Source organism: Pseudomonas coleopterorum (assembly GCF_900105555.1).
Taxonomy (GTDB): domain Bacteria; phylum Pseudomonadota; class Gammaproteobacteria; order Pseudomonadales; family Pseudomonadaceae; genus Aquipseudomonas; species Aquipseudomonas coleopterorum.
On record NZ_FNTZ01000001.1, the window covers coordinates 3,887,621 to 4,092,500 of the forward strand.

Here is a 204,880-nt window from a genome sequence, read left to right on the forward strand (position 1 = left end):
AGCGCATGTCGGCCTCGGCCGTCGCGATGGCGGGGATGATGTTGCGCTTCTCACCCGCCTTGGCCATGGTCCAGTTCACCGTGGTGCCCTTGTCGGGATCACCCAGGTCCTTGAGCTGGACCAACTGGTGGGCCAGTTCGGTGAGCGCATTGCGCCCGTCTTCGGGCGCGGAACCGGCGTGGGACGAGCGACCCTTGACCTCCAGGAACAGCCCGTTGATGCCGTTGGTGGCGGTGGTCACTGCGTCCTTGTTCGGTGGTTCGTAGGAAAAGACGTAGTCGTGTTGAGCGGCCAGTTCGGCGATGATTTTTTTCGAGCCGGCCGAGCCCATTTCCTCGTCCGGGTTGAACAGCACGGTGAGCGTGCCGTAGCCGTCGAAGCCCTGGGCCTTGAGCAGTTTCAGCGCGTGCAGGATCATCGCCACCCCGCCCTTGGCATCGGCCACACCTGGGCCGTAGGCACGCTCCTGGTCGGTGCGGAACGGGCGCTTGGCCGCAGTGCCGGGGCCGAACACGGTGTCGTAGTGGACCATGAGCAGGAAATTCTTGCTGCCGGTGCCCTTGAAGGTGCCGACGATGTTGTCGCCTACCGACGGCGTGGCCGGGGTGGTCTGGACCGTGGCGCCCAGTTCTTTGAGACGCTTGACCAGCAGTGCGCTGATCGTCGCCAGGCCTTTTTCCTGGCCGGTACCGGTGTCGACCGAAACCAGCTCCTTGACCGTTTCCAGGTAGCTGGGTTGTTCGGCCTGGGCTTGTTTGTAGAGGTCGGCGGCGGGCAGCTCGGCGGCGTGGGTCGACAGGGAGAACAGGCAGGCTGCAGCGATTGCGGTGATGCGTGAGGGTCGAACAGGCATGGGTCGGAAGCCTCGGGCGGGTGCGGTTTTTGTAGGCAGGATTGGCCTCTTCGCGGGCAGAGACCCGCTCCCACAATGGAACAGCGGGAGCGTCTGCGCCGATAGGGCAAGTCCTGACACCCAACAACCTTAGCCTACTGCGGCGATCGTGCTACTCGAACAAGGCATCCAGCGCCTGTTCGAGGCGGGTCACGGCGATGATCTGCAGGCCCGGTGGGGCCTCCTTGGGGGCGTTGGCCTTGGGCACGATGGCGCGCTTGAAGCCGTGCTTGGCCGCTTCCTTGAGCCGCTCCTGACCACTGGGGACCGGGCGCACCTCGCCGGACAGACCCACTTCGCCGAACACCAGCAGGTCGTGGGGCAGCGGGCGGTTGCGCAGGCTGGACATGATCGCCGCAAGCAACGCCAGGTCGGAGGCGGTTTCCAGCACTTTCACCCCGCCCACCACGTTGAGGAACACGTCCTGGTCGTGGGTGGGAATGCCGCCGTGCCGATGCAGCACCGCCAGCAGCATGGCCAGACGGTTCTGGTCCAGGCCCAGGGTGACTCGCCGTGGGTTGGACAGGTGGCTGTCGTCGACCAGGGCCTGCACTTCCACCAGCATCGGCCGAGTGCCTTCCCACGTAGCCATGACCACACTGCCGGGGACTTCTTCCTGGGCTCGGGTCAGAAAGATCGCCGACGGGTTGGAGACTTCCTTGAGGCCCTTGTCGGTCATGCCGAACACGCCCAGCTCGTTGACCGCGCCGAAGCGGTTCTTCACGGCGCGCAGCAAGCGCAGGCGGCCATCGGATTCACCTTCGAAATAGAGCACGGTGTCGACCATGTGCTCGAGTACGCGGGGGCCCGCCAGGGCGCCTTCCTTGGTCACGTGGCCGACCAGGAAGATGGCGGTGCCGCTCTGCTTGGCGTAGCGCACCAGCAGCGCTGCGCTTTCACGCACCTGGGACACGCCGCCGGGCGCGGACTGCAGGTTTTCGGTGAAGATGGTCTGGATCGAGTCGATCACCATGACCTTGGGCTGTTCGACCTTGGCGGTGGCGATGATGGTTTCGATGCAGGTCTCGGTCATCACCTTGAGCTTGTCCTGGGGCAACCCCAGGCGCCGCGCACGCATGGCGACCTGTTGCTGCGACTCTTCGCCGGTGACGTAAAGCGCAGGCATGCGCGTGGCGATGTTGCACAGGGTCTGCAGGAGGATGGTGGACTTGCCGATGCCCGGATCGCCGCCGATCAGCACCACCGAGCCATCGACCAGACCGCCGCCGAGCACGCGGTCCAGTTCGGCCGAGGCGGTCGAGAAGCGCGGGATCTCCTCGATGCTGACTTCGGCCAGGGTCTTGAGCTGGGCCTGCTGCCCTGCCCAGCCGGTGCGGCCGCTGGGCGGTGCGGCGGCGCCGCTTTCGATGACCGTTTCCACCAGAGTGTTCCAGGCACCGCATTCGCCGCATTGGCCGGCCCATTTGGGGAACGTGGCACCGCACTCGGTGCAGCCGTACATGCGCTTTGCCTTGGCCATGAAAATTCCTGTTAGAAAAGTGCGTTCATGATAATCGAGCGCGCTGTATTAGTGGTTAAATCAAGCCCTTGCAGCATGGAAAAACGGCTAGTCTGTACTTTGACAAAACTTCTCGGGCGCAGCTGTGTCCCTTGCAGCAGGCGTGGAAAATGAAGCAATACGCTGACTTGGACTGCGTTGACCAACCTCATCTGTAATAAGGAATAACCTCATGAGCGTGCTAAGTGAATTCAAGGCCTTTGCGGTCAAGGGCAATGTAGTCGACATGGCCGTTGGTATCATCATCGGTGCAGCCTTCGGCAAGATCGTTTCATCCTTCGTGGGCGATGTGATCATGCCGCCGCTCGGGCTGCTGATCGGTGGCGTGGATTTCAGCGACCTGGCCATCACGCTGCGTGCGGCGGTCGGTGATGCGCCGGCGGTGGTATTGGCCTATGGCAAGTTCATCCAGACAGTCGTCGATTTCATCATCGTGGCATTTGCCATCTTCATGGGCGTGAAGGCCATCAACCGCTTGCGTCATCAGGAAGAGAAGAAACCTGCGGCGCCTGCTGCACCTTCCAAGGAAGAAGTGCTGCTGAGCGAAATCCGTGACCTGCTCAAAGAGCAGAATGGCAAAGGCACCGTGGTCACGACTGCACCGACGCCTGGGCCGCAGATCTGATACCGCGTCAAGCTTTCGCGGCCGATGACTGCTCCTACAGAAGGGCCACATTCACTTTGTAGGAGCGGTCTGTGGCCGCGAAGGGGCAATGCGATTGAATCAGGTAGACCTGAGCTCGGCGAGGCCTTCGCGGCCACAGACCGCTCCTACGGGATGACTGTTACCAGTAGTTCTCGACGGCAACCTGGCCGGGGCGCCGGCTCAGGCTCAGGTTCATGTCACGGCCCTTGAGCAGTTGGCGGGTGTCGTCGATCATCTGGGGGTTGCCGCAGATCATCACCCGTGAATGCTCGGGCACCAGTTCCAACCCGGCAGCTTTTTCCAGCTCGCCATTCTGAATGAGATCGGTGATACGGCCATGCAACGTGCCCGGCACCTGCTCCCGGGTCACGATCGGGATGAACTGCAGCTTGCCGGCAAACTCGGCTAGGTAGTCCCGCTGTTCCAGGCCAGCGATCAACTCTCGATACGCCAACTCCTGACCTTCCCGCGCGCTGTATACGAGCTTGATGTGCTCGAATTTTTCCCACACGGGAAAGTCCTGCAGGATCGACACGAAAGGGGCCACGCCGGTGCCGGTCGCCAGCATCCACAGGTCACGGCCGTCGACGAAGCGATCCAGGGTCAGATAACCCGTTGCCAGCTTTTCCACCAGCAGCTCGTCTCCCAGGCGCAACCGGCTCAGTTCACTGGTGAACTCGCCGCCCGGCACGACGATGGAGAAGAATTCGAGAAACTCGTCGAACGGCGAGGACGCCATCGAATAGGCGCGCCACACCACGCTGCCATCGGCCTTGGTCACCCCCAGGCGGGCGAACTGGCCGGCGACGAAGCGGAAACCGGCGTCGCGGGTGGTGCGCAGGGTGAACAGGCTGGGGGTCAGCGGCTGGACCTCGAGGATGGTCTGGCGGGTGAATTTTTCTGCGCTGGCAGTCATGGGGCGCTCCGGGGCTCAAGTGCCGGTATTTTCCCGCAAACCGCTGCAGATAAACACCGTTGGTTTGTGTGGCCACCTGTGGGGCCGGGGGGGGACGGCGAGTCATCTGCTTGCCGAGGTCTTGCTGGGTGGGTCTGACGCTGCGCGGTGCGCCGTTCGCGGGCAGAGCCCGCTCCCACAGAGTCCATTCTCACAGAGTCCACTCCCACAGAGTGCATTCTCACAGGGTGCATTCTCACAGAGTCCATTCTCACAGAGCCAGTTTCCACGAAACGCTTCCACAGTGGCGAAGGGTGGGCGTTCGGGGCGCGGTCGGGTGAGCGATCGGGTAGAATCGCGCCTTTATTGCCCTTCGTGCCTTCTGCCATGCCTGTACTGACTTCGCCCTTCGCTGAGCTCGACCTGATCCGCCAGCCCGATCAACCCAACGAGCCGTTGCAGGCGTTCGATGCGGCCGACGAGTACCTGCTGGCGCACATGGCCGAGCATCCCCTGCCCGCCCAGGCACGCGTGCTGATTCTCAACGACAGCTTCGGCGCGCTGGCCATCAGCCTGCAAGGCTCGGTGCAGTTGGTCAGCAGTGGCGATTCATTCCTCGGCGCATTGGGGCTGGAGAAGAACCTGACCCGCAATGGCCTGCCATTCGACAGCATCGAATTCATCCCCGCGAGCGCGCCGGTGCAGGGTCCGTTCGACCGCGTGCTGGTGCGTGTACCCAAGACCCTGGCCCTGCTCGAAGAACAGCTGATCCGCCTGCACGGCCACCTGGCGCCCGGTGCCGAGGTGGTCGCTGCCGGCATGGTCAAGCACTTGCCCCACGCTGCAGGTGATCTGCTGGAGAAATACATCGGCACGATGCGACCGTCACTGGCGGTCAAGAAGGCTCGGCTGTTGATCGCCACTGACGAAGGCAAGCCCGCGCCGGTATCGCCCTACCCGACCCGCTATCAGCTGGACGACCCCAGGCTGACGCTGCTCAACCACGCCAACGTGTTCTGCCGCGAAGGGCTGGACATCGGCACCCGCGCGTTCCTCCCGCACCTGCCGCGCAACCTCGGCGCAGCGCGGGTCGCCGACCTGGGCTGTGGCAACGGTGTGCTGGCCATCGCCAGCGCCCTGGCCAATCCGCACGCTCACTACACGCTGGTAGACGAGTCGTTCATGGCCGTGCAATCGGCGCAGGAAAACTGGCAGGCGGCGCTGGGTGCGCGCCAGGTCGAGGTGCGCGCCGGTGATGGCCTTGCCGGCCAGGCGCCGCAGTCGCTGGACGTGGTGCTGTGCAATCCGCCGTTCCACCAGCAGCAGGTGGTGGGTGACTTCCTCGCGTGGCGCATGTTCCAGCAGGCGCGCGAGGCGCTGGTCACCGGCGGCGACCTGTACATCGTCGGCAACCGCCACCTGGGTTATCACAGCAAGCTGGCCAGGCTGTTCCGTGGCGTCGAACAGGTGGCTGCCACGCCCAAGTTCGTCGTGCTGCGCGCGCGCAAGTGAGCGCAACGGTGCGTTTGAAGAGCAAAAAAAAGCCCTCGCAAGGAGGGCTGTAAAAAAAGCACTGCCAGAGCAGCACTGATGGGATTCAGTGGGATTTCATCCCGGCCGCCGTCATGAACAGGCGGATCAACATGGCAAACACGCCCAGCGCGACGACGCTGCCGGCATAGATCACCACCAGCCAGCCCAAGCGTTTCCACAAGGGCTTTTTCTCTTCGCTGTGCGTAACGATCGGTTTCTCGCTCATGCTTCTACTCCTGCCCGACCCAGGCCTTGCAGCCTGGGCAACGGCGGTTGGACTAGTGGTAGCCGTCTTCGTGGGTGACCTTGCCGCGGAACACGTAGTAGCTCCAGAAGGTGTACACCAGGATGATCGGGATGATGAACAGCGTGCCGACCAGGATGAAGCCCTGGCTCTGTGGCGGCGACGACGCGTCCCAGATCGAGATCGATGGTGGGATGATGTTCGGCCACAGGCTGATGCCCAGCCCGCTGTAACCCAGGAACACCAGCAGCAGGGTCAGCAGGAACGGCGTGTAGTGCGCGTTGCGCTTCACCGAGCGCAGCAACCCGACCACTGTGGCCAGTACCAGGATCGGAACCGGCAGGAAGTAGAACAGGTTCGGCGTGCTGAACCAGCGCGTGGCGATGTCGCCATGGGCCAGGGGTGTCCAGATGCTGACGATACCGGTGACGATCAACAGCCCGTAGGTCAGTGGCGGTGCCAGCTTGTGCATGGCCTGCTGCAGGCTGCCTTCGGTTTTCATGATCAGCCAGGTGCAGCCGAGCAAGGCGTAGGCCACGATCAGCGCCAGGCCACAGAACAGGCTGAACGGCGTCAGCCAGTCCAGGCCGCCCCCGGCGTAGTTGCGGCCGACCACGGGAATGCCGTCGATGTACGCGCCCAGCGCCACGCCCTGGAAGAAGGTCGCTGTCAGCGAGCCGCCGATGAACGCCTTGTCCCACACGTGGCGCTTGGCTGCGGTCGCCTTGAAGCGGAACTCGAACGCCACGCCGCGGAAGATCAAACCCATCAGCATCAGAATCAGCGGCAGGTACAGGGCCGACAGCACCACCGAGTAGGCCAGCGGAAACGCGCCGAACAGCGCCGCACCGCCCAGTACCAGCCAGGTTTCGTTGCCGTCCCAGACCGGTGCCACGGTGTTCATCATGACGTCGCGGTCGCCTTCATCCTTCATGAAGGGAAACAGGATGCCGATGCCCAGGTCGAAGCCGTCCATGATCACGTACATCATGATGCCGAAGATGATGATCACGGCCCAGATGAATGGAAGATCGATACCCATGCTTAGTGCCCCTTGCTCAAGGTGTCGGTTTGGCCTTCTTCCGTGCCTTCATGGGCAGCGGACAGAGGACGTGCAGGGGTGCGCTGGGTACCAGGACCGCCGGTGTTGATTGTTTCTTCGTGTGCCTTGGGACCCTTGCGCACCAGGCGCATCATGTAGCCCAGGCCCACGCCGAACAGCGAGAAGTACACTACGACGAACATCACCAGGGTGATGCTCATCTGCGTGACGCTGTGGTTTGAGGAAGCATCGGCGGTGCGCATCAGGCCGTAGACCACCCACGGCTGACGGCCGATCTCGGTGGTGAACCAGCCCGCCAGCAGGGCGATCAGGCCCGATGGCCCCATCCACAAGGTCAGGTAGAGGAATGGACGGCAGGTGAACAGCGCGTCTTTCTTGCGCAGCCACACGCTCCACAGACCGACGAAGATCATCAGCATGCCCAGGCCGGCCATGACCCGGAACGACCAGAAGACGATGGTTGAGTTGGGTCGGTCTTCCTTGGGAAAGGATTTGAGCGCCGGCACCTGCTTGTCCAGGCTGTGGGTCAGGATCAGGCTGCCCAGATAGGGAATCTCGACCGCGAAGCGGGTTTTCTCCGCTTCCATGTCGGGCCAGCCGAAGAGGATCAGCGGGGTGGCTTCGTCACCCTTGTTTTCCCAGTGGCCTTCGATCGCGGCGATCTTGGCGGGCTGGTGCTCCAGGGTATTCAGGCCGTGCATGTCGCCGACGAAGGCCTGCACCGGGGCGACGATCAACGCCATCCACATGGCCATGGAGAACATGCGGCGGATGGCCGGTGTGTTGCGCCCGCGCAGCAGATGCCAGGCGGCCGAGGCACCGACGAAGAACGCCGTGGCGACGAAGGCGGCGATGGACATGTGCGCCAGGCGGAACGGGAACGAGGGATTGAAGACCACCGCGAACCAGTCGACCGGAATCACTCGACCGTCGATGATCTCGTGGCCCTGCGGGGTCTGCATCCAGCTGTTGGACGCCAGGATCCAGAACGTCGAGATCAAGGTGCCGATCGCAACCATGACCGTCGAGAAGAAGTGCAGGCCGCGGCCCACGCGGTTCCAGCCGAACAGCATGACGCCCAGGAAGCCCGCTTCCAGGAAGAACGCAGTCAGTACTTCGTAGGTGAGCAACGGGCCGGTGACAGCACCGGCGAAGTCGGAGAACCGACTCCAGTTGGTACCGAACTGGTATGCCATGACCAGGCCGGAGACCACGCCCATGCCGAAGTTGACTGCGAATATCTTCGACCAGAAGTGATACAGGTCGCGGTAGGTGTCGTCACGGGTTTTCAGCCACATGCCTTCGAGCACGGCCAGGTAGCTGGCCAGACCGATGGTGATGGCAGGAAACAGAATGTGGAACGAGACCGTAAACGCAAACTGCATTCGGGCGAGATCGATTGCCTCTAAACCGAACATGGGGCTTCCTCTATCAGGTGAACCGGCGCGGGCGGGCGGCCCATGCCAGCGGCCCCTGCGAGGGAAGCGCGGTCTGATGACTTCGTTCTGCTTGGTTCCACGACGCAGGGATTGTGGCCGTTTGGCCGCCATGCCGCGCCGGACGAGGCGTTGACATGGATCAAGATACCGTCAAAGAGTAGTCCTGTTTGCGCGATTGGGCTGTGTGGTTTAGTGCCGCACGACCGGATGTCGCACCCGGTTTACTTTCGTCTGGTATGGGGTTTGCGCAGCTCATCTGTTACCCGAAAACACCGGCCGGTGCAGTGCGCACCGGCCGGAATCGAGCTTTCAGAGCACCTTGTCGAGGGTGATGGGGAACTCGCGGACACGCTTGCCGGTAGCGTGGTAGATGGCGTTGGCCACGGCAGCCGCGACACCGACGATGCCGATCTCGCCGACGCCCTTGGAACCCAGGGCGTTGACGATGTCGTCGGGCTCGTCGACGAAGGTCACGTCGATGTCGTTGATGTCGGCATTCACTGGAATGTGGTACTCGGCCAGGCTGTGGTTCATGAAGCGGCCCAGGTTATGGTCGGTCTGAGTTTCTTCCTGCAGGGCCATGCCCAGGCCCCAGACCACGCCGCCGAGGATCTGGCTGCGGGCCATCTTCGGGTTCACCACACGACCGGCGGCCACGGCACTCACCACGCGGGTGACGCGGATGGTGCCCAGGTCTTCGTCCACTTCCACTTCGACGAACACCGCCGAATGCGTGGCCGTGGCATAGCCTTCACGCTTCTTGTCCGGCTCGGCATCGACCTGGGCTTCGAAGGTATCCATGCCGTCGATGCCGCTCAGGTTCTGCAGCGACACGTGATGGCCCGGGCAGCGCAGCTCGCCGTCCTCGATGAACACCTGTGCAGGGTCGGCATCGGCAAACGCCGGATGCACCTGGCTGGCGGCGTGGATCAACTTGGCCTTGAGCGCTTCGCAGGCCTGCTGCACGGCGGTCCCCACCGATGACACGGTGAACGAGCCACCTTGCAGTGGCGCGGTGGGCAGCGACGAGTCGCCCAGCTTGAACTCCACGTCCTGCGCGGCGACACCGGCCGCTGCCGCAGCGATCTGGGTCATCACTGTATAGGTGCCGGTGCCGATGTCAGTGGTCGCGCTGCTGACCACCAGCTTGCCTTGCTTGTCGATTTTGGCCTTGGCGCTGGCCGGCATCTGCATGGCCTCCCAGACCCCACCGGCCATGCCCATGCCAACCAACTGGTTGTCACGGCGCATGCTGCGCGGCTCCACCGTGCGCTGGCTCCAGCCGAAACGTTCGGCGCCCTGCTGGTAGCAGGCCTTGAGTTCCTTGCTGGAATACGGCTTGCCTTCGTTCTGGTTGGTGTCGGAGAAATTGACCAGGCGCAGTTGCACGGGGTCAATCTTGGCCGCCACGGCCAGCTCGTCCATCGCGCATTCCAGGCCGATCATGCCCAGGGCTGCGCCGGGAGCGCGCATGTCCAGGGGCGTGAACACGTCCAAGGGCACCAGGTTGTAGGTCAGCTTGACGTTGTCGCAGTGGTAGAGCATGCCGCTCCACTCCACGACGTGCTCGGAGAAGTCTTCGAAACGCGAGGTCTGACCGGTCGCGGTGTGGCCGACCGCCTGCAGCTTGCCGTCGGCGTTGCAGGCCAGTTGCAGCTGCTGCACGGTGCGCGGACGGTAGCCGAAGGTGAACATCTGCTGGCGGGTCAGGGTGACGCGTACCGAGCGCTTGAGGTGCAGGGCGGCCATCACGGCCAGCGGCAGCTGGTACTGCGGACGCAGGCCGGAGCCGAAGGCGCCGCCGACGAAAGCAGCCATGACGCGGATCTTGTCCTTGTCCAGGCCGAACACGTTGGACAGATAGGTCTGGCAGTTCTGCGTGCTCTGGGTCTTGTCGTGGATCACCAGGCTGCCGTCGGCCTGATACAGCGCGGTGCTGGCATGAGGCTCCATCGGGTTATGGTGCTCGACCGGCGTGTCGTAGGTGGCGTCGACCGTAATAGGGGCGGCAGCGTATTGCCCGGCAAAATCGCCGCGCGGTTCGGGCAGTTCAGCCGGCGCCGGCTTGGCGGCGGACAGTTGTGCGCGCAGGTCGGTCTGGTGAGGTTCCTGGGCGTATTCGATCTGCACCAGAGCGCCCGCATGGCGCGCCAGTTCCAGGTTTTCCGCGACGACCAGCGCCAGCGGCTGGCCGCTGTAGAGCACGTTGTCATTGTACAGCGGGCGAAACGGCGAGCCGTCAGCGGCATCATCGTCTTCGTATTTTTCGTCGTAGCTGGCCAGCTTCGGGCGGTTGGTGTGGTCGATCACGGCCACCACGCCCGGCAGCGCCAGGGCCTTGGAGGCATTGATGGAGAGCACACGGCCGTTGGCGATGGTGCTGGAGACCACGCTGCCGAACAGCAGGCCATCTTCGGGAAACTCGCCAGCGTAGCGCGCCTGGCCGGTTACCTTGAGCAGACCGTCGACGCGGTCCATGGGTTTGCCAAGTGTGCTCATCGCTGCATCTCCCGTTTGGCGGCATCGCTCAGGGCACGGACTATCGCGCGGCGGGCCAGCTTGATCTTGAAGGTGTTGTGCTGCAGGCCGCGAGCGTCCTGCAACAGGGCGTCGGCAGCTTTGCCGAAGGTTTCGGCGGTGGCGGGCTGGCCGATCAGCAGGCGCTCCACCGCTTCATCGCGCCACGGCTTGTGGGCGACACCGCCCAGCGCCAGGCGGGCGTCGCGAATCGTCTCGCCGTCCAGCTCCAGCGCTGCGGCAACCGACACCAGGGCGAAGGCATAGGAAGCGCGGTCGCGGATTTTCAGGTACTGGCTGTGGGCGGTGAAACCGGCAGCGGGCAGCTCTACCGCGGTGATCAGTTCGTCATCGGCCAGTTGGTTGTCGCGCTCGGGCGCGTCCGCGGGCAGGCGATGAAAGTCGGCGAATTCGATGGTGCGCGCGCCGTTCGGACCCTGCACATGGACCACGGCAGCCAGCGCTGCCAGGGCCACACACATGTCCGAAGGATGGGTGGCGACACACTGCTCGCTGGCGCCCAGGATAGCGTGGATGCGATTCAAGCCGTCCTTGGCCGGGCAACCGGTGCCGGGCTCGCGTTTGTTGCAGGGCATTTTCGAATCGTAGAAGTAGTAGCAGCGCGTGCGTTGCAGCAGGTTGCCGCCGGTGCTGGCCATGTTGCGCAGCTGTGGCGAAGCACCGGCCAGGATCGCCTGGCTGAGCAACGGGTAACGCTGCTCGATCAACGGGTGCCAGGCCAGGTCGGCATTGCTGACCAGGGCGCCGATGCGCACGCCGCCCTCGGCGGTTTCCTCGACTTCGCGCAGGGGCAGCCCGGTGATGTCGATGAGCTGCTCAGGCTGCAGGACGTTTTCTTTCATCAGGTCGAGCAGGTTGGTACCACCGGCGATGAAGCGCGAGCGAGGACCGGCCAGGCGCACGGCTTCATCGACACCGGCAGGCTTGGCGTAGGTAAACGGATTCATGAGCGATCCCCTCCCTGCACTTCGACCACTTCTTCGATGGCCGCGCGGATGTTGCTGTAGGCGCCGCAACGGCACAGGTTGCCGCTCATCAATTCCTTGATGTCGGCGCTGGAGTCGGCGCGGCCTTCGTTGATCAGGCCAACGGCCGAGCAGATCTGCCCCGGCGTGCAGTAACCGCACTGGAAGGCATCGTGCTTGATGAACGCGGCCTGGACCGGATGCAGTTGATCACCCTGCGCCAGGCCTTCGATGGTGGTCAGCTCGGCGCCGTCGCACATCACGGCCAGGGTCAGGCAGGCGTTGACCCGCTTGCCATTGAGCAGCACGGTGCAGGCGCCGCACTGACCGTGGTCGCAGCCTTTTTTGCTGCCGACCAGGTCGAGCTGTTCGCGCAGCAGATCCAGCAGTGTGGTCCAGGGCAATACATCGAGCTGGCGCGACTGGCCATTGAGTTGCAGAGAAATGCTGTGGCTGGCGTACGGCTGCGCGCCAGCGCTGGAAGAAAGGGTGCTCATCGGGTCGACCTCACGGTGGTTCAGCTTGCGTGCGCGGCATTTTTCATGTCGCGTCGTTTGCAGGTACGACTTGGCACGCCGGTCATTCGTTCAGACGAGCTGATGAGTGTTTCCCCGCGACCGTGCTGGTATGATGCGCGGCTTTTTTTACCGCCCGGATGTGCTTTGCTATCAGGGTCGACACGACAACACTCGACAACAACGGTAACGGCGCAAAACGCGCCACAGGGAGCGGGCATGCTGGAAAGGCTGTTTCAACTCAAGGCGCACAACACCAACGTGCGCACGGAAATACTCGCCGGGGTCACCACCTTTCTGGCGATGGCCTACATCCTGTTCGTCAACCCCAGCATCCTGGGCGAAACCGGCATGGACAAGGGCGCGGTGTTCGTCGCCACCTGCCTGGCCGCGGCCATCGGCTCGACGGTCATGGGCCTGATCGCCAACTACCCAATCGCCCTGGCACCGGGCATGGGTCTGAACGCCTTCTTCACCTACACCGTCGTGCTGCACATGGGCCACACCTGGCAGGTGGCGCTGGGCGCGGTGTTCATCTCGGCGGTGTGCTTTTTCCTGCTGTCGATCTTTCGGATCCGCGAGTGGATCGTCAACAGCATCCCCCTGCCATTGCGCTCGGCCATCGCTGCGGGCATCGGCCTGTTCCTGGCGCTGATCGCGCTGCAAGGCGCCGGGATCGTGGTGGGTAACCCGGCCACCGTGGTGGGCATGGGCGACCTGACCAAGCCCGGTGCGGTGCTGGCGATCCTGGGCTTTTTCCTGATCGTCGCCCTGGAGGCGCGCAAGGTCCGCGGGGCGGTGCTGATCGGTATTCTGGTGGTGACCACCGCGTCGATCCTGCTGGGCTTCAGCCCGTTCAACGGGCTGGTGTCGATGCCACCTTCGCTGGCGCCGACCTTCATGCAGCTGGACATCGCCGGGGCCTTGGACATCGGCCTGCTCAGCGTGATCTTCGCCTTCCTGTTCGTCGACCTGTTCGACAACTCCGGGACCTTGATCGGCGTGGCCAAGCGCGCCGGTCTGATGGGCAAGGACGGACATATGCCGAAGATGGGTCGGGCGCTGATCGCTGACAGCACGGCGGCCATGGCCGGTTCGCTGCTGGGTACTTCCACCACCACCAGCTACATCGAGTCGGCAGCGGGCGTCAGCGCCGGGGGCCGTACCGGCCTGACCGCCATCGTGGTCGCGGTGCTGTTTCTGCTGGCACTGTTCTTCGCCCCGCTGGCAGGCAGCGTGCCGGCCTATGCCACGGCACCGGCGTTGTTCTTCGTGGCGGTATTGATGGCATCGGGCCTGGCTGAAATCGAGTGGGACGACATCACCGAAGCCGCTCCGGTGGTGGTCACCGCCCTGGCCATGCCGCTTACCTATTCGATCGCCAACGGCATCGCCTTCGGCTTCATCGCCTGGACCTTGATCAAGCTGCTGGCGGGCCGTGCCCGCGACTTGAACTCGGCGCTGGTGATCCTCTCCATTCTGTTCGTTGTGAAACTGGGCTGGTATCCATGAGTGTTGTTCTCGACCCCTCCTCCTACACCCAGCAGCTGGATGAAAAGGTAGCGCGCCTGCGCGCGTTGCTGGCGCCGTTCGATGCGCCGGAACCGGCTGTGTTCGATTCGCCCCGCGAGCACTACCGGCTGCGCGCGGAATTTCGCCTGTGGCGCGAGGATGGCCAGCGGCACTACGCGATGTTCGCGCCCGGCGAGAAGCATGTGCCGATCCTGATCGACAGCTTTCCCATCGCAAGCCAGCGCATCAACGAACTGATGCCGCGCCTGAAGGCCGCCTGGCAGGCCGATGCGGCGCTGAGCAACAAGCTGTTCCAGGTGGAGTTTCTGACCACACTGGACGGCGATGCCATGGTAACGCTGTGCTATCACCGCCCGCTGGACGAGCACTGGCAGCGTGCTGCCGAGCAACTGGCGAGCGACCTGGGTGTAAGCATCATCGGTCGCTCCAAGGGCAAGCGTGTGGTCATCGGCCGCGACTATGCGGTCGAGGCGCTCGAGGTGGCTGGTCGTACGTTCCGCTATCGCCAGCCCGAAGGCGCGTTCACCCAGCCCAACGGCACGGTCAACCAGAAGATGCTCAACTGGGCGTACGAGGCCCTGGGCCCGCGCGACGACGATCTGCTGGAGCTGTACTGCGGCAACGGCAATTTCACCCTGCCGCTGGCCACGCAGGTGCGCAAGGTGCTGGCCACGGAAATCAGCAAGACGTCGGTCGCCGCCGCCTTGCACAACCTCGATGACAACGGCGTCGACAACGTGACCCTGGTGCGCCTGTCGGCCGAAGAGCTGACCGAGGCGCTCAACGAAGTGCGTCCATTCCGTCGTCTGCAGGGTATCGATCTCAAGGCCTACGACTTCGGCAGCGTGTTCGTCGATCCGCCACGGGCCGGCATGGACGTGGACACCTGCGAGCTGACCCGACGTTTCGACAACATCCTGTACATCTCCTGCAATCCGGAGACGTTGGCGGCCAACATCGAGCAACTGCACGATACCCATCGGGTGGCCAAGTGCGCCCTGTTCGATCAGTTTCCGTACACCCATCACATGGAATCAGGGGTCTTGCTGGTACGCCGATGACCGCCGTGCTGCATTGACGGGCCGAATCGCGCGAGACGGTCATGCGGCCTGTCAGGCAACCCACGCAGGCCCCTGACGCGGCCTGCGTGGCTGCAACGGCGGGCGTCCCTGTGGTAGAACAGAGGTAACAAGAAGTTACCACTGTCATGGAGACCGGCTTGAACAACGCTGCCAACGGCCCTCTGTCCGCTTCGCGCTCACGCTTGATGGCTCTTCTGGTGGCCGCGGCGTTCTTCATGGAAAACCTGGACGCCACGGTGATCGTCACCGCCCTGCCGGACATGGCCAGATCCTTCCAGGCCACCGCAGTGGACCTGAACATCGGCATCACCGCCTACGTCATGACCCTGGCGATCTTCATTCCCGGCAGTGGCTGGGTCGCTGATCGTTGGGGGCATCGTCGCGTGTTCATGGCAGCGCTGGCGCTGTTCACCCTGGCATCGGTACTGTGCGCAGCCTCGCAGGAGCTCTGGCAGTTCACCGCCGCGCGGGTGCTGCAGGGTATCGCTGGGGCCATGATGGTGCCGGTGGGGCGTCTGGCGGTCCTGCGCAACACCGAGAAGTCCGACCTGCTCACTGCCATCGCCTTCATCACCTGGCCGGGCCTGGTGGCGCCGGTGCTGGGTCCGCCGGTGGGTGGCTTCCTCGCCACCTATGCGTCATGGCACTGGATCTTCCTGCTCAACCTGCCTTTGGGCCTGATCGCTCTGGTGTGTGCCTACAAGCTGATGCCCGAGGGCCGGGGCGAACATCCCCACCGCCCCTTCGACACAGTGGGTTTTATACTCTGTGCCCTGGCGTGCGTGAGCCTGCTGTTCGGCCTCGATTTCATCGGCCAGGCTCCACGCAGCGGGTACGGCTACCTGATGCTGGCCACCAGTGCCCTCCTGCTGTGGGCGATGTACCGTCACTTCACCCGGCACCCCACGCCCCTGTTGAAACTGGACGCCCTGAAGATCCCTACCTACCGGATAACCTTCAACGGCGGCTCGCTGTTTCGCGCCATGGTCAGCGCACACCCTTTCCTGCTGCCGCTGATGTTCCAACTGGGGTTCGGTCATGACGCCTTCACCGCCGGCCTGCTGGTGCTCACACTGTTCGCCGGCAACATCGGGATGAAGCCCATGACCTCTTGGGTGCTGCGTCGCTGGGGTTTCCGGACCACGCTGATCGGCAGCAGCCTGGTACTGGCGAGCACTACCTTCGCCTGCGCGGCAATGACCGCGGCCACGCCAATGGCGGTGATCCTGCCGGTGCTGTTGGTGTCGGGCATGGCTCGTTCGATGGGGTTCACCGCCTACAGCAGCGTCGCCTTCGCCGACATGCCGCAGCCGCTGATGTCTTCGGCCAACACGCTGTTCAGCATGACTCAGCAGTTGGCTTTCGGCTTGGGCGTGGCGTTGGCGGTGATCTTCCTGCGCCTGAGCGAGTCGGTGCTGGGCGTGAACGGCGAATCCCTGGCCAGCTATCACATGGCGTTCGTGCTGGTGGGGATTCTGACCTTGGTATCGATGTTCGACCTCTGGCAATTGCCCCGCAATGCGGGCGCTGCCGTGTCGGGCCATGGCAAGCAGACAACGCCGACAAAATGATTTGACGTAATTAACCGGTTAGTACAATTTACCTGCATCGCACCCAACAAAAATAATGGAGTCACTCGATGAGCGGTAAAAACGTCCTGGCGGGCCTGATCGGCGCCGGTATCCAGCAGTCCCGAACCCCAGCCATGCACGAGCGCGAAGGCGCGGCGCAGGGCTTGGGGTATGTCTACCGGTTGATCGACCTGGATGCACTGAAGCTCGACAACGGTGCCCTTGAAGAACTGCTCACTGCGGCTCAACGCATGAGCTTCACTGGCCTCAACATCACCTTTCCGGCCAAGCAGGCGATCATTCCCCTGCTCGATGAGCTGTCGCCGGAGGCCTCTGGAATCGGCGCCGTGAACACTGTGGTGCTCAAGGATGGCAAACGGGTCGGCCACAACACCGATTGCCTGGGGTTCGCCGAGGGTTTCCGCCGCGGCATGCACGAGGCCAAGCGCGACCGGGTGGTGCAGATGGGTGCCGGCGGTGCCGGTGCGGCGGTGGCCCATGCGTTGCTGCTCGAAGGCGTGCAGCAGTTGAGCATCTTCGATGTCGAGCCGGCGCGGGCACAGGCCCTGGCCGACAACCTCAACCAGCATTTTCCGGGGCAGCCGGCACAGGCGGGCAGCGACCTGCTGACGGCCTTGGCCGATGCCGATGGCCTGGTCAACACCACACCGATGGGTATGGCCAAGCTGCCAGGCATGCCGGTGCCCAAGTCGGCCCTGCGCCCGGCGCTGTGGGTGGCCGAGATCGTCTATTTTCCGCTCGAGACCGAACTGCTGCGCGAAGCCCGGGCCTTGGGTTGCCGCACGCTGGACGGCGGCACCATGGCCGTGTTCCAGGCCGTGAAGGCGTTCGAGCTGTTCAGCGGCCGGCAAGCCGATGCCAAACGCATGATGGCGCATTTTGCCGAAATGAACGGGTAAGCCAAGACGCGGACCACGGCCCGTGTAGCAGCGGCGCAAGCCGCGTCGGCGGTGGATGCGGCGTGTCAGGCACAACGCGGTGCGGCCGGACGCGGCTCGCGCCGCTGCTACAGGGGGGGGCGCAAGCCGCGTCGGCGGTGGGTGCGGTGGGTCAGGCGCAACGGGGTGTATCCGGACGCGGCTTGCGCCGCTGCTACAGGGGATCGCGGTGTTTGTAGCAGCGGCGCGAGCCGCGTCGGCGGTGGGTGCGGTCTACCTGTTGTACCGTAGCGCGCCCTTCGCGGGCAGAGGGCTCGCCGCCCGCCCCGCTCCCACAGGGGATCGCGTTGTTTGTAGCAGCGGCGCGAGCCGCGTCGGCGGTGGGTGCGGCGTCTGTGGCTGCTATGGGGCCTGGATGAAGCGCAGGAGTGATTCGCAGAGCATTTCGCGATGGTGCAGCTTCAGTGTGGCTTCGTTGAAATCCACCTGAAACAACTGGCCGAAGGTGTGCTTGTTGGACACCCGGTAGAAGCAGAACGAGCTGATCATCAAATGCACGTCCATGGCATCCAGCCCCGGACGGAACACGCCCTGCTCGGTGCCGCGCCGCAACAGGTCGGCCAGTGCCAGCAGCACGGTCTTGTTCAACTCGCGAATGCTCGTGGATTTCTTGACGTACTCGCCCTTGTGCATGTTTTCGTTGCACACGATACGCACGAAATCCTCGTTGCGATCGTGGTGATCGAAGCTGAATTCCACCAGCCGGCGAATGCCTTCCACCGGCGTCAGCTCGTCCAGATGCAACTTGGCTTCGGTGCCGCGAATATCCCCATAGAGCTTTTCCAGCACCTCCAGGTAAAGCTGCTCCTTGCTGCTGAAGTAGTAGTAGATCATGCGCTTGGAGGTGTGCGTACGCTCGGCGATGGCATCGACGCGGGCGCCCGCCAGGCCCTGCTCGACGAACTCGGTGATGGCCGCCTGCAGGATGTTCTCGCGGGTCTTCTCGGGGTTGTTCTTGCGGGGCTTGCGAGGAACGTCGGCAGCGTGCGCGTCGGCCTCTGAGATTGTAGTCATGCTGGGCTCACGGCCGTCGTTGGTCAGCGGGCATTATGCGGCGCGCCGCGCAGGCAAGCAAAGCCCGCCGCGCACCTGCGCGGCGGGCACCCGATCAGAGCTTGGCGTGGCGTATGCCACCGGCGCGCGCCTTGGCCATGGCCGACAGGCGCACTGCAACGTTGGCAGCACCATAGCCGGCATAACCGCCGCGACGCTGCAGCACTTCGAAGAAGAAGCGCTCCTCGAACGGCTCGGTATAGACATGGAACAGCTCACCGCCGTTGGCGTCACGGTCGTACAGCACGTTGTAGTACGCCAGCTCGCTGAGGAATTCGTCGTCGAAATCGAACCGCGCGCCGAGGTCATCGTAATAGTTGAGCGGGATGTCCAGCAGCGCCACCCCGGCCTCCTTGGCCTTGCTGACGGCCGCGAAAATGTCGTCGCAATCGAAGGCGATGTGATGCACGCCCGAACCGCGATAGGTCGACAGCGCATGGGAAATCGCGGTGTTGCGGTTTTCCGAGATGTTCAGCGGCAGGCGGATCGAACTGCACTGGCTGCGCACCGCACGGCTTTTCACCAGGCCATAGGGGTCGGGCAGCACCACCTCGTCGTCGGCCTTGAAATCGAGCACGGTCTTGTAGAACAGCACCCAGCTGTCGAGGGTGTCCGGCGGAATGGCCATGGCCATGTGGTCGATGGACTTGAGCATGCCCGGCGTCGCTGGCGATGGGCTGAGGCTGAAGTCGCTCTCGTAGATGGTCGGCCCGTCGCTGGCCTCGTCCACTAGGTAGATCAGGCTGCCATCCAGCGCCCGCACGGCCGCCAGCTGGCGCTCGTTGGGCCCGACCAGGCCGCGGAACGGCTGGGCCTTGTAGGCCACGGCGCGCTCCAGGGACTTGGCGCTGTCCTTGACCCGCAACGCGGTGGCACACAGCGATGGGCCGTGGGATTCGAAGAAGTTGTGGGCGAACGAATAGGGTTCGGCATTGAGGATCAGGTTGATATCGCCCTGACGCAGCAGGCTGACGTTCTTGGAACGATGCTGGCCGGCCTTGGCGAAGCCCAGTTGCTGCAGCCAGTGGCTGAGCTTGGCCCCCAAGGCTTCGTCGACCGCGAATTCGAGAAATTCGATGCCTTTGTAGTCATCTGCGGGAGGCGGTGCGAAGAGGATGTCCAGGTTCGCCACCGGTGTGGCCTCCTGTTCCAGCAGCTTGCGGGTCTTCTCCTCCAGGTAGAGCAGCGAGCGCAGACCGTCAGCGGCATTGGCCCGAGGCGGCGCGGCGCGGAAGCCGTCGTTGAAGATTTCCAGCGACAACGGGCCGGTGTAGCCGGTCTTGATGATCGGTGCGAGGAAGCCCGGCAGGTCGAACTCGCCCTGCCCTGGGAAGCAGCGGAAATGCCGGCTCCATTCCAGTACGTCCATGGCCAGGATGGGCGCATCGGCCATCTGCACGAAGAAGATCTTGTCGCCGGGAATGTCGGCGATGGCGCGCGGGTCGCCCTTGAGCGACAGCGTGTGGAAACTGTCGAGCAACACACCCAGCGCAGGGTGATCGGCCTGCCGGACGATGTCCCAGACCTGCTGATAGGTATTCACGTGGCGGCCCCACGCCAAGGCTTCATAGCCGATGCGCAAGCCACGCTTGCCGGCGCGTTCGCCCAGCTCGCGCAGATCGTCGACGAGGATCTGCTGCTCGCCCAGCGAATCGGCGGCGGTGTTGCTGCACACCAGCACCAGGTCGGTGCCCAGTTCCTGCATCAGGTCGAACTTGTGCTCGGCGCGGTCGAAGTTGCGCGCCATGCGCGAGCGGTTGCCGCCTTCGAAGTCACGGAACGGTTGGAACAAGGTGATGGCGATGCCCAGGTCGGCGCACATCTGGCGCACTTCACGCGGACTGCCGTCGTAGTACAGCAGATCATTCTCGAAGATTTCCACGCCATCGAAGCCGGCGGCGGCAATGGCTTCGAGTTTTTCCGGCAGGGTACCGCTCAAGGATACGGTGGCGATCGAACGCTGCATGGCACGCTCCAATAAGGCTCTACGAAAAGGCGCTACGAGGGCTTGCGCCGAGGCCTCGACTACGCGCCTTTTCTGCGGTTCCGCCCAGCGCCTGAGGGCAGGCAGAACCGTGATGAAAAAAGGGGGTTGTATCAGTTTGCCACTCTACCCGAGCACGTACCAACTGGTTAGTTTTGCGTGCGATTATCGACCACTTACCGTGTGCATCGATTGATTAGCCCAGGCGGTGTGCGCACCATCGGTCCCGACAGTGAAGCTGGTCGAGACGCAGATTACAATCGACCCGGCGCAGACCGCCCGCCGTGGCGGCCAACACCCCATAAGAATTTCAAGAACTCAGGTAATCACTCATGCCCATCCGATTTCACATCAATCCCGTACCTGTGACCTTCCCCAGCGGTGTCGAAGCCAGTCAATACGCACGCGTTTGACGCCACCGAGTGCTCCCTGACGGCAATGTCTCTGATACCGTGCATGCCCTGTATCAGACTGCCTCACGCTCAGTCGAAGTTCGGCGGTGGTCGAAACCACCGCGCCTGTACGGATGGTCCCAACGATGACACAACCCCACAGCTCCGCCCTGCCCCACGCCCAACGAGCGCCTGAGACCAAAGTCGGCTTCAGGGACATGGTCAAGGCCGGCGCCGCCGTCGGCAAGACTCGCTGGGGCATGCTCGCCCTGGTGTTCTTCGCGACAACCTTGAACTACATCGATCGCGCCGCACTGGGCGTGATGCAGCCGATTCTGGCCAAGGAAATGAGCTGGACGGCGATGGACTACGCCAACATCAACTTCTGGTTCCAGGTCGGCTATGCCATCGGCTTCCTGCTGCAAGGCCGCCTGATCGATCGGATCGGCGTCAAGCGTGTGTTCTTCTGTGCGGTGTTGCTCTGGAGCCTGGCCACCGGTGCCCACGGCCTGGCGACCTCGGCGGTGGGTTTCATGGTCTGCCGGTTCATCCTTGGTCTGACCGAGGCCGCCAACTACCCCGCGTGTGTGAAAACCACCCGGCTGTGGTTCCCGGCCAAGGAGCGCGCAGTGGCCACCGGCATCTTCAATGCCGGGACCAACGTCGGCGCGCTGCTGACCCCGATGATGCTGCCGTTGATCCTCAGTGTCTGGGGCTGGCAGGCGGCGTTTCTCACCATCGCCCTGCTGGGGCTGGCCTGGGCGGTGTTCTGGGGCATCAAGTACTTCGATCCGGACCAGCATCCACGGGTCAAGGCCAGCGAGCTCGAATACATCCAGGATCAGGAAGCCCCAGAGCAACCGGGCGTGCCGTTCTGGAAGATCATGACCATGCGCGGCACCTGGGCGTTTGCCGGGGCCTTCATGATGACGGCCCCGGTGTTCTGGTTCTACCTATACTGGCTGCCGCCGTTCCTCAACCAGCAATACCAGTTGGGCATCAACGTCACCCAGATGGGCATCCCGCTGATCATCATCTACCTGTGTGCCGACGTCGGCAGCGTGGGCGGCGGCGTGCTGTCTTCGTTCTTGATCGGGCGCGGCATGCAACCGGTCAAGGCGCGCCTACTGTCGATGCTGGTGTTTGCCCTGGCGATCATCAGCGTGGTGTTCGCTGCTGGCGCGGCCAACCTGTGGGTGGCGGTGGCGGCGATTTCGCTGGCCATTGCCGCGCACCAGGCGTGGACGGCGAACATCTGGAGCGTGGTGATGGACTACACGCCCAAGCACATGATGAGCACGGTGTTCGGCTTCGGCGGCATGTGCGCGGCGGTCGGCGGGATGTTCATGACCCAGGTGGTGGGTTATATCCTGACCGTGACGAACAACAACTACACGGTGTTGTTCACGATCATTCCGGCGATGTATTTCATTGCCTTGGTGTGGTTGTACCTGATGGCACCGCGCAAGGTGCCGCAGTAGGTTTGAGCCAGGCAGGGGTTCGCGGTGGGGCTATTCGCGGGCAGAGCCCGCTCCCACAGGTGCCTCAAGTGACATTAGGGCAATCTGTGGGAGCGGGGCGGGCGGCGAGCCCTCTGCCCGCGAAGAGGCCAGTAGCATCACCCTAGATCCCAGCCAGTAAAGCCTGGGTTTTCTCGAGGGCCATCCGGGCCCTCTCATAAGCGCTCACCCCCTGCTCCAACAGCCGCGCCGTGGGTATCTCCAGGCTCAGCGGAACATCCTCGGGCAGCGCTCGCAGCAAGCCAACCAGGTCGCAATCACCGTCTCCCGGAAAACGGCGCTCCTGGCGGGCCTGACGCAGGATCTCGGCCATGTCATCGGGGCGCGGACCGGCCACGTCGCACAGCTGGGCATAGCGCAAGCGTTGCGGTGGCAGCATCTGCAGGTCTTCGAGTCGCGAGTTGGAGCGGTCGAAATGAAAAGCGTCGACCAGGATGCAGGCATTGTCGCGACCGGCCTTGTCGAGCATCACCCTCGCGCTGGCCAGATCCGGGCAGTCGGTCCAAGGCATGAACTCCAGGTGCGGATGGATGCCATAGGGCCGCGCAAGGTCGCATAGCTGGGCCAGGTTGTCGCTGGCTCGCTGCACGTCTGGATCGTTACCCGCCACCAGCAATTCACTGGCACCGAACTCGGCGCCCAACGCCAGATGAGCTTCGAAATCCGCCACACGGGTCAGCGGTTTCAGCCGCAGGATTTCGATGTCCAGCACCTTGATGCCGGTATCACGCAAACGTGCAGCCGTCTGGCGTTGCAGCGCCTTGTCGCGCAGCAACGGATAGTGATGCTCCTCGACCGTGGCCGGTTCGGTGCGCAGGCCAACGTGGCTGTAGCCGGCGCGGGCAGCGACCTCGACCATCTCGGGAGGCGAAAGCTCGAGCACGGTCAAGGCGGCCAGAGACAGGATGCGGTGGGTCATGGGCGGTTCCTTGGGGCTTGAAGGTGTCGGTCAAGGTGAGAGCGTTTCAGCCCACTAACCGGCCTGGCCCAACGCGCGGGGTGCACAGGCGCGCCCGGTGCGAATCGCGTCCCCGATGGCGTCGACCAACGCCAGGGTTCGCGCAGCATCCACCACACTCACCAGCGGTTCGACCTGCCCGCGCGCGACCTCGATGAAATGCTCAAGCTGCACGCGCAACGCTTCAGCAGGCGCGAAGGTCTCCTGCACCTGCTGCAAGGGCTCATGCCAGCCCGCGCCCGGTTCGGCGTAATGCCAACGCGTCAGTTGCGGCACGCTCAGCGCACCGGCCGTGCCTGCCAGCAGGTAGCACGGCTGATCGGCCTGACGTGGATAGACCGGGTTCTCGCCCGAGCCGAGCTCCCAGCTCCAAGGCGCGGCGACCCCATCGGAACCGGTCAAGGTGCCCAGCGCACCGTTTTCGAACTGCAGCAACACCGCCACACTGTCTTCGTTGCCGAAGCCGCGAATGCCATTGCTGCCGAAGGCCTGCACCTGGCGGACTTCGCCGCACAGGTAGCGCAGCAGATCCAGGTCATGAATCAGGTTGGTCAGCAGCATCCCTGCCCCCGGCTCGCGACGCCAGGCGATGTCGAAGTAACTGTCGGGCTTCTGCAACTGCCACAGCGCCGTCACCGTGGTCAGCCGACCGAGCACGCCGCTTTGCACCACTTGCCGGGCGCGGCTGATCATCGGGTTGTGCCGCCGATGATGACCGACCAGGACCGGCACACCGCTGGCCGAGCTGGCGGCCACCAGCTCGGCCACTTCGTCCAGATCGACCCCCACCGGCTTTTCCACCAACACGGGGACACCGGCCGCCAGACAGTCCAGAGCCGTACGCACATGCTGGGCATTGGGGTTGGCGACGATGACGGCCTCGGGCGCCACCTGCGCCAGCATCTGCCGATGATCGGTGAAATGCGGCACTGCGCATTCAGCGGCAAAGGCGGCTGCCTGAGGGCCTGGGTCGGCGATGGCGCAGAGCTGGGCGCCGTCCATCTGTTGCAGATGCTGGTAATGCTGGCGGCCCATGTTGCCAGCACCAATCAGGGCGATTCGCAGTGGGGAGATCACGATTACAGATCCTTGGTTTTTGTTTTCTCCAAATATTTAGAACCAAGTTCCGGAATATTTCAAGTCAACAAGAACTTAATCGTACAGGCGACTGCACGGATCGTGATGGCACCCCCTTTGTTTCTACACTCAGCTGAACAGCTCCGACGCCACGCTGACCTGAGACAACTCCTGCGCAGCAGCCAGCAAACCCGTGGCCAATTCATGCATGCGCGGTTCGGACAGGCGCGCGCTGGGCCCGGCGACGCTCAGTACACCCACCACATGAGCGTCGCGCGGATGGCGGATCACGGCAGCCAGGGCCGACGTGCCCAACGCCGAACTTTCGACCACCCAGGCATAACCGGCCTCACGAGCCACCCGCAGGCGTTCGAGCAGATCGGCGTTGGAACGCGGCGCGTTCGGTCCGAAATCATCACGGCTGGCAATGCCTTGCTGCTCCACCAGCGCCAATGCCTTGGCATCACTGAGGGTGGCCAGCCAGGCATGTCCGGAGGCGGTGTAGAACAGGGGCGCATCGCGACCCATTTCCGGGTCGTAGCGCAAGCCGGAACGGGCGCCCTGGGATTTGGCGATCCAGGTTTGCCGGTCGCCTTCGATCACGCCGAGGCGCACCAGCTCGCCGGTGTCCTGGGCCAGCCGGTCGAGGATCGGCTGAACGATGTCGGCGCCGCTGCCCGACAGGTACTGAAAGCCCAGCGCGACCAGCTTGGTCGACAAGTGATAGCGCAAGGTCTCGGCGTTCTGCCGCACATACCCCAGCCGGCCCAGTTCGGACAGCATGCGATGGGCTGCACTCTTGGGCATGCCCAACTGCTCGGCAAGGGTTTGCAGGGCTTGGCCGCGAGGCTCGTTGGTAAGGCTCTCAAGCAGGCTGAGCGCCCGTTCGATCTGACTGCCGGCCATGATGGGGTCTCGTGAAGTTGGAACGAATGAAAAAATTTCGCCGATTCTACACTTGGCGATCCGGTCGGCAATCCATAGAATATGGAACCAGGTTCTATAAAATCATAATTCAACCCACCTGCTTCTTGGAGATTCATCCCATGCCTGCGCCCGACTGCGTAACGACCCCGGTGGAGTGCGACGTGCTGGTGATCGGCTCGGGAGCCGCGGGCCTGGCCACTGCCGTCACCGCCGCCTACCACGGGTTGCGCGTGATCGTGGTGGAAAAGGACAGCACCTTCGGCGGCGCAACCGCCTGGTCGGGTGGTTGGATGTGGGTGCCGCGCAACCCGCTGGCACGGCGCGCCGGCATCGATGAAGATCCAGCCCTGCCACGCACCTACCTGCAACATGAACTGGGGGCGCACTTCGATCCGGCGCGGGTCGACGCCTTCCTCGAAGCCGCCCCGAAGATGGTCGCGTTCTTCGAAAAACACACCCGCCTGCAATTCGCCGACGGCAATGCCATCGCCGACATCCATGGCGATACGCCGGGCGCCGGCACCGGTGGCCGCTCGGTCATCGCTGCGCCCTACGACGCACGCGAACTGGGCACGAAGCTGCTCAAGCGCCTGCGCACAACGATGCGTGAAACCTCCTTCCTGGGCATGCCGATCATGGCAGGGGCCGACCTGAGCGCCTTTCTTACGCTGACCCGGTCATGGCGTTCGCTGCTGCACGTCAGCCAGCGAGTGAGCCGACACCTGCTCGATCTGGCCTGGCACGGACGCGCCATGCAGTTGCGCAACGGTGTGGCGCTGGTGGCGCGGCTGGCCAAGTCGGCCGATGATCTGGGCTTACTGCTGTGGGAGTCGGCGCCGGTTCGACGGCTGTCGATGCAAGGTTCGCAGGTCTGCGGTGCCGTGGTCGAGACGGCCAGGGGCGAGGTCGTGATCCACGCACGCAAGGCCGTGATGCTGGCCACCGGCGGTTTCGCCAATGATATCGAGCGACGACGGACGCTGTTTCCACGAACACCCACCGGCCACGAACACCTGGCCCTGCCACCGCAGGGCGTCAATGGCGACGGCCTGCGCCTGGGCGAAACGGCCGGCGGCGAAGTGGCCACGGACCTGGCCTCGGCCGCGGCCTGGTGCCCGGTCTCGCGCGTGCCCTACCCCGATGGCAGTGTCGGCCATTTCCCGCACATCATCGAACGCGCCAAGCCCGGCATCATCGGCGTGCTGGCCAACGGCAAGCGCTTCGTCAACGAGGCGGACGGCTACTACGATTACGTCAAGGCGATGGTCGAGCATGCGCCCGGCAGCGAAGTCGCCTCCTGGCTGATCTGCAGTCATCGCTTCCAGCGCCGCTACGGACTGGGCATCTCGCGGCCCTTTCCCCTGCCGATCAAACCGCATCTGGACAGCGGCTACCTGAAAGTCGGCGACACGCTGGAAGCGCTGGCCGATGCCTGCGGCATCGACCCGCAAGGGCTGCGCCGCACGGTGGCCGACTTCAACCGGCACGCGCGGCTGGGGCAGGACCCGGCATTCGGCCGCGGCGGCAGCGCCTACAACCGCAAGCAGGGTGATGCCTTGCACCAACCCAATCCGTGCGTGGCGCCGATCGAACAGGGGCCCTTCTATGCGGTCAAGGTTGAGGCAGGCAGCTTCGGCACCTTCGCCGGGCTCAAGACCAATGAGCACGCACAGGTGCTCGATCGCCAGGGCCTGCCGATTGCCGGGCTGTACGCCGCCGGCAGCGACATGGCCAGCATCATGGGCGGCCATTACCCGGCCGGGGGCATCAACCTGGGCCCTGCCGCCACCTTCGGCTACATTGCCGCGCGACACATGGCCGGAGCGACACACGATGAATAACCGCCAGTAGAGAAGGAGATCGACATGCAACTCATCACCAACGCTCAACAGCTGAAGATGCCGAAACTGGGCCTGGGCACCTGGCCGATGCTCGACGAGGAATGCACCTCGGCCGTGATCCAGGCACTGGAACTGGGCTACCGGCACATCGATACCGCCGCCGGCTACAACAACGAAGCCGCCGTGGGCCGCGGCCTGACCGAATCCGGCGTGCCGCGCGGCGACATTCATGTCACCAGCAAGGTCTGGTGGGACAAGCTGGCGCCCGACGCCATGCGCGAATCGTTCCAGAACAGTCTGAACGCGCTGCAAAGCGACTACATCGACCTGTTCCTGATCCACTGGCCCGGCCAGGAGGGCTGGGATGTGAAAGCGGCCATCGACACCCTGGTGTCGTTCAAGCAGGACGGTCGTGCGCTGAACATCGGCGTGGCCAACTTTCCTCTGCCGTTGCTGCGCCATGTGGTCGAGGAGTTGAACGCGCCGTTGGCGGCCATCCAGGTGGAATACCACGTCACCCTGGGGCAGAGCGCCCTGCTCGACTACGCACGCCAGCACGACATGGCGCTGACCGCCTACAGCCCTCTGGTGCGCAACAAGGTGTCGCAGATTCCCGAGCTGCAGGCGATTGCCAAGAAGCATGGCGTGCTGCCGACCCAGGTGGCGTTGAAGTGGTTGCTGGATCAGGACAATGTCGCCGCGATCCCGAAGGCGGCCAGCAAGGCCAACCAGCAGAGCAACCTGGATGCGCTGAAGGTGCAGTTGGACGACGAAGATCGCCGGATCATTGCGGCGCTGCCCAAGGATCAGCGATTGGTGAGCCCGGATTTTGCGCCTGAGTGGGATTGAGGTAGGACGCTGGACCGTAGTGACCCCTTCGCGGGCAGAGCCCGCTCCCACAGGTCTCCCATGTGAGATCTGGGCAATCTGTGGGAGCGGGCTCTGCCCGCGAATGGGAGCACCGCAGTATCTGGATCAGAAATCGAAAAACACCGTCTCCCCTTCTCCCTGGATGCGCATATCGAAGCGATACGCCAGCTTGCCATCCACCTCGCAGCGAGTCGCCACCAGCGTCTCGCGCCGCGCCGGCTGTTCGATCAGGTTCAGCACCGGGTCCTTGGCGTTGGCTTCGGCCTCGTCGCTGAAATACAGCCGCGTGTGCAGGTGAATGTTCACCCCACGGGCGAACAGGCTGATGTTGATGTGCGGCGCCATCGGCACGCCGGCGGCGTTGTTCACCACGCCCGGCTTGATCGTCTGCACGGTCCATTCACCGGCGTCGAAGGTGGTGGCGGTACGGCCGAAGCTGTTGAAGGGTTTGTCCTGGTCGAAATCGATGTGGTAGTGGCCCTGATCGTCGGCCTGCCACAGCTCCAGAAACGAGTCGCGCACCAGGTGACCGTTGCCGTCGTAGACGTTGCCCAGCAGCAGGATGTGCTCGCCCGGCGCTTCGGGCTTGGCCATCTGGTTCCAGATTTCATGCTCGCGCGGCTCGATGCCGGCTGCCGCCAGGGCCAGGCCGATGTGGACGTAAGGTCCGGCCGTTTGTGAAGGGGTTTCTTTCAGCAGTTCGATAGGCATGTCGGTTCCCCCTCAGCGGTTTTCGAAGTGAGTCTTGCGCTGGCCGCGCAGCACGATGTCGAAACGGTAGGCCAGGCAATCCATCGGATTGGCGTTGGCCATGTCCAGCCTGGCGATCAGGCTCTGCACCGCCTCGGGGTCGTTGATCGACTTGACTATGGGGCACATCGGAATCAGCGGGTCGCCTTCGAAATACAGCTGGGTGATCAGCTTGGTGGCGATCGATGGGCCACTGATGGAGAAATGCACATGGGCCGGGCGCCAGTCGTTCGGCCCGTTGCGCCATGGGTACGGACCCGGCTTGATGGTGCGGAAACTGTAGTAGCCCTCGCCGTCGGTCAGCGTACGGCCGACGCCACCGAAGTTGGGGTCCAGGGGCGCCAGGTAACGGTCGTTCTTGTGCCGATAACGGCCACCGGCGTTGGCCTGCCACATTTCTACCAAGGTATTGGGAATGGGCTTGCCGAACTGGTCGCAGACGCGCCCGGCCAGGATGATCCGCTCGCCGATCGGCAAGCCGCCATGGTTGTAGTTCAGCAGCAGGTCGTTGTCGAACTCGCCGAACTTGAGGTGGGCGAAGTTGGGGCCGGTGCTTTCACTGGCCGACTGCGGAATGCTCACCAGCGCCTGGCGGGGCGAGCGCATGGTCGAGGTCTTGTAGTCCGGCGTCAGGGCTTTGGGGTGCCAGTTGCGATCACGGATGATGAAGCGACTGCTGTCTTGGGAAGACATGCCGTTCTCCTGTTATTCGATTTATAGAGGACCTGTTTCCAGGCTTCGGACTAGTCTCAAGGAAATGGTCGACAACGAATATTGAAAAACACGGTCACAGGCATACCCGAATGGTTATGCATGAATCGAATGAGGATTTTGCCATGTTATGGAAGAAAGGCCGACGCAGCGATAACGTCGTGGATGCCCGCGGTGACGGTGGCGGCAGTGGCGGCGGCGGGATGCGCATAGGCGGCAAGGGCCTGAGCCTGACCGCAGTGGTGCTGATCGTTGGCTTCGGCCTGCTGACCGGCCAGGATCCCATGCAGATCCTCGGCGAACTGACCGGCCAAAGCCAGCAGGCGGCGCCGGTGGACACCAGCCAACGCAAGGCGCCACCGGCCAATGACGAGCAGGCCGAATTCGTCAGCACGGTACTGGGCGACACCGAGGACACCTGGAAGCAGATCTTCCAGCAAGGCGGGCAGACGTACAAAGAGCCGAAACTGGTGCTGTTCAGCGGCCAGGTGCAGTCGGCCTGCGGCCATGCCACGGCAGCCAGCGGACCGTTCTACTGCCCGGCCGACCAGCAGGTGTACCTGGACATGGCGTTCTTCCGCGAGATGTCGCAGCGTTTCGGCGCCGCAGGGGACTTCGCTCAGGCCTATGTGATCGCGCACGAGGTGGGCCATCATGTGCAGACCTTGCTGGGCGTATCCGACCAGGTTCAGCAAGCGCGCCAGAGTGGCCAGCGCATGGAAGGCGCCAACGGCTTGCTGGTGCGTCAGGAACTGCAGGCCGACTGCTTCGCCGGGGTCTGGGCGTTCAACGGGCAGAAGCGTCTGAACTGGCTGGAGCCGGGTGACATCGAAGAAGCCCTGAACGCGGCCAACGCCATCGGTGACGACCGCCTGCAACAGCAGGGCCAGGGCCGTGTGGTGCCTGACTCGTTCACCCACGGCACCTCGGCGCAGCGCGTGCGCTGGTTCAAGGCCGGGTTTGCTCAGGGTCAGATCGACCAGTGCGATACGTTCGGCGCCAAGAGTCTCTGATTCTCAAGGGCCCCTGAACGTATTGACGCTCGCCACCCGCTAACGCGGGCGGCGGGCGATTCAGATCAGGTTGCGCAGGTGCGTGCAGTCCGGCGCATGCCAGTCCGCCAGTTCCGGCCAGAGGTTCTCCGGCTGGTTCACCAGCACCGTGGCGGTACCGGCCGCTCGGCCTGCCTGCAGATCCATTTGATGATCGCCCACCATGACCATGTCCGGATGGCGCACGCGCCAGGCGCCGGCCAGGTGTAGCAGACCGGCCGGGTCTGGCTTGTGCGCGGCTTCGTCGCGGCCCAGCACATCGTCCGGCTGGAAACAGTCGGCGATGCCGATTGCTTGCAGGCTGATATGCGCCAGCTCCCGCGCATTGCGGGTGAGAATCCCCAGGCGATGACCACGACCGGCCAGCTCACGCACCAGCTCCACCGCTCCAGGCGCCGCCGTCGAGGCCACGGCCAGGGCCCGCTCGTGTTCGAGCAACCAGGCGTGCTTGGCTTTCGACTCATGGGCCGGCAAGGCAGCCAGGTGGCCGAGGATGTCGGCCTCGGGCGGAATCTGCAGATGACGGCGAATGGCGGCGAAGTCGTGCACGGCCACGGTCAGGGTGCCGTCCAGATCGAACACCCAGTGACGGACGCGGGCCAGGCTCATGACCAGTCCTGCCGATGACGGATCAGACCTTCCTGGGCCGAGGACGCCACCAACTGGCCGGCGCGGTTGTACACGCTGCCGCGGGCAAAGCCCCGTGCGTTGCCCGCCCAGGGGCTGTCCAGGGCATACAGCAGCCAGTCGTCGGCGACTAGGTTGCCATGGAACCACAGCGAATGGTCGAGGCTGGCGATCTGCATGTCGCGATGCCAGACCGATTTGCCGTGGGGCAGCAGCGAGGTGGTCAGCAGGTTGAAGTCGGAAGCGTAGGCCATGACGTACTTATGCAAGGCCGGGGTCTGCGCCAGGGCACCGTCGGCGCGAAACCAGATGTACTTGATCGGGTCGGTTGGCGATGGATTGTACGGATCACGCTCGGCCACCGGACGCATCTCGATGGGTTTGGCGCACAGCAGCTTGTCGCGCATGTGCGCAGGGATCAGATGGGCGACCTGCTGCATCAGCTCAAGCTCGGTGGGCAGGTTTTCCGGGCCGACCACGTCGGGCATCGCGCTCTGGTGAGCAAAGCCCTCTTCGTCGTACTGGAACGAGGTGGTACCGGTGAAGATGGGCTGGCCCTTCTGCACCGCCGTGACCCGGCGGGTGCTGAAGCTGCCCCCGTCACGCACCCTGTCGACCATGTACACCACGGGTAACTGCGCATCGCCGGGGCGCAGGAAGTAGCCATGCAGGGAGTGCACGTGGCGATCGGGCTCGACCGTCTGGCTGGCAGCCGACAGTGACTGGCCGAGTACCTGGCCGCCGAACAGCTGCCGAAAGCCCAGGTCCTGGCTGCGACCGCGAAACAGGTTTTCTTCGATGGGTTCCAGGCTCAACAGCTCGACCAGATCGTCCAACACATGGCTCATTCAAAACTCCTCGGCACAGGCATTACCCAAATAGGCAGAACCAAATGGGCGCAATGATAGCGGACAGCCACGCCGCGAACACCTGTAGGAGCGGTCATCGGCCGCGAAAACGCGACACGGTACACCTGGCACACCGCAGCGCGTCCTTCGCGGCCACCGGCCGCTCCTACCGGTTGTGCTGCCACTGGTCCTGGGTGATGCGGTACAGCATGTGCCGCTGCAACTCGTGCCCTGGCAGGTTCGGATGGTCAAAATCACCCTCCACATCGCGCTGCATGCCGATGGACTGCATCACCTTTTCGGACGACGCGTTCGCCACCGCGGTGAACGCCACGACCTCTTCCAGCCCCAGCCTGTCGAAGGCGCAAGCCAGGCAGGTCCAGGCCGCTTCGCTGGCGAAACCCAGGCCCCAGTGCTCATAGGCCAGGCGCCAGCCGATCTCGGTGGCCGGCGCGAAGGGGGCGTCGAAGCCCACCTGCCCCAAGCCGGTGAAGCCGATGAACTGCCCGCTGTCCTTGCGCTCCAGCGCCCACAGGCCATAGCCCAATTCGGCGAAATGACCGCGTGCGCGACCGATCACTTCGGCGCTCTGCAAACGCCCCAGGGTTTCGGGAAAGTAACGCATGACCCGCGGATCCGCGCACAGGTCGGCAAACGCGGGCAAATCGCTGTCACGCCACTGACGTAGGATCAGTCGCGCACTTTCAAGTTGGAGGATCTGTTTCATTGCTGATTCCTTGCCGATACCGCCCGCCCCGGTTCGATTCCGAGTTCACGGGCACCTTCCCGAATATTTCGAACGCGAGGTCACAAGGGAGTTTTCACGGCAAGACCAACGGCGCATCCGGACATGCGAGCGGACGTGCTACCGCGCTGCACGCTATCGCCGGGTGCTGCGCTCGTACGCCGCGAGCACGGTGCGTTCCGAGCGTACCAGGTACGCTTCGAGCAACTGCGTGGCCTCCTCGGCACGCCCCTCTTCCAAGCAGTGCAGGATGGAGCCGTTCATGTCCAGGTAGGGCATGTGCAGAAACCGCGGGTCATCGAGCAGGCCGAAGGCCAGTCGCAATTCGGCCGAGATCTGCGCGTAGAACGCCTCCAATCGGGGGCTGTCGGCCAACTCCACCACCGCCTTGTGGAACATCATGTTGGCCGTGCCCACGGCTTTCCAGTCCTTGGCCTCGCTGGCCTGCTGGCCCATGGCGACCGCTTCGCGCATGCGCACGGTGCCGGGGTGCAGCGGATAGCCTTGGGCAAGGGCCTGGCACTCGATGAAACGGCGGACCCGGTAGATGTCGATGATCGAGGCCATGTCCGGCACCGCCACGGTCACCCCACGGTTCGGCTCGTGCTTGAGCAAACCTTCACGGGTCAGGCCTCTGAAGGCCTCGCGCAAGGTGTTGCGCGAGATCTGCAGGGTTTCCGCCAGCGCGGCCTCGGACAGGCGCTGGCCGGGAACCAACTCGCCTTCCACCAGCATTCTGCGAATCTCCTGGGTGATGGATTCACCCAGCGAACGAGGGGGGCACAGCGAGGTGTCGTTCATGTTCGGTCCTGGTGGAAAAGAGTCCCGGCGATGTTCCATCACAGGCCGGTCGCAAGCAAGACCCATGCGGCCTCGGTGCATCATTAAGTAACAGCGACACCCGAAAGCGTTACAAAGTGGTGCATATTGTGGGTCATACCTGTATTTATTGTTGAACAATCCACGCCATGCAGATCAACACTCTTGGCCTTTTATCAGGGTGTTGGCATGCTGATTGCTCTACCACCTGCATCCCCCATCGCAGGAACGATGCCGTGACACACACAGCCGTGACACAGACCGCCAAGGACTTCACCAAGGCGCGTCGCTCTTCCCTGATTGCCGCGATCTTCATGATGGCCACTTCGGCCATCGGCCCAGGCTTCATTACCCAGACCGCGACCTTCACGGCCAAGATGGGCGCGGCCTTCGCGTTCGGCATCCTGGCTTCGATCCTCATCGACTTCGTGGTGCAGTTGAATATCTGGCGTATCGTCACACTGACGCGCATGCGGGCGGCCGACGTAGCCAACAAAGCGATTCCAGGCAGCGGCTACCTCCTGGCGGTACTGGTCATTTTCGGCGGCGTGGTGTTCAACGTCGGCAACATTGCCGGGGCCGGGCTGGGCCTGAATGCGCTGCTCGGGCTGGATCCGAAATGGGGCGGCGCCCTGAGCGCGTTGCTGGCCATCGGTATCTTCATGTCTCACCGCGCTGGCCTGGCAGTGGACCGTATCATCGTCGTGCTGGGCCTGGTGATGATCGGCATGACCCTGTTCGTTGCCTTTGCCTCGAACCCACCGCTGGGTCAGGCGCTGTACCAGACCATCCTGCCCGAGACGGTGGATTTTGCCATCATCACCACCATCGTCGGCGGCACGGTAGGTGGTTACATCACCTACGCCGGTGCGCATCGTCTGCTGGACCGTGGCACTACGGGGATCGAGAACCTGCAGGCGGTGAACAAGGCTGCCCTGAGCGGCATCCTGGTGACCGGCCTGATGCGCTACATCCTGTTTCTCGCCATTCTCGGAGTGGTTGCCAGTGGCGTGGTCATCGACATCTCGGGCCAGGGTGCCAATCCGGCGGCTCAGGCTTTTCAGGCCACCGCAGGTGAATTCGGCCTGCGTATTTTCGGCTTGATCCTGTGGGCGGCTGCCATTACGAGCGTAATCGGCGCGGCATACACCTCGATCTCGTTCATCACCGTGTTCTCGCCCAACATCAGCGAGAAGGCGCGCAACCGCGCCACCACCATTTTCATCGGCGTGTCGCTGCTCGTCTTTGTCCTGATGGGTACGCCGCCTGCCGCATTGCTGCTCTTCGCCGGCGGTTTCAACGGTCTGATCCTGCCCATCGGGCTGAGTATCTTTATCTACGTCGGCTGGCGCCGGTCGGACCTCATGGACGGCTACCATTATCCTCGCTGGCTGCTGGTGCTGGGTGTATTGACCTGCCTGCTCACCTGGTACATGGCGATCAAGTCGGTCGGACCAATCTTCGCCTTCCTCAAGGTCGTATGAGCCAGAACAACTACAAGGAATCTCCCCAATGCCAAGCATAGATATCAACAGCGACCTGGGTGAAAGCTTCGGCGCCTGGAGCATGGGCGACGACGACGCCATGCTCGACATCGTGACCAGCGCCAATGTCGCCTGCGGCTTCCATGCGGGCGATCCGGCCGGCATCCTGCGCACCCTCAAGGCGGCTGCGGCCAGGCAGGTCAGCATCGGCGCCCATGTGTCCTACCCGGACAAGGTCGGTTTCGGTCGCCGCAACATGGACGTGGCCAGCGACGAGCTGACCGCCGACGTCATCTACCAGATCGGCGCGCTGCAGGGCCTGGCCCAGGCCGCGGGCACCCGCGTCAGCTACGTCAAGCCCCATGGCGCGCTGTACAACACCATCGCCCACGATCGCCGCCAGGGGCTGGCCGTGATCGCTGCCATCCGCGCGGTCGATCCTGGCCTGGTACTGGTGGCCCTGGCCGGTTCGAGCCTGATCGAACTGGCCCGTGAAGAAGGCCTGACGTGCGTCGCCGAAGCCTTCGCCGATCGCGCCTACACGCCTGAAGGCACCTTGGTGTCGCGTCGCGAGCCCGGTGCCGTGCTGCACGATCCACAACTCATTGGCCAACGCATGCTGCGCCTGGTCGAGGGAGGCACCCTGGAGGCCATCGACGGCAGCATCACCCGCATCCAGGCCGATTCCATCTGCGTGCACGGCGACAGCCCGGCCGCCGTGGCCATGGCCCGCGAACTGCGGCGCGTGCTGGAGCAGGCGAACATGCAACTGCAGCCGTTTGCCGGAGGCCGACCATGAGCGCACTCGAACGCGCAGCGAAGAGCGCCATCGAGGCCGCTCGGGCAGCCCGCGCCGACTACCGCGGCGGGCGGGTAGCGCCTTCCGCTGGCATCGCCCCAGGCATGACCCAGGCCAACCTGATCGCCCTGCCCCGCGACTGGGCCTATGATTTTCTGCTGTACGCCCAGCGCAATCCGAAAGCCTGTCCGATCCTCGACGTCACCGATGCCGGCAGTCCGCACACCGTACTGGCCGCGGGCGCAGACCTGCGCACCGACCTGCCGCTGTACCGTGTCTGGCGCAACGGCCAATTGGTCGAAGAGATCAGCGACGCCCGCCACGCCTGGGCCGAGCACGACGACATGGTGACCTTTCTCATCGGTTGCAGCTTCACCTTCGAAACCGCGCTGCAGGAAGCGGGCATCGAAGTCCGGCACATCGCCGATGGCAGCAACGTGCCGATGTACCTGAGCAACCGTGCCTGCCGCCCCGCCGGGCGGCTGCGCGGTGACATGGTGGTGTCCATGCGCCCGATCCGCGCCGACCGTGTGGCCGAAGCCTGCACCATCACCGCCCGCTATCCCTCGGTGCATGGCGCGCCGGTGCACGTGGGCGACGCGGCGCTGCTGGGCATCGCCGACCTGGCCCGTCCCGACTTCGGCGACGCCGTGCGCATCGAACCGGGCGAAGTACCGGTGTTCTGGGCCTGTGGGGTCACGCCCCAGGCAGCGGTCATGGCCTCGGGTGTGCCGTTCGCCATCACCCATTCGCCGGGCCATATGTTCATCACCGACGTGCCTGACAGCACGTATCACGTCTAGGAGATTGCCGTGCGTTTTCTACCGGTCAACCTGGACACCCTGATGGTCGAACTCGACGACCTCGAGCAGACCCTGGCCCTGTTCGACGCCTTGAGCGCCGAGCCGATCGCCGGCGTGGAAGAAATCATTCCGGCCGCGCGGACGCTGCTGATCCAGTTCCGCCCCAGCGCCATCACTCGGCAGACGCTGGTCGATCAACTCGCCCGGCGCGATGCCAGCCAGCGCCGTGCCGTCGAGCAGCGGCGGGTGGAGATCCCGGTGCACTACAACGGCGAAGACCTGGACGAGGTGGCCGCGCTGTTGCAGATCAGCCGCGAGGAAGTGATTCGACGCCACACCGCCGAGGACTACAGCGTCGCCTTCTGTGGCTTCGCCCCGGGATTCGGCTACCTGACCGGCGGCGCCGGATTCCAGGTGCCGCGCCGGAAGACGCCGCGCACGCGCATCCCTGCGGGCGCCGTAGCGCTGGCGGGTGAATTCAGTGGCATCTACCCCAAGGCCAGCCCCGGTGGCTGGCAGATCATCGGCGTTACGCCCTTGCAGATGTGGGACCTGGAGCGCGCCGAACCGGCGCTGTTGCGGCCCGGTTACAGGGTCCGCTTCGTCGATGCCGGACCTCTGGCTGCGGGGGGACTACCCGCACCGGCTGCGCCCGCCGCGGCCCTGCCGCCGAGCGGCGCTTACCTGCAGATTCTCAGCCCCGGCCTGCACAGCGTGCTGCAGGACACCGGCCGCATCGGCCAGACCGGCCAGGGCGTGTCCCGCTCCGGCGCGCTGGACCTGGGCGCCCTGCGCGCCGCCAACCGCGCCGTCGGCAACCGCTCGGACATGGCCTGCGTGGAAACCGTGCTCGGCGGCCTGCGCTTCACCTGCCATGGCCACGCGGTGATCGCCGTCACCGGCGCACAGACCCCGGTGACCCTCACCAGTGCCAGTGGCCTGCAATGGCCTGTGGACAACTATCGGCCCATCGAACTGGCGCCGGGCGACACCGTCACCCTGGGTACGCCCAGCGCTGGACTGCGCAGCTACCTGGCGATCCGCGGGGGCTTCGACGTGACGCCGGTGCTCGGCAGCCTGTCGACCGACACCCTGGCCCAGGTCGGCCCGCCCGCCCTGGCCACCGGCGACCACTTGGGGTTCACATCGCCGACGGGCGGCACCAGCGTGTCGCTCAGTGAAGCCCCGGCGTTTGCCCTGCCGAAAACCACCGACACCGTCACTCTGGATGTGCTGATGGGCCCGCGCAGCGACTGGTTCACCGCCGACGCCATCGAGCGCCTGAGCAGCCAGCCGTGGCAGGTCACCGCACAGTCCAACCGCGTCGGCATTCGCCTGGCCGGTGAAACGCCGCTGGAACGCAGCAATCACCAGGAGTTGCCCAGCGAAGGCACCGCCGTGGGCGCCATTCAGGTACCCGCCAGCGGCCAGCCGGTGCTGTTCCTCGCCGACCACCCGCTGACCGGCGGCTACCCGGTGATCGCCGTGGTCGCCAGCTACCACCTCGATCTGGCAGGACAGATACCGGTCAACGCCTGGATTCGCTTCAACCCGGTGGCCGCCTTCGAAGCGCTACAGCCCACCGCGCCTGCCCCTTCTTCACCTGCCGATGTGGAACGCCTTCCATGAAAAAGCTCCTGATTGCCAACCGCGGCGAGATCGCCGTGCGTATCGCCCGTGCCTGCCGCGACCACGGCGTGCAGTGCGTGGCGGTGTACGCCGATGCCGACATCGACGCCCTGCATGTACGCCACGCCGACGAAGCCTATGGGCTCGACGGCCAGCGCCCTGCCGAAACCTACCTGAACATCGAGAAGTTGCTGGCGGTGGCCAAGCGCAGCGGCGCCGATGCCGTGCACCCCGGCTATGGTTTCCTCTCCGAGCGGGCCGATTTCGCCCGCGCCGTCATCGAGGCCGGGCTGATCTGGGTCGGCCCCAACCCCGAGACCATCGACGTGCTGGGCGACAAGGTCGAAGCCCGCAAGATCGCCCAGGCCGTGGGTGCGCCTCTGGTGGCCGGTACGCCGGGGCCGGTGGAAAGCGCCGAGGAGGTGCTGGCCTTCGCCGAACAGCACGGCCTGCCCATCGCCATCAAGGCCGCGTTCGGCGGTGGCGGACGCGGCATGAAAGTCGCCTGGCGCCTGGACGAGGTGACTGAGCTGTTCGCCTCGGCGGTGCGCGAGGCCGAGGCCGCCTTCGGCCGCGGCGAATGCTACGTCGAACAGTTTCTCGACCGCCCGCGCCACATCGAAGCGCAGATCCTGGCCGACCGGCACGGCCAGGTCGTGGTCGTGGGCACGCGCGACTGCTCCTTGCAGCGCCGCAACCAGAAGCTGGTGGAAGAAGCGCCCGCGCCGTTCATCACGCAACAGCAGCGCGAGCGTATCCACCAGGCGGCCCGCGACATCTGCGCCAAGGCCGGGTACGTCGGCGCCGGTACGGTCGAGTTCCTGCTCAGCCAGGATGGCACTCTGTCGTTCCTGGAAGTGAACACACGTCTGCAGGTCGAACACCCGGTCACCGAGGAAACCACGGGCGTGGACCTGGTGATCGAGCAACTGCGCATCGCCGATGGTTTGCCCTTGTCGTTCACCGAAACGCCAGTGCCGAGAGGCCACAGCTTCGAATTCCGCATCAACGCCGAAGACCCGGGCAAGGGCTTTCTGCCCACACCCGGCCAGATCGGTGAGTTCCTTCCGCCATTCGGCCCCGGCGTGCGCCTGGACAGTGGCGTGGTCAGCGGGTCGAGCGTGCCCAGCCACTTCGACTCGATGATGGCCAAGCTCATCGTCACCGGCGCCACCCGTGAGCAGGCCATTGCCCGCGCCCGACGCGCCCTGGCCGAATTCAGTATCGAAGGCATCGCCTCGGTGCTGCCGTTCCACCGCGCGGTGATGGATCACGCGGATTTCACCGGCCCCGAGCGCTTCGCCGTGCACACGCGCTGGATCGAAACCGACTTCGCCGAATCCCTCACCCTGGCGCCGCGGGTCGACCCCAAGGCCGAAGCGGACATTCTGCGTACCTTCGTCGAGATCGATGGCAAGCGCCATGCGCTCGGTCTGCCCGCTGCGTTGCTGCGCGGCATGAGCCTGGATACGGCATCCCCTGCCCCGGCACAGGCTTCGCCTGCGGCAGAGGTGGATGCCCAGGCGCTGCTCACTCCGGTGGCGGGCAACCTGCACACCTGGGTGGTGGAAGACGGTGCCGACGTTTCCAGCGGGCAGGTAGTGGCCGTGGTGGAAGCGATGAAGATGGAAACCTCGGTGCTGGCGCCGTGTGCAGGCCGCGTGCAGATCGGCCAGCAAGCCGGTGAGTACTTCGAAGCAGGCGCCCTGATCGGTCGTATCCAGACCGAGGACTGATCGGTGGCTGCAGGCCTAGCAGCAGCCGGCGGCACCGGGCCCTGGCCCAGGTGCCGCGACATGGAAAAAGCCCAGCCAGACGGGTCGCGCATCTGGAATAATGCCCGCCTTCGGCACACACGGCACTCCATGGATCTCCTGCACAAGGCTTGCGACAATGCTTTCGATAGTGGCTTCACTCCTGCCCATCCTGCTGGCGTTGGCCGGCGGCTGGGTGTTGGCAATCTTCATCAGCCCCGAGCTGCGTCATCGGCTGGTGAAGCTGATCACCCCGTTCATCTGGCTGCTGCTGTTCTCGATCGGCTACGAATTCGGTAACGTCCTGGGCGCCCTGAACTCGGCGCGTGAATCGGCGCTCACCGCGCTGGTCTTCGCCCTGCTGACGACTGCGGTGCCGTGGTTGTTGCTCTCTCGGGGCACCAGTGCCGTGGTGCCACGCCCGACGTCGGACCGCCAAGGGCTGGCAGGGATCATCCCGCCGCTCAAGGAATGCCTGATCGCGCTGCTGGCCCTGGCTTTGGGCGTTGGCCTGTATCACCTGTGGGGCGCGGCCGACGGCTCGGGCTTTGGCTGGCCTTCGACCAGCTACTTCCTCTATGTACTGATCGTGCTGGTCGGGCTGGACCTCTACGGAGTCAGGCCCGACCCGTCGTGGTACTCGCTGCGCACCTTGAAGATTCCCGCCATGGTGGTGATCGGTTCGCTGCTCGGCGGCCTGCTGGCGGCCTGGGCGACCGGCCAGCCGTTAGCCATCTCCCTCGCGCTGTCCAGTGGCTTCGGCTGGTTTACCCTGTCCGGAGTGATGGTGGGCCACCATGCCGGTGAAGCGTTCGGCGCCATGGCCCTGTTGACCGACCTGTTTCGCGAGATCCTGGCCATCGGTCTGCTGTACAGCCTGGGTGCCCGGCGACCCTTGCAATGCATCGCCGCAGGCGGCGCCACGTCGCTGGATTCGACGTTGCCGATCGTCAAGCAGAAGTGCCCGCCCGAATTGCTGCCCGTAGCGCTGGTCAGCGGTTTTCTGCTGACCGTGATCGGGCCCTTGCTGATGGTGTTTTTCCTCACCGTATGAGTTATGCACATCGCGACAGCCGGTGGATAAGTTACACACAATGGCTGTGCAACCGCCTGTGGATAATCTGCGCATAAGCGAATGAAGCCCCGCGCAGCCGGGGCCTTGGGCGATGCGATCATTTTTTGATCAGCTTTGCAGGGCGGTTTTACGCGAACTCCGCGAGTTACTCACATCCGCTGTGCAGCCGCATGTGGATAACCTGCGCAAAACAGGCCACAGGCCGCATACGGCAAGGCTTTCAGAGCGTCGATCAAATTTTGATCAGTGGCGCGCGTGAATACAGAAGCGGAACGGGGCGTGTAGAATTCGCCTTCTTTTTCTGTCGATCCGTTTCCATGCACTCTTCTTCCCCTCGCGTTGCCGTGATCGGCGGCGGCCCGGCGGGCCTGATGGCCGCCGAAGTGCTGAGCCTGGCTGGCGTGGCCGTCGACGTCTACGACGGCATGCCCTCGGTGGGCCGCAAATTCCTGCTCGCTGGCGTCGGTGGCATGAACATCACCCATTCCGAGCCCCAGCCCGCCTTCGTCGCTCGCTACGCCGAACGTGCGCAGGCGGTGGGAGAATGGCTGGCTCCGTTCGATGGCCCACGGTTGCGCGAATGGATTCATGGCCTGGGCATCCAGACCTTCGTCGGCACCTCCGGACGCGTATTTCCGACCGACATGAAGGCCGCACCGCTGCTGCGTGCCTGGCTCAAGCGCCTGCGCGAGGCCGGTGTGGTTATCCACACCCGGCACCGCTGGCTGGGGTGGAACGACGACGGCAGCTTGCGTATCGAGCATCCGCACGGCGAATTGGCGGTGCGCCCGACGGCCACGGTGCTGGCGTTGGGCGGTGCCAGTTGGGCGCGGCTGGGTTCCGACGGCGCCTGGGTGCCTTGGCTGCAAGGGCGCGGTGTACCCATCAAGCCGCTGCAACCCTCCAACTGCGGCTTCGAGGTGCCAGGCTGGAGCGCAGTGTTGCGGGAGAAATTCGCCGGTGCACCGCTGAAGAACGTCGCCCTCGGGTTGGCTGGCGAGCCGTTGCGCACTGGCGAGTGCGTGCTGACTGAAACGGGTGTGGAAGGCAGCCTGGTGTATGCACTGTCCGCCGGGATTCGCGAGGCGATCAACCGCACGGGAAAAGCGACCCTGCACCTCGACCTGCTGCCGGATCGACCTGTGAATAAAGTCCGTGCGGCGTTGCACAAACCGCGGGGGTCCAAGTCCATGGCCCGGCACCTGCAGGGGCAACTGGGCCTGGAGGGTGTGAAAGCCGGCCTGCTGCGTGAACTGACCGATGCGCAGACCTTCGCCGACCTCGATGCACTGACCTTGGCGATCAAGGCGCTGCCGTTAACGCTGGTACGCGCCAGGCCGCTGGATGAGGCGATCAGCACGGCGGGCGGTGTGGATCTGCAGGGGCTGGATCGGCGGCTGATGCTTACCAATGTGCCGGGCACGTTCTGTGCGGGTGAAATGCTGGATTGGGAGGCGCCAACCGGGGGCTATCTGCTGACGGCCTGCTTCGCCAGCGGACGGCGGGCGGCGGATGGCGTTCTGGAGTGGTTGGCGCGGGGGTGATGTTTGCCTCTAAGGCCTCTTCGCGGGCAGAGCCCGCTCCCACAGGATCGAGCGCAAACCTGTGGGAGCGGGCTCTGCCCGCGAAGAGGCCCTCAAGCCCCCCACACCTCAAGGCTTGCGCTTGCGCGGCCCTGTATTGAACACCGGCACCTTGCGCACCGGCTTGACCACAGGGGTCGCATCCACCGGTGAATCACCGCTGTCGACCCACTTGCCCAGGTTCTTCTTGCTACCACTGACCTTGGGCTTCTTCGGTTTTTTCGGCTTCTTCACCACCTGGCCGCTGGCATCGGTGTCCGGCACTCGGTGATCGGGCACGAAGTCCGGTTCGTCGACGCGCTTCAACGTCTGCCGGGTCAGCATTTCGATGGCAGACAGCAACTGCACTTCGTCGGCGCAGACCAGGGAGATCGCCTCCCCCGTGGCCCCCGCCCGGCCGGTACGGCCGATGCGGTGAATGTAGTCCTCGGCCACGATCGGCAGGTCGAAATTGACCACCAGCGGCAGATCGTCGATGTCCAGGCCGCGTGCGGCGACATCGGTGGCCACCAGGATCTGCACCTCCGAAGCCTTGAAACGATCCAGTGCACGCTGGCGCGTGGCCTGGGGCTTGTCGCCGTGGATGCCGTCGGCGTTGATGCCCAGCCCCTGCAGCTTCTCGACCAGCGCGTCCACGCCGTTGCGGGTCTTGGCGAACACCAGCACCTGCTTCCAGCGCTGCTTCTTCAGAAGATGGCAGAACAGCTCCGCCTTGCGCTTCTTGTCCACCGGCACGATCCACTGCTGCACCGAGCTGGCGGCCACGTTGCGCGGGCTCACTTCGATGCTCAGCGGGTCGTTGAGCATCTGCCCGGCCAGCAGGCGGATGGAATCGGAAAAGGTCGCCGAGAACAGCAGGGTCTGGCGCTTCTTCGGCAGGGCCGCATAGATGTCCCGCAGTTCCTCGGAAAAGCCCAGGTCGAGCATGCGGTCGGCTTCGTCCAGCACCAGGGTCTGCAACTGGGAGAACTTGATCGCGTTTTGTCGATACAGATCGAGCAGGCGCCCCGGCGTTGCGACCAACAGGTCGACGCCCTTGCGCAGCTTCATCATCTGCGGGTTGATGCTGACCCCGCCGTACACCGCATAGGTGCTCAGCGGCAAGTGCTCGCCGTACTCGACGATATTGGCGTGAACCTGCTCGGCCAGCTCGCGCGTGGGGCACAGCACCAGGGCGCGGACCGAGTTGCTCGCCACCTTGGGGCCTTCCATGGCCAGCAACTGCAGCAACGGCAAGGCAAAACCGGCGGTCTTGCCGGTGCCGGTCTGGGCTGCGGCCATCAGGTCGCGACCGGCCAGCACCGCAGGAATGGCTTGGGCCTGCACCGGGGTCGGCGTCTGGTAGCCAAGCGTTTCAAGGGCGCGTTGCAGGGGTTCGATCAGGCCAAGGGTGGCGAATGTCATGGGTCTACCGTCAGAAGATGTTTCGCAATGGCCGGCAGTTTACCTTGTTGGCTAGGCTTTCGCCTTGCGCCATTGCGGCACGCCGATCAACACCACCGCGCCGATGATCACCGCCATGGCCACGCATTCCTCGACGCCGATGTGCTCACCGGCGAACAGGATGCCCAGCAACACGGCCACCGCCGGGTTGACGTAGGCATAGCTGGTGGCCGCCGCCGGGCGCACGTGCTTGAGCAGGTACATGTAGGCACTGAAGGCCAGGATCGAGCCGAAGCACACCAGGTAGGCCAGCGCGCCCCAGCCGGCGGCGGTGGGCCATTGCTGCATGCGCTCGCCCGAGATCAGGCTGCCCAGCAGCAGCACCGCGCCGCCGATGAGCATTTCCGTCGCTGCGGCCATGGCGCCCTGGGGCAATGGCAGACTCCGGCTCCAGACCGAGCCGAAGGCCCAGGCGGCCGCGGCGAAGATCAGCAGCGCCGCGCCCAGAGGGCTGGCCTGCAGGTTGGAACCCAGGTTGAGCAGGCCGATCCCGACCAGTCCGAGGACGATCCCCGCCCACTCCAGGCGAGTGTTGCGCTGCCCCCGGAACAGGCCGAAGAACAGGGTGAACAGCGGCACGGTGGCCACCGCCAGCGCCGCCACCCCGGACGACACGCCTGCATGTTCGGCGACCGTCACGCCGCCGTTGCCGCAACTAAGCAGCAGGATCCCCACGCACCCGGCCGCGCGCCACTGTGGCCAGGTCGGGTTGGGCGCGCCACGCAGGCGCAGGAAGGCATAGAGAATCGTCCCGGCGATGAGAAAGCGCACCCCGGCCATCAGCAACGGCGGCCACGACTCGACGCCGATACGAATGAACAGGTAGGTCGAACCCCAGACGAAATACAGGGCCAGAAAGGCGCCGATGAGCAACAGGGGGAAGCGGGCTTGAGCAGGCATTTCAAAGGTCGTCCATGGTGTGTTTTTGTTCTTTCCTGGTGGGAACCGGGCGGCGAGCCCTCTGCCCGCGAAGAGGCCTTCCAGCCCTACCCCAACCGATGCTTCTGCAACACCTCGCGCATCTTCGCCATCGGCACTTTCTGCAGCGTGCAGAACAGCCCGTGGGACACCTCGGCCAGCCCGTGCCGCTCGCGCAACTCGCGCGCCAGATGCTGGGTCAGGTTGGCCGCCATCTCGGCATCGGCCATGGCCCGGTGAGCCTGGCCGGTATGTGGCAGCCTCGCCCACTGGGTCAAGGTGCCCAGCTTGTGATTCGGCGCGCCGGGGAACAGGCGCCGGGCCATCAGCATCGAGCAGGCAAAGCTCTGCACCCGCTCGCGGCGCAGCAGGCTGAGCTCGTGATCCCAGAACTTCTGGTCGAAGGAGGCGTTGTGCGCCAGCAACGGCGTGCTGCCGACGAACTCGGCGACTTCGGCCATTACCTCGGCCGCGGGCGGCGCCTTGCGCACCATGGCCGTGGTGATGCCAGTCAGGCTGGCAACGAAGCCGAGCACGGGCAGGCCTGCGTTCATCAGGCTCTGATAGCGGCCGACGATTTCGCCGCGCTCGAGCATGACCACTGCGATTTCCGTAGCGCGGCAACCCATGTTCGGCGAGATGCCGGTGGTTTCGAAGTCGATGACAGCAATGCGTTCCAAAGCGGTGAAACCTCAATTCTTCAGCAGCAACGCACCCTCGATGGGCACGTAGCGGGTGGCGGCGCGGATCAGCGAGTTGGCGGTCAGACCTGGCACGCCATAGGCCACGGCCTCGACGCCATGCTTGCCGATGATGCGGTCGAGCAGCAGGTCGAAATCGCCGTCGCCCGAGGCGAGCACGATCTCGTCGACGTGATCGGCGGCGTCCATGATATCGATGGTGATGCCCACATCCCAGTCGCCTTTGGCCGAGCCGTCGCTGCGCTGGATGTAGGGCTTGAGTTTGACCGTGAAGCCGAGGTTGCGCAGGATCTGCTGAAACTGCTGCTGCTTGCTGTCGCCACGGTCGATGGCGTAGGCATAGGCCTCGACGATCTGCCCGCGCTGGCCGATGTCGGCCCACAGTGCGGCGTAGTTGAAGTGACAGCCGTAGGCCTGGCGCACGGTGTAGTAAAGGTTCTGTACATCGGCGAACACCGCGATCTTCTTCACCGCACTTCCTCGTCGCGCTGGGCGCCTGAGCTTCTGGAGAGCCAGTATGCCAGTGTTGGGGCGAGGATGGGGGTGTCAGTGCCAGCCTCTTCGCGGGCAGAGGGCTCGCCGCCCGCCCCGCTCCCACAGTGGTGTGCCATGTGTGAGGGTGGGTGACTGTGCCGGCCTCTTCGCGGGCATAGACCCGCTTCCACAGTGGTGTGCCATATGTGAGGGGGGTGACTGTGCCGGCCTCTTCGCGGGCAGAGACCCGCTCCCACAGTGGTGTGCCATGTGTGAGGGGGGGTGACTGTGCCGGCCTCTTCGCGGGCAGAGACCCGCTCCCACAGTGGTGTGCCATGTGTGAGGGGGGGTGACTGTGCCGGCCTCTTCGCGGGCAGAGACCCGCTCCCACAGTGGTGTGCCATGTGTGAGGGGGGGTGACTGTGCCGGCCTCTTCGCGGGCAGAGACCCGCTCCCACAGTGGTGTGCCATGTGTGAGGGGGGGGGTGACTGTGCCGGCCTCTTCGCGGGCAGAGACCCGCTCCCACAGTGGTGTGCCATGTGTGAGGGGGGGGACTGTGCCAGCCTCTTCGCGGGCAGAGACCCGCTCCCATAGTGGTGTGCCATGTGTGAGGAGGGGGTGACTGTGCCGGCCTCTTTGCGGGCATAGATCCGCTCCCACAGTGGTGTGCCATGTGTGAGGGTGGGTGACTGTGCCGGCCTCTTCGCGGGCATAGATCCGCTCCCACAGTGGTGTGCCATGTGTGAGGGGGGGGACTGTGCCGGCCTCTTCGCGGGCAGAGACCCGCTCCCACAGTGGTGGTGCTATGTGTGAGGGGGGGTGACTGTGCAGGCCTCTTCGCGGGCAGAGACCCGCTCCCACAGTGGTGTGCCATGTGTGAGGAGGGGGTGACTGTGCCGGCCTCTTTGCGGGCATAGATCCGCTCCCACAGTGGTGTGCCATGTGTGAGGGGGGGGACTGTGCCGGCCTCTTCGCGGGCAGAGACCCGCTCCTACAGTGGTGTGCCATGTGTGAGGGGGAGGGACTGTGCCAGCCTCTTCGCGGGCAGAGACCCGCTCCCACAGGATCGCGCGCACCCCTGTGGGAGCGGGGCGGGCGGCGAGCCCTCTGCCCGCGAAGAGGCCCTCAGGCCTTACACAAAATCATCATCGTCGGAAAAGAAGCCACTGTCGCCACTGCTGTCGTAACCGGCATCGGCCAGCCCGCCCTGATCGTTCCAGCTGTCATTGCTCACCTGCTGGGCGTCACCGCTGTCGTTCCAGCCGCCGTTGTCGCTCGCCTGGGCCGGCTCTTCCTTGATCACCTCAACGATCTCCTGAGGATTGTCGTGGTGAAACAGGCTGCTGATGCCCTGTGCCAGCATCACGCCCCCGGCCACACCGGCAGCCGTCTGCAGGGCGCCGCGCATGAAGCCGCCACCCGCCGGCGCCTGAGCGCCTGGAGCGGCGTAGTTCTGCTGTGGCGGCGGCTGGTACGCCGGCGCCTGACGAGCCGGTTCGCGCCAGCCGTTGCCCTGAGGTTGCACGGCCCGCGCCGGTTGCTGCACGTCGCGGTTGCCGCCGCCGAAAATGCTCGACAGGAAACCACCACCGCCCTGCTGCGCCGGCGCGGCCGCCTGGCTACGCGCCTGTTGCAACTCGGTCTGCAACTGCTGGTTCTGCTCGCTCAGGCGCTTGATCGCCGCTTCCTGGACCAGGATCGCCTGCGCCATGTAATAGGGCGCGGCGGGCTGGGCGGAGACGTGGCCCTTGATGCGCTCGTCGGCCTGCGCATCGCGCGCACTGCCCTCCTTTTCGGCCTGCTGGAGGCGAGTGAACAGACCGTCGATCAGGCTTTGTTCATCAGTGTTCATGGCGACCTCGTTCGATTGCCCGGAAAATGGCGTGGCCGGCGCACAATGCGTCGGTTCTGCTGCAATGATGGGGCTGCTGCCCCGTCTTTCAATGACCGGCCGCGATTAAACTTTGTTCACCTGCGTAAGCTCCTACACGCCACGGCGCGCTGGCCGGGTGTTGAAAAACGCCACCATCGGCTAAAGTGTCGACCTGCTTTTTGACCTGTGACCCGGCCCCATGAACCCGCTGATCGTATTGCGCGACTCGTTCTATTTTTTCCGCATCAACCTGTGGGCAATCCTGCGCCTGTGCCTGCCGCTGGTGGTCTGCGAAGCCCTGGCTCGCGAGTTGGTGGCACGCGCGAACGGCCCTGACGCCTCGGTGATGTACGACGTGGCCGTGGGCCTGCTGTTCTATCCGTTGTACACCGCCGCGCTGATCCTGTTCCTCGATGCCCGCACCGACGGCTATGAGCCCCAGGGCCGGCACCTGCTGGGCAAGGCCCTGCACCTGTGGCCACGCTTCGCCCTGATGGCGGCCATCAGCACCCTGCTGATCATGTTCGGCATGTGGCTGTTCGTGCTACCGGGGCTGTACCTGATGATCAAGCTGTCGTTCTCGGAATACCTGCTGGTGCTGCGCAACAGCACCCCGTTGCAGGCCATGCGCGAAAGCTTCGACCTGACCAAAGGCAAATTCTGGCCGATCCTGTTCACCCTGCTGGCGATCATGATCCCGCTGTGGCTGCTCGACGGCCTCAGTGCCATGGCCTGGAGCGACGCCCAGCCCACGCCGGTGCGGCTGCTGGTCGACAGCGTCAACAGCTTTCTGCAACTGCTGCCCACCGTGGTGCTGTTCCGCTTGTTCATGCTGATGGGCAAGCCGGACTGACCGCACCGCTCACACGCTGGCTTGAGTACCCGCCAGTTCGTGGTAGCGGCGAGCGAAATAGACCAGCACGTCGGCCTCGTCCTGCTGGCGGATGTCCAGCACCTCGCAGAAGAGAATGTCGTGGGTGCCAACACTGGTGCTGCTGGTGATCCTGCAATCGAAGGACAGTTTGGCGCCCTCCAGAATCGGCGCACCGGTAATCCCCTGGCTCCAGTGCCCCGCCGCGAAACGCTCCTCCTGGGGAATCTTGCCGCCGAAGGCGTTGGACAGGGCTTGTTGGCCATTGCCCAGGGTGTTGACGCATACCATGCCGTTGCCCGTGAAAGACTCGTAGACCGAGGCTGCGCGGTTGATGCACACCAACAGCGTCGGCGGCTGATCGGTCACGCTGCACACCGCCGTCGCCGTGAATCCCGCGCGCCCGTGGGGGCCGTCGGTGGTGATGACGTTCACCGCAGCGGCAAGTCCTGCCATGGCATCGCGGAAGGCTTGACGCTCGACGGGAATCGAATGGGGCACGTTCATAGTGAGAGTCCTTGAAAGTAGTCGAGCACGGCGTGATGAAAGGGTTGTGGATCGCTGACGCTCGAGGCGTGTCCGCCGTATTCGAGCACCACCAATCTGGCGTTGGGCAGGTGCTCGGCCAGGTGCCGGGAACGCTGCCAGGGCATCAGCATGTCGTCTCGGTTGGCGATCACCAGCGCAGGCGTGTCGATGCTCGCCAGGCGCGATTCGATGTCGAAGGTTTCCAGCGCGTTGATCCGCCGCAGCAGGTTGTCATGGCTGGGGAAATGCGCCAGCGCATGGGCCTCGTCCGCGGCCAGGCGCGCACCGTTGCTGGCAATCCAGTCGGCCGGGTACAGGAACAACGCCTGCGCCTGCACGTAAGCCTCGGCACCGCTGTCACGCAGCAGGTTCTTGCGCACGGCAAAACAGCGCGCGCTGTGCGGATTGGGGCTGCTCCAGGCATTGATCAACACCAGGCTGCTCAGGCGCTGGGGCTGCAGCGCGGCCAGCGCCAATCCCACCAGGCCACCCAGGGCGTGGCCCATGAAATGGCATCGCTCGATATTGAGTTCGTCGAGCAGCCCCAGCAGCTCTTCGGCCATGTGCTCGATGCTGTAGCCCTCGGGCAATTGCGCAGGGCTGCGCCCGGTGCCGGCATGATCATAGGTCACGACGCGAAACTGCTCGCCGAGCAGCGCCAGATCGCCCGCCCAGAACCCGGCCGAACCGCCGAGCCCCGAACTCAGTACCAGGGTGGGTGCATCGGCATCCTGCCGACCGTGTATGGCGTGGTACATGCAAACCTCCGCAGTGAGTGTCAGCCGATGTGCGCAATGCTGGCGATTTCGATCAGCGCGTCAGGTTTGACCAGGCCGCACTGGATGCAATAGCGCGCAGGCTTCTCGCCGGCGAAGTACTCGGCGTACACCTCGTTGACCTTGGCGTAGTCGGCCCAGTCGCGGATCATGATCATGTTGAAGGTCACGTCATCCAGGGTGCCGCCGGCCGCTTCGACCACGCCCTTGATGATCTCCAGCACATGGCGGGTCTGCGCCGTCGCGTCGCCCACATGCACCACATCGTTGTCCTTGTCGAATGGCAACGTGCCCGACACGTATAGGACGCCATCGGCCATGGAACCGGGAACGAAGGGGGCCAGGGGCTTGCCGGTGCCGGCAGGGATAATCGATCGTTTGCTCATCTGTGCATCCTCAGGAAACGGCCCCGACGGGGGCGAAGGTGGTGCAGAAGTCGTCCACGCTGGAGACCCAGCCGAAGAAGGTTTCGATGTTGAACAGCGCTGCCTGCTGCGCGAACGCCGGCCCGGCCTGGTGGGTGGCATCGGCCAGCACCACACCGAAATACTCCAGATGGAAACCGTCGCGCAGGGTCGACTCCACGCAGACATTGGTGGCGATGCCGGTGAACACCAGGTTGCGGATGCCGCGAGCACGCAGGGTGCTGTCGAACGTGGAGTTGAAGAACGCGCTGTAGCGGGTTTTCGGGACCACGATATCGCCGGGCTGGGGCTTGAGCGGATCGACCAGGGCATAGTCCCACCCGCCCTTGGCCAGCAGCTGGCCTTGCAGCTCGGGGCGCTTGCGCATGGTTTTCAGGGCATTGGACTTGTGCCAGTTGGGTGAGCCAGGCCCGCCCGCCTCGACGTAGTCGGCGTCCCAGCCGTTCTGCAGGAAGATCACCGGAATACCTGCGGCGCGGGCTGCCACGAGGGCTTTCTCGATGGCCGCGATCACCGGGCCCGTACTCGATACGTCGAAGCCGGCCAGGTCCAGATAGCCGCCCAGGCTGGCGTAGGCGTTCTGCATGTCGACCACCACCAGCGCGGTTTCACTGGCCTTCATGCGCAGGGATTCGGGGCGGGCGGGAAGTTCACGGGCGGGGTGCGCGTCCTGCGGCAGGGACACACCGGCGACGTTGACGGGCACATTCATCATACGGCCTCCAAAGTGGGCATCACGTGCTGGCGGCTGCTCATCAGCGGCTGGATCTTGCGGCCGAAGTCTTCGATGCCTTGCACGAAATCATCGAACGTCAGCATCACGCCCTGGGTACCCGGCACGCTGGCGACTTCGTCGAGCATGCGCGCCACGCTGGCCCAGGAACCGACCAGGGTGCCCATGTTGATGTTGACCGCCGAGGTAGGGTCGGCCATCTGCCGCAGGTTGGAGCTGGCGCCCTTGTCCGCCGAGCCCTTCTCGCCCAGCCAGGCGATGGCTTCCTGATCGGCACCGGCCTTGATGTGCTCCCAGCGCGCGCGGGCGGCCTCGTCGGTGTCGGCGGCGATGATCATGAACAGCACGCAGGAGGTCACGTGGCGCCCGGTCTTCTTGTTGGCTTCGAGCAACGCCTGGGCCGTGGGCGCGAACGCGGTCGGGGTGTTCACGCCTTTGCCGAAGCAGAAGTTGTAGTCGGCGTACTGCGCCGAGAAGGCCATGCCCGCCTCGCTCTGGCCGGCGCAGATGAGCTTCATGTCAGCCTGCGGGCGCGGGCTGACACGGCAGTCCTGCATGGTGAAATGTTCACCCTTGAAGTCGCTGCGCCCGGTGCTCCACAGGTCGCGCAGGACCTGCGCATATTCGCCCAGATACTGGTAGCGGGTGCCGAAGAATTCGTCGCCGGGCCACAGGCCCATCTGCTCGTACTCCGGTTTCTGCCAGCCGGTCACCAGGTTGACCCCGAAGCGGCCGTTGGAAATCGAATCGATGGTCGCCGCCATGCGTGCGGTGATGGCAGGCGGAATGGTCAGCGTGGAGACCGTGGCGAACAACTGGATCTTGCTGGTGACGGCGGCAAGCCCGGCCATCAGCGTGAAGGATTCCATGTTGTGTTCCCAGAATTCCGTCTTGCCGCCGAAGCCACGCAACTTGATCATCGACAGCGCGAAGTCGAAGCCGTAATGCTCGGCCCTCTGCACGATCTGCTTGTTCAATTCGAAGGTGGGCAGGTACTGCGGCGCGTTTTCGGAAATCAGCCAGCCGTTGTTGCCAATAGGAGTGAAAACACCGATATCCATGTGGTTCCCTTTCTGAGTGATGATCGTTACGCACCGGACAGGTTGCGCATGAAAGTCACTTAGCAGGGATCAGGCCATGTTTGGTTAATCCTGTACTTTCAACAGGTTGCAGACAATTGGTAAACTTTATCGGACCAAACGGTCCGAAGTAGAGCACTTGGTTTGTGCGATTTTCCGCGTCGCGGTGCAAAACGATGCACGACGTCCCCATGCCTGTATCGTCAGCGGACATTCGCCCGTTATCATGGCCGCCTACCTCCAGCCGCAGGTTCCAGACGCGTGAAAGAGCATCCCCCCGCCAACGAGCCCCGTGCCAAGCGCACGCGCAACGTCAAGCCCAAGCCCGCGGCCAAGGCCACCCGCGAGCCGAGCGCGGCGGCACTCAAGCGCCGGTTGCAACTGATGGAAAGCAAACGCACCGCGATACTGGGCGCCGCGCTGGATGTGTTCTCCCGCTATGGCCTGCACGGCAGCAGCCTCGACCAGGTGGCCACTCGGGCTGACGTCTCAAAGACCAACCTGCTGTACTACTTTTCCAGCAAGGACGATCTCTACCTGAGCGTGCTCAGGCAGTTGCTGGAGGTCTGGCTCAGCCCCCTGCAGTACTTCACCGCCGACAAAAACCCGGTCGAGGCCATCGGCGCCTATATCAAGGCAAAACTCGAACTCTCTCGGGATCACGCGGCAGAGTCGCGTCTGTTCTGCATGGAGATCATGCAGGGCGCGCCGCTGATGCTCAGTGAACTGCAGCAGCCCTTGCGCGAAACCGTCGACACCAAGGTGGCCGTGATCGAACACTGGATCGCGACGGGCCAACTGGCACCGATCAACCCGCACCACTTCATCTTCTCGCTATGGGCAACCACCCAGCATTACGCCGACTTCCGCACCCAGGTCGAGGCCGTGACCGGCAAGACCCTGCACGATCCGGTATTTTTCGAAGAGGTCCTGGTGGGGTTGCGCGGTTTGATACTCGATGGCGTGCGGCCAAGACCTGCGTGAATGCCCTCTAATCGTGCCGAGCGCACAAACCAAGTGCTCTAGTTCGGACCAATTGATCTGAATTAAGCCCCAAAAATAACCCAACACACTGTAATAAAAGCGCTTTTCTGAAATGGCACGGATGCTGCTTTCGAGCTCCGGGCGGCTTAGGGCGGGTTCCTGGCCACGGCAGCATCCCGCTGCCCCATGCTCACATTTCAGGAAGGCGCCTCATGATCAAGACACTGCTACCGGGAATTTTGCTGGCCGCTTCGGCCTGTTGGACAGGCACTGCAGCCTACGCCGAGGGACTGACCCTCAAGGGCCCGGCCAAGATCGCCATGGTCTACATCAGCCCGCGCAACGACGGCGGCTGGACCCAGGCATTCGACGAAGCCCGCATCAAACTGGAAAAGAGCCTGGATCAGAAGATCCAGTACGTCGAGAGCGTTCCCGAAAACGCCGCAGCCATCACGCCGGTGGTCGACCGCCTGATCGCTCGCGGCGCCAACATCATCATCGGCACCGCGTTCGGCTATTCCGACACCTTCCTGGCGTTGGCAAAGAAATACCCCGACGTGGCCTTCCTCAACGGTTCGGGCACCACCAACGCCGCGAACCTCGAATCCTTCTACGGCCGTACCTACGAAAGCCAGTACCTGTGCGGCATGGCGGCGGGTGCGGCGTCGAAGTCAGGCAAGCTGGGCTTCGTGGCCGCCAACCCCTTCGGCCAGGTCAACTGGACCATCAACGCGTATGAACTGGGCGCGCAGCAAATCAATCCTGCGGCCACGGTCACGGTCATCTACACCGGCGCGTGGAACGACCCAGTCAAGGAACGCGCTGCCACCATGGCGCTGATCGACAACGGTGTCGACGTGATCGGCCAGCACGTCGACAGCCCGACACCGCAGATCGTCGCCCAGGAGCGGGGCATTCATGGCACCGGTCATCACCGGGACCTGAGCGAGTTCGCGCCCAAGGCCACCGTGTGCTCGTCGATGTGGGTGTGGGACCGTTTCCTGACGCCTGAAGTGAAAAAGATCATGGCCGGCAACTGGGTTCCCCAGGCCAATGGCGCCTTGCTGTCGATGCAGCAGGGCGGCACCGACATCAGCCTGACCCAGGACGCCGTGATCAGCCCCGAGAACCGGGCCAAGATCGACGCGGCGCGGGCCGAGCTACTGGCCGGCACCAAGACGCTCTATACCGGGCCCATGGATGACCGTGATGGCCAGCAGCGGCTCGCCCCAGGCCAGGTCATGAGCGATCCGGACCTGTGGAAAATGGACTGGTTCGTCAAAGGCGTGATGACCCAGAAATGAGCCAGGCCAACGCGCTCCAACTCACCGGTATCAGCAAATCGTTCGACGGCTTCAAGGCGCTGAGCGAAGCCGACTTCAGCGCCCGCTGGGGCGAGGTGCATGCCCTGCTCGGCGAGAACGGCGCTGGCAAGTCGTCGCTGATGAACATTGCCGCCGGCCTGTACGCGCCGGAAACCGGCAGCGTGCTGATCGACGACAACAGCGTGCGGCTGCACAGTCCCAAGGATGCCAGCCGCTATCGCATCGGCATGGTTCACCAGCACTTCAAGCTGGTGCGCCCCTTCACCGTGGCGCAGAACATCCTGCTCGGCCTGCCCGAGCAACCGGGAGAAGGCAGCTACCGCAAGCGGCTGGCAGCGCTTGAGCAGACCATCGCCCGCAAGGCAGAAGAGCTGGGTTTCGTCCTCGATCCGCGCCAGGTGGTGGAAACCCTGTCGGTGGCCGAGCAGCAGCGCGTGGAAATTCTCAAGGTGCTGCTGGCTGGCGCGCGGATCCTGATTCTCGATGAGCCCACTGCGGTGCTCACCGACCAGGAAGCCGAGCGACTGCTGAGCACGGTGCAGTCCTTCGCCCGCCAAGGCGCTGCGGTGGTGCTGGTCACCCACAAGATGGCCGATGTGAAACGCTACGCCGACCGGGTGACGGTCATGCGCGGCGGCCGCACGATCAAAACCCTCGACCCACAGGGCGTCAGCGTCGAGGAGCTGGTACGCCTCACCGTCGGCGAATCGGCAGCGCTCAGCCCGACCCTGCCGGCAGCGCCGGGCGAAGCGTTGCTGCGGGTCAGCAATCTCACCAGCGTGGCCGGCACCGGCGGGCTTAAGGGTGTCGACATGACACTCCACGCCGGACAGATCTATGGCATCGCCGGGGTCGGTGGCAACGGCCAGGGCGAATTGGCCAATGCCCTGATGGGCCTCGAACAACCGACCGAAGGCGATATCCACCTGGCGTCCTTCGGCGACCTGCGCACGGCCAGCGCTGCGCAACGCCGAACCTTGCGTATCGCCGCCATCCCCGCCGACCGGTACGGCGCGGCGCTGGCCGGCTCGCTGTCGGTGGCCGAGAACTTCGCCATCGGCCAACTGCACGATGGCCGCTACGGCTCTTTCCTGCGCCTGCGCGGCCAACGGCTGCTGGAAGACGCCGCCCAGGCGGTGGCCGACTTCGATGTCCAGGGTGTGCGCTCGCTGCAGCAGAAAGCCGCCCTGCTGTCCGGCGGCAATGCCCAGAAGCTGGTGATCGCACGGGAGTTCAGCCGCAATCCACAGCTGATTCTGGTGCACAGCCCCAGCCGCGGCCTGGATGTGCGCGCCACCCAGGCGGTGCACGCACGCCTGCGCGCTGCGCGCGATGCCGGGGCGGCGGTACTGGTGATCAGTGAAGACCTGGACGAAGTGCTGGCCCTGGCCGATCGCATCGGCGTGATGAATGGCGGCCGCATCGTCGCCGAATTCGACTGCCCGGCCGACCGCCAGGCCATTGGCAAAGCGATGGTGAGCCATGACTGAACTCTCCCAACCCCTGCTCAAGACCTCACGCCAACCGCTGCTCGGCCGACGCTACACCCTGGAACTGCGCCAGCAGATGGGCTGGGGCGGCCAGGCGCTGGTGATCAGCCTGGCAGTGATCGTCGGCTTGGCCCTGAGCACGGCCATTCTGGTGGCGGCGGGCGTGCCGGCCGACCAACTGCTGGAAGAGTTCGTCGGCCAGACGCTGCTCGATGCCGGCAACTTCAAGGCTGTGCTGTTCCAGGCGGCGCCGATGATTCTGGTCGGCATGGCCGGCTGCCTGGCATTTCGCGCACGTTTCTGGAACCTGGGCCTGGAAGGCCAGATGATCTGGGGCGGGATCGGCGCGGCGGCCATCTCGATCTTCCAGATCGGCCCCGAGGCCCTGCGCCTGCCGTTGATGATGGCCTCGGCCATCGTCTGCGCGATGCTCTGGACCCTGGCACCGGTCCTGCTCAAATTGCGCCTGAAGGTCAACGAAGTGATTTCGACCTTGATGCTCAACTACATCGCCGCCAACTTCCTGCTGCACCTGCTCTACGGCAGCTGGAAAGACCCACGGGACAACTTCCCCTACTCGCCCGCTTTCCGCCCGTTCGAGCTGCTGCCCGACCTGTTCGCCGGCTACAACGTGGCGATCGTGATTGCCGTGGTCATCATGGCCCTGGCCGTGTGGTTCATCAGCGTATCGCGCGCCGGCCTGTACCTGCGCTTCGTCGATGCCAACCCGCGCGTGGCCAGCGCCGTTGGGGTGCCGGTACGGCGGATGATCCTCGGCACCGTGCTGCTGTCCGGCGCCCTGGCCGGTGTCGCAGGCTTCATCGTCAGCGCAGGCCAGGAAGGTCGACTGACCCAGTCGTTCTACCAAGGCTATGGTTTCTCGGGAATTCTCATCGCGTTTCTGGCGCGCAACAACCCGTTCGCTGCCGCCATCGTCGCCTTGCTGGTGGCGATGCTGTTCGTCGCCGGGCGCAACCTGCAGGTGTTCTACCAGATCCCCTTTTCGATGGTGCAGTTGATCCAGGCCATCCTGGTGATCTGCGTGGCCTCTTCGGACTTCTTCATACGGCACCGTTTGCGGCGCATCCAGGCGGGAGAACAGTGATGGATCTGGTGACTTATTGGCTGAGCAGCGTTCCCGAGTTCGCCGTGCCCTTCGCCCTCGCCGCGCTGGGTTTGATCATCATCGAGCGTGCCGGCGTGCTGGCGCTGGGCGCCGAAGGCATGATGCTGGTGGGCGCCCTGGCCGGGATCGGCATGCAACTGGCCCTGGGCCTGCCGGGGCTGTCCCTGCTCGCGGCCATGGCGGCCGCCAGCGTGGTCTCGCTGTTGTTCGCGCTGATGGTGCTGGTGCTGCGCATCAATCAGGTCATTGCCGGGCTGGCCCTGGTGTTTTTCTGTCAGGGCCTGACCGGCTTGCTGGGCACCCTGCTGGGCTGGACCAATCGCCCGGTTAGCGGACTTACGGCCGTCGAGCTGTGGCCGCTGAGCGAGTTGCCAGTGGTGGGAGGCCTGTTCAGGCAGAACCCGATGGTGTTCCTCACCGTGGTGATCTTTTTTGCTGTGGTCTGGTTTCTCAACCGCACCCGCACCGGGCTGAAACTGCGCGCCGTGGGCGAGAACCCCCAGGCCGCCGATGCCGCCGGCCTGCCGGTGCTGCGCTATCGGCTCGCCGCGATTCTGGCCGGCAGCGCACTGATGGGGCTGGCGGGCGGATTCATTGCCGTGCTCAGCACCAAGATGTGGATCGCCGACATGACCGGCGGCCGTGGCTGGATCGCCATTGCCCTGGTGATCTTCGCACGCTGGTCACCTTGGCGCGCGTTTGCCGGTGCCCTGCTGTTCGGCGGTATCGAGGCACTGATTCCGCAACTGGCCGCCGCCGGTGTGCAACTGCCGCAGTATTTCATGCTGATGACGCCCTACGCCGTGACCCTGGCGGTCATGGTCTGGGTCGCTGCCAGCAAGCGCGCAGGTGCCAGCCAGCCGGGCGCGCTGGGTGAACCCTATGTTCGCGAAGAGCGACGCTGAGCGATTTTTGAACGGTCGATTTTTGAGCTGTCGAGGTTTCCACATGAGCGGTATTGTTTTCATCACCGGTGCGACGTCCGGTTTCGGGCGGGCCACGGCCCGTCGTTTCGCCCAGGCCGGCTGGTCGCTGATTCTCACCGGGCGACGCCTGGAGCGCCTGCATGCCCTGCTGGATGAACTGGGCGCGCAGGTGCCAGTGCACGTCGCCGCGCTAGATGTGCGCGATGCCGCAGCGGTCGCGGCCGTCGTCGCCGGTTTGCCCCCAGCCTTCCAGCGCGTGACTGCGCTGATCAACAACGCCGGCCTGGCCCTGGCCCCGGTACCGGCGCAACAGGCCGACCTGGCTGACTGGCACACCATGATCGACACCAACGTGACCGGTCTGGTCAACGTGACCCACGCGGTGCTGCCAGCACTGCTGGAAACCGGCGCCGGGGCCAGCATCATCAACATCGGCTCGATCGCCGGTGAGTGCCCCTACCCCGGCAGCCACGTCTATGGCGCGAGCAAGGCCTTCGTCAAACAGTTTTCCTACAACCTGCGCTGCGACCTGCTGAGCACCGGTGTACGGGTCACCGACCTGGCGCCCGGAATCGCCGAAACCGAGTTCACCCTGGTCCGCACCCAGGGCGACCAGCAGGCCGCCGGCCAGGTCTACCAGGGCACCACGCCACTGACCGCGGAAGATATCGCCGAACAGATTTTCCACGTCGCCACCCTGCCCGCCCACATCAACATCAATCGCCTGGAAATGGTCCCCGTGCGTCAGGCCTGGGGACCGTTCGCGATCGATCGCGACTGAAACAAGAAGCGTCGTCCGGCCCGTTTCGGCCAGCAAGACGCCAGCGCAACAAGCCCGCGCCCCGCACGGGGTCGGGGAGCCAACTCGGTTGTCTGCCCACAACTTCGACGCCCGGTCCACGACATCTGTCGGACCAATGCCGGTGCGCCATAAACACCACATTGATTGATGGGTAAAACATGAAAAACGCTTGGGGAGCATCACTGTGCATGTTAGGTCTGCTGGGCGCTGGCAGTGCTCATGCTGAAGGGCCATTGCTGTGGCACGGAGAAAGTCTGACGTACCTGTACGGCAAGAATTACAAGGTCGATCCGGCGATACAGCAAACCGTCACCGTCGAACATGCCAGCGCCTGGACGTGGGGCGACCTGTTCGCCTTCGTCGACAACAGCTGGTACAACGGCGCGCGATCCGGCAATGGCCATTACAGCCTCTACGGCGAATTCAGCCCACGCTTCAGCGCCGGCAAGTTGCTGGGCCAGGACCTCTCATTCGGACCGGTGAAAGACGTGCTGCTCGCCACCACCTACGAGTTCGGCGATGACGACGTGGATGCCTACCTGATAGGTCCGGGCTTCGACCTGGACATTCCAGGCTTCGACTATTTCCAGCTGAATTTCTACTACCGCAAACCCGACGGCAACCGCGTGCCTTCCGGCGCCTGGCAGATCACCCCGGCCTGGTCCTACACCTTGCCCTTGGGCAACTCGAACCTGTTGATCGACGGTTTCATCGACTGGGTGGTGAACAACAAGAGCGGCCATGGCAACAACCAGTCCGACTACCACGCCAACCTGCACTTCAACCCGCAGATCAAGTATGACCTGGGCAAAAGCCTGGGCTACGAAGCCAAGCACCTGTATGTGGGTGTGGAATACGATTACTGGTCCGACAAATACGGCATCAAGGATGACGGCTCTTTCACCACCGACCAGGACACGGCGAGTTTGTTGGTGAAGTATCAGTTCTAGATCGAGCAGGTTTGCTCGGCAAGCACGCCCACCGGGCGGGCCGGGCTGGATTTCGAAGCTTGACGGGCCACTGTGATTTCTCCCTTCGCGGCAGTGGCCCGCACCCTACCGATACAAAATCAAATCCCGTATTGATCGCGTTCATGCATCAATCCATGCGAAATCAACGATTAACCTGGAGACCGGTTTACCCGAGAATATTGCGTAACGAGCGGTTACAAATAATCTCAAAAAAGCGCTGGAGAACAACAATGCATCAGACATCGCGCCCGTCCGATCGGACAGGGTCGAAAGCCGGAATGGTCTTCCGGGTGACCTCCGGGAATTTCCTCGAACAGTTCGACTTCTTCCTCTTCGGTTTCTATGCCACGCAGATTGCGGGCGTTTTCTTCCCCGCCTCGAACGAATTTGCCTCCCTGATGATGACCTTCGCCGTATTCGGCGCGGGGTTTCTGATGCGTCCGCTGGGTGCGGTACTGCTGGGGGCGTACATCGATGACGTGGGCCGCCGCAAAGGTCTGATCGTCACGTTGGCCATCATGGCCAGCGGCACCCTGCTCATCGTGCTGGTTCCCGGTTACGCCACGATTGGTCTGTGGGCACCTGCCCTGGTGTTGTTGGGGCGGCTGCTGCAGGGGTTTTCCGCAGGCGCGGAACTGGGTGGTGTTTCGGTGTACCTGTCCGAAATGGCGACGCCTGGGCACAAAGGCTTCTACGCCAGTTGGCAATCGGCAAGCCAGCAGGTGGCGATCGTCGTTGCAGCCGGGCTGGGCTACGGCCTCAACCAATGGCTGGCCCCGGCCCAGGTGGCCGAATGGGGCTGGCGCATCCCGTTCGCCATCGGCTGCCTGATCGTGCCGTTCATCTTCTTCCTGCGTCGCAGCCTGGAAGAGACCGCCGAGTTTTCCAGTCGCGTACGTCGACCTTCGATGAAAGCGGTCTTCGCCACGCTGTACGCCAACGCTGGGCTGGTCGTGCTCGGCATGCTGATGGTGGCCATGACCACCACGGCCTTTTACATGATCACCATCTACGCGCCGACTTTCGGCAAGACCGTATTGCAGCTGAGCACCAGCGATGCGCTGATCGTGACCTTGCTGGTCGGCGTCTCGAACTTCTTCTGGCTACCTGTCGGTGGCGCCTTGAGTGACCGCTTCGGCCGCAAGCCACTGTTGGCTACCATGTCGCTGGTGACCGCGATCACGGCCTATCCCGCCCTGTCCTTCCTTGCCCAGGCGCCGACGTTCGGCCACATGCTCGAAGTCCTGTTGTGGTTCTCCTTTCTGTACGGCCTGTACAACGGCGCGATGATTCCGGCGCTTACCGAGATCATGCCGGTCGAGGTGCGGGTAGCCGGCTTCTCCCTGGCCTATAGCCTGGCCACCGCCGTGTTCGGCGGCTTCACACCCGCAATCTCCACCTGGCTTATCCACGTCAGCGGCGACAAGGCTGCACCGGCTTACTGGATGATCTTTGCAGCCCTCTGCGCGTTCGTGGCCACGTTAGTTTTGTACCGCCGACTTGCAGTCAAGTCCCCCGTCATCGCCTGAACGCCTGAAACGTCTGAAAAAGGAAACACCATGAAACTGCCCTTCAAATCCCTGCCCGCACTGGCCCTGGCGGCCTTCGTCCTGAGCCCCCTGGCGCAGGCGCAAGAGCTCACCGTGATGACCTCCGGTGGCTTCACCGCTGCCTACAAAAGCCTGGCTCCCGGCTACACCAAAGACACCGGCAACACCCTGAATACCGTGCTTGGCCCGTCCATGGGCAAGGCCCAGGAAGCCATCCCCAACCGCCTGGAACGTGGCGAGCAGGCGGACGTCGTGATCATGGTGGGCTACGCGTTGGATGAGCTGATCAAGCAGGGCAAGGTCGATCCCGGCTCACGCGTCGAGCTGGCCGATTCGCGGATCGGCCTGGCGGTCAAGGCCGGCGCAGAGAAACCTGCCATCGGCACCGACGCCGAACTCAAGCAGACCCTGCTGGCGGCGAAGTCGGTGGCTTATTCCGACAGCGCCAGCGGCGTCTACATCGAGAAACAGCTGTACAAGAAGCTGGGCATCGAGGATCAACTGGCGCCCAAGAGCAAGATGATCGAGCGCATTCCCGTGGCTTCCGTGGTTGCCAAGGGGGACTACCAGCTGGGCTTCCAGCAAGTGGCCGAACTGCTGCCGATTCCCGGCATCACCTTCGTCGGCAAGATTCCGGAAGACGTGCAGTCGGTGACCCGCTATGCCGCGGGCATCCCGAAAAACGCTGCGCACCCGACCGAAGCCAAGCAGTTGCTGGACTACCTGGCGTCGCCCAAGGTACAGGATGCCGTACGCGCTACGGGTCTGGATTCAGTGCCGCGCTAAAGTACCCGGCAAGGCTCGGATCAGGCCTTCCATTTCCAGCGCCGCCGGGGTCAGGGTGCGGCCACGACGCTTGAGCAGCCCCAGGTGCCTCTGCACCTGCGGCTCGATCAACGGCACACTGGCCAGAATGGGATGGGAGGCCGGTGGCATGGCGATCGACGGCACCGCCGCCACCCCCAGCCCGGCTTCGACCAGCCCCAGCACCGTCGTCACGTGCCGCGCCTCGCACAGGCTCGGCCTGGCGAACGTCAGGCCGGGCATGGCCCGGTCCAGCACCAGGCGATTGCCGGATGATCGATCCAGGGTGATGTAGTCATGCTCGTAAGCCTGCGCCCACGTCACCACTTCCAGCTCGGCCAGCGGGTGGTCCTTGCGGCAGGCGATGACATAGCGCTCATCCATCAAGGTACTGAACTCGATGTCCGGCGCCAGATTGCCGCCGAAGCTGACACCGAAATCCGCCTCGCCCGATGATACCGCCGCACTGACCTCATGGGCCGAAACGTCGATCAACCTGACCTTTACCTTGGGATAGCGGCCACGAAAGCTGCGGATCGCATGGGGCATGAAGTAATACGCCGCCGACGGCACGCAGGCAATGACCAGCGTGCCGCCGCGCAACGCCCCCGGCTCGCCGATGCTCAATAACGCCAGATCGAGATCATCGAGCAACCGTTCCACCTGCGGCAGAAACGCCCGTCCCTGGTTGGTCAGAGACACCCGCCGCGTAGTCCGCTCGAACAGCTTCACGCCCAACGCCCCCTCGAGCTTTTCGATGCGCCGACTCAGCGCCGACTGGGTGAGGCGAATCGCCTCCGCCGCCCGCCGAAAACTGCCCTGCTCGACCACTGCCCGAAAGGCCTGCAGATCATTCAAATCAAAGTTGATGCTCACGGTGATGTCATCGCTTCAGGCCGGTACGTGCGCCGATGGTAGGTTGGCGAGGTGGCAGCAGCCAGCATTTGTTGCTGGCTGCCTGTGCGGCTTGATGTCTGCCAACGCGTACCCAAGGCCCGGAGACGAAGCTCGCAGTCTGGATGGGAAAAACCTCAGCCAATGACGAACCTGTCTCGATGTTGTGCAATGAACTGATCGAGTGTGGTCAGGGGCACGCCCCAGCTACGTACGGCCTCGAGGTCTACCCTATAGCCCTCGACGTTGTTCCATGATTCAGCTTGGAAGTACAGTTCGCCATAGGGTCTGGAGAGTGCCTCTTCTTTCGATAAAGTGACTGCCGAAACCGGCCTTCCCGTAGCCTGAGCTATCTTTGCAGCCACTTCGGGCAACGTGACAGACTCCGCAGCGAGATCGATCTCGTGACCATGGAAACGCTCAGGCTCGTCAAAGGCGGCAGCTGCGAACGCCCCGATGTCCTCTACTGCAATCCAATCGATGGAGGTGTCTGCTGCTATTGCAGTTTCAAATCGACCACGTTCGCGAAGTGAAGGGAATTGCAGATCCGCCTGCGGCGGTACGATGTCCTCCATGATCATGGCCGGTTTCAGAATCACCCAATGACGGAAGCCCTGCGCTTTTACCTTCTCGTTGACTGCTGCTTTGTTCTGCCAATATGACGGTTCCCAACGTCCCTCTTTCCAGTCGACGAATTGCTCGTGGTCGCCAGCACGAGCGACCGAGGAGTGGACGATTACACGTACATTGGCCCTATGAGCAGCCTGGACCAGAGCTTCACCGGCCAAGACCTCTGTATGTGGGTCGCTGGGCTGTGATCCCATTTGCACCGAAAAAACACCGTCCACCCCAGTCAATGCTGCATCAAGACTGGCCGTATCGGTAAATTCGCCTTTCACGACCTCGACGCCTTGGACTGCGAGTGCTTGTGCTGCATCGGAAGAAGGATCGCGCACAAAGGCACGTACCGAGCGACCTGCTCTGAGCAACGCACGGATAACCGAACCGCCCTGCTTACCCGTAGCACCCATCACCAGAACGGGAGAGTCAATCGAAGTGGACATAAGCAACCTCTCGAAGAAATATCCGCGCTGAGCGCAGGAAAAGTCCACGAATGGTACGGTCAGGATATACGAAACGCAACAGTTTCGGAAATATACTGTTCCGTATCACCTCCCCTATAATGCTTTCCATGACCGACCAAGCTATCCACCATAAACACCGCCTGCCACCGGCAGAACGGGGGCGTGCTCAAGACAAAAGCCGTGACGGACTTATCATCGATGCCGCCCTAGAGCTGCTGGGTGAAAAGGGTTATCACGCCCTGACCATGACAGATGTGGCGGCACGTGCCGGGGTATCGAAGGCAACCCTGTACCGGCGATGGACGGCCAAAGCAGACCTTGTGACCGATGCCGTGGCCACATTGGATCTCCTGCAGCCACCCCAGTATCCACGCACATCACTGCGAGATGATCTTCTCGCACTGGTGGAACAGGTCGGGAGCTGTGAGGACCGTCCCGAACTGGTCACCGCGACGATGGAGATGGCCCGCTTGCACCCTGATCTGTATCTGTCGCTGGTCAAGCGGTTCAGCACGTTCATACGAATGGAGTTGGGCAAGCTTGCCAGCGAAGCTGGCCATGGGAGTGGTCTCGTTTTATCCGAAGCCAAGCTCGAATTCGTGAGCGATACGGTAGTCGCGCTTCTGGCGCATTACGGTGGCCCTCATGGAGCGCCCATTTCACGCGAGCGGATCGTCGGTCTTGTAGATCATGTGCTGATGGTGCTGATGACGGCGACCCGTGCGAAAAAATCGACCTGAGCCTGCTCCCTGCTCCGCAAGTGCGCTCAGCCCACTGGAACGCACGGTTGACCCGGTCAGGTTGGCAGCGGTGACGACGTCAGGTTGTCGTTGGCCGATGATGTCGTCCTAAGAGCGTGGTTTTACTCTGGCCGTCGCCTCCGCCACCAACGGATCCTCCGGCCAATAATGCTTGGGGTACCGCCCCTTCAAATCCTTCTTCACCTCTTCGTAGGTATTGGCCCAGAAACTCGCCAGATCCTGCGTCACCTGCACCGGTCGCCGCGCTGGCGACAGCAGGTGCAACTTCACCGCTTGCCGTCCACCGGCGATGCGCGGGGTCTCGGCCAGGCCGAACAGCTCCTGCAAACGCACCGCCAGAATCGGCGGGTGCTCGCTATAGTCCAGGCGTACCGATGAGCCTGACGGCACAGCGATGTGGGTCGGCGCCAGCTCATCGAGTTTCTGTGGCAGCGGCCATGGCAGGCTGTTGCGCAGAATGGAGGACAGGTCAAGCTGGCCGAAATGGCTCAGGCGCGTGACCCTGCCCAGGTAGGGCTGCAGCCAGTGCTCCAGCTGTTTCGACAGTGCGGTGTCGCTGACGTCCGGCCAAGGGTTCTGGGCGTCCACTTCTCGCAACAGCATGACCCGCGCCTGCCACTGGCGCAGCTCCGGGGTCCAGGGCAACAGTTCCAGGCCCTTGCGGCGCACCAGCCCGAGCAGGGCCGTGGCGCGAGCGTCGGCGTCCAGGCCTGGCAAGGATTCTCGGCTCAGGATCAGCTCGCCCACTTTGCGCTGACGCTCGGCACGCAATGCTCCCTCACGCTCATCCCAATCCAGCTCATCCACCAGGCGGACCTGATCCTGCAGAACGCTCTCGAACAGTTGCGGATCAAGATCCGCCGCCAGATAGATTCGTTCCTCGCGCTGGCCCTGGCGACTGCCCAGATCGGCGATGACCAGCCAGGCCTGCTTCATGAGTGCATCGACGTCGGCGAACATCGCCGCGCGGCCGTTGCTCAACCGGTATTCGGCCCCGCCGGGGCGACGCTGCCGGGCGATACGATCCGGGTAGGCAAGCGCCAGCAGACACCCTACCCACTTCGGGTCATCCGCATCGGCGACAGCATTCAGCGAGGGTCCTTGCAGATAGGAACGGTACTGCTTCGCCAACTGCTTGGCCCGTTGCGCATCGCGGTGCACACGAGGCCCTGCCAGCATCGCCATTCGGCTGTGCACATCGGCACCGCCTCCACGCTGAATGTCGCGCTCCCCCAATAGCGCCGCCAGGTCACAAGCGTGCTGAGACAGACCAAGCTCGTGCCCACGGATCAGAAGATGGGCGATACGCGGATGGGCAGGCAACTGCGCCATGGCCTGGCCATGGGCCGTTAGAAGGCCGTTGGCATCCAGAGCACCCAGCCGACAGAGCAAGTCGCTGGCCTGGGAAAACGCTGCCGTCGGTGGCGCATCCAGCCAGTGCAACTGATCGGGCGTCACCCCCCAGCGCGCCAGATGCAACGCCAACGCGACGAGGTCGGCTTGCTGGATTTCCGGGGTGCTGAAGCTGGCGAGCTGTTCATGCTGGGCTTCTGACCACAAGCGGTAACAGACACCAGGCTCCAGCCGCCCTGCCCGGCCTGCGCGTTGAGTGGCGCTGGCTTTGGAAATGCGCTGCGTGGCGAGGCGGGTCATCGAGCTGCGCGGATCGAAACGGGGCACGCGCTCCAGGCCGGAATCGATGACGATCCGCACCCCTTCGATGGTGATGCTGGTTTCGGCCAGGTTCGTGGCCAGTACGACTTTGCGTTTGCCGGACGGCGCAGGCTCGATGGCGGTGCGCTGTTCGCTCAGGGACAGCTCGCCATACAGCGGACAGAGCAGGATACGTGACGCGTGATCAGGTGGTTGCCTGCAGAGCCAGTCTTCCAGGTCGCGGTGGACACGTCGAATCTCGGCCTGGCCTGGGAGGAACACCAGTACGCTGCCTTCCTGTTCCTCGATCACCTCGATGCAGGTCGAGACGACGCGAGGCTCTATATACTCCCCGGGCTGCGTGGACTTTCCCCAGACCACGTCCACCGGGTACATCCGGCCTTCGCTGCTGACGATCGGCGCATCGTCGAGCAAGGCCGATATCCGCTCGCCGTCCAGCGTGGCGGACATCACCAGCACCTTCAGTGGCGAGTCGTCCCGGAACAGCTCGCGGCCATTCAGGGCGAGTGCCAGCGCCAGGTCTGCGTCCAGATTGCGCAGGTGAAATTCGTCGAAGATGATCAGGCCCACGCCATCCAACGAAGGATCGTCCTGCAGCCTGCGTGCAAGAATCCCTTCGGTCACCACCTCGATTCGAGTCCTGGGACCAACGCGGCTCTCGAGACGGATTCGATAACCGACCGTTTCGCCCACCGCTTCGCCCAGTTCCTTTGCCATCCGTTCTGCTGCTGCGCGAGCGGCCAGTCGACGGGGTTCGAGCATGACGATGGTCTGCCCGGCCAGCCACGGCTGATCCAGGAGCGCGAGCGGAACACGTGTGGTTTTACCGGCGCCGGGCGGCGCTTGCAGCACGGCCTCATTGCGATCGTGAAGGGCTTCGAGGAGCGCCGGCAAGGCGGCGTCAATCGGCAACGAGGTCATGGTCTCTCCGGCAGTGGTGCCGCAATTATACAAGCTACGGCAGGCCGACGGGCGTACTCGGATCCCCATGCGCAGCCGTCATGTCCACCCCAGCGCCACGGCGGCCAGCACCAGATAACGCATACCTTTGGCCAGGGTGACGATCAGCAGAAAGCGCCAGAAGGGCTCGCGCATGACGCCGGCAACGACGGTCAGCGGATCGCCAATGATCGGCACCCAGCTCAGCAACAACGACCAGTGCCCGTAGCGCAGATAGGACTGCTGGGCCTTTGCGAGCTTTGCCTCGCTCACTGGAAACCAGCGCTTGTGGCGGAACCTCTCAACGCAGCGGCCCAGCACCCAGTTCAGTACAGAACCCAGTACGTTGCCGACTATGGCGACGGTCAACAGGGTCGAAATGACGTAGCGATCGGACAACAACATGCCAACCAGTACCGCCTCGGACTGCATCGGCAGCAACGTGGCCGCACCGAACGCTGCCAAGAAAAGACCCAGGTAACTGGTGAGTTCAAACATCGAGGACTTGCCTTACAGGTTCGGGCCGATCCAGCCATGGAGACCGGTCGCCCTGCTCAGGGATTCCTGCGTCATGTTGCTGCTCTTGTGCTCGAATCGACCAATGTCTGCTTTTACACAAGACCTTCTTCCCGCAACGCTTTCTGAACTGCTGGACGAACCTTGACCCGGTCATACCAGGCACGGAGGTTATGCAAATCGTCGAAGTGAATGTCGACTTTGTAATAGCTGGTCAACCACGCGGCCTGCCCCCAGCCTGTCAACGCGAACAAGTAGGCGTCAGCCACGGTGAAGTGATCACCCATGAGGTAGGGCTTGCTGGTCAACTGCTCGTCGATCCAGGCGAAGCGCTTCTCCAACTTTGGCTTCGCACTGTCTACGTATCGACCGGCCAGTGTCGAGTACAACAGCGGAATGTAGCCTTTGTGGATCTCGGTGGAAAGGAAGTTCAGCCACTCCTGAAGCTGGTATCGATCAAGGGTGCCATGGCCGGGAACGAGTCCGAGCTCCGGCTTCAGGTCACCCAGATATTGCACGATGGCTGGACCTTCGCGCAGAAGGGTTCCGTCGTCCAGTTCGAGTGCAGGCACGTAGCCAAGGCGATTGATTTTCAAATAATCGTCGCCTGATTCGGTCAGGTGCTTCTTGTGATCGACCTTGATCCGTGCAACATCAAGACCTAGCTCATTGAGCACGATATGGGGAGACAGGGAACAAGACGCGGGGATGCAATACAGCTTCATGTGCAGACTCCAGAGCGTGAGTGAGCGCTGTCGATTTCCACCTGCAGACAGCACCAGCTCATTCTAGGAGCGCGGTATAAAATAGGAAGAACGCACTATTTTGTAGTATAGGTACAAAAAATATACCTCTATTGTCCGAGGATGCAGACCATGAAAGACAACCTGTCAGGCTGCTCTGTCGAAGAAGCGATGCGCCTGCTCGGTGGGCGCTGGCGACTGCTCATTGCGTCCTACCTGCTCGATGGACCGAAGCGCTTCAGTGCGCTCAGGCGAGACATCCCCGCTATCTCGCAACGAATGCTGACCTTGGATTTACGTGCGCTTGAGGAAGCTGGACTTGTGAAACGCACTGTATTTCCCACCGTGCCTGTCACGGTTGAATATGAACTCACCGTTGAGGGACGGCGCTTGGAGCCTGTAGTCGAGGTCATGAAACACTTTGGGCTATGGGTCAAAGGGCGCGAGTCTGTTGGCAGTAAGATTCCCATTGATGCGGCCATGGCGGATTGATTCTGTTCGCGCATGCTCTTGCATGATGGGCGATGGTTTTCGGTTGAGCCGTTTTCAGCGCCGACCGAACATTCAAGGGCTCGACTACCATCATCTCGGCACGACGAGCCTTCTATCGAGCGCTAGCACGACCTTGTGTTGCAGTCTCTGAGAGGTACGCTCCATCTACTCCGCTCGACCATTTGCTTGTATCGTTGCAGCTTATTTTGCGGAGATTGTCATGCGTATTCATCAACGTTTGCTCTGCGGCGCCGTTGCCGCTGCCCTGATGACCCAGTTGACCGCTTGCGGCACCTTGTTCTGGCCCGATCGGCGCGGGCAGATCGAGGGCCGTATCGACCCGGTCGTGGCGGCGCTGGATGCCATCGGTATCCTGTTCTATGTGATTCCCGGGTTGATCGCCTTCGGTGTGGACTTCGCCACGGGCGCGATCTACCTCAACGACGGCAAGACCGCGCATATTTCGCCGGAGAAACTGCAGCCAGCGGTCGGTCGCGATGGCAAGGTGGACAACCTCAAACTGCAGGCCATTCTTGAAACCGAACTGGGCCGCAGCCTGCCGCTGGACGATCCACGCCTGATCCAGCACAAGGGCAGTGTCGAACAGCTGGCCATGTATGGTCTGAAACCCGCCGCTTAAGGATTGCGATGCCAACCAGCAAGGAACATGCGCGCCTGCTTCGCCTCGCGACACGGGCGTCATTGGCGGTGGCCAGTATTCTCATCGTGGCCAAGGCCGTGGCCTGGTGGCTCAGTGGTTCGGTGAGCCTGCTCGCGGGGCTGACCGATTCGGTGCTCGATGGTGCGGCGTCGTTTCTCAACCTGTTGGCGGTGCACTATGCGCTGCGCCCGGCCGATGATGATCACCGCTATGGGCACGGCAAGGCTGAAGCCTTGGCGGGGATGGCCCAGGCGTTGTTCATCGGGTCCAGCGCCGTGCTGATCGGTTATCAGGCGTGGAAGCAGTTGCAGGATCCCCAGCCGCTGGGCGCTGCGGGGGTGGGCATCGCGGTGATGATCCTTTCCCTGGTCCTGACCGTGGCGCTGTTGGCCCTGCAATACAAGGTCATCCGCGAAACCGGTTCGACGGCCGTGCGCGCGGACTCGCTGCATTATCGTTCGGACCTGCTGCTTAACAGCAGCATCCTGGTGGCGCTGGTGCTGGCCAGCTATGGCTGGCCGCAGCTGGATGCCTTCTTTGGCCTGGGCATTGCGCTATACATCCTGTGGAGCGCGGTGCACATCGCCCGCGAAAGCACGGCGATCCTGATGGACCAGGAACTGCCGCTGGATGTCAGCGAACAGATGCTGGCGCTGGCGTGCAATGTGCCGGGGGTGCTGGGCGCTCACGACCTGCGCACGCGCATGTCGGGCAACCATTGGTTCGTGCAGGTGCATCTGGAATTGCCCGGGCAGTTGTCGCTGGCCGACGCCCACGGCATCTGCGAGGACGTGGAAGCGGCCATCGAAAGCCAGTACCCACGCGCCGAAGTTCTGGTTCACGCTGATCCCGTTTGATAGAAATGCGGTCAGCCTGCAAAACCGCAGTGCTCCCGGACGCGGCTTGCGCCGCTGCTACAGGGGATCGCGGCGCCCCGTCAACGCACGCCCCCTGTAGCAGCGGCGCGAGCCGCGTCGGCGGCGAATGCGGTCCGCCTGAAAAACGCGGCGTCCCCGGACGCGGCTTGCGCCGCTGCTACAGGGGATCGCGGCGCCCCGTCAACGCACGCCCCCTGTAGCAGCGGCGCGAGCCGCGTCGGCGGCGAATGCGGTCCGCCTGAAAAAACGCGGTGTCCCCGGACGCGGCTTGCGCCGCTGCTACAGGGGATCGCGGCGCCCCGTAAACGTACGCCCCCTGTAGCAGCGGCGCGAGCCGCGTCGGCGGCGAATGCGGTCCGGCTGAAAAAACGCGGTGTCCCCGGACGCGGCTTGCGCCGCTGCTACAGGGGATCGCGGCGCCCCGCAAACGCACGCCCCCTGTAGCAGCGGCGCGAGCCGCGTCGGCGGTGGATGCGGTCCGCCTGCAAAAACGCGGTGCCCCCGGACGCGGCTTGCGCCGCTGCTACAGGGGATCGCGGCGCCCCGCAAACGCACGCCCCCTGTAGCAGCGGCGCGAGCCGCGTCGGCGGCGAATGCGGTCCGGCTGAAAAAACGCGGTGTCCCCGGACGCGGCTTGCGCCGCTGCTACAGGGGATCGCGGCAACCCGTAAACGCACGCCCTCTGTAGCAGCGGCGCGAGCCGCGTCGGCGGCGAATGCGGTCCGGCTGAAAAAACGCGGAGGCCCCGGACGCGGCTTGCGCCGCTGCTACAGGGGATCGCGGCAACCCGTAAACGCACGCCCTCTGTAGCAGCGGCGCGAGCCGCGTCGGCGGCGAATGCGGTCCGGCTGAAAAAACGCGGAGTCCCCGGACGCGGCTTGCGCCGCTGCTACAGGGGATCGCGGCGCCCCGCAAACGCACGCCCCCTGTAGCAGCGGCGCGAGCCGCGTCGGCGGTCGATGCGGTGTGTCATGCAGAACGCGGTGCCTTGTGGCTGCGGCGCAAGCTGCGTCGGTACGCGATCAATTCACCGTGTAGCCGCGTGACGCGAAGCAGTTGGCGAGGCTTTGCCGGTACACGCTGACCACTTCAGGCGATGGCGCATAGGTGGCGCTGGCGGGGTCGAAGCGGCTTTGTTCCACGGCCCAGCGCTTGCACTCGTATTGATCCTGGGCAACCTGCTGCGGACTCTGGCCCTGGGCCGGATACGCCGCGACGTCGTAGCTGGTCAAGGTCGGCGCGGGCTGTGGAATGCTGGCATTCACCGGCGGATTCACCACCACGTATTCCTGGGTGTTATCGACCCACTGGTAGTACGTCCCCGCCGCCACGAAGAACACCGAGCTACCGATCCACATGCGCTGCGCGTAATCGGGCAGCACCCGCACTCTAACACCGCGCGGAGGTTCGATCACCACATACCGCGGGCCCTGGGGTCGGTACCAGTACCCACCCGAATAGTAATAATCCTGCCCTCGGTACGGCACGCGATAATTCTGGCCGGGGAAGCGATCGATCACCTGCCCCGGACGATACTGCGGGCCGGGGCCCCAGCCGCCACCGTGATCACCGGGCGAGCGATCACGACCGCCCTCCCAGCGCCGGTCGTTGTCTCGACGCAGGTCCGGATAGCTGCCTCTCAACGGCGCCTGGGTCTGGCGCACTTCGTCAGGCTTGCCGATGATCGGCGGCCGATTGTCCTGCTGGCCACCTTCGGGGCGACCCTGTTCCGGCCTGTTGCCCTGCCACTGGTTCGGATTGCCGCCTGGTCGGCCTTGCCACTGCCCCTGATTGCCCTGCACAGGCCGCCCTTGCCACTGGCCCTGATTGCCACCGGGCTGCGGCCGATACTGGCCACCCCCAGGTTGCTGACCCGGCCCGGCGTTGCCCCCGCCCGGCCCGCGCTGGCCGCCGTTGGAGCTGCCGCGCAACTGATCCTGCGGACCTTCCGCATACGCCGGCGCGCCTACGGCCAGGCAGAGCGCAGCGACACCGGCCAGACGCCAGAGGGGCGATTTCATGCTGTTCCTCGCAAGATAAGGGGAGCTACTGATCATCAGACTGACAAACCCGAATCCGGTTCTGTGAAGATCCCGTCAGGGACCTGCACAGGTTATCAGCACAAGCAGCCACTTCATGACTGACCCACTGCGCCACACTCACCACCGTTTCGCAGGCGAAAAAAAAGGAGACCCGTCGGCCTCCTCTCTCGAACTCTGTCCCTGCTCGACGCTTGTGACGTCGGCTCACCTCACGCCGCCTTCTGGGCAGTGTGCAGCCCGGGGGCCAGCGCAACCCCGGTGGGGGCGGTGGCCGCAACCCGCCTGATTGAGCGGATCGCAGTGGACTCATGTCCGGGCAGTGATTCTGTGGATAACTATAGCGCCGCAGGTGCAGCAGCCGATTGCGAACATTGCTGATTTACACAGCACTTGCGCAATTTTTGCCTTCGGATGGATAATTTGCCGCAACGCAAAACACGAAGGCAGATTTGATGAGCAAACTTGATCGCTATGATCTGAGTATTTTGGCTGAATTGCAGCGCGACGCGCGCATTTCCAACCAGGAACTGGCCGAACGCATTGGTCTCTCGCCATCGCCTTGCTCTCGGCGCGTCAAGCAGCTCGAAGACGACGGCTACATTTCCCGCCAGGTCGCTCTGCTGGACCGCAAGAAGCTGGGGTTGAGCCTGACCGCCTATGTGCTGATCGGCATGGACCGCCACACCCCGGAACGTTTCGAAACCTTCGAAGCGGCCATTCGCGGGCTGCCGCAGGTGCTCGAATGCAGCCTGGTGACCGGCATGGATGCCGACTATCAGCTCAAGGTAGTGGTACCGGACATGGACCACTATCAAAAGCTTCTGCTGGGCCACCTGACGCGGATCGAGGGGGTGACCAGCGTGCGTTCCAGCTTCGTGCTCAACCAGGTCATGGCCAGTACTGAACTGCCGTTGACCCATCTGCGTAGCTAAGGCTGAGGCCTGAGGCAGGCTGGCAGATCTTCGCGGGCAGAGCCCGCTCCCACAAGGGGCAGAGCTTGAGGCAGACTGTCGGAGCTTCGCGGGCAGAGCCCGCTCCCATACGAGGTAGGGCCGGAGGCAGGCTGGTAGATCTTCGCGGGCAGAGCCCGCTCCCACAGGGGGCGGGGCCTGCTACAGGCTGGCGGGCACCTCGCGCCATTCCCCCTGTCCCAGGCCCTCGAGGCTCCAGTTACCGATGCGAACCCGTACCAGACGCAGGGTCGGCAGGCCCACCGCCGCCGTCATGCGTCGCACCTGACGGTTGCGCCCTTCCTTGATCACCAGTTCCAGCCAATGGGTCGGCACGCTCTTGCGAAAGCGCACGGGCGGATCGCGCGGCCACAGGTCCGGCTCGTCCAGCAACCGCGCCTCGGCGGGCAAGGTCATGCCATCGTTGAGTTCCACCCCGCTGCGCAAACGCTGCAATTGCGCCTCGTCGGGCGCGCCTTCGACCTGCACCCAATAGGTCTTGGCCAGCTTGTGCTTCGGGTCGGCGATGCGCGCCTGCAGTTGCCCATCGTTGGTCAGCAACAACAGCCCTTCGCTGTCGCGGTCCAGACGGCCGGCCGGGTAGATCCCGGCGATGTCGATGAAATCCTTCAAGGTCGCGCGCCCCTCACCGTCGCTGAACTGGGTCAGCACGTCGAACGGCTTGTTGAACAGCACCAGCCGAGGTTGGGCAGGTGGCGCCTTGGCCACGCGGCGTTTACCGGCGGCGGGACGTTGCTTGGAGCGAGGAGGCAAAGGCATGACAAAAGGCTTTTGTGCGGGCAAGAGCGCTCATGCTAGAGGCCCTTGCCCGCCACGGCAAACCTGTCAGCGGAACGGCGGCTCGTCGAAACTGCGCAGCTTGCGCGAGTGCAGCGAATTGAGCTGACTGCGCAGCAGGTTCAAGGCAGCGATACCAATGTTCAGGTGCTGGCTGACCGCGCGATTGTAGAACGCGTTGGCCGATCCCGGCAGCTTGATCTCGCTGTGCAGCGGCTTGTCGGACACGCATAGCAAGGTGCCGTAGGGCACCCGCAGGCGATAGCCCTGTGCGGCGATGGTGCCGCTTTCCATGTCCACCGCGACGGCGCGCGACAGGTTGATCAGCGGCCGCTCCTGAGCCCAGCGCAGTTCCCAGTTGCGGTCGTCGTAGGTCAGCACGGTGCCGGTGCGCAGACGCTTCTTGAGGTCGTCGCCGCGCTCGCCGGTGACTTGCGCCGCCGCTTCCTGCAAGGCCAGCTGCACTTCGGCCAGGGCCGGGATGGGGATGTTGGGCGGCAGGACCCGATCGAGAATCCCGTCCTGGCGCATGTACGCGTGGGCCAGGACGTAGTCGCCGATGGTCTGCGACTGACGCAGGCCACCGCAGTGGCCGATCATCAACCAGCAATGCGGGCGCAGCACGGCCAGGTGGTCGGTGATGTTCTTGGCATTCGAGGGGCCGACGCCGATGTTCACCAGGGTCACGCCATCGCCATCCTCGGCGATCAGGTGGTAGGCCGGCATCTGGTAGCGGTGCCAGACCACGCTGGCCACCAGCGCCTGGGCCTCACCGTTGTCCATGCTCTTTTCGATGATCACGTTGCCCGGCATCACCAGGCGCACGAAGCGTGGGTCGTTGCGCAGCTGCTCCAGACCGTGGGTGACGAACTGGTCGACGTAGCGGTGATAGTTGGTCAGCAGGATCCAGGGCTGCACATGCTTCCAGTCGCTACCGGTGTAGTGGATCAAACGGCGCAGGGAGAAATCCACCCGCGCAGCATCGAACAGCGCCAGCGGCAGCGGATCGGCCGTGGCCCAGTCGTACAGGCCGTCGGCAATACCGTCGGTGGCGGCGGACAGGTCGGTGCTGGGGAACACTCGCGCCAGCGCTGCGGCGGTCACACCGCTGCCGGCCAGCTCGTCGCCCTGGTCGACGACGTAGGGGTAAGGGATGTTCTGTTCGCTGACACCGACTTCGATGGTCACCGCGAAGTCGCGCATCAAGGGCCGCAACTGGTCCAGCAGATAGCCGCGGAAGGCCGCAGGCTGGGTCACGGTCACCGAATAGACGCCAGGCAGGTTGACCTTGGCGTAGGCGCGGGTGATGGCCGGCAATTCGCCGTTGTAGGCGTAGGTCAGGCGCAGTTCGGGGTAGCGGAACAGGTCACGTTCGGCCGCATCCGGCTCGCTGCGATCCTTGAGGTAGCGCTTGAGTGCCTGGCTCAGGGCGCGGGTGGCCCGTTCGTGCAGCTCCGCCAGCCGATCCACGGCTTGTTCGGCGGTTTCTACAACTACGAAGTCTGGGGCATTACTCATGGGGCATGTCCTGGCTGATCTGGCAGTCTTGCATCTTGCCTGCAATGCCGACGAAAGGCACCCCCGTGACGCGTCCCGGATTATGCCGGGGCTGCTCCGGGCGGAGCGTCCGCAGCCAGCGGCGAGAGGGGCTTGGGCTGTGCGAGGACGCAGCCATGCAACAGCGCCTGCAGTTCTTCGAAGCGCACCGGACGCGCCAGACACACCGACACACCTGCCTCCAGGCAACGCTCGCGCTGCCCCTGCTGGCCGACATCGGTGATCGCCAGCACCGGCAGCCGCTCGCACCCTGGCAGGCTGCGCAGCGCACGGGTGGTCTGCAGGGCGCTCTGGGTCGGCAGGCTGCACTCCATCAGCACCGCATCGAACCGCTCGCGCGCCAGCAGGGCCAATGCGCCCGAACCGTCCTCGGCAGTCCGCACCCGATAGCCGAGCTTGAGCAGCATGCCGCGAACGACCAACTGGTCGACGCTGTTGTCGTCCACCAGCAACACGGTGCATTCGTGGGCGGCGCGCTGGGTACCGAAGGCACCGGCATTGGTGCTCAAGGCACGGCCCGGATGGGCTTCGACCACCCCCAGACGCACGCTGAATTCGAAACAGCTGCCGCGTCCGGGCTCGGACTGGTGATGAAGCTGACCACCCACCAGCTCGGCCAACTGCCGACAGATCGCCAGACCGATGCCCAGCCCGCCGTATTCGCGGGTCATGGAACCATCGAGTTGGTAGAAGCGCTGATAGAGCGTCTCTTCGTCACGATGCGTGAAGCCGATGCCGCTGTCGCTGACCTTGAAGATGAGCTGCAGGTGATCGTCCTGCGGCTCGCCGCCGCTGACCCGCACGTTGACGCTGCCTTCGCGGGTGAACTTGATGCCGTTGTCGATCAGGCAGGCCAGGCACAGCGCGAGCTTCTTGACGTCTCCCCGCAGACGATCGGGCAATCCCGCGGCGCGCTCGACGGTGAACGCCAGCCCCTTGGCATGGGCTTGGCGGCTGAACTGCATCTGCATGCTGTCGAGCAGCGCCTGCAGGCTGAACGGTTCGTTGCGCGGATAGAGCCGCCCGGCCTGCAGTTCGGTCAGGATCAGAATGTCGTCGACCATGCGCATCATGTCCCGCGCCGAGCCTGCCGCAGTGTGTTGATACTGGGCCAGCTCCGGCCCCATGGGTACGGTCTGCATCAGTTCCAGCGAGCCGATCACGCCATTCATCGGCGTGCGCAGTTCGTGGGTGACAGTGGCCAGGAACTCATCCTTCAAGCGGTTGCTCGCCGCCAGCTCCTGGTTCGCCAGTTCAAGCTTGAGGCCGGCTTCCTTGAGCGTCTGCGCCTGCTGGTCGCGCAGCACGTTGATGCGGTCGGCCAGCGCAAGCGACAGCAGACCGACCTCCAGCGCCGAGCCGATCTGACTGGCGTACATGGTGATGAACACGTTGGGCAGATAGCCCAGCACCATCAGCGTGTTCACGATGCCGCCCAGCAGGAACGCGCTCCAGGCGATGATGAAATAGCGCGCCAGGCGCATGCCGCGCAACCAGGCGACGATACCGGCGGTGAAGATCACTACGGTGAAACACAACGCCAGCGCCGTGGCCAGACGCAACGCCAAGGCGTAGCTGGTCGACAGCGACAGCGCCATGACCACGGCGCCGTACACCATCAGGCCGATCAGCAGCCGATCCATCCAACGACTGTGGCGGGCGGTCTGTAGAAAACTGCGCGAGAACAGGCAGCCGAAGAACCCGGCCGCGCCGATGAAGAACGGCGTGGCAGCGTTGGCCCACCACGGGTTGTTCGGCCAGAAATACTCGACCCCGGCGCCGTTCACCGACACCTGGTAAAGCCCGAATGAGGCGATATAGACGATGTAGTAGAGATAGCTGCGGTCGCGCACGCTGAGGAAGATGAACAGGTTGTACACCAGCATGCCCAGCAGCACGCCGTAGATCAGCCCGAGCACGTACAGCCGTGAAGGCTGCGCCTCCAGGTAGGCATTGGCCGACCACAGGCTTACCGGCGCCTGGACCGAACCCTGGCTGTGCAAGCGCAGGTACACCGTCTTGGCTTCATCGGGCTGGAAAGGCACTTCGAACAGGTAGTTGTTCTGCTTGATCTGCCGGCTGTCGTACGGCAACGCATCGCCGGTTCGCTGCACCAGGTGGTACTGGCCGGCGGCATCGGGCAGGTACAGCTCCAGGTGATCCATCGGCGGATACGCCAGCTCCAGCAGCCAGCTATGGGGTGATCTGTCGGCACGCGGCACATAGCGCAGATCGATACGCAGCCAGAACACCGACTTCGAATAGCCCGCATTGAGCACGTCGGCATGGTGCTGGTGGAAGGCCGGGGCCAGGTCGCGGGTGATCTGCTCGATGGTCGCATCGCCGGCCACGTCTTCGTAGACCTGCATCGAGCGGCCGAGCGCAAGGCTGCGCGTGGTCTCGTCGAAGTCGACTGCACAGGCCAGCATGGGCAGCAAGGCCATGATCAGGATAAGCAAATAGCGCATACAGCCCCAGCGTGGCACACCTGATCGCATCGGGAAGCCCCCATTCCCTTTGGTTCGATGCAATCGGCACAGCCTGTTATCGATATCGAATGACTCTAGCACAGCGTCTGCGTGCACGACGGGCGGTGCGCAATGTTCCCTCAGTCGGCTCTGGGCCGCTGCTTTCGGAACCTGTCAGAGTGTAATGTCAATATGATACAGAGGCACCGTACAAAGCGCGAACCCTGTCCATCGAACCCGTCATCGGGGCACCCTGCCCAGCGCTTGCGGCCCTGCTACAACGCCGTGCGCCGTGATAAGCTCGCGCACCATGAATATCTATAGTTCCCGCCCCGTTGTCCTCTGTCTCTCCGGCCACGACCCCAGTGGCGGCGCCGGCCTGCAGGCAGATATCGAAGCCCTGCTTGCCCAGGGCTGCCATGCCGCGCCGACGGTTACCGCGCTGACCGTGCAGAACACCGTCAACGTCAGCGACTTCCGTGTGCTCGATCGCGAATGGATCCTGGCCCAGGCCAATGCCGTGCTCAGCGATTCGCCGGTGGCGGCGGTCAAGCTGGGCATGCTTGGCTCGGTGGACATGGTCGCGACCGTGGTCGAGCTGTTGTCGGCCCACCCTCATCTGCCGATGGTCTGCGACCCGGTGTTGCGCGCCGGCGGTGGCGGCAGCCTGGGCAAGGACGAGGTCGGCTATGCGATGCGCGAGCGGCTGCTGCCGCTGGCCACCATCGCCACGCCGAACCTGCCCGAGGCACGCATCCTCGCCGACCTGCCCGAGGGCAGCGCCGACGAATGCGCGCAAAAACTGCTGCCGTTCTGCAAGCACCTGCTGATCACCGGTGGTCACGGCGACGAGCACGAAGTGCACAACCGTCTGTACAGCCGCGACGGCAGCCGTCGCACTTTCACCTGCCAGCGCCTGCCCGGCAGCTACCACGGCTCCGGGTGCACCCTGGCCAGTGCCCTGGCCGGTCGCCTGGCACTGGGCGAAGGCCTGGAAAGCGCCGTGCAGTCGGCGCTCGACTACACCTGGCGCACCCTGCGCGACGCCGAGCAACTGGGCCACGGGCAATTCGTGCCCCGTCGCCTACCCCTGGATTTCTGCTCTTGAGCCAAATCTCCGCCCCCTGCCCGAGGCCCAAGCGATGAACTTACGTGGCGTCTACGCCATCACCGACAGCCAGCTGTTGGCCGGCAAGTTCCTCAAGTACGTCGAGGCCGCCCTGGATGGCGGCATCACGCTGCTGCAGTACCGTGACAAGAGCAACGACGAAGCCCGTCGCCTGCGCGAAGCGGAAAAACTGCGTCAGCTGTGCGAGCGCTACAAGGCGCACCTGATCATCAACGACGACGCCGAACTGGCCGCACGGCTCAACGTCGGCGTGCACTTGGGCCAGACCGATGGCCCGTTGACTCCGGCCCGCGCCCTGCTGGGGCGCAAGGCGATCATCGGCAGCACCTGCCATGCCAACCTCGACCTGGCGCGCCAGGCGGCCCGCGAAGGGGCGAGCTACGTCGCCTTTGGCCGCTTCTTCGCCTCCCAGACCAAGCCCGATGCATCGCCTGCCAGCATTGAACTGTTGGGCCAAGCGCGGGCCGAATTGAAATTGCCGATTGCCGTCATTGGCGGCATCACCCTGGACAACGCTGCGCCGCTGGTGGCCTGCGGTGCCGACCTGCTGGCCGTGGTGCATGCGCTGTTCGGCGCCGACACGGCCCAGGAAGTCACCCGCCGCGCCCGCGCCCTGAACGCGTTGTTCGAAACCGCCTGATGCAAGAGAGCTCATTTATGTCCCGTTCCGAAACCCTGTTCGCCAATGCCCAGAAGCACATCCCCGGCGGCGTCAACTCGCCCGTGCGTGCCTTCAAGAGCGTCGGCGGCACGCCGCTGTTCTTCAAGCACGCTGCCGGTGCCTATGTCACCGACGAAGACGACAAGCGCTACGTGGACTACGTCGGTTCCTGGGGGCCGATGATTCTGGGTCACAGCCATCCGGACGTGCTCGACGCCGTGCGCAAGCAGCTCGAACATGGTTTGTCATACGGCGCGCCGACCGAAATGGAAACCCAGATGGCCGACCTGGTCTGCGCCATCGTGCCGTCCATGGAAATGGTGCGCATGGTCAGCTCGGGCACCGAGGCGACCATGAGCGCCATTCGTCTGGCCCGTGGTTTCACCGGTCGCGACAGCATCATCAAGTTCGAAGGGTGCTACCACGGCCACTCCGACAGCCTGCTGGTCAAGGCCGGCTCCGGCGCCCTCACCCTCGGTGTGCCCAGCTCACCCGGCGTGCCGGCGGCATTCGCCAAACACACCCTGACCCTGCCGTTCAACGACATTGCTGCAGTGGAGCAGATGCTGGCCGAAGTCGCCGATGAAGTGGCCTGCATCATCGTCGAACCCGTGGCGGGCAACATGAACTGCGTACCGCCGGCACCCGGTTTTCTGGAAGGGCTGCGTCGCCTGTGCGACCAGTACGGCGTGGTGCTGATCTTCGACGAAGTGATGACCGGTTTCCGCGTGGCCCTGGGCGGTGCCCAGGCGTACTACGGCGTCACGCCGGACCTGAGCACGTTCGGCAAGATCATCGGTGGCGGCATGCCCGTGGGTTGCTTCGGCGGCAAGCGCGAGATCATGTCGCACATTGCGCCGCTGGGCCCGGTCTACCAGGCTGGCACGCTGTCGGGCAATCCCTTGGCCATGGCCGCCGGCCTGACCACCCTTAACCTGATCAGCCGTCCGGGCTTCCATGACGAGCTGAGCGACTACACCGCCCGCTTGCTCGATGGCCTGCAGCAGCGAGCCGATGCCGCAGGTAGCCCTTTCGTGACTACCCAGGCGGGCGGCATGTTCGGCTTGTACTTCAGCGGCGCCGACGACATCGTCACCTTCGAAGACGTCATGAGCAGCGATGCCGAGCGCTTCAAGCGCTTCTTCCATTTGATGCTCGACGGCGGCGTGTACCTGGCGCCGAGCGCGTTCGAAGCAGGCTTCACCTCCATCGCCCACGGTGATGCGGAACTGAAGATCACCCTGGATGCTGCCGAAAAAGCCTTCGCCGCATTGAAGTAGGTTTTCTTCGCCCCCTGCAGGAGCGGTCATCGGCCGCTCCTGCGATCGGCCGGCCGTGCCTGTGAAGTCTTGCCATCTGGACGATATCGCAGAAAAACGAGTAAAGACTTTGTAACCGCCCCCCCGCTTATTTCATAATGCAGCACCCGCCACGTTTACACGTCGGGTCCGCCCGCATTCCGCAGAGGTAAGTCGATCCCCATGAACCGCACCGGCCGCGCCCTTGCATTGGGCTGCCTGTTGCTTCTTCAGCCGCTAATGGCTACCGCAGGCGGCAATTCGTTGTTGATCCCGGCGGTGGGTCGCTGCACCCTCAATACTTCTGCCCAGGCCTTGCCCGCAGCGCTGGCTGCCTGTCAGCAGGCCGCAAAGGATGGCGATGCACAGGCGCAATTCGAGCTGGGTCAGTTCTACTACGACGGCACGCGCACCGAGCGCGACCTCAATCAGGCCCTCAGCTATTTCGAACAGGCTTCCCTGCAAGGCCATGCCGAAGCGCAGTATCACCTGGGGACCATGTTCTTCAAGGGTGAGGGCGTGGCGGCCAACAACATCCAGGCCTACATCGTGTTGAAGATGGCCGCGGTCAACGGCGCCGAGGATGCGCTGGACGTGGCCGACGAGGTGTCCGGGCAGATGCGCCGCGAAGACCTCGAAGTGGCCACCCAGGTGCTGGGGCAGATTTTCCGCAAATACCTGCTCGAACTGCAGACCGCCGACGGCGGCAGCCGCTCGCCCTTCGCCCCCCTACCCTGAGCACGGTCGCTGTCCGGCGAACGGTTACTCGTCGGGCATCGGCATAGGGAAGGGCATCACGTTGCCGGTCATGCGCGCCTCGCTTATCTTCGGCGTACCGAGACGCTCGACCTCATCGATCCGCACGATCGAATGCATCGGCACGAAGCTGCGCGTCACGCCTTCGAACTGCGCCTTGAGCTTTTCTTCGCTGGGGTCGACGACCACGGTGGTGCGCTCGCCAAAGACAAATTCCTCGACCTCCAGAAACCCCCACAGATCGCTCTGGTAGATCTGCTTGGCGTACATCTCGAATACCTGGCCCTGATTGAGGAAAATCACTTTGTAGATTGGAGCTTCGCGTTTGGTCATCGTCGGCAGATACAAGGTCGTGAGCTTGAAAGAGGGCGAAAACTATAGCATAGCCGCCCGACAGGCAATGCTAGGAACCACCGACCACGGGCACTATAATGCGCGGTTCTTTGAACCACTTGATGATCACCTAATGGCCAAGAAGCTTTACATCGAAACCCACGGCTGCCAGATGAACGAGTACGACAGCTCGCGCATGGTCGACCTGCTGGGTGAACATCAAGCCCTGGAAGTCACGGCCCGCGCCGAAGACGCCGATGTGATCCTGCTCAACACCTGCTCGATTCGCGAGCGTGCCCAGGACCGCGTCTATTCGCAGTTGGGTCGCTGGCGCGAGCTCAAGCTGGCCAAGCCGGAAATGGTCATCGCCGTGGGCGGCTGCGTGGCCAGCCAGGAAGGCGAGGCCATCCGCGACCGCGCGCCCTACGTCGACGTGGTGTTCGGCCCGCAGACCCTGCACCGCCTGCCCGAGATGATCGACGCAGCGCGCATCACCCGCCTGCCACAGGTGGATATTTCCTTCCCCGAGATCGAGAAGTTCGACCACCTGCCCGAACCGCGTATCGACGGACCGACCGCCTACGTATCGGTGATGGAAGGCTGCAGCAAATACTGCACGTTCTGCGTGGTGCCCTATACCCGTGGCGAAGAGGTCAGCCGGCCTTTCGACGACGTTCTGGCCGAGGTCATGCACCTGGCCGACAACGGCGTGCGCGAAGTCACCCTGCTGGGCCAGAACGTCAACGGCTACCGAGGCCAGACCCACGACGGTCGCCTGGCCGATCTGGCCGAGCTGATCCGCGTGGTCGCCCAGATCGACGGGATCGAGCGCATCCGCTACACCACTTCGCACCCGCTGGAGTTTTCCGACAGCCTGATCCTGGCCCACGCCGAAGTGCCGCAGTTGGTGAAACACTTGCACCTGCCGGTGCAGTCCGGTTCGGACCGCGTGCTGGCCGCGATGAAGCGCGGGCACACGGTGCTGGAATACAAGTCCAAGTTGCGCAAGCTCAAGGCAGCGGTGCCGGACATCTGCATCAGTTCGGACTTCATCATCGGTTTTCCCGGCGAGACCGAGAAGGACTTCGAGCAGACCATGAAACTGGTCGCCGACGTGGGCATGGATTTCTCGTATTCCTTCATCTATAGCCAGCGGCCCGGCACACCGGCGGCCGACCTGGCCGATGACACCCCCGAGGCGGTGAAGAAACAGCGCCTGGATGCCTTGCAGCATCGATTGAATCAGCAAGGGTTCGAGATCAGCCGGCAGATGGTCGGGACCACCCAGCGCATCCTCGTCACCGATTATTCGCGCAAGGATCCGGGCCAGTTGCAGGGGCGTACCGAGAACAACCGTATCGTCAACTTCAGCTGCTCGGATGCCCGACTGATCGGCCAGTTCGTCGACATCCACATCGCCGAGGCCCGCCCCCACTCCCTGCGTGGTGAACTGCTGGCCTGACTGCCGCACCGCAGTAAGGCCTTCGCGGCCGATGACCGCTCCTACAAGGAGGCGGCGAGCGCCATTCGCCGCTCGCCCCTTTCGCCCCGCCCCTGACAGGGGTTATCCTTGGACTCATTTCAATTGCCGTCTGGCGGCCGAATACGACCTTGAACGCACCTATCGAACCACATCGCTTCTTGCTCGAGCCTTTCGAGGCTCGCCGCTTCGCCAACCTGTGCGGACAATTCGACGAGCATCTGCGCTTGATCGAACAGCGCCTGGAAATCGAAATTCGCAACCGTGGCAATCAGTTCGAACTGATCGGCGACGCCCAGCACACGCGCTCGGCAGAAAACCTGCTGCGCCGCCTGTACCGGGAAACCAAGGCCACCGAGCTGTCCCCCGACACCGTTCACCTCTTTTTGCAGGAATCGGCCGTCGAGGAGCTGGACAACCCGGCTTCGGGCGAAGTGCCGGTCGCGCTGCGTACCCGCAAGGGCATGATCAAGCCACGCGGTTTGAATCAGCAGCGCTACGTCAAGGAAATCCTGGCCAACGACATCAACTTCGGCATCGGTCCGGCCGGTACCGGCAAGACCTACCTGGCCGTGGCCGCCGCCGTCGATGCGCTGGAGCGCGAGCAGGTTCGACGCATTCTTCTGGTGCGCCCTGCCGTGGAAGCGGGCGAAAAGCTCGGGTTCCTGCCCGGCGACCTGGCCCAGAAGATCGACCCCTACCTGCGTCCACTGTACGACGCCCTGTATGAAATGCTCGGCTTCGAACACGTCGCCAAGCTGATCGAAAAACAGGTCATCGAGATCGCGCCACTGGCCTACATGCGCGGACGCACGCTGAACAACAGCTTCATCATCCTCGATGAGAGCCAGAACACCACCGTGGAACAGATGAAGATGTTCCTGACCCGCATCGGCTTCGGCTCGACCGCGGTGATCACCGGCGACATCACTCAGGTCGACCTGCCCAAGGGCACCAAGTCGGGCCTGGGCCAGGTCATCGAAGTGCTCAAGGACGTACCGGGCATCAGCTTCACCCACTTCATGCCCAAGGACGTCGTTCGTCACCCGCTGGTGCAGCGCATCGTCGAGGCCTACGAGCGTTTCGACGCCCAGCCCGCCACCGTCAACGAGGCCGGGGACAAACGCCGCGATGCTTGAGCTTGACCTGCAACGGGCCAGCACCACGCCTGGCCCGAGCGATGCCGAGTTCCGCCGCTGGTGCGAACTGGCGTTGCGCCAGCGCAGCGCCGATTCGGAGATGACCATCCGCCTGGTCGATGAAACCGAAGGCCGCGAGCTGAATCTCACCTATCGTCACAAAGATTACGCAACCAACGTGCTTTCATTTCCCGCAGACGTGCCCGACGACCTGCTCGACATTCCGCTGCTGGGCGACCTGGTCATCTGTGTGCCGGTGGTCGAGCGCGAGGCCGCCGAACAGGGCAAAGCCCTGGACGCACACTGGGCGCACCTGGTGATGCACGGCTGCCTGCACCTGCTGGGCTACGACCACATCGACGACGATGAGGCCGAAGAAATGGAAGCGCTGGAACGAGAGTTGCTAGCAGAATTGGGTCATCCGGACCCCTATGCCGCCGACGAAGACGTCGACGACACCCCCACCAAAGCAATTGGCAAGGATCACGAGTAAAGGGCTATGAGCGAAGATCGATCGAGCAACGGGCAGAAGTCATGGTTGGGTAAACTGACCCAGGCCTTTGCCCATGAGCCCAAGAACCGCCAGGAACTGCTGGAGCTGCTGCGCGAAGCGCACCAGAACAAGCTCCTGGACAGCGAAGCATTGACCATCGTGGAAGGCGCCATCCAGGTCGCCGACCTGCAAGTGCGCGACATCATGGTGCCGCGCTCGCAGCTGATCAGCATCAAGTCCACGCAGACCCTGCACGAATTTCTGCCGGCGGTCATCGATGCCGCGCACTCGCGCTATCCGGTGGTCGGCGAGAACCACGACGACGTGATCGGCGTGCTGCTGGCCAAAGACCTGCTGCCGTTGATCCTGCAGAACGACCACGCGAACTTCAACATCAAGGATCTGCTGCGCCCGGCCACCTTCGTGCCCGAGTCCAAGCGTCTGAACGTGTTGCTGCGCGAGTTCCGCGCCAACCATAACCACATGGCCATCGTGATCGACGAATACGGCGGTGTGGCGGGCCTGGTGACCATCGAAGACGTGCTGGAACAGATCGTCGGCGACATCGAGGACGAGCACGACGTCGAGGAAGACAGCTACATCAAGCCCCTGCCCAGCGGTGACTTCCTGATCAAGGCACTGACCCCGATCGAGAACTTCAACGAGTTCTTCGAAAGCCAGTTCTCCGACGATGAATTCGACACCGTCGGTGGCCTGGTGATGAGTGCCTTCGGCCACCTGCCCAAGCGCAACGAGACGACCGAAATCGGTGCCTGGCGCTTTCGCATCCTCAACGCCGACAGCCGCCGCATCCACTTGCTGCGCCTTACGCCAATCGCCCGCTGAGGCACCTGCCCAGACTCCTCGTTAAGGAAAATAATGCGCTGGATCACCCGCCCCGGCTGGCCCGGTAACCTGCTGGCCATGGCGGCCGGCGGGTTGACCCCGCTGTTCCTGGCCCCCTTCGATCTCTGGCCGCTGGCCCTGCTTTCGCTGGCGTTGTTCTACCTCGGCCTGCGCGAGCTGAAACCGCGCCAGGCGCTGGGCCGTGGCTGGTGCTACGGTTTCGGTCTGTTCGGCGCTGGCACCAGCTGGATCTACGTCAGCATCCACACCTACGGTGGCGCGTCGGTGGCGTTGGCAGGTTTGCTGATGCTTGGCTTCGTCGCTGCGGTCGCGCTGTTCTTCGCCCTGCCCGCCTGGGTGTGGGCGCGCTGGTTGCGGCGCACCGATGCGCCATTGGCTGATGCTCTGGCCTTTGCCGCGCTGTGGTTGGGCCAGGAAGCATTCCGCGGCTGGTTTTTGACCGGTTTCCCCTGGCTGTACAGCGGCTACAGCCAGTTGCACGGTCCGCTTGCCGGCCTGGCGCCAGTCGGCGGCATGTGGCTCGTGTCCTTCGCCCTCGCCTTGACCGCGGCGCTGTTGTGCAACCTTGCACGCCTGCGCCACCGCAAGCCATTGCTGGCGGGCGCTGTGGTGTTGCTGCTGGCGCCGTGGGTCCTCGGCCAGGCATTCAAGGGCCACAACTGGACGACCCCCGCCGGCCAGCCGCTGAACGTGGCGGCGGTCCAGGGCAACATTGCCCAGAGCATCAAGTGGAACCCCGAAGCGGTCGATCATCAGTTGCAGCTGTATCGCGACAAAACCTTCGTTTCCAAGCCCGTGGACCTCATCGTCTGGCCGGAAACGGCAGTGCCGGTACTGATGGACTCGGCTCAAGGCTATCTGGCGATGATGGGCAGGTTTGCCAGCGACCGGCATTCGGCACTGATCACCGGCGTGCCCATACGCCAGGTGGAAGACGGTCAGCGCCGGTTCTACAACGGCATTACCGTGGTAGGTGACGGCGAAGGCTTGTACCGCAAGCAGAAGCTGGTGCCCTTCGGCGAGTACGTGCCGTTGCAGGATCTGCTGCGCGGCCTGATTGCGTTCTTCGACCTGCCCATGTCCGACTTCGCCCGCGGCCCGGCCGACCAGCCATTGCTGCAGGCCAAGGGATACCAGATCGCGCCGTTCATCTGCTACGAAGTGGTGTATCCGGAGCTGGCCGCGAGCATGGCCGCACGCAGCGACTTGCTGCTGACGATCAGCAACGACACCTGGTTCGGTACTTCGATAGGTCCGCTGCAACACCTGCAGATGGCACAGATGCGCGCGCTGGAGGCCGGCCGCTGGATGATCCGCGCCACCAACAACGGTATTACTGCGTTGATCGATCCGTTCGGCAACATCACCACCCAGGTGCCGCAGTTCGAGGAAGCAGTGATGTATGGCGAGGTGACGCCGATGCAGGGTCTGACGCCTTATCTGCAGCTGCGGTCATGGCCGATGACGGTGGTGTGTGTGTTGTTGCTGGGGTGGGCGTTGGTGCGTAAACGGGCTGCCGGCCAAGTTTGATGGTGTTTGTGCTGGCCTCTTCGCGGGCAGAGCCCGCTCCCACAAGTCCCCCTGTGGGAGCGGGGCGGGCGGCGAGCCCTCTGCCCGCGAAGAGGCCCTCAAGATCACCGATAAAACATCTTGTACCCCACCAACCCCACCGCCTCATTGAGCAGTTGGCCGTTCTGCCAGATGGCCTTGCTCTCAGGCAACCACCCTCCCAGCGGCCGTGCATTGTCGGCACCCAGAAAGCCCACCGGTGCCGGTATCACCTGCAGTCCCTGCTGTTCGAAGCTCCAGCGTGAGCGCTGCATGTGCCAGGCTTGAGTCACCACCACCACACGCTTGATGCCATGTTCGGCGAGTAACTGGGCGCTGAATTCGGCGTTCTCCCACGTCGTGCGGCTGCGCTCCTCCATCCAGCGCGCCGAGATGCCGAAATCGTCGCGCAAGGACTGCGCCATGATCCACGCCTCGCTGGGCGGCGAGCCGTAGTGCAGGCCACCTGAAGTCAGCACCGGAAGCCCGGACGCCTTGGCCAGCCTGGCCGCGTAGCGGACCCGTTCGAGCGCGATACCGGTCGGCTGATCGATGCCGTCCCAGGCCGGGTCGCCGCGCTCGCGACCGGCTCCCAGTATCACGATGGCGTCGGCGCGCTGCGCCAGGGTGCTCCACGCCTGCACCGGCAGTGCCGGCTCGCTCTCGAGCCGGCTCGCCGCCTGCTGCATCACCACCGGCAGACTCATCAGCCATAGTCCACTCAATCCGGCGACGAAGCAGGCGCCCGCCAACCGTGGCCAGCGACGGCGCAGCCACCAGGCGACCAGCAACAGGACGAAAAAGATTCCGGGCGGCAGCAACATTTGTTTGAGGATGAAACGTGAAAACATCGGGCATCTCCAGAAAATGCCCGAAGCCTAAGCGTTGCCGCGCCGGCGAACAACCGCGCTCACGGTTTCCCGGAGTACCCGCGGCCATGCTTGCCAATGGACGACCTGCGTCGGTCGCGCTCGTGCAGCCAATACACCTTGGCCGATGCCTTGCGTACCGGCACAGTGGGGGCCGAGGGCTCGGCACAGGCGCGCTCGCCACAGACATGCAGGTAGGCGTCGATCAATTCGTACTCGGCCCGGCTCAAGCCACGCAACTCCAGTTCCGCTGGCTTTTCATCGCGCAGGCGAACCGCCGTTCGGGCCACGTCCAGGGCCAGCCCCAGACGGTCGATGAGACGTTCGTAAACATCAGGCTGCATGGCTTCGATATGCGGCTCTACCATTGGCTCACCTCACTCCAGAGAAAAACGTTCTATCCTCCCCAAGCTTAGCGCTGGCTGGAAAATCAGTCGGTTGCAGCGACCAACGGAACGCGCCACGCGCCTGATCGAGCCTTGGCAGCTGCAATCAAGGTTTCCCTCGATAGAGGGGGGTCATGTATGCTACGGCGTTTAATATCATCGTACCTTGCCAACAGGCTCAGCCTATTTAGCAGCTGCCGGATAAGGTCACCCATTTCTCAGCGCAAAGTAGCCATGCACGAACTCTATCAGCCCCGCGAAATCGAAGCCGCCGCCCAGTCGTTCTGGGATGCGAAGAAGTCTTTTGAAGTGAGTGAACAGCCAGGCAAGGACACGTACTACTGCCTGTCGATGTTCCCCTACCCCAGCGGCAAACTGCACATGGGGCACGTGCGCAACTACACCATTGGCGATGTGATCGCTCGCTATCAGCGCATGCAGGGCAAGAACGTCCTGCAGCCCATGGGTTGGGACGCCTTCGGCATGCCTGCGGAAAACGCGGCCATGAAGAACAACGTCGCGCCGGCCAAGTGGACGTACGAAAACATCGCCTACATGAAGACCCAGCTCAAGAGCCTGGGCCTGGCCATCGACTGGTCGCGCGAAGTCACCACCTGCAAGCCCGACTACTATCGCTGGGAACAATGGCTGTTCACCCGCCTGTTCGAAAAAGGCGTGATCTACCGCAAGAACGGTACCGTGAACTGGGACCCGGTCGACCAGACGGTCCTGGCCAACGAACAGGTCATCGACGGTCGTGGCTGGCGTTCGGGAGCGCTCATCGAGAAGCGCGAAATCCCGATGTACTACTTCAAGATCACCGCGTACGCCGACGAGCTGCTGGAGAGCCTGGACGAACTGCCGGGCTGGCCTGAACAGGTCAAGACCATGCAGCGCAACTGGATCGGCAAGTCCAAGGGCATGGAGGTCCAGTTCCCCTACGATCAGTCTTCGATCGGTGAGGCCGGCACGCTGAAGGTGTTCACCACGCGTCCCGATACACTGATGGGCGCCACCTACGTTGCCGTTGCTGCGGAACATCCGCTGGCGACCCTGGCCGCACGCTCCGATGCCGCGCTGCAGACCTTCATCGAGGAGTGCAAGAGCGGCAGCGTGGCCGAGGCCGACGTCGCCACCCAGGAAAAACGCGGGATGCCGACCGCGCTGTTCGTTGAGCATCCGCTCACCGGCGAAAAGCTCCCGGTCTGGGTCGCCAACTACGTGCTGATGCACTACGGCGACGGTGCGGTCATGGCCGTTCCGGCTCACGACGAACGCGATTTCGAATTCGCCTTGAAGTACGACCTGCCGATCAAGCCGGTGGTGCGCACCAGTGCGGGCGATCTGACGCCTTCGCCATGGGCCGCTGCCTACAATGAACACGGCCCGCTGATCAACTCCGGCGAATTCGACGGCCTTGATTTCGAAGGCGCTTTCGACGCCATCGAAGTGGCCTTGATCAAGAAGGACCTGGGCAAGTCGCGCACCCAGTTCCGCCTGCGTGACTGGGGCATCAGCCGCCAGCGCTACTGGGGTTGCCCGATCCCGATCGTGCACTGCGATGCCTGCGGCGACGTTCCGGTCCCCGAAGACCAACTGCCGGTCGTGCTGCCCGAAGACGTGGTCCCCGATGGCGCCGGCTCGCCACTGGCACGCATGCCGGAATTTTACGAATGCAGCTGCCCGAAATGCGGCGCACCGGCCAAGCGCGAAACCGACACCATGGACACCTTCGTGGAATCGTCCTGGTACTTCGCCCGTTACGCTTCGCCGCACTATGAAGGCGGCATGGTCGATCCAGCCGCTGCCAACCACTGGTTGCCGGTGGACCAGTACATCGGTGGTATCGAGCACGCGATCCTGCACCTGCTGTACGCGCGCTTCTTCCACAAGCTGATGCGCGACGAAGGCCTGGTCAGCTCAAACGAGCCGTTCAAGAACCTGCTCACCCAGGGCATGGTCATCGCCGAAACCTACTACCGTCTCGAAGCCAACGGCAGCAAGACCTGGTTCAACCCGGCCGACGTCGAGCTGGTTCGCGATGCCAAGGCCAAGATCGTATCGGCCAAGCTCATCAGCGATGGTCTGCCGGTGGAAATCGGCGGGACCGAGAAGATGGCCAAGTCGAAGAACAACGGCGTCGATCCGCAATCGATGATCGACCAGTACGGTGCCGATACCTGCCGTCTGTTCATGATGTTCGCCTCGCCACCGGACATGAGCCTGGAGTGGTCCGATTCCGGTGTGGAAGGCTCGCACCGCTTCCTCAAGCGTGTCTGGCGCCTGGCTCAGGCACACGTTGGCCAGGGCTCGCATGCACCGCTCGATGTCACCGCGTTCAATGACGAGCAGAAAGCCGTTCGCCGCGCGATTCACCTGGCGATCAAGCAGGCCAGTCAGGATGTGGGCCAGAACCACAAGTTCAATACGGCCATCGCCCAGGTGATGACGTTGATGAACGTGCTGGAGAAGGCCCCGCAGGCCACGGCTCAGGATCGTGCCTTGCTGCACGAAGGTCTGGAAACCGTGACCCTGCTGCTGGCACCGATCACGCCGCACATCAGCCACGAGCTCTGGCAGCAATTAGGCCACGCCGACGCGGTGATCGATGCCGGTTGGCCCGTATTGGACGAGTCGGCTCTGGTGCAGGACAGCCTGCAGTTGGTCATCCAGGTCAACGGCAAGCTTCGCGGCCAGATCGACATGCCTGCCAGCGCAAGCCGGGAGGAGATCGAAGCCGCCGCACGCATCAACGAAAACGTGCTGCGCTTCACCGACGGCCTGACCATCCGCAAGGTCATTGTCGTACCGGGTAAACTGGTCAACATCGTCGCCAGCTGATCGACCGGCGCCTGCTCCTGCGGGCGCCCGTCAAGCACGCCACAGCCAAAAAGGTTTCTAGGGAGCAACAAGATGATCAAACGCAATCTGCTGGTTATGGGCCTGGCTGTCCTGCTGAGCGCCTGTGGTTTCCAGCTCCGTGGCACCGGTACAAACGAGATGGCCATCAAGGAACTCAACCTCACCGCTCGCGACGCCTACGGCCAGACCGTGGTGCAACTGCGCAAGGCATTGCAGGGCAGTGGCGTGAACGTGGCCAGTGGTGCACCGTACACTCTGGACCTGGTGAACGAGCGCGATGACCAGCGTACGGCCAGCTACAGCGGTTCGGCGCGCTCGTCCGAATACGAACTCAGCAAAACGCTGCAATATGAGATCCGCGGGCGGAACAACCTGAGCCTGCTCAACGACAAGATCGAAGTGCAGAAGGTCTATGTCCACGACGGCAACAACCTGACCGGTTCGGACCAGGAAGCCAGCCAGGTGCGTCGTGAAATGCGCAACGAGTTGGTCCAGCGCATGATGCTGCGTCTGCAGCAGATCACTCCTGCCCAGTTGCAGAAGCTGCAGGTAGATGCCGACGCACGCGCCAAGGCCGAAGCCGATGCGGCCGCCGAAGCTCAGCGTGTGATGGATGCGACGCCCCAGCAGTCGCCGATCCAGATCCCCAATCAGTAAGGCAGACAAGGGCGCTCAGGCGCCCTTTTCGCTGCCATCGCACCCGTGAAGTGTTCAGTCCTGTCGATGCGTCCATGAAAATCAGCCCCGCCCAGCTCGGCAAACACCTGCAAGGTCCGCTTGCGCCTGTCTATGTGGTCAGTGGCGATGATCCGCTGCTCTGTCAGGAGGCGGCGGACGCCATTCGTGCCGCGGCGCGTCAGCAAGGCTTCGACGAGCGTCAGGTGTTCAGTGCCGATAGCAATTTCGATTGGGGCACGCTGCTGCAGGCCGGTGCCAGCCTGTCGCTGTTCGCCGAGCGACGCCTGCTGGAACTGCGCCTGCCTTCGGGAAAGCCGGGAGACAAGGGCGCCGCGGCGCTGATCGAGTACTGCTCACGGCCGGCTGAAGATACCGTGCTGTTGATCAGCCTGCCCAAGCTGGATGGCAGTGCGCAGAAAACCAAATGGGGCAAGGCGCTGGTGGATGGTGCGCACACGCAGTTCGTGCAGATCTGGCCGGTGGATGCGCAGCAGTTGCCGCAGTGGATCCGCCAGCGCTTGGCCCAGGCCGGGCTGGCGGCGCAACCGGATGCGGTGGAACTGATCGCCGCGCGGGTAGAGGGCAATCTGCTGGCGGCCGCGCAGGAGATCGAAAAGCTCAAGTTGCTGGCCGAGGGTGACCAGATAACGCTGGAGACGGTGCAATCGGCGGTCGCCGATAGTGCTCGCTTCGACGTGTTCGGGCTGATCGATGCGATCCTCAATGGCCACGCCGAACATGCTCTGCGCATGCTCGAAGGCTTGCGCGGCGAAGGTGTCGAGCCGCCGGTCATCCTCTGGGCCCTGGCCCGCGAGCTGCGTCTGCTGGCTAGCCTGTCGCAGCAGTACAGCCAAGGGGTGCCGTTGGACAAGGCTTTCAGCCAGGCCCGTCCGCCCGTCTGGGACAAGCGCAAACCGCTGATGAGCAAGGCCCTGCAGCGGCACTCGGCACTGCGCTGGGCGCAGTTGCTGCAGGATGCGCAACGCATCGACGCGCAGATCAAGGGCCAGGCGCCGGGTTCGGTGTGGGTGGGGTTGTCGCGGTTATCGCTGTTGATGGCGGGCCAGCGCCTGGCCCTTCCTGCCGAATAGCGCAGCATTCTGGTGGGCAGATGGAGCATTCACTGCGGTGTGTCAGATACATTGCGTCGCTGCATTCGCGGGCAGAGCCCGCTCCCACAAAGCTGCGCTGCGGTATGCGAGATACACAGGGGCGCTGCATTCGCGGGCAGAGCCCGCTCCCACAAAGCTGCGCTGCGGTATGCGAGATACACAGAGGCGCTGCATTCGCGGGCAGAGCCCGCTCCCACAAAGCTGCGCTGCAGCGTGTCAGGCTGATCGCTGACAAGGCTAAACCCATGCGACAGGTTCGGCTGGCATGTTAAGGTTTGCCTCTGCCCCGAAAGCCCTGGACTTGTGAATGTCTTCTCGTCGTACCTCTGGCTGGCCCATGCGCCAGTTCGCCGTGACTACCTGCCTGGCCTTGCTGGTTGCCTGCGCGGAAAAACCCACCGTCGCCGACACCCTGCCCGCTCCGATCGTCCAGCCTTCCCTGCCGGTGCCCATGGCACCCGCGCCGAACAGTGTCGACACGCCGGTGCTGCCGACCCAGACATTCGCCGAATGGCAACAGGGCTTTCGCCAGCAAGCCTTGCGCAGCGGCGTCGACGCGCAACTGTTCGACCGCGCCTTCGAGGGCGTCACGCCCGACATGAGCGTGATCAAGGCCGATCGCAGCCAACCTGAATTCAGCCGCCCGGTGTGGGAATACCTCGACGGCGCCATCTCCCCGACTCGCGTGCGCCGTGGCCAGGCCATGCTTGACCAGTACGCGGACGTGCTGACGAGCATCGAGCAGCGCTACGGCGTCGAGCGCCAGGTGCTGGTTGCCGTGTGGGGCATGGAAAGCAGCTTCGGTCAGATCCAGGGCGACAAATCGGTGATCCGCTCGTTGGCGACCCTGGCTTACGAAGGCCGCCGCCCTGAGTTCGCGCAAAGCCAGCTGCTGGCGGCGTTGCAGATCCTGCAGAATGGCGACATTCAACCTGAGCGCATGCTCGGCTCGTGGGCCGGTGCCATGGGTCAGACCCAGTTCATCCCCACCACCTACAATTCCCATGCCGTGGACTTCGACGGCGATGGTCGTCGCGACATCTGGAACAGCGCCGCCGACGCCCTCGCCTCTACGGCCCACTACCTGCAAAGCTCGGGCTGGCAGAGCGGCCAGACCTGGGGCCTGGAAGTGCGCCTGCCCGATGGCTTCGACTACGCCCTGGCCGACGGCAGCAGCCGCAAGCCGGTCAGCGAATGGCAGCGTCTGGGTGTAGCGACGATGCCCGGCGGCGCAGCCCCGGCGGGCAGCGAGAATGCCTCGGCGGCGCTGCTTCTGCCCGCCGGCTACCGCGGCCCGGCCTTTCTGGTGTTCGATAATTTCCGCGCGATCCTCAAGTACAACAACTCCTCGTCGTACGCGCTGGGTGTGAGCCTGCTGGCACAGCGCTTCCAGGGTTCGGGCTACATTCAAGGCACCTGGCCGAAAGATGACATGCCACTCACACGCACCGAGCGCATCGAACTGCAGAGCCGGTTAACCGCGCGCAATTACGATGCCGGCGCTCCGGACGGCATCATCGGCGCCAACACGCGCAAGGCCATCCGCAGCGCGCAGCAAACCTTGGGCTGGCCAGCTGACGGCTATCCGACCCACAAGCTGCTGGAAGCGCTGCGAGCGCAGCAGTAACAGGATGAGGTGGCCTTGGCGTCGCCTAGGCCACCACATCCTGCTCCAACCAGACCTGCCGCTCAGTGGCGTCAAGCCTGACCTGCACGCCCAGCGGCAAAGTCAGGTTCGGATCGCAATGACCACTGCGCCAGCCGGCCAGCACTGGAATGCCATCGGCCTGAAACGTATCGAGCAGCAGCGGCGTCATCTGCTCGACACCGATGCCCGCGAAATCGCCCACGATCACACCCCGCACGCCACGCAGCTTGCCGGCCAGCCGCAGGTGGGTCAGGAAACGATCCACGCGGTACAGCGGCTCGTTGACGTCCTCGATGAACAGCACGGTGTCATCGCCAGGCAGATCGTACGGCGTTCCCAGCGTGGCACTGATCATCGCCAGGTTGCCGCCCATCAATCGCCCTCGAGCCTGGCCAGGCAGTATCGTGGTCAGCGGCCACGCTGGGGGATGCCGCAACAGGTCCCCTGCCCCCAGCTCTCCGCGCAGCATCTGCCACAACGAAGACTCGGTAGGCACTTGCTTCTGCGTCAGCAGATCGGATTTGAACAACGGCCCATGGAAGGTCACGAACCCGGCATGGCGAGCGATGGCCACATGCAGCGCGGTGATATCGCTGTAGCCCACGAAGGGCTTGGGGTGGCGCGCCAGTAGCGGGAAGTCGATCTTGTCCAGCAGACGGGGCGTGCCGTAGCCACCACGCAAGCAGAAAATGGCATCCACTTCAGGATCGGAAAACGCGTCGTGGAGGTCTTGCAGACGGGCTTCATCGCTGCCGGCCAGGTAACCCTGGGCCAGCGCAACACCGGGGTAGATGCGCAGCTTGTAGCCGCGCGCTCGGGCCCAGGCGCAAGCTGCCTCGATGTCCAGCTCAATGGGCCCGGCCGGCGCGATCAGGGCGATCGTGCCGTGGTCAGGCAGGCGTGGGGGTAATTGCATGGGAAAGACTCCGCAATCGTGGGTCCGGCGTAGACCAGGCGGTGCCTGGTCTACGCCGGCAGATGTCAGAGCTTGATCTTGGCTTCGTGAGCCTGCTGGTCGGCGTGGTACGAGGAGCGCACCAACGGCCCGGAGGCGACGTTCTTGAAGCCCATCTTGTAGCCTTCCTCGGCGAACCAGGCGAAGGTGTCCGGGTGCACGAAGCGCTGGACCGGCAAGTGGCTGCGCGATGGCTGCAGGTACTGGCCCAGGGTCAACATGTCGATGTTGTGCTCGCGCATGCGGTGCATGACCTCGATCACTTCCTCGTCGGTTTCGCCCAAACCCAGCATCAGGCCGGACTTGGTCGGCACATGGGGCACCAGCTCCTTGAACTTCTGCAGCAGGGTCAGCGACCACTGGTAGTCCGAACCCGGACGCGCAGCCTTGTACAGGCGCGGCACGGTTTCCAGGTTGTGGTTGAAAACATCCGGCGGCTCTTGCGCCGTGATGGCCAGCGCCACATCCATGCGCCCACGGTAGTCGGGCACCAGGGTTTCCAACTGCACGCCGGGGGACAGCTTGCGGATCTCGCGCAGGCAGTCGGCGAAGTGCTGGGCACCGCCGTCGCGCAGGTCGTCGCGGTCCACCGAGGTGATCACCACGTACTTGAGGCGCAGATCGGCAATGGCCACGGCGAGGTTCATCGGCTCGTCGGCGTCCAGCGCCTTGGGGCGACCGTGGCCCACATCGCAGAACGGGCAGCGACGTGTGCAGATGTCGCCCATGATCATGAAGGTCGCAGTCCCCCCGGAGAAGCATTCGCCCAGGTTGGGGCAGCTGGCCTCTTCGCAGACACTGTGCAGCTTGTGCTTGCGCAGCAGCTGCTTGATACGGTCGACTTCGGGCGACACCGGAATGCGCACACGGATCCAGTCGGGCTTTTTCGGCAGCTCTTCGGTGGGGATGATCTTGACCGGGATGCGCGCGACCTTTTCGGCACCGCGCAGCTTGACGCCCGCCTCGACCTTGGGCCGCGGCGCGTTGGCCTTGGGCGCACCCTCGGCGAGGTTCTGCAGGGGGATCAGCGTTTGCACAGCTTCTGTCGCGGTAGTCATATCAGTCGATTCCGCCCGTAAGGGTCGTCTGCTCAACATAGTCGAGGTGCTTGACCAGCTGCGCTCGCAGCCTTGCACTGACCTCGGCAAATTCAAGGGGTGCGACATGATCGCACATCTGCGTCATCGGCAGGCCGGCATATCCACATGGATTTATCCGCCGAAAAGGCGCGAGGTCCATATCGACGTTCAGCGCCAGGCCGTGGAATGAACAACCACGGCGGATACGCAGGCCCAGCGAGGCGATCTTCGCGCCGTCCACGTAGACGCCGGGGGCATCCGCACGGGCTGCGGCAGGCACCCCATAGGAGGCCAGCAGATCGATCAGGGTGTGTTCCATGCGCGTGACCAGCTCGCGCACACCGTAGCCCAGCCGGCGCACGTCCAGCAGCAGGTACACCACCAGCTGGCCGGGGCCATGGTAGGTCACCTGGCCACCGCGGTCGACCTGCACCACCGGGATCTCGCCGGGTACCAGCAGGTGCTCGGCCTTGCCCGCCTGGCCTTGGGTGAAGACCGCCGGATGCTGGACCAGCCAGACTTCATCGGCGGCGTCCGCATCGCGCTGATCGGTGAACCGCTGCATCCCGTGCCAGACGGGCTCGTAAGGCATCAGACCGAGTTCGCGAAACCCCAGGCATTGCGGCATCAAAGCACCATTTTGACGATGCCGGTGGCGCGCAGCTCACTGTTGATGTTGTAGAGCTGTTCCTGTCCGGTCGCCAGGATGTGCAACTGCAGGGTGGTGTAGTTGCCGTTGGTGCTCTGGCGCTCGGCGTTCTTGTCGTGATTGACGGTGGCGTGCTTCTCGACGATCTTCACCACCGTGTCGCGAAAGCCCACACCGGTGTCGCCGATGATCTTGATCGGGTAGTCGGCGCAGGGGAATTCGATCTTCGGTTCTTTTACTTCGGTATCGGTCATGACGATGACGGCCTCGGGTAAACCGTGAAAACAACAACGCCCCCGCCTGTTGCCAAGGCGAGGGCGCGCGGTCGCGATATCAGTTGAACAAGCCGTAGAAGAATAGACGAACGCTATCCCACACGCGGCGGAAAATACCACCTTCCTGTACATCGTCCAACGCGATCAGATCGGAGGTCTGAACGATCTTGTCACCGTTCTTCACTTCGACCTTGCCGATCACATCGCCCTTGGCGATGGGCGCGGTCAGCTGCGGGTTGATGGTCATGCTGGCAGCCAGGTTCTTCAACTGACCCTTGGGCAGCGTCATGGTCAGATCTTCAGCCAGGCCGGCCTTGATCTCGCGGATGTCGCCCTTCCACACCGGCGCTTTGGCCAGCTCGGTGCCCTTCTGGTAGAAGGTCTGGGTTTCGTAGAAGCGGAAGCCGTAGGTCAGCAGCTTCTGGGTTTCGGCTGCACGGGCCTGCTCGCTGTTGGTGCCGAACACCACGGCGATCAGGCGCATGCCGTCGCGCACGGCCGAGGACACCATGCAGTAGCCGGCTTCTTCGGTGTGACCGGTCTTCAGACCGTCGACGGTCTTGTCACGCCACAGTAGCAGGTTGCGGTTGGGCTGCTTGATGTTGTTCCAGAAGAACTCCTTCTGCGAGTAGATCGCATAGTGGGCCGGGTCTTCGTGGATGATGGCGCGAGCCAGCAGTGCCATGTCGTGAGCGGTGGAGTAGTGCTCAGGGTTCGGCAGACCGGTCGGGTTCATGAAGTGGCTGTTGCTCATGCCCAGTTTGCCAGCGGTGGTGTTCATCATGTCGGCGAAGGCGTCTTCGCTGCCGGCGATGTGCTCGGAGAGCGCCACCGAAGCGTCGTTGCCCGACTGGATGATGATGCCGTGCAGCAGGTCGCTGACCGACACCTGGGTGCCGACCTTGATGAACATCCGCGAGCCGCCGGTGCGCCAGGCGTTTTCGCTGACGGTGACCGGGTCGTTCTCGCCGATCTGGCCGCGACGGATCTCCAGGGTGGCGATGTACGCGGTCATCAGTTTGGTCAGGCTGGCTGGCGGCAAACGCTGGTCGCCGTTGTTTTCAACCAGCACGTTACCGCTGGAAGCTTCCATCAGCACGTAGGATTTGGCAGCCAGTTGCGGCGGCGCTGGCATCATCTGATCTGCCGCCCAAGCGGCAGGGGCAATGATCAGCGGTACAAGCAGGCACAGGCGTTTGGCAAATGTGGTGATGTTCATCCGTCTCTCGAAATTGCTGATGGGCACATGCCCTTGCGGGCAGTCTTGTTGTGGGCGGGCGGCCCGGTGTCGCACGCCCGTTGCCGGGCGTTCATTGCAGCGTCGCCCGCAGGCGGCGCGGTTCAATCCAGTGTCACCAACTTGGGCACGCCGAGGTTGGCCATGCGCACGTTGTCCTGTATCTGCTGGGCTTCACCCTGGGAATTGATCGGTCCCAGGCGCACCCGATAGAACGTCTGCTGGTTGACTGCGATCTGGCTGGTGAAGGCCGGTGCGCTGACCATCGAGCTCAGCTTGGAACGCAGCAGCTCCGCAGCGTCGGGGTTGGCGAACGCTCCCACCTGGAGATACAGGCCAGACGCTTGTGCAGAACCGTTTTTTTTTGCGTCCATCTGCACCGGCAGCGTGGCGACCGCGTGTTGCTGCGGCGGCGGCGTGTATTGCTCGACCGTACCGGCCGACGGCGTGATGTTGGGCCGGGCCTGAGCCACCACCGGCCCCTGGTTCAGCACCAGCGGCGCCGGGCGACCACGCTGGGCCCACCATTCCTGAGGATCGATCCCCTCGACCCGGACCCGCGCAGTGCCCGTTTCGGCGTAGCCCAGCTTCTTGGCGGCGGCATAGGACAGGTCGATGATGCGATCGGAATAGAAAGGCCCGCGGTCGTTGACCCGCAGCACCACCGTGCGATTGTTGTCCAGGTTGGTCACGCGCACATAGCTGGGCAGCGGCAGGGTCTTGTGCGCCGCGCTCATGCCATAAAGGTCGTAGACCTCGCCGTTGGCGGTGTTCTGGCCATGGAACTTGGTGCCATACCAGGACGCCGTGCCGGTGGCCTGATACTGGCGCGACTCGGCTATCGGGAAGTAGGTCTTGCCCAGCACCGTATAGGGGTTGGCCTTGTAGGGACCGGTGTGCAGGGTCGGTACGGCGTCGGGGATCTTCGACACGTCGACGTCCCACCATGGCGCGCCGTCCTTGTGGGCCCGATTGATGTTCAGGCCGGGAATGGCTTTGACGGTCGGGCCCGATTGCTTGACGGTACGCGACGGCGGTGGGGTCGACGAGCAGCTGGCGAGCAACAGGCCCAGTGCCGCGCAGGCCGCGATGGCTGAGGATGTACGTATCGGCATTGCCCGCATTACTTGACGCCCCGTGCTTGAACCAGCGATTCCGACAGTTGGTGCACAGCCATGGCGTACATCACACTGCGGTTGTAGCGAGTGATTGCATAGAAATTCTTCAGGCCCATCCAGTATTCCGGACCTTCGGCGCCCTGCAGGCGGAAGGCGGTCACTGGCAGGTCGTCGCGCAGCGCATCATGACTCGACCAGCCCAGCGCCCGCAACTGCCCGACATTCTTGACCGGGTCGATGCCCGGGCTCAAGCCATCGTCGACCTGCGGACCGGAAACGCTGGCCCGGCTGACCACTGGCTGGCCGGCGACCCATCCATGCTCCTTGAAATAGCTGGCGACGCTGCCGATGGCGTCATCGGCGTCGGTCCAGATATTGATGTGGCCGTCGCCGTCGAAATCCACCGCGTAGGCGCGGAAGCTGCTGGGCATGAACTGCGGCAGGCCCATGGCCCCCGCGTACGAGCCCTTGAGGGTCAACGGATCGAGCTGCTCGTCGCGCGCCAGCATGAGGAACTCGCGCAGCTCCTTGCGGAAGAATGGCGCGCGCGGCGGGTAATCGAAGCTCAGGGTGGACAGCGCGTCGATCACCCGATAATTGCCGGTGTTGCGGCCGAAGAAGGTTTCGACACCGATGATCGCGACGATGACCTGCGCCGGGACGCCATATTCGCGTTCCGCACGGGCCAGCACCGCTTCGTGCTGACGCCAGAAGTCGACGCCGCGGGCGATACGCGCATCGGTGATGAACATCGGCCGGTACTCGCTCCACGGCTTGACCCGTTCGGCGGGACGCGAGATCGCGTCGAGAATCGACTGCTTGCGCTCGACTTCCCTGAACACTTCGTTCAACTGGTCGCTGGCGAAGCCATAGTCGCGGGTCATCTCACCAATGAACTGGGTCACCTGCGGTGAGCCACCGTAGTCGCCGGCGCTGGCTTGCTGTGCCGACCCCAACAGACCCATCAGGCCGATCCAGGGAACGCTTCGAGCTGCCCAGCTACGCATTACTTGCATGCAATTGCTCACCTTATTCAAACCTGTGCGATCCACTTGCGATGGGTGTGGATCGACATCAAAACGCCAAACGCTGACAGTAGGGTCACCAACGAAGTTCCGCCGTAGCTGATGAATGGCAACGGCACCCCCACCACCGGCAGCAGGCCACTGACCATACCGATATTGACGAAAACGTAAACAAAAAAAGTCATGGTCAGGCTGCCGGCCAGCAACTTTCCGTACAGGGTCTGGGCCTGCGCGGTGATCACCAGCCCGCGGCCGATCAACAGCAGATAGATCAACAGCAGCGCACAGATGCCGACCAGGCCGAACTCCTCGCCCAGCACCGCGATGATGAAGTCGGTATGGCTTTCGGGAAGGAAGTCCAGGTGCGACTGCGTGCCCAGCAGCCAGCCCTTGCCGAACACGCCGCCGGAGCCGATGGCCGCCTTGGACTGGATGATGTTCCAGCCGGTCCCCAGCGGATCGCTCTCCGGGTCGAGGAAGGTCAGGATCCGCTGCTTCTGGTAGTCGTGCATGATGAAGAACCACATGGCCACGGCAACGGGCACGGCGGCAGCCAGCACGCTGAGGATCCAGCGCCAGCGCAGCCCGGCCATGAACAGCACGAAGGCGCCCGAAGCCAGGATCAGCAGCGACGTGCCCAGGTCCGGCTGACGCACGATCAGCACGAAGGGAATGCCGATCAGGGCCAAGCTGGCCGCCACGTGCTTGAGCGTGGGAGGCAGGGTTCGCTTGGCCAGGTACCAGGCGATGGTCGCCGGCATGATGATCTTCATGAACTCGGAGGGCTGAAAGCGGATGACCCCGGGAATGTTGATCCAGCGCGTGGCGCCCATGGCGTTGTGGCCCATCACGTCCACCACCACCAGCAATATCACCCCGACCACGTAGGCCAAGGGTACCCAGCGCGCCATGAAGCGCGGCTCCAGCTGGGCGATGACGAACATCGAGACCAGGCCCAGACCGAACGAGGTCGCCTGCTTGATCAGCAGGTCCCAGTTCTTGCCGCTGGCCGAATACAGGACGAACAGGCTGCCGGCCGCCAGGGTCAGCAGCAGGATCAGCAGGGGGCCGTCGACGTGGATGCGCTGCAGGAACGTCGCGCGGCGACGCATCACATCCTCGCTGGAGAGGATGCGGTCGAAATTACTCTTCAAGGGCGGTGATCTCCGCGCCCGCGGCGCTGGCGTATTCGGGTTTCAACTGGCCGTCGGGGCCGAGCAGCCAGGCATCCATGATCTGCCGCACCACGGGCGCGGCGACGCCTGAGCCGGACTCGCCGTTCTCGACCATCACCGACACCACGATGCGCGGGTTGTCGGCAGGCGCGAAGCCGACGAACAGGGCATGATCGCGATGGCGTTCCTGGACCTTGCTGCGGTCGTACTTTTCGCCCTGGCGAATGGCGACGACCTGAGCCGTACCGGACTTGCCGGCGATGCGGTACTTGGCGCCGATGGCCGCCTTGCGCGCGGTACCGCGGGCACCTTGCATGACCATCTCCATGCCATGGGTGACCTTGCCCCAATCGGAGGGGTTGCGCAGCACGATGTCGGGCATGGGGTTCTCGTCCACCGGCGGCGCGCCCTCGATGGTGCGCGCCAGCCGCGGACGATTCCACTTGCCCTTGTTGGCCACCAGAGCGGTGGCCTGGGCCAATTGCAGCGGGGTGGCCTGCATGTAGCCCTGACCGATACCCAGAATGAGCGTTTCGCCGGGGAACCAGGCCTGGCGACGGGTCTTGCGCTTCCATTCGCGCGAAGGCATCAGGCCCGGCGACTCCTCGAACATGTCCAGGGACACCTTCTGGCCGATGCCGAACTGGCCCATGTAGCTGTCCAGCTTGTCGATGCCCAGCTTGTGCGCCAGGTCATAGAAATAGGTGTCGTTGGAACGCATGATGGCGGTGTCCAGGTCGACCCAGCCATCGCCGGTGCGGTTCCAGTTGCGGTACTTGTGGTCGTAGTTGGGCAACTGATAGAAGCCGGGGTCGAACACCCGCGAACCGGCGTTGATCACGCCGGAGTCCAGGCCGGCGATCGCTACCGCAGGCTTGATCGTCGAACCAGGTGGATACAGGCCGCGCAATACACGGTTGAACAGCGGCCGATCGATCGAGTCGCGCAGGTCGGCATAGGCCTGGAAGCCGATGCCGGTGACGAACAGGTTGGGATCGAAGCTGGGCTGACTGACCATGGCCAGCACTTCACCGGTGCGCGGGTCCATCGCCACGATGGCACCGCGCCGACCGCCCAGCGCTTCTTCGGCAGCTTCCTGCAGCTTGATGTCCAGGCTCAGGACGATGTCCTTGCCCGGTTTCGGATCGGTGCGCTTGAGCACCCTTAGCACACGGCCGCGGGCATTGGTCTCGACTTCCTCGTAACCCACCGTGCCGTGCAGTTCCGGCTCGTAGAAGCGCTCGATGCCGGTCTTGCCGATGTGGTGAGTACCGCTGTAGTCCACCGGATCCAGGGTCTTGAGTTCCTTTTCGTTGATGCGTCCGACATACCCCACCGAGTGCGCGAAATGCGCGCCCTGTGGGTAGTGCCGCACCAATTGCGCGACCACTTCCACACCGGGCAGACGAAACTGGTTTACTGCGACCCGGGCGATCTGCTCTTCGTTGAGCTCGAACAGGATCGGCACCGGCTCGAACGGCCGGCGCCCCTGTTTCATGCGGCGTTCGAACAGTTGCCGGTCTTCGTCGCTGAGCTCCAGCACCTCGACGATGGTGTCGAGCACCTGGCGCCAGTCGCCGGAGCGCTCGCGGGTCATGCTCAGGCTGAAACTGGGTCGGTTGTCGGCCACAACCACGCCATTGCGATCGAAGATCAGCCCGCGCGTGGGCGGAATCGGCTGCACGTGCACCCGATTGTTTTCCGACAAGGTGGAGTGATACTCGTACTGGATCACCTGCAGGAAATACAGGCGCGCGATCAGGACGCAGATCAGCACCAGAATCGCCGCCGCACCGACCACGACGCGGCTGCGCACGGTACGCGCGTCTTTCTCGTGGTCCTTGAGGCGAATCGGCTGGGACATCGGCTGGTTTACGGCCTATTTGTGATAAGGGTGCCCGGACAGTACGGTCCAGGCGCGATACAGCTGCTCGCCGATGAGTATCCGTACCAGCGGGTGAGGCAAGGTCAGCGGCGACAACGACCAGCGCTGCTCGGCACGGGCGCAGACTTCTGGCGCGAGCCCCTCGGGGCCACCGACCATGAAGTTCACCGTGCGCGAGTCCAGGCGCCAGCGATCCAGCTCCACCGCCAGCTGCTCGGTGCTCCAGGGCTTGCCGTGCACTTCCAGGGTGACGATGCGCTCGCCCGGGCCGACCTTGGCCAGCATCGCTTCGCCTTCCTGACGGATGAAGCGTGCGACGTCGGCATTCTTGCCGCGGGTGTTCAGCGGAATTTCGACCAGGTCCAGCGCAAGCTCGGCAGGCAGACGCTTGGCATACTCATGCCAGCCTTCTTCCACCCACTTGGGCATGCGCGAACCCACCGCGATCAGACGCAGACGCATGGCCCAGACTACTCTTGGTCGTTAAGAGCCTGGTGGCCAGGGGTATGGTGCGCAGCGCTGGCGGCACGGCTCTGCTCGGCGCCCTGCCACAGACGTTCCAAGTCGTAGAACTGGCGCGAGGCGGCGGTCATCATGTGCACCACCACGGTGTCCAGGTCCAGCAGGACCCAGTCGCTGTCGCCCGCGCCTTCTTCGCCCAGCGGCTTGACGCCCTTGGCCTTGACCAGTTCGCGAACCTTCTCGCGCATGGCGCTGATCTGGCGGTTGGAGGTACCGGTGGCGATCACCATGAAGTCGGTGATGCTGTTCTTGTCGCGCACGTCGATGACCAGAATGTCCTGGGCCTTGACGTCTTCCAGAGCGGCTTTGGTCAGCTCGACGATTTCTTCTGCAGGGATTGCTTGCTTATTGCTCATAAAAAAACTCGTTCAGTTCAATTGGACGCACGGTACAGCCCGTGCGCCTCGATGTAGGCCAGTACAGCGTCAGGCACCAGGAAACGCACCGACTTGCCGCTGGCCAGCAGTTGACGGATCTGGGTGGCCGACACCGCGAGCGGTGCCTGCCAGACGAAAGTAATCTGCCCGCAGGCCCCCTTGAGGGCTTGCGGGTCGCTGATGGAACGCGCCGCCACCAGATTGCGCAGGGCATCGGGCAGCTCGGTGTCGGCATCAGGTCGCTGCAACACGACGATATGGCAGTGCTGCAGCAGTTCTTCCCAGCGGTACCAGGTGGGCAGGCCACAAAAGGCGTCCCAGCCCAGCAGCAGGAGCAACTGGTCTTGCGGGTCCAGCTCGGCACGCATCGACACCAGGGTGTCGAGGGTGTACGACGGTTTGTCGCGCGTCAGTTCGCGGTCATCCACGCTCAAGGGCGCCAGCCCCTGCACCGCGGCACGCACCATGGCCAGGCGCTGCTCGGCCGATACCTGCGGCTGGTCACGATGCGGCGGCCGCGCGCTGGGCACCAGCCGCAGGTCATCCAGACCCAGTGCCTCGGCCACCTCCACGGCGCCGCGCAGATGACCGATGTGCACCGGGTCGAAGGTACCGCCCAGCACGCCGATTCGACGCGCAGCGCGGGAGTGTACAGCGTGGGGACCGGGGCGGCTCGGTGCGGTCAACTCAGACCGGCTCCTGGCCGCGTAACTGCCCGTCGCCGATCACCACGTATTTCTCGCAGGTCAGGCCTTCCAGCCCCACTGGACCGCGAGCATGGATCTTGTCGGTGGAAATGCCGATCTCGGCGCCCAGACCATACTCGAAGCCATCGGCGAAACAGGTCGGGGCATTGACCATGACCGAGGCCGAGTCGACTTCGGCGATGAAATGCCGGGCGTGACCCTGCTGCTCGGTCACGATCGCATCGGTGTGGTGCGAGCCGTGCTGGTTGATGTGCGCGATCGCCTGGTCCAGGCCGTCGACCACACGGATCGACAGGATGGCCGCGAGGTACTCGGTATCCCAGTCCTCTTCGCTGGCCGGTACCGCGTCGATGAGGTCGCGGGTGCGCGGGCAACCGCGCAACTCGACGCCTTTCTCGCGGAACTGGGCGGCCATCGGCGGCAGGAAGCTGGCCGCCACCGACTGGTCGACCAGCAGGGTTTCCATGGCCCCGCAGATGCCGTAGCGATAGGTCTTGGCATTGAAGGCGATGCGTTGCGCCTTGGCCAGGTCGGCCCCGGCGTCGACGAACACATGGCAGATGCCGTCCAGGTGCTTGATCACCGGCACCTTGGCCTCGCGGCTGACGCGCTCGATCAGACCACGCCCGCCGCGCGGCACGATGATGTCCACGTACTCGGGCATGCTGATCAGGGCGCCGACCGCCGCGCGGTCAGTGGTGTCGACCACCTGTACCACGGCGGCGGGCAAGCCGGCTTCGGCCAGGCCGCGCTGGATGCAGGCGGCGATGGCGCGGTTGGAATGGATGGCCTCGGAGCCGCCACGCAGGATGGTCGCGTTGCCCGACTTCAGGCACAGGCTGGCGGCGTCGATGGTCACGTTGGGCCGCGACTCGTAGATGATGCCGACCACGCCCAGGGGCACGCGCATCTTGCCGACCTGGATGCCCGAAGGCCGGTAGCTCATGTCGCGGATCGCGCCGACCGGGTCCGGCAGGCTGGCCACTTGGCGCAGGCCGACGATCATGCCGTCGATGCGCGCAGGGGTCAGCGCCAGGCGCTCGAGCATGGCCGCGTCCAGGCCATTGGCGCGACCCGATGCCAAATCCTGCTCGTTGGCGGCAACCAGTTCGGCGCGGGCGCTGTCCAAGGCACTGGCCGCCGCCTGCAGGGCGCGATTCTTCTGCGCGGTGCTGGCACGGCCAATGACCCGCGAGGCTTCGCGGGCGGCGCGACCCAGGCGGGTCATGTAGTCAAGAACGGACTCGGTCATGGTCTCTGTGGTCTTGGCAAAGAGGAAAGCGGCTGATTATAGCTGTCACGTACGCCCACTAACAGCGGTGACGGGCGGATGGTCGAAAACACCTCTTTAAACATATGTCCACGGGCCTGCCCGATGTGCAATTGCTATCATCCACCGCGACACCGAATGGACCCCGTTATGTTCAACCCGTTGCCCGACGCCTTTTTCGATACCGACGCGCAATCCCTGGCCCGTGCGTTGCTCGGCAAGGTGATTCGCCATCGTCAGGGTCCCTATTGGCTGTCGGCGCGCATCATCGAAACCGAGGCGTACTACGTCACGGATCGCGGCAGCCATGCCTCGCTTGGCTATACCCACAAGCGCCGTGCGCTGTTCCTGGACGGCGGCCACATCTATATGTATTACGCCCGCGGTGGCGATTCGCTGAATTTCAGTGCCCAGGGGCCGGGCAACGCGGTGCTGATCAAATCGGCCTACCCCTGGCTCGACGCCTGCACCGACGACAACGCCTTCGCCCAGATGCAGCTCAACAATCCCGATGCGAGCGGCCAGCCGCGTCCGGCCGAGCGCCTGTGCGCCGGGCAGACCCTGCTGTGCAAGGCCCTGGGCCTGAAAGTGCCGGTGTGGGACGCCCAGCGCTTCGACACCGAGCACCTGTTCGTCGACGACGTCGGCGCCACTGTCCCGCACGTTGTGCAGACCACGCGCCTGGGCATTCCGCTGGGCCGTGACGAACACCTGCCCTATCGCTTCGTGGATGCCGGCTATGCCCGCTTCTGCACGCGCAACCCCCTGCGTCGCGGCCAGATCGAAGGCCGCGATTATTTCTCGATCTTTCAAGGAACCTGACTCATGGGCGAATGGCTGGACAGTCTGACAGGCTGGCTGACGTTGCATCCGCAGTGGCTGGGCGTGGCGATCTTCGCCATCGCCTGCATCGAATGCCTGGCGATCGCCGGGATCGTCGTACCCGGCACGGTGGTGTTGTTCGCCGTGGCGGTGCTGGCGGGCAACGGTGCGCTGTCGCTCAGCGAAACCCTGCTGCTGGGCTACGCCGGTGGCCTGTTGGGCGACGCCATTTCATACGCCTTGGGCAGGCGCTTTCACCAGAACATCCGTGGCCTGCCGTTGCTGCGCACGCACCCGCAATGGCTGGAAACCGCCGAGAGCTATTTCCAGCGCTACGGCGTCGCCAGCCTGCTGGTCGGACGCTTCATCGGCCCGCTGCGGCCGATGCTGCCCATGGTCGCCGGCATGCTCGACATGCCCTTGCCGCGCTTCATTCTCGTCAGTCTGGTGGCGGCAGCCGGCTGGTCCGTGGCCTATCTGCTACCAGGCTGGGCCACCGGTGCGGCATTCCGCCTGCCCCTGCCCGATGACTTCTGGCCACAGGCCGGTATTGTCGTTGCCTGTATCGCTTTGTTGATGGGCCTGAGCCTGCATGCTACGTGGCGCAACCGCGAGCGCGGCACGATGCTGATCGCCATCGCCTCCTTGATCATGCTGATTGCCTTGTTCTTCGGCTTCCCGCACCTGAGCGCGCTGGACAACGGCCTCAAGACCCTGGTGCAGGAGCACCGCAGCGAGGCCGCGGAAACCTTCGTGGTGCTGGTGACACGCATCGGCGATTTCCGCACCCAGTTCATGGTGGCCGGACTGCTCACCGCACTGCTGCTGATCACCCGCCAATGGCGGCCGGCCCTGTTCGCCTGCTCGACCATGCTGATCACCGCATTGCTCAACGGCTCGCTGAAACACCTGGTGGCGCGGCAGCGGCCCGACGTGCTGCTCGAACCGCTGACCACCTTCAGCATGCCCAGCGGGCACAGCTCGGCGGCCTTCGCGTTCTTTCTGAGCCTGGCGATCCTGGCCGGACGTCGGCAGACGCCGCGCATGCGCCTGGTCTGGGTCATCCTGGCGAGCATTCCAGCGCTGTCGATTGCCTTGTCGCGGGTCTACCTGGGCGCCCATTGGCCGACCGACATCATGGCCGGAACCATGCTGGCCTGCTTCGTCTGCGCCTCGTGCCTGGCGGCCGTGGAATATCGCAAGCCGCTGCCGGCCATGCCCCTGCATGTCTGGTGGCTGGTAGTACCGGCATGCGCACTGCTGCTCGGCTTCTTCGCCGTGCACGGGCTGCCGATGGCACTGGAACAGTATCGCTATATGTAGCCCAAGCGCAGGGAGCGCCCATGATCCTGCGAAAGATCAGGCCTGGGCGTCACCCTGCAGGGTATCAAGCAGGGCCTGGATCTGCGTCAGGCTCACGCCAGGGTCGCTCTGGGCCAGCAATCGGCTTTTCTCCTGCTCGGTGAACGGCAGCAGATAGGCCAACTGGTTGGCCAACGACTGCTGTCCCTGAGCACCTTCGGTCATGCCCAGAGCGGCGACCATGGGATGTTCGGCCAATGCCTGCAACAGGGCCTGCAGATCGGCATGTTCTTCGGTCAGCGGCGGGTCCGCCTGCTCATCCAGCCAGCTCACGTCGGCCACCAGCAACTGATCCTTCTGTACCTCGGTACGCTCGACACGGAAGCGCCGCGCACCTTTCACGCGAATGCCCAGCAGGCCATTGTCCTGCTGCTGGAAGTCGATGATCACCGCCTCGCAGCCCACCTGGGCGTGCGCGCTCGGTGCGTGGCCGACTTCTGCGCCGTCGACGATACCGACCACCCCGAAGCCGGTACCCTGCTTCATGCAGCGACCGATCATGTCCAGGTAACGCGCCTCGAACAGCTGCAAGTCCAGCACGCAGCCTGGGAACAGCACGGTGTTGAGGGGAAAGAGCGGCAATGTCATGGCTTGTGTCCTCACGCGAATGCGCTGATGGCCAACGGCAGGAAAACCGCCGTGCCGACGCCCATCAGACTCATGGCCAGCGCCGCGAAGGCGCCGGTTTCTTCACTTTCCTGCAATGCCACCGAGGTCCCCACCGCATGCGCGTTCAGGCCCAGTGCCATCCCGCGCGCCGCCGGATGCTCGACGCCCAGCAGAGACAGCAGGCCGGGGCCGAAGATTCCACCGATGACGCCGGTGATCAGCACGAACACGGCCGCCAGCGCTGCGACGCCACCAATCTGCTCCGCCACCAGCATGGCGATCGGCGAGGTGACCGACTTGGGCGCCATGGTCATCAGAATCATGTGATCGGCCCCCAGCCAACGCCCCAGCAGCAGGCACAAGGCCGTGGCGAACAGGCCGCCCAGGCCCAAGGTGATCAGCGTCGGCCACAGCAACTGACGAATCCGCCGCAGGTTGAGGAACAGCGGCACCGCCAGGGCCACCGTCGCCGGGCCCAGCAGAATGCCGAGAATTTCCGTGCTCTTGCGGTATTCGGCATAGCTGATCCCGCAGCCGACCAGCACCGCGACCAGCAGCAGCATCGACAGCAGCACCGGTTGCAGGAAGATCCAGCGGGTCTTCTCGTAGCCGGCCAGCACCAGTTGATAGGCGCCCAAGGTGATGCCGATGCCGAACAGCGGATGATGGATGACGGCCTGCACCGCACCCTGCCAGTCCAGCATCATGGTTGCACCGGGGTGTCGTGTCGGCGGCGACGGATCAGGCGCTGCATCAGCCAGCCAACGAACACCGTGGATACCGTGACGGAAATCACCAGCGAGCCGACGATGGCCCAGAAGTCATCGGCGATCTGCTGGGCATACACCATCACGCCCACTGCAGGCGGCACCAGCAGCAAGGGCAGGTAGCGCAACAGGTTGTTGGCCGCCAGGCTCAGCGGCTCGCTGACCTCGCCACGGACCATCAGGTAGATCAGCAGCAGCACCAGACCGATGATCGGACCGGGCAACACAGGCAGGATCAGATGATTGAGGGCCGTGCCCAACAGCTGGAACAGGACCAGCCAGGTCAAACCGCGTAGCAACATTGGGGGTCTCCTTCGCAAGCCAGGCATTATAAGCACCTCGGGCGTACGCCTGGGTGATGCAAGATGGCGCACCCCTTGGCGGGATACGGACCGAGCAGGCAGGCGACGATCATCCGAACGCTGTCGGCGTGCAGGCAGCGCGTGGCCGAAAAGCACCCTGCATCTGTTTTCCACCCTTGCATCTGCGGCATACTCGGCGCCTCAATCGCCCGGACCCGCTCATGCGCCCTCTCGTCCCCCTCGCCCTGTCGTTGTTGATCGCCGCTTGCGGGGATGGCGAGCCACTGTCGCCGCCCGATGCGCGACTGCCCGATGGCGGTCGCTATCGGGGGGACGTGGTCAATGGGCTGTTGCAGGGCCAGGGCCGGGTCGACTACCCCAACGGCAGCGGCTACGCCGGGCAGTTCCAGGACGGCCAGTGGCAGGGCCAGGGCCAATGGCACGGGCGCAATGGCGAGGTCTACACCGGCGGCTTCGACCATGGACTGTTTCATGGCCAGGGAACGCTGATCGCGCGCGGCACCACCTACACCGGCGGCTTCGTCAAGGGACGGCGCCAGGGTGAGGGCACCTTCAAGGAAGCCGGCGTGTCGTACCGCGGCGGCTTCAAGGAAGATCAGTACTGGGGTGAAGGCCACATCGAGCTCGACGACGGCAGCCAGTACCAGGGCTGGTTCGCCCACGGCAAACCCAATGGCGAAGGCACGCGCAGCGATGCGGCGGGCAATCAGTTCACTGGCACCTTCGTCAACGGCCTGCTCGAAGGCCACGGCACGTTCAGCAACGCCGACGGCGACCAGTACATCGGCAACTTCCACCTCAACCAGCTGCACGGCCGTGGCCGCTACGAGAATGCCGCAGGCGACGTGTGGATCGGCACCTTCAAGGAAGGCGTGCTCAGCGGCAAGGGCGAAATGTTCGCCAGCGATGGCAGCCACTACAAGGGCGAATTCGCCGACTGGCGCTTCAGTGGCAAGGGTTGGCTGGCCCTGGCCGACGGCAGCACCTACAGCGGCATCTTCGAGAACGACACCTATCAAGGCCAGGGCACCCTGACCCTCAAGGATGGCAGCACCCAGGTCGGCTTTTGGCTCAATGGCCAGCGCATTCGCGACGCCCAGGGCCACCTGTTGCCCGATCCGCTGGAGCAGGGGCTGCTCAACCAGGGTCGGCTGCTGGAGCAGGCGCTCGCCGCCGTTCCGCCGTCCACCGCGGCGATCGAACTGTACAGCCTGGCGCTGGCCGGGGATGGCAAGCAAAGCGTGTTCATGCGCGAAGCCGACTACGTCACCGGCATGCTCGCCAGCCGTTTCGGCGCCATCGGCCAGATCACCCTGGCCAACCATCGTGATCACCTGGCCGATCGCGCGATGGCCAGTCGCGAAACCCTGAGCCGCAGCGTCCAGACGCTGGCGGCGCGCAGCGGCCCGGAAGACCTGGTGTTCATCTACCTGACCAGCCACGGCACCAGCGAGCACGAACTGGTGCTCGACCAACCTCGCCTGCAGTTGGGCGACCTGCCGGCCGATGAACTGGCCGCCGTGCTGGCACCGCTCAAGGGCCGCGACAAGGTGGTAGTCATTTCGGCCTGCTACTCGGGCGGTTTCATTCCAGCGCTCAGGGACGAGAAAACCCTGATCATGACCGCCTCGCGAGCCGACCGCGTGTCCTTCGGCTGCTCCGAAGAGGCCGACTTCACCTATTTCGGCGACGCCCTGTTCGCCCAGGCCCTGAACCAGACGGACGACCTGCAGCAGGCATTCGAACTTGCCAGCCGGCACGTTGCCGAACGGGAGATCGCCGACAATTACGAGGCCTCGCAGCCACAGATCTGGGCGCCCAAGGGGGTGCTCGCGCATTGGCAGCGATTGCGCCAACAACAGGCCAAGCGCGCATTGCACGCTGCCGCAGCGCCTGATAACACGCCATAGGGCATCCGCTTCACGCTGCCTGTATCAAGGGAGACACCGCATGTACTTGACGCCGCAGCACATCCTTCTCGCGGGCGCCACGGGCCTGACCGGCGAGCATCTGCTCGATCGCCTGCTCGCCGAACCCACCGTGAAAAGAGTCCTGGCGCCTACCCGCCGCCCCCTCGCCGAGCACGCGCACCTGGAAAACCCGGTGGGGCCGTTGCTGCCGCTGCTGGCAGACCTGCAAGGGCCGGTGGACATCGCCTTCTCGTGCCTGGGCACGACCATCAAGCAAGCCGGCTCCCAAGAGGCGTTTCGCGAGGTCGACCATACGCTCATCGTCGCCTATGCCCAGCGCGCCCTGGAACTGGGCGCGCGGCACTTTCTGCTGATCAGCGCCATCGACGCCGACCCGCAATCCTCGGTTTTCTACAATCGGGTGAAGGGCGAAACCGAAGAGGCCCTGCGTGCGCAGGGCTGGCCGCAACTGACCATCGCCCGGCCTTCGCTGCTGATCGGTGACCGCGTCGAGGCACGCCTGGCCGAGCGCATTGCCGGGCCCCTGTCGAAACTGATTCCGGGCAAGTACCACGGCATCGAAGCGCTGCAACTGGCCCGCGCGCTATGGCGCCTGGCGCTGGAGGAACAGGACGGCGTGCGCGTGGTGGAGTCGGACGAGCTGCGGCGCCTGGGCAAATAGCTTGCCGCCCGCGCCTCAGTCGTCGCTGCCGTGGTGGTGCTCCCCCCAACGCGGCAGCATGTCCTGAGGAATATCGAGCAGATTCAACACGCGCGCGACGACGAAGTCGATCAGGTCGTCGATGGTCTGCGGCTGGTGATAGAACCCCGGCGCCGCCGGCAGGATCACCGCGCCCATCTGCGACAGCTTGAGCATGTTTTCCAAATGAATGGTCGAAAACGGTGCTTCCCGCGGCACCAGAATCAACTGCCGCCGCTCCTTGAGGGTGACGTCGGCGGCACGCTCGATGAGGTTGTTGCAGGCGCCGGTGGCGATGGCCGACAGCGTTCCCGTCGAGCACGGCACCACCACCATCGCACTGGGCGCACCGGAGCCCGAGGCCACCGGCGACATCCAGTCTTCCTTGCCATACACGCGGATCTGCCCGGCGGACGCTCCGGTGTACTCATTGAGAAAAGCCTGCATGGCCTGCGGTTTGGCCGGCAGGGTGACGTCGGTCTCGGTGGCCAGCACCAGTTGCGCGGCCTTGGAGATAAGGAAATGCACCTCGCGATCCTCACGCACCAGGCAGTCGAGCAGGCGCAAGCCATACTGCGCGCCCGAGGCGCCGGTCATGGCCAGGGTGATGCGCTGCGGGCTACTCATTTGAGCGCCTCCGCCAGTTTCAGATGCAGGCCGCCGAAGCCGCCGTTGCTCATGATCACCACATGGGTGCCGGGCCGAGCCTGGCCCTTGACCCGCTCGATGATGGCTTCCAGCGAATCGGCCACGATTGCCGGGACCGGGCACTGCGCCGCCGTCGCGGCCAGGTCCCAGCCCAGATTGGGGGGCGCGTACCAGATCACCTGATCGGCGTCGCGGACGCTCTCGGGCAGGCCGTCGCGGTGCGCGCCAAGCCTCATGGAGTTGGAACGCGGTTCGATCACCGCGATCAATGCCGCATCACCAATGCGCTTGCGCAGGCCGTCCAACGTCGTGGCGATAGCCGTGGGGTGGTGCGCGAAATCGTCGTAGAGGGTGACGCCCTGCACTTCGGCGACCCATTCCATGCGCCGCTTGACGCTCTTGAACGCGCACAGCGCCTCGATACCCAACGGCGCAACCACACCGACGTGGCGGGCGGCGGCCAGGGTTGCCAAGGCATTGGCCACGTTGTGCTGGCCGGTCAGCGGCCAATCCACCGTGCCCTGCACCACACCCTCGAACGACACTTCGAAGCGCGAGCCATCGGCACTGAGCAGATTCGCCTGCCATTGACCGTTTTCGCCCGAGGTCTGCACCGGTGTCCAGCAACCCATCTCGATCACGCGACTCAAAGCCGGCTCGGTGGTGGGGTGGATGACCAGGCCCTCGCTGGGCACCGTGCGGATGAGGTGATGGAACTGACGCTCGATAGCCGCCAGGTCGGGGAAGATGTCAGCGTGATCGAATTCCAGGTTGTTGAGGATCGTGGTCCGCGGGCGGTAGTGGACGAACTTGGAGCGCTTGTCGAAAAACGCGCTGTCGTATTCGTCTGCCTCGACCACGAAGAACGGCGTCTGCCCCAGGCGGGCGGACACCGCGAAATTCTGTGGCACGCCGCCGATCAAAAAGCCCGGCGCCATGCCAGCATGCTCCAGCACCCAGGCCAGCATGCTGCTGGTGGTGGTCTTGCCGTGGGTGCCGGCAACGGCCAGCACCCAGCGCCCCTGCAGCACATGGTCGGCCAGCCATTGGGGGCCGGAAACGTAGGGCAGGCCTTTGTTCAGCACGTATTCGACCGCTGGGTTGCCGCGCGACAGGGCATTGCCGATCACCACCAGATCGGGTGCAGGCTCCAGCTGAGTGGCGTCGTAGCCCTGGGTCAACTCGATGCCCTGAGCTTGCAGCTGGGTGCTCATGGGCGGATAGACGTTGGCGTCCGACCCGGTGACACGGTGGCCCAGTTCCTTGGCGAGCACCGCCAGAGAGCCCATGAAGGTGCCGCAGATACCGAGAATGTGAATGTGCATGGTTGGCCTCGTAAAACGTCGAGGCAGGGTAGCGTAGGGTAGGAAAAATCGCATCCTTTGATTGGCGACCACCCGCTTCCCGCCTGCCGCTGTCCAGTGGTTTCAAGGCGCCCTGCCTGGCTTTGTTCTACGCTTAAGGGGCGCTACCGCGCGTCCTCCACAGAACCACAACAGCAGGAGACTCCCCATGCGTTACGCACACCCGGGCACCGAAGGCGCCAAGGTCGAGTTCAAGGCCAAGTACGGCAACTATATTGGCGGCGAATTCGTCGCGCCGGTGGACGGCAACTACTTCACCACCACCTCACCCGTCAACGGCAAGCCCATCGCCGAATTCCCCCGCTCCAATGCCCGCGACATCGACAAGGCGCTGGACGCCGCCCATGCCGCCGCCGAGGCGTGGGGCACGACGTCGGTACAGGCTCGCTCGCTGATCCTGCTGAAGATCGCCGACCGTATCGAACAGAATCTGGAAACCCTGGCCATCACCGAAACCTGGGACAACGGCAAGGCCATTCGCGAAACCCTGAACGCCGACATTCCGCTGGCGGCCGATCATTTCCGCTACTTCGCCGGTTGCCTGCGGGCCCAGGAAGGCAGCGCCGCCGAAATCGATGGCAACACCGTCGCCTACCATATCCACGAGCCGCTGGGCGTGGTCGGGCAGATCATTCCCTGGAACTTCCCGATCCTGATGGCCGCCTGGAAGCTGGCCCCGGCACTGGCCGCCGGCAACTGCGTGGTGCTCAAGCCGGCCGAACAGACGCCGCTGGGCATCACGGTACTGATGGAGTTGATCGGCGACCTGCTGCCGCCAGGCGTGCTCAACGTGGTCCAGGGTTTCGGCAAGGAGGCTGGCGAAGCGCTGGCCACCAGCAAGCGCATCGCCAAGATCGCCTTCACCGGCTCGACACCGGTGGGCTCGCACATCATGAAATGTGCTGCCGAGAACATCATTCCCTCGACGGTGGAGCTGGGCGGCAAATCGCCGAACATCTTTTTCGAAGACATCATGCAGGCCGAGCAGACCTTCATCGAGAAAGCCGCCGAAGGCCTGGTGCTGGCCTTCTTCAACCAGGGCGAGGTGTGCACCTGCCCTTCCCGCGCGCTGGTGCAGGAATCCATCTACCCGGCTTTCATGAAGGAAGTCATGAAAAAGGTCGAGCAGATCAAGCGCGGCGATCCGCTGGATACCGACACCATGGTCGGCGCCCAGGCGTCGGAGCAGCAGTTCGACAAGATTCTCTCCTACCTGGAAATCGCCAAGGGTGAAGGCGCCGAACTGCTCACCGGCGGCCAGGTGCAGAAGCTCGAAGGTGACCTGTCGACCGGCTACTACATCCAGCCGACCCTGCTCAAAGGCACGAACAAGATGCGCGTGTTCCAGGAGGAAATCTTCGGCCCGGTGGTCAGCATCACCACCTTCAAGGACGAAGCCGAAGCCCTGGCCATCGCCAACGACACCGAGTTCGGCCTGGGTGCCGGGGTCTGGACCCGCGACATCAACCGTGCCTGGCGCATGGGCCGCGGGATCAAGGCCGGACGGGTCTGGACCAACTGCTACCACCTGTACCCGGCGCATGCCGCGTTCGGTGGCTACAAGAAATCCGGCGTGGGCCGCGAGACCCACAAGATGATGCTTGACCACTACCAGCAGACCAAGAACCTGCTGGTCAGCTACGACATCAATCCACTGGGCTTCTTCTAACCCCATGGCAGCGGGGGATGCCTTGGCGTCCCCCGCCTGTTCTGCCGACCCTGTCCTGCTCTACCCACCCTGATGGTTTCACTGCGCCGACATGCGACCGCCGGTCGGTTGCGTGTGCCTGGCAAACCGGCCAACAAACCTGCTTCACCCATCGGTATACTGCGCGGATTCTCAAAGATCGAATCAGCACAGGTACCCGCCATGGAATTCAGCTTCATCGACCTCATCCTGCACCTGGATGTGTACCTCAACATGCTGGTGACCCAGTACGGCACCTGGGTCTACGCGATCCTGTTCCTGGTGATCTTCTGCGAAACCGGCCTGGTGGTGATGCCTTTCCTGCCCGGTGACTCGCTGTTGTTCATCGCCGGTGCCGTGGCGGCCGGTGGCGGCATGGACCCGTTCCTGCTCGCGGGCCTGCTGATGACCGCCGCCATCCTGGGCGACAGCACCAACTACACCGTCGGGCGTACCGTGGGCGACAAGCTGTTCAGCAACCCGGACTCCAAGATCTTTCGTCGCGACTATCTGGATCAGACCCACGCCTTCTATGCTCGCCACGGCGGCAAGACCGTTACCCTGGCGCGGTTCCTGCCGATCCTGCGTACCTTTGCCCCGTTCGTGGCCGGTGTCGGCAAGATGCACTACCCGCGCTTCCTGGGCTTCAGTGTGCTGGGCACGGTGTTGTGGGTCTGTGGTCTGGTGACCCTGGGCTACTTCTTCGGCAACATGCCGTTCATCAAACAGAACCTGACCCTGCTGATCGTCGCGATCATCCTGATTTCGCTGCTGCCGATGATCATCGGCCTGGTGCGCAGCCGTATGGGCGGCCCTGCCCCGTCGCGCTGAAATCATGTGGTCGTTAAAGGCCTGGCGGCGCCAGCGGATTCTGGACCGCCACCGTATCGATGACGCGCTGTGGCAAACGGTGCGTGAAGACCTGCCGATCCTCGAGGGCCTCGATGCACGGCAGGACCAACACCTGCGCGAGGCCTGCGTGCTGTTCCTGCAGGCCAAGGCCCTGACCTGCCTGCCCGGTGTCGAACTCGACGATCGCGCCCGCCTTCACCTTGCGGCACAGGCGCAATTGCCGTTGCTGCAACTGGGCGATCTGGACTGGTATCAGGGCTTTCACGAAATCGTCCTGTACGCCGACGATTTCGTCAGCCCGCAGCGCTACCGCGATCCCAGCGGCGTGGAGCACCAGTGGGACGGCGAGCACAGTGGCGAGGCCTGGCAACAGGGGCCGGTCATCCTTGCCTGGTCGGGGGTGATGACCAGCGGTGGCTGGGACGGCTACAACCTGGTCATCCACGAACTGGCGCACAAGCTCGACATGCTCAACGGCGACGCCAACGGCCTGCCGCCGCTGCACGGGGACATGCATGTGAGCGACTGGGCCAGCGCCATGCAGCACGCCTACGACGATCTCAATCGCCAGCTCGATGCCGATCCGGATGCGGAAACGGCCATCGACCCCTATGCGGCGGAAAACCCGGCGGAGTTCTTCGCCGTCACCAGCGAGTATTTCTTCGCCGCGCCGGATTTGCTGCACGAGGCCTATCCGCTGGTCTATGAACAGCTGCGCCTGTTTTATCGCCAGGATCCGCTCCAGCGGCTCGCGGCCCTCCCCCGACCTGCGTAACGCCCGGACGCGGCTCGCGCCGCTGCTACAGGGGATGTGATTGCCGGCAAACGCGGCGTTGGCACATGCGATGGGTTGCCGATGGCCTGCATCGCCTGGATGAACACGGTCCCCTGTAGCAGCGGCGCGAGCCGCGTCGGCAGGCGCTGCAGACGACCGGGGCCGGACCGTGGCGCGTGTGGCATGCGCTCCTACAATGTGCCTATAATCGCGCCCACATTTTCGGCCTGCACGGCCTTCAGACTGGCCCAAACCACGGGGGCAACGCCCAATGAGCTACAGCAAGATTCCGGCTGGCAAAGACCTGCCGAACGACATCTACGTCGCCATCGAGATTCCGGCCAACCACGCGCCGATCAAATACGAAATCGACAAGGACAGCGACACCCTGTTCGTCGATCGTTTCATGGCCACGCCGATGTTCTACCCGGCCAACTACGGTTTCATCCCCAACACCCTGGCCGATGACGGCGACCCCCTCGACGTGCTGGTCGTCACCCCTTACCCGGTTGCACCAGGCTCGGTCATCCGCGCCCGTCCGGTCGGCATCCTGCACATGACCGACGACGGCGGCGGCGACGCCAAGGTCATCGCCGTACCGCACGACAAGCTGTCGCAGCTGTATGTGGACGTCAAGGAATACACTGATCTGCCGCCGCTGCTGCTGGAACAGATCAAGCACTTCTTCGAGAACTACAAGGATCTCGAAAAAGGCAAATGGGTGAAGATCGAAGGCTGGGGCGACGCAGACGCCGCCCGCGCCGAAATCACCAAGTCGGTCGCCGCGTACAAAGGCTAATCCGTCGCTGTACCGAAAACCCCGGCCCAGGCCGGGGTTTTTCATGGGCGCAGCAAAGGCATTTGGCCTTGAGGGGAAAAAGAGATTTGCACAGCCACCCGCCCGTGCGTATTCTTTGGCCCTCACCAGCTCAGGCTGGTCAACAGTTTGCAGGCGGTTGCGGCTTACCAAAAGTAAGGCAAGATCGTCGACGAGAAGCCGGCCATAAGCCGGCTTTTTAATGCCTGCAAGAAACTGCGCAGCGCCTGTTTCGCGGCCACACACCGCTCCTACGAAACACCGTACACTCCTGTAGGAGCGGTCATCGGCCGCGAAAGCGTCCTTCGGGTCGCCATCGAATCCAGCCGCTTCATGCTAACTGGCTGCATCTACAGGTCGTAGCCGCTGCCCGTCAGACTGCGCTTGACACTCTCCAGGTGCAGACGCGCGCTCTCGGCGTTGCCGACCAGCATCTGCCGGCACGCGGCGCTGGCGATGGCGTGGGGCACAGGCTTGAGCGGGCGGCCGCTGGCCATGGCCTTGAGTTGCACTTCGGCGGCCCGCTCCAGGTAGTACAGGTCATCCCACGCTTCGGCGATGCTGGGGCCGAGCACCAGCGGGCCGTGATTCTTGAGCATGACGATATCCGCCTCACCGGCCGCGCGCGAGATGCGCTCGCCCTCGGCATCGTCCAGGGCCAGGCCGTTGTAGTGCTCGTCCACCACCATCCGCTCATAGAACTTCAACGCTGTTTGCCCGGCCCACACGAAGGGGTCGCCTTCGAGCATGCACAGCGCCGTGGCGTTGGGCATATGGGTGTGGAACGCGGCGGTGGCACGCGGGTTGAGGCGATGCAGTTGGGCGTGGATGAAAAACGCCGTCGCCTCCGGCTTGCCTTCACCGGCCAGGACGCGCCCCTGAAAATCGCAGATCAGCAACGAGGACGCGGTGACTTCGGCGAACGCCAGACCGAACGGGTTCACCAGAAACAACTGCGGATGGCCGGGCAGCACAAAGGAAAAGTGGTTGCAGATCCCCTCGGCCATACCCAGTTTCGCCGCCATGCGAAAACAGGCCGCCAGGTCGATGCGCGCCTGAAGGATCTCGGGGCTGTCGAGACTGGCTGTACGCGTCATAGGGCTGACAGCGGGGTGGATATCGAAACTGTGAGCCATGGTCACGGGTCCTGAAAAAGCTGGAGAGAGACTGCCAAGCGTAACCAAAACCAGCCGCGGGCCAAGGGACAGTTACGCGGTTTGCCTGGGCCAGTCGAACGGCCTGACCCACTGTTTCAGCCCATCTGGCCCTACGGGCGCGGCCGTGTTTGTTCCTATCGTGGGCCACCGCCGTGCGATCACGGCCCCGCCACCAGCCTTGGCTGACTACGATCCTGCAGAGGTAGCCCATGAGCACGCCCGTTTCCAACGACTACGTGTACGCCCTGGACCGCGAATTCGTGTTCCATTCCTGGTCGACCCAGGGCGCGCTGAACCCGCTGGTGATCGCCGGCGGCCAGGGCTGCACGCTGTGGGACTACGAGGGACGTCAGTATCTGGACTTCAGCAGCCAGTTGGTCAACACCAACATTGGCCATCAGCATCCGAAAGTGATCGCGGCCATCGTCGAGCAGGCCAGCAGCCTGGTCACGGTGGCTCCAGCCACGGCCAACCTGATGCGCGGCGAGGCGGCCAAGCGCATCCTGGCGCGGGCACCGAGCCACTTCAGCAAAGTGTTCTTCACCAATGCCGGCGCGGACGCCAACGAGAACGCCATGCGCATGGCGCGGCTGTTCACCGGGCGCGACAAGATTCTTTCCGCCTACCGCTCCTACCATGGCAGCACCGGCGCGGCCATCGTCGCCACGGGTGATCCACGGCGAGTGCCCAATGAATTCGCCCGCGGCCATGTGCATTTCTTCAATCCGTACCTGTTTCGCACCGAGTTTCATGCCACCAACGAGCAGGAAGAATGTGAACGCGCGCTGCAGCACCTGCGCCGGGTCATCGAATGCGAAGGCCCGGCTGCCATTGCGGCCATCCTGCTGGAAAGCGTACCCGGCACGGCCGGCATCCTGGTGCCGCCCAAGGGCTACCTGGCCGGCGTGCGCGCGCTGGCCGACGAGTACGGCATTCTGGTGATTCTCGATGAAGTGATGGCCGGTTTCGGGCGCACCGGCAGCTGGCTGGCACTGGACCATTTCGACATCGTGCCGGACCTGATCTGCTTCGCCAAAGGGGTCAACTCCGGCTACGTGCCCGCCGGTGGGGTGATGATTTCCAAACCCATTGCCGAGTATTTCGATGACCATTTCTTCCCCGGCGGCCTGACCTATTCCGGGCATCCGCTGGCCATGGCGGCCATCGTGGCGACGCTGGACGTGATGGCCGAGGAAGGCATCGTCGACAACGCCCGGCAGATCGGCCATGAAGTGCTGGGGCCCGGTTTGCGGGCGCTGGCAGCGAAGTACCCGTTGATCGGCGAGGCCCGCGGGATCGGCCTGTTCTGGGCACTGGAGTTCATCAGCGACAGAACACTCAAGACGCCGCTGGCCGCTCCGGTGATGGGCCAGATGAAGGCGGCGTTTCAGGCGCGCGGATTGCTGACCTTCATCGTCGAGAACCGCTTGCACGTGGTGCCGCCATGCATCGTCAATGCCGCCCAGGTGGAGGAAGCGCTGGGGATTTTCGATGAGGTGATCAGTGAGTTTTCAGGCAGGTATTCGCGGTGAATGGGCTGGCCTCTTCGCGGGCAGAGAGCTCGCCGCCCTCCCCGCTCCCACAATGGACCGGATTTTATGTGGGAGCGGGCTCTGCCCGCGAAGAGGCCAGCACAAGCACCACAAGACTCAAGCCCCTCACACCCCCTCCAGCACACCGGCCAACTGCTCTATTCCTGGCCGGATCTTGTCGGCATCGATGGCATGAAAACCCAGCCGCATGAAATTCCCGGGCGGTGCGGGGTTGAAGAAGAACTGCGCTCCGGATTCGATCAGAATGCTCTTCTGCGCCGCTGCCCACGCCAGTTTCTGGGTATCCACGCCGGCCGGCGTCTTGAGCCAGAACGCGCTGGAACTGTCGCTGCCCAGATGCTGGCAACTGCTCAGACATCGGCTCACAGCGTCCTGCATCGAGGCCCGTCGCCGCCCATGTTCCTCGCGAAAGCGGCGCAGGTGCGCATCGTAGTGACCTTGAGCGAGAAACTCGGCCAGCATGCGTTGGTTGTTCAACGGCGGGTGCCGGTACATCAAGCGGCGCAGGGCCCGCAGCTCGCTGATCAGTTCGGCATCGGCCACCATGTAACCCAGGCGCAGCCCTGGTGAAAATGCTTTCGACAAGCTGCTCAGGTAGATCACCCGCCCACTGCTGTCGCTGGCCTTGAGCGCGGGCTGCGGATGATGGTCCAGGTTGAGCTCGGCGTCGTAGTCGTCCTCGATGAGGATCTGGTCGTGCTGGCGAATATGCTGCAGTAGGCGGGTCCGTCGTGCGGCACTCATGGCGATGCCGGTGGGCACCTGATGGCCCGGCGTCACATAGAGGTAGTCGCAGTCGTCCAGGCGAGCGTCCACCACCAGTCCTTGAGCGTCGATGTCCTGCTTGTGCACGTGCGCACCTTGCAATTCGAAGATGCTCAGGGCGTCGCGAAAACCGGGGTTCTCGATGGCCACCTTGACGCCATGCGTCATCAGCAGTGTGGCCAGCAGGTACAGTGCGTTCTGCGAGCCCAGGGTCAGGAGGATTTCGTCAGAGCTGGCCCAGATGCCCCGCTTGGGCAGCACGCGGGTGCGCAGCTGTTCGATGAGCATCTGATCGTCGCGGTCGAAACGATCGCACAACCAGCCTTGATCGCGTTCGCTGCGCAGGGTATTGCGCGACACTTCACGCCAGCGTTCCAACGGGAACAAGTCCCGTATGGGCTGCCCGTAGATGAACGGGTAGCTGAAGCCACTCCAGTCACCCGGCCGCAAGACGCCGTGCTTCAAACTGGGGAGCATCTTCAGGCGCCCGGCCCAATCCGGAGCGCGCTCCGCATCGCAGGTATCGCTGTAGCCGACCGGACGGTGACGGCTGAACGACGGCCAGGCGTTGCGCGCATCGCCGCCGCAGTAGTCGGCATGCAGGTAGTAACCACTGCGGGGACGACTCACCAGATAGCCGTTATCCAGCAGGCTCTCGTACACCAGTGCCACGGTATTGCGCGAAATGCTCAGTTGCTGGGACAGCTTGCGGCACGACGGCAAGGGCTCATCGGGTGGAAACCCTCCGCCCAGAATCGCCGACACCAGAGACTCGCGCAGTTGCTCCTGCAAGCCGCGCTGCTGGTCGAAATCCAGGTAAAACACGTGATCGATCATGCTCTCGCTCCGCGATGGCCCGCCGCGGATTGATCCGCGTCGAAGCGCTTTCACCTGTCCTGGACCCGCCCGGTTTCCAGGGCGAGCCAACCTGTTGGCACCCGTGCCGATCGATGGACTTTGCAAATAGCGCGCCATGCTTTTTTGCGCACGCAACTGGCCAGTCGAATGCGCCCAACTGCCCCTATCGCTGTGCGCAGACGCCTCACTAAGGTTGGGGCCATGCCACTGAACGCCTTCGTTCAGCGAAACGATCAGGCCTATTTCAACCCTCGGGAGCAGCATCCATGAAGCAACCCCGCAAGCGTTCGATGACCGGCACATCCCTGGGCCTGCTGCGCACGTTGAGCCTGGCCACGCTGGTACTCTCGACCTCGTTCGGCGCCCATGCCGACCTGGCCGAGGTGAAGAGCAAAGGTTTCCTGAGTGTCGCCACCGAGGATGACTACGCACCGTTCAACTACATCGTCGATGGCAAACCCGAAGGCTTTCACAAGGAGCTGCTGGAGGACCTCAAGGCCTACGCCAAAACCCAGAACATCGACGTCAAGCAGGACATCCTGCCCTGGACCGGGCTGCTGGCGTCAGTTTCTTCCGGCCAGTACGACGTGGCCTTCACCGGCGCCCTGGTCACCGATGAGCGTCTGCGTGTGTTCAACTTCGCCCCGCCTTTCGCGTCCGCCCAACACTTCTACGTCAAGCGTGCCGATGACAAGCGCCTCAGCGATATCGCCAGCCTGTGCGGCAAGACCGTCGGCGTGCAGGCCGGCAGCGCACTGCTGGCACGCCTGCCCGAACTCAAGAAAATGATGAAGGACAAGGGTTGCGAGATGGGCAAGGTGGTGGAGTATCCGTCGTACCCGGAAATCTACGCCGACTTGGCCAACGGTCGCCTGGACTACGCCGTGAACGCGCTGATCTCGGTGAACGACCTGGTCAAGACCCGTGGCGACACCTTCGCCAAGGGCATTGCCGTGTCGGGCGCCGGCTTCGCCGCCTGGCCCGTGCCGAAGAACAGCCCGGAGCTGCTCACGTTCCTCAGCGGCTTCATGGATCAGATCCGCGCCAACGGGCGTCTGGCCGCGTTGCAGACCAAGTGGTTCGGCGAAGCCTTCCCCGACATGCCCAAGGAGCCGATCACCAACGTCGAGCAGTTCCACACGTTGGCGGGGATGAAGTGATCGCCTGAATGATCGGGTTGTGTCGGTCTGGCCTCTCCGCGGGCAGATGGCTCGCCGCCCGCCCCGCTCCCACAAGGTCTACGCGGCTTATCACTCATCCCTGTGGGAGCGGGGCGGGCGGCGAGCCATCTGCCCGCGAAGAGGCCGGAACATACAACGCAAAAACCCCAGCCAAGGATGCCTGCCATGAACACACACGCCTGGCTACTCTTGCTCGAAGGCGCCTGGACCACCCTGTGGCTGTGCGGCATCGCCATCGGCATCGGTGTCGTCCTGGGCCTGGTCATCGCCCTGATCCGCCTGGCCAAGGTCCCGTTCGTCGAGCAATTGCTGGTGCTCTATATCAGCCTGGCCAGGGCCACACCGCTGGTGACCCTGGTGCTGTTCCTGTTCCTCTCGGCGCCGGTGTTCGGCATCAACATGAATCGCAATACGGCCGCCATCGTCGCCATGACCCTGAACACCGCCGCATTCAACGCGGAAATCTGGCGCGCCGCCTTCCTCAGTTTCTCCCGCGACCAGCGCGAGGCCGCGCTGGCCTGCGGCATGACCGGTGGGGTGTTCTTTCGCCGCATCATGTTGCCGCAAATGATCACCACCAGCCTGCCCGGCCTGGTCAACGAGATGTCGTTTCTGATCAAGGGCAGCCCGGCCGTGGCCGTGATCGGCATCGTCGACCTGACCCGCGTCACCAACCGCATCTCGGCGGTGACCTACGATCCGCTGCCGCCCATCCTCGCCGCCGCCGTGCTGTACATGCTGATCATCGGCGTACTGCTCAAGCTGCAAGGGCTGGCGGAACGAAAAGCCAATCGGCTGGCCATGTGAGGAATCATCGACATGACTGAATGGACCATTCTGTGGGAGGCACGGGCGCTGTTCCTGGATGGCCTGCTGGCCACTCTGGGGCTGTTCGTGCTATCGATCATCTGCGCCTTCGTACTGGGCTGCGCCTGGGTGTTCCTGCTCGAGGAGCGCAACCGGCTGTCCATAGTCGTGCGCGGTTGGATCAACCTGATGCGCACCCTGCCGTTCCTGATTCTCGCCTACCTGCTCTACTACGGCCTGCCGGAACTGGGTCTGCGCATGAGCGCCTGGACCGCCGGCCTGCTGGCCCTGGTGATCTACCATGCAGCCTATTTCGCCGAGATCCTGCGCGGCAGCCGCCTGGTATTGCCCGAAGGTTACATCGAAGCCGCCAAAGCGCACGGTTTCACCCCGCTACGTCTGTACCTGCGCATCACCCTGCCGCAACTGCTGATCAAGACCCGTCCCCTGCTAGGCAACCAGTTGATCATTGCACTGAAGGACACCGCCTTTCTGACCATCATCACCGTGCAGGAACTCACTGCCGCCGCCAACTCGGTGCAGTCCACCTATTTCATCCCGACCCAGGCGTTCGTGGTGGTGATCGTGATGTATTGGCTGATCAGCATCTGCCTGGAGCTGGCGCTCAAGCGCGCCGGCCGTTTCGGCGCCAGAAGAGGATTCGACCATGTCTGAACCCAGCATCGCCATCCCGGCGGTCAGTATCCGCAAGCTTTCCAAGAGTTTCGACGGCGTCGAGGTGTTGCGCGACATCGATCTGGTGGTGAACAAGGGCGAAGTGGTCAGCGTGCTGGGCTCCTCGGGCTCCGGCAAGTCGACCATGCTGCGCTGCATCAACTGGCTGGAGGAGCCGGATCGAGGCAGCATCCACATCGCTGGCCAGCGCATCGGCATCAATGAGCAGACCCGCCGCAAGATGACCAGCAAAGAGCTGGCCACGCTGCGCGCCCGCACCGGCATGGTGTTTCAGGGCTTCAACCTGTGGCCGCACCTGAGCGTGATCCAGAACGTCATGGAGTCACCGATCTACGTCAAGCGCATGCCTAAGGACCAAGCGCGTGCCATCGCCGTGGAACTGCTGGAAAAGGTCGGCCTGGCCGACAAGCACGAGGCCTACCCCTACACGCTTTCCGGTGGCCAGAAGCAACGGGTGGCCATTGCCCGAGCGCTGGCCATGAGCCCGGAGGTGATCCTGTTCGACGAGCCCACTTCGGCACTCGATCCCGAGCGGGTCGGCGAGGTGTTGCAGGTGATGAAGAACCTGTCCAGCGAGGGCTACACCATGATCGTGGTCACCCACGAAATGGAGTTCGCCCGCGCCGTGTCCGATCAAGTGGTGTTTCTGGACAAGGGCCGGATCATCGAAAAAGCCCCACCGTCGAAGTTCTTCAGCAACCCTGATACCGAACGGGTGCGCAAGTTTCTCGAAATCACGGCCTAGATCAGGCCGCTGTCACCCTTCGCAGAAGCGAATCCGGTTGCCGAACGGGTCATACACTTCCAATACCCTTCCCCACCCCTGATCGACGATCTGCGGACGCCCATAGCCATAACGCTTGGCCAGCAGTTCGTCGCGCAACGCTTCCACACCCTGCATCGGCACGAACACGGTCGAGCCTGGCGAGCTATCGCCATGATGTTCGGATAGATGCAGGTGCAGACTCCCTCGTGCCACGCCCAGGTACAACGGCAAATCAGCTTCGAAACGATGCTCGAACTCGACCTCGAAGCCCAGAAAATCCAAGTAGAACTCGCGGGCCTTGGCTTCGTCGAAAATCCGCAGGATGGGGATGGCCCGGTCGAAGCCGATGGTCGAAGAAGCGATCGGCGCCAGGCTGGCTGATGCGGTGTTCCAGTCCTTGTGCCCCAGTTGCCGGGCGACCATTTCCAAAGCGCTGGAATGGGACACTTCATGACCCTGCGCCTGCAGCCCGACGCGCAACGTCCTGGCCATCTGCTTGGCTTGCTCGATTGAAAACATGACAACTCCCGAGTCGATGCATGCTGGTGCTCGCGTTGCCAGACCTCGACGATCAAGAGAGGTATGAGGGCGGTGCTCGAAGATGCTTTCACCTTTCCTTGCGGAGCGAGCGGCGGGCAGCATGGACCGTCGCAGAGCCTAGCGCAAAAAAGGACGGTGGTCATCCCGAAACGTGCCGTGAATTCTGCTCTGTGAGCCACGATTAAATTGACGGCGTGCCCGGCGAAAAAATCATGGATCGGGCCTTAGCGATTGCGCGTGATTGTGCGTCGTACAGGCTTTTACAGTCCCGACAGGGCGTGTTGCCGGGCGGCGGCGGTACGCTGCCGTAAGCGACGCGCATGCAACACCGTGCCAGCCCAAGAGCCCCGTGTGCGGCTGTAAATTTTCTTTCGAATCAAGGCCATTTCAGCCCGATTGACCCTGTCTGACGGCGCTGCTAACTCTTACGACAGCCAACCCGCCCAACAGTTTTTCTTCGAGATTCGAATCATGGATGCAGCCACCACCGTCATACCTTCGGCCCCTGCGCCGCAGACTTCGAGCACCCGTTCGATTGCCGATGCGCTGTCGCACCACAGCACTCACCATCTGGAGCGTTACTACGATCACTGGGCTCGTCACTACGATGCCGATGTCGAAGCCGAAGCCTATTGCGGCCCAACCATGGTGGTCGATCTGCTCGACGCCGTGGCGCAGTGCCCCGCTGTCCGCCACGTCAGCAGTGTTCTCGATGCCTGCTGCGGTACCGGCCTGGTCGGGCGCACGCTGCATGAACGCGGCTATCGCCAGATCAGCGGGTGTGACCTGTCCAAACCCATGATCGACCAGGCCCAAGCTACCCAGGCCTATCAGCATCTGTACAGCCAGATAGATCTGACCCAACCGCTGCCGCCCGATATGCTCCGGCGCTTCGATGCGGTGGTGTGCTGTGGTGCCTTCATTCCTGGGCATCTGCCGGCCTCCGCGCTGCGTGGCCTGATCGGCATGACGCAATCGGGTGGCGTGGTGGTAGTGAGCATTCGCGAGGCCTATTACGACACCGCCGGCTTCGAGCCACTGCTGCAGGCACTCAAGGACGAGCAGGGCGTGAGCGTACTGCAGAGGCAGATGTCGGCTCGCTACCTGCAGAACGCCAAAGCCCACTACCTGGCCTTGCACGTCGCATGAACGGCGCTCATGACACACCGGTACTTCCGGTCATTTCCCTTGCGCAACTGGCCGCATGCGAACCACAGGCTCTAGCCCAGCTGCACGATGCATGTGTGCACGACGGCTTTTTCTATCTGGTCGAACATGGCCTCTCGGCCGTGCTGATCGAGCGATACCTGAACGCCGCCCAGGCCTTTTTCGCGCTACCCGAGTCGGTCAAGCAGCGTTTCGGTCATGATCGGCAGCCCGGCTACCCGCCCACTGCACGCGGCTACGTCGGCGCATACGGCGAAACCCTGCACCCGGATGCCGGCCCGGACAACAAGCAGCATCTGGACTGGGGCATCGACCGGCCCGGATGCGCGCCCTTCAGTGGTCCCAGCGTACTGCCTGACGAGCATGTGGCTCCTGGCCTCAACGCCAGCGCCTATGCCTTGCAGGCCGAGGTCATGGAACACCTGTTCCCGAACCTGCGCCGTGCGATCGCCACCGCGCTGACCCTGCCTGCGCACGCCTTCGATGCACATTTTCGCCGGCCAACCCTGATCCAGCGCGCCTCGTATTACCCGGCCAGGTCGGGAACGGCCGGCAAGCACACCGATAACGGCTTTCTTACCGTGCTGATCCAGCAACCCCTGCCGCAGCCGTCACTGCGCGTCCATACCCGCGGCCAGTGGTGCGACGTGCCGTGCCTGGAAGGCGCCGTGCTGGTCAATCTGGGTGATCTGCTGCAACGCTGGACCCATGGACGCCTGGTCAGCACCGCTCATCAAGTCCTGCATCGTCAGCCCAGCGCTCGGGTGTCTCTGGCCTTTTTCATCTACCCGGACATCGACGCGATCATCACGCCCATCGACGACGGGCCAAGCTTTTCCACGGCCGAAGTCATGCTGGACAACTTCGACTCGATCTGGGTACGCAAACAGGGCGCTGGAAGGGCCCGCCAACTGGTTTGAACATTCAAGGAATCGCTCGATGACCCTTTCCATTGGCTTTATCGGTGCCGGCAACATGGGGCGCCCGTTCGTGACTGCACTGCTGAAAAAAGGCTTCATCGTGACTGTCCACGATCATGATCCCAGCTGCGAACGCTGGGTTTGCGGTCAAGGCGCGCAGTGGGCATCGACCCCTGCGGCAGCGGCCATGGACAACGCTATCCTGATCACCTGCCTGCCACTGCCCAGCCATGTACGCGAAACCATGATCGGCAACAATGGCGCACTCGCTGCCCTGGCCAACGGCGCGGTATGGATCGACACCTCGACCACCGATTACCACAACACCTTGGATATCGCTCGGCTAGCCCGGCAGCGAGGCGTCATGAGCCTGGAGGCCCCCGTCAGCAACCTCTCGCACATGGGCGTGGACTTCAACAACGTCTGCTTCTATGTCGGTGGCGCGAAAGACGCCTACGACATCGCCCTGCCGGCGCTGGCTGCGATGGGGCAATACCGGTTCCATGTCGGTGCCATTGGCCAGGGCCAGTCAGTCAAGCTGCTGACCAACCTGTTGTTCTACTGCGCGACGCTGACGTGGGCCGAGTTGTTGCTGGTGGCGCAGCATCAGGGCCTGGACCTGCGTTGGCTGTGGAACGTGGCGAAGGATTCACGAGCCAACTGCTTCGTTGTCGACCAGGTCACGCCAATGCTTCTCGACGGTAGCTACGATCACTCCTGCACACTGGAAATCACCGTCAAGGACATGGCCCTGACGGTGGCTCTGGCCGATGAGTTGGGCGTTGCCCTGCCGCTGGCGCGGCTGATCGAGGCACGCTATCGCCAGGCCGGCAGTCGTTACCCGGCGCATGCCAATCACCTCAAGGTGGTGGCATTGATGGAAGCCGAAAACCAGCGACGCCTGTTGATCGACGGTTTCACCGCACCCTCGCCTTATGGCGCCGACCGAACCTATCGCCATCCCGACACTTTCGTGATCGACGCACGCGGCCGACGCAAGCCCAGCCTGCCGGAGCACTTTGGCTATACGCTCACCCATCCCGCATGCGGCCACTACGCCCAGTGCCTACTGGAAGTCATGGCCTGGACCAACCACACCATCCTGCAGGAAGCATTGCAACTGGGGGGCGCCATGGGCTTGGAGCCGTCGTTGCTCGAGCAGGTGGTGAGCCGCAGCTGTGGTGCCAGCTGGGTGGATGACCATTCTGACAGCTACGCGCCTCATCCAGCGCTGCTGCATGATTTGCCAGGCATGATGGCGTCATTGCACCTGCCCATCTTGCGGGCCCTGGACTTCGACCGCGTGCTCGACTCCTCGTCTGTGAGGCAGGCGTCATGAAAATCACCCGCCTGCGCATCTACCAAGTGGATCTACCGCTGGACAAGCCCTACGCGCTATCCGGCGGACGCCTGCATTACAGCGCTCTGGACAGCACCATTGTGGTGGTCGAGACCGACCAAGGGCTGTTCGGGATCGGTGAAAGCTGCCCGTGGGGCGCTTCCTACCTGCCCGCGTTCGCCCTCGGCGTGCGTGCCGGACTGGCCGAACTGGCACCCCACCTCTTGGGCTGCAACCCGTTGAACCTGAATGCGATCAACCAGGTCATGGACCGGGCACTGCCAGGCCACCCCTATGTCAAGACCGCCGTCGACATGGCCTGCTGGGATATTCTCGGGCGCTATTGCAACCTGCCGGTGCACGCACTGCTCGGCGGGCGCATGAACACCGAGCTGACCTTGCAAAGCAGCATCCCCACGGCAACACCCCGGCAGATGGTCGCCGACATGCATCAGGCGCATGCCGACGGCTACCGGACCCATTCGTGCAAGATCGGCTCGGGCGTATCGGCTGACCTGTCGCGGATCCAGAACCTGTTGGCCGAGCGCGTGCGCGGTGACCACTTGACCTTCGATGCCAATCGCGCCTGGCTGCCGGCCCAGGCGGTGGCCGTGATGAACGCCGTGAAAGACTACGAGGTTCACTTCGAACAGCCCTGCGAAACGCTCGAACAGTGTCAGCATGTGCGCAACCTGACGCGCCAGCCGCTGATTCTGGACGAATGCATTCACGGTGCCAACGATCTATATCGAGCCTGTGCATTGAATACCGCTCAGGTCATCGGCTTGAAGATCGCTCGGGTCGGCGGCCTGACCAAGGCCCGACATTTGCGCGACTACTGCATCGAGCAAGGTATTCAGATGAACATCGAAGACGTCGGCGGCAGCCAGATCGCTGATACCGCAGCCATGCACCTGGCGATGGCCACGCCCCACCAATACCTGCGCGCCAGTTGGAATGCCTGTCGCCATCACAGCGTTGTCACAGCTTTGGGAGGCATCCACGTAACCCGCGGTATCGCCCGCTTGGACGACACCCCCGGCCTAGGCCTGACCCTGTGCCAGGCCGCATTGAGTGAAGCGGTGGCCATTCATGAGTGAGCAAGGTAATAGCGATTGCCTGATCCTCGATACGGGCGACTTTCACCTCGATGCGGAACGTGCGTACAACCTGCCGGGGGCTTTCTACTTTGACCCCCGTCGCTATGCGCTGGAGTTGCAACACATCTTCCAGCGCACCTGGCAGTACGCCTGCCATACCTCGACGTTGGCGATCAAAGGCGCCTATCAGGTCTGCGACATCGGCGAGCAGAGCGTGCTGGTGCTGCACGGCCAGGACGGCCAACTGCGAGCGTTCCACAACGTCTGTCAGCACCGTGCCCATCGTCTGCTCGAAGGCTGCGGGCACTTGCGTGGCGCAATCACTTGCCCTTACCACGCGTGGCGTTACGATTACGCGGGCGGTTTGCTGAGCGCCCGGCACAGCGGCGATGTGGCAGGATTCGAGCCTGAGCGTGCCCATCTTGCCAGCGTGCGCCTGGAGGTCATGTGCGGTTTGGTCTTCATCAACCTGGACCCCGACGCTGCGCCTCTTGCCACTCAGCTCGTCGGGCTCGAAGCGCAATTGCGCAGCTTCTCGCCTGCCCCCGAATCGCTCTACCACAGCTACAGCCATACCTATGCGCTGCAGGCGAACTGGAAGGTCTCTGTGGAAAACTATTCGGAGTGCTATCACTGCCCAGGGTGCCATCCCAGCCTGTCGCAACAGACGCTGGACCTGAGCAGCTACCGTATCGACCTGCATCCGGGCTTTCATGCCCATCTGAGCGGCGATCAAGGTGAGCGCCAGGGCTACGCGGCGAACACTGACGCGCCGCGCAGCGGCGAGTTCGGAGCCTGGTACGTGTGGCCCAACCTGTGCATCGAGGTATATCCCGGCGGCTACATGAACCTGTTGCACCACGTGCCCACGGGTCCGCAACGCTGCGAGCAGCGCGTGCAATGGTTCACCCAAGGCCCACAGCCCGACCCTGCGGAACAGGCCGTGATCGATTTTGTCGCCGTGGTGCGTGAAGAGGACCTTCCCTTGTGCGAGAGTGTGCAGAAAGGCTTGCACAGCCAGGGTTACAGAGGAGGTCGGTTGATGGTGGATACGCCCCGCAGCGGTTTCAGCGAACATGCCGTACACGATATCCAGAAAAGGGTCCTCTCAGCACTCGTCGGCCACGGAGCGCGCGATGTCTAGAGCGCCCCATGGCACCTTTCGGCTACCCGCCCGGCAACTGCTCAGCACGCGCCCTACCGTGCTGTGGCTGACCGGCATCCCTGCCGCCGGAAAGACCACCATCGCCCGGGCCATGCAGGCAGAGCTCGACTCACTGGGGTACTCATATGTGGTGCTCGACGGCGACGAGCTGCGACGAGGGCTTTCGCGGGATCTGGGCTTCAGCGATCTCGATCGCCTGGAGAACGTCCGTCGCACCGCCGAAGTCGCTCGCCTGTTTTGTCTTCAGGGCTGCATCGTCTTGGCCGCCCTGATCTCACCGCGTCTTGCCCACCGTGCTCTTGCGCAACAGATCATAGGCAGCGACGCCTTCGTCGAAGTGTTCGTCGACACGCCCCTGGCCCTGGCAGAAGCGCGCGACCCCAAAGGCCTCTATCGCCAGGCACGCAATGGTGAATTGAGCGGCTTCACCGGTATCGACGCCGCCTACGAAGCACCCCCGGCGCCTCAGGTCCGGCTGACCACGGCCAGCATGAGCTGCGGCCATTGCGTGCAGACGCTGCTGGCGTGCCTGTCGTTGCGCAACGCGGTGACGTGAATCTCAGGCCAGGATCTGCTCCCGCTCAGCAACCGGCTTGGACTCCAACAACAGTTGCTGTAGCCATTGCACCAACAGCCGTGCGGTCGGCGAGAGCGGGTTGGCGTGCCACTTGTAGACGCCCAGTGCATCGGCCATGGACAGGCGTTTGTCCAGCACGCGCACCAGCCTGCCGTCGGCGAGCATCTGCCGGGAGGTCATGCCCCACCCCAAGGCAATGCCGTGGCCTTCCACAGCCGCCTGCATCATGACGGGAAAGCTGTTGAAGGACATGCCCTGTCGGCCGACACGAAACGGTGCACCGATACTTTGCAGCCACTGGTCCCAGCCCACGAAGTCTTGGGAAATCGCTTCATAGTGCAATAGGCGGCATTGAGGCAGGCTGTCCAGCGTCAGCCATTTGCTGATGGTTTTGAAGTAGCTTGGGCTGCAAACGGGAAATATGTCATCGGGCGCGCTGAACAGCAGCACATGATCGGCACTGGCCCGGCCCAGTGTCTGCACGGCAACATCGAAGCGCTCCGAATCGTCACCTATGGCAACGAGCGTGGAATGTAACTTGAGCTCGATGTGTGGATGCTGCTGATGAAAGCTCGCCAGCGCAGGCATGAACAAGTAGAACGCCTCCACCAGTTGGGAAGACAGCACCACCTGCGACGGCGCCGCCCGATGCTCGCGCAGCTTCTCTGACTGACGCGCGATGTCGAACAACGCTTGAGTGACCGTCAGGCGAAAGCTTTCGCCTGAGTCGGTCAGAAAGACCCCGCGACTTTTGCGATCGAACAGCTGCACACCCAAATTGTCCTCGAGCGAACGGATCTGGCGGCTGATGGCCGTCTGGGTAAGGTGTAGTTCTTGCGCCGCACGAGAAAAGCTTTGCAGCCGAGCAGCGGCTTCAAAGGGAATCAGACTGGAGAGCGGTGGTAATTTACGGCGGAGGTTTTCCATAACCTGAAGTTGCCCTGGCCGACGAAATGGTCGTTTCAAACCATGTCACCTTTTGGCGCATCATGCAAAGCCTGACCGCGGCATGGATGCAGGCACCGGGGTGGGCGCCGCTGATCGAGGCGCGTACTCATCAGCGATGTCATGGGCTCCACGTCTTTGCGTAAGGTACCGATGCCAGCCTGTGCAGGCATAGACCCGATGGCCGCATCCGGAGCCTGGGTTGTGCGAAGTCAATCCAAGGAGCCGAACATGTTGATGCGACCATTGCGCGTGATCATCTGGGCTGTTTCCAGAAGTCGCTCCACAGCACTCGAACGCTGTGTGATGGAACACCCCGCCGTGCACGTGCTTCACGAGCGGTTGAGCGAGCCGTTCCTGCGCCAGCATTGGCCTGAAAAATATCGCAACGTAGTCGCCACCCGGGACAGAACGGGCATCCACGAGTCCATCCCTACCTACGGCCAGGCCTTGGAAGCGCTCGCCCATGGCCCACTGCCGGCCGATAAATCGGTGCTGTTGAGTAAGGAAATCGCCTGGTTTTCCGACTTTGCCCAGATCAGCGATGCGTGGCTGCAGCAGTTCAAGCATGTATTTCTGGTTCGTGAACCGCAGGCGGTCATGCGCTCGCTGTATCGCGTTGGCACTCAGGGTGAAGATACCTGGTTCGATCCCGACGAATCGGGCTTCCAGGAACTGCTGACCCTGTACTGGCGCGTGCATCGGGTATGCCCGCCGGGCAGTCTGATGGCATTGGACAGCGATCATGACCTGATGCAGGACAGCGCAGGCAGTCTGAGTACCCTGTGCGATTTCCTCGGCGTACCGTTCAACGCGAGCATGCTGCATTGGCAAGCGCAGGAAGTACCTGCCTGGCAGTTTTTCAAGGGCTGGCATGAAGACGCGCAGCGTTCGACCGGCTTCGCATCGGTGGACCATCCCGAGCAGACCTACCCGGTCGTGGTCGATGAATGTGCGGCGCGTGCCCAGCCCACTTATCGTTTCTTTGCCCTGCTGGCCGCTCGGCGACGGCCGGGTGCTGCGAACGGTATGCTGCGCAGCCTGTACCACGCGCCGTCGGCTACTGTGGACATCGTACTGTTACACAGCGGCGAAGAAAATCTGAGCCCTCTGCTGTGGAGTGTTGCGCAATTCACCGACGCGAACTGCCACGCTCTGGATACGTCGACTTTCCCTGCCACTGATGCCCCGAACCCGCCCGGACTGCAAGGGCTGATCGGCCAACCATTGCTCCTGGCCGTCAGCGAAGCCAATGCATCCGCGCAGCAGCACACCATTGACCGGCTGCTGACGCAGGCATGTGTGGTCGGCCTGTTGAGTGAAACCGGCTTTCACCTGCTGGATGTCAAAGGCCGGACCGGTCCCTCGCCATTACCCGCACCACAGGCCTGCACCCTGCAATTGCAGCGCTTGCGCAAACGCAGCATCGATGACTGGGCTACCTTCAACCATTACAACCAGAGCGAGCGCGTCGTGCCTGATTGGCTGGACACGTTTCTCGCGGCTGTAACGGCCAATCCGGAACACATCGCGGTCAGCGATGGACAGGACAGTTTGACCCTGCAACGCCTGCACGACCAGGCCCAACAGCTGGCCAGGACCTTACAGGCCCGCCTGGCGCCGGAGGCGTGGGCGGTCGTTTTCAAACGCAAGAATGTCCATACTGCTGTGGCCATGACCGCCTGTGCGCTGGCTGGCCGCCCTTATCTGGAACTGCCCGCCTGGTACAATGCTCAGCATTGCCAACCACTGTTGGAGCGCCTGGGCGATTGCCTGGTCCTGTGCGACCAGGAGACGGCCAGGCAACTACCGACGACCCAACCCCGAGTGCTGGAAACCGAGTTCGCCTGTCCTGCGGCAATCGACTGCGCCCCGTGGGCAGTCATCCGCCCAGTCATTGCGTATGGCCTGCTGACCTCGGGCACCAGTGGCCCGTCCAAGGTGGCACTGATGGCGCCACCCGCCATGCTCGACTCGCTGAGCCTGTGGCAGAGCTACCTGCAGCCAGGGCAGCGCGTAGGCCTCAACGCGTGGCTCACCGGTTACCTGTATTACCCGCTGCTGAGCCGCTGCACCACCGTGATCATTGCCGACGAAGTGGTACTGGATCCTCTCCGCCTGCTGGATTTCATTGCCGACAACCAACTGCAGCAGATCATGATCACACCATCACTGCTGCAAGGGCTGCTGCGTCAGGACTTCGCCTTCGTGACCGGCTGCGCAGGTCTACAGGTGCTGTGGAGCAGTGGCGAGCATCTGTCGGCGACCTTGCGCGCCACAGTGCAGGCATTGCTGCCAGATTGCCATCTGATCGACTTGTACGGTTCCAACGAAGCCGGCGATGTGGCGCTCAAACACGACGATGGCACGTTACAGTTGATCAAGGGGGTGGAGGCACAGGTGCTTGACCGCGAAGGGCACGCGGTCCCCTTGCGCGCAGCGGGCCATCTGCACCTGCGCACACCGGGGTTGTTCAGCGGTTACCTTGGCCAGCCAGACAGTGTTTCGCGCGCCATCGGTGGACTGTTCGACACCGGCGATCGTGTAGTCTGGCTGGGTAACGGCCGCCTGCAATTGCTCGGGCGCGACAGTGCCCACTTCAAGATACGCGGCTACAAGGTGTATACGGAGAACGTCGAGAACATCTTGAACAGTCACCCGCTGGTAGCCCAGACGTACCTGAGCAGCCGGCACGAAGGCGCCGCCCGGCAGTTGGTGGCCTACGTGGTTCCCGCCAATCCTGCGCAGATGCCGACGTCCACCGAATTGCGCGCCTGGGTCGCCCTGCATCTGCCGTTCTTCGCGGTCCCCAGCGCCTACTACGCCATATCCCACCTGGATGCCGGCCACAATCAGAAACGCAAGCCGTTGCCCCCCGCCCATCTGGACGATGCACTGCCCCTGCCAGCAGACCACGTGCCACTGGCCGGCACTCAGGCACAGGTGGCTTCGGTATGGCGAAAGGTGCTTGGCAATGACATTCCTACCCTGCGCGAAGACGATGATTTTTTTGACCGCGGCGGCAGCCTGCAACTGAGCGAATTGCTGCTCGACCTCAACCGCACCTTCGAGGTGCAGCTCTCACTCTCCGCGCTGCTCGACGATACTCGTCTGCAGAGCATGGCGCTGGTCATCGATCGCGCCCGAGCCGGATTGCCTGTGGTATCGACCTTGCGAGAGGTATTGGTCGAGGCCGCGCGATATGCGTTCGTCCCCGGCCACGAGCGTGGCGAAGACAGGCTCGGCGACTACCGTGGCAAACCGCGCAAGCGCATCCTGCTGACCGGTGCCACGGGTTTTTTCGGCGCCTTCATCCTGGCCGCCCTCGCCCGCCGGCCCGAGGTCGAACAGGTTGTCTGCCTGGTTCGCGCCAAAGACCTGCCGGACGCGCGCCGCCGTTGCCTGGGCAATCTGCAACATCATGGTCTGGTCCCACCCGGCGCCCCCCTGGATTGGCTGGGCAAGTTGCAGGTCGAGTGCGGCGACCTGACGGCCGAACGCTTGGGCCTTTTGCCGATCGTCTACCAAAGCCTGACAATTACGATCGACTGCGTGGTCCATGCCGGAGCCGAAGTGAACTGGGTCAAGCCCTACGCGAATCTGGTACCGTGCAATGTCGAAGGTACCGCCCATATCGTGCAACTGGCGCTCGACGCCGCTGCGCCACTGCTGCTTGTTTCCACCTTGGCGGGCGGTGGTAGCGCGCGCACCGGATACGAGGAAAGCAAGCAGGTGGCCGAAGCCATCGTGCTGAGCGCGGCACGTGAACATGGCCTGCCTGTCATGATCACCCGCTGCAGTGACCTGGCCCTGCCACTCGAGGTTGATCACAGCAGCGTCAATGAACGCGACTATGTGTGCCTGATCCTGCTTACCTGCCTATTGCTGGGGTGCTGGCCGGCCGACCTCGAAGGCAGTATCAATCTGACACCTGTCGACGTCGCCGCACAGATCGTCGTGCAACTGGCGCTCCAGGTACCCACCCCTACGTTGAGCCGGGCCTCCAACCTGTGCCATCCGCATGGTCCCCTGCCATGGCGGATACTCTGCGGCTGGGTTGCCGACAACCTCACACCCGGCAGCTTCGTACCGTTGCCCCTGGAACGCTGGCGAGAACGCCTGGACAACGACACCCGCCAGCATCCTGTCCTTGTCAAGACTCGCCTGATCCTGCCGATGATTCTCGCTGATCTGACTGCCTCCCCAGCGCGCAACGACCTGGAGTTCCCTCCCACCTCGGCGATTCGCTTGAACCCGCAATGGGCAGCCCGGCTGACCCGTCAATTGCTGCATACCCTTGGGCAGGTGGATCAATGAATCGGCGTACGGTCAACGCCTGGGTAGCGGTGCAATGTCGAAGCGAACTGACCCGCTTCAGCTACCTGAGCCCGCCCCTGAAGCCCATGGATGTGGAAATCCGAGTCACGCATTGCGGATTGTGCAGCAGCGATCTGCACCTGATCGATGGCCACTGGGGCGATGCCAGCGTGTACCCACAGGTGTGCGGGCATGAAGTGACTGGCCACGTCAGTGCTGTGGGCGAAAACGTCGCGGGTCTGCACCTGGGACAACGGGTGGGCGTCGGCTGGTACCGCAGTGCCTGCCTGGCCTGTGAATTCTGCCTGCGCGGCGAAGAGCAGCACTGTGCCGGCCTGGTCGCCACCTGCACCCATGGTGAACACGGCGGACTGGCCGACTACCTGTACTGCGACAGCCGCTTCGTCTTCCCCATCCCCGACGAACTGAGCAGCGAGCAGGCTGCGCCTCTACTGTGCGCCGGTGTTACCGTGCATACGGCGCTCAAGCGTGCGACCTGGCCCGGCATGGCGGTGGGCATCGTGGGAATCGGTGGCCTGGGTCATTTGGCCATCCAGTTCGCAGCCAAGCGTGGCTGTCGCGTCACGGCGCTGTCGAGCAGCCCGCACAAGGAACGCGATGCGCTGACCCTGGGCGCCCATCGGTTCGTCGACCTGAGCAAACCCTTCGCGTGCAATCAAGTGCGCAATGCCTTGGACTACATCCTGGTGACCAGCTCTGTCGCCTGCGATTGGTCGGCCATCGTCGATATGCTGCGTCCTTTTGGAACGCTCTGCTTCGCGGGCATGCCGCCACCGGTGACCTTCGATATCGCAGCCATGATGTACAAGACCTTGAGCATCACCACGGCCAACGTCGGCGGACGCCAGGATATCGTGGACACCTTGGACTTCGCGGCAACGCGCCAAGTGCGGCCTTGGGTGCAGTCATGGCCCCTTGGGGACGTCAACCATGCGATACGGCAACTGCGAAAAGGACGGGTGCACTACCGCGCCGTGATGCACGTCGGCGACGTGCAGAGCCAGACCTTGTAGCCGCAGTGCTCGCATTTGCCCCGCAGCCGCCTGTCTGCTAACGTCGCCCGGTTTCAATCCTTCTCGCCGAGACCGCTGCCATGGCCCGCAAAAAAGCCTCCCTGGATTTCGAACAATCCCTTGCCGACCTGCAGACGCTGGTCGAACGCCTGGAGAACGGCGAGCTTTCGCTGGAAGACTCGCTCAGCGCTTTCGAGAACGGCATCCGCCTCACCCGCGACTGTCAGAGCGCGCTCGCCCAGGCCGAACAGAAAGTCCAGGTCCTGCTGGAAAAGGACGGCGAGCTCACCGAAGAACCTTTCGACACGGAACAGCCTGAATGATCGCTGCCTACCAGGCTGTCTGCCAACAACGCGTGGATGGCGCGCTGCAAGGTCTGTTCATCCCTCCGTCGACCGAGCTGACTCGGCTGTACCAAGCCATGCGCTACAGCGTCATGAACGGTGGCAAGCGGGTCCGTCCGCTGCTGGCCTATGCCGCCTGCGAAGCCTTGGGTGGCGACGCAAGCCAGGCCAATGGCGCGGCCTGTGCGGTCGAACTGATCCACGCCTACTCGCTGGTGCACGACGACCTGCCGGCCATGGACGACGACGACCTGCGCCGTGGCCAACCGACCACTCACAAGGCGTTCGACGAAGCCTGCGCGATCCTTGCCGGCGATGGCCTGCAGAGCCTGGCTTTCACTGCCCTGCTCGACCCGAGCCTGAGCCCGCAAAGCGATGTTATCCGGCTGAGCATGGTCCAGGTACTGGCCCAGGCCGCAGGCCCGGCCGGCATGGTCGGCGGCCAGGCCATCGACCTCGGCTCGGTGGGTCTGCAGCTTGATCGGCACGCCCTGGAATTCATGCATCGGCACAAGACCGGCGCCTTGATCGAGGCCAGCGTACGCCTCGGCGCGCTGGCCAGCGCCCGCGCCGAGCCAGCGCAACTTCAAGCGCTGCAAGCCTACGCCCAGGCGGTAGGGCTGGCCTTTCAGGTGCAGGACGACATCCTCGACGTCGAAAGCGATACCGCCACCCTGGGCAAGCGCCAAGGTGCCGACATTGCCTTGAACAAACCGACCTACCCGGCCCTGCTCGGTCTGGAAGCCGCCAAGGCCTACGCCCTGGATCTGCGCGACCAGGCCTTGCTCGCGTTGCAGCCTTTCGATGCCGCAGCCGAGCCGCTGCGCGAGCTGGCACGCTACATTGTGACGCGACGCAACTGACGAGCGCGTGCGCAGCCGCCGCCGCATCAGGTAAACTGCTTCATTCTTAAAACTCATAACGATTCGCCTGATGCCCACGACGTTTCAAGAGATCCCCCGCGAACGCCCGGCGACGCCTCTGCTCGACCGTGCTGACACTCCTGCCGGCCTGCGCCGTCTGGGCGAAGCCGAGCTCGAAACACTGGCCGACGAACTGCGCCAGGAGCTGCTATACACGGTCGGCCAGACCGGCGGGCATTTCGGTGCCGGCCTGGGCGTCATCGAGCTGACCATCGCCCTGCACTACGTCTTCGACACGCCCGACGATCGTCTGGTCTGGGACGTCGGCCACCAGGCCTACCCGCACAAGATCCTCACCGGTCGCCGCGAACGCATGGCCAGCCTGCGCCAGAAGGACGGCATCGCCGCCTTCCCGCGACGCAGTGAAAGCGAATACGACACCTTCGGCGTCGGGCACTCCAGCACGTCCATCAGCGCCGCGCTGGGCATGGCCATCGGCGCACGCCTGCAGAACAGCGGGCGCAAGGCCATTGCCGTGATCGGCGATGGCGCCCTGACCGCAGGCATGGCTTTCGAAGCGCTCAATCATGCGCCGGAAGTCAACGCCGACATGCTGGTGATCCTCAACGACAACGACATGTCGATTTCGCGCAATGTCGGCGGCCTGTCCAACTACCTGGCCAAGATTCTATCCAGCCGCACCTACACCAGCATGCGCGAGGGCAGCAAGAAGGTCCTGTCGCGCCTGCCCGGCGCCTGGGAAATCGCCCGCCGCACCGAGGAATACGCCAAGGGCATGCTGGTTCCCGGCACCCTGTTCGAAGAACTGGGCTGGAACTACATCGGTCCGATCGACGGCCATGACCTGCCGACCCTCGTCGCCACCCTGCGCAACATGCGCGACCTCAAGGGTCCGCAGTTCCTGCACGTGGTCACCAAGAAGGGCAAGGGGTTCGCCCCGGCCGAGGTCGACCCGATCGGCTACCACGCCATCACCAAGCTCGACCCGCTCGACGCGCCGGTCGCCGCTCCCGCCAAGGCCAGCGGGCCGAAGTACTCGGGCGTATTCGGGCAATGGCTGTGCGACATGGCGGAAGCCGATCCTCGCCTGGTCGGCATCACCCCGGCCATGAAGGAAGGTTCGGACCTGGTGGCGTTCAGCGAGCGCTTCCCCGAACGGTATTTCGACGTGGCCATCGCCGAGCAGCATGCGGTGACCCTGGCCGCTGGCATGGCCTGTGAAGGCACCAAGCCGGTGGTCGCGATCTATTCCACGTTCCTGCAACGCGGTTACGATCAACTGATCCACGACGTGGCGGTGCAGAACCTCGACGTCCTGTTCGCCATCGACCGCGCCGGCCTGGTGGGCGAAGACGGCCCGACCCACGCCGGCAGCTACGACCTGTCGTACCTGCGCTGCATCCCCGGCATGCTGGTGATGACGCCCAGCGATGAAAACGAGCTTCGCCTGATGCTCAGCACCGGTCACCACTACCCAGGGCCGGCAGCCGTGCGCTACCCACGCGGCAACGGTCCGGGCGCGGCGATTCAGCAGGGCCTGGACAGCATCGAGATCGGCAAGGGCGTGGTCCGTCGGCAAGGTCGTGGCATCGCCATTCTGGTGTTCGGCGTGCAACTGGCCGATGCACTGAAGGTGGCGCAGAAGCTGGATGCCACCGTCGCCGACATGCGCTTCGTCAAACCGCTGGACGAGCAACTGGTGCGCGAACTGGCCGAGAGTCACGATCTGCTGGTCACGCTGGAAGAGAACGCCATCATGGGCGGTGCCGGTTCGGCGGTCAGCGAGTTCCTGGCTCGCGAAGGCGTGCTCAAGCCTGTATTGCACCTGGGCTTGCCGGACACCTATGTGGAACACGCCAAGCCGGCGCAGATGCTGGCCGAGTGCGGCCTGGATGCCGCCGGCATCGAAGCCGCCATCACCCTGCGTCAGCGTCTGTTGCAGCGCTGACGACATCGCAATGCAGGGCCGACGGCGTCGGCCCTGCATTGCACACTACAACCCTTCGCTACCCTTGCGAATCGTGCCGACGACTTCGCCCTGATGCTCGTTGCCCATCATGTGGCCAAGCTTGCCGGCCTTGGTCGCCAGGTAGTATTTGTTGTGCGGGTTGTGCCCGGTGTGCAGTGGCACCCGCTCGGCAACGTTGATGCCCATGTCGGTCAATGCCTTGACCTTGCGCGGGTTGTTGGTCATCAGGCGCAAGGCTTTGACCCCCAGGTGTTCGAGCATCGGTTCGCACATGCCGTAGTCGCGTTGATCGGCAGCGAAGCCCAGGCGCTCGTTGGCCTCGACCGTATCGGCACCGCCGTCCTGCAGCTCATAGGCACGGATCTTGTTCAGCAAGCCAATACCCCGACCTTCCTGCCGCAGGTACAGCAATACGCCACGGCCTTCCCGGGCAATGGCCTGCAACGCGGCCTCGAGCTGCGATCCGCAGTCACAGCGCTGGCTGAACAGCGCATCCCCTGTCAGACATTCCGAATGCAGGCGCCCCAACACGGGCGCACCGTCAGCCACATCGCCCAGGCTGAGCACGACATGCTCACGGCCTGTGGCCTCATCGAGAAAACCATGCATGGTGAACAAAGCGAAAGGCGTGGGAAGCTGAGAAGCAGCGACAAAAACGACGGGCACCGGGTGCTCCTGATTCTTGATGAACTTGACAAGGGCAGTATTGTAACAGCAGCTCTGCGGGCCTGCTCAGCGGATGATCGTGGCGCGCTTTACACACGCCGGTCAAGGCGCTGGCTGGGGGGCATCGAATGGATAAGGTTGGCCCCAGCGCTGGTAGATCCCGCGCAACTGTCCGCCCTGGACCAACTGCTCCATGCGCTGATCATAGATGGCCAGCAACGCCCGCCCACGCGCGCTGTCGTTGAAGCCCAGGTACAACGGCAGCTCGGCCACGTGTACACGCTTGAAACGGGCGGGATCGACCGCCTCGCGCAGGATCACCTCGATTTCGGTCAGGGCATCGACGTAATAGTCGGCACGGTCGTGTTCGAGCATGGGCAGGATGCCGTTGCGACGCTGAACCTCGTTGTAGATTTTCACGTTCGGCAGGTACTTCTGAAACTGATAGCCCCGTACCCAGGCCAGGCGATAGCCGCCCAGACTGGTGAAATCGACTTGGGGCTTGTCGACCAGGCTCAGGGCGTAGATGTGATCGGTGTCGTAATGCCAACGTGGGTACAGGGCCTGCGTCTCGTTCTGGTACGAACCGACCCAGGCATCGGCCTGGCCCTGCTGCACCAGGCCCACCGAGCGAATGTAAGGCGCGGTGTGGATGACCACGGTGACACCCGCCGGCTGGAACACTTCTCGCAACACGTCCCAGGCCAGGCCCTTGCCATCGGCGTCGGTGTAGTCTTCCCATGCCTCACTGACCAGATCGATGCGGGCCGGCTGCGGCAATACCCCTGCAATCGCCGCCCCGCACATCAGCACCGCCGCTCCCAGCAACCATCGCCACCGACCCATCCGTTGCGCCCTCACAGCCGATCCACCCGAGGCCGGTTCACACGAAACTCCAACCCCACACCAGCAACTGCATGGCCAACCAGGCGAATACCCCGGCCAGCACATCGTCGAACATGATACCCACACCTCCATGCACATGCCGGTCTATCCAGCGAATCGGCCACGGCTTGAGAATGTCGAAAAAGCGGAACACCAGAAACCCCACCAGCAACCACACCCAGCCTTCGGGCACCAGCCACAGGGTGATCCACATGCCCACCATCTCGTCCCAGACGATGCCTTCATGGTCGTGCACACGCAAATCGTCGGCGACCTTGCCGCACAGCCAGATGCCGAACAGCATGCTCACGCCCAGCATCAGCCAGTAGCCCCAATCGGGGAGCATCTGCCACAACGGAATGAACGGCACGGCGACCATCGACCCCCAGGTGCCCGGCGCCTTGGGCAAGGTTCCGGAGCCGAAACCGAAGGCCAGGAAATGCCATGGATTACGCCACACCGAAGGGGGCACGAACTCCGCTGGAACCTGGTTGGGATGGTCTGTCACGGTGTCTCCGCAAAATGTTGGTAGCCCCGGATGGTCGGGGTGATGTCCTGGCCGTGATGATCGACCAGCGTGACGCCTTCGCCAACACTCGCTTGGCCGATGACGAAAAACACCTCGCCCTGCGCGCGCAGGGTGGCTTCTTCTTCAGGAGGCAGGGTGAACGCCAGTACATAGTCGTCACCGCCACTCAGGGCTGCCGACCAGGCCCCTTCCAGTCCGAGCAGCGCCTGCAGGGCATTGGACACCGGCAGCCGCTCGCGTTCCACCCGCAGGGCGACTTTCGACGCCCTGGCGATGTGGCCACAGTCGGCCAGCAGGCCATCGGAGATGTCCAGCGCCGCGCTGGCCCTGCCGCGCAACGCCCGGCCTAGGGCGAATTGCGGTAGCGGTGACCAGTAGTGGGCCAGCAGAGGACCGGCCACCTCCGGCTCGGCGCGACACTGGTCCAGCACCAGTGGCAGGGCGCCTGCGGCGTTGCCCAACCTGCCCCCCACGCAGAGCAGGTCCCCAGGTCGGGCGCCGCTGCGGGTCAGGGCCTGGCCTTGGGGAATGCTGCCGAAGACCGTCAGGGTCAAACTCAGCGGGCCACGGGTCGTGTCGCCGCCGACCAGGCGCAGGGCGCAGCGTTCGGCCATGGCATCCAGGCCGCTGGCGAACTCTTCCAGCCATTGCGCCGAAACGCTGGGCAAGGTCAGGGCCAGGGTAAAGCCCAGGGGGCTGGCGCCCATGGCGGCCAGGTCGCTGGCCGCAACGGCCAGGGCGCGCTGGCCCAGCAGGAATGGATCGGCACCGTCGGGAAAATGCACGCCCGCCACCAAGGTGTCGGTAGAAACCGCCATCTGTTCACCCGGCGGCAGTGCCAGCAAGGCGCAGTCGTCGCCGATGCCAAGGGCGACACCCTCGCCGGCCCGCGCACAGGACGCCGCGGCGAAATAGTATCGGATCAGCTCGAACTCGCCCATGGGCTGCATGTCCGCGATCAGCGCTTGTGCGCTGCTACTTCCGGGCCACGCAGGCTCGGCGCCAGCTTGTCGAGTACACCGTTGACGAACTTGTGGCCGTCGGTGGAACCGAACACCTTGGCCAGCTCAATGCCTTCGTTGATGACCACGCGGTACGGCACGTCGACACGCTTGAGCAGCTCCCAGGTGGACAGGCGCAGCACGGCCAACTCGACCGGATCGAGCTCCTCGATGGTGATGTCCAGGCAGGGCGCCAGCGCGCTGTCGATTTCATCGCGGCTGGCCGGCACACCGTGCAGGATTTCGCGGAAGTAGGCGCCATCTATGTCGCTGAAGTCGTTGTCGACGCGAAACTGCGCTTCGATCTCGTTCAACGAGTGCTTGGCCATGTGCCACTGGTACAGGGCCTGGGTCGCCAACTGGCGGGCTTCGCGACGCTTGGCGCTGCGCGAAGGCTTGCCGGAGTCTGCAGGCTTGGGATCGCGCGGATTGAAGCGATCGCTTTCGTCGTTGATCACTTGGCCTCCAACTGCGCCAGCAGGCTGACCATTTCCAGAGCCGAAAGCGCGGCTTCAGCGCCCTTGTTGCCGGCCTTGGTGCCGGAACGCTCGATGGCCTGCTCGATGGTGTCCACGGTCAGTACGCCGAAGGCGACCGGCACGCCGAACTCCATCGACACCTGGGACAGGCCCTTGGTGCATTCACCGGCGACGTATTCGAAGTGCGGCGTACCGCCCCGAATGACCGCACCCAGGGCGATGATCGCGGCGTATTCGCTTTGCTGGGCGACTTTCTGTGCGACCAGCGGAATCTCGAACGCACCGGGGGCGCGAATGATGGTGATGTCGCTTTCGCTGACGCCGTGGCGAACCAGGGCATCGATGGCACCGCTCACCAGGCTTTCGACGACGAAGCTGTTGAAGCGGCCAACCACCAGGGCGTAGCGACCTTTGGGGGCGATGAAGGTACCTTCGATGGTCTTCAGGGTCATTCGGGTCTGTCTCATCTTAAAGAGCCAGGCCGCCGGTGGGCGGCCTCTGCGGATAATGGATCACGAATATCGACGCTGCGGTTCGAGCACACCGCCATCTGGGCGGCACTGCTGCGAACCTTGCAGCCTGTCTTTATTCGGAGGGCACGTATTCTACAACTTCCAGATCGAATCCGGATATCGCATTGAACTTCATCGGCGAACTGAGCAGGCGCATCTTGCGCACGCCCAGGTCCCGCAGGATCTGTGAACCGGCGCCGACGATGCTGTAGGTGGTCGGTGTTTTTGCCGTGGCCTGCCCGGCGCTTTCGCGCAGGTGCGCCAACAACACATCACCGTCCTGCTGATGACCGAGCAGCAGCACCACGCCGCTGCCGGCCTCGGCCACCGCGCTCATCGCGGCCCGCAGGCTCCAGCGGCCAGGCTGCTTGACCATCAGCAGGTCGCGCAACGGGTCCATGTTGTGCACCCGCACCAGGGTCGGCTGGTCCGCCAGCACGGTGCCCAGGGTCAGCGCCATGTGCACGTCGCCTTCCACGGAATCGCGGTAGGTCACCAGGTTGAACTGGCCCAGCTCACTGTCCAGCGGCTGCTCGGCAATCCGCTGAACGGTACGTTCATGGATCATTCGGTAATGGATCAGATCGGCGATGGTGCCGATCTTGATGTCATGCTCGGCGGCGAACACTTCCAGTTCGGCGCGACGCGACATGGTGCCATCGTCGTTCATCACCTCGCAGATCACCCCGGCCGGCTCGAAGCCCGCCATGCGCGCCAGGTCGCAGGCCGCTTCGGTATGACCGGCGCGAGCCAAGGTGCCACCCGCCTGCGCCATCAGCGGAAAGATGTGCCCGGGGCTGACGATGTCTTCGGCGCGGGCCTCGCGAGCGGCCGCAGCCTGAACCGTGCGTGCGCGGTCGGCGGCAGAGATGCCCGTGGTGACGCCGGTGGCCGCTTCGATGGACACGGTGAACTTGGTACCAAAGCCCGACCCATTGCGCGGTGCCATCAGCGGCAGCTTGAGCGTCTCGCAGCGCTCGCGGGTCATTGGCATGCAGATCAGGCCGCGCGCATGGCGGGCCATGAAGTTGATGTGCTCGGCCTTGCAGCATTCGGCGGCCATGATCAGGTCGCCTTCGTTTTCGCGGTCTTCGTCATCCATCAGGATGACCATCTTGCCCTGGCGGATGTCTTCCACCAGTTCCTCGATCGTGTTGAGCGCCACGCGGCACCCCCTTGTGTTCAGAACAGCAGACTGTTCAGGATTTCAGGTAGCCGTTGGCGGCCAGAAAGCTTTCGCTGATCCCGCCATGACTCGACTCGCTGGCCTTGTCGCCCAGCAGCAGTCGCTCCAGGTAGCGCGCCAGCAGATCGACCTCGAGGTTGACCAGGCGACCGGGACGGTAGTCGTCCATGATGGTTTCGCTCAGCGTGTGCGGAATGATCGTCAACTCGAACTCGGCGCCGTCCACGGCGTTCACGGTCAGGCTGGTGCCATCGACGGTGATCGAACCCTTGTGGGCGATGTACTTGGCCAGTTCCTTGGGCGCGCGGATGCGGAATTCCACGGCACGGGCATTTTCCTGCCGCGAAACCACTTCGCCGACACCGTCGACATGGCCGCTGACCAAGTGCCCACCCAGACGCGTGGTGGGGGTCAGGGCCTTTTCCAGGTTGACCCGGCTGCCGTTCTTGAGCTGGTGGAAGGCGGTGCAGTCCAGGGTTTCGCGGCTGACGTCGGCAACGAAACCATGGCCTGGCAGTTCGACGGCCGTGAGGCAAACGCCATTGATGGCGATGCTGTCACCCAGTTTGACGTCACCCAGGTCGAGCTTGCCGGTGTCCACGTGGACGCGCACGTCACCGCCCTTGGGGGTCAACGCACGGATGCTGCCGATGGATTCGATGATACCGGTGAACATGAGTTCTCCTCCAGAACTGGGCTGGCGCCAGGCGCAAGCCGAAAATTATACGCGCTTTGTCGGCACCGTAGCGGGCTGTGGCGCGGGGTTCGGGGCCGGGACGGCGATCACCCGCCAGTCGTCGCCCACCGCGGTCATTTCGATGATCTGCAAAGGCGCCGCTTCGCTCATGCGCTCCAGCGGCCAGTCGAGCAACGGTCGCGCCGTGGACCCCATGAACTTGGCGGCGATGAACAACTGGTATTCATCCACCAGGCCCTGCTTCGCGAAGGCTCCGGCCAGACTCGCCCCGGCTTCCACCAGCACTTCATTGATGCCTCGCCGTGCCAGCTCGATGGACAACTTCAGCAGATCGACCCGCCCGTCGTCACCACGCAAGCTCAGCAACTCATGGCCGCCTTGGGCGTATTGCGGATGCGCTGCCGCGTCTGCGCAGGTCACCACCAGCGCGGGCCCTGCCTGGAAGAACGGTGCATCCAGCGGCACCCGCAGGCGACCGTCGATCAGGATGCGCAACGGGATGCGGCGGGTGGCCAGTTCGACGGTCTCGGCATCCAGCCCCAGCTCGGCGGCGCGTACGGTCATGCGGGCGCCGTCGGCGATCACACTGTCGGCGCCGGTCAGCACGGCACTTGATTGCGCCCGCAGGCGCTGCACTGCCGAGCGCGCAGCGGGCCCGGTGATCCATTGACTCTCGCCGCTGGCCATGGCCGTGCGCCCGTCCAGGCTCATGGCCAGTTTCACCCGGATGTAAGGCTGGCCGTGCTCCATGCGCTTGAGAAAACCGGGGTTCAGCGCACGCGCCTCGGTCGCGAGCAACGGACAGGTGACGGCGATGCCCGCTTGCCGCAAACGCTCCAGGCCCTGCCCGGCCACCTGCGGATTGGGGTCCTGCATCGCCACCACTACCCGTGCCACGCCCCCCGCAACCAAGGCGTCGGCGCACGGCGGTGTACGTCCATGGTGGCTGCACGGCTCCAACGTTACATAGGCCGTGGCACCGCGGGCGCGATCACCGGCCTGGCGCAGTGCATGCACCTCGGCATGGGGGCCTCCGGCCTGGACATGCCAGCCTTCGCCGACCGTTTCGCCGTCCCGCACGATCACGCAACCCACGCGCGGATTGGGGTGGGTGGAATACACCCCCTTGCGAGCCAGTTCCAGGGCACGGGCCATGTGCCGGGCGTCGTTGGCTGCCAGGTCGGACATGCAGGTCACTCCTTGGCCGGTTCGCGGGCCAGGCGGTCGATTTCCTCACGGAATTCGTCCAGATCCTGGAAGCGCCGGTAGACCGAAGCGAAGCGGATGTAGGCCACTTCATCGAGCTTCTGCAGCTCGGTCATGACCCACTCGCCCACGACCAGCGACTTGACCTCACGCTCGCCCGTGGCGCGCAACTGATGCTTGATGTGCACCAACGCCGCTTCAAGACGCTCGACGCTGACCGGGCGTTTTTCCAGGGCCCGCTGCATGCCGGCGCGCAGCTTTTCCTCGTCGAAGGGCTGGCGGCTGCCGTCTTGCTTGATCAGCCGTGGCAGCACCAGTTCGGCGGTTTCGAAGGTGGTGAAACGCTCACCACAGGCCAGGCACTCACGGCGCCGGCGAACTTGCTCGCCCTCGGCGACCAGGCGTGAATCGATGACCTTGGTGTCGTTGGCACCGCAGAAGGGACAGTGCATGGTGGCAGGCAACAAAAAAAGGGAGGGCCATGGTAGCGCATCCCACTGGCAAGACAAGCCCGAGCCTTTGCGGTATACAGACGGATCTACTTTTGTTGGATCTCGAAATGCCGTCCAAGTCGCTCGTTCTGCTCGCCCTTTTCAGCCTGCTCGCCGCCTGCAGCAGTGATGCGCCCAAGCCCGCGGCCAGCGCCACACCGCCCGCAGCGGCGCCTGTGCCGGTCATCAAGGCCCCCGTCGAACTCGGCCCGTTGCCCGCCTACCAACGTCAACTCAGCGGCAACCTGCTCGGGGTGCCTGCCGGTGCCGAAGTCGAAATGGCCTTGCTGGTGATCGATTCGAAGGGCCGCCCGCAAAAGCTGCTGGCCAGCGCCAAGCAACGTGGTACCAATCAGCCACTGCCCTTTCAGCTGCGCTTTGCCGCCGAGGCTTTCCCGGCAGGCTTGCGGGTCGAGTTGCGCGCCCGTGCCAGTCAGTCGGGTCAGTTGATCCTGCACCTGCCTGCGGTGCAGATCAGCCAACCGACCACCCAACTGCTGGGCAACCTGGAAATGATCAAAGCCCCCTGAAACGGCCTGACAGCGCCCGCCACCTGGCCATCCGAGCGGCGGTGGTGGGCCTGATTCTAACCCCTTATAGTCCACCGAACCGCTGATCCTCGAGATTCACATGAGTCAAGAAACCCCCTACATCTTCGACGTGACCACTGCCGATTTCGATCAGGCCGTCATCCAGAATTCCTACATCAAGCCCGTGCTGGTGGATTTCTGGGCCGAGTGGTGCGCCCCCTGCAAGGTGCTGATGCCCTTGCTGCAACAGATCGCCGAAAGCTATGCCGGCGAATTGGTTCTGGCCAAGGTCGACTGCGACGCCGAACCCGACATCGTCGGCCGCTTCGGCATTCGCAGCCTGCCTACCGTGGTGCTGTTCAAGGATGGTCAGCCGGTGGATGGTTTCGCAGGCGCCCAGCCTGAATCGACCATTCGTGCGCTGCTCGAACCCCATGTGCAGATGCCGCCACCGCCAGCAGCCGATCCGCTGGAACTGGCGCAGGCGCTGTTCAGCGAGAGCCGTTTCGGCGAAGCCGAGCAGACCTTGAAGGGGCTGCTGGCCGAAGACAATGCCAACCCTGGGGCGTTGATCCTGTTCGCCCGCTGCCTGGCCGAACGCGGCGAGCTGGAAGAAGCGCAGCAGGTGCTCGACGCCGTCAGCGGCGACGAGCACAAGGCTGCGCTGGCCGGTGCCAAGGCGCAGCTGACATTCCTGCGCCAGGCGAAGGCCCTGCCTGACGTCGCCGATCTCAAGGCCCGCCTGGGTCGCGACGCGGGCGACGACGAAGCGGCGTACCAGTTGTGCATCCAGCAGCTGTCGCGCCAGCATTACGAAGCCGCCCTCGATGGCTTGCTCCAGCTGTTCATGCGCAATCGCAGCTACAGCGAAGGGCTGCCGCACAAGACCTTGCTGCAAGTGTTCGAATTGCTCGGCAACGATCACCCACTGGTGACCACCTACCGCCGCAAGTTGTTCGCCGCCCTGTACTGATGGGGTGAGCAGGGGCCTGCCAGGCGAGCGGTCCCTCCCGCTAGCCGACCCAGCAATAGACCGGCGCATCCGCGCCGGCTTCCACCTTTACCTGCGGGCAATGGCGCAAGCGCACCAGCATCCGCTTGCCGGCCGCCACGTCACCCACCAACCCCTGGACCTGATCCAGCAACGCCGGACCCTCGATACGCCCTGCCTGCTCCAGCAGCAACAGCACGCTGCGCCAGACGCCGTCGTCCTGCGCCTTGCCCTTGCCCGGCGCGGGCGCCGCTGCCGACGTCGGCGCAGCTTCGGCGGCCGTCGCCAATGGGCCGGTGAGGTGCGCCCAGTCTTGGGCGTCCATTTCTATGGCCAGGTCCACCGGCAGATTGCCGACGGTGCCTTTGATTCTGATCATGCGGATGCCCTTTCATAACGAGGCCTCGTTGTAGCAGCGCCCCGCCGGTGAAGCAATCCCGCCTTCGACATCACGCCGTCCGCGCCCACTGCCTGAAGCGAACATGAATCTTTCCCCAAGCATGGCCACAAAATATAAATTTGTTATAACATTGCGTTTCCATACCGCTCACGAGATTCCCTTATGCGCCGTCTCATGCTTGCCCTGCCCTTTGCCCTTCTGCCCCTCGTCGCCCATGCCCACGAGGAGGGCCACGATCACGATCACGAGCATGAACATGAGCACGGCAGCCTCGGCGCCCATGAACATGGCGTGGCCCGCCTCGACGCTGCGCTGGATGGCCAGACGCTGGAACTGGAGCTGCAAAGCCCGGCCATGAACCTGGTGGGTTTCGAACACGCCGCCAGCAGCGATGCCGACAAAGCCAAGGTCGCCGCAGCCCGCAAGACCCTGGAGCAACCCCTGGCGCTGTTCAGCCTGCCCGCCGCAGCGGGCTGCAAGGTCACCGACCAGGAACTGGAAAGCCCGCTGTTCGGCGACAAGCCGGATCACGAGCATGGCGCCACCGAAGCCAAGCAAGGCGATGAGCACCATCACGAGCACAGCGAGATTCACGCCCACTACCATTTCACCTGCGCGTCGCCGAAGGCCCTCGACCACCTGGACCTGGCTCGCCTGTTCAGCACCTTCCCCGCCACCCAGAAAATTCAGTTACAACTGATCGGTCCGTCCGGCCAACAGGGCACGGACCTCACTCCCACGCAAAGCAGCCTGAAATTCTGACCCATGAGCGATGCATTGATCGAGCTGGCCGAACTGGGCTTTGCCTGGCCCGGCCAAGCGATGTTGCTGGATATCCCCGCGTTCCGCCTGGAGCGTGGGGAAACCCTCTTTCTCAAAGGCCCCAGCGGCAGTGGCAAAACCACCCTGCTCGGCTTGCTCGGTGGCGTGCACAGCCCGCAACACGGCAGCGTCCACCTGCTCGGCCAGAACCTGAGCGAGCTGAGCTTCGCCGCCCGTGATCGGTTTCGCGTCGAGCACACCGGCTACATCTTCCAGCAATTCAACCTGCTGCCGTTCCTGTCGGTGCGCGAGAACGTGGAACTGCCCTGCCGCTTCTCCCGACGCCGCGCCGATCGTGCCGGGCAGCGCCATGGCAGTGTCGCCCAGGCGGCTACCCAACTGCTGGCCCATCTGGGACTGCGCGACCCGGACCTGCTCCAGCGTCGCGCCGACACCCTGTCCATCGGTCAGCAGCAAAGGGTCGCCGCCGCACGCGCGCTGATCGGCCAGCCCGAACTGGTGATCGCCGACGAGCCGACTTCGGCCCTGGACAGCGATGCCCGCGAAGCCTTCATCCAACTGCTGTTCGCCGAATGCCGCGCAGCGGGCTCGAGCCTGCTGTTCGTCAGTCACGATCAAAGCCTGGCCCCCTTGTTCGACCGTCATCTATCCCTGGCCGAGCTCAATCGCGCAGCGCGCCCTGCCTCATCCGAGGTATCTTGATGTACCTGCTTCGTCTTGCCCTGGCCAGCCTGGCCAATCGCCGCTTCACCGCATTTCTGACCGCCTTCGCCATTGCCCTGTCGGTGTGCCTGCTGCTGGCTGTGGAACGTGTGCGCCACGAAGCCCGCGCCAGCTTCGCCAGCACCGTCAGCGGTACCGACCTGATCGTCGGCGCCCGCTCCGGCTCGGTGAATCTGCTGCTCTACTCGGTGTTTCGCATCGGCAACGCCACCAACAACATCCGCTGGGACAGCTTCGAGCATTACGCCAGCAACCCGCAGGTCAAATGGGCCATCCCCATCTCGCTGGGTGACTCCCACCGCGGCTACCGGGTCATGGGCACCAACCAGAGTTATTTCGAGCACTATCAGTACGGCCGTCACCAGTCCCTGCAACTGGCCCAGGGCCGCGCCTTCCAGACCGATCCTTTCGAAGTCGTGCTCGGCGCGGAGGTAGCCGACGCCTTGCACTACAAACTTGGCGACAAACTGGTACTGGCCCACGGCGTGGCGGCCATCAGCCTGGTCAAGCACGACGACAAACCATTCACCGTCGTCGGCATCCTGGCGCGCACCGGCACGCCGGTCGATCGCACGCTGCACATCAGCCTGGGCGGCATGGAAGCCATCCACATCGACTGGAAAAACGGCGTACCGGCCCGCGGCGCCGGGCGAATCAGCGCCGACCAGGCGCGCAACATGGACCTGACACCCAGCGCCATCACCGCCTTCATGGTCGGCCTCAACAGCAAGATCGCCACCTTCGCCCTGCAACGCGACATCAACGACTTTCGCGGCGAACCCCTGATGGCGATTCTTCCCGGCGTCGCCCTGCAAGAGCTGTGGAGCCTGATGGGCACCGCGGAACAGGCCTTGTTCGTCATTTCGGTGTTCGTCGTGCTCACCGGTCTGATCGGCATGCTCACGGCGATCGTCACCAGCCTCAACGAGCGCCGCCGCGAGATGGCCATTCTGCGCTCGGTCGGCGCCCGTCCCTGGCACATCGCCGGCTTGCTGATTCTCGAAGCCTTCGCCCTGGCGCTGGTCGGGATCCTGGCCGGCATGGCATTGTTGTACCTGAGCATTGCCTGCGCCCAAGGCTACGTGCAATCCAACTACGGCTTGTATCTGCCCTTGAGCCTGCCCAGTGCCTATGAGTGGTCGTTGCTGGGCATTATCCTCGCAGCCGCCGTGGTCATGGGCGCGATACCGGCCTGGCGCGCCTACCGGCAATCCCTGGCCGACGGCCTGTCGATCCACCTGTGAGGATTCAACCTATGTTGCACGCGGTAATGGCGCTGTTGCTGCTGACCAGCCTGTCGCTGTCTGCGGCCGAGCTCAAGGAAGTCAGCTGGGAGGCACTGATCCCGCCGGATGCGCCCAAGCTGGTGCCGCAGATGACACCTATGCACGACCTGGCGCAGATGGGCACCGCGCTGGCCGAAGCCGGCCCCGCCGCCCATCAGCAGGCGCCGGACGCACCGGTGGTCCAGGCACTGGACGGTCAGCAGCTGCGCATCCCCGGCTACATCGTGCCGCTGGAGGTCAACGAGTCGGGACGGACCACCGAGTTTCTACTGGTGCCCTACTTCGGCGCCTGCATCCATGTGCCGCCCCCGCCGTCGAACCAGATCGTGCATGTGACCAGCGCCGTCGGGGTGAAGGTCGAAGAGCTCTACCAGCCTTACTGGATCGAAGGGCCGATGCAGGTCAAGGCCAGCACCAGCGAGCTGGCGCAGGCCGGCTACCAGATGGCTGCTGCGAAGATCTACCCCTACGAGCTGCCGGACTGAGCCATTGGCCTTTTATTGAGCCAGATCAAAAAACCGAGCCGATGCACTGACTACCATTGGGCGAATTTCCTTCGCACTGCCCAATGGAGCTCCCATGAACAAGTCCTTGCTCGGCGCCTCACTGATTGCCATGGCACTGGCAACTCCCCTGGCCCAGGCACACCAGGCCGGCGATCTGATCATCCGTGCCGGCGCCGCCACCACCGCCCCCAATGAGGACAGCGGGCAGCTCAAGCTGGACGGCGCCAAAGTCGCGGGCACCAAGGCCACCCTGGACAGCGACACCCAACTGGGCCTGGCCTTCGCCTACATGCTCACCGACCACGTCGGCATCGAGCTGCTGGCAGCCACGCCCTTCCAGCACACCGTGGGCGTACGCGGAGTCAGCGCTGCCACCGGCATCGCCGGGCTGGACGGGAAACTGGCGGACGTCAAGCAACTGCCTCCCACCCTGTCCCTGCAGTACTACCCACTGGCACCAACCTCACGCTTCCAGCCGTACGCGGGCGTGGGCATCAACTACACCCTGTTCTACGACGAAGACCTGAGCGGCGCGCGCAAGCAGCAAGGCTTCAACAACCTGAAGATTCAGGATTCGGTGGGCTTCGCCGGGCAACTGGGGTTCGACTACATGCTCAGCGAGCACATGATGGTCAACGCGTCGGTCTGGTACGTCGACATCGACACCAAGGCCAGCGTCGACGGCCCTACCGCGCTGGGCGTAGGCCGCACCAACGTCGACCTGGAAGTCGACCCGTGGGTGTACATGGTCGGTGTAGGCTACAAGTTCTAGACGCGCTTGCCGTCGCCCGCCCTTCGCCCGTTGCGGGCGTGGGCTGGCACGTGAAAGTGAAAAGCCTACAACCCGAGCAAGCGCCGCAGCCCTTCTTCCAGTGGGGTCACCGGCCCCAGCTCGAAGCGTTCCAGCAGTCGGGTATTGTCGGCCCGCGAATGACGGATATCGCCCCCCCTCGCCGGCCCATGGCTCACCGCCGGCAAACCACCCAGCACAGCCCCCAGCCCCGCCAGCAGTTGATTCAATGAAGTCGCCTGATTCAGCCCGACGTTCACCGGCCCCGCTTGCACGGTCGGCTGCTGCAACCCCTGCATCAGCAAGGTCACCAGATCGCCCACATAGAAGAAATCGCGGGTCTGCTCGCCATCGCCGAACAGGCTGATCGGTTGCCCGCGCTGCGCCCGCTCGCTGAAGATACTGATGACGCCCGAGTACGGCGAGGAAGGATCCTGCCGCGGCCCGTAGATATTGAAGAAGCGAAACACCACCGGCTCCAGCCCATGCTCGCGACGGTAGAAGTCCAGGTAGTACTCACTGGCCAGCTTGTCCGAGGCATAGGGCGTCAGGGGTGCCTTGGTGGTGTCTTCGCCAACCGCTTCGCCCTCGCCATTGTTGCCATACACCGCGGCGCTGGAAGCGAACAGCACACGCTTGACTCCTGCCAGGCGCATGGCCTCGCACAGGTTCAAGGTGCCGATGAAGTTGCTCTGATGGGTTTTCACCGGATCGTCCACCGAGGCCTGCACCGAAGCGACCGCCGCCAGGTGCACCACCGCCTTGCAGCCGCGCACCACCTGGGTCATCAGCGCGGCGTCGGCGACATCGCCCTCGATCAGTTCCAGCCGGGGGTTTTCCATCGGCAGGTTGCTGCGTTTGCCTGTGGACAAGTCATCGAGCACTCGCACCGAGTGACCGGCGGCCAACAACGCGTCGACCAGGTGGGAGCCAATGAAGCCGGCGCCGCCGGTGATCAGAATGGGTGTATCAACCATGTCGATAGTATCTGTCCAGAAGGCTCGGCAACCCCGAACGCCAGGCGCGCGGCTTGATGCCGAAAGTGTGCAAAATTTTCTTGCAGGCCAGTACCGCGTGTTGCGGTTCTTCCCCTGCATCGGGTCGCGCGGCGTGGGCCTGCGCGGTGGGCGCATCGATCGCCAGCGAATGCATCGTCTTGGCTTCGCTGATGATCGCCTGGCCCAGGGCCAGGGCGGTGGTCGCCTCGTTGCCGGCGTAGTGGTAGGTGCCCCACAGCGGCGCTTCACAGTCCAGCTGCTTGAGCACCGAGAGGATCACCCGTGCAGCATCGTCCACGGGGGTCGGATTGCCGCGTCGGTCATCGGCCAGAGGCAAGGGTTGCGGCAACTCGGCACGCCGCAGGTACCGGCCCAGTACGCCGTCGGCGCTGTCGTCCAGCAGCCAGCCGAAACGCAACAGCACATGCCGCGGGCAGGCCGCACGCACACTCTGCTCGATTCGCCACAGTGCCTGACCGCGCAGGCCCAGAGGCACCGGCTCGTCCTTTTCGCTATAGGCAGTGGCCCGCGAGCCATCGAACACACGATAGCTGGAAGGCTGCAACAGCACGATCTGATGCTCCTGGCATCGCTCGGCCAGACGCTCCACCGCGAGCTCCTGCTGGTCCAGGCGCGCCTGACTCACGGCATCGGCCTGAAACCAGTCGAAGTAGTACGCCAGGTTGATCAGCGCATCGGGGCGGGTTTCATCGAGCAGGTCGGTGAGGCTGGCCGCATCCCAACCAGCGTCCGGTGGACGTGGAGCCAGGAAGCCGATGCCCTCTTCCGCTCCAAGGCGAATCAGCGCATGCCCCAGGGCATTCCCACCGCCCAACAGCATAAGGCGCATTCGCATAGAGTCAGCAGGTCCGTTCAAATTGACAGTTCAGATTAACCGCAGGCGCGTGGTCGACGATCAAACCTTCGCCCGCACTCGAATCGAACAGCCATTTTGCGTTTTTCTGACGCTGACGTCACGCGCTATCAAAAAGAGGGGTTCGTGGCAGCGCCGCAGCCTCAGCCCGGCACGGCCTGCGCAGGCAATCGCTGCCCCAGTAAACGACGCCCCCACTTCTGTCCGTTGACCTCGATCAGGTGGTAGGTGACGAAGGAAATTCCGATCACGGCCAGCAATACCAGGCCCACGAGCAGGTTGTTGAGCCACGGATAACCGCTGTCCAGGTAACGGAAATCTCCGAACACTGGCGCCAGCGGCAATCCGGTCTTCTTCTCCAGCACCATGAACAGCAGGATCAACACACTCAAAATGATCACATGGGTCAGGTAGATCGAGTACGACAGCCGCCCCAGCAACTCGAACAGACGCGCCCTGAGCAGGCTGGAAACAATGCCGGCATCGAACGCATACAAGGTCACCGTCACGCAGAACAGCCCGCTGGCCAGCACGGCCTTGTTCGGGCTGTCGCTGCTCAAGGTCCACACAATCAAAGCGCCCGCCAGCATTTCCAGCAGCGATGCCACGCCAAACCCCAGCTGCACCCGTTGGCGCAGCGCTTCGAACACCTTGTAGCACAAGGCACCAGCGAAGAAGCAGGTCAGCCCCTTGTAGGCCAGCGCGGTAAACGGCCCCGACCCGCTGTACAGCATCGCCACGGCGACGATGACGATTCCCGCCCACACCAGCACCCGCCGCGCCGATGTGCACAGCACCACCGCGGCGAAAATCAGATACATGTAGTACTCGATGCTGATGCTCCAGGAGGGGTAGTTGAACGACATGTTCTCGGTCAACGGCGTCCATGCCTGGATCAGCAACAGGTTTGGCAGGATCTGCGAAGGCGCATACATGCCGGTGAACGGCTCCTTGTTGAAGGTGACCCCCTGCTGCGCCGCGCCCCACTTCACGAACTCGAAGACGATGAACACTCCCAGCAGGCACACATGCAGTGGCGCCAGCCGAAACGTACGCAGAATGAAGAACCGCCGCAGGTCCAGATCGTGCCGCGCACCATAGGCATGAGTGATCACGAACCCGCTGAGCACGAAGAAAAAGTCGACGAACAGATCGGCACTGCGAAAGAACGCCAGTTCGGTCAGGCTGCCCACCACATGCAGGTGGTACAACACCACCGCCAATGCGCAGATGCCGCGAAGACTGTCGAGCGCATGAAAGCGATGACCTGATGCCATGGAATGATTCCGTTCGAAGGGGTGTATCGGCTGCAGGCAATGCGCTGTAAGCGACAGCACGTGGGCAACAGGACGCGAAGTTTCGAAAAAGCTTAGTGAAGCGACATTGCCGCGGCAAGAGAATACGCGATGCATACATTTATATTTTGCCGCTGCAAAAACAGCTGAAAAACTGACGCCAAATCAGGCTGCGAAGGCTGATTGCAAGCCGCGACCTCGCCTGCTTTTTGGCGAGCAACAAAAAGCCCCGCTGCCGGATGGCAGCGGGGCTTTTTCGGTTCAAGCGGGCAGCTTAGAACGGAATATCATCATCAAAGCTGTCAAAGTCCGGAGCCGGTTGCTGCGCCGGCTGCTGCTGGGCAGGCGGAGCCGAACGCTGCTGCGGTGCCGACTGCTGTGGACGCGGCGCCTGCTGGCGTGGGGCCGGTGCCGACTGCTGGTAGTTGTTGCCACCGCCGCCCTGCTGGTCATTGTTCTGCGGACGGCCGCCCAGCAGCTGCATGGTGCCCTGCATGTCGACGATGATCTCGGTGGTGTACCGCTTGATACCGTCCTTTTCCCACTCGCGGGTCTGCAGCTTGCCTTCGATGTACACCTGCGAGCCTTTGCGCAGGTACTCACCGGCGATCTCCGCGACCTTGCCGAACATCGACACACGGTGCCATTCGGTGCGCTCGACCTTCTGGCCGCTCTGCTTGTCGGTCCACTGCTCGCTGGTGGCCAGGCTCAGGTTGGTGACCGCGTTGCCGTTGGGCAGGTAGCGAACTTCCGGATCCTGACCACAGGTGCCGACCAAAATGACTTTGTTAACCCCACGGGCCATATCGTTCTCCTAGGCTTCGCACGCAGTCGGCGCTGGGTTGACCAGGCGCTCGAGGGCGGTGCGATCCAAAATTTCTTTGTCCAATTTGATATAGATGGCGGCCTCTTCGGCCACCACCACCGCATCTGTTACACCGGGCACGGTTTTCAACCGCTCGGCCAATCCCGTCTCGCGCATCGCTTGGGGCGAAAGCGGCAAGCGCAGACTGGTCACGTAGGGTGGTTCGCGCATAGTAACAGCTATGGCCAGCCACAGGGCGCACAGCGCCGCGCATCCGATGAAGACCACACCCAGGCCACCGTGCTGGAACAGCCAGCCACCCAGGATGCCGCCCATGGCCGACCCCAGGAATTGACTAGTGGAATACACCCCCATGGCCGTCCCCTTGCCACCGGCCGGCGAAACCTTGCTGATCAACGAAGGCAGCGACGCCTCAAGCAGGTTGAACGCGGTGAAGAACACCACCGTACCGATCACCAGCGCCTTGAGACCGTCGCCGAACGCCCAGAAGAACAGCTCCACCAGCATCAGGGTTGCCACCGCGCCCAGCAGAACACGCTTCATCTTGCGCTTCTTTTCGCCGTAGATGATGAACGGAATCATTGCGAAAAAAGATACGACCAGCGCCGTCAGGTAAACCCACCAATGCTGCTCCTTGGGCAACCCGGCGCGCTCCACCAGCGCCAGCGGCAAGGCGACGAAGCTGGCCATCAGGATCGAGTGGAGGACGAAGATGCCCAAGTCCAGGCGCAGCAGATCGGGGTGCTTGAGCGTGGCCAGCATCTCGCCCCGGGCCACGCCGGACTCGCGATGCCGAGTATGGGCCGTTGCCTTGGGCACGACGAAGGCCACCAGCGCGATGCCAACCAGAGCCAGCACACCGGTCGCCAGGAACAGCCCATGCAGGCCGAAGGCGCGGGTCAGCAGCGGCCCGACCACCATCGCCACGGCGAAGGACACACCGATGCTCATGCCAATCATGGCCATCGCCTTGGTGCGGTTCTGCTCGCGAGTCAGGTCCGAGAGCAGAGCCATGACCGCCGCCGATATCGCGCCGGCACCCTGCAGGATGCGTCCGGCGATCACCCCCCAGATGGAATCGGCCTGGGCCGCGACCACGCTGCCGATGGCGAAGATCACCAAGCCGCCGTAGATCACCGGGCGACGGCCGATGCGGTCGGAAATAACGCCGAAAGGGATTTGCAGAAAGGCTTGAGTCAAGCCATAGGCGCCGATCGCCAGACCGATCAAGGCCGGGGTGGCACCTGCCAGGTCCATGCCATAGGTCGCCAGTACCGGCAAGACCATGAACATGCCCAGCATGCGGAAAGCGAACACCAGGGCCAACCCGCTGGCTGCGCGGGTTTCACCGCTGCTCATGCGTTCGCTGTGGGGATCGTGCATGGATAAACCTCGTGTGAACCGGTGACGATTCTACCAGTCCCACCCATTAACGGCACAGATGGCGACGCTATGACGCGCCTTCTTCATCTTTGCGCGCACGCACCGTGCGGTGCCATTGACAAGCCCCGTATACTCAACTGTTTACGCCCGCCGCGCGAGGCCGCCTTGGACAAGATTCTGGTACGTGGGGCTCGAACCCACAATTTGAAAAACATCGACCTGACCCTGCCCCGTGACAAACTGATCGTCATCACCGGGCTGTCGGGTTCAGGCAAATCCTCCCTGGCTTTCGACACCCTCTACGCCGAAGGCCAACGCCGCTACGTCGAATCGCTGTCGGCCTATGCCCGGCAGTTCCTGTCGATGATGGAAAAGCCCGACGTCGACACCATCGAAGGTCTGTCGCCGGCCATTTCCATCGAACAGAAGTCGACGTCGCACAACCCCCGCTCCACCGTCGGCACCATCACCGAGATCTACGACTACCTGCGCCTGCTCTACGCCCGCGTAGGGACGCCGCGCTGCCCGGATCACGACATCCCGCTGGAAGCCCAGACCGTCAGCCAGATGGTCGACCTGGTCCTGGCCCAGCCCGAGGGCGCACGGCTGATGCTGCTGGCCCCGGTCATCCGTGAGCGCAAGGGCGAACACCTGGCCATTTTCGAAGAGCTGCGCGCCCAAGGCTTCGTCCGCGCACGCATCAACGGCAAGCTTTACGAGATGGACGAACTGCCCAAGCTCGACAAGCAGAAGAAGCACACCATCGAAGTCGTCGTGGACCGCTTCAAGGTCCGTTCCGACTTGCAGCAACGTCTGGCCGAATCGTTCGAAACCGCCCTGAAGCTGGCCGATGGCATCGCTCTGGTCGCCTCGATGGATGACGACGCGTTCGAAGAGATCATCTTCTCCGCACGTTTCGCCTGCCCGATCTGCGGACATGCGATCAGCGAGCTGGAACCCAAGCTGTTCTCCTTCAACAACCCGGCCGGTGCCTGCCCGACCTGCGATGGCCTGGGCGTGAAGCAGTTCTTCGACAACAAGCGTCTGGTAAACGGCGAGCTGACCCTGGCCGAGGGCGCGATCCGCGGCTGGGACAGGCGCAACGTCTATTACTTCCAGATGCTCGGCTCGCTCGCCAGCCATTACCAGTTCAGCCTGGACGTGCCGTTCAATGAACTGCCAGCCGACCAGCAGAAAGTCATTCTCACCGGCAGCGGCACCCACAATGTCGACTTCCGCTACCTGAATGACCGGGGCGATATCGTCAAGCGTTCGCACCCCTTCGAGGGCATCGTGCCCAACCTCGAGCGCCGCTACCGCGAAACCGAATCGGCCAGCGTGCGTGAAGAGCTCGCCAAATTCCTCAGCACCCAGCCTTGCCCCGACTGCCGTGGCACTCGCCTGCGCCGCGAGGCACGTCACGTATGGGTGGGCGAGAAAACCCTGCCTGCCGTCACGGGTCTGCCGATCGGCGATGCCACCGATTATTTCGGCAGCCTCAGCCTGACCGGTCGCAAGGGTGAAATCGCCGACAAGATCCTCAAGGAAATCCGCGAGCGTCTGCAGTTCCTCGTCAACGTAGGCCTGGACTACCTGACCCTGGACCGCAGCGCCGACACCCTGTCCGGCGGCGAGGCCCAGCGCATCCGCCTGGCCAGCCAGATCGGCGCGGGCCTGGTGGGCGTCATGTACATCCTCGACGAGCCGTCCATCGGTCTGCACCAACGCGACAACGACCGCCTGCTGGGTACCCTCAAGCACCTGCGCGACATCGGTAATACCGTGATTGTCGTCGAGCATGACGAAGATGCCATTCGCCTCGCCGACTACGTGGTCGATATTGGCCCAGGCGCCGGCGTCCACGGTGGTCACATCGTCGCCCAGGGCACCGCACAGGAGGTCATGGACCATCCCGACTCACTGACGGGCAAGTACCTGTCCGGCCGCGTGAAGATTGCCGTGCCTGCCAAGCGCACACCGCGCAACAAGAAGCTCGCCCTGACCCTCAAGGGCGCCCGCGGCAACAACTTGCGCAATGTCGATCTGGAGATCCCGATCGGCCTGCTCACCTGCGTGACCGGCGTGTCCGGCTCGGGTAAGTCGACGCTGATCAACAACACCCTGTTCCCCTTCAGTGCAACCGCCCTGAATGGCGCCACCACGCTGGAAGCGTCTGCACACGACAGCATCAATGGCCTGCAGCACCTGGACAAGGTCGTGGACATCGATCAAAGCCCGATCGGACGTACCCCACGCTCCAACCCGGCCACCTACACCGGGCTGTTCACGCCGATCCGTGAACTGTTCGCCGGGGTTCCCGAGTCGCGTTCACGCGGCTATGGACCGGGCCGATTCTCCTTCAACGTCAAGGGCGGACGCTGTGAAGCCTGCCAGGGCGACGGCTTGATCAAGGTCGAAATGCACTTCCTGCCAGACATCTACGTGCCGTGCGACGTCTGCAAGAGCAAGCGCTACAACCGCGAGACCTTGGAGATCAAGTACAAGGGCAAGAACATCCACGAAACACTCGAAATGACCATCGAGGAAGCACGGGAGTTCTTCGACGCCGTACCGGCGCTTGCCCGCAAATTGCAGACGCTGATGGACGTGGGCCTTTCCTACATCAAGCTGGGCCAGTCGGCGACCACGCTGTCCGGTGGCGAGGCGCAGCGGGTCAAGCTGTCGCGCGAGCTGTCCAAGCGCGACACGGGCAAAACCCTCTACATCCTCGACGAACCCACCACAGGCCTGCATTTTGCCGACATCCAGCAATTGCTCGACGTGCTGCATCGTCTGCGCGACCACGGCAATACTGTGGTGGTGATCGAGCATAACCTGGACGTCATCAAGACGGCCGACTGGCTGGTCGACCTGGGTCCGGAAGGCGGATCCAAAGGTGGCCAGATCATCGCCGTCGGCACCCCGGAGCAGGTCGCCGAGATGAAGCAGTCCTATACCGGCCACTACCTCAAGCCCCTGCTGGAACGCGACAAAGCCTGAAACCAAAAAGCCCCGCGCAAGCGGGGCTTTTCTCAACACAAATCCCTGTATCAGCAGCGCGACCCCTGTAGCAGTGGCGCAAGCCGCGTCAGCGATCTCTACATTCCACCCGCCGAATCAAACCACAGCCTGCCATCGATCAAAACTGCGACTGCAGATAATTCTCCAGCCCAATCGACTTGATCAGTCCCTGCTGCTTTTCCAACCAATACGTATGGTCTTCCTCGGTATCCGCCAACTGCACGCGCAGAATGTCGCGGGTCACGTAGTCATTGTGCTGCTCGCACAACTCGATCCCCTTGCACAGCGCAGCGCGCACCTTGTATTCCAGACGCAGATCGGCTGCGATCATGCTCGGCACATCGGTCCCGACTTCGAGATCGTCCGGGCGCATGCGCGGCGTGCCTTCGAGCATCAGGATGCGGCGCATCAAGGCGTCAGCATGACCCGCCTCTTCTTCCATTTCATGATTGATGCGCTCGAAGAGCTTGGCGAAGCCCCAGTCCTCGTACATCCGCGAGTGGATGAAATACTGGTCACGGGCAGCCAGCTCGCCAGTGAGCAAAGTATTGAGGTAATCGATTACGTCCGGGTGGCCTTGCATCGCCGTAGATCTCCTAGCAGAAAGGCATAGTTTGAACCAAGGTCGCGGATACGTCACGGCCTGCGGTGCAGAAATACGCTAAAAAGCAGAGAAAAAGTGACGAAATAAAGCGAAAAACCGCCCAAATGAGGGCGGTTCTTTTTATCACTTAGGTTCAGCCGAGCTGGATGCCTAATGCTTTGGCGATGCCATTACCGTAGGCTTCATCCGCATGGTAGAAGTGCTGCAATTGACGCTCTACCACGTCCGCGCTCACACCCATCATCGCACCGGCGATGTTGTCGATCAGCAGCGCCTGCTGCTCGGCACTCATCAAGCGGAACAGAGCACCAGCCTGGCTGTAGTAGTCCGCGTCCACGCGATGATCGAAGCGATCCGCATCGCCATGCAAGGCCAAGGCAGGTTCGCGGTACTGAGGCGCTTGCTTGGGCGCATCTGCATAGCTGTTCGGCTCGTAGTTGGGTGCTGCCCCGCCATTGCTGCCAAAGGCCATGGAACCGTCTCGCTGGTACGAATGAACCGGGCTGCGCGGCGCGTTCACCGGCAGTTGCTGGTGATTGGTCCCGACGCGATAGCGGTGGGCATCGGCGTAAGCGAACACACGACCCTGCAGCATACGGTCAGGTGACAGCCCTACACCGGGTACCATGTTGCTCGGGCCAAACGTCGCCTGCTCAACCTCGGCAAAGTAGTTCAGCGGATTACGGTTCAATTCCAGCATGCCCACCTCGATCAACGGGAACTCCTTCTGCGACCAGGTCTTGGTCACGTCGAAGGGATTCTCGTGATGATGGTTAGCCTGGTCCTCGCTCATGATCTGCATGCATACGCGCCACTTGGGGTAATCCCCACGCTCGATCGCATCGAACAGATCGCGCTGAGCGTAATCCGGATCGGTGCCGGCGATACGGGCAGCGTCGGCAGGCGCCAGGTTCTTGATCCCCTGAGCCGTCTTGTAGTGCCACTTGACCCAGTGCCGCTCGCCCTTTGCGTTGATCAGGCTGTAAGTATGGCTACCGAAGCCGTGCATGTGGCGATAGCCATCAGGAATACCCCGATCCGAGAACAGGATGGTGACCTGATGCAACGACTCAGGCGAATGCGACCAGAAGTCCCACATCATCTGCGCGCTTTTCAGATTGCTCTGAGGCAAACGCTTCTGTGTGTGGATAAAGTCTGGAAACTTCATCGGATCACGAATGAAGAACACTGGCGTGTTATTGCCTACGATGTCCCAGTTGCCTTCCTCAGTGTAGAACTTGAGCGCGAAACCACGCGGGTCGCGCTCGGTATCTGCCGAACCACGCTCGCCACCCACGGTGGAGAACCGCAAGAAGGTTTCGGTCTGCTTGCCCACCGCGCTGAACAGCTTGGCGCTGGAGTATTCGGTGATGTCCCGAGTAACGGTAAAGGTACCGTACGCGCCCGAACCTTTGGCATGCACGCGGCGTTCTGGAATGTTCTCACGGTTGAAGTGCGCGAGCTTTTCAATCAGATGGAAATCGTCCAGCAACAAGGGACCACGAGGTCCCGCTGAGCGGGAATTCTGGTTGTCGGCGACAGGTGCGCCGCTGGCAGTGGTGAGGATCTTGCTCTGGCTCATGGACGATGTTCCTTGGTCTGGCTTGCTGTGTAGGTGCCGACTTGAGCGGCTTGAAGCAAGTATCCGAGAAACCTATCCATAGCACTAATCGGGAAATTATCTTTAGCCGATAGATTTTGGCTAACGACCAGGCATAAAAAAACCGGGCCAGGGCCCGGTTTTTCAGAACAGACTTTTCGTCTTATTCGGCAGCTTCAACCGAGCCACCGACAGGACGATCAACCAGCTCGACGTACGCCATAGGTGCGTTATCGCCAGCACGGAAGCCGCACTTGAGGATACGCAGGTAGCCGCCCTGACGGGTTGCATAGCGCTTGCCCAGATCGTTGAACAGCTTACCAACCATTTCTTTCGAGCGAGTACGGTCGAAAGCGAGACGGCGGTTTGCAACGCTGTCTACCTTGGCCAGAGTGATCAGCGGCTCGGCAACGCGGCGCAGTTCCTTGGCTTTCGGCAGGGTAGTCTTGATCAGCTCGTGCTCGAACAGCGACACCGCCATGTTCTGAAACATGGCCTTGCGGTGCGAGCTGGTACGGCTCAGGTGACGTCCACTTTTACGATGACGCATGGTTCATTCCTTACCAAACACTACGTTCGGTGATTACGACGATCAGGCAGTCGCCTTGTCGTCCTTCTTAAGACTTGCAGGCGGCCAGTTGTCGAGGCGCATGCCGAGGGACAGACCGCGGGAGGCCAGAACGTCCTTGATTTCGGTCAAGGATTTCTTGCCCAGGTTCGGAGTCTTCAACAGTTCTACTTCGGTACGCTGAATCAGGTCGCCGATGTAGTAAATGTTTTCCGCCTTAAGGCAGTTAGCCGAACGTACAGTCAGTTCCAGATCGTCAACCGGGCGAAGCAGGATCGGATCGATCTCGTCTTCTTGCTCGATTACCACAGGCTCGCTGTCACCTTTGAGATCGACGAACGCAGCCAGCTGCTGTTGCAGGATGGTTGCAGCGCGACGGATAGCCTCTTCAGGATCCAGGGTACCGTTGGTTTCCAGATCAATAACCAGCTTGTCCAGGTTGGTGCGCTGCTCGACACGGGCGTTTTCCACCACGTATGCGATACGACGTACCGGGCTGAACGAAGAGTCGAGCTGCAAGCGACCAATGCTGCGGCTTTCGTCTTCATCGCTTTGACGCGAGTCGGCCGGTTCATAACCACGACCACGAGCTACGACGAGCTTCATGTTCAGGGCGCCGTTAGACGCCAGGTTAGCGATTACGTGATCGGGATTAACGATCTCGACATCATGATCCAGCTGAATATCGGCAGCGGTAACCACCCCCGAACCCTTTTTCGACAAGGTCAGCGTAACTTCGTCACGACCGTGCAGCTTGATAGCCAGGCCTTTCAGGTTCAACAGGATTTCAATGACGTCTTCCTGTACACCTTCGATGGCGCTGTACTCGTGGAGTACACCGTCAATCTCGGCCTCGACTACTGCGCAGCCGGGCATTGAGGACAACAGGATGCGTCGCAGCGCGTTGCCCAGGGTATGGCCGAAACCACGCTCGAGAGGCTCGAGAGTGATTTTGGCGCGGGTTGGACTGACGACCTGCACATCAATGTGGCGGGGCGTCAGGAACTCATTTACCGAAATCTGCATGGATGCACCTATTTTCTAGCCCTTACTTGGAGTAGAGCTCGACAATCAGGCTTTCGTTGATGTCGGCGGACAGATCACTGCGAGCAGGAACGTTCTTGAAAACGCCCGACTTCTTCTCAGTGTCTACTTCTACCCATTCTACGCGGCCACGTTGGGCACACAGATCGAGAGCTTGGACAATGCGAAGCTGGTTTTTTGCTTTCTCGCGAATCGCGACCACGTCACCAGCACGAACCTGGTAGGACGGAACGTTAACGGTCTTGCCGTTGACGCTGACGGACTTGTGCGATACCAACTGACGGGATTCGGCACGAGTCGAGCCGAAGCCCATACGGTATACGACGTTGTCCAGACGGCATTCGAGCAGTTGCAGCAGGTTCTCGCCGGTTGCGCCTTTCTTGCCGGCAGCTTCCTTGTAGTAACCGCTGAACTGACGCTCGAGAACGCCATAGATACGACGGACTTTCTGCTTTTCACGCAGCTGGGTGCCGTAGTCGGACTGGCGGCCACGGCGCTGACCGTGGATACCTGGGGCTGCTTCGATATTGCACTTCGATTCCAGGGCGCGAACGCCGCTTTTCAGGAACAGGTCAGTGCCTTCACGACGAGCCAGTTTGCATTTTGGACCAATGTAACGAGCCATTATCTATCGTCTCCTGAATTACACGCGGCGCTTCTTCGGCGGACGGCACCCGTTATGCGGGATTGGCGTCACGTCGGTGATGCTGGCGATCTTATAGCCACAGCCGTTCAATGCACGGACAGCGGACTCACGACCTGGACCTGGACCCTTGACGTTGACGTCGAGGTTCTTCAGGCCATATTCCAGCGCAGCTTGACCAGCACGCTCAGCAGCCACCTGGGCAGCGAACGGGGTGGACTTGCGAGAACCGCGGAAACCCGAACCGCCGGAAGTAGCCCAGGACAGGGCGTTACCTTGACGATCGGTAATGGTCACGATGGTGTTGTTGAAAGACGCGTGGATGTGGGCGATGCCATCAACCACTGTCTTTTTGACTTTCTTACGAGGACGAGCAGCAGGTTTTGCCATGACTAGATTCCTGTCGATTCGCTGGTGCGATTACTTGCGGATCGGCTTACGCGGACCTTTACGGGTACGCGCGTTGGTCTTGGTACGCTGACCGCGTACTGGCAGACCACGACGATGACGAAGACCGCGGTAGCAGCCCAGATCCATCAAGCGCTTGATTTTCATGTTGATTTCGCGGCGCAGATCACCTTCGGTGGTGAACTTCGCCACTTCGCCACGCAGCTGTTCAATCTGCTCGTCGCTCAGATCCTTGATCTTTGCGGCTGGGTTGACCCCAGTGTCTGCACAGATTTTCTGTGCAGTAGTGCGACCAACACCATAGATGTAGGTCAGCGAGATAACAGTGTGCTTGTTATCTGGAATGTTGACGCCTGCAATACGGGCCATTCAGTGGGACTCCAATTGACAGCTACCTACGCCCCGGAAGCCAAGAAATAGGGCGCGAGATAATATCGCTGTAATAACAAATAATCAACCCGGCAGCGCACTAGCTGCCGGGCTTGTAGCACATCACAGTCAGCCTTGGCGCTGTTTGTGACGCGGCTCTGCGCTGCAAATGACTCGAACGACGCCTTCGCGACGAATGATTTTGCAGTTACGGCACAGCTTTTTCACCGATGCACGAACTTTCATTGCCAACTCCTCGAACCTTAAGGGACTGTCAGCGCAGCAGACCGCTGCCACCGTAGCCTTTCAGGTTGGCTTTCTTCATCAGGGATTCGTACTGGTGCGAAACGAGGTGCGATTGTACTTGGGACATAAAGTCCATCACAACCACTACCACAATCAGCAACGAGGTCCCGCCAAGGTAGAACGGAACGTTTGCAGCCACCACCAGAAACTGTGGAAGCAAGCAGACGCACATCATGTACAGGGCACCGAACATGGTCAAACGAGTCAGAACGCCATCAATGTAGCGCGCTGACTGTTCGCCTGGACGAATACCCGGAATAAAGGCACCGGACTTCTTCAGGTTTTCCGCTACGTCTTTCGGATTGAACATCAACGCCGTATAGAAGAAGCAGAAGAAAATGATCCCTGCACTAAACAGCAGAATGTTCAACGGCTGACCAGGAGCGATCGACTGCGAGACGTCCTGCAACCAGCCCATACCTTCGGACTGACCGAACCAGGAGCCCAGCGAAGCCGGGAACAGCAAGATGCTGCTCGCGAAAATGGCAGGAATCACACCGGCCATGTTCACTTTCAGCGGCAAGTGGCTCGTCTGCGCAGCGAAGACCTTGCGGCCCTGCTGACGCTTGGCATAGTGAACGGCGATTCGCCGCTGACCACGCTCGATGAACACCACGAAACCGATAATCGCTACCGCCAGCAGACCGATTGCAACCAGCGCGAAGATGTTGATGTCGCCCTGACGCGCAGACTCGAAAGACTGCCCTATCGCTCTCGGAAGACCAGCAACGATACCCGCGAAGATCAACATCGAGATACCGTTACCCACACCACGCTCAGTAATCTGCTCACCCAGCCACATCATGAACATGGCGCCCGCCACGAAAGTGGAGACCGCCACGAAATAGAAACTGAAGCTTGCAGTGAACGCCACACCCTGGTTGGCCAGGCCGATCGACATGCCGATCGCCTGCACCAGGGCCAGGATGACGGTGCCATAGCGGGTGTACTGGCTGATCTTGCGACGGCCAGCTTCACCTTCCTTCTTCAACTGCTCCAGCTGCGGGCTCACGGCGGTCATCAGCTGCATGATGATCGATGCCGAAATGTACGGCATGATCCCCAGTGCAAAGATGCTCATCCGTTCCAGCGCGCCGCCGGAAAACATGTTGAACAAGCTAAGAATGGTCCCCTCATTCTGTCGAAACAGGTCTGCGAGTCGGTCCGGGTTGATACCTGGAACCGGGATGTGTGCGCCAATTCTGTAGACGATGATCGCCAGGAACAGAAAACGCAGACGAGCCCAGAGTTCAGACATACCGCCCTTGCCTAGCGCTGAGAGAGCACCTTGCTTAGCCATTTATTCCTCGAACTTGCCGCCAGCTGCTTCGATAGCCGCACGCGCACCTTTGGTGGCGGCGATACCCTGGATGGTTACAGCGCGAGTCACTTCGCCCGACAGCATGATTTTCACACGCTGAACGTTCTGGTTGATCACGTTGGCATCCTTCAGGGACTGCACGGAGACGATGTCGCCTTCCACTTTGGCCAGCTCGGACAGACGCACTTCTGCGCGGTCCATGGCTTTCAGGGAAACGAAACCGAACTTCGGCAGGCGACGATGCAGCGGCTGTTGACCGCCTTCAAAGCCTGGAGCGATGGTGCCACCGGAGCGGGAGGTCTGACCTTTGTGGCCACGGCCGCCGGTCTTGCCCAAACCACTACCGATACCACGACCCGGACGGTGCTTTTCGCGACGCGAACCGGGAGCTGGACTCAGATCATTGAGTTTCATCGATTAACCCTCTACGCGAAGCATGTAGTAGGCCTTGTTGATCATCCCGCGATTCTCGGGAGTATCCTGGACTTCTACAGTGTGACCGATGCGACGCAGACCCAGACCCTTAACGCACAGCTTGTGGTTAGGGATACGGCCGGTCATGCTTTTGATCAGCGTAACTTTTACGGTAGCCATGATCAGATGATCTCCTCAACGTTCAGACCGCGCTTGGCGGCGATGGACGACGGGGACTGCATGGCTTTCAGACCCTTGAACGTAGCGTGAACCACGTTGACGGGGTTGGTGGAGCCGTAGCACTTGGCCAGAACGTTCTGGACACCAGCGACTTCGAGAACGGCACGCATTGCGCCGCCAGCGATGATACCGGTACCTTCCGAAGCAGGCTGCATGTATACCTTCGAAGCGCCGTGGGCGGACTTCATGGCGTACTGCAAGGTGGTCCCGTTCAGGTCCACTTGAATCATGTTGCGACGAGCTGCTTCCATAGCTTTCTGGATGGCAGCAGGCACTTCACGAGACTTGCCACGGCCGAAGCCAACACGGCCCTTGCCATCACCTACCACGGTCAACGCGGTGAAGGTGAAGATACGGCCGCCTTTGACGGTCTTGGCAACGCGGTTAACTTGAACCAGCTTCTCGATGTAGCCTTCGTCGCGCTTTTGGTCGTTATTTGACATAACTTAGAACTCCAGCCCAGCTTCACGAGCGCCATCGGCCAGCGCTTTGACGCGACCGTGGTACTTGAAGCCAGAGCGGTCGAAAGCCACCTGCGAGACGCCAGCGGCCTTAGCACGCGAAGCGACCAGCTGGCCAACCTTAGTGGCCGCGTCAATGTTGCCAGTGGCACCATCACGCAATTCTTTGTCCAAAGTCGAGGCACTTGCCAGGACCTTGCTGCCGTCGGCCGAGATGACCTGGGCATAGATGTGCTGCGAAGAGCGGAACACGCAGAGACGCACGACTTCGAGTTCGTGCATTTTCAGGCGTGCTTTGCGAGCGCGACGCAGTCGAGTAACTTTTTTGTCGGTCATTTGCTATGCCCTACTTCTTCTTGGCTTCTTTACGGCGGACGACTTCGTCTGCGTAACGTACACCTTTGCCTTTGTAAGGCTCTGGCGGACGGAAATCGCGGATTTCAGCGGCCACTTGACCCACCAGCTGCTTGTCGATGCCCTTGATCAGGATATCGGTCTGGCTAGGAGTCTCAGCGGTGATGCCTTGCGGCAACTCGTAATCCACCGGATGAGAGAAGCCCAGCGACAGGTTCAGCACTGTGCCTTTTGCTTGTGCCTTATAGCCAACACCGACCAGCTGGAGCTTGCGCTCGAAGCCTTGGCTTACGCCCTGGACCATGTTGTTGACCAAAGCGCGAGTGGTACCGGCCATTGCACGGGTCTGCTGATCGCCATTCTTGGCAGCGAAACGCAGTTCGCCAGCCTCTTCAACGATTTCAACCGACGAGTGAACGTTCAGTTCCAGAGTGCCCTTGGCACCCTTCACCGAAAGCTGTTGGCCGGCGAATTTGACTTCGACACCAGCTGGCAGCTTAACGGGGTTCTTAGCGACGCGAGACATGCTTATCCCCCCTTAGAACACTGTGCAAAGTACTTCGCCGCCGACACCGGCAGCGCGCGCAGCACGATCCGTCATCACACCTTTGTTGGTGGAGACGATGGATACGCCGAGACCGCCACGAACTTTTGGCAGATCTTCAACGGATTTGTACTGACGCAGGCCTGGACGACTTACGCGCTTGACTTCCTCGATGACCGGACGGCCTTCGAAGTATTTCAGCTCGATGGAAAGCGACGGTTTTGCTTCGCTGCTTACCTGAAAACCCGCGATGTAACCTTCGTCCTTCAGAACTTTGGCCACAGCTACCTTCAACGTGGAAGATGGCATGCTTACGACGGACTTTTCAGCCATCTGGGCATTACGGATTCGAGTTAGCATGTCCGCTAACGGGTCCTGCATACTCATGGGCTAGACGCTCCTGATACAAAAATAATTAGCCTTGCGGCTACAACGTCGCCGAGCGTGTGATCCGGTCCAAAAACCCGGGCTCAGGCGAGCCGGCAATTCTAGACGCACGCCAGAAATGAATCAAGCCCCATAAGGGGCTTGATTCAATCGCCATGACACCGGCGGTCGGTTGATTGCTCAATTTTCCGCCGGCACCAGGCCGGTCTGACTTACCAGCTGGCTTTAACCAGACCTGGTACGTCACCGCGCATGGCGGCCTGGCGCAGCATGTTACGGCCGAGGCCGAACTTGCGGTATACGCCATGTGGACGACCAGTCAGGCGGCAGCGGTTACGCATGCGCGAGGCGCTTGCGTCACGTGGCTGCTTCTGCAGAGCTACGGAAGCATTCCAGCGCTCTTCTTCACTTGCGTTCAGATCAACGATGATAGCTTTCAGCTCAGCACGCTTCTTGGCGTATTTAGCTACCGTCAGCTGACGCTTCAGCTCACGGTTCTTCATGCTCTTCTTGGCCATTTTCCTACTCCAATCAGTTGCGGAACGGGAAGTTGAAAGCACGCAGCAAGGCGCGACCTTCTTCATCCGAACGAGCAGTGGTGGTCAGGGTAATGTCCAGACCGCGCAGAGCATCGATCTTGTCGTAATCGATTTCCGGGAAAATGATCTGCTCTTTCACGCCCATGCTGTAGTTGCCACGACCATCGAAGGACTTGGCATTCAGGCCGCGGAAGTCGCGTACCCGAGGCAGGGAGATCGCCAGCAGGCGGTCCAGGAATTCGTACATCTTTTCGCGACGCAAGGTCACCTTGACACCGATCGGCCAGCCTTCACGGACTTTGAAGCCCGCGATGGATTTACGAGCGAAGGTCACAACGGCTTTTTGGCCGGTGATCTTCTCGATGTCGGCTACAGCGTGCTCGATGACTTTCTTGTCGCCGATCGCTTCGCCCAGGCCCATGTTCAGGGTGATCTTAGTAACGCGCGGAACTTCCATCACGTTCGCCAGCTTAAGTTCTTCCTTAAGCTTGGGAGCGATTTCCTTCCGGTAAATCTCTTTCAGTCGTGCCATGGTCTTCTACCTAGCAGTGTTCAAGCATCAACCGCTTTTTGGGTCGACTTGAAGACACGAATTTTTTTGCCTTCTTCTACTTTGAAACCAACGCGGTCAGCCTTGTTGGTTTCGCCGTTGAAAATGGCGACGTTGGAAGCGTGCAGAGGCGCTTCTTTCTCGACGATACCGCCCTGTACGCCCGACATCGGGTTAGGCTTGGTATGACGCTTCACCAGGTTGACCCCACCAACGACCAGACGGTCGTCAGCGAGAACCTTGAGCACCTTACCGCGCTTGCCTTTGTCTTTGCCGGCGATCACGATGATCTCGTCGTCACGACGAATCTTTTGCATGTCGGATCTCCTTACAGCACTTCTGGGGCGAGCGAGACGATCTTCATGAACTTCTCAGAGCGAAGTTCACGGGTCACTGGCCCAAAGATACGGGTGCCGATTGGCTCTTGCTTGTTGTTCAAAAGAACAGCAGCGTTGCCATCGAAGCGGATGATGGAGCCGTCAGCACGACGAACGCCGTGGCGAGTGCGGACTACAACAGCAGTCATCACTTGACCCTTCTTCACCTTGCCACGAGGAATCGCTTCCTTCACGGTCACCTTGATGATGTCGCCGATCCCAGCGTACCGGCGGTGCGAGCCGCCCAGTACCTTGATGCACATGACGCGACGAGCGCCGCTGTTATCGGCCACATCGAGCATGGATTGAGTCTGAATCATAGAATTTCTCCGACCCCTAGCCCTTAGACTTCAACAGCGCGTTCGAGAACGTCAACCAGTGCCCAGGACTTGGTCTTGGCCAGCGGACGGGTTTCACGAATAGTGACCTTGTCGCCGATCTTGCACTGGTTGGTTTCGTCGTGAGCGTGCAGCTTAGTCGAACGCTTAACGTATTTACCGTAGATCGGGTGCTTTACGCGACGCTCGATCAATACGGTGATGGTTTTGTCCATCTTGTCGCTGACCACACGGCCAGTCAGCGTACGGACGGTTTTTTCGGCTTCAGCCATGATCACTTACCTGCCTGCTGGTTGAGCACAGTTTTCACGCGAGCGATGTCGCGCTTCACTTGCGAGAGCAGGTGAGACTGCCCCAACTGGCCAGTTGCTTTCTGCATGCGCAGATTGAACTGGTCGCGCAGCAAGCCGAGCAGTTGCTCGTTCAGTTGCTGTGCTGATTTTTCACGAAGTTCATTCGCTTTCATCACATCACCGTCCGCTTAACAAAGGAGGTGGCGAGAGGCAGCTTTGCAGCCGCCAAGGCGAAAGCCTCACGCGCCAGCTCTTCGGAAACACCCTCGATTTCATACAGGACTTTGCCTGGCTGAATCTGGGCAACCCAATATTCCACGTTACCCTTACCTTTACCCATACGAACTTCGAGGGGCTTTTTGGAGATAGGCTTGTCCGGGAATACACGGATCCAGATCTTGCCGCCACGTTTTACGTGACGGGTCAGAGCACGACGCGCTGACTCGATCTGACGAGCGGTGAGACGACCACGAGCTACAGACTTCAGCGCGAACTCGCCGAAGCTGACTTTGCTACCGCGCTGAGCCAGACCACGGTTGTGGCCAGTCATCTGCTTGCGGAACTTCGTACGCTTAGGTTGCAACATTTGGCGTACCCCTTACTTAGCAGCTTTTTTACGAGGCGCAGGTGCTTGTGGTTTCAGTTCTTCTTGGCGACCACCGATTACTTCGCCTTTGAAAATCCAAACCTTCACACCGATCACACCGTAGGTGGTGTGAGCTTCGTAGTTGGCATAGTCGATGTCGGCACGCAGGGTGTGCAATGGCACACGACCTTCGCGATACCATTCAGTACGTGCGATTTCAGCACCGCCGAGACGACCGCTCACTTGGATCTTGATGCCTTTGGCACCAATGCGCATGGCGTTCTGTACGGCGCGCTTCATGGCGCGACGGAACATCACACGACGCTCCAGCTGCTGAGCTACGCTCTGCGCAACCAGCATACCGTCGAGCTCCGGCTTGCGGATCTCTTCGATATTGATGTGCACAGGCACACCCATTTGCTTGGTCAGGTCCTGACGCAGCTTCTCAACGTCCTCACCTTTCTTCCCGATGACGATACCAGGACGAGCGGTGTGAATGGTGATGCGTGCAGTTTGGGCCGGACGATGGATATCGATACGGCTTACGGACGCGCTTTTTAGTTTGTCTTGGAGATACTCACGCACCTTCAGATCTGCGAACAAGTAGTCCGCATAAGTCCGACCGTCTGCGTACCAGACGGAGGTGTGCTCCTTGACGATTCCCAGGCGAATGCCAATGGGATGTACTTTCTGACCCATCTGATCGACTCCGTTACTTGTCAGCAACCTTGACAGTGATATGGCAAGACCGCTTGACGATGCGATCAGCCCGGCCTTTGGCACGAGGCATGATGCGCTTCAGCGAACGCCCTTCGTTGACGAAAACGGTGCTGACCTTCAGGTCATCAACGTCTGCGCCTTCGTTGTGCTCGGCGTTGGCTACGGCCGACTCCAGCACTTTCTTCATGATTTCCGCGGCTTTTTTACTGCTAAAAGCCAGCAGGTTGAGCGCTTCGCCCACCTTCTTCCCGCGGATCTGGTCGGCGACCAAGCGGGCTTTCTGGGCGGAGATTCGAGCGCCCGACAACTTAGCGGCTACTTCCATTTCCTTACCCCTTAACGCTTGGCTTTCTTGTCAGCCACGTGCCCGCGATATGTACGGGTACCGGCGAACTCGCCCAGTTTGTGGCCGACCATGTCTTCGTTCACGAGAACGGGGACGTGCTGACGACCGTTGTGTACTGCGATGGTCAGACCGACCATTTGTGGCAGGATCATCGAACGACGCGACCAGGTCTTAACTGGTTTGCGATCGTTCTTTTCCGCCGCCACTTCGATCTTCTTCAGTAGGTGAAGATCAATAAAAGGACCTTTTTTCAGAGAACGTGGCACTGTCGTATCCCTCTATTTACTTGCGACGACGGACGATCATTTTGTCGGTACGCTTATTACCACGAGTCTTCGCGCCCTTAGTCGGGAAGCCCCATGGCGATACCGGATGACGACCACCGGAGGTACGACCTTCACCACCACCATGTGGGTGGTCAACCGGGTTCATGGCAACACCACGAACGGTTGGGCGAACGCCACGCCAGCGTTTGGCACCGGCTTTACCCAGCGAGCGCAGGCTGTGCTCGGAGTTCGAAACCTCACCCAGCGTTGCACGGCACTCGGACAGCACTTTACGCATTTCGCCCGAACGCAGGCGCAGGGTCACATAGACACCTTCACGAGCGATCAGCTGAGCCGAAGCACCAGCGGAGCGAGCGATCTGAGCACCCTTGCCCGGCTTCAGTTCGATGCCGTGGATGGTGCTACCAACCGGGATGTTGCGCAGCTGCAGCGAGTTGCCTGGCTTGATTGGTGCCAGAGCACCTGCAATCAGCTGGTCGCCAGCGCTCACGCCTTTCGGTGCGAGGATGTAGCGACGCTCGCCGTCTGCGTACAGAACCAGAGCGATGTGAGCAGTACGGTTAGGATCGTATTCGATACGCTCGACAGTGGCGGTGATGCCATCTTTGTCGTTGCGACGGAAGTCGATCATGCGGTAATGCTGCTTGTGACCACCACCGATGTGACGGGTGGTAATACGGCCATTGTTGTTACGACCACCAGACTTCGATTTTTTCTCGAGCAGCGGTGCGTGAGGAGCGCCTTTATGCAGCTCCTGGTTGACCACCTTGACCACGAAACGGCGGCCAGGGGAAGTCGGTTTGCATTTAACGATTGCCATGATGCACCCCTTCCTTACTCAGCACTGCTGCTGAAATCGAGATCTTGGCCTGGCTGAAGGGAGATAACCGCCTTCTTCCAGTCATTACGCTTGCCCAGACCGCGAGCAGTGCGCTTGCTTTTACCCAGTACGTTCAGGGTAGTAACACGCTCTACTTTCACGCTGAACAGGCTTTCGACGGCCTTCTTGATTTCCAGCTTGGTTGCGTCGGTAGCAACCTTGAAAACGAACTGACCTTTCTTGTCTGCCAGAACCGTAGCCTTCTCGGAAACGTGCGGGCCAAGCAGAACTTTAAATACGCGTTCCTGGTTCATCCCAGCAGCTCCTCGAATTTCTTCACGGCCGACACGGTGATCAACACCTTGTCGTATGCGATCAGACTAACTGGGTCGGAACCTTGAACGTCACGTACATCGACGTGCGGCAGGTTGCGAGCAGCCAGGTACAGGTTCTCGTCGACGGAGTCCGATACGATCAGAACGTCGGTGAGGCCCATGCCATTCAGCTTGCCCAGCAGGTCTTTGGTTTTCGGTGCTTCGACAGCGAAGTCCTGAACCACGACCAGACGATCGGTACGCACCAGCTCAGCAAGGATGGAGCGCAGTGCTGCGCGATACATCTTCTTGTTCAGCTTCTGGGTGTGATCCTGAGGACGAGCTGCGAAAGTGGTACCACCGCCACGCCAGATTGGGCTACGGATAGTACCGGCACGCGCGCGGCCAGTACCCTTTTGACGCCAAGGGCGCTTACCGCCACCACGAACGTCGGAACGGGTCTTCTGCTGCTTGCTGCCCTGACGACCGCCAGCCATGTAGGCCACGACTGCCTGGTGCACCAGCGTCTCGTTGAACTCGCCGCCGAAAGTCAGTTCGGAAACTTCGATCGCCTGAGCGTCATTTACATTTAATTGCATTTTCGCTTCCCCTTAACCGCGAGCCTTGGCTGCCGGACGCACAACCAGGTTGCCGCCGGTCGCGCCAGGAACAGCACCCTTGACGAGCAGCAGATTGCGTTCAGCGTCGACGCGCACAACTTCCAGGGACTGCACGGTCACGCGCTCAGCGCCCATATGACCGGACATTTTTTTGCCCTTGAATACACGGCCAGGAGTCTGGCACTGGCCGATGGAGCCAGGGACGCGGTGGGAAACGGAGTTACCGTGGGTGTTGTCTTGACCGCGGAAGTTCCAACGCTTGATGGTACCGGCAAAGCCTTTACCTTTGGACTGACCGGTAACGTCTACCAGTTGGCCCGCTGCGAAGAGTTCAGCATTGATCAAGTCGCCAGCCTGGTACTCGCCTTCTGCAAGGCGAAATTCCCAGACGCCACGACCAGCAGCAACGTTCGCCTTGGCGAAGTGACCTGCCTGAGCAGCAGTCACGCGCGAAGCACGACGCTCGCCGACAGTGACTTGCACTGCACGATAGCCATCAGTTTCTTCAGTTTTGAACTGGGTGACGCGATTCGGCTCGATCTCAATGACCGTGACCGGAATGGAGACACCTTCTTCGGTGAAAATACGGGTCATACCGCATTTACGACCGACTACACCAATAGTCATGTTGTAAACCTCATGAGTGTACGGGGCTTTCACCCGCTATGGCCGCCCATTTCAGAGCGTTACACGACTAAGACCCAAGTCTTAGCCGAGGCTGATCTGCACTTCCACACCTGCCGCAAGATCAAGCTTCATCAGCGCATCAACGGTTTTGTCCGTTGGCTGGACGATGTCCAGAACACGCTTATGAGTACGGATCTCGTACTGGTCACGCGCGTCTTTGTTGACGTGCGGAGAAACCAGAACAGTGAACCGCTCTTTACGGGTAGGGAGTGGAATTGGACCACGCACCTGAGCACCAGTACGTTTCGCGGTTTCCACGATTTCCTGGGTGGATTGGTCGATCAGGCGATGGTCGAAAGCCTTCAACCTGATACGGATTTGCTGATTTTGCATTGGATTTCAGACTCCGGCTGCTGTTCCCACCGGGCGCAATGCACCCGTTAAAAGGAGGCGCAATTCTATAGACGCGCCTATCGAGTGTCAACCCAATAAAAAAGCCCCCGCTAAGCGGGGGCTCTTTCAAGCGATCAACGATTACTCGATGATTTTGGCTACGACGCCGGCGCCGACGGTACGACCGCCTTCACGGATAGCGAAACGCAGGCCGTCTTCCATTGCGATGGTCTTGATCAGAGTGACAGTCATCTGGATGTTGTCACCTGGCATTACCATTTCAACGCCTTCTGGCAGTTCGCAGTTACCAGTCACGTCAGTTGTACGGAAGTAGAACTGTGGACGGTAGCCTTTGAAGAACGGAGTGTGGCGACCGCCTTCTTCCTTGCTCAGAACGTAGACTTCTGCGGTGAACTTGGTGTGCGGCTTGACCGAACCTGGCTTGACCAGAACCTGGCCACGCTCAACGTCGTCACGCTTGGTGCCGCGCAGCAGCACGCCGCAGTTCTCGCCAGCACGACCTTCGTCGAGCAATTTGCGGAACATTTCAACACCGGTGCAGGTGGTGACGGTGGTGTCACGCAGACCAACGATCTCCAGCGCATCCTGAACGCGAACGATACCGCGCTCGATACGACCGGTAACAACAGTACCGCGACCGGAGATCGAGAACACGTCTTCGATTGGCATCAGGAACGGCTTGTCGGTCAGACGAACTGGCTCTGGGATGTAGCTGTCCAGAGTTTCAACCAGTTTACGAACGGCAGTGGTGCCCATTTCGTTTTCGTCGTTGCCTTCCAGAGCCATACGAGCCGAACCGATGATGATCGGAGTGTCGTCGCCTGGGAAGTCGTAGGTCGACAGCAGGTCACGAACTTCCATCTCGACCAGTTCCAGCAGCTCAGCGTCGTCTACCAGGTCAGCCTTGTTCAGGAAGACCACGATGTACGGAACGCCTACCTGACGGGACAGCAGGATGTGCTCACGGGTTTGTGGCATCGGACCATCAGCGGCCGAGCAGACCAGGATAGCGCCGTCCATCTGGGCAGCACCGGTGATCATGTTCTTCACGTAGTCAGCGTGACCTGGGCAGTCGACGTGAGCGTAGTGACGAATGGTCGAGTTGTATTCGACGTGCGCGGTGTTGATGGTGATACCACGAGCTTTTTCTTCTGGTGCGCTGTCGATCTTGTCGAAGTCAACACGAGCCGAACCGAAAACTTCGGAGCAGACGCGAGTCAGAGCAGCGGTCAGAGTGGTTTTACCGTGGTCAACGTGGCCGATGGTGCCGACGTTGACGTGAGGTAGGGAACGATCAAATTTTTCTTTAGCCACGACAATAAACTCCTAGCCTAAGGGGCTGAATCAGCCTTGTTTTTTAACGATAGCTTCGACGACGTTCGACGGAGCCTCGGAGTATTTGGAGAATTCCATAGAGTAGCTCGCGCGACCCTGGGACATGGAACGAACATCGGTCGCATAACCGAACATTTCGCCCAACGGAACCTCGGCACGGATAACCTTGCCGGACACCGTATCTTCCATACCCTGGATCAGACCACGACGACGGTTCAGGTCTCCCATCACGTCACCCATGTAGTCCTCAGGTGTTACAACTTCCACCTTCATGATCGGCTCAAGCACAACACCGCCGCCCTTGGAGGCCAGCTGCTTGGTCGCCATGGAGGCAGCCACCTTGAACGCCATCTCGTTGGAGTCGACGTCGTGGTAAGAGCCATCGAAAACGGTCGCCTTCAGGCCGATCAGCGGATAGCCGGCAACGACGCCGTTCTTCATCTGCTCTTCGATACCCTTCTGGATCGCCGGGATGTATTCCTTCGGAACAACACCACCTACGACTTCGTTCACGAACTGCAGACCTTCCTGACCTTCGTCAGCAGGAGCAAAACGGATCCAGCAATGGCCAAACTGACCACGACCGCCGGACTGACGAACGAACTTGCCTTCGATCTCACAGGCCTTCGTGATCTTCTCACGGTAGGAAACCTGCGGTTTACCGATGTTGGCTTCTACGTTGAACTCGCGGCGCATGCGGTCAACCAGAATGTCCAGGTGCAACTCACCCATACCCGAGATGATCGTTTGACCAGTCTCTTCATCGGTCTTGACGCGGAAAGACGGGTCTTCCTGAGCAAGCTTGCCCAGTGCGATACCCATTTTTTCCTGGTCATCCTTGGTCTTGGGCTCAACGGCAACCGAGATTACCGGCTCCGGGAAGTCCATGCGAACCAGGATGATCGGCTTGTCGGCCGAGCACAGGGTGTCACCGGTGGTGACGTCCTTCATGCCGATCAAGGCCGCGATGTCACCAGCGCGTACTTCCTTGATCTCTTCGCGGGTGTTTGCGTGCATCTGCACCATACGACCCACGCGCTCTTTCTTGCCCTTGACCGAGTTGATCACGCCGTCGCCGGAGCTCAACACACCCGAGTAGACACGGGCGAAGGTCAGGGTACCCACGAATGGGTCGGTAGCGATCTTGAACGCCAGAGCCGAGAACGGCTCGCTGTCGTCTGCATGACGCTCCATGGCCACAGTCTCGTCATCCGGGTCGGAACCCTTGATGGCAGGAATGTCGACAGGGGCCGGCAGGTAGTCGATGACGGCATCCAGAACCAGGGGAACGCCCTTGTTCTTGAACGAGGAACCGCAAACAGCCAGGACGATTTCACCAGCGATGGTACGCTGACGCAGAGCGGCCTTGATTTCGTCGTTGGTGAGTTCTTCACCTTCGAGGTACTTGTTCATCAGCTCTTCGCTGGCCTCGGCCGCAGCCTCGACCATGTTGCTGCGCCACTCGTCAGCCAGTTCCTGCAGCTCGGCAGGGATCGGCTCACGGCGCGCAGCCATGCCTTTGTCAGCGTCGTTCCAGTAGACCGCTTCCATGGACATCAGATCGATCTGGCCCTGGAAGTTGTCTTCTGCACCGATGGCCAGCTGGATCGGCACCGGGGTGTGACCCAAGCGCTGCTTGATCTGACCGATCACGCGCAGGAAGTTGGCACCGGCACGATCCATCTTGTTCACGTAGACGAGACGTGGAACACCGTACTTGTTGGCTTGACGCCATACGGTTTCGGACTGAGGCTCGACACCGGAGGTACCGCAGAACACCACGACCGCACCGTCGAGTACACGCAGCGAACGCTCTACTTCAATGGTGAAGTCAACGTGGCCGGGGGTATCGATGATGTTGAAGCGGTGGCGTGGGAACTGCTTGTTGGAGCCTTCCCAGAATGCGGTAGTAGCAGCGGAAGTAATGGTAATACCCCGCTCCTGCTCCTGCACCATCCAGTCCATGGTCGCGGCGCCATCATGCACCTCGCCCATCTTGTGGTTCACGCCCGTATAGAACAGGACGCGCTCGGTGGTGGTGGTTTTACCCGCATCCACGTGAGCGACGATACCGATGTTACGGTAGCGATTGATATCAGTTGTACGAGCCATAAAGCCCTCGCAAAATAAGTGACGCCGAATTTAGAAGCGGTAGTGCGAGAACGCTTTGTTGGCTTCAGCCATACGGTGAACGTCTTCACGCTTCTTAACTGCAGCACCTTTGCCTTCGGCAGCGTCCAGCAGTTCGCCGGCCAAGCGCAGAGCCATCGACTTTTCACCGCGCTTGCGCGCGAAGTCTACCAGCCAGCGCATTGCCAGAGCGTTACGACGGGACGGACGAACTTCGACCGGAACCTGGTAAGTAGCACCGCCTACACGGCGCGACTTCACTTCGACCAGCGGAGCGATGGCGTCGAGAGCTTTCTCGAAGATTTCCAGGGGGTCGCTGTTCTTGCGTTCTTTAACCTTGTCCAGCGCGCCATAAACGATACGCTCGGCAACGGCTTTCTTGCCGCTTTCCATCACGTGGTTCATGAACTTAGCCAGGATCTGGCTGCCGTATTTTGGATCGTCAAGCACTTCGCGCTTGGCTGCTACGCGTCTTCTTGGCATGGATAAGCCCTCAAACGGTCTTCAGGTTAGCTCGGGACAGGCCCGACCTTACTCTTATCGACTCAGAAAAATAGATAACTGCAGTATTCCGCAAACGCCGATTACTTCGGACGCTTGGTACCGTACTTCGAACGACCTTGGTTACGACCTTTGACGCCGGAGGTATCCAGGGAGCCGCGAACGGTGTGGTAACGAACACCTGGCAAGTCTTTTACACGACCGCCGCGGATCAGTACCACGCTGTGCTCTTGCAGGTTGTGGCCTTCACCGCCGATGTACGAGGAAACCTCGAAACCGTTGGTCAGACGCACACGGCATACTTTACGCAGTGCCGAGTTAGGTTTTTTCGGCGTGGTGGTGTACACACGGGTGCACACGCCACGACGTTGCGGGCAGTTCTGCAGCGCAGGTACGTCGGATTTCTCGACGATACGCTTACGCGGCTGACGTACCAGCTGGTTGATAGTTGCCATCTACTAGCTCCACTGTTGTCTTGCGACGCTATTGTCTTGCAAGAAAAGCAAAAATGGCAGGAATCAATCCCGCCAAATTTAGGGGTACAAGAGTCTAAAGAGGATCTCGCCCCCAGTCAAGACAAGGCCCCGGCCTCCCCTGCCCGCTCCGCCGCGACTTTCGTGTCGTTGCGGAGCCTGCAAGGGCTACCAGGGCCCTGTCATCACTACCGCTGGTCTCAATTACCGCTTGAGTTCAGCGCTTCGGTCAACGCAGCTTCAACTTCACTGGCGCTGACGCGGGTTGGTTTGTCGAGTTCACGACGACGCTTGCGCTCGCTGTGATACGCCAGACCGGTACCGGCCGGGATCAGACGACCCACGACCACGTTTTCCTTCAGGCCGCGCAGGTAGTCGCGCTTGCCGGTAACCGCCGCTTCGGTCAGCACTCGAGTGGTTTCCTGGAAGGAAGCCGCCGAGATGAACGATTCGGTGGACAACGACGCCTTGGTGATACCCAGCAGAACACGGGTGAACTTGGAAACGAACTTGTCGTCGCCGCTCAAACGCTCGTTCTCGCCCAGTACCTGGGTCAGTTCCATCTGGTCGCCCTTGATGAAGCTGCTGTCGCCCGACTCGGAGATCTCGACCTTGCGCAGCATCTGACGCAGGATCGTCTCGATGTGCTTGTCGTTGATCTTCACGCCTTGCAGACGGTACACGTCCTGAATCTCGTTGACGATGTACTTGGCCAGCGCACTCACACCCAGCAGACGCAGGATGTCGTGCGGATCGCTTGGACCGTCGGAGATCACTTCGCCGCGGTTCACTTGTTCGCCTTCGAAGACGTTCAGGTGACGCCACTTCGGAATCAGCTCTTCGTACGGATCGGTACCGTCGTTCGGAGTGATGACCAGACGGCGCTTGCCCTTGGTCTCCTTACCGAACGCGATGGTGCCGCTGACTTCCGCCAGAATCGAAGCTTCCTTCGGACGACGCGCTTCGAACAGGTCGGCAACACGTGGCAGACCACCGGTGATGTCACGTGTCTTCGAAGTTTCCTGCGGGATACGGGCGATAACGTCACCCACACCCACTTGCGCACCATCGGCCACGCCGACCAGGGCGTTGGCTGGCAGGAAGTACTGGGCCGGTACGTCAGTACCCGGCAGCAGCAGATCCTTGCCATCGACGCCGACCATCTTCACAGCTGGACGAATTTCCTTGCCCGCCGCTGGACGATCCTTGGCATCGAGTACTTCGATGTTGGTCAGGCCGGTCAATTCGTCTGTCTGACGCTTGATCGTGATGCCTTCTTCCATGCCCACGTAGGTCACGGTACCTTTCATCTCGGTGACGATTGGGTGAGTGTGCGGATCCCACTTGGCCACGATGGCACCAGCGTCGACCTTGTCGCCTTCCTTCACCGAAATCACTGCACCGTACGGCAGCTTGTAACGCTCACGCTCACGACCGAACTCGTCGGCAATCGCCAACTCACCGGAACGCGACACGGCTACCAGGTTGCCGTCGGCACGCTCTACGTGCTTCAGGTTGTGCAGACGGACGGTGCCGCCATTCTTCACCTGGACGCTGTCTGCAGCCGAGGTCCGGCTTGCCGCACCACCGATGTGGAACGTACGCATGGTCAGCTGGGTACCCGGCTCGCCGATAGACTGGGCAGCGATAACGCCGACCGCTTCACCGATGTTCACCTGATGCCCGCGAGCCAGGTCACGACCGTAGCACTTGGCGCAGATACCGTAGCGGGTTTCGCAGCTGATCGGCGAGCGCACGATGACTTCGTCGATGCTGTTCAGCTCGATGAATTCAACCCACTTCTCGTCTACCAGCGTACCGCCTGGAACGATGACTTCGTCGGTGCCTGGCTTGAATACGTCACGGGCGATCACTCGACCCAATACGCGCTCGCCCAGAGGCTCGACGACGTCGCCGCCTTCGATGTGCGGGGTCATCAGCAGACCGTGTTCGGTACCGCAATCGACCTCGGTCACCACCAGATCCTGCGCCACGTCTACCAGACGACGAGTCAGGTAACCGGAGTTCGCAGTCTTCAAGGCGGTATCCGCCAGACCCTTACGAGCACCGTGAGTGGAGATGAAGTACTGAAGTACGCTCAGACCTTCACGGAAGTTCGCGGTGATCGGCGTCTCGATGATCGAGCCGTCCGGCTTGGCCATCAGGCCACGCATACCGGCCAACTGACGAATCTGAGCAGCCGAGCCCCGGGCACCGGAGTCAGCCATCATGTACATCGAGTTGAACGATTCCTGGTCGACTTCGTTGCCATGACGATCGATGACCTTCTCTTTCGAGAGGTTCGACATCATTGCCTTGGACACTTCGTCGTTGGCCTTGGACCAGAGGTCGATCACCTTGTTGTACTTCTCGCCCTGGGTTACCAGGCCGGACGCATACTGGCTTTCGATCTCTTTCACTTCGTCGGTCGCAGTACCGATGATGCGAGCTTTCTCATCCGGGATAACGAAGTCGTTAACGCCGATGGAAACACCCGAAATCGTCGAGTAGGCAAAACCGGTGTACATCAACTGGTCAGCGAAGATCACGGTCTCTTTCAGACCCACCACGCGGTAGCACTGGTTGATCAGCTTGGAGATCGCCTTCTTCTTCATCGGCAGGTTGACGACGTCGAAGGACAGGCCTTTAGGCACGACCTGGAACAGCAGCGCACGGCCGACAGTGGTGTCGACGATACGGGTGCCGCTCACGCTGCCGCCATCACGATCGTTGACGGTTTCGTTGATACGAACCTTGATCTTGGCGTGCAGGGCAGCTTCGCCGGCGCGGAACACGCGGTCGACTTCCTGCAGGTCGGCAAAGATGCGGCCTTCGCCCTTAGCGTTGATCGCTTCACGGGTCATGTAGTACAGACCCAGTACAACGTCCTGCGAAGGAACGATGATTGGCTCACCGTTGGCTGGCGACAGGATGTTGTTGGTCGACATCATCAGCGCACGAGCTTCGAGCTGGGCTTCCAGGGTCAGCGGTACGTGGACCGCCATCTGGTCGCCGTCGAAGTCGGCGTTGTATGCGGCGCAGACCAGCGGGTGCAGCTGGATGGCCTTGCCTTCGATCAATACCGGCTCGAACGCCTGGATACCCAGACGGTGAAGGGTCGGTGCACGGTTGAGCAGCACGGGGTGTTCGCGAATCACTTCGGCGAGCACGTCCCAGACTTCTGGCAGCTCGCGCTCGACCATCTTCTTGGCGGCCTTGATGGTGGTCGCCAGACCACGCATTTCCAGCTTGCCGAAGATGAACGGCTTGAACAGTTCCAGAGCCATCTTCTTAGGAAGACCGCACTGGTGCAGGCGCAGGGTCGGGCCTACGGTAATTACCGAACGACCCGAGTAGTCAACGCGCTTGCCGAGCAGGTTCTGACGGAAACGACCCTGCTTACCCTTGATCATGTCAGCCAAGGATTTCAGAGGACGCTTGTTCGAACCAGTGATGGCACGACCGCGACGACCGTTGTCGAGCAGCGCATCCACAGCTTCCTGCAGCATGCGCTTTTCGTTGCGCACGATGATGTCGGGAGCCGACAGATCCAGCAGGCGCTTCAGACGGTTGTTACGGTTGATCACTCGACGATACAGATCGTTGAGGTCGGAAGTCGCGAAACGACCGCCATCCAGTGGAACCAGTGGACGCAGATCTGGCGGCAGAACCGGCAGAACGGTCAACACCATCCACTCAGGCAGGTTGCCGGAGCCCTGGAAAGCTTCCATCAGCTTCAGGCGCTTGGACAGCTTCTTGATCTTGGTTTCCGAGTTGGTCTGCGGAATCTCTTCGCGCAGGCGACCGATCTCGTGTTCCAGGTCAATGGCGTGCAGCAGCTCGCGAACGGCCTCGGCACCCATGCGGGCGTCGAAGTCGTCACCGAACTCTTCGAGTGCTTCGAAGTACTGCTCGTCGTTCAGCAACTGGCCCTTTTCGAGGGTAGTCATGCCCGGGTCGATAACGACGTAGCTCTCGAAGTAGAGAACGCGTTCGATATCACGCAGGGTCATGTCCATCAGCAGACCGATGCGGGACGGCAGCGATTTCAGGAACCAGATGTGAGCGACCGGCGAAGCCAGTTCGATGTGAGCCATGCGCTCGCGACGAACCTTGGCCAGCGCGACTTCAACGCCGCACTTCTCGCAGATCACGCCACGGTGCTTCAAGCGCTTGTACTTGCCGCACAGGCACTCGTAGTCCTTGACCGGGCCAAAGATCTTGGCGCAGAACAGGCCGTCACGCTCAGGCTTGAACGTACGGTAGTTGATGGTTTCCGGCTTTTTAACTTCACCGAACGACCACGAACGGATCATCTCAGGCGACGCGAGGCCGATGCGGATCGCATCGAACTCTTCGACTTGACCCTGGTTTTTCAGCAAATTCAGTAGGTCTTTCAAGGCCTTTCCTCCTGGCGGAGCAGGGAGTGGACGGTAGCCGTCCACTCCCGATTCGCGTCACGTGTTATTCGGTTTCCAGATCGATATCGATACCCAGAGAACGGATCTCTTTGATCAACACGTTGAAGGACTCGGGCATGCCCGGCTCCATACGGTGATCGCCGTCCACGATGTTCTTGTACATCTTGGTACGACCGTTCACATCGTCCGACTTCACTGTGAGCATTTCTTGCAGGGTGTATGCCGCGCCGTATGCTTCCAGCGCCCACACCTCCATCTCCCCGAAACGCTGACCACCGAACTGCGCCTTACCACCCAGCGGCTGCTGGGTAACCAGGCTGTAAGAACCAGTGGAACGCGCGTGCATCTTGTCGTCCACCAAGTGGTTCAGCTTCAGCATGTACATGTAGCCAACGGTGACCGGACGCTCGAACTTGTTGCCGGTACGACCGTCGAAAAGCTGCATCTGGCCGCTTTCCGGCATGTCGGCCAATTTCAGCATGGCCTTGATTTCGCTTTCCTTGGCACCGTCGAACACCGGGGTAGCCATTGGAACGCCGCCCTTGAGGTTCTTCGCCAGATCCAGGATTTCCTGGTCGGAGAAGGTTTCCAGCTGTTCTTGACGGCCACCGATCTCGTTGTAGATCTCGGTCAGGAACTTGCGCAGATCAGCTACCTTACGCTGCTCTTCGAGCATGGTGTTGATCTTCTCGCCCAGACCCTTGGCCGCGAGGCCCAGGTGGGTTTCAAGAATCTGACCAACGTTCATACGCGAAGGTACACCCAGCGGGTTGAGTACCACGTCCACCGGCGTACCGTTGGCGTCGTGCGGCATGTCCTCGACAGGCATGATCACGGAAACCACACCCTTGTTACCGTGACGACCGGCCATCTTGTCACCCGGCTGGATGCGACGGCGGATGGCCAGGTAGACCTTGACGATCTTCAGCACGCCCGGAGCCAGGTCATCGCCTTGCTGCAGCTTGCGCTTCTTGTCTTCGAACTTGTCGTCCAGCAGACGGCGACGATCGACGATGTAGGCCTGAGCCTTCTCGAGCTGTTCGTTCAGCGCGTCTTCGGCCATGCGCAGCTTGAACCACTGACCATGCTCCAGACCATCGAGGACCTCGTGGGTCACCTCGGTGCCTTTCTTCAGGCCAGCGCCGCCTTCGATGATCTGACCCATCAGGGCCGAGCGCAGACGTTCGAAGGTTGCGCCTTCAACGATACGGAACTCTTCGTTCAGGTCCTTGCGGATCTCGTCCAGCTGGCTCTTCTCGATCGACAGAGCACGAGCATCACGCTCGACACCGTCGCGGGTGAAGACCTGTACGTCGATGACGGTACCCTTGGTGCCGGTAGGCACGCGCAGGGAGGTGTCCTTAACGTCGCTGGCCTTCTCGCCGAAGATCGCGCGCAGCAGTTTTTCTTCCGGCGTGAGCTGGGTTTCGCCTTTAGGCGTCACCTTGCCGACCAGAATGTCGCCGGCGCCGACTTCGGCACCTACGTAGACGATACCGGCTTCGTCCAGCTTGTTCAGCGCCGCTTCACCCACGTTCGGGATGTCGGCAGTGATTTCCTCTGGGCCAAGCTTGGTGTCACGGGCCACACAGGTCAGTTCCTGGATGTGGATCGTGGTGAAGCGATCTTCCTGAACCACACGCTCGGACAGGCAGATGGAGTCTTCGAAGTTGAAGCCGTTCCACGCCATGAACGCGATGCGCATGTTCTGACCCAGCGCCAGTTCACCCATGTCGGTGGACGGGCCATCGGCCATGATGTCGCTGCGCTGAACCACGTCACCCTTGTTGACCAGCGGACGCTGGTTGATGCAGGTGTTCTGGTTCGAGCGGGTGTACTTGGTCAGGTTGTAGATGTCGACACCGGCTTCGCCAGTCTCGACTTCGTCATCGGCAACCCGGACCACGATACGGCTGGCATCGACGGAGTCGATCACGCCGCCACGACGAGCCACGACGCAAACGCCGGAGTCACGGGCAACGTTACGCTCCATGCCGGTACCGACCAGCGGCTTGTCGGCACGCAGGGTAGGTACAGCCTGACGCTGCATGTTCGAACCCATCAACGCACGGTTGGCGTCGTCGTGCTCGAGGAACGGAATCAGCGATGCGGCTACCGACACGACCTGCTTGGGCGAAACATCCATCAGGGTGACGTCTTCCGGCGCCTTGACGGTGAATTCGTTCAAGTGACGTACGGCCACCAGCTCGTCGATCAGGACCTTCTTGTCGTTCATCGTGGCCGAAGCCTGAGCGATCACGTGATCGGCTTCTTCGATGGCAGACAGGAACACGATCTCGTCGGTGACCAGAGCGTCTTTCACCACACGGTACGGGCTTTCCAGGAAACCGTACTGGTTGGTGCGCGCATAGGCCGCCAGGGAGTTGATCAGACCGATGTTCGGACCTTCAGGCGTTTCGATCGGGCACACACGACCATAGTGCGTCGGGTGAACGTCACGCACTTCGAAGCCTGCACGTTCGCGGGTCAGACCACCAGGGCCGAGCGCGGAGACGCGACGCTTGTGGGTGATCTCGGACAGCGGGTTGTTCTGGTCCATGAACTGCGACAGCTGGCTGGAACCGAAGAACTCCTTGACCGCGGCAGCCACTGGCTTGGCGTTGATCAGGTCCTGCGGCATCAGGCCTTCGCTTTCGGCCATCGACAGACGTTCCTTGACCGCGCGCTCTACACGCACCAGGCCAACACGGAACTGGTTCTCGGCCATTTCGCCCACGCAGCGAACACGACGGTTACCCAGGTGGTCGATGTCATCGACGATGCCTTTGCCGTTGCGGATGTCGACCAGGGTCTTCAACACGGCAACGATGTCTTCCTTGCTCAATACACCCGAACCTTCGATCTCGGTACGACCGATACGACGGTTGAACTTCATCCGGCCGACCGCGGACAGGTCATAGCGCTCAGGGCTGAAGAACAGGTTGTTGAACAGGGTCTCGGCAGCATCCTTGGTTGGCGGCTCGCCTGGACGCATCATGCGATAGATTTCCACCAGGGCTTCAAGCTGATTGCCGGTGGAATCGATCTTCAGGGTGTCGGAGATGAACGGACCGCAATCGATGTCGTTGGTGTACAACGTTTCGATGCGAACGACCTGCGCCTTGGCGATCTTGAGCAGCAGTTCGGTGGTCAGCTCGGTGTTGCACTCGCACAGGATCTCGCCGGTGGCCGGGTGCACGATGGCCTTGGCCGTGGTGCGGCCCAGGACGTAGTCCAGTGGCACTTCCAGCTGCTTGATACCGGCCTTTTCGATCTGGTTGATGTGCCGGGCAGTGATACGGCGGCCCTGCTCGACAATGACCTTGCCCTTGTCGTCGACGATGTCGAGAACGGCGATTTCACCGCGCAGGCGCTGGGGCACCAGTTCCAGGCTGAGCTGCTCGCCCTGCACGTGGAATACGTTGGTGGTATAGAACGCATCGAGGACTTCCTCGGTGCTGTAACCCAGGGCGCGCAGCAGCACCGAGGCAGGCAGCTTGCGACGACGGTCGATACGGACGAATACACAGTCTTTCGGATCGAACTCGAAGTCCAGCCAGGAGCCACGGTAAGGAATGATGCGGGCCGAATAGAGCAGCTTGCCCGAGCTGTGCGTCTTGCCACGGTCGTGGTCGAAGAACACACCTGGCGAACGGTGCAGCTGGGAAACGATGACGCGCTCGGTACCGTTGATTACGAAGGTACCGTTCTCGGTCATCAGGGGGATTTCCCCCATGTAGACTTCCTGCTCTTTGATGTCCTTGATCGCTTTGTTCGACGATTCTTTGTCGAAAATGATCAGGCGCACTTTTACACGCAGCGGCACGGCGTAGGTCACGCCACGCAGTACGCACTCTTTGACGTCAAAGGCCGGTTCGCCCAGACGATAACCAACGTACTCCAGAGCAGCGTTGCCGGAGTAGCTGATGATCGGGAAAACGGATTTGAAGGCCGCATGCAGACCGACATCACGGAACTGGTCCTTGGTCGCGCCCGCCTGCAAGAATTCGCGATACGAATCCAGCTGGATAGCCAAGAGGTACGGTACGTCCATGACGTCCGGCAACTTGCTAAAGTCCTTGCGGATACGTTTTTTCTCAGTATATGAGTAAGCCATCAGCGTTCCCCAGCTTGGTCACCTGCTTGTGGCTTCTCCCGACGGGAGCAGCCAGAAAATCGTGCAAACCCCGTGGTTTGCGCCACCCTCGGGTGGTTACAGCGCGTTGCCGGCGTCGACCTGATCGACTGCCAGTAACGGAAAAAGGCCGGTGGCATGAGCCACCAGCCATCAGCCTTTCGCTTGACGCTCGGGCTGGAGACGCAAGGTCGATGCTTACTTGAGCTCGACTTTGGCGCCTGCTTCTTCCAGCGTTGCTTTGGCTTTGTCGGCTGCGTCTTTGGCAACAGCTTCCAGAACCATGGCAGGAGCGCCGTCAACAACAGCCTTGGCTTCTTTCAGGCCCAGACCGGTCAGTTCACGAACTGCCTTGATGACGTTTACTTTCTTCTCGCCAGCTTCCAGCAGCATGACGTTGAATTCAGTTTGCTCTTCAACAACGGCAGCTGGACCAGCAGCTGGACCGGCGGAAGCGGCAGCAGCCGAAACGCCGAACTTTTCTTCCATCGCCTTGATCAGCTCAACGATTTCCAGAACGGATTTCTCGCCGATTGCTTCGATGATTTGGTCGTTAGTCAGAGACATGACTATAAATTCCTGTATTGGGGTGACGGCCTAGGCGGCCATCGAAATAAACAATAAACGTAGAGAGAAGTCGCTCAGCCTCAGGCTGCGGCAGCTTCTTTCTGGTCGCGAAGGGCCGCCAGAGTACGAGCCAGTTTGCTGGTAGCGCCTTGAATCACGCTCATCAGCTGGGAAATGGCTTCGTCACGGGTCGGCAAGCTTGCCAGCACGTCGATTTGGTTAGCTGCGAGGTAGTTACCCTCGAACGCAGCTGCCTTGATCTCGAACTTGTCCTGACCTTTAGCGAACTCCTTGAACAAACGGGCAGCAGCACCTGGATGTTCGTTGGAGAAGGCGATCAAGGTCGGGCCAGTGAACACGTCGTTCAGAACACTGTAAGGAGTGTCTGCAACGGCGCGCTTGAGCAGGGTGTTACGTACGACACGTACGTATACGCCAGCTTCACGAGCCTCTTTACGGAGTCCGGTCATAGCGCCTACTGTTACGCCACGGGCATCAGCCACGACAGCGGACAGAGCAACTTGGGCAGCCTTGTTGACTTCAGCGACGATGGCCTTCTTGTCTTCAAGTTTAATTGCCACGGGTTCAACTCCTGCTTGTTACCGTTTCATCCAACCGAGGCCGGATGTCGTTTTGGTGTCTGATTCGGTAAGGAACCGGGAGCACCATCTGCGTAGGCTTGTGGTTTAAGACTTGCGTCGCCTACGGTCTTGGATAGCCCCCGCCAGGCAGGGACCCCAATTTTTCAGCCGACGGCCCGGTCGCCCGAGCCATCGGCAAAGTCTTACGCGTCCAGCGAGCCTTGGTCGATGACCAGACCTGGGCCCATGGTGGTGCTCAGGGTAACGCGCTTGACGTAGATACCTTTCGAGGAAGCTGGCTTGATACGCTTCAGATCAGCGATCAGGGCTTCAACGTTTTCCTTCAGCTTGACGGCGTCGAAACCGACCTTGCCAACGGAAGTGTGGATGATGCCGTTCTTGTCGGTACGGTAGCGAACCTGACCAGCCTTGGCATTCTTGACGGCGTTGGCGACGTCTGGCGTCACGGTGCCGACTTTCGGGTTAGGCATCAGGCCACGTGGACCGAGGATCTGACCCAACTGACCTACTACGCGCATGGCATCCGGGGATGCAATGACGACGTCATAGTTCAGGTCGCCGCCTTTCATTTCGGCAGCCAGGTCGTCCATGCCAACGCGGTCTGCACCGGCAGCCAGAGCGGCTTCGGCAGCAGGACCCTGGGTGAACACGGCAACACGTACGGTCTTGCCAGTGCCGTGTGGCAGCACGGTGGCGCTACGTACGACTTGGTCGGATTTACGTGGGTCAACACCCAGGTTCACAGCCACGTCAACGGATTCGCTGAACTTGACGGTGGACAGTTCGGTCAGCAGCGCAGCTGCATCTTCGAAGTTGTACAGCTTGCCTGCTTCGATCTTGGAAGCAATAGCTTTTTGGCGCTTGGTCAGCTTAGCCATTACACACCCTCCACGTTGAGGCCCATGGAGCGAGCAGAACCGGCGATGGTACGCACGGCTGCTTCCATGTCAGCGGCAGTCAGGTCCGCATTCTTGGCTTTAGCGATTTCTTCGAGCTGAGCGCGAGTCACGGTACCGACTTTGACGGTGTTCGGACGGGCGGAACCGCTGGTCAGGCCAGCAGCTTTCTTCAGCAGTACCGAAGCAGGGGTGCTTTTGGTCTCGAAGGTGAAGCTACGGTCACTGTACACAGTGATGATTACAGGAGTCGGCAAGCCGGCTTCTTGACCCTGAGTACGGGCGTTGAAGGCCTTGCAGAATTCCATGATGTTCACGCCATGCTGGCCCAGGGCCGGGCCGACGGGCGGGCTAGGGTTGGCCTGGCCGGCCTTTACTTGCAGCTTGATGTAAGCCGTGATTTTCTTAGCCATGAGCTACTCCACTATTGGGTACGAGCGCCTTGCGGCTCCCCAGTTGCTTGCGTTTTATCCCAGTGACGACAAAACCCCGCAGCTTACGCCTGCGGGGTATGGGATCCGTTTCCAATCAGACTTTTTCGACCTGACTGAACTCGAGCTCTACCGGAGTAGAGCGACCGAAAATGAGCACCGCGACCTGGATCCGGCTCTTTTCGTAGTTGACTTCTTCGACGGTACCGTTGAAATCCGCGAACGGACCATCGGTGACGCGAACCACTTCGCCTGGCTCGAACAACGTCTTGGGCTTGGGCTTGTCGCTACCATCAGCAACACGACGCAGGATAGCTTCAGCTTCCTTGTCGGTGATCGGAGCCGGCTTGTCCGCCGTGCCGCCGATGAAACCCATGACCCGAGGCGTGTCCTTGACCAAGTGCCAAGTGCCTTCGTTCATGTCCATCTGCACCAGCACATAGCCTGGAAAGAACTTGCGTTCACTTTTACGCTTTTGGCCATTTCGCATCTCGACCACTTCTTCAGTGGGGACGAGAATTTCACCAAAACCGTCTTCCATACCAGCCAGCTTTACACGCTCGATCAAAGAGCGCATAACATGCTTCTCGTAACCCGAGTAAGCATGCACAACGTACCAACGCTTAGCCACGGGACACCCTTAGCCAACAATCAAGGAAACAAGCCAGCCGAGCAGGGAATCTAGCCCCCACAACAGCAACGCCATGACCAGAACGACCGCAACTACGATCAGCGTGGTCTGTGTGGTCTCTTGGCGAGTCGGCCAAACGACTTTACGGATTTCGGTGCGCGCTTCCTTTGCCAGGACGAAGAACGACTTGCCTTTGGCGGTCTGCAGAGCCACGTAGGCAGCCACAGCGGCAATGGCAAGAAGTGCAAGCACCCGGTACAGGATCGGCGACGCAGAGTAGTACTGATTACCAACCACGCCAACCACGACCAAAGCGACAACAACGAGCCACTTCAGCAGATCGAAACGAGATTCTGGGGCTTCAGCCTTGGGAGTCATCTAGGAGGATCCTGTGAAAAGAAAGCCAGACACACCGAGTGAATCTGGCAGGTCAGGAGGGAATCGAACCCCCAACCTACGGTTTTGGAGACCGTCGCTCTGCCAATTGAGCTACTGACCTAAAACAAATCAGGCCGAACATTATGCCGACCCGGGAAAGCTATTTCAACACCTGATTGGACCGCCGCACTGCTCAAGAGAAGATAACTCCTCGCTCGGCACAGACATCACAACCCAAGATGCCAACAGCAGAGACCTGTAATGCCCACAGGAGCAAGACACGCCTACCATTAAAACAAAGGCAGATATTTTCATATCTGCCTTGCAAAAATGGAGCTCTTGAGCGGATTTGAACCGCTGACCTCACCCTTACCAAGGGTGTGCTCTACCAACTGAGCTACAAGAGCTTGAAACCATGCACAAACAGCAAACTTGGAGCGGGTAGCGGGAATCGAACCCGCATCATCAGCTTGGAAGGCTGAGGTTCTACCACTAAACTATACCCGCGGAGCTTGCGGCTCACGCTAAAAATGGTGGAGGGAGAAGGATTCGAACCTTCGAAGTCGTAGACGTCAGATTTACAGTCTGATCCCTTTGGCCGCTCGGGAACCCCTCCTTAACGTGGCGGCATTTTACGCTATGCCACCTTGCTGTCAAGCTTTTTCTCATTAAAATCTTGAGGTTAGCTACATTGACAGCCGTTTCACATCGCTGTGCATTCGCACCATCGCTGTGAAGCGGGCGCCATTCTATGCAAACCATTACACCCTTGCAATACCCTGGATGCGATTATTTTACGTTTTAAGTTATTGAATTCATTGAGTCCCTGCTGGGCCCTCGATACACGAGTCATTGCAAGTCGTGCCTTGGGCATTCAGACCTGCAGGCACACGCAGCGCAAGTCAGTCAGTGCTCACTCGCAGGCTTTTCGTTTAGCAGCTGGATGTTGTGCCGCTCACCCTTGTAGATAGAGAGCGGCTCGAATTCCTTCGGCCGTACCGGCAACTCCTGGTTGTGCCACCCGGCATAAAAAACGTTGAGCACCAATAGAAGCAGTACAAGCCAGCGCATCATCGCTCCTCGCCTTGGTCACAAGCTGCTAAAGGCTGGTCGCCTTCTGCAAGCCGCAGACTCAGCTCTCCACCATTGAATACCTGCTCCGCCCCGTCCACCGCGAGCCGCAGGCCACCTTGTCTGTCTATTCCGAGTACTTGGCCCTCAATGGCTTTCAAACCAGCACTGAGCACCACTGACCTGCCCTGCCAAGCATGAAGCGCTTCCCATTCCTCGCGCAACTGCTCGAAGCCGGACACTGCATGACGCTCCAGGTAACACTGCAATTGGTCATTGAGCTCGGTAACCAGCACATTGCGGTCCACCAGACTCATGCGCTGCAGACGCATGGACGTCCAAGGTCGATCCACCTTAGTATTCAGCTTCATGTTCACGTTGATACCGATACCGATCACCACGTGACACACATCACTGGGGTCACCGACCAGCTCCAGCAGTATCCCTGCCAGCTTCTTGTCTCCCACCAGGATATCATTGGGCCACTTGAGTCTTGCCTCGCTCACGCCTTGCGCATGCAGGGCTCGTATCACGGCAAGACCGACTACCAGACTCAATCCGTCCAAACGCGTCATACCACCCTCTATGCGCAGCGCCAGGCTGTAATAGAGATTTTGTGCATACGGGCTCACCCACGGTCTGCCTCGTCGCCCTCTGCCTGCTGTCTGACGCTCTGCCAGCACCAGCAGCGGCAGTGGGCATCCCTTGGCTATGGCGTGCAGTGCCTGGGCATTGGTGGAATCAGCGCTTTGCATGATACGTACGTCCCAGCCAGCAGGTGCTCCTGCCCTCACTGCCTCCAGGCACAACGAAGAGATCGGGTCAGCCAGACGATAACCTTTGCCACGAACCTTGTGCACCTCGATGCCAAGCTCTGCCTGCAACTGCTGAAGCTGTTTCCACACAGCGCTACGGCTAACCCCCAGGACTTTGCCAAGCACTTCGCCCGAGTGAAACTGACCGTCTTTAAGCAAATCCAGCAATGGTGACATAGCCAACTCGGCGCCTGTGGTAAGGCCGCAATGATAGCCATGCCCGAAAGCTTCGAACACTGGCAAAAATGAAGGATACGATTAGAAATGCGAGATCCATAAAAGACAAAACCCCTACCTGCTCGCGCAGATAGGGGTTTCGGAATTGAATCTTGACGATGACCTACTCTCACATGGGGAAACCCCACACTACCATCGGCGATGCATCGTTTCACTGCTGAGTTCGGGATGGGATCAGGTGGTTCCAATGCTCTATGGTCGTCAAGAAATTCTGTAGCCAGGATGCCCTTGGGAGGCATTCCAGCGAATCGGGTATGTGATATTCGTGGGTTGTCTTGCTGCGAACTTTCGGTTCGTGTCATCTCCACAGTCACCGCAATCTGGTCATTCGACGCAAATTGCTTGGGTGTTATATGGTCAAGCCTCACGGGCAATTAGTATGGGTTAGCTCAACGCCTCACAGCGCTTACACACCCCACCTATCAACGTCGTAGTCTTCGACGGCCCTTCAGGGAACTCAAGGTTCCAGTGAGATCTCATCTTGAGGCAAGTTTCCCGCTTAGATGCTTTCAGCGGTTATCTTTTCCGAACATAGCTACCCGGCAATGCCACTGGCGTGACAACCGGAACACCAGAGGTTCGTCCACTCCGGTCCTCTCGTACTAGGAGCAGCCCCTCTCAAATCTCAAACGTCCACGGCAGATAGGGACCGAACTGTCTCACGACGTTCTAAACCCAGCTCGCGTACCACTTTAAATGGCGAACAGCCATACCCTTGGGACCGGCTTCAGCCCCAGGATGTGATGAGCCGACATCGAGGTGCCAAACACCGCCGTCGATATGAACTCTTGGGCGGTATCAGCCTGTTATCCCCGGAGTACCTTTTATCCGTTGAGCGATGGCCCTTCCATACAGAACCACCGGATCACTAAGACCTACTTTCGTACCTGCTCGACGTGTCTGTCTCGCAGTCAAGCGCGCTTTTGCCTTTATACTCTACGACCGATTTCCGACCGGTCTGAGCGCACCTTCGTACTCCTCCGTTACTCTTTAGGAGGAGACCGCCCCAGTCAAACTACCCACCATACACTGTCCTCGATCCGGATGACGGACCTGAGTTAGAACCTCAAAGTTGCCAGGGTGGTATTTCAAGGATGGCTCCACGCAGACTGGCGTCCACGCTTCAAAGCCTCCCACCTATCCTACACAAGCAAATTCAAAGTCCAGTGCAAAGCTATAGTAAAGGTTCACGGGGTCTTTCCGTCTAGCCGCGGATACACTGCATCTTCACAGCGATTTCAATTTCACTGAGTCTCGGGTGGAGACAGCGCCGCCATCGTTACGCCATTCGTGCAGGTCGGAACTTACCCGACAAGGAATTTCGCTACCTTAGGACCGTTATAGTTACGGCCGCCGTTTACCGGGGCTTCGATCAAGAGCTTCGCTTGCGCTAACCCCATCAATTAACCTTCCGGCACCGGGCAGGCGTCACACCCTATACGTCCACTTTCGTGTTTGCAGAGTGCTGTGTTTTTAATAAACAGTCGCAGCGGCCTGGTATCTTCGACCGGCATGAGCTTACGGAGCAAGTCCTTCACCCTCACCGGCGCACCTTCTCCCGAAGTTACGGTGCCATTTTGCCTAGTTCCTTCACCCGAGTTCTCTCAAGCGCCTTGGTATTCTCTACCCAACCACCTGTGTCGGTTTGGGGTACGGTTCCTGGTTACCTGAAGCTTAGAAGCTTTTCTTGGAAGCATGGCATCAACCACTTCGTCGTCTAAAGACAACTCGTCATCAGCTCTCGGCCTTGAAATCCCGGATTTACCTAAGATCCCAGCCTACCACCTTAAACTTGGACAACCAACGCCAAGCTGGCCTAGCCTTCTCCGTCCCTCCATCGCAATAACCAGAAGTACAGGAATATTAACCTGTTTTCCATCGACTACGCTTTTCAGCCTCGCCTTAGGGACCGACTAACCCTGCGTCGATTAACGTTGCGCAGGAAACCTTGGTCTTTCGGCGTGGGTGTTTTTCACACCCATTGTCGTTACTCATGTCAGCATTCGCACTTCTGATACCTCCAGCAAGCTTCTCAACTCACCTTCACAGGCTTACAGAACGCTCCTCTACCGCATCATCAAAAGATGATACCCGTAGCTTCGGTACCTGGTTTGAGCCCCGTTACATCTTCCGCGCAGGCCGACTCGACTAGTGAGCTATTACGCTTTCTTTAAAGGGTGGCTGCTTCTAAGCCAACCTCCTAGCTGTCTAAGCCTTCCCACATCGTTTCCCACTTAACCAGGATTTTGGGACCTTAGCTGACGGTCTGGGTTGTTTCCCTTTTCACGACGGACGTTAGCACCCGCCGTGTGTCTCCCATGCTCGGCACTTGTAGGTATTCGGAGTTTGCATCGGTTTGGTAAGTCGGGATGACCCCCTAGCCGAAACAGTGCTCTACCCCCTACAGTGATACATGAGGCGCTACCTAAATAGCTTTCGAGGAGAACCAGCTATCTCCGAGCTTGATTAGCCTTTCACTCCGATCCACAGGTCATCCGCTAACTTTTCAACGGTAGTCGGTTCGGTCCTCCAGTCAGTGTTACCTAACCTTCAACCTGCCCATGGATAGATCGCCCGGTTTCGGGTCTATACCCAGCGACTAAACGCCCTATTAAGACTCGCTTTCGCTACGCCTCCCCTATTCGGTTAAGCTCGCCACTGAATATAAGTCGCTGACCCATTATACAAAAGGTACGCAGTCACAGAACGAAGTCTGCTCCCACTGCTTGTACGCATACGGTTTCAGGATCTATTTCACTCCCCTCTCCGGGGTTCTTTTCGCCTTTCCCTCACGGTACTAGTTCACTATCGGTCAGTCAGTAGTATTTAGCCTTGGAGGATGGTCCCCCCATATTCAGACAAGGTTTCTCGTGCCCCGTCCTACTCGATTTCATTGACA

The 204,880-nt window shown here is 62.4% G+C and carries 201 protein-coding genes, 4 tRNA genes and 2 rRNA genes (2 of these 207 cut by a window edge); 77 read left to right on the forward strand and 130 right to left on the reverse strand.

Going from position 1 to position 204,880, the window contains the following annotated elements:
• Both BLV18_RS17485 and radA read right to left on the reverse strand, forming a co-directional pair.
• Positions 1-853 carry the 5' portion of a M20/M25/M40 family metallo-hydrolase gene (locus tag BLV18_RS17485; RefSeq protein WP_090360396.1) on the reverse strand. Its footprint begins 383 nt before the window's first position, so only the first 853 of its 1,236 coding nucleotides appear in the window; it begins with the start codon at positions 851-853; the stop codon falls past the left edge of the window.
• 151 nt (positions 854-1,004) lie between these two features.
• On the reverse strand, positions 1,005-2,372 hold the full coding sequence (gene radA / locus BLV18_RS17490) for a DNA repair protein RadA (protein ID WP_049860923.1): 1,368 nt from the start codon (positions 2,370-2,372) through the stop codon (positions 1,005-1,007).
• Positions 2,373-2,583: 211 nt separating this feature from the next.
• Here radA and mscL point away from each other — a divergent pair, with 211 nt between their 5' ends.
• A complete protein-coding gene (gene mscL / locus BLV18_RS17495) occupies positions 2,584-3,036 on the forward strand; it encodes a large-conductance mechanosensitive channel protein MscL (RefSeq protein ID WP_090360398.1) in 453 nt (150 codons plus the stop codon).
• Positions 3,037-3,196: 160 nt separating this feature from the next.
• On the opposite strand, the gene BLV18_RS17500 is transcribed toward mscL, so the two are convergent.
• Positions 3,197-3,973, reverse strand: coding sequence for a ferredoxin--NADP reductase (locus BLV18_RS17500; protein WP_090360403.1), 777 nt, complete (start codon positions 3,971-3,973; stop codon positions 3,197-3,199).
• 366 nt (positions 3,974-4,339) lie between these two features.
• Between BLV18_RS17500 and BLV18_RS17505 the strand changes: the two genes are divergently transcribed.
• A complete protein-coding gene (locus tag BLV18_RS17505) occupies positions 4,340-5,464 on the forward strand; it encodes a methyltransferase (protein WP_090360405.1) in 1,125 nt (374 codons plus the stop codon).
• A gap of 85 nt (positions 5,465-5,549) precedes the next feature.
• On the opposite strand, the gene BLV18_RS17510 is transcribed toward BLV18_RS17505, so the two are convergent.
• The 6 genes from BLV18_RS17510 to BLV18_RS17535 all read right to left on the reverse strand — a co-directional run bounded on the left by BLV18_RS17510 (position 5,550) and on the right by BLV18_RS17535 (position 12,231).
• Positions 5,550-5,711, reverse strand: a complete 162-nt coding sequence (locus tag BLV18_RS17510; protein ID WP_084139847.1) for a DUF2474 domain-containing protein — start codon at positions 5,709-5,711, stop codon at positions 5,550-5,552.
• Positions 5,712-5,763: 52 nt separating this feature from the next.
• On the reverse strand, positions 5,764-6,771 hold the full coding sequence (gene cydB / locus BLV18_RS17515) for a cytochrome d ubiquinol oxidase subunit II (protein WP_056844062.1): 1,008 nt from the start codon (positions 6,769-6,771) through the stop codon (positions 5,764-5,766).
• Positions 6,772-6,773: 2 nt separating this feature from the next.
• Positions 6,774-8,210, reverse strand: coding sequence for a cytochrome ubiquinol oxidase subunit I (locus BLV18_RS17520; RefSeq protein WP_090360407.1), 1,437 nt, complete (start codon positions 8,208-8,210; stop codon positions 6,774-6,776).
• A gap of 330 nt (positions 8,211-8,540) precedes the next feature.
• Positions 8,541-10,730: a xanthine dehydrogenase family protein molybdopterin-binding subunit gene (locus tag BLV18_RS17525; RefSeq protein ID WP_090360410.1), complete on the reverse strand. Its 2,190-nt coding sequence runs from the start codon at positions 10,728-10,730 to the stop codon at positions 8,541-8,543.
• Positions 10,727-11,716: an FAD binding domain-containing protein gene (locus BLV18_RS17530; RefSeq protein WP_090360412.1), complete on the reverse strand. Its 990-nt coding sequence runs from the start codon at positions 11,714-11,716 to the stop codon at positions 10,727-10,729. The genes BLV18_RS17525 and BLV18_RS17530 overlap by 4 nt, the downstream gene beginning before the upstream one ends.
• On the reverse strand, positions 11,713-12,231 hold the full coding sequence (locus BLV18_RS17535) for a (2Fe-2S)-binding protein (RefSeq protein ID WP_090360415.1): 519 nt from the start codon (positions 12,229-12,231) through the stop codon (positions 11,713-11,715). Before BLV18_RS17535 ends, BLV18_RS17530 begins: the two co-directional genes overlap by 4 nt.
• A gap of 237 nt (positions 12,232-12,468) precedes the next feature.
• On the opposite strand from BLV18_RS17535, the gene BLV18_RS17540 reads away from it, so the two are divergent.
• From BLV18_RS17540 to BLV18_RS17555, 4 genes are all read left to right on the forward strand, one after another.
• The gene (locus tag BLV18_RS17540) at positions 12,469-13,761 is read left to right on the forward strand and encodes an NCS2 family permease (protein WP_049860914.1); all 1,293 of its coding nucleotides are present in this window, start codon (positions 12,469-12,471) and stop codon (positions 13,759-13,761) included.
• The gene (gene trmA / locus BLV18_RS17545) at positions 13,758-14,843 is read left to right on the forward strand and encodes a tRNA (uridine(54)-C5)-methyltransferase TrmA (RefSeq protein WP_090360417.1); all 1,086 of its coding nucleotides are present in this window, start codon (positions 13,758-13,760) and stop codon (positions 14,841-14,843) included. The genes BLV18_RS17540 and trmA overlap by 4 nt, the downstream gene beginning before the upstream one ends.
• A 158-nt stretch (positions 14,844-15,001) precedes the next feature.
• Complete coding sequence (locus tag BLV18_RS17550) at positions 15,002-16,435, forward strand: MFS transporter (RefSeq protein ID WP_341864574.1); 1,434 nt, start codon at positions 15,002-15,004, stop codon at positions 16,433-16,435.
• Positions 16,436-16,503: 68 nt separating this feature from the next.
• Entirely contained in the window at positions 16,504-17,355 is an 852-nt protein-coding gene (locus tag BLV18_RS17555; RefSeq protein ID WP_090360423.1) for a shikimate dehydrogenase, read from the forward strand.
• A 381-nt stretch (positions 17,356-17,736) separates the two neighbouring features.
• Here BLV18_RS17555 and BLV18_RS17560 read toward each other — a convergent pair whose 3' ends face one another.
• Positions 17,737-18,408, reverse strand: coding sequence for a TetR/AcrR family transcriptional regulator (locus tag BLV18_RS17560; RefSeq protein ID WP_049860910.1), 672 nt, complete (start codon positions 18,406-18,408; stop codon positions 17,737-17,739).
• A gap of 94 nt (positions 18,409-18,502) precedes the next feature.
• Positions 18,503-20,413 (reverse strand): 3-dehydroshikimate dehydratase QuiC, encoded by a 1,911-nt coding sequence (quiC, locus tag BLV18_RS17565; protein WP_049860909.1) that lies wholly within the window; start codon positions 20,411-20,413, stop codon positions 18,503-18,505.
• 556 nt (positions 20,414-20,969) lie between these two features.
• On the opposite strand from quiC, the gene BLV18_RS17570 reads away from it, so the two are divergent.
• Positions 20,970-22,304, forward strand: coding sequence for an MFS transporter (locus tag BLV18_RS17570; RefSeq protein ID WP_425272631.1), 1,335 nt, complete (start codon positions 20,970-20,972; stop codon positions 22,302-22,304).
• Positions 22,305-22,446: 142 nt separating this feature from the next.
• Here BLV18_RS17570 and BLV18_RS17575 read toward each other — a convergent pair whose 3' ends face one another.
• From BLV18_RS17575 to BLV18_RS17585, 3 genes are all read right to left on the reverse strand, one after another.
• Entirely contained in the window at positions 22,447-23,262 is an 816-nt protein-coding gene (locus BLV18_RS17575) for a sugar phosphate isomerase/epimerase family protein (protein WP_090360428.1), read from the reverse strand.
• Positions 23,263-23,316: 54 nt separating this feature from the next.
• On the reverse strand, positions 23,317-24,378 hold the full coding sequence (locus tag BLV18_RS17580) for a Gfo/Idh/MocA family protein (protein ID WP_090360431.1): 1,062 nt from the start codon (positions 24,376-24,378) through the stop codon (positions 23,317-23,319).
• Between the two features lie 129 nt (positions 24,379-24,507).
• Positions 24,508-25,284, reverse strand: coding sequence for an IclR family transcriptional regulator (locus BLV18_RS17585; protein WP_090360433.1), 777 nt, complete (start codon positions 25,282-25,284; stop codon positions 24,508-24,510).
• Between the two features lie 140 nt (positions 25,285-25,424).
• Here BLV18_RS17585 and BLV18_RS17590 point away from each other — a divergent pair, with 140 nt between their 5' ends.
• Together BLV18_RS17590 and BLV18_RS17595 are read left to right on the forward strand one after the other, a co-directional pair.
• Positions 25,425-27,146: an FAD-dependent oxidoreductase gene (locus BLV18_RS17590; RefSeq protein WP_090360438.1), complete on the forward strand. Its 1,722-nt coding sequence runs from the start codon at positions 25,425-25,427 to the stop codon at positions 27,144-27,146.
• A 24-nt stretch (positions 27,147-27,170) separates the two neighbouring features.
• Complete coding sequence (locus BLV18_RS17595; protein WP_090360440.1) at positions 27,171-27,995, forward strand: aldo/keto reductase; 825 nt, start codon at positions 27,171-27,173, stop codon at positions 27,993-27,995.
• Between the two features lie 126 nt (positions 27,996-28,121).
• Here BLV18_RS17595 and pcaG read toward each other — a convergent pair whose 3' ends face one another.
• Both pcaG and pcaH read right to left on the reverse strand, forming a co-directional pair.
• Complete coding sequence (gene pcaG, locus BLV18_RS17600) at positions 28,122-28,727, reverse strand: protocatechuate 3,4-dioxygenase subunit alpha (RefSeq protein WP_049860902.1); 606 nt, start codon at positions 28,725-28,727, stop codon at positions 28,122-28,124.
• A 12-nt stretch (positions 28,728-28,739) separates the two neighbouring features.
• A complete protein-coding gene (gene pcaH / locus BLV18_RS17605) occupies positions 28,740-29,459 on the reverse strand; it encodes a protocatechuate 3,4-dioxygenase subunit beta (protein WP_090360443.1) in 720 nt (239 codons plus the stop codon).
• Positions 29,460-29,602: 143 nt separating this feature from the next.
• On the opposite strand from pcaH, the gene ypfJ reads away from it, so the two are divergent.
• Positions 29,603-30,490, forward strand: coding sequence for a KPN_02809 family neutral zinc metallopeptidase (ypfJ, locus tag BLV18_RS17610; RefSeq protein ID WP_090360445.1), 888 nt, complete (start codon positions 29,603-29,605; stop codon positions 30,488-30,490).
• Between the two features lie 60 nt (positions 30,491-30,550).
• Here ypfJ and BLV18_RS17615 read toward each other — a convergent pair whose 3' ends face one another.
• The 4 genes from BLV18_RS17615 to BLV18_RS17630 form a co-directional block, all read right to left on the reverse strand.
• Positions 30,551-31,138, reverse strand: a complete 588-nt coding sequence (locus tag BLV18_RS17615) for an HAD family hydrolase (protein WP_090360448.1) — start codon at positions 31,136-31,138, stop codon at positions 30,551-30,553.
• On the reverse strand, positions 31,135-32,004 hold the full coding sequence (tesB, locus tag BLV18_RS17620) for an acyl-CoA thioesterase II (RefSeq protein WP_090360449.1): 870 nt from the start codon (positions 32,002-32,004) through the stop codon (positions 31,135-31,137). Before tesB ends, BLV18_RS17615 begins: the two co-directional genes overlap by 4 nt.
• 166 nt (positions 32,005-32,170) lie before the next feature.
• Positions 32,171-32,731, reverse strand: coding sequence for a GNAT family N-acetyltransferase (locus BLV18_RS17625; protein ID WP_090360452.1), 561 nt, complete (start codon positions 32,729-32,731; stop codon positions 32,171-32,173).
• Between the two features lie 153 nt (positions 32,732-32,884).
• Positions 32,885-33,550 (reverse strand): GntR family transcriptional regulator, encoded by a 666-nt coding sequence (locus tag BLV18_RS17630; RefSeq protein WP_049860897.1) that lies wholly within the window; start codon positions 33,548-33,550, stop codon positions 32,885-32,887.
• Between the two features lie 269 nt (positions 33,551-33,819).
• Between BLV18_RS17630 and BLV18_RS17635 the strand changes: the two genes are divergently transcribed.
• The 7 genes from BLV18_RS17635 (at position 33,820) to BLV18_RS17665 (ending at position 42,656) form a co-directional block, all read left to right on the forward strand.
• Entirely contained in the window at positions 33,820-35,052 is a 1,233-nt protein-coding gene (locus tag BLV18_RS17635) for an NRAMP family divalent metal transporter (protein ID WP_090362396.1), read from the forward strand.
• A 28-nt stretch (positions 35,053-35,080) separates the two neighbouring features.
• Entirely contained in the window at positions 35,081-35,851 is a 771-nt protein-coding gene (locus tag BLV18_RS17640; protein ID WP_090360454.1) for a LamB/YcsF family protein, read from the forward strand.
• Positions 35,848-36,654, forward strand: a complete 807-nt coding sequence (locus BLV18_RS17645) for a putative hydro-lyase (protein WP_090360457.1) — start codon at positions 35,848-35,850, stop codon at positions 36,652-36,654. Before BLV18_RS17640 ends, BLV18_RS17645 begins: the two co-directional genes overlap by 4 nt.
• 9 nt (positions 36,655-36,663) lie before the next feature.
• Positions 36,664-38,283, forward strand: a complete 1,620-nt coding sequence (locus BLV18_RS17650) for a 5-oxoprolinase subunit B/C family protein (RefSeq protein ID WP_090360460.1) — start codon at positions 36,664-36,666, stop codon at positions 38,281-38,283.
• Positions 38,280-40,019: an acetyl/propionyl/methylcrotonyl-CoA carboxylase subunit alpha gene (locus BLV18_RS17655; RefSeq protein WP_090360466.1), complete on the forward strand. Its 1,740-nt coding sequence runs from the start codon at positions 38,280-38,282 to the stop codon at positions 40,017-40,019. Before BLV18_RS17650 ends, BLV18_RS17655 begins: the two co-directional genes overlap by 4 nt.
• A 169-nt stretch (positions 40,020-40,188) precedes the next feature.
• Entirely contained in the window at positions 40,189-41,091 is a 903-nt protein-coding gene (locus BLV18_RS17660; protein ID WP_208598866.1) for a LysO family transporter, read from the forward strand.
• Positions 41,092-41,429: 338 nt separating this feature from the next.
• Entirely contained in the window at positions 41,430-42,656 is a 1,227-nt protein-coding gene (locus BLV18_RS17665; protein ID WP_090360472.1) for a TIGR03862 family flavoprotein, read from the forward strand.
• A gap of 108 nt (positions 42,657-42,764) precedes the next feature.
• Here the strand turns inward: BLV18_RS17665 and rhlE1 are convergent, their stop codons facing one another.
• From rhlE1 to BLV18_RS17690, 5 genes are all read right to left on the reverse strand, one after another.
• The gene (gene rhlE1 / locus BLV18_RS17670; protein WP_056844037.1) at positions 42,765-44,099 is read right to left on the reverse strand and encodes an RNA helicase RhlE1; all 1,335 of its coding nucleotides are present in this window, start codon (positions 44,097-44,099) and stop codon (positions 42,765-42,767) included.
• 51 nt (positions 44,100-44,150) lie between these two features.
• Positions 44,151-45,038 (reverse strand): drug/metabolite exporter YedA, encoded by an 888-nt coding sequence (yedA, locus tag BLV18_RS17675; RefSeq protein ID WP_049860890.1) that lies wholly within the window; start codon positions 45,036-45,038, stop codon positions 44,151-44,153.
• Between the two features lie 86 nt (positions 45,039-45,124).
• Positions 45,125-45,736, reverse strand: coding sequence for a 3'-5' exonuclease (locus BLV18_RS17680; RefSeq protein ID WP_090360473.1), 612 nt, complete (start codon positions 45,734-45,736; stop codon positions 45,125-45,127).
• Positions 45,737-45,748: 12 nt separating this feature from the next.
• Positions 45,749-46,228, reverse strand: coding sequence for a LabA-like NYN domain-containing protein (locus tag BLV18_RS17685; protein ID WP_043192734.1), 480 nt, complete (start codon positions 46,226-46,228; stop codon positions 45,749-45,751).
• Positions 46,229-47,364: 1,136 nt separating this feature from the next.
• On the reverse strand, positions 47,365-48,084 hold the full coding sequence (locus tag BLV18_RS17690; protein ID WP_056844036.1) for a DUF2076 domain-containing protein: 720 nt from the start codon (positions 48,082-48,084) through the stop codon (positions 47,365-47,367).
• A gap of 220 nt (positions 48,085-48,304) precedes the next feature.
• Between BLV18_RS17690 and BLV18_RS17695 the strand changes: the two genes are divergently transcribed.
• Positions 48,305-48,958 carry a YciC family protein gene (locus tag BLV18_RS17695; protein ID WP_090360475.1) on the forward strand — a complete coding sequence of 218 codons (654 nt, stop codon included), beginning with the start codon at positions 48,305-48,307 and terminating at the stop codon, positions 48,956-48,958.
• Between the two features lie 9 nt (positions 48,959-48,967).
• Here BLV18_RS17695 and rutF read toward each other — a convergent pair whose 3' ends face one another.
• Genes rutF through rutA form a run of 5 tightly spaced genes read right to left on the reverse strand, consistent with a single transcriptional unit; the run spans position 48,968 to position 52,499 of the window.
• The gene (gene rutF / locus BLV18_RS17700; RefSeq protein WP_056844034.1) at positions 48,968-49,483 is read right to left on the reverse strand and encodes an NADH-dependent FMN reductase RutF; all 516 of its coding nucleotides are present in this window, start codon (positions 49,481-49,483) and stop codon (positions 48,968-48,970) included.
• A complete protein-coding gene (gene rutD, locus BLV18_RS17705; protein WP_090360478.1) occupies positions 49,480-50,262 on the reverse strand; it encodes a pyrimidine utilization protein D in 783 nt (260 codons plus the stop codon). Before rutD ends, rutF begins: the two co-directional genes overlap by 4 nt.
• Before the next feature lie 20 nt (positions 50,263-50,282).
• Positions 50,283-50,666 (reverse strand): pyrimidine utilization protein C, encoded by a 384-nt coding sequence (rutC, locus tag BLV18_RS17710; RefSeq protein WP_090360481.1) that lies wholly within the window; start codon positions 50,664-50,666, stop codon positions 50,283-50,285.
• 10 nt (positions 50,667-50,676) lie between these two features.
• Positions 50,677-51,417: a pyrimidine utilization protein B gene (rutB, locus tag BLV18_RS17715; RefSeq protein ID WP_090360484.1), complete on the reverse strand. Its 741-nt coding sequence runs from the start codon at positions 51,415-51,417 to the stop codon at positions 50,677-50,679.
• Entirely contained in the window at positions 51,417-52,499 is a 1,083-nt protein-coding gene (gene rutA / locus BLV18_RS17720) for a pyrimidine utilization protein A (protein WP_090360486.1), read from the reverse strand. Before rutA ends, rutB begins: the two co-directional genes overlap by 1 nt.
• Before the next feature lie 279 nt (positions 52,500-52,778).
• Here rutA and rutR point away from each other — a divergent pair, with 279 nt between their 5' ends.
• From rutR to BLV18_RS17765, 9 genes are all read left to right on the forward strand, one after another.
• A complete protein-coding gene (gene rutR, locus BLV18_RS17725; RefSeq protein ID WP_090360487.1) occupies positions 52,779-53,501 on the forward strand; it encodes an HTH-type transcriptional regulator RutR in 723 nt (240 codons plus the stop codon).
• A 212-nt stretch (positions 53,502-53,713) separates the two neighbouring features.
• On the forward strand, positions 53,714-54,805 hold the full coding sequence (locus BLV18_RS17730) for a BMP family ABC transporter substrate-binding protein (RefSeq protein WP_090360489.1): 1,092 nt from the start codon (positions 53,714-53,716) through the stop codon (positions 54,803-54,805).
• The gene (locus tag BLV18_RS17735) at positions 54,802-56,316 is read left to right on the forward strand and encodes an ABC transporter ATP-binding protein (RefSeq protein WP_090360491.1); all 1,515 of its coding nucleotides are present in this window, start codon (positions 54,802-54,804) and stop codon (positions 56,314-56,316) included. The genes BLV18_RS17730 and BLV18_RS17735 overlap by 4 nt, the downstream gene beginning before the upstream one ends.
• Complete coding sequence (locus tag BLV18_RS17740; RefSeq protein ID WP_090360493.1) at positions 56,309-57,421, forward strand: ABC transporter permease; 1,113 nt, start codon at positions 56,309-56,311, stop codon at positions 57,419-57,421. The genes BLV18_RS17735 and BLV18_RS17740 overlap by 8 nt, the downstream gene beginning before the upstream one ends.
• A complete protein-coding gene (locus BLV18_RS17745; RefSeq protein WP_049860878.1) occupies positions 57,421-58,347 on the forward strand; it encodes an ABC transporter permease in 927 nt (308 codons plus the stop codon). The genes BLV18_RS17740 and BLV18_RS17745 overlap by 1 nt, the downstream gene beginning before the upstream one ends.
• Before the next feature lie 43 nt (positions 58,348-58,390).
• Positions 58,391-59,149 carry an SDR family NAD(P)-dependent oxidoreductase gene (locus tag BLV18_RS17750; RefSeq protein ID WP_090360494.1) on the forward strand — a complete coding sequence of 253 codons (759 nt, stop codon included), beginning with the start codon at positions 58,391-58,393 and terminating at the stop codon, positions 59,147-59,149.
• A gap of 179 nt (positions 59,150-59,328) precedes the next feature.
• On the forward strand, positions 59,329-60,120 hold the full coding sequence (locus BLV18_RS17755; protein ID WP_049860876.1) for an outer membrane protein OmpK: 792 nt from the start codon (positions 59,329-59,331) through the stop codon (positions 60,118-60,120).
• 251 nt (positions 60,121-60,371) lie between these two features.
• Positions 60,372-61,670, forward strand: a complete 1,299-nt coding sequence (tcuC, locus tag BLV18_RS17760) for an MFS transporter (protein ID WP_056844023.1) — start codon at positions 60,372-60,374, stop codon at positions 61,668-61,670.
• Between the two features lie 30 nt (positions 61,671-61,700).
• Positions 61,701-62,477 carry a substrate-binding domain-containing protein gene (locus tag BLV18_RS17765; protein WP_090360496.1) on the forward strand — a complete coding sequence of 259 codons (777 nt, stop codon included), beginning with the start codon at positions 61,701-61,703 and terminating at the stop codon, positions 62,475-62,477.
• On the opposite strand, the gene BLV18_RS17770 is transcribed toward BLV18_RS17765, so the two are convergent.
• Together BLV18_RS17770 and BLV18_RS17775 are read right to left on the reverse strand one after the other, a co-directional pair.
• On the reverse strand, positions 62,463-63,371 hold the full coding sequence (locus BLV18_RS17770) for a LysR family transcriptional regulator (protein WP_090360497.1): 909 nt from the start codon (positions 63,369-63,371) through the stop codon (positions 62,463-62,465). The two genes, BLV18_RS17765 and BLV18_RS17770, sit on opposite strands and share 15 nt — an antisense overlap.
• Before the next feature lie 155 nt (positions 63,372-63,526).
• On the reverse strand, positions 63,527-64,453 hold the full coding sequence (locus tag BLV18_RS17775) for an NmrA/HSCARG family protein (protein ID WP_090360500.1): 927 nt from the start codon (positions 64,451-64,453) through the stop codon (positions 63,527-63,529).
• Between the two features lie 128 nt (positions 64,454-64,581).
• Between BLV18_RS17775 and BLV18_RS17780 the strand changes: the two genes are divergently transcribed.
• Positions 64,582-65,214, forward strand: coding sequence for a TetR/AcrR family transcriptional regulator (locus tag BLV18_RS17780; RefSeq protein WP_208598867.1), 633 nt, complete (start codon positions 64,582-64,584; stop codon positions 65,212-65,214).
• Positions 65,215-65,322: 108 nt separating this feature from the next.
• On the opposite strand, the gene hrpB is transcribed toward BLV18_RS17780, so the two are convergent.
• From hrpB to gstA, 3 genes are all read right to left on the reverse strand, one after another.
• A complete protein-coding gene (gene hrpB, locus BLV18_RS17785) occupies positions 65,323-67,830 on the reverse strand; it encodes an ATP-dependent helicase HrpB (RefSeq protein ID WP_090360501.1) in 2,508 nt (835 codons plus the stop codon).
• Between the two features lie 78 nt (positions 67,831-67,908).
• Positions 67,909-68,346, reverse strand: a complete 438-nt coding sequence (locus tag BLV18_RS17790; RefSeq protein WP_056844019.1) for a YqaA family protein — start codon at positions 68,344-68,346, stop codon at positions 67,909-67,911.
• Between the two features lie 113 nt (positions 68,347-68,459).
• The gene (gene gstA, locus BLV18_RS17795) at positions 68,460-69,089 is read right to left on the reverse strand and encodes a glutathione transferase GstA (RefSeq protein WP_090360503.1); all 630 of its coding nucleotides are present in this window, start codon (positions 69,087-69,089) and stop codon (positions 68,460-68,462) included.
• Positions 69,090-69,239: 150 nt separating this feature from the next.
• Here gstA and BLV18_RS17800 point away from each other — a divergent pair, with 150 nt between their 5' ends.
• The 3 genes from BLV18_RS17800 to BLV18_RS17810 all read left to right on the forward strand — a co-directional run bounded on the left by BLV18_RS17800 (position 69,240) and on the right by BLV18_RS17810 (position 71,117).
• On the forward strand, positions 69,240-69,599 hold the full coding sequence (locus BLV18_RS17800; RefSeq protein WP_090360505.1) for a winged helix-turn-helix transcriptional regulator: 360 nt from the start codon (positions 69,240-69,242) through the stop codon (positions 69,597-69,599).
• A gap of 220 nt (positions 69,600-69,819) precedes the next feature.
• On the forward strand, positions 69,820-70,239 hold the full coding sequence (locus BLV18_RS17805) for a periplasmic Zn2+ metallochaperone PmcY (protein WP_090360506.1): 420 nt from the start codon (positions 69,820-69,822) through the stop codon (positions 70,237-70,239).
• 8 nt (positions 70,240-70,247) lie between these two features.
• Positions 70,248-71,117 carry a cation diffusion facilitator family transporter gene (locus tag BLV18_RS17810; protein ID WP_090360508.1) on the forward strand — a complete coding sequence of 290 codons (870 nt, stop codon included), beginning with the start codon at positions 70,248-70,250 and terminating at the stop codon, positions 71,115-71,117.
• A gap of 1,043 nt (positions 71,118-72,160) precedes the next feature.
• Here BLV18_RS17810 and BLV18_RS17815 read toward each other — a convergent pair.
• A complete protein-coding gene (locus BLV18_RS17815) occupies positions 72,161-73,159 on the reverse strand; it encodes a DUF6515 family protein (protein ID WP_090360511.1) in 999 nt (332 codons plus the stop codon).
• A 473-nt stretch (positions 73,160-73,632) separates the two neighbouring features.
• On the opposite strand from BLV18_RS17815, the gene BLV18_RS17820 reads away from it, so the two are divergent.
• Complete coding sequence (locus BLV18_RS17820) at positions 73,633-74,112, forward strand: Lrp/AsnC family transcriptional regulator (RefSeq protein ID WP_043192694.1); 480 nt, start codon at positions 73,633-73,635, stop codon at positions 74,110-74,112.
• 180 nt (positions 74,113-74,292) lie between these two features.
• On the opposite strand, the gene BLV18_RS17825 is transcribed toward BLV18_RS17820, so the two are convergent.
• From BLV18_RS17825 to BLV18_RS17835, 3 genes are all read right to left on the reverse strand, one after another.
• Entirely contained in the window at positions 74,293-74,859 is a 567-nt protein-coding gene (locus BLV18_RS17825; RefSeq protein WP_167375987.1) for a pseudouridine synthase, read from the reverse strand.
• A 117-nt stretch (positions 74,860-74,976) separates the two neighbouring features.
• The gene (amn, locus tag BLV18_RS17830; protein WP_049860862.1) at positions 74,977-76,446 is read right to left on the reverse strand and encodes an AMP nucleosidase; all 1,470 of its coding nucleotides are present in this window, start codon (positions 76,444-76,446) and stop codon (positions 74,977-74,979) included.
• An 80-nt stretch (positions 76,447-76,526) separates the two neighbouring features.
• Positions 76,527-78,953, reverse strand: a complete 2,427-nt coding sequence (locus tag BLV18_RS17835; RefSeq protein WP_090360516.1) for a hybrid sensor histidine kinase/response regulator — start codon at positions 78,951-78,953, stop codon at positions 76,527-76,529.
• Positions 78,954-79,263: 310 nt separating this feature from the next.
• Between BLV18_RS17835 and BLV18_RS17840 the strand changes: the two genes are divergently transcribed.
• From BLV18_RS17840 to BLV18_RS17855, 4 genes are all read left to right on the forward strand, one after another.
• Positions 79,264-80,061, forward strand: a complete 798-nt coding sequence (locus BLV18_RS17840) for a hydroxymethylpyrimidine/phosphomethylpyrimidine kinase (RefSeq protein ID WP_049860860.1) — start codon at positions 79,264-79,266, stop codon at positions 80,059-80,061.
• A gap of 34 nt (positions 80,062-80,095) precedes the next feature.
• Entirely contained in the window at positions 80,096-80,722 is a 627-nt protein-coding gene (thiE, locus tag BLV18_RS17845; protein ID WP_090360520.1) for a thiamine phosphate synthase, read from the forward strand.
• Between the two features lie 17 nt (positions 80,723-80,739).
• Positions 80,740-82,023 (forward strand): glutamate-1-semialdehyde 2,1-aminomutase, encoded by a 1,284-nt coding sequence (hemL, locus tag BLV18_RS17850; protein ID WP_090360523.1) that lies wholly within the window; start codon positions 80,740-80,742, stop codon positions 82,021-82,023.
• A 201-nt stretch (positions 82,024-82,224) separates the two neighbouring features.
• Positions 82,225-82,779, forward strand: coding sequence for a tetratricopeptide repeat protein (locus BLV18_RS17855; protein ID WP_049860857.1), 555 nt, complete (start codon positions 82,225-82,227; stop codon positions 82,777-82,779).
• A 24-nt stretch (positions 82,780-82,803) separates the two neighbouring features.
• On the opposite strand, the gene BLV18_RS17860 is transcribed toward BLV18_RS17855, so the two are convergent.
• Complete coding sequence (locus BLV18_RS17860) at positions 82,804-83,130, reverse strand: DUF1820 family protein (protein ID WP_090360526.1); 327 nt, start codon at positions 83,128-83,130, stop codon at positions 82,804-82,806.
• 133 nt (positions 83,131-83,263) lie between these two features.
• Between BLV18_RS17860 and miaB the strand changes: the two genes are divergently transcribed.
• From miaB to lnt, 5 genes are all read left to right on the forward strand, one after another.
• A complete protein-coding gene (gene miaB, locus BLV18_RS17865) occupies positions 83,264-84,592 on the forward strand; it encodes a tRNA (N6-isopentenyl adenosine(37)-C2)-methylthiotransferase MiaB (RefSeq protein WP_090360529.1) in 1,329 nt (442 codons plus the stop codon).
• Positions 84,593-84,741: 149 nt separating this feature from the next.
• Complete coding sequence (locus tag BLV18_RS17870) at positions 84,742-85,749, forward strand: PhoH family protein (protein ID WP_090360532.1); 1,008 nt, start codon at positions 84,742-84,744, stop codon at positions 85,747-85,749.
• Positions 85,742-86,242 (forward strand): rRNA maturation RNase YbeY, encoded by a 501-nt coding sequence (ybeY, locus tag BLV18_RS17875; RefSeq protein ID WP_090360534.1) that lies wholly within the window; start codon positions 85,742-85,744, stop codon positions 86,240-86,242. The genes BLV18_RS17870 and ybeY overlap by 8 nt, the downstream gene beginning before the upstream one ends.
• 6 nt (positions 86,243-86,248) lie before the next feature.
• Complete coding sequence (locus tag BLV18_RS17880; protein ID WP_090360537.1) at positions 86,249-87,088, forward strand: CorC family transporter; 840 nt, start codon at positions 86,249-86,251, stop codon at positions 87,086-87,088.
• A 33-nt stretch (positions 87,089-87,121) separates the two neighbouring features.
• Positions 87,122-88,639, forward strand: coding sequence for an apolipoprotein N-acyltransferase (gene lnt, locus BLV18_RS17885; protein WP_090360539.1), 1,518 nt, complete (start codon positions 87,122-87,124; stop codon positions 88,637-88,639).
• Positions 88,640-88,743: 104 nt separating this feature from the next.
• Here the strand turns inward: lnt and BLV18_RS17890 are convergent, their stop codons facing one another.
• Both BLV18_RS17890 and BLV18_RS17895 read right to left on the reverse strand, forming a co-directional pair.
• Positions 88,744-89,508: a YdcF family protein gene (locus BLV18_RS17890; RefSeq protein WP_090360542.1), complete on the reverse strand. Its 765-nt coding sequence runs from the start codon at positions 89,506-89,508 to the stop codon at positions 88,744-88,746.
• A 59-nt stretch (positions 89,509-89,567) separates the two neighbouring features.
• Positions 89,568-89,894 (reverse strand): hypothetical protein, encoded by a 327-nt coding sequence (locus BLV18_RS17895; protein WP_090360544.1) that lies wholly within the window; start codon positions 89,892-89,894, stop codon positions 89,568-89,570.
• A 252-nt stretch (positions 89,895-90,146) separates the two neighbouring features.
• Here BLV18_RS17895 and leuS point away from each other — a divergent pair, with 252 nt between their 5' ends.
• The 4 genes from leuS to BLV18_RS17915 all read left to right on the forward strand — a co-directional run bounded on the left by leuS (position 90,147) and on the right by BLV18_RS17915 (position 96,191).
• A complete protein-coding gene (leuS, locus tag BLV18_RS17900) occupies positions 90,147-92,753 on the forward strand; it encodes a leucine--tRNA ligase (protein ID WP_090360546.1) in 2,607 nt (868 codons plus the stop codon).
• Positions 92,754-92,825: 72 nt separating this feature from the next.
• Positions 92,826-93,431 carry an LPS-assembly lipoprotein LptE gene (locus BLV18_RS17905; RefSeq protein ID WP_090360548.1) on the forward strand — a complete coding sequence of 202 codons (606 nt, stop codon included), beginning with the start codon at positions 92,826-92,828 and terminating at the stop codon, positions 93,429-93,431.
• A 74-nt stretch (positions 93,432-93,505) separates the two neighbouring features.
• A complete protein-coding gene (gene holA / locus BLV18_RS17910) occupies positions 93,506-94,543 on the forward strand; it encodes a DNA polymerase III subunit delta (RefSeq protein WP_090360549.1) in 1,038 nt (345 codons plus the stop codon).
• Between the two features lie 328 nt (positions 94,544-94,871).
• Positions 94,872-96,191 (forward strand): lytic murein transglycosylase, encoded by a 1,320-nt coding sequence (locus BLV18_RS17915; protein ID WP_090360552.1) that lies wholly within the window; start codon positions 94,872-94,874, stop codon positions 96,189-96,191.
• A 25-nt stretch (positions 96,192-96,216) separates the two neighbouring features.
• Here the strand turns inward: BLV18_RS17915 and BLV18_RS17920 are convergent, their stop codons facing one another.
• The 13 genes from BLV18_RS17920 to BLV18_RS17980 form a co-directional block, all read right to left on the reverse strand.
• Complete coding sequence (locus BLV18_RS17920) at positions 96,217-97,128, reverse strand: S66 peptidase family protein (RefSeq protein WP_090360555.1); 912 nt, start codon at positions 97,126-97,128, stop codon at positions 96,217-96,219.
• A 65-nt stretch (positions 97,129-97,193) separates the two neighbouring features.
• Positions 97,194-98,225 carry a lipoyl synthase gene (gene lipA, locus BLV18_RS17925; RefSeq protein WP_049860845.1) on the reverse strand — a complete coding sequence of 344 codons (1,032 nt, stop codon included), beginning with the start codon at positions 98,223-98,225 and terminating at the stop codon, positions 97,194-97,196.
• Position 98,226: 1 nt separating this feature from the next.
• On the reverse strand, positions 98,227-98,874 hold the full coding sequence (gene lipB / locus BLV18_RS17930; RefSeq protein ID WP_090360557.1) for a lipoyl(octanoyl) transferase LipB: 648 nt from the start codon (positions 98,872-98,874) through the stop codon (positions 98,227-98,229).
• On the reverse strand, positions 98,874-99,149 hold the full coding sequence (locus BLV18_RS17935; protein WP_049860843.1) for a DUF493 domain-containing protein: 276 nt from the start codon (positions 99,147-99,149) through the stop codon (positions 98,874-98,876). Before BLV18_RS17935 ends, lipB begins: the two co-directional genes overlap by 1 nt.
• A gap of 79 nt (positions 99,150-99,228) precedes the next feature.
• Positions 99,229-100,389 (reverse strand): D-alanyl-D-alanine carboxypeptidase family protein, encoded by a 1,161-nt coding sequence (locus BLV18_RS17940; protein WP_049860842.1) that lies wholly within the window; start codon positions 100,387-100,389, stop codon positions 99,229-99,231.
• Positions 100,390-100,511: 122 nt separating this feature from the next.
• Entirely contained in the window at positions 100,512-101,531 is a 1,020-nt protein-coding gene (locus tag BLV18_RS17945) for a septal ring lytic transglycosylase RlpA family protein (RefSeq protein WP_056843999.1), read from the reverse strand.
• A complete protein-coding gene (mltB, locus tag BLV18_RS17950) occupies positions 101,531-102,541 on the reverse strand; it encodes a lytic murein transglycosylase B (protein ID WP_049860840.1) in 1,011 nt (336 codons plus the stop codon). Before mltB ends, BLV18_RS17945 begins: the two co-directional genes overlap by 1 nt.
• A gap of 17 nt (positions 102,542-102,558) precedes the next feature.
• The gene (gene rodA, locus BLV18_RS17955; protein WP_167375988.1) at positions 102,559-103,662 is read right to left on the reverse strand and encodes a rod shape-determining protein RodA; all 1,104 of its coding nucleotides are present in this window, start codon (positions 103,660-103,662) and stop codon (positions 102,559-102,561) included.
• A gap of 31 nt (positions 103,663-103,693) precedes the next feature.
• Positions 103,694-105,589: a penicillin-binding protein 2 gene (gene mrdA / locus BLV18_RS17960; protein WP_049860838.1), complete on the reverse strand. Its 1,896-nt coding sequence runs from the start codon at positions 105,587-105,589 to the stop codon at positions 103,694-103,696.
• A 15-nt stretch (positions 105,590-105,604) separates the two neighbouring features.
• Entirely contained in the window at positions 105,605-106,072 is a 468-nt protein-coding gene (rlmH, locus tag BLV18_RS17965) for a 23S rRNA (pseudouridine(1915)-N(3))-methyltransferase RlmH (RefSeq protein WP_043192648.1), read from the reverse strand.
• Between the two features lie 8 nt (positions 106,073-106,080).
• Entirely contained in the window at positions 106,081-106,488 is a 408-nt protein-coding gene (gene rsfS / locus BLV18_RS17970) for a ribosome silencing factor (RefSeq protein ID WP_090360562.1), read from the reverse strand.
• Positions 106,489-106,505: 17 nt separating this feature from the next.
• Complete coding sequence (nadD, locus tag BLV18_RS17975; protein ID WP_090360565.1) at positions 106,506-107,195, reverse strand: nicotinate-nucleotide adenylyltransferase; 690 nt, start codon at positions 107,193-107,195, stop codon at positions 106,506-106,508.
• A 1-nt stretch (position 107,196) separates the two neighbouring features.
• Positions 107,197-108,468, reverse strand: a complete 1,272-nt coding sequence (locus tag BLV18_RS17980) for a glutamate-5-semialdehyde dehydrogenase (RefSeq protein WP_090360568.1) — start codon at positions 108,466-108,468, stop codon at positions 107,197-107,199.
• Positions 108,469-108,636: 168 nt separating this feature from the next.
• Here BLV18_RS17980 and BLV18_RS17985 point away from each other — a divergent pair, with 168 nt between their 5' ends.
• Entirely contained in the window at positions 108,637-109,308 is a 672-nt protein-coding gene (locus BLV18_RS17985) for a DNA-3-methyladenine glycosylase (RefSeq protein ID WP_090360571.1), read from the forward strand.
• 3 nt (positions 109,309-109,311) lie between these two features.
• Positions 109,312-110,631, forward strand: a complete 1,320-nt coding sequence (locus BLV18_RS17990; protein WP_090360574.1) for a bifunctional DedA family/phosphatase PAP2 family protein — start codon at positions 109,312-109,314, stop codon at positions 110,629-110,631.
• 36 nt (positions 110,632-110,667) lie between these two features.
• On the opposite strand, the gene BLV18_RS17995 is transcribed toward BLV18_RS17990, so the two are convergent.
• From BLV18_RS17995 to BLV18_RS18005, 3 genes are read right to left on the reverse strand one after another with little or no spacing between them, the layout of a single operon-like run.
• Positions 110,668-111,258, reverse strand: coding sequence for an LON peptidase substrate-binding domain-containing protein (locus BLV18_RS17995; protein WP_090360576.1), 591 nt, complete (start codon positions 111,256-111,258; stop codon positions 110,668-110,670).
• An 11-nt stretch (positions 111,259-111,269) separates the two neighbouring features.
• On the reverse strand, positions 111,270-111,986 hold the full coding sequence (locus tag BLV18_RS18000; RefSeq protein ID WP_049860831.1) for an LrgB family protein: 717 nt from the start codon (positions 111,984-111,986) through the stop codon (positions 111,270-111,272).
• A complete protein-coding gene (locus BLV18_RS18005) occupies positions 111,983-112,348 on the reverse strand; it encodes a CidA/LrgA family protein (protein ID WP_049860830.1) in 366 nt (121 codons plus the stop codon). The genes BLV18_RS18000 and BLV18_RS18005 overlap by 4 nt, the downstream gene beginning before the upstream one ends.
• A gap of 221 nt (positions 112,349-112,569) precedes the next feature.
• On the opposite strand from BLV18_RS18005, the gene BLV18_RS18010 reads away from it, so the two are divergent.
• The gene (locus BLV18_RS18010; RefSeq protein WP_090360579.1) at positions 112,570-114,279 is read left to right on the forward strand and encodes a C13 family peptidase; all 1,710 of its coding nucleotides are present in this window, start codon (positions 112,570-112,572) and stop codon (positions 114,277-114,279) included.
• Positions 114,280-114,319: 40 nt separating this feature from the next.
• A complete protein-coding gene (locus tag BLV18_RS18015; RefSeq protein WP_049860828.1) occupies positions 114,320-114,961 on the forward strand; it encodes an oxidoreductase in 642 nt (213 codons plus the stop codon).
• Between the two features lie 15 nt (positions 114,962-114,976).
• Here BLV18_RS18015 and ubiX read toward each other — a convergent pair whose 3' ends face one another.
• Positions 114,977-115,606: a flavin prenyltransferase UbiX gene (gene ubiX / locus BLV18_RS18020; RefSeq protein WP_090360582.1), complete on the reverse strand. Its 630-nt coding sequence runs from the start codon at positions 115,604-115,606 to the stop codon at positions 114,977-114,979.
• Entirely contained in the window at positions 115,603-116,952 is a 1,350-nt protein-coding gene (gene mpl, locus BLV18_RS18025) for a UDP-N-acetylmuramate:L-alanyl-gamma-D-glutamyl-meso-diaminopimelate ligase (RefSeq protein WP_090360587.1), read from the reverse strand. The genes ubiX and mpl overlap by 4 nt, the downstream gene beginning before the upstream one ends.
• A gap of 187 nt (positions 116,953-117,139) precedes the next feature.
• On the opposite strand from mpl, the gene exaC reads away from it, so the two are divergent.
• From exaC to ppa, 4 genes are all read left to right on the forward strand, one after another.
• A complete protein-coding gene (exaC, locus tag BLV18_RS18030) occupies positions 117,140-118,660 on the forward strand; it encodes an acetaldehyde dehydrogenase ExaC (RefSeq protein WP_049860826.1) in 1,521 nt (506 codons plus the stop codon).
• 201 nt (positions 118,661-118,861) lie between these two features.
• Entirely contained in the window at positions 118,862-119,509 is a 648-nt protein-coding gene (locus tag BLV18_RS18035; protein WP_090360590.1) for a DedA family protein, read from the forward strand.
• A 4-nt stretch (positions 119,510-119,513) separates the two neighbouring features.
• Complete coding sequence (locus BLV18_RS18040) at positions 119,514-120,305, forward strand: M90 family metallopeptidase (RefSeq protein WP_090360592.1); 792 nt, start codon at positions 119,514-119,516, stop codon at positions 120,303-120,305.
• A gap of 271 nt (positions 120,306-120,576) precedes the next feature.
• Positions 120,577-121,104 (forward strand): inorganic diphosphatase, encoded by a 528-nt coding sequence (gene ppa, locus BLV18_RS18045; RefSeq protein WP_049860823.1) that lies wholly within the window; start codon positions 120,577-120,579, stop codon positions 121,102-121,104.
• A 368-nt stretch (positions 121,105-121,472) separates the two neighbouring features.
• On the opposite strand, the gene BLV18_RS18050 is transcribed toward ppa, so the two are convergent.
• Positions 121,473-122,258, reverse strand: a complete 786-nt coding sequence (locus BLV18_RS18050; RefSeq protein ID WP_090360595.1) for an aldolase — start codon at positions 122,256-122,258, stop codon at positions 121,473-121,475.
• Between the two features lie 230 nt (positions 122,259-122,488).
• Here BLV18_RS18050 and BLV18_RS18055 point away from each other — a divergent pair, with 230 nt between their 5' ends.
• The gene (locus BLV18_RS18055) at positions 122,489-123,811 is read left to right on the forward strand and encodes an aspartate aminotransferase family protein (RefSeq protein WP_090360598.1); all 1,323 of its coding nucleotides are present in this window, start codon (positions 122,489-122,491) and stop codon (positions 123,809-123,811) included.
• Between the two features lie 126 nt (positions 123,812-123,937).
• Here BLV18_RS18055 and pdxR read toward each other — a convergent pair whose 3' ends face one another.
• The gene (gene pdxR, locus BLV18_RS18060) at positions 123,938-125,434 is read right to left on the reverse strand and encodes a MocR-like pyridoxine biosynthesis transcription factor PdxR (RefSeq protein ID WP_090360600.1); all 1,497 of its coding nucleotides are present in this window, start codon (positions 125,432-125,434) and stop codon (positions 123,938-123,940) included.
• A 287-nt stretch (positions 125,435-125,721) separates the two neighbouring features.
• On the opposite strand from pdxR, the gene BLV18_RS18065 reads away from it, so the two are divergent.
• The 4 genes from BLV18_RS18065 to BLV18_RS18080 all read left to right on the forward strand — a co-directional run bounded on the left by BLV18_RS18065 (position 125,722) and on the right by BLV18_RS18080 (position 128,884).
• Entirely contained in the window at positions 125,722-126,615 is an 894-nt protein-coding gene (locus BLV18_RS18065) for a transporter substrate-binding domain-containing protein (RefSeq protein ID WP_244156889.1), read from the forward strand.
• A 186-nt stretch (positions 126,616-126,801) separates the two neighbouring features.
• Positions 126,802-127,443 (forward strand): amino acid ABC transporter permease, encoded by a 642-nt coding sequence (locus BLV18_RS18070; RefSeq protein WP_049860819.1) that lies wholly within the window; start codon positions 126,802-126,804, stop codon positions 127,441-127,443.
• Positions 127,444-127,455: 12 nt separating this feature from the next.
• The gene (locus BLV18_RS18075) at positions 127,456-128,118 is read left to right on the forward strand and encodes an amino acid ABC transporter permease (protein WP_090360602.1); all 663 of its coding nucleotides are present in this window, start codon (positions 127,456-127,458) and stop codon (positions 128,116-128,118) included.
• On the forward strand, positions 128,111-128,884 hold the full coding sequence (locus BLV18_RS18080; RefSeq protein ID WP_090360605.1) for an amino acid ABC transporter ATP-binding protein: 774 nt from the start codon (positions 128,111-128,113) through the stop codon (positions 128,882-128,884). Before BLV18_RS18075 ends, BLV18_RS18080 begins: the two co-directional genes overlap by 8 nt.
• Positions 128,885-128,896: 12 nt before the next feature.
• On the opposite strand, the gene BLV18_RS18085 is transcribed toward BLV18_RS18080, so the two are convergent.
• Positions 128,897-129,424 carry a glyoxalase superfamily protein gene (locus BLV18_RS18085; protein WP_090360608.1) on the reverse strand — a complete coding sequence of 176 codons (528 nt, stop codon included), beginning with the start codon at positions 129,422-129,424 and terminating at the stop codon, positions 128,897-128,899.
• 492 nt (positions 129,425-129,916) lie between these two features.
• Between BLV18_RS18085 and BLV18_RS18090 the strand changes: the two genes are divergently transcribed.
• Genes BLV18_RS18090 through cysC form a run of 6 tightly spaced genes read left to right on the forward strand, consistent with a single transcriptional unit; the run spans position 129,917 to position 135,692 of the window.
• Positions 129,917-130,594, forward strand: a complete 678-nt coding sequence (locus BLV18_RS18090) for a class I SAM-dependent DNA methyltransferase (protein ID WP_090360611.1) — start codon at positions 129,917-129,919, stop codon at positions 130,592-130,594.
• Positions 130,591-131,532, forward strand: coding sequence for an isopenicillin N synthase family dioxygenase (locus BLV18_RS18095; RefSeq protein ID WP_090360614.1), 942 nt, complete (start codon positions 130,591-130,593; stop codon positions 131,530-131,532). The genes BLV18_RS18090 and BLV18_RS18095 overlap by 4 nt, the downstream gene beginning before the upstream one ends.
• 19 nt (positions 131,533-131,551) lie before the next feature.
• Entirely contained in the window at positions 131,552-132,871 is a 1,320-nt protein-coding gene (locus tag BLV18_RS18100; protein ID WP_090360617.1) for an NAD(P)-dependent oxidoreductase, read from the forward strand.
• Positions 132,868-133,971, forward strand: coding sequence for a mandelate racemase/muconate lactonizing enzyme family protein (locus tag BLV18_RS18105; protein ID WP_090360619.1), 1,104 nt, complete (start codon positions 132,868-132,870; stop codon positions 133,969-133,971). Before BLV18_RS18100 ends, BLV18_RS18105 begins: the two co-directional genes overlap by 4 nt.
• Entirely contained in the window at positions 133,964-135,115 is a 1,152-nt protein-coding gene (locus tag BLV18_RS18110; protein ID WP_090360621.1) for an aromatic ring-hydroxylating oxygenase subunit alpha, read from the forward strand. Before BLV18_RS18105 ends, BLV18_RS18110 begins: the two co-directional genes overlap by 8 nt.
• Positions 135,108-135,692 carry an adenylyl-sulfate kinase gene (gene cysC, locus BLV18_RS18115; RefSeq protein WP_090360624.1) on the forward strand — a complete coding sequence of 195 codons (585 nt, stop codon included), beginning with the start codon at positions 135,108-135,110 and terminating at the stop codon, positions 135,690-135,692. Before BLV18_RS18110 ends, cysC begins: the two co-directional genes overlap by 8 nt.
• Before the next feature lie 3 nt (positions 135,693-135,695).
• On the opposite strand, the gene BLV18_RS18120 is transcribed toward cysC, so the two are convergent.
• A complete protein-coding gene (locus tag BLV18_RS18120) occupies positions 135,696-136,640 on the reverse strand; it encodes a LysR substrate-binding domain-containing protein (protein ID WP_090360628.1) in 945 nt (314 codons plus the stop codon).
• A gap of 249 nt (positions 136,641-136,889) precedes the next feature.
• On the opposite strand from BLV18_RS18120, the gene BLV18_RS18125 reads away from it, so the two are divergent.
• The 5 genes from BLV18_RS18125 (at position 136,890) to dxs (ending at position 145,185) form a co-directional block, all read left to right on the forward strand.
• The gene (locus tag BLV18_RS18125; protein ID WP_167375954.1) at positions 136,890-140,975 is read left to right on the forward strand and encodes an SDR family oxidoreductase; all 4,086 of its coding nucleotides are present in this window, start codon (positions 136,890-136,892) and stop codon (positions 140,973-140,975) included.
• Positions 140,972-142,009 (forward strand): NAD(P)-dependent alcohol dehydrogenase, encoded by a 1,038-nt coding sequence (locus BLV18_RS18130; protein ID WP_167375955.1) that lies wholly within the window; start codon positions 140,972-140,974, stop codon positions 142,007-142,009. The genes BLV18_RS18125 and BLV18_RS18130 overlap by 4 nt, the downstream gene beginning before the upstream one ends.
• Before the next feature lie 80 nt (positions 142,010-142,089).
• The gene (locus BLV18_RS18135; protein WP_090360636.1) at positions 142,090-142,332 is read left to right on the forward strand and encodes an exodeoxyribonuclease VII small subunit; all 243 of its coding nucleotides are present in this window, start codon (positions 142,090-142,092) and stop codon (positions 142,330-142,332) included.
• On the forward strand, positions 142,329-143,216 hold the full coding sequence (gene ispA / locus BLV18_RS18140; RefSeq protein WP_090360638.1) for a (2E,6E)-farnesyl diphosphate synthase: 888 nt from the start codon (positions 142,329-142,331) through the stop codon (positions 143,214-143,216). Before BLV18_RS18135 ends, ispA begins: the two co-directional genes overlap by 4 nt.
• A gap of 70 nt (positions 143,217-143,286) precedes the next feature.
• Positions 143,287-145,185, forward strand: a complete 1,899-nt coding sequence (dxs, locus tag BLV18_RS18145; protein WP_090360641.1) for a 1-deoxy-D-xylulose-5-phosphate synthase — start codon at positions 143,287-143,289, stop codon at positions 145,183-145,185.
• 45 nt (positions 145,186-145,230) lie between these two features.
• Here dxs and ribA read toward each other — a convergent pair whose 3' ends face one another.
• From ribA to nrdR, 10 genes are all read right to left on the reverse strand, one after another.
• On the reverse strand, positions 145,231-145,872 hold the full coding sequence (gene ribA / locus BLV18_RS18150) for a GTP cyclohydrolase II (protein WP_049860805.1): 642 nt from the start codon (positions 145,870-145,872) through the stop codon (positions 145,231-145,233).
• Positions 145,873-145,974: 102 nt separating this feature from the next.
• Positions 145,975-146,718, reverse strand: coding sequence for a substrate-binding periplasmic protein (locus BLV18_RS18155; protein ID WP_090360644.1), 744 nt, complete (start codon positions 146,716-146,718; stop codon positions 145,975-145,977).
• Between the two features lie 37 nt (positions 146,719-146,755).
• Complete coding sequence (locus tag BLV18_RS18160; protein WP_049860803.1) at positions 146,756-147,265, reverse strand: phosphatidylglycerophosphatase A family protein; 510 nt, start codon at positions 147,263-147,265, stop codon at positions 146,756-146,758.
• Positions 147,262-148,227 (reverse strand): thiamine-phosphate kinase, encoded by a 966-nt coding sequence (thiL, locus tag BLV18_RS18165; RefSeq protein WP_090362404.1) that lies wholly within the window; start codon positions 148,225-148,227, stop codon positions 147,262-147,264. Before thiL ends, BLV18_RS18160 begins: the two co-directional genes overlap by 4 nt.
• Before the next feature lie 17 nt (positions 148,228-148,244).
• A complete protein-coding gene (gene nusB, locus BLV18_RS18170; protein ID WP_090360647.1) occupies positions 148,245-148,745 on the reverse strand; it encodes a transcription antitermination factor NusB in 501 nt (166 codons plus the stop codon).
• Positions 148,742-149,218: a 6,7-dimethyl-8-ribityllumazine synthase gene (gene ribH, locus BLV18_RS18175; RefSeq protein ID WP_049860801.1), complete on the reverse strand. Its 477-nt coding sequence runs from the start codon at positions 149,216-149,218 to the stop codon at positions 148,742-148,744. The genes nusB and ribH overlap by 4 nt, the downstream gene beginning before the upstream one ends.
• A gap of 133 nt (positions 149,219-149,351) precedes the next feature.
• Complete coding sequence (gene ribBA, locus BLV18_RS18180) at positions 149,352-150,443, reverse strand: bifunctional 3,4-dihydroxy-2-butanone-4-phosphate synthase/GTP cyclohydrolase II (protein WP_056843970.1); 1,092 nt, start codon at positions 150,441-150,443, stop codon at positions 149,352-149,354.
• Positions 150,444-150,477: 34 nt separating this feature from the next.
• Positions 150,478-151,140 (reverse strand): riboflavin synthase, encoded by a 663-nt coding sequence (locus BLV18_RS18185; protein ID WP_049860799.1) that lies wholly within the window; start codon positions 151,138-151,140, stop codon positions 150,478-150,480.
• A 45-nt stretch (positions 151,141-151,185) separates the two neighbouring features.
• Positions 151,186-152,349 (reverse strand): bifunctional diaminohydroxyphosphoribosylaminopyrimidine deaminase/5-amino-6-(5-phosphoribosylamino)uracil reductase RibD, encoded by a 1,164-nt coding sequence (gene ribD / locus BLV18_RS18190; RefSeq protein WP_090360650.1) that lies wholly within the window; start codon positions 152,347-152,349, stop codon positions 151,186-151,188.
• 5 nt (positions 152,350-152,354) lie between these two features.
• A complete protein-coding gene (gene nrdR, locus BLV18_RS18195) occupies positions 152,355-152,819 on the reverse strand; it encodes a transcriptional regulator NrdR (RefSeq protein ID WP_161804299.1) in 465 nt (154 codons plus the stop codon).
• A 107-nt stretch (positions 152,820-152,926) separates the two neighbouring features.
• Here nrdR and BLV18_RS18200 point away from each other — a divergent pair, with 107 nt between their 5' ends.
• Together BLV18_RS18200 and trxA are read left to right on the forward strand one after the other, a co-directional pair.
• Complete coding sequence (locus tag BLV18_RS18200; RefSeq protein WP_090362408.1) at positions 152,927-153,388, forward strand: YbaY family lipoprotein; 462 nt, start codon at positions 152,927-152,929, stop codon at positions 153,386-153,388.
• 100 nt (positions 153,389-153,488) lie between these two features.
• On the forward strand, positions 153,489-154,361 hold the full coding sequence (gene trxA, locus BLV18_RS18205; RefSeq protein ID WP_090360653.1) for a thioredoxin: 873 nt from the start codon (positions 153,489-153,491) through the stop codon (positions 154,359-154,361).
• A gap of 40 nt (positions 154,362-154,401) precedes the next feature.
• Here the strand turns inward: trxA and BLV18_RS18210 are convergent, their stop codons facing one another.
• Positions 154,402-154,758 (reverse strand): hypothetical protein, encoded by a 357-nt coding sequence (locus BLV18_RS18210; protein WP_090360655.1) that lies wholly within the window; start codon positions 154,756-154,758, stop codon positions 154,402-154,404.
• Positions 154,759-154,941: 183 nt separating this feature from the next.
• Here BLV18_RS18210 and BLV18_RS18215 point away from each other — a divergent pair, with 183 nt between their 5' ends.
• The 5 genes from BLV18_RS18215 (at position 154,942) to BLV18_RS18235 (ending at position 158,849) form a co-directional block, all read left to right on the forward strand.
• Positions 154,942-155,541 (forward strand): DUF2796 domain-containing protein, encoded by a 600-nt coding sequence (locus BLV18_RS18215; RefSeq protein WP_090360658.1) that lies wholly within the window; start codon positions 154,942-154,944, stop codon positions 155,539-155,541.
• 3 nt (positions 155,542-155,544) lie between these two features.
• A complete protein-coding gene (locus BLV18_RS18220) occupies positions 155,545-156,264 on the forward strand; it encodes an ABC transporter ATP-binding protein (RefSeq protein WP_090360660.1) in 720 nt (239 codons plus the stop codon).
• A complete protein-coding gene (locus tag BLV18_RS18225) occupies positions 156,264-157,529 on the forward strand; it encodes an ABC transporter permease (protein WP_090360663.1) in 1,266 nt (421 codons plus the stop codon). The genes BLV18_RS18220 and BLV18_RS18225 overlap by 1 nt, the downstream gene beginning before the upstream one ends.
• An 11-nt stretch (positions 157,530-157,540) precedes the next feature.
• Positions 157,541-158,056 (forward strand): DUF3299 domain-containing protein, encoded by a 516-nt coding sequence (locus tag BLV18_RS18230; RefSeq protein WP_090360666.1) that lies wholly within the window; start codon positions 157,541-157,543, stop codon positions 158,054-158,056.
• Positions 158,057-158,150: 94 nt separating this feature from the next.
• Positions 158,151-158,849 carry an OmpW/AlkL family protein gene (locus BLV18_RS18235; RefSeq protein ID WP_090360668.1) on the forward strand — a complete coding sequence of 233 codons (699 nt, stop codon included), beginning with the start codon at positions 158,151-158,153 and terminating at the stop codon, positions 158,847-158,849.
• Positions 158,850-158,914: 65 nt separating this feature from the next.
• On the opposite strand, the gene BLV18_RS18240 is transcribed toward BLV18_RS18235, so the two are convergent.
• The 5 genes from BLV18_RS18240 to BLV18_RS18260 form a co-directional block, all read right to left on the reverse strand.
• A complete protein-coding gene (locus tag BLV18_RS18240; RefSeq protein WP_090360671.1) occupies positions 158,915-159,844 on the reverse strand; it encodes an NAD-dependent epimerase/dehydratase family protein in 930 nt (309 codons plus the stop codon).
• On the reverse strand, positions 159,837-160,721 hold the full coding sequence (locus BLV18_RS18245; RefSeq protein ID WP_056843961.1) for a sugar nucleotide-binding protein: 885 nt from the start codon (positions 160,719-160,721) through the stop codon (positions 159,837-159,839). Before BLV18_RS18245 ends, BLV18_RS18240 begins: the two co-directional genes overlap by 8 nt.
• A gap of 161 nt (positions 160,722-160,882) precedes the next feature.
• Positions 160,883-162,016 carry an acyltransferase family protein gene (locus BLV18_RS18250; protein WP_167375956.1) on the reverse strand — a complete coding sequence of 378 codons (1,134 nt, stop codon included), beginning with the start codon at positions 162,014-162,016 and terminating at the stop codon, positions 160,883-160,885.
• Positions 162,017-162,308: 292 nt separating this feature from the next.
• Positions 162,309-162,839, reverse strand: coding sequence for a single-stranded DNA-binding protein (locus tag BLV18_RS18255; RefSeq protein ID WP_043192553.1), 531 nt, complete (start codon positions 162,837-162,839; stop codon positions 162,309-162,311).
• A gap of 9 nt (positions 162,840-162,848) precedes the next feature.
• Positions 162,849-164,243, reverse strand: coding sequence for an MFS transporter (locus tag BLV18_RS18260; RefSeq protein WP_090360676.1), 1,395 nt, complete (start codon positions 164,241-164,243; stop codon positions 162,849-162,851).
• A gap of 165 nt (positions 164,244-164,408) precedes the next feature.
• On the opposite strand from BLV18_RS18260, the gene uvrA reads away from it, so the two are divergent.
• Positions 164,409-167,243, forward strand: a complete 2,835-nt coding sequence (gene uvrA / locus BLV18_RS18265; RefSeq protein WP_090360680.1) for an excinuclease ABC subunit UvrA — start codon at positions 164,409-164,411, stop codon at positions 167,241-167,243.
• 139 nt (positions 167,244-167,382) lie between these two features.
• Here the strand turns inward: uvrA and bfr are convergent, their stop codons facing one another.
• From bfr to BLV18_RS18510, 50 genes are all read right to left on the reverse strand, one after another.
• The gene (gene bfr, locus BLV18_RS18270) at positions 167,383-167,847 is read right to left on the reverse strand and encodes a bacterioferritin (RefSeq protein ID WP_049860778.1); all 465 of its coding nucleotides are present in this window, start codon (positions 167,845-167,847) and stop codon (positions 167,383-167,385) included.
• 154 nt (positions 167,848-168,001) lie between these two features.
• On the reverse strand, positions 168,002-169,450 hold the full coding sequence (locus BLV18_RS18275) for a catalase (RefSeq protein ID WP_090360682.1): 1,449 nt from the start codon (positions 169,448-169,450) through the stop codon (positions 168,002-168,004).
• 181 nt (positions 169,451-169,631) lie between these two features.
• The gene (rplQ, locus tag BLV18_RS18280) at positions 169,632-170,018 is read right to left on the reverse strand and encodes a 50S ribosomal protein L17 (RefSeq protein ID WP_043192543.1); all 387 of its coding nucleotides are present in this window, start codon (positions 170,016-170,018) and stop codon (positions 169,632-169,634) included.
• Positions 170,019-170,060: 42 nt separating this feature from the next.
• The gene (locus tag BLV18_RS18285; RefSeq protein WP_007924176.1) at positions 170,061-171,062 is read right to left on the reverse strand and encodes a DNA-directed RNA polymerase subunit alpha; all 1,002 of its coding nucleotides are present in this window, start codon (positions 171,060-171,062) and stop codon (positions 170,061-170,063) included.
• A gap of 22 nt (positions 171,063-171,084) precedes the next feature.
• Entirely contained in the window at positions 171,085-171,705 is a 621-nt protein-coding gene (gene rpsD / locus BLV18_RS18290; RefSeq protein WP_043192542.1) for a 30S ribosomal protein S4, read from the reverse strand.
• A gap of 18 nt (positions 171,706-171,723) precedes the next feature.
• On the reverse strand, positions 171,724-172,113 hold the full coding sequence (rpsK, locus tag BLV18_RS18295; protein ID WP_002555466.1) for a 30S ribosomal protein S11: 390 nt from the start codon (positions 172,111-172,113) through the stop codon (positions 171,724-171,726).
• A 30-nt stretch (positions 172,114-172,143) separates the two neighbouring features.
• Positions 172,144-172,500, reverse strand: a complete 357-nt coding sequence (gene rpsM / locus BLV18_RS18300; RefSeq protein WP_008374135.1) for a 30S ribosomal protein S13 — start codon at positions 172,498-172,500, stop codon at positions 172,144-172,146.
• A gap of 129 nt (positions 172,501-172,629) precedes the next feature.
• Complete coding sequence (rpmJ, locus tag BLV18_RS18305; RefSeq protein WP_002555468.1) at positions 172,630-172,746, reverse strand: 50S ribosomal protein L36; 117 nt, start codon at positions 172,744-172,746, stop codon at positions 172,630-172,632.
• A 28-nt stretch (positions 172,747-172,774) separates the two neighbouring features.
• Positions 172,775-174,106 (reverse strand): preprotein translocase subunit SecY, encoded by a 1,332-nt coding sequence (gene secY, locus BLV18_RS18310; protein WP_043192540.1) that lies wholly within the window; start codon positions 174,104-174,106, stop codon positions 172,775-172,777.
• Positions 174,107-174,541 carry a 50S ribosomal protein L15 gene (gene rplO, locus BLV18_RS18315; RefSeq protein ID WP_049860776.1) on the reverse strand — a complete coding sequence of 145 codons (435 nt, stop codon included), beginning with the start codon at positions 174,539-174,541 and terminating at the stop codon, positions 174,107-174,109.
• Positions 174,542-174,544: 3 nt separating this feature from the next.
• On the reverse strand, positions 174,545-174,721 hold the full coding sequence (gene rpmD, locus BLV18_RS18320) for a 50S ribosomal protein L30 (RefSeq protein WP_003176408.1): 177 nt from the start codon (positions 174,719-174,721) through the stop codon (positions 174,545-174,547).
• A 2-nt stretch (positions 174,722-174,723) separates the two neighbouring features.
• Entirely contained in the window at positions 174,724-175,224 is a 501-nt protein-coding gene (rpsE, locus tag BLV18_RS18325; RefSeq protein WP_043192537.1) for a 30S ribosomal protein S5, read from the reverse strand.
• Between the two features lie 3 nt (positions 175,225-175,227).
• Entirely contained in the window at positions 175,228-175,578 is a 351-nt protein-coding gene (rplR, locus tag BLV18_RS18330; RefSeq protein WP_043192536.1) for a 50S ribosomal protein L18, read from the reverse strand.
• Positions 175,579-175,588: 10 nt separating this feature from the next.
• Entirely contained in the window at positions 175,589-176,122 is a 534-nt protein-coding gene (rplF, locus tag BLV18_RS18335; protein WP_043192535.1) for a 50S ribosomal protein L6, read from the reverse strand.
• A gap of 12 nt (positions 176,123-176,134) precedes the next feature.
• Entirely contained in the window at positions 176,135-176,527 is a 393-nt protein-coding gene (gene rpsH, locus BLV18_RS18340) for a 30S ribosomal protein S8 (protein WP_043192534.1), read from the reverse strand.
• A 212-nt stretch (positions 176,528-176,739) separates the two neighbouring features.
• The gene (gene rpsN / locus BLV18_RS18345; protein WP_049860775.1) at positions 176,740-177,045 is read right to left on the reverse strand and encodes a 30S ribosomal protein S14; all 306 of its coding nucleotides are present in this window, start codon (positions 177,043-177,045) and stop codon (positions 176,740-176,742) included.
• A 13-nt stretch (positions 177,046-177,058) separates the two neighbouring features.
• Entirely contained in the window at positions 177,059-177,598 is a 540-nt protein-coding gene (gene rplE, locus BLV18_RS18350; protein ID WP_049860774.1) for a 50S ribosomal protein L5, read from the reverse strand.
• A gap of 20 nt (positions 177,599-177,618) precedes the next feature.
• Positions 177,619-177,933: a 50S ribosomal protein L24 gene (rplX, locus tag BLV18_RS18355; RefSeq protein WP_049860773.1), complete on the reverse strand. Its 315-nt coding sequence runs from the start codon at positions 177,931-177,933 to the stop codon at positions 177,619-177,621.
• A gap of 11 nt (positions 177,934-177,944) precedes the next feature.
• Positions 177,945-178,313, reverse strand: a complete 369-nt coding sequence (gene rplN, locus BLV18_RS18360) for a 50S ribosomal protein L14 (protein WP_003243907.1) — start codon at positions 178,311-178,313, stop codon at positions 177,945-177,947.
• A 23-nt stretch (positions 178,314-178,336) separates the two neighbouring features.
• Entirely contained in the window at positions 178,337-178,603 is a 267-nt protein-coding gene (gene rpsQ / locus BLV18_RS18365; RefSeq protein WP_043192528.1) for a 30S ribosomal protein S17, read from the reverse strand.
• Positions 178,604-178,605: 2 nt separating this feature from the next.
• On the reverse strand, positions 178,606-178,797 hold the full coding sequence (rpmC, locus tag BLV18_RS18370) for a 50S ribosomal protein L29 (protein WP_002555481.1): 192 nt from the start codon (positions 178,795-178,797) through the stop codon (positions 178,606-178,608).
• Positions 178,797-179,210: a 50S ribosomal protein L16 gene (gene rplP, locus BLV18_RS18375; protein ID WP_003176421.1), complete on the reverse strand. Its 414-nt coding sequence runs from the start codon at positions 179,208-179,210 to the stop codon at positions 178,797-178,799. The genes rpmC and rplP overlap by 1 nt, the downstream gene beginning before the upstream one ends.
• Before the next feature lie 12 nt (positions 179,211-179,222).
• A complete protein-coding gene (gene rpsC, locus BLV18_RS18380) occupies positions 179,223-179,909 on the reverse strand; it encodes a 30S ribosomal protein S3 (RefSeq protein WP_003176422.1) in 687 nt (228 codons plus the stop codon).
• Between the two features lie 13 nt (positions 179,910-179,922).
• Positions 179,923-180,255 (reverse strand): 50S ribosomal protein L22, encoded by a 333-nt coding sequence (gene rplV, locus BLV18_RS18385; RefSeq protein ID WP_003103908.1) that lies wholly within the window; start codon positions 180,253-180,255, stop codon positions 179,923-179,925.
• A gap of 11 nt (positions 180,256-180,266) precedes the next feature.
• Positions 180,267-180,542, reverse strand: coding sequence for a 30S ribosomal protein S19 (gene rpsS, locus BLV18_RS18390; protein ID WP_002555486.1), 276 nt, complete (start codon positions 180,540-180,542; stop codon positions 180,267-180,269).
• Between the two features lie 16 nt (positions 180,543-180,558).
• Positions 180,559-181,383: a 50S ribosomal protein L2 gene (rplB, locus tag BLV18_RS18395; protein ID WP_043192523.1), complete on the reverse strand. Its 825-nt coding sequence runs from the start codon at positions 181,381-181,383 to the stop codon at positions 180,559-180,561.
• A 14-nt stretch (positions 181,384-181,397) separates the two neighbouring features.
• The gene (gene rplW / locus BLV18_RS18400) at positions 181,398-181,697 is read right to left on the reverse strand and encodes a 50S ribosomal protein L23 (protein ID WP_002555488.1); all 300 of its coding nucleotides are present in this window, start codon (positions 181,695-181,697) and stop codon (positions 181,398-181,400) included.
• Positions 181,694-182,296, reverse strand: a complete 603-nt coding sequence (gene rplD / locus BLV18_RS18405; RefSeq protein WP_043192522.1) for a 50S ribosomal protein L4 — start codon at positions 182,294-182,296, stop codon at positions 181,694-181,696. The genes rplW and rplD overlap by 4 nt, the downstream gene beginning before the upstream one ends.
• A 12-nt stretch (positions 182,297-182,308) precedes the next feature.
• Complete coding sequence (gene rplC, locus BLV18_RS18410) at positions 182,309-182,944, reverse strand: 50S ribosomal protein L3 (RefSeq protein ID WP_043192521.1); 636 nt, start codon at positions 182,942-182,944, stop codon at positions 182,309-182,311.
• Between the two features lie 81 nt (positions 182,945-183,025).
• The gene (rpsJ, locus tag BLV18_RS18415; protein ID WP_003186070.1) at positions 183,026-183,337 is read right to left on the reverse strand and encodes a 30S ribosomal protein S10; all 312 of its coding nucleotides are present in this window, start codon (positions 183,335-183,337) and stop codon (positions 183,026-183,028) included.
• A gap of 141 nt (positions 183,338-183,478) precedes the next feature.
• Positions 183,479-184,672 carry an elongation factor Tu gene (gene tuf, locus BLV18_RS18420; protein ID WP_090360685.1) on the reverse strand — a complete coding sequence of 398 codons (1,194 nt, stop codon included), beginning with the start codon at positions 184,670-184,672 and terminating at the stop codon, positions 183,479-183,481.
• A 30-nt stretch (positions 184,673-184,702) separates the two neighbouring features.
• Positions 184,703-186,805 (reverse strand): elongation factor G, encoded by a 2,103-nt coding sequence (gene fusA / locus BLV18_RS18425; RefSeq protein WP_049860771.1) that lies wholly within the window; start codon positions 186,803-186,805, stop codon positions 184,703-184,705.
• Between the two features lie 30 nt (positions 186,806-186,835).
• Entirely contained in the window at positions 186,836-187,306 is a 471-nt protein-coding gene (rpsG, locus tag BLV18_RS18430) for a 30S ribosomal protein S7 (protein ID WP_010490886.1), read from the reverse strand.
• 101 nt (positions 187,307-187,407) lie between these two features.
• Positions 187,408-187,779 (reverse strand): 30S ribosomal protein S12, encoded by a 372-nt coding sequence (gene rpsL, locus BLV18_RS18435; protein WP_003186084.1) that lies wholly within the window; start codon positions 187,777-187,779, stop codon positions 187,408-187,410.
• 218 nt (positions 187,780-187,997) lie between these two features.
• Entirely contained in the window at positions 187,998-192,197 is a 4,200-nt protein-coding gene (rpoC, locus tag BLV18_RS18440) for a DNA-directed RNA polymerase subunit beta' (RefSeq protein ID WP_043192517.1), read from the reverse strand.
• A 64-nt stretch (positions 192,198-192,261) separates the two neighbouring features.
• The gene (gene rpoB / locus BLV18_RS18445; RefSeq protein ID WP_049860770.1) at positions 192,262-196,335 is read right to left on the reverse strand and encodes a DNA-directed RNA polymerase subunit beta; all 4,074 of its coding nucleotides are present in this window, start codon (positions 196,333-196,335) and stop codon (positions 192,262-192,264) included.
• A gap of 216 nt (positions 196,336-196,551) precedes the next feature.
• A complete protein-coding gene (gene rplL, locus BLV18_RS18450) occupies positions 196,552-196,920 on the reverse strand; it encodes a 50S ribosomal protein L7/L12 (RefSeq protein WP_043192515.1) in 369 nt (122 codons plus the stop codon).
• A gap of 80 nt (positions 196,921-197,000) precedes the next feature.
• A complete protein-coding gene (gene rplJ, locus BLV18_RS18455; RefSeq protein WP_049860769.1) occupies positions 197,001-197,501 on the reverse strand; it encodes a 50S ribosomal protein L10 in 501 nt (166 codons plus the stop codon).
• A gap of 203 nt (positions 197,502-197,704) precedes the next feature.
• Positions 197,705-198,400 carry a 50S ribosomal protein L1 gene (rplA, locus tag BLV18_RS18460; RefSeq protein WP_043192511.1) on the reverse strand — a complete coding sequence of 232 codons (696 nt, stop codon included), beginning with the start codon at positions 198,398-198,400 and terminating at the stop codon, positions 197,705-197,707.
• Complete coding sequence (gene rplK / locus BLV18_RS18465) at positions 198,400-198,831, reverse strand: 50S ribosomal protein L11 (RefSeq protein ID WP_049860768.1); 432 nt, start codon at positions 198,829-198,831, stop codon at positions 198,400-198,402. Before rplK ends, rplA begins: the two co-directional genes overlap by 1 nt.
• 115 nt (positions 198,832-198,946) lie before the next feature.
• Positions 198,947-199,480, reverse strand: coding sequence for a transcription termination/antitermination protein NusG (gene nusG, locus BLV18_RS18470; RefSeq protein ID WP_010443972.1), 534 nt, complete (start codon positions 199,478-199,480; stop codon positions 198,947-198,949).
• Between the two features lie 9 nt (positions 199,481-199,489).
• A complete protein-coding gene (gene secE, locus BLV18_RS18475) occupies positions 199,490-199,858 on the reverse strand; it encodes a preprotein translocase subunit SecE (protein ID WP_043192508.1) in 369 nt (122 codons plus the stop codon).
• 45 nt (positions 199,859-199,903) lie between these two features.
• Positions 199,904-199,979 (reverse strand) — tRNA-Trp (locus BLV18_RS18480).
• A gap of 210 nt (positions 199,980-200,189) precedes the next feature.
• Positions 200,190-200,265 (reverse strand) — tRNA-Thr (locus BLV18_RS18485).
• Between the two features lie 26 nt (positions 200,266-200,291).
• Positions 200,292-200,365: transfer RNA gene (locus BLV18_RS18490), tRNA-Gly, on the reverse strand.
• 24 nt (positions 200,366-200,389) lie between these two features.
• Positions 200,390-200,474: transfer RNA gene (locus BLV18_RS18495), tRNA-Tyr, on the reverse strand.
• A gap of 290 nt (positions 200,475-200,764) precedes the next feature.
• Positions 200,765-200,932 (reverse strand): hypothetical protein, encoded by a 168-nt coding sequence (locus tag BLV18_RS22415; protein ID WP_167375957.1) that lies wholly within the window; start codon positions 200,930-200,932, stop codon positions 200,765-200,767.
• Positions 200,929-201,921: a bifunctional biotin--[acetyl-CoA-carboxylase] ligase/biotin operon repressor BirA gene (gene birA, locus BLV18_RS18500; protein WP_090360687.1), complete on the reverse strand. Its 993-nt coding sequence runs from the start codon at positions 201,919-201,921 to the stop codon at positions 200,929-200,931. Before birA ends, BLV18_RS22415 begins: the two co-directional genes overlap by 4 nt.
• Positions 201,922-202,071: 150 nt before the next feature.
• Positions 202,072-202,187 (reverse strand): 5S ribosomal RNA (rrf, locus tag BLV18_RS18505).
• A 147-nt stretch (positions 202,188-202,334) separates the two neighbouring features.
• Positions 202,335-204,880, reverse strand: a 23S ribosomal RNA gene (locus BLV18_RS18510) (it continues 347 nt past the right edge of the window).

Excerpts from the sequence above, each read along its gene's own strand:
- BLV18_RS17895 (WP_090360544.1), bottom strand. The coding sequence starts at position 89,894 with ATGGTAGAGCCGCATATCGAAGCCATGCAGCCTGATGTTTACGAACGT.
- rplA (WP_043192511.1), bottom strand. The coding sequence starts at position 198,400 with ATGGCTAAGCTGACCAAGCGCCAAAAAGCTATTGCTTCCAAGATCGAA.
- rutA (WP_090360486.1), bottom strand. The coding sequence starts at position 52,499 with ATGGATATCGGTGTTTTCACTCCTATTGGCAACAACGGCTGGCTGATT.
- rutC (WP_090360481.1), bottom strand. The coding sequence starts at position 50,666 with ATGAGCAAACGATCGATTATCCCTGCCGGCACCGGCAAGCCCCTGGCC.
- rplE (WP_049860774.1), bottom strand. The coding sequence starts at position 177,598 with ATGGCACGACTGAAAGAGATTTACCGGAAGGAAATCGCTCCCAAGCTT.
- holA (WP_090360549.1), top strand. The coding sequence starts at position 93,506 with ATGAAAATCAGCCCCGCCCAGCTCGGCAAACACCTGCAAGGTCCGCTT.
- bfr (WP_049860778.1), bottom strand. The coding sequence starts at position 167,847 with ATGCAAGGCCACCCGGACGTAATCGATTACCTCAATACTTTGCTCACT.
- BLV18_RS18055 (WP_090360598.1), top strand. The coding sequence starts at position 122,489 with ATGAGCACGCCCGTTTCCAACGACTACGTGTACGCCCTGGACCGCGAA.
- BLV18_RS18035 (WP_090360590.1), top strand. The coding sequence starts at position 118,862 with ATGGAATTCAGCTTCATCGACCTCATCCTGCACCTGGATGTGTACCTC.
- rplO (WP_049860776.1), bottom strand. The coding sequence starts at position 174,541 with ATGAAACTCAATGATCTGAGTCCAGCTCCCGGTTCGCGTCGCGAAAAG.
- BLV18_RS17855 (WP_049860857.1), top strand. The coding sequence starts at position 82,225 with ATGAACCGCACCGGCCGCGCCCTTGCATTGGGCTGCCTGTTGCTTCTT.
- BLV18_RS17535 (WP_090360415.1), bottom strand. The coding sequence starts at position 12,231 with ATGAGCACCCTTTCTTCCAGCGCTGGCGCGCAGCCGTACGCCAGCCAC.
- rplL (WP_043192515.1), bottom strand. The coding sequence starts at position 196,920 with ATGTCTCTGACTAACGACCAAATCATCGAAGCAATCGGCGAGAAATCC.
- BLV18_RS18155 (WP_090360644.1), bottom strand. The coding sequence starts at position 146,718 with ATGGGTCGGTGGCGATGGTTGCTGGGAGCGGCGGTGCTGATGTGCGGG.
- BLV18_RS17640 (WP_090360454.1), top strand. The coding sequence starts at position 35,081 with ATGCCAAGCATAGATATCAACAGCGACCTGGGTGAAAGCTTCGGCGCC.
- rpsM (WP_008374135.1), bottom strand. The coding sequence starts at position 172,500 with ATGGCCCGTATTGCAGGCGTCAACATTCCAGATAACAAGCACACTGTT.
- rpsG (WP_010490886.1), bottom strand. The coding sequence starts at position 187,306 with ATGCCAAGAAGACGCGTAGCAGCCAAGCGCGAAGTGCTTGACGATCCA.
- BLV18_RS17835 (WP_090360516.1), bottom strand. The coding sequence starts at position 78,953 with ATGCGCTATTTGCTTATCCTGATCATGGCCTTGCTGCCCATGCTGGCC.
- BLV18_RS18220 (WP_090360660.1), top strand. The coding sequence starts at position 155,545 with ATGAGCGATGCATTGATCGAGCTGGCCGAACTGGGCTTTGCCTGGCCC.
- rpsJ (WP_003186070.1), bottom strand. The coding sequence starts at position 183,337 with ATGCAAAATCAGCAAATCCGTATCAGGTTGAAGGCTTTCGACCATCGC.
- BLV18_RS18255 (WP_043192553.1), bottom strand. The coding sequence starts at position 162,839 with ATGGCCCGTGGGGTTAACAAAGTCATTTTGGTCGGCACCTGTGGTCAG.
- BLV18_RS17790 (WP_056844019.1), bottom strand. The coding sequence starts at position 68,346 with ATGTTTGAACTCACCAGTTACCTGGGTCTTTTCTTGGCAGCGTTCGGT.
- BLV18_RS17980 (WP_090360568.1), bottom strand. The coding sequence starts at position 108,468 with ATGACCGAGTCCGTTCTTGACTACATGACCCGCCTGGGTCGCGCCGCC.
- ybeY (WP_090360534.1), top strand. The coding sequence starts at position 85,742 with ATGCTTGAGCTTGACCTGCAACGGGCCAGCACCACGCCTGGCCCGAGC.
- hemL (WP_090360523.1), top strand. The coding sequence starts at position 80,740 with ATGTCCCGTTCCGAAACCCTGTTCGCCAATGCCCAGAAGCACATCCCC.
- BLV18_RS18120 (WP_090360628.1), bottom strand. The coding sequence starts at position 136,640 with ATGGAAAACCTCCGCCGTAAATTACCACCGCTCTCCAGTCTGATTCCC.
- BLV18_RS18080 (WP_090360605.1), top strand. The coding sequence starts at position 128,111 with ATGTCTGAACCCAGCATCGCCATCCCGGCGGTCAGTATCCGCAAGCTT.
- tcuC (WP_056844023.1), top strand. The coding sequence starts at position 60,372 with ATGCATCAGACATCGCGCCCGTCCGATCGGACAGGGTCGAAAGCCGGA.
- rplV (WP_003103908.1), bottom strand. The coding sequence starts at position 180,255 with ATGGAAGTAGCCGCTAAGTTGTCGGGCGCTCGAATCTCCGCCCAGAAA.
- BLV18_RS17740 (WP_090360493.1), top strand. The coding sequence starts at position 56,309 with ATGACTGAACTCTCCCAACCCCTGCTCAAGACCTCACGCCAACCGCTG.
- BLV18_RS18070 (WP_049860819.1), top strand. The coding sequence starts at position 126,802 with ATGAACACACACGCCTGGCTACTCTTGCTCGAAGGCGCCTGGACCACC.
- BLV18_RS18010 (WP_090360579.1), top strand. The coding sequence starts at position 112,570 with ATGCGCCCTCTCGTCCCCCTCGCCCTGTCGTTGTTGATCGCCGCTTGC.
- cysC (WP_090360624.1), top strand. The coding sequence starts at position 135,108 with ATGTCTAGAGCGCCCCATGGCACCTTTCGGCTACCCGCCCGGCAACTG.
- rpsH (WP_043192534.1), bottom strand. The coding sequence starts at position 176,527 with ATGAGTATGCAGGACCCGTTAGCGGACATGCTAACTCGAATCCGTAAT.
- rplB (WP_043192523.1), bottom strand. The coding sequence starts at position 181,383 with ATGGCAATCGTTAAATGCAAACCGACTTCCCCTGGCCGCCGTTTCGTG.
- BLV18_RS17520 (WP_090360407.1), bottom strand. The coding sequence starts at position 8,210 with ATGTTCGGTTTAGAGGCAATCGATCTCGCCCGAATGCAGTTTGCGTTT.
- BLV18_RS18210 (WP_090360655.1), bottom strand. The coding sequence starts at position 154,758 with ATGATCAGAATCAAAGGCACCGTCGGCAATCTGCCGGTGGACCTGGCC.
- rhlE1 (WP_056844037.1), bottom strand. The coding sequence starts at position 44,099 with ATGACATTCGCCACCCTTGGCCTGATCGAACCCCTGCAACGCGCCCTT.
- secY (WP_043192540.1), bottom strand. The coding sequence starts at position 174,106 with ATGGCTAAGCAAGGTGCTCTCTCAGCGCTAGGCAAGGGCGGTATGTCT.
- rpmC (WP_002555481.1), bottom strand. The coding sequence starts at position 178,797 with ATGAAAGCGAATGAACTTCGTGAAAAATCAGCACAGCAACTGAACGAG.
- dxs (WP_090360641.1), top strand. The coding sequence starts at position 143,287 with ATGCCCACGACGTTTCAAGAGATCCCCCGCGAACGCCCGGCGACGCCT.
- BLV18_RS17630 (WP_049860897.1), bottom strand. The coding sequence starts at position 33,550 with ATGAACGACACCTCGCTGTGCCCCCCTCGTTCGCTGGGTGAATCCATC.
- BLV18_RS18105 (WP_090360619.1), top strand. The coding sequence starts at position 132,868 with ATGAAAATCACCCGCCTGCGCATCTACCAAGTGGATCTACCGCTGGAC.
- BLV18_RS17510 (WP_084139847.1), bottom strand. The coding sequence starts at position 5,711 with ATGAGCGAGAAACCGATCGTTACGCACAGCGAAGAGAAAAAGCCCTTG.
- BLV18_RS17890 (WP_090360542.1), bottom strand. The coding sequence starts at position 89,508 with ATGTTTTCACGTTTCATCCTCAAACAAATGTTGCTGCCGCCCGGAATC.
- BLV18_RS18200 (WP_090362408.1), top strand. The coding sequence starts at position 152,927 with ATGCCGTCCAAGTCGCTCGTTCTGCTCGCCCTTTTCAGCCTGCTCGCC.
- hrpB (WP_090360501.1), bottom strand. The coding sequence starts at position 67,830 with ATGACCTCGTTGCCGATTGACGCCGCCTTGCCGGCGCTCCTCGAAGCC.
- lipA (WP_049860845.1), bottom strand. The coding sequence starts at position 98,225 with ATGACTACCGCGACAGAAGCTGTGCAAACGCTGATCCCCCTGCAGAAC.
- rpoB (WP_049860770.1), bottom strand. The coding sequence starts at position 196,335 with ATGGCTTACTCATATACTGAGAAAAAACGTATCCGCAAGGACTTTAGC.
- BLV18_RS17625 (WP_090360452.1), bottom strand. The coding sequence starts at position 32,731 with ATGAAACAGATCCTCCAACTTGAAAGTGCGCGACTGATCCTACGTCAG.
- BLV18_RS18285 (WP_007924176.1), bottom strand. The coding sequence starts at position 171,062 with ATGCAGATTTCGGTAAATGAGTTCCTGACGCCCCGCCACATTGATGTG.
- lipB (WP_090360557.1), bottom strand. The coding sequence starts at position 98,874 with ATGCCGCAATGCCTGGGGTTTCGCGAACTCGGTCTGATGCCTTACGAG.
- BLV18_RS17540 (WP_049860914.1), top strand. The coding sequence starts at position 12,469 with ATGCTGGAAAGGCTGTTTCAACTCAAGGCGCACAACACCAACGTGCGC.
- BLV18_RS17750 (WP_090360494.1), top strand. The coding sequence starts at position 58,391 with ATGAGCGGTATTGTTTTCATCACCGGTGCGACGTCCGGTTTCGGGCGG.
- rplQ (WP_043192543.1), bottom strand. The coding sequence starts at position 170,018 with ATGCGTCATCGTAAAAGTGGACGTCACCTGAGCCGTACCAGCTCGCAC.
- fusA (WP_049860771.1), bottom strand. The coding sequence starts at position 186,805 with ATGGCTCGTACAACTGATATCAATCGCTACCGTAACATCGGTATCGTC.
- trxA (WP_090360653.1), top strand. The coding sequence starts at position 153,489 with ATGAGTCAAGAAACCCCCTACATCTTCGACGTGACCACTGCCGATTTC.
- BLV18_RS17595 (WP_090360440.1), top strand. The coding sequence starts at position 27,171 with ATGCAACTCATCACCAACGCTCAACAGCTGAAGATGCCGAAACTGGGC.
- amn (WP_049860862.1), bottom strand. The coding sequence starts at position 76,446 with ATGAGTAATGCCCCAGACTTCGTAGTTGTAGAAACCGCCGAACAAGCC.
- BLV18_RS17505 (WP_090360405.1), top strand. The coding sequence starts at position 4,340 with ATGCCTGTACTGACTTCGCCCTTCGCTGAGCTCGACCTGATCCGCCAG.
- rpsN (WP_049860775.1), bottom strand. The coding sequence starts at position 177,045 with ATGGCCAAGAAGAGCATGAAGAACCGTGAGCTGAAGCGTCAGCTGACG.
- BLV18_RS17735 (WP_090360491.1), top strand. The coding sequence starts at position 54,802 with ATGAGCCAGGCCAACGCGCTCCAACTCACCGGTATCAGCAAATCGTTC.
- rpmJ (WP_002555468.1), bottom strand. The coding sequence starts at position 172,746 with ATGAAAGTTCGTGCATCGGTGAAAAAGCTGTGCCGTAACTGCAAAATC.
- BLV18_RS17805 (WP_090360506.1), top strand. The coding sequence starts at position 69,820 with ATGCGTATTCATCAACGTTTGCTCTGCGGCGCCGTTGCCGCTGCCCTG.
- mltB (WP_049860840.1), bottom strand. The coding sequence starts at position 102,541 with ATGCAAGTAATGCGTAGCTGGGCAGCTCGAAGCGTTCCCTGGATCGGC.
- BLV18_RS18230 (WP_090360666.1), top strand. The coding sequence starts at position 157,541 with ATGTTGCACGCGGTAATGGCGCTGTTGCTGCTGACCAGCCTGTCGCTG.
- BLV18_RS17880 (WP_090360537.1), top strand. The coding sequence starts at position 86,249 with ATGAGCGAAGATCGATCGAGCAACGGGCAGAAGTCATGGTTGGGTAAA.
- BLV18_RS18185 (WP_049860799.1), bottom strand. The coding sequence starts at position 151,140 with ATGTTCACCGGTATCATCGAATCCATCGGCAGCATCCGTGCGTTGACC.
- ypfJ (WP_090360445.1), top strand. The coding sequence starts at position 29,603 with ATGTTATGGAAGAAAGGCCGACGCAGCGATAACGTCGTGGATGCCCGC.
- leuS (WP_090360546.1), top strand. The coding sequence starts at position 90,147 with ATGCACGAACTCTATCAGCCCCGCGAAATCGAAGCCGCCGCCCAGTCG.
- BLV18_RS18225 (WP_090360663.1), top strand. The coding sequence starts at position 156,264 with ATGTACCTGCTTCGTCTTGCCCTGGCCAGCCTGGCCAATCGCCGCTTC.
- rplF (WP_043192535.1), bottom strand. The coding sequence starts at position 176,122 with ATGTCTCGCGTCGCTAAGAACCCCGTTAAGCTGCCAGCTGGTGTCGAA.
- BLV18_RS17525 (WP_090360410.1), bottom strand. The coding sequence starts at position 10,730 with ATGAGCACACTTGGCAAACCCATGGACCGCGTCGACGGTCTGCTCAAG.
- secE (WP_043192508.1), bottom strand. The coding sequence starts at position 199,858 with ATGACTCCCAAGGCTGAAGCCCCAGAATCTCGTTTCGATCTGCTGAAG.
- rpsD (WP_043192542.1), bottom strand. The coding sequence starts at position 171,705 with ATGGCTCGTTACATTGGTCCAAAATGCAAACTGGCTCGTCGTGAAGGC.
- ppa (WP_049860823.1), top strand. The coding sequence starts at position 120,577 with ATGAGCTACAGCAAGATTCCGGCTGGCAAAGACCTGCCGAACGACATC.
- exaC (WP_049860826.1), top strand. The coding sequence starts at position 117,140 with ATGCGTTACGCACACCCGGGCACCGAAGGCGCCAAGGTCGAGTTCAAG.
- BLV18_RS17780 (WP_208598867.1), top strand. The coding sequence starts at position 64,582 with ATGACCGACCAAGCTATCCACCATAAACACCGCCTGCCACCGGCAGAA.
- BLV18_RS17995 (WP_090360576.1), bottom strand. The coding sequence starts at position 111,258 with ATGACATTGCCGCTCTTTCCCCTCAACACCGTGCTGTTCCCAGGCTGC.
- BLV18_RS18245 (WP_056843961.1), bottom strand. The coding sequence starts at position 160,721 with ATGCGAATGCGCCTTATGCTGTTGGGCGGTGGGAATGCCCTGGGGCAT.
- BLV18_RS18090 (WP_090360611.1), top strand. The coding sequence starts at position 129,917 with ATGGATGCAGCCACCACCGTCATACCTTCGGCCCCTGCGCCGCAGACT.
- rplX (WP_049860773.1), bottom strand. The coding sequence starts at position 177,933 with ATGCAAAAGATTCGTCGTGACGACGAGATCATCGTGATCGCCGGCAAA.
- BLV18_RS17695 (WP_090360475.1), top strand. The coding sequence starts at position 48,305 with ATGAACCCGCTGATCGTATTGCGCGACTCGTTCTATTTTTTCCGCATC.
- BLV18_RS17990 (WP_090360574.1), top strand. The coding sequence starts at position 109,312 with ATGGGCGAATGGCTGGACAGTCTGACAGGCTGGCTGACGTTGCATCCG.
- BLV18_RS17645 (WP_090360457.1), top strand. The coding sequence starts at position 35,848 with ATGAGCGCACTCGAACGCGCAGCGAAGAGCGCCATCGAGGCCGCTCGG.
- BLV18_RS17730 (WP_090360489.1), top strand. The coding sequence starts at position 53,714 with ATGATCAAGACACTGCTACCGGGAATTTTGCTGGCCGCTTCGGCCTGT.
- BLV18_RS17860 (WP_090360526.1), bottom strand. The coding sequence starts at position 83,130 with ATGACCAAACGCGAAGCTCCAATCTACAAAGTGATTTTCCTCAATCAG.
- BLV18_RS18065 (WP_244156889.1), top strand. The coding sequence starts at position 125,722 with ATGAAGCAACCCCGCAAGCGTTCGATGACCGGCACATCCCTGGGCCTG.
- rpsE (WP_043192537.1), bottom strand. The coding sequence starts at position 175,224 with ATGTCAAATAACGACCAAAAGCGCGACGAAGGCTACATCGAGAAGCTG.
- BLV18_RS17820 (WP_043192694.1), top strand. The coding sequence starts at position 73,633 with ATGAGCAAACTTGATCGCTATGATCTGAGTATTTTGGCTGAATTGCAG.
- BLV18_RS17915 (WP_090360552.1), top strand. The coding sequence starts at position 94,872 with ATGTCTTCTCGTCGTACCTCTGGCTGGCCCATGCGCCAGTTCGCCGTG.
- BLV18_RS17810 (WP_090360508.1), top strand. The coding sequence starts at position 70,248 with ATGCCAACCAGCAAGGAACATGCGCGCCTGCTTCGCCTCGCGACACGG.
- rplC (WP_043192521.1), bottom strand. The coding sequence starts at position 182,944 with ATGACTATTGGTGTAGTCGGTCGTAAATGCGGTATGACCCGTATTTTC.
- BLV18_RS18235 (WP_090360668.1), top strand. The coding sequence starts at position 158,151 with ATGAACAAGTCCTTGCTCGGCGCCTCACTGATTGCCATGGCACTGGCA.
- rlmH (WP_043192648.1), bottom strand. The coding sequence starts at position 106,072 with ATGCGTCTGCGTCTGATCGCGGTGGGTTCGCGCATGCCCAAGTGGGTG.
- BLV18_RS17840 (WP_049860860.1), top strand. The coding sequence starts at position 79,264 with ATGAATATCTATAGTTCCCGCCCCGTTGTCCTCTGTCTCTCCGGCCAC.
- ribH (WP_049860801.1), bottom strand. The coding sequence starts at position 149,218 with ATGACCCTGAAGACCATCGAAGGTACCTTCATCGCCCCCAAAGGTCGC.
- BLV18_RS18240 (WP_090360671.1), bottom strand. The coding sequence starts at position 159,844 with ATGGTTGATACACCCATTCTGATCACCGGCGGCGCCGGCTTCATTGGC.
- BLV18_RS17655 (WP_090360466.1), top strand. The coding sequence starts at position 38,280 with ATGAAAAAGCTCCTGATTGCCAACCGCGGCGAGATCGCCGTGCGTATC.
- BLV18_RS17755 (WP_049860876.1), top strand. The coding sequence starts at position 59,329 with ATGAAAAACGCTTGGGGAGCATCACTGTGCATGTTAGGTCTGCTGGGC.
- BLV18_RS18040 (WP_090360592.1), top strand. The coding sequence starts at position 119,514 with ATGTGGTCGTTAAAGGCCTGGCGGCGCCAGCGGATTCTGGACCGCCAC.
- BLV18_RS17920 (WP_090360555.1), bottom strand. The coding sequence starts at position 97,128 with ATGCAATTACCCCCACGCCTGCCTGACCACGGCACGATCGCCCTGATC.
- BLV18_RS17575 (WP_090360428.1), bottom strand. The coding sequence starts at position 23,262 with ATGACCCACCGCATCCTGTCTCTGGCCGCCTTGACCGTGCTCGAGCTT.
- radA (WP_049860923.1), bottom strand. The coding sequence starts at position 2,372 with ATGGCCAAGGCAAAGCGCATGTACGGCTGCACCGAGTGCGGTGCCACG.
- BLV18_RS18050 (WP_090360595.1), bottom strand. The coding sequence starts at position 122,258 with ATGGCTCACAGTTTCGATATCCACCCCGCTGTCAGCCCTATGACGCGT.
- BLV18_RS17745 (WP_049860878.1), top strand. The coding sequence starts at position 57,421 with ATGGATCTGGTGACTTATTGGCTGAGCAGCGTTCCCGAGTTCGCCGTG.
- rpmD (WP_003176408.1), bottom strand. The coding sequence starts at position 174,721 with ATGGCTACCGTAAAAGTTACGCTGATCAAAAGCATGACCGGCCGTATC.
- ubiX (WP_090360582.1), bottom strand. The coding sequence starts at position 115,606 with ATGAGTAGCCCGCAGCGCATCACCCTGGCCATGACCGGCGCCTCGGGC.
- rodA (WP_167375988.1), bottom strand. The coding sequence starts at position 103,662 with ATGCGTCGCCGCGCGACGTTCCTGCAGCGCATCCACGTCGACGGCCCC.
- rpsQ (WP_043192528.1), bottom strand. The coding sequence starts at position 178,603 with ATGGCTGAAGCCGAAAAAACCGTCCGTACGCTGACTGGCCGTGTGGTC.
- mrdA (WP_049860838.1), bottom strand. The coding sequence starts at position 105,589 with ATGTCCCAGCCGATTCGCCTCAAGGACCACGAGAAAGACGCGCGTACC.
- thiL (WP_090362404.1), bottom strand. The coding sequence starts at position 148,227 with ATGGGCGAGTTCGAGCTGATCCGATACTATTTCGCCGCGGCGTCCTGT.
- rutD (WP_090360478.1), bottom strand. The coding sequence starts at position 50,262 with ATGTACCACGCCATACACGGTCGGCAGGATGCCGATGCACCCACCCTG.
- BLV18_RS17940 (WP_049860842.1), bottom strand. The coding sequence starts at position 100,389 with ATGAACATCACCACATTTGCCAAACGCCTGTGCCTGCTTGTACCGCTG.
- BLV18_RS17765 (WP_090360496.1), top strand. The coding sequence starts at position 61,701 with ATGAAACTGCCCTTCAAATCCCTGCCCGCACTGGCCCTGGCGGCCTTC.
- BLV18_RS18100 (WP_090360617.1), top strand. The coding sequence starts at position 131,552 with ATGACCCTTTCCATTGGCTTTATCGGTGCCGGCAACATGGGGCGCCCG.
- lnt (WP_090360539.1), top strand. The coding sequence starts at position 87,122 with ATGCGCTGGATCACCCGCCCCGGCTGGCCCGGTAACCTGCTGGCCATG.
- BLV18_RS17905 (WP_090360548.1), top strand. The coding sequence starts at position 92,826 with ATGATCAAACGCAATCTGCTGGTTATGGGCCTGGCTGTCCTGCTGAGC.
- BLV18_RS22415 (WP_167375957.1), bottom strand. The coding sequence starts at position 200,932 with ATGATGCGCTGGCTTGTACTGCTTCTATTGGTGCTCAACGTTTTTTAT.
- BLV18_RS18215 (WP_090360658.1), top strand. The coding sequence starts at position 154,942 with ATGCGCCGTCTCATGCTTGCCCTGCCCTTTGCCCTTCTGCCCCTCGTC.
- cydB (WP_056844062.1), bottom strand. The coding sequence starts at position 6,771 with ATGGGTATCGATCTTCCATTCATCTGGGCCGTGATCATCATCTTCGGC.
- BLV18_RS17530 (WP_090360412.1), bottom strand. The coding sequence starts at position 11,716 with ATGAATCCGTTTACCTACGCCAAGCCTGCCGGTGTCGATGAAGCCGTG.
- BLV18_RS18005 (WP_049860830.1), bottom strand. The coding sequence starts at position 112,348 with ATGTTGCTACGCGGTTTGACCTGGCTGGTCCTGTTCCAGCTGTTGGGC.
- BLV18_RS17935 (WP_049860843.1), bottom strand. The coding sequence starts at position 99,149 with ATGACCGATACCGAAGTAAAAGAACCGAAGATCGAATTCCCCTGCGCC.
- rplR (WP_043192536.1), bottom strand. The coding sequence starts at position 175,578 with ATGACCGACAAAAAAGTTACTCGACTGCGTCGCGCTCGCAAAGCACGC.
- birA (WP_090360687.1), bottom strand. The coding sequence starts at position 201,921 with ATGTCACCATTGCTGGATTTGCTTAAAGACGGTCAGTTTCACTCGGGC.
- BLV18_RS17690 (WP_056844036.1), bottom strand. The coding sequence starts at position 48,084 with ATGAACACTGATGAACAAAGCCTGATCGACGGTCTGTTCACTCGCCTC.
- BLV18_RS18130 (WP_167375955.1), top strand. The coding sequence starts at position 140,972 with ATGAATCGGCGTACGGTCAACGCCTGGGTAGCGGTGCAATGTCGAAGC.
- rutF (WP_056844034.1), bottom strand. The coding sequence starts at position 49,483 with ATGAACGTGCCCCATTCGATTCCCGTCGAGCGTCAAGCCTTCCGCGAT.
- miaB (WP_090360529.1), top strand. The coding sequence starts at position 83,264 with ATGGCCAAGAAGCTTTACATCGAAACCCACGGCTGCCAGATGAACGAG.
- ribD (WP_090360650.1), bottom strand. The coding sequence starts at position 152,349 with ATGTCCGACCTGGCAGCCAACGACGCCCGGCACATGGCCCGTGCCCTG.
- BLV18_RS18250 (WP_167375956.1), bottom strand. The coding sequence starts at position 162,016 with ATGGCATCAGGTCATCGCTTTCATGCGCTCGACAGTCTTCGCGGCATC.
- rplN (WP_003243907.1), bottom strand. The coding sequence starts at position 178,313 with ATGATTCAGACTCAATCCATGCTCGATGTGGCCGATAACAGCGGCGCT.
- BLV18_RS18000 (WP_049860831.1), bottom strand. The coding sequence starts at position 111,986 with ATGATGCTGGACTGGCAGGGTGCGGTGCAGGCCGTCATCCATCATCCG.
- BLV18_RS17800 (WP_090360505.1), top strand. The coding sequence starts at position 69,240 with ATGAAAGACAACCTGTCAGGCTGCTCTGTCGAAGAAGCGATGCGCCTG.
- pcaG (WP_049860902.1), bottom strand. The coding sequence starts at position 28,727 with ATGCCTATCGAACTGCTGAAAGAAACCCCTTCACAAACGGCCGGACCT.
- BLV18_RS17555 (WP_090360423.1), top strand. The coding sequence starts at position 16,504 with ATGAGCGGTAAAAACGTCCTGGCGGGCCTGATCGGCGCCGGTATCCAG.
- BLV18_RS17590 (WP_090360438.1), top strand. The coding sequence starts at position 25,425 with ATGCCTGCGCCCGACTGCGTAACGACCCCGGTGGAGTGCGACGTGCTG.
- rplP (WP_003176421.1), bottom strand. The coding sequence starts at position 179,210 with ATGTTGCAACCTAAGCGTACGAAGTTCCGCAAGCAGATGACTGGCCAC.
- trmA (WP_090360417.1), top strand. The coding sequence starts at position 13,758 with ATGAGTGTTGTTCTCGACCCCTCCTCCTACACCCAGCAGCTGGATGAA.
- BLV18_RS17585 (WP_090360433.1), bottom strand. The coding sequence starts at position 25,284 with ATGGCCGGCAGTCAGATCGAACGGGCGCTCAGCCTGCTTGAGAGCCTT.
- BLV18_RS17985 (WP_090360571.1), top strand. The coding sequence starts at position 108,637 with ATGTTCAACCCGTTGCCCGACGCCTTTTTCGATACCGACGCGCAATCC.
- BLV18_RS18015 (WP_049860828.1), top strand. The coding sequence starts at position 114,320 with ATGTACTTGACGCCGCAGCACATCCTTCTCGCGGGCGCCACGGGCCTG.
- BLV18_RS18135 (WP_090360636.1), top strand. The coding sequence starts at position 142,090 with ATGGCCCGCAAAAAAGCCTCCCTGGATTTCGAACAATCCCTTGCCGAC.
- BLV18_RS18095 (WP_090360614.1), top strand. The coding sequence starts at position 130,591 with ATGAACGGCGCTCATGACACACCGGTACTTCCGGTCATTTCCCTTGCG.
- gstA (WP_090360503.1), bottom strand. The coding sequence starts at position 69,089 with ATGAAGCTGTATTGCATCCCCGCGTCTTGTTCCCTGTCTCCCCATATC.
- BLV18_RS17500 (WP_090360403.1), bottom strand. The coding sequence starts at position 3,973 with ATGACTGCCAGCGCAGAAAAATTCACCCGCCAGACCATCCTCGAGGTC.
- BLV18_RS17775 (WP_090360500.1), bottom strand. The coding sequence starts at position 64,453 with ATGTCCACTTCGATTGACTCTCCCGTTCTGGTGATGGGTGCTACGGGT.
- BLV18_RS18275 (WP_090360682.1), bottom strand. The coding sequence starts at position 169,450 with ATGAGCCAGAGCAAGATCCTCACCACTGCCAGCGGCGCACCTGTCGCC.
- rutB (WP_090360484.1), bottom strand. The coding sequence starts at position 51,417 with ATGAATGTGCCCGTCAACGTCGCCGGTGTGTCCCTGCCGCAGGACGCG.
- rsfS (WP_090360562.1), bottom strand. The coding sequence starts at position 106,488 with ATGAGCAATAAGCAAGCAATCCCTGCAGAAGAAATCGTCGAGCTGACC.
- BLV18_RS18075 (WP_090360602.1), top strand. The coding sequence starts at position 127,456 with ATGACTGAATGGACCATTCTGTGGGAGGCACGGGCGCTGTTCCTGGAT.
- BLV18_RS18085 (WP_090360608.1), bottom strand. The coding sequence starts at position 129,424 with ATGTTTTCAATCGAGCAAGCCAAGCAGATGGCCAGGACGTTGCGCGTC.
- BLV18_RS17665 (WP_090360472.1), top strand. The coding sequence starts at position 41,430 with ATGCACTCTTCTTCCCCTCGCGTTGCCGTGATCGGCGGCGGCCCGGCG.
- pcaH (WP_090360443.1), bottom strand. The coding sequence starts at position 29,459 with ATGTCTTCCCAAGACAGCAGTCGCTTCATCATCCGTGATCGCAACTGG.
- rplK (WP_049860768.1), bottom strand. The coding sequence starts at position 198,831 with ATGGCTAAGAAAATCACGGCTTACATCAAGCTGCAAGTAAAGGCCGGC.
- rpsK (WP_002555466.1), bottom strand. The coding sequence starts at position 172,113 with ATGGCAAAACCTGCTGCTCGTCCTCGTAAGAAAGTCAAAAAGACAGTG.
- BLV18_RS17945 (WP_056843999.1), bottom strand. The coding sequence starts at position 101,531 with ATGCGGGCAATGCCGATACGTACATCCTCAGCCATCGCGGCCTGCGCG.
- BLV18_RS17570 (WP_425272631.1), top strand. The coding sequence starts at position 20,970 with ATGACACAACCCCACAGCTCCGCCCTGCCCCACGCCCAACGAGCGCCT.
- rpsC (WP_003176422.1), bottom strand. The coding sequence starts at position 179,909 with ATGGGTCAGAAAGTACATCCCATTGGCATTCGCCTGGGAATCGTCAAG.
- pdxR (WP_090360600.1), bottom strand. The coding sequence starts at position 125,434 with ATGATCGATCACGTGTTTTACCTGGATTTCGACCAGCAGCGCGGCTTG.
- rplD (WP_043192522.1), bottom strand. The coding sequence starts at position 182,296 with ATGCAATTAAATGTAAATGACGCTCAGGCGATCGAAGTTTCCGAACTG.
- BLV18_RS18125 (WP_167375954.1), top strand. The coding sequence starts at position 136,890 with ATGTTGATGCGACCATTGCGCGTGATCATCTGGGCTGTTTCCAGAAGT.
- BLV18_RS17815 (WP_090360511.1), bottom strand. The coding sequence starts at position 73,159 with ATGAAATCGCCCCTCTGGCGTCTGGCCGGTGTCGCTGCGCTCTGCCTG.
- ispA (WP_090360638.1), top strand. The coding sequence starts at position 142,329 with ATGATCGCTGCCTACCAGGCTGTCTGCCAACAACGCGTGGATGGCGCG.
- mpl (WP_090360587.1), bottom strand. The coding sequence starts at position 116,952 with ATGCACATTCACATTCTCGGTATCTGCGGCACCTTCATGGGCTCTCTG.
- BLV18_RS18110 (WP_090360621.1), top strand. The coding sequence starts at position 133,964 with ATGAGTGAGCAAGGTAATAGCGATTGCCTGATCCTCGATACGGGCGAC.
- BLV18_RS18260 (WP_090360676.1), bottom strand. The coding sequence starts at position 164,243 with ATGCACGATCCCCACAGCGAACGCATGAGCAGCGGTGAAACCCGCGCA.
- BLV18_RS17560 (WP_049860910.1), bottom strand. The coding sequence starts at position 18,408 with ATGACTACAATCTCAGAGGCCGACGCGCACGCTGCCGACGTTCCTCGC.
- rpsL (WP_003186084.1), bottom strand. The coding sequence starts at position 187,779 with ATGGCAACTATCAACCAGCTGGTACGTCAGCCGCGTAAGCGTATCGTC.
- nrdR (WP_161804299.1), bottom strand. The coding sequence starts at position 152,819 with ATGCACTGTCCCTTCTGCGGTGCCAACGACACCAAGGTCATCGATTCA.
- tesB (WP_090360449.1), bottom strand. The coding sequence starts at position 32,004 with ATGAGCCATGTGTTGGACGATCTGGTCGAGCTGTTGAGCCTGGAACCC.
- thiE (WP_090360520.1), top strand. The coding sequence starts at position 80,096 with ATGAACTTACGTGGCGTCTACGCCATCACCGACAGCCAGCTGTTGGCC.
- rplW (WP_002555488.1), bottom strand. The coding sequence starts at position 181,697 with ATGAACCAGGAACGCGTATTTAAAGTTCTGCTTGGCCCGCACGTTTCC.
- quiC (WP_049860909.1), bottom strand. The coding sequence starts at position 20,413 with ATGCAGCGTTCGATCGCCACCGTATCCTTGAGCGGTACCCTGCCGGAA.
- mscL (WP_090360398.1), top strand. The coding sequence starts at position 2,584 with ATGAGCGTGCTAAGTGAATTCAAGGCCTTTGCGGTCAAGGGCAATGTA.
- yedA (WP_049860890.1), bottom strand. The coding sequence starts at position 45,038 with ATGCCTGCTCAAGCCCGCTTCCCCCTGTTGCTCATCGGCGCCTTTCTG.
- BLV18_RS17615 (WP_090360448.1), bottom strand. The coding sequence starts at position 31,138 with ATGAGCCTGGCCCGCGTCCGTCACTGGGTGTTCGATCTGGACGGCACC.